241 protein-coding genes and 2 tRNA genes (1 of these 243 running past the window's edge) are annotated in these 230,686 nt (G+C 28.4%); 111 read left to right on the forward strand and 132 right to left on the reverse strand.

Annotated elements, in window-relative coordinates; translation table 11 throughout:
- The 6 genes in view from coaD to FDK22_RS09455 are tightly spaced (at most 5 nt apart) and all read left to right on the forward strand, a layout consistent with a single transcriptional unit that may run on beyond the window.
- Positions 1-326 carry the 3' portion of a pantetheine-phosphate adenylyltransferase gene (coaD, locus tag FDK22_RS09430; protein WP_138152682.1) on the forward strand. The gene continues 175 nt to the left of window position 1, outside the view, so 326 of the gene's 501 nt are visible here — the last part of the coding sequence; its start codon lies off the left edge, out of view; it ends in the stop codon at positions 324-326.
- Positions 317-883: a dTMP kinase gene (gene tmk / locus FDK22_RS09435; protein ID WP_138152683.1), complete on the forward strand. Its 567-nt coding sequence runs from the start codon at positions 317-319 to the stop codon at positions 881-883. Before coaD ends, tmk begins: the two co-directional genes overlap by 10 nt.
- A complete protein-coding gene (gene hisS / locus FDK22_RS09440; protein ID WP_138152684.1) occupies positions 876-2,093 on the forward strand; it encodes a histidine--tRNA ligase in 1,218 nt (405 codons plus the stop codon). Before tmk ends, hisS begins: the two co-directional genes overlap by 8 nt.
- Positions 2,094-2,095: 2 nt before the next feature.
- Positions 2,096-3,892 carry a biosynthetic arginine decarboxylase gene (gene speA / locus FDK22_RS09445; RefSeq protein ID WP_138152685.1) on the forward strand — a complete coding sequence of 599 codons (1,797 nt, stop codon included), beginning with the start codon at positions 2,096-2,098 and terminating at the stop codon, positions 3,890-3,892.
- 1 nt (position 3,893) lies between these two features.
- Positions 3,894-4,673 carry a serine O-acetyltransferase gene (cysE, locus tag FDK22_RS09450; RefSeq protein ID WP_138152686.1) on the forward strand — a complete coding sequence of 260 codons (780 nt, stop codon included), beginning with the start codon at positions 3,894-3,896 and terminating at the stop codon, positions 4,671-4,673.
- Between the two features lie 5 nt (positions 4,674-4,678).
- On the forward strand, positions 4,679-5,422 hold the full coding sequence (locus FDK22_RS09455; protein WP_228711687.1) for a sulfite exporter TauE/SafE family protein: 744 nt from the start codon (positions 4,679-4,681) through the stop codon (positions 5,420-5,422).
- Here the strand turns inward: FDK22_RS09455 and FDK22_RS09460 are convergent.
- From FDK22_RS09460 to FDK22_RS09485, 6 genes are all read right to left on the reverse strand, one after another.
- Positions 5,419-7,770, reverse strand: coding sequence for an aconitase family protein (locus FDK22_RS09460; protein WP_138152687.1), 2,352 nt, complete (start codon positions 7,768-7,770; stop codon positions 5,419-5,421). The genes FDK22_RS09455 and FDK22_RS09460 overlap by 4 nt on opposite strands.
- Before the next feature lie 73 nt (positions 7,771-7,843).
- Positions 7,844-8,419, reverse strand: coding sequence for a nucleotidyltransferase family protein (locus FDK22_RS09465; RefSeq protein WP_138152688.1), 576 nt, complete (start codon positions 8,417-8,419; stop codon positions 7,844-7,846).
- The gene (locus FDK22_RS09470) at positions 8,420-9,202 is read right to left on the reverse strand and encodes an XdhC family protein (RefSeq protein WP_138152689.1); all 783 of its coding nucleotides are present in this window, start codon (positions 9,200-9,202) and stop codon (positions 8,420-8,422) included.
- A gap of 3 nt (positions 9,203-9,205) precedes the next feature.
- Positions 9,206-11,350: a xanthine dehydrogenase family protein molybdopterin-binding subunit gene (locus tag FDK22_RS09475; RefSeq protein ID WP_138152690.1), complete on the reverse strand. Its 2,145-nt coding sequence runs from the start codon at positions 11,348-11,350 to the stop codon at positions 9,206-9,208.
- A 1-nt stretch (position 11,351) separates the two neighbouring features.
- Positions 11,352-11,807, reverse strand: a complete 456-nt coding sequence (locus FDK22_RS09480) for a (2Fe-2S)-binding protein (RefSeq protein ID WP_138152691.1) — start codon at positions 11,805-11,807, stop codon at positions 11,352-11,354.
- A 155-nt stretch (positions 11,808-11,962) separates the two neighbouring features.
- Positions 11,963-12,853 (reverse strand): ChaN family lipoprotein, encoded by an 891-nt coding sequence (locus tag FDK22_RS09485; protein ID WP_138152692.1) that lies wholly within the window; start codon positions 12,851-12,853, stop codon positions 11,963-11,965.
- 203 nt (positions 12,854-13,056) lie between these two features.
- Between FDK22_RS09485 and uvrA the strand changes: the two genes are divergently transcribed.
- Complete coding sequence (gene uvrA, locus FDK22_RS09490; protein WP_138152693.1) at positions 13,057-15,873, forward strand: excinuclease ABC subunit UvrA; 2,817 nt, start codon at positions 13,057-13,059, stop codon at positions 15,871-15,873.
- Entirely contained in the window at positions 15,863-16,225 is a 363-nt protein-coding gene (locus FDK22_RS09495) for a DUF309 domain-containing protein (RefSeq protein WP_138152694.1), read from the forward strand. Before uvrA ends, FDK22_RS09495 begins: the two co-directional genes overlap by 11 nt.
- Before the next feature lie 9 nt (positions 16,226-16,234).
- Here the strand turns inward: FDK22_RS09495 and FDK22_RS09500 are convergent, their stop codons facing one another.
- Positions 16,235-16,648, reverse strand: coding sequence for a hypothetical protein (locus FDK22_RS09500; protein WP_138152695.1), 414 nt, complete (start codon positions 16,646-16,648; stop codon positions 16,235-16,237).
- A gap of 165 nt (positions 16,649-16,813) precedes the next feature.
- Here FDK22_RS09500 and FDK22_RS09505 point away from each other — a divergent pair, with 165 nt between their 5' ends.
- From FDK22_RS09505 to FDK22_RS09515, 3 genes are all read left to right on the forward strand, one after another.
- Positions 16,814-17,863: a CNNM domain-containing protein gene (locus FDK22_RS09505; protein WP_138152696.1), complete on the forward strand. Its 1,050-nt coding sequence runs from the start codon at positions 16,814-16,816 to the stop codon at positions 17,861-17,863.
- 87 nt (positions 17,864-17,950) lie between these two features.
- On the forward strand, positions 17,951-20,323 hold the full coding sequence (locus tag FDK22_RS09510; RefSeq protein WP_138152697.1) for an ATP-binding protein: 2,373 nt from the start codon (positions 17,951-17,953) through the stop codon (positions 20,321-20,323).
- A 1-nt stretch (position 20,324) separates the two neighbouring features.
- A complete protein-coding gene (locus FDK22_RS09515) occupies positions 20,325-20,801 on the forward strand; it encodes a HugZ family pyridoxamine 5'-phosphate oxidase (protein ID WP_138152698.1) in 477 nt (158 codons plus the stop codon).
- Between the two features lie 4 nt (positions 20,802-20,805).
- On the opposite strand, the gene pdxH is transcribed toward FDK22_RS09515, so the two are convergent.
- On the reverse strand, positions 20,806-21,447 hold the full coding sequence (gene pdxH, locus FDK22_RS09520) for a pyridoxamine 5'-phosphate oxidase (protein WP_228711688.1): 642 nt from the start codon (positions 21,445-21,447) through the stop codon (positions 20,806-20,808).
- A gap of 89 nt (positions 21,448-21,536) precedes the next feature.
- Positions 21,537-22,220, reverse strand: a complete 684-nt coding sequence (locus FDK22_RS09525) for a hypothetical protein (protein ID WP_138152699.1) — start codon at positions 22,218-22,220, stop codon at positions 21,537-21,539.
- 165 nt (positions 22,221-22,385) lie between these two features.
- Between FDK22_RS09525 and FDK22_RS09530 the strand changes: the two genes are divergently transcribed.
- Positions 22,386-24,170, forward strand: a complete 1,785-nt coding sequence (locus tag FDK22_RS09530) for a L,D-transpeptidase family protein (protein ID WP_138152700.1) — start codon at positions 22,386-22,388, stop codon at positions 24,168-24,170.
- Here FDK22_RS09530 and FDK22_RS09535 read toward each other — a convergent pair.
- Complete coding sequence (locus FDK22_RS09535; RefSeq protein WP_228711689.1) at positions 24,167-25,288, reverse strand: hypothetical protein; 1,122 nt, start codon at positions 25,286-25,288, stop codon at positions 24,167-24,169. The two genes, FDK22_RS09530 and FDK22_RS09535, sit on opposite strands and share 4 nt — an antisense overlap.
- 121 nt (positions 25,289-25,409) lie before the next feature.
- Here FDK22_RS09535 and FDK22_RS09540 point away from each other — a divergent pair, with 121 nt between their 5' ends.
- Together FDK22_RS09540 and FDK22_RS09545 are read left to right on the forward strand one after the other, a co-directional pair.
- Positions 25,410-25,928: a hypothetical protein gene (locus tag FDK22_RS09540; RefSeq protein WP_138152702.1), complete on the forward strand. Its 519-nt coding sequence runs from the start codon at positions 25,410-25,412 to the stop codon at positions 25,926-25,928.
- Positions 25,929-26,618, forward strand: coding sequence for an SDR family NAD(P)-dependent oxidoreductase (locus FDK22_RS09545; protein WP_138152703.1), 690 nt, complete (start codon positions 25,929-25,931; stop codon positions 26,616-26,618). It begins immediately after the preceding gene.
- Positions 26,619-26,622: 4 nt separating this feature from the next.
- Here FDK22_RS09545 and FDK22_RS09550 read toward each other — a convergent pair whose 3' ends face one another.
- The 4 genes from FDK22_RS09550 to FDK22_RS09565 form a co-directional block, all read right to left on the reverse strand.
- The gene (locus tag FDK22_RS09550) at positions 26,623-27,864 is read right to left on the reverse strand and encodes an L-lactate MFS transporter (protein ID WP_138152704.1); all 1,242 of its coding nucleotides are present in this window, start codon (positions 27,862-27,864) and stop codon (positions 26,623-26,625) included.
- A 95-nt stretch (positions 27,865-27,959) separates the two neighbouring features.
- Entirely contained in the window at positions 27,960-29,168 is a 1,209-nt protein-coding gene (gene sstT / locus FDK22_RS09555) for a serine/threonine transporter SstT (protein ID WP_138152705.1), read from the reverse strand.
- Between the two features lie 110 nt (positions 29,169-29,278).
- Positions 29,279-30,181 carry a class I SAM-dependent methyltransferase gene (locus FDK22_RS09560; protein ID WP_138152706.1) on the reverse strand — a complete coding sequence of 301 codons (903 nt, stop codon included), beginning with the start codon at positions 30,179-30,181 and terminating at the stop codon, positions 29,279-29,281.
- A complete protein-coding gene (locus FDK22_RS09565; RefSeq protein WP_138152707.1) occupies positions 30,181-30,609 on the reverse strand; it encodes a MarR family winged helix-turn-helix transcriptional regulator in 429 nt (142 codons plus the stop codon). Before FDK22_RS09565 ends, FDK22_RS09560 begins: the two co-directional genes overlap by 1 nt.
- A 67-nt stretch (positions 30,610-30,676) precedes the next feature.
- Here FDK22_RS09565 and FDK22_RS09570 point away from each other — a divergent pair, with 67 nt between their 5' ends.
- On the forward strand, positions 30,677-30,994 hold the full coding sequence (locus tag FDK22_RS09570) for a monooxygenase (RefSeq protein ID WP_138152708.1): 318 nt from the start codon (positions 30,677-30,679) through the stop codon (positions 30,992-30,994).
- Here the strand turns inward: FDK22_RS09570 and FDK22_RS09575 are convergent.
- Entirely contained in the window at positions 30,991-31,473 is a 483-nt protein-coding gene (locus FDK22_RS09575) for a GreA/GreB family elongation factor (RefSeq protein WP_138152709.1), read from the reverse strand. The two genes, FDK22_RS09570 and FDK22_RS09575, sit on opposite strands and share 4 nt — an antisense overlap.
- A 62-nt stretch (positions 31,474-31,535) precedes the next feature.
- Here FDK22_RS09575 and FDK22_RS09580 point away from each other — a divergent pair, with 62 nt between their 5' ends.
- The 5 genes from FDK22_RS09580 to murU are packed head-to-tail and all read left to right on the forward strand — an operon-like array spanning position 31,536 to position 36,689.
- On the forward strand, positions 31,536-32,549 hold the full coding sequence (locus FDK22_RS09580) for a glycoside hydrolase family 3 N-terminal domain-containing protein (protein WP_138152710.1): 1,014 nt from the start codon (positions 31,536-31,538) through the stop codon (positions 32,547-32,549).
- The gene (locus FDK22_RS09585; RefSeq protein WP_138152711.1) at positions 32,549-34,033 is read left to right on the forward strand and encodes a sodium:solute symporter family transporter; all 1,485 of its coding nucleotides are present in this window, start codon (positions 32,549-32,551) and stop codon (positions 34,031-34,033) included. The genes FDK22_RS09580 and FDK22_RS09585 overlap by 1 nt, the downstream gene beginning before the upstream one ends.
- Positions 34,020-35,123, forward strand: a complete 1,104-nt coding sequence (locus tag FDK22_RS09590; protein WP_228711690.1) for an anhydro-N-acetylmuramic acid kinase — start codon at positions 34,020-34,022, stop codon at positions 35,121-35,123. The genes FDK22_RS09585 and FDK22_RS09590 overlap by 14 nt, the downstream gene beginning before the upstream one ends.
- A complete protein-coding gene (locus FDK22_RS09595; protein ID WP_138152712.1) occupies positions 35,110-36,072 on the forward strand; it encodes an aminoglycoside phosphotransferase family protein in 963 nt (320 codons plus the stop codon). The genes FDK22_RS09590 and FDK22_RS09595 overlap by 14 nt, the downstream gene beginning before the upstream one ends.
- Positions 36,045-36,689 (forward strand): N-acetylmuramate alpha-1-phosphate uridylyltransferase MurU, encoded by a 645-nt coding sequence (murU, locus tag FDK22_RS09600; RefSeq protein WP_228711691.1) that lies wholly within the window; start codon positions 36,045-36,047, stop codon positions 36,687-36,689. Before FDK22_RS09595 ends, murU begins: the two co-directional genes overlap by 28 nt.
- On the opposite strand, the gene FDK22_RS09605 is transcribed toward murU, so the two are convergent.
- The 4 genes from FDK22_RS09605 to FDK22_RS09620 all read right to left on the reverse strand — a co-directional run bounded on the left by FDK22_RS09605 (position 36,672) and on the right by FDK22_RS09620 (position 40,274).
- Entirely contained in the window at positions 36,672-37,493 is an 822-nt protein-coding gene (locus tag FDK22_RS09605) for a Cof-type HAD-IIB family hydrolase (RefSeq protein WP_138152713.1), read from the reverse strand. The genes murU and FDK22_RS09605 overlap by 18 nt on opposite strands.
- Positions 37,494-37,611: 118 nt before the next feature.
- On the reverse strand, positions 37,612-38,175 hold the full coding sequence (locus FDK22_RS09610) for a hypothetical protein (RefSeq protein WP_138152714.1): 564 nt from the start codon (positions 38,173-38,175) through the stop codon (positions 37,612-37,614).
- Positions 38,176-38,240: 65 nt separating this feature from the next.
- On the reverse strand, positions 38,241-39,797 hold the full coding sequence (locus tag FDK22_RS09615; RefSeq protein ID WP_138152715.1) for an FMN-binding glutamate synthase family protein: 1,557 nt from the start codon (positions 39,795-39,797) through the stop codon (positions 38,241-38,243).
- A 57-nt stretch (positions 39,798-39,854) separates the two neighbouring features.
- Positions 39,855-40,274, reverse strand: a complete 420-nt coding sequence (locus tag FDK22_RS09620) for an ArsC/Spx/MgsR family protein (RefSeq protein ID WP_138152716.1) — start codon at positions 40,272-40,274, stop codon at positions 39,855-39,857.
- A 104-nt stretch (positions 40,275-40,378) separates the two neighbouring features.
- On the opposite strand from FDK22_RS09620, the gene FDK22_RS09625 reads away from it, so the two are divergent.
- Positions 40,379-41,551, forward strand: a complete 1,173-nt coding sequence (locus FDK22_RS09625; RefSeq protein WP_171012961.1) for an aldo/keto reductase — start codon at positions 40,379-40,381, stop codon at positions 41,549-41,551.
- On the opposite strand, the gene FDK22_RS09630 is transcribed toward FDK22_RS09625, so the two are convergent.
- Positions 41,531-42,427 (reverse strand): nucleoside recognition protein, encoded by an 897-nt coding sequence (locus tag FDK22_RS09630; protein ID WP_138152718.1) that lies wholly within the window; start codon positions 42,425-42,427, stop codon positions 41,531-41,533. The two genes, FDK22_RS09625 and FDK22_RS09630, sit on opposite strands and share 21 nt — an antisense overlap.
- A 2-nt stretch (positions 42,428-42,429) precedes the next feature.
- Positions 42,430-43,389: a C-terminal binding protein gene (locus FDK22_RS09635; protein WP_138152719.1), complete on the reverse strand. Its 960-nt coding sequence runs from the start codon at positions 43,387-43,389 to the stop codon at positions 42,430-42,432.
- Positions 43,390-43,578: 189 nt separating this feature from the next.
- On the opposite strand from FDK22_RS09635, the gene FDK22_RS09640 reads away from it, so the two are divergent.
- Entirely contained in the window at positions 43,579-44,088 is a 510-nt protein-coding gene (locus FDK22_RS09640) for a hypothetical protein (protein ID WP_138152720.1), read from the forward strand.
- 318 nt (positions 44,089-44,406) lie between these two features.
- Positions 44,407-44,940 carry an REP-associated tyrosine transposase gene (locus FDK22_RS09645; protein ID WP_138152721.1) on the forward strand — a complete coding sequence of 178 codons (534 nt, stop codon included), beginning with the start codon at positions 44,407-44,409 and terminating at the stop codon, positions 44,938-44,940.
- 86 nt (positions 44,941-45,026) lie between these two features.
- On the opposite strand, the gene FDK22_RS09650 is transcribed toward FDK22_RS09645, so the two are convergent.
- The 4 genes from FDK22_RS09650 to FDK22_RS09665 are packed head-to-tail and all read right to left on the reverse strand — an operon-like array spanning position 45,027 to position 48,310.
- On the reverse strand, positions 45,027-45,731 hold the full coding sequence (locus FDK22_RS09650; protein WP_138152722.1) for a hypothetical protein: 705 nt from the start codon (positions 45,729-45,731) through the stop codon (positions 45,027-45,029).
- Positions 45,703-46,923, reverse strand: coding sequence for a vWA domain-containing protein (locus FDK22_RS09655; RefSeq protein WP_171012962.1), 1,221 nt, complete (start codon positions 46,921-46,923; stop codon positions 45,703-45,705). Before FDK22_RS09655 ends, FDK22_RS09650 begins: the two co-directional genes overlap by 29 nt.
- Positions 46,904-47,911 (reverse strand): ATP-binding protein, encoded by a 1,008-nt coding sequence (locus tag FDK22_RS09660; protein ID WP_138152724.1) that lies wholly within the window; start codon positions 47,909-47,911, stop codon positions 46,904-46,906. The genes FDK22_RS09655 and FDK22_RS09660 overlap by 20 nt, the downstream gene beginning before the upstream one ends.
- 6 nt (positions 47,912-47,917) lie before the next feature.
- Entirely contained in the window at positions 47,918-48,310 is a 393-nt protein-coding gene (locus FDK22_RS09665; RefSeq protein ID WP_138152725.1) for a bacteriohemerythrin, read from the reverse strand.
- A gap of 105 nt (positions 48,311-48,415) precedes the next feature.
- Here FDK22_RS09665 and sfsA point away from each other — a divergent pair, with 105 nt between their 5' ends.
- Both sfsA and FDK22_RS09675 read left to right on the forward strand, forming a co-directional pair.
- Entirely contained in the window at positions 48,416-49,114 is a 699-nt protein-coding gene (gene sfsA / locus FDK22_RS09670) for a DNA/RNA nuclease SfsA (RefSeq protein WP_138152726.1), read from the forward strand.
- 112 nt (positions 49,115-49,226) lie between these two features.
- The gene (locus FDK22_RS09675; protein WP_138152727.1) at positions 49,227-49,436 is read left to right on the forward strand and encodes a YgaP-like transmembrane domain; all 210 of its coding nucleotides are present in this window, start codon (positions 49,227-49,229) and stop codon (positions 49,434-49,436) included.
- On the opposite strand, the gene FDK22_RS09680 is transcribed toward FDK22_RS09675, so the two are convergent.
- From FDK22_RS09680 to FDK22_RS09705, 6 genes are all read right to left on the reverse strand, one after another.
- Positions 49,433-50,521: a PQQ-dependent sugar dehydrogenase gene (locus FDK22_RS09680; protein ID WP_138152728.1), complete on the reverse strand. Its 1,089-nt coding sequence runs from the start codon at positions 50,519-50,521 to the stop codon at positions 49,433-49,435. The two genes, FDK22_RS09675 and FDK22_RS09680, sit on opposite strands and share 4 nt — an antisense overlap.
- 100 nt (positions 50,522-50,621) lie before the next feature.
- Positions 50,622-51,326, reverse strand: a complete 705-nt coding sequence (locus FDK22_RS09685; protein WP_138152729.1) for an alpha/beta fold hydrolase — start codon at positions 51,324-51,326, stop codon at positions 50,622-50,624.
- A gap of 65 nt (positions 51,327-51,391) precedes the next feature.
- Positions 51,392-52,126, reverse strand: coding sequence for an IclR family transcriptional regulator (locus tag FDK22_RS09690; protein ID WP_138152730.1), 735 nt, complete (start codon positions 52,124-52,126; stop codon positions 51,392-51,394).
- A 46-nt stretch (positions 52,127-52,172) separates the two neighbouring features.
- On the reverse strand, positions 52,173-52,733 hold the full coding sequence (locus FDK22_RS09695; protein ID WP_138152731.1) for a DJ-1/PfpI family protein: 561 nt from the start codon (positions 52,731-52,733) through the stop codon (positions 52,173-52,175).
- A 106-nt stretch (positions 52,734-52,839) separates the two neighbouring features.
- On the reverse strand, positions 52,840-53,976 hold the full coding sequence (locus FDK22_RS09700) for a DUF3095 family protein (RefSeq protein ID WP_138152732.1): 1,137 nt from the start codon (positions 53,974-53,976) through the stop codon (positions 52,840-52,842).
- Positions 53,977-53,987: 11 nt separating this feature from the next.
- Positions 53,988-54,428 (reverse strand): globin domain-containing protein, encoded by a 441-nt coding sequence (locus FDK22_RS09705; RefSeq protein WP_138152733.1) that lies wholly within the window; start codon positions 54,426-54,428, stop codon positions 53,988-53,990.
- A 120-nt stretch (positions 54,429-54,548) separates the two neighbouring features.
- Between FDK22_RS09705 and FDK22_RS09710 the strand changes: the two genes are divergently transcribed.
- The 3 genes from FDK22_RS09710 to FDK22_RS09720 all read left to right on the forward strand — a co-directional run bounded on the left by FDK22_RS09710 (position 54,549) and on the right by FDK22_RS09720 (position 58,315).
- On the forward strand, positions 54,549-54,938 hold the full coding sequence (locus tag FDK22_RS09710; RefSeq protein WP_138152734.1) for a hypothetical protein: 390 nt from the start codon (positions 54,549-54,551) through the stop codon (positions 54,936-54,938).
- Positions 54,939-55,029: 91 nt separating this feature from the next.
- A complete protein-coding gene (locus FDK22_RS09715; protein ID WP_138152735.1) occupies positions 55,030-56,271 on the forward strand; it encodes a dicarboxylate/amino acid:cation symporter in 1,242 nt (413 codons plus the stop codon).
- A 130-nt stretch (positions 56,272-56,401) separates the two neighbouring features.
- Positions 56,402-58,315: an FIST N-terminal domain-containing protein gene (locus tag FDK22_RS09720; RefSeq protein WP_138152736.1), complete on the forward strand. Its 1,914-nt coding sequence runs from the start codon at positions 56,402-56,404 to the stop codon at positions 58,313-58,315.
- Between the two features lie 10 nt (positions 58,316-58,325).
- Here the strand turns inward: FDK22_RS09720 and FDK22_RS09725 are convergent, their stop codons facing one another.
- The 14 genes from FDK22_RS09725 to FDK22_RS09790 all read right to left on the reverse strand — a co-directional run bounded on the left by FDK22_RS09725 (position 58,326) and on the right by FDK22_RS09790 (position 70,650).
- Positions 58,326-58,793, reverse strand: a complete 468-nt coding sequence (locus FDK22_RS09725) for an HAD family hydrolase (RefSeq protein WP_138152737.1) — start codon at positions 58,791-58,793, stop codon at positions 58,326-58,328.
- Between the two features lie 11 nt (positions 58,794-58,804).
- Positions 58,805-59,281, reverse strand: a complete 477-nt coding sequence (tsaA, locus tag FDK22_RS09730) for a tRNA (N6-threonylcarbamoyladenosine(37)-N6)-methyltransferase TrmO (RefSeq protein ID WP_138152738.1) — start codon at positions 59,279-59,281, stop codon at positions 58,805-58,807.
- Complete coding sequence (locus tag FDK22_RS09735) at positions 59,274-60,251, reverse strand: phosphotransferase (protein ID WP_138152739.1); 978 nt, start codon at positions 60,249-60,251, stop codon at positions 59,274-59,276. The genes tsaA and FDK22_RS09735 overlap by 8 nt, the downstream gene beginning before the upstream one ends.
- Positions 60,252-60,317: 66 nt before the next feature.
- Entirely contained in the window at positions 60,318-60,629 is a 312-nt protein-coding gene (locus tag FDK22_RS09740; protein WP_138152740.1) for an EthD family reductase, read from the reverse strand.
- Positions 60,630-60,696: 67 nt separating this feature from the next.
- Positions 60,697-61,572 (reverse strand): DMT family transporter, encoded by an 876-nt coding sequence (locus FDK22_RS09745; protein WP_228711692.1) that lies wholly within the window; start codon positions 61,570-61,572, stop codon positions 60,697-60,699.
- Positions 61,573-61,586: 14 nt separating this feature from the next.
- A complete protein-coding gene (gene hrpB / locus FDK22_RS09750; RefSeq protein ID WP_171012963.1) occupies positions 61,587-64,103 on the reverse strand; it encodes an ATP-dependent helicase HrpB in 2,517 nt (838 codons plus the stop codon).
- Between the two features lie 5 nt (positions 64,104-64,108).
- Complete coding sequence (locus FDK22_RS09755; protein ID WP_138152742.1) at positions 64,109-65,350, reverse strand: DEAD/DEAH box helicase; 1,242 nt, start codon at positions 65,348-65,350, stop codon at positions 64,109-64,111.
- A 58-nt stretch (positions 65,351-65,408) separates the two neighbouring features.
- Positions 65,409-66,386 carry an alpha/beta hydrolase family protein gene (locus tag FDK22_RS09760; RefSeq protein ID WP_138152743.1) on the reverse strand — a complete coding sequence of 326 codons (978 nt, stop codon included), beginning with the start codon at positions 66,384-66,386 and terminating at the stop codon, positions 65,409-65,411.
- A gap of 11 nt (positions 66,387-66,397) precedes the next feature.
- A complete protein-coding gene (locus FDK22_RS09765; RefSeq protein WP_138152744.1) occupies positions 66,398-67,186 on the reverse strand; it encodes a class I SAM-dependent methyltransferase in 789 nt (262 codons plus the stop codon).
- Positions 67,187-67,280: 94 nt separating this feature from the next.
- Positions 67,281-67,628 (reverse strand): hypothetical protein, encoded by a 348-nt coding sequence (locus FDK22_RS09770; protein WP_138152745.1) that lies wholly within the window; start codon positions 67,626-67,628, stop codon positions 67,281-67,283.
- A complete protein-coding gene (locus tag FDK22_RS09775) occupies positions 67,625-68,398 on the reverse strand; it encodes a choline kinase family protein (protein WP_138152746.1) in 774 nt (257 codons plus the stop codon). The genes FDK22_RS09770 and FDK22_RS09775 overlap by 4 nt, the downstream gene beginning before the upstream one ends.
- Positions 68,370-68,987 (reverse strand): nicotinamide riboside transporter PnuC, encoded by a 618-nt coding sequence (gene pnuC, locus FDK22_RS09780; RefSeq protein WP_228711693.1) that lies wholly within the window; start codon positions 68,985-68,987, stop codon positions 68,370-68,372. The genes FDK22_RS09775 and pnuC overlap by 29 nt, the downstream gene beginning before the upstream one ends.
- Positions 68,988-69,062: 75 nt before the next feature.
- Positions 69,063-70,022, reverse strand: a complete 960-nt coding sequence (locus tag FDK22_RS09785; RefSeq protein ID WP_138152747.1) for an alpha/beta hydrolase — start codon at positions 70,020-70,022, stop codon at positions 69,063-69,065.
- A gap of 157 nt (positions 70,023-70,179) precedes the next feature.
- Positions 70,180-70,650 (reverse strand): hypothetical protein, encoded by a 471-nt coding sequence (locus FDK22_RS09790; protein ID WP_138152748.1) that lies wholly within the window; start codon positions 70,648-70,650, stop codon positions 70,180-70,182.
- 124 nt (positions 70,651-70,774) lie between these two features.
- Between FDK22_RS09790 and FDK22_RS09795 the strand changes: the two genes are divergently transcribed.
- The 3 genes from FDK22_RS09795 (at position 70,775) to FDK22_RS09805 (ending at position 72,998) form a co-directional block, all read left to right on the forward strand.
- Positions 70,775-71,245: a hypothetical protein gene (locus FDK22_RS09795; RefSeq protein ID WP_138152749.1), complete on the forward strand. Its 471-nt coding sequence runs from the start codon at positions 70,775-70,777 to the stop codon at positions 71,243-71,245.
- 98 nt (positions 71,246-71,343) lie between these two features.
- A complete protein-coding gene (locus FDK22_RS09800; protein ID WP_138152750.1) occupies positions 71,344-71,682 on the forward strand; it encodes a helix-turn-helix domain-containing protein in 339 nt (112 codons plus the stop codon).
- Positions 71,679-72,998, forward strand: a complete 1,320-nt coding sequence (locus FDK22_RS09805; RefSeq protein ID WP_138152751.1) for a type II toxin-antitoxin system HipA family toxin — start codon at positions 71,679-71,681, stop codon at positions 72,996-72,998. Before FDK22_RS09800 ends, FDK22_RS09805 begins: the two co-directional genes overlap by 4 nt.
- A 1-nt stretch (position 72,999) precedes the next feature.
- Here FDK22_RS09805 and FDK22_RS09810 read toward each other — a convergent pair whose 3' ends face one another.
- The 5 genes from FDK22_RS09810 to nadB form a co-directional block, all read right to left on the reverse strand.
- Positions 73,000-73,602, reverse strand: a complete 603-nt coding sequence (locus FDK22_RS09810; RefSeq protein ID WP_212745000.1) for a pseudouridine synthase — start codon at positions 73,600-73,602, stop codon at positions 73,000-73,002.
- 227 nt (positions 73,603-73,829) lie between these two features.
- Positions 73,830-74,570 (reverse strand): hypothetical protein, encoded by a 741-nt coding sequence (locus tag FDK22_RS09815; protein ID WP_138152752.1) that lies wholly within the window; start codon positions 74,568-74,570, stop codon positions 73,830-73,832.
- A 145-nt stretch (positions 74,571-74,715) separates the two neighbouring features.
- Positions 74,716-76,251, reverse strand: a complete 1,536-nt coding sequence (gene guaA / locus FDK22_RS09820) for a glutamine-hydrolyzing GMP synthase (RefSeq protein ID WP_138152753.1) — start codon at positions 76,249-76,251, stop codon at positions 74,716-74,718.
- A 131-nt stretch (positions 76,252-76,382) separates the two neighbouring features.
- The gene (nhaD, locus tag FDK22_RS09825; RefSeq protein WP_171012964.1) at positions 76,383-77,777 is read right to left on the reverse strand and encodes a sodium:proton antiporter NhaD; all 1,395 of its coding nucleotides are present in this window, start codon (positions 77,775-77,777) and stop codon (positions 76,383-76,385) included.
- Positions 77,771-79,231, reverse strand: coding sequence for an L-aspartate oxidase (gene nadB / locus FDK22_RS09830; protein ID WP_138152754.1), 1,461 nt, complete (start codon positions 79,229-79,231; stop codon positions 77,771-77,773). The genes nhaD and nadB overlap by 7 nt, the downstream gene beginning before the upstream one ends.
- A gap of 95 nt (positions 79,232-79,326) precedes the next feature.
- On the opposite strand from nadB, the gene FDK22_RS09835 reads away from it, so the two are divergent.
- The gene (locus FDK22_RS09835; protein ID WP_138152755.1) at positions 79,327-79,743 is read left to right on the forward strand and encodes a DUF721 domain-containing protein; all 417 of its coding nucleotides are present in this window, start codon (positions 79,327-79,329) and stop codon (positions 79,741-79,743) included.
- On the opposite strand, the gene FDK22_RS09840 is transcribed toward FDK22_RS09835, so the two are convergent.
- The gene (locus FDK22_RS09840) at positions 79,727-80,314 is read right to left on the reverse strand and encodes a M48 family metallopeptidase (protein WP_138152757.1); all 588 of its coding nucleotides are present in this window, start codon (positions 80,312-80,314) and stop codon (positions 79,727-79,729) included. The genes FDK22_RS09835 and FDK22_RS09840 overlap by 17 nt on opposite strands.
- A 91-nt stretch (positions 80,315-80,405) precedes the next feature.
- Between FDK22_RS09840 and FDK22_RS09845 the strand changes: the two genes are divergently transcribed.
- The 11 genes from FDK22_RS09845 (at position 80,406) to FDK22_RS09895 (ending at position 94,789) form a co-directional block, all read left to right on the forward strand.
- The gene (locus tag FDK22_RS09845) at positions 80,406-81,572 is read left to right on the forward strand and encodes a pyridoxal phosphate-dependent aminotransferase (RefSeq protein WP_138152758.1); all 1,167 of its coding nucleotides are present in this window, start codon (positions 80,406-80,408) and stop codon (positions 81,570-81,572) included.
- A 5-nt stretch (positions 81,573-81,577) separates the two neighbouring features.
- Positions 81,578-82,483, forward strand: a complete 906-nt coding sequence (locus tag FDK22_RS09850) for a cation diffusion facilitator family transporter (RefSeq protein ID WP_138152759.1) — start codon at positions 81,578-81,580, stop codon at positions 82,481-82,483.
- Entirely contained in the window at positions 82,480-84,813 is a 2,334-nt protein-coding gene (locus FDK22_RS09855; RefSeq protein ID WP_138152761.1) for an HD domain-containing phosphohydrolase, read from the forward strand. Before FDK22_RS09850 ends, FDK22_RS09855 begins: the two co-directional genes overlap by 4 nt.
- Positions 84,814-84,830: 17 nt before the next feature.
- Positions 84,831-87,005 (forward strand): CHASE2 domain-containing protein, encoded by a 2,175-nt coding sequence (locus FDK22_RS09860; RefSeq protein ID WP_138152763.1) that lies wholly within the window; start codon positions 84,831-84,833, stop codon positions 87,003-87,005.
- Positions 87,006-87,069: 64 nt separating this feature from the next.
- Positions 87,070-88,644, forward strand: coding sequence for a tetratricopeptide repeat protein (locus FDK22_RS09865; protein ID WP_138152765.1), 1,575 nt, complete (start codon positions 87,070-87,072; stop codon positions 88,642-88,644).
- Between the two features lie 24 nt (positions 88,645-88,668).
- Positions 88,669-89,901: a FecR family protein gene (locus FDK22_RS09870; RefSeq protein WP_138152766.1), complete on the forward strand. Its 1,233-nt coding sequence runs from the start codon at positions 88,669-88,671 to the stop codon at positions 89,899-89,901.
- Positions 89,902-90,065: 164 nt separating this feature from the next.
- Positions 90,066-92,018, forward strand: a complete 1,953-nt coding sequence (abc-f, locus tag FDK22_RS09875; RefSeq protein ID WP_138152768.1) for a ribosomal protection-like ABC-F family protein — start codon at positions 90,066-90,068, stop codon at positions 92,016-92,018.
- 33 nt (positions 92,019-92,051) lie between these two features.
- On the forward strand, positions 92,052-92,495 hold the full coding sequence (locus tag FDK22_RS09880) for a GatB/YqeY domain-containing protein (RefSeq protein WP_138152769.1): 444 nt from the start codon (positions 92,052-92,054) through the stop codon (positions 92,493-92,495).
- A 10-nt stretch (positions 92,496-92,505) separates the two neighbouring features.
- The gene (locus tag FDK22_RS09885; RefSeq protein ID WP_138152771.1) at positions 92,506-93,765 is read left to right on the forward strand and encodes a GGDEF domain-containing protein; all 1,260 of its coding nucleotides are present in this window, start codon (positions 92,506-92,508) and stop codon (positions 93,763-93,765) included.
- Positions 93,766-93,774: 9 nt separating this feature from the next.
- Positions 93,775-94,203 carry a FecR family protein gene (locus FDK22_RS09890; RefSeq protein WP_138152772.1) on the forward strand — a complete coding sequence of 143 codons (429 nt, stop codon included), beginning with the start codon at positions 93,775-93,777 and terminating at the stop codon, positions 94,201-94,203.
- A 10-nt stretch (positions 94,204-94,213) separates the two neighbouring features.
- Positions 94,214-94,789 carry an OmpA family protein gene (locus FDK22_RS09895; RefSeq protein ID WP_138152774.1) on the forward strand — a complete coding sequence of 192 codons (576 nt, stop codon included), beginning with the start codon at positions 94,214-94,216 and terminating at the stop codon, positions 94,787-94,789.
- A gap of 2 nt (positions 94,790-94,791) precedes the next feature.
- Here FDK22_RS09895 and FDK22_RS09900 read toward each other — a convergent pair whose 3' ends face one another.
- Both FDK22_RS09900 and FDK22_RS09905 read right to left on the reverse strand, forming a co-directional pair.
- Positions 94,792-95,571 (reverse strand): TIGR02757 family protein, encoded by a 780-nt coding sequence (locus FDK22_RS09900; protein WP_138152776.1) that lies wholly within the window; start codon positions 95,569-95,571, stop codon positions 94,792-94,794.
- Positions 95,564-96,277, reverse strand: a complete 714-nt coding sequence (locus tag FDK22_RS09905) for an SIR2 family NAD-dependent protein deacylase (RefSeq protein WP_138152778.1) — start codon at positions 96,275-96,277, stop codon at positions 95,564-95,566. Before FDK22_RS09905 ends, FDK22_RS09900 begins: the two co-directional genes overlap by 8 nt.
- A 69-nt stretch (positions 96,278-96,346) precedes the next feature.
- On the opposite strand from FDK22_RS09905, the gene FDK22_RS09910 reads away from it, so the two are divergent.
- Positions 96,347-97,168, forward strand: a complete 822-nt coding sequence (locus FDK22_RS09910; protein WP_138152780.1) for an SDR family NAD(P)-dependent oxidoreductase — start codon at positions 96,347-96,349, stop codon at positions 97,166-97,168.
- An 18-nt stretch (positions 97,169-97,186) separates the two neighbouring features.
- On the opposite strand, the gene FDK22_RS09915 is transcribed toward FDK22_RS09910, so the two are convergent.
- The 3 genes from FDK22_RS09915 to rsmD all read right to left on the reverse strand — a co-directional run bounded on the left by FDK22_RS09915 (position 97,187) and on the right by rsmD (position 100,388).
- Positions 97,187-98,896, reverse strand: coding sequence for a Na+/H+ antiporter NhaC family protein (locus FDK22_RS09915; RefSeq protein ID WP_420836716.1), 1,710 nt, complete (start codon positions 98,894-98,896; stop codon positions 97,187-97,189).
- A gap of 92 nt (positions 98,897-98,988) precedes the next feature.
- Complete coding sequence (locus tag FDK22_RS09920) at positions 98,989-99,789, reverse strand: ABC transporter permease (RefSeq protein ID WP_138152782.1); 801 nt, start codon at positions 99,787-99,789, stop codon at positions 98,989-98,991.
- Positions 99,790-99,791: 2 nt separating this feature from the next.
- Complete coding sequence (gene rsmD, locus FDK22_RS09925) at positions 99,792-100,388, reverse strand: 16S rRNA (guanine(966)-N(2))-methyltransferase RsmD (protein WP_138152784.1); 597 nt, start codon at positions 100,386-100,388, stop codon at positions 99,792-99,794.
- A 151-nt stretch (positions 100,389-100,539) separates the two neighbouring features.
- Here rsmD and FDK22_RS09930 point away from each other — a divergent pair, with 151 nt between their 5' ends.
- Together FDK22_RS09930 and FDK22_RS09935 are read left to right on the forward strand one after the other, a co-directional pair.
- Positions 100,540-101,028 (forward strand): DUF4405 domain-containing protein, encoded by a 489-nt coding sequence (locus tag FDK22_RS09930; RefSeq protein WP_138152786.1) that lies wholly within the window; start codon positions 100,540-100,542, stop codon positions 101,026-101,028.
- A 95-nt stretch (positions 101,029-101,123) separates the two neighbouring features.
- Complete coding sequence (locus tag FDK22_RS09935) at positions 101,124-101,621, forward strand: DUF2062 domain-containing protein (protein ID WP_171012965.1); 498 nt, start codon at positions 101,124-101,126, stop codon at positions 101,619-101,621.
- A 149-nt stretch (positions 101,622-101,770) separates the two neighbouring features.
- On the opposite strand, the gene rny is transcribed toward FDK22_RS09935, so the two are convergent.
- Entirely contained in the window at positions 101,771-103,315 is a 1,545-nt protein-coding gene (gene rny / locus FDK22_RS09940) for a ribonuclease Y (RefSeq protein ID WP_138153045.1), read from the reverse strand.
- A gap of 13 nt (positions 103,316-103,328) precedes the next feature.
- A complete protein-coding gene (locus tag FDK22_RS09945; RefSeq protein ID WP_138152790.1) occupies positions 103,329-103,865 on the reverse strand; it encodes a 5-formyltetrahydrofolate cyclo-ligase in 537 nt (178 codons plus the stop codon).
- 60 nt (positions 103,866-103,925) lie between these two features.
- On the opposite strand from FDK22_RS09945, the gene FDK22_RS09950 reads away from it, so the two are divergent.
- From FDK22_RS09950 to FDK22_RS09970, 5 genes are all read left to right on the forward strand, one after another.
- A complete protein-coding gene (locus FDK22_RS09950) occupies positions 103,926-104,498 on the forward strand; it encodes a TlpA family protein disulfide reductase (RefSeq protein WP_138152792.1) in 573 nt (190 codons plus the stop codon).
- Positions 104,499-104,500: 2 nt separating this feature from the next.
- The gene (gene ftsY / locus FDK22_RS09955) at positions 104,501-105,544 is read left to right on the forward strand and encodes a signal recognition particle-docking protein FtsY (RefSeq protein WP_138152794.1); all 1,044 of its coding nucleotides are present in this window, start codon (positions 104,501-104,503) and stop codon (positions 105,542-105,544) included.
- A gap of 5 nt (positions 105,545-105,549) precedes the next feature.
- Positions 105,550-106,338 carry a BUD32 family EKC/KEOPS complex subunit gene (locus tag FDK22_RS09960; RefSeq protein WP_138152796.1) on the forward strand — a complete coding sequence of 263 codons (789 nt, stop codon included), beginning with the start codon at positions 105,550-105,552 and terminating at the stop codon, positions 106,336-106,338.
- Positions 106,339-106,545: 207 nt separating this feature from the next.
- Complete coding sequence (locus tag FDK22_RS09965) at positions 106,546-106,887, forward strand: PadR family transcriptional regulator (protein ID WP_138152798.1); 342 nt, start codon at positions 106,546-106,548, stop codon at positions 106,885-106,887.
- Positions 106,884-107,648, forward strand: a complete 765-nt coding sequence (locus tag FDK22_RS09970) for a DUF1700 domain-containing protein (protein WP_138152799.1) — start codon at positions 106,884-106,886, stop codon at positions 107,646-107,648. The genes FDK22_RS09965 and FDK22_RS09970 overlap by 4 nt, the downstream gene beginning before the upstream one ends.
- A gap of 9 nt (positions 107,649-107,657) precedes the next feature.
- Here FDK22_RS09970 and FDK22_RS09975 read toward each other — a convergent pair whose 3' ends face one another.
- From FDK22_RS09975 to FDK22_RS09990, 4 genes are read right to left on the reverse strand one after another with little or no spacing between them, the layout of a single operon-like run.
- On the reverse strand, positions 107,658-108,212 hold the full coding sequence (locus FDK22_RS09975; protein ID WP_138152800.1) for a YqiA/YcfP family alpha/beta fold hydrolase: 555 nt from the start codon (positions 108,210-108,212) through the stop codon (positions 107,658-107,660).
- Positions 108,209-108,679 carry a ribonuclease HI gene (locus tag FDK22_RS09980; protein WP_138152802.1) on the reverse strand — a complete coding sequence of 157 codons (471 nt, stop codon included), beginning with the start codon at positions 108,677-108,679 and terminating at the stop codon, positions 108,209-108,211. Before FDK22_RS09980 ends, FDK22_RS09975 begins: the two co-directional genes overlap by 4 nt.
- Positions 108,676-109,308 carry a tRNA-uridine aminocarboxypropyltransferase gene (locus FDK22_RS09985; RefSeq protein WP_138152804.1) on the reverse strand — a complete coding sequence of 211 codons (633 nt, stop codon included), beginning with the start codon at positions 109,306-109,308 and terminating at the stop codon, positions 108,676-108,678. The genes FDK22_RS09980 and FDK22_RS09985 overlap by 4 nt, the downstream gene beginning before the upstream one ends.
- Positions 109,309-109,359: 51 nt before the next feature.
- Complete coding sequence (locus FDK22_RS09990; protein ID WP_171012966.1) at positions 109,360-109,656, reverse strand: putative signal transducing protein; 297 nt, start codon at positions 109,654-109,656, stop codon at positions 109,360-109,362.
- Positions 109,657-109,746: 90 nt separating this feature from the next.
- Here FDK22_RS09990 and FDK22_RS09995 point away from each other — a divergent pair, with 90 nt between their 5' ends.
- Positions 109,747-110,589: a paraquat-inducible protein A gene (locus FDK22_RS09995; RefSeq protein ID WP_138152808.1), complete on the forward strand. Its 843-nt coding sequence runs from the start codon at positions 109,747-109,749 to the stop codon at positions 110,587-110,589.
- Between the two features lie 32 nt (positions 110,590-110,621).
- Here FDK22_RS09995 and FDK22_RS10000 read toward each other — a convergent pair whose 3' ends face one another.
- Both FDK22_RS10000 and FDK22_RS10005 read right to left on the reverse strand, forming a co-directional pair.
- On the reverse strand, positions 110,622-111,119 hold the full coding sequence (locus tag FDK22_RS10000) for a P-loop nucleotide/nucleoside kinase family protein (protein WP_138152809.1): 498 nt from the start codon (positions 111,117-111,119) through the stop codon (positions 110,622-110,624).
- Between the two features lie 33 nt (positions 111,120-111,152).
- Positions 111,153-111,653, reverse strand: a complete 501-nt coding sequence (locus FDK22_RS10005) for a hypothetical protein (protein WP_138152811.1) — start codon at positions 111,651-111,653, stop codon at positions 111,153-111,155.
- Between the two features lie 154 nt (positions 111,654-111,807).
- On the opposite strand from FDK22_RS10005, the gene FDK22_RS10010 reads away from it, so the two are divergent.
- Entirely contained in the window at positions 111,808-112,239 is a 432-nt protein-coding gene (locus tag FDK22_RS10010) for a hypothetical protein (RefSeq protein WP_138152813.1), read from the forward strand.
- A gap of 69 nt (positions 112,240-112,308) precedes the next feature.
- On the opposite strand, the gene FDK22_RS10015 is transcribed toward FDK22_RS10010, so the two are convergent.
- The 4 genes from FDK22_RS10015 to FDK22_RS10030 form a co-directional block, all read right to left on the reverse strand.
- The gene (locus FDK22_RS10015) at positions 112,309-112,578 is read right to left on the reverse strand and encodes a Txe/YoeB family addiction module toxin (protein ID WP_138152814.1); all 270 of its coding nucleotides are present in this window, start codon (positions 112,576-112,578) and stop codon (positions 112,309-112,311) included.
- A complete protein-coding gene (locus FDK22_RS10020) occupies positions 112,572-112,817 on the reverse strand; it encodes a type II toxin-antitoxin system Phd/YefM family antitoxin (RefSeq protein ID WP_138152816.1) in 246 nt (81 codons plus the stop codon). The genes FDK22_RS10015 and FDK22_RS10020 overlap by 7 nt, the downstream gene beginning before the upstream one ends.
- A gap of 181 nt (positions 112,818-112,998) precedes the next feature.
- Positions 112,999-113,346, reverse strand: a complete 348-nt coding sequence (locus FDK22_RS10025) for a hypothetical protein (protein WP_138152818.1) — start codon at positions 113,344-113,346, stop codon at positions 112,999-113,001.
- A gap of 150 nt (positions 113,347-113,496) precedes the next feature.
- Positions 113,497-114,939 carry a serine hydrolase domain-containing protein gene (locus tag FDK22_RS10030; RefSeq protein ID WP_138152819.1) on the reverse strand — a complete coding sequence of 481 codons (1,443 nt, stop codon included), beginning with the start codon at positions 114,937-114,939 and terminating at the stop codon, positions 113,497-113,499.
- 320 nt (positions 114,940-115,259) lie between these two features.
- Between FDK22_RS10030 and radA the strand changes: the two genes are divergently transcribed.
- Entirely contained in the window at positions 115,260-116,609 is a 1,350-nt protein-coding gene (gene radA, locus FDK22_RS10035) for a DNA repair protein RadA (protein ID WP_138152821.1), read from the forward strand.
- 15 nt (positions 116,610-116,624) lie between these two features.
- On the opposite strand, the gene FDK22_RS10040 is transcribed toward radA, so the two are convergent.
- Entirely contained in the window at positions 116,625-117,029 is a 405-nt protein-coding gene (locus FDK22_RS10040) for a thioesterase family protein (protein WP_138152822.1), read from the reverse strand.
- 107 nt (positions 117,030-117,136) lie between these two features.
- Here FDK22_RS10040 and ybeY point away from each other — a divergent pair, with 107 nt between their 5' ends.
- Both ybeY and FDK22_RS10050 read left to right on the forward strand, forming a co-directional pair.
- Positions 117,137-117,556: an rRNA maturation RNase YbeY gene (ybeY, locus tag FDK22_RS10045; RefSeq protein WP_138152823.1), complete on the forward strand. Its 420-nt coding sequence runs from the start codon at positions 117,137-117,139 to the stop codon at positions 117,554-117,556.
- A 12-nt stretch (positions 117,557-117,568) separates the two neighbouring features.
- Positions 117,569-118,486 (forward strand): calcium/sodium antiporter, encoded by a 918-nt coding sequence (locus tag FDK22_RS10050; protein WP_138152825.1) that lies wholly within the window; start codon positions 117,569-117,571, stop codon positions 118,484-118,486.
- Positions 118,487-118,497: 11 nt separating this feature from the next.
- Here the strand turns inward: FDK22_RS10050 and FDK22_RS10055 are convergent, their stop codons facing one another.
- On the reverse strand, positions 118,498-118,899 hold the full coding sequence (locus FDK22_RS10055; protein ID WP_138152827.1) for a Fur family transcriptional regulator: 402 nt from the start codon (positions 118,897-118,899) through the stop codon (positions 118,498-118,500).
- A 231-nt stretch (positions 118,900-119,130) separates the two neighbouring features.
- On the opposite strand from FDK22_RS10055, the gene FDK22_RS10060 reads away from it, so the two are divergent.
- The 14 genes from FDK22_RS10060 (at position 119,131) to FDK22_RS10125 (ending at position 133,414) form a co-directional block, all read left to right on the forward strand.
- Positions 119,131-119,784, forward strand: coding sequence for a ferritin family protein (locus FDK22_RS10060; protein WP_138152829.1), 654 nt, complete (start codon positions 119,131-119,133; stop codon positions 119,782-119,784).
- A gap of 93 nt (positions 119,785-119,877) precedes the next feature.
- Positions 119,878-121,419, forward strand: coding sequence for an endonuclease/exonuclease/phosphatase family protein (locus FDK22_RS10065; protein WP_228711694.1), 1,542 nt, complete (start codon positions 119,878-119,880; stop codon positions 121,417-121,419).
- Entirely contained in the window at positions 121,419-122,732 is a 1,314-nt protein-coding gene (murJ, locus tag FDK22_RS10070) for a murein biosynthesis integral membrane protein MurJ (RefSeq protein ID WP_138152833.1), read from the forward strand. The genes FDK22_RS10065 and murJ overlap by 1 nt, the downstream gene beginning before the upstream one ends.
- A 31-nt stretch (positions 122,733-122,763) precedes the next feature.
- On the forward strand, positions 122,764-124,470 hold the full coding sequence (locus FDK22_RS10075) for an ABC transporter ATP-binding protein (RefSeq protein WP_138152835.1): 1,707 nt from the start codon (positions 122,764-122,766) through the stop codon (positions 124,468-124,470).
- Positions 124,471-124,478: 8 nt separating this feature from the next.
- Complete coding sequence (locus tag FDK22_RS10080; RefSeq protein WP_138152837.1) at positions 124,479-125,162, forward strand: fused DSP-PTPase phosphatase/NAD kinase-like protein; 684 nt, start codon at positions 124,479-124,481, stop codon at positions 125,160-125,162.
- Positions 125,163-125,217: 55 nt separating this feature from the next.
- Entirely contained in the window at positions 125,218-126,276 is a 1,059-nt protein-coding gene (locus FDK22_RS10085; RefSeq protein WP_138152838.1) for a quinone-dependent dihydroorotate dehydrogenase, read from the forward strand.
- Between the two features lie 20 nt (positions 126,277-126,296).
- A complete protein-coding gene (locus FDK22_RS10090; protein WP_338078798.1) occupies positions 126,297-127,610 on the forward strand; it encodes a M16 family metallopeptidase in 1,314 nt (437 codons plus the stop codon).
- A 41-nt stretch (positions 127,611-127,651) separates the two neighbouring features.
- Positions 127,652-128,539 carry a 4-hydroxy-tetrahydrodipicolinate synthase gene (gene dapA, locus FDK22_RS10095; protein ID WP_138152839.1) on the forward strand — a complete coding sequence of 296 codons (888 nt, stop codon included), beginning with the start codon at positions 127,652-127,654 and terminating at the stop codon, positions 128,537-128,539.
- Positions 128,539-129,318, forward strand: a complete 780-nt coding sequence (locus FDK22_RS10100) for an enoyl-ACP reductase (RefSeq protein ID WP_138152840.1) — start codon at positions 128,539-128,541, stop codon at positions 129,316-129,318. The genes dapA and FDK22_RS10100 overlap by 1 nt, the downstream gene beginning before the upstream one ends.
- A complete protein-coding gene (gene pgsA, locus FDK22_RS10105; protein ID WP_138152841.1) occupies positions 129,318-129,860 on the forward strand; it encodes a CDP-diacylglycerol--glycerol-3-phosphate 3-phosphatidyltransferase in 543 nt (180 codons plus the stop codon). The genes FDK22_RS10100 and pgsA overlap by 1 nt, the downstream gene beginning before the upstream one ends.
- A 9-nt stretch (positions 129,861-129,869) precedes the next feature.
- Positions 129,870-130,922, forward strand: coding sequence for an RIP metalloprotease RseP (gene rseP / locus FDK22_RS10110; protein WP_138152842.1), 1,053 nt, complete (start codon positions 129,870-129,872; stop codon positions 130,920-130,922).
- Positions 130,923-130,925: 3 nt separating this feature from the next.
- Complete coding sequence (locus FDK22_RS10115) at positions 130,926-131,603, forward strand: YggS family pyridoxal phosphate-dependent enzyme (protein ID WP_138152843.1); 678 nt, start codon at positions 130,926-130,928, stop codon at positions 131,601-131,603.
- Between the two features lie 69 nt (positions 131,604-131,672).
- A complete protein-coding gene (locus FDK22_RS10120) occupies positions 131,673-133,172 on the forward strand; it encodes a hypothetical protein (RefSeq protein WP_138152844.1) in 1,500 nt (499 codons plus the stop codon).
- The gene (locus tag FDK22_RS10125; protein ID WP_138152845.1) at positions 133,172-133,414 is read left to right on the forward strand and encodes a hypothetical protein; all 243 of its coding nucleotides are present in this window, start codon (positions 133,172-133,174) and stop codon (positions 133,412-133,414) included. Before FDK22_RS10120 ends, FDK22_RS10125 begins: the two co-directional genes overlap by 1 nt.
- Here the strand turns inward: FDK22_RS10125 and trpC are convergent.
- From trpC to FDK22_RS10145, 4 genes are read right to left on the reverse strand one after another with little or no spacing between them, the layout of a single operon-like run.
- Entirely contained in the window at positions 133,411-134,205 is a 795-nt protein-coding gene (gene trpC / locus FDK22_RS10130; protein ID WP_138152846.1) for an indole-3-glycerol phosphate synthase TrpC, read from the reverse strand. The two genes, FDK22_RS10125 and trpC, sit on opposite strands and share 4 nt — an antisense overlap.
- A complete protein-coding gene (locus FDK22_RS10135; protein WP_138152847.1) occupies positions 134,202-135,470 on the reverse strand; it encodes a tetratricopeptide repeat protein in 1,269 nt (422 codons plus the stop codon). Before FDK22_RS10135 ends, trpC begins: the two co-directional genes overlap by 4 nt.
- Positions 135,471-135,487: 17 nt before the next feature.
- Positions 135,488-135,868 carry a YkgJ family cysteine cluster protein gene (locus FDK22_RS10140; protein WP_138152848.1) on the reverse strand — a complete coding sequence of 127 codons (381 nt, stop codon included), beginning with the start codon at positions 135,866-135,868 and terminating at the stop codon, positions 135,488-135,490.
- Positions 135,865-136,575 (reverse strand): tRNA1(Val) (adenine(37)-N6)-methyltransferase, encoded by a 711-nt coding sequence (locus FDK22_RS10145; RefSeq protein ID WP_138152849.1) that lies wholly within the window; start codon positions 136,573-136,575, stop codon positions 135,865-135,867. The genes FDK22_RS10140 and FDK22_RS10145 overlap by 4 nt, the downstream gene beginning before the upstream one ends.
- A 276-nt stretch (positions 136,576-136,851) precedes the next feature.
- On the opposite strand from FDK22_RS10145, the gene FDK22_RS10150 reads away from it, so the two are divergent.
- From FDK22_RS10150 to FDK22_RS10165, 4 genes are read left to right on the forward strand one after another with little or no spacing between them, the layout of a single operon-like run.
- A complete protein-coding gene (locus tag FDK22_RS10150) occupies positions 136,852-137,175 on the forward strand; it encodes a 4Fe-4S binding protein (protein WP_138152850.1) in 324 nt (107 codons plus the stop codon).
- Positions 137,176-138,306 (forward strand): 2-oxoglutarate synthase subunit alpha, encoded by a 1,131-nt coding sequence (locus FDK22_RS10155; protein WP_138152851.1) that lies wholly within the window; start codon positions 137,176-137,178, stop codon positions 138,304-138,306.
- A 1-nt stretch (position 138,307) separates the two neighbouring features.
- Entirely contained in the window at positions 138,308-139,141 is an 834-nt protein-coding gene (locus FDK22_RS10160; RefSeq protein ID WP_138152852.1) for a 2-oxoglutarate ferredoxin oxidoreductase subunit beta, read from the forward strand.
- Between the two features lie 9 nt (positions 139,142-139,150).
- Positions 139,151-139,708 (forward strand): 2-oxoacid:acceptor oxidoreductase family protein, encoded by a 558-nt coding sequence (locus tag FDK22_RS10165; protein ID WP_138152853.1) that lies wholly within the window; start codon positions 139,151-139,153, stop codon positions 139,706-139,708.
- A gap of 22 nt (positions 139,709-139,730) precedes the next feature.
- On the opposite strand, the gene FDK22_RS10170 is transcribed toward FDK22_RS10165, so the two are convergent.
- The 4 genes from FDK22_RS10170 to rpe are packed head-to-tail and all read right to left on the reverse strand — an operon-like array spanning position 139,731 to position 142,342.
- Complete coding sequence (locus FDK22_RS10170) at positions 139,731-140,273, reverse strand: HD domain-containing protein (RefSeq protein WP_138152854.1); 543 nt, start codon at positions 140,271-140,273, stop codon at positions 139,731-139,733.
- On the reverse strand, positions 140,273-141,091 hold the full coding sequence (locus FDK22_RS10175) for a 3'-5' exonuclease (protein WP_138152855.1): 819 nt from the start codon (positions 141,089-141,091) through the stop codon (positions 140,273-140,275). The genes FDK22_RS10170 and FDK22_RS10175 overlap by 1 nt, the downstream gene beginning before the upstream one ends.
- A gap of 4 nt (positions 141,092-141,095) precedes the next feature.
- Positions 141,096-141,686: a phosphoribosylanthranilate isomerase gene (locus FDK22_RS10180; RefSeq protein WP_138152856.1), complete on the reverse strand. Its 591-nt coding sequence runs from the start codon at positions 141,684-141,686 to the stop codon at positions 141,096-141,098.
- A gap of 14 nt (positions 141,687-141,700) precedes the next feature.
- A complete protein-coding gene (gene rpe, locus FDK22_RS10185) occupies positions 141,701-142,342 on the reverse strand; it encodes a ribulose-phosphate 3-epimerase (protein ID WP_138152857.1) in 642 nt (213 codons plus the stop codon).
- 94 nt (positions 142,343-142,436) lie between these two features.
- On the opposite strand from rpe, the gene FDK22_RS10190 reads away from it, so the two are divergent.
- On the forward strand, positions 142,437-143,423 hold the full coding sequence (locus FDK22_RS10190) for a phospholipase A (protein WP_171012969.1): 987 nt from the start codon (positions 142,437-142,439) through the stop codon (positions 143,421-143,423).
- 19 nt (positions 143,424-143,442) lie between these two features.
- Here FDK22_RS10190 and FDK22_RS10195 read toward each other — a convergent pair whose 3' ends face one another.
- A complete protein-coding gene (locus FDK22_RS10195) occupies positions 143,443-144,015 on the reverse strand; it encodes an NUDIX hydrolase (RefSeq protein ID WP_138152858.1) in 573 nt (190 codons plus the stop codon).
- 89 nt (positions 144,016-144,104) lie between these two features.
- Here FDK22_RS10195 and FDK22_RS10200 point away from each other — a divergent pair, with 89 nt between their 5' ends.
- Entirely contained in the window at positions 144,105-144,710 is a 606-nt protein-coding gene (locus tag FDK22_RS10200) for a hypothetical protein (RefSeq protein WP_138152859.1), read from the forward strand.
- On the opposite strand, the gene FDK22_RS10205 is transcribed toward FDK22_RS10200, so the two are convergent.
- The 5 genes from FDK22_RS10205 to FDK22_RS10225 form a co-directional block, all read right to left on the reverse strand.
- The gene (locus tag FDK22_RS10205) at positions 144,707-145,873 is read right to left on the reverse strand and encodes a sensor histidine kinase (protein ID WP_138152860.1); all 1,167 of its coding nucleotides are present in this window, start codon (positions 145,871-145,873) and stop codon (positions 144,707-144,709) included. The genes FDK22_RS10200 and FDK22_RS10205 overlap by 4 nt on opposite strands.
- Positions 145,866-146,525, reverse strand: a complete 660-nt coding sequence (locus tag FDK22_RS10210; protein WP_138152861.1) for a response regulator transcription factor — start codon at positions 146,523-146,525, stop codon at positions 145,866-145,868. Before FDK22_RS10210 ends, FDK22_RS10205 begins: the two co-directional genes overlap by 8 nt.
- A gap of 64 nt (positions 146,526-146,589) precedes the next feature.
- Complete coding sequence (locus FDK22_RS10215; protein WP_138152862.1) at positions 146,590-147,090, reverse strand: YajQ family cyclic di-GMP-binding protein; 501 nt, start codon at positions 147,088-147,090, stop codon at positions 146,590-146,592.
- 51 nt (positions 147,091-147,141) lie between these two features.
- Positions 147,142-147,927 (reverse strand): hypothetical protein, encoded by a 786-nt coding sequence (locus FDK22_RS10220; RefSeq protein WP_138152863.1) that lies wholly within the window; start codon positions 147,925-147,927, stop codon positions 147,142-147,144.
- A gap of 59 nt (positions 147,928-147,986) precedes the next feature.
- Positions 147,987-149,237 carry a uracil-xanthine permease family protein gene (locus FDK22_RS10225; RefSeq protein ID WP_138152864.1) on the reverse strand — a complete coding sequence of 417 codons (1,251 nt, stop codon included), beginning with the start codon at positions 149,235-149,237 and terminating at the stop codon, positions 147,987-147,989.
- Between the two features lie 154 nt (positions 149,238-149,391).
- Between FDK22_RS10225 and upp the strand changes: the two genes are divergently transcribed.
- Positions 149,392-150,012, forward strand: coding sequence for a uracil phosphoribosyltransferase (gene upp / locus FDK22_RS10230; protein ID WP_138152865.1), 621 nt, complete (start codon positions 149,392-149,394; stop codon positions 150,010-150,012).
- Here the strand turns inward: upp and FDK22_RS10235 are convergent.
- The 6 genes from FDK22_RS10235 to FDK22_RS10260 all read right to left on the reverse strand — a co-directional run bounded on the left by FDK22_RS10235 (position 150,009) and on the right by FDK22_RS10260 (position 154,200).
- Positions 150,009-150,770, reverse strand: coding sequence for a Rossmann-fold NAD(P)-binding domain-containing protein (locus FDK22_RS10235; protein WP_138152866.1), 762 nt, complete (start codon positions 150,768-150,770; stop codon positions 150,009-150,011). The genes upp and FDK22_RS10235 overlap by 4 nt on opposite strands.
- Entirely contained in the window at positions 150,770-151,573 is an 804-nt protein-coding gene (locus FDK22_RS10240) for an ion transporter (RefSeq protein WP_138152867.1), read from the reverse strand. The genes FDK22_RS10235 and FDK22_RS10240 overlap by 1 nt, the downstream gene beginning before the upstream one ends.
- A 5-nt stretch (positions 151,574-151,578) precedes the next feature.
- Complete coding sequence (locus FDK22_RS10245; protein ID WP_138152868.1) at positions 151,579-151,965, reverse strand: DUF423 domain-containing protein; 387 nt, start codon at positions 151,963-151,965, stop codon at positions 151,579-151,581.
- A 79-nt stretch (positions 151,966-152,044) separates the two neighbouring features.
- Entirely contained in the window at positions 152,045-152,308 is a 264-nt protein-coding gene (locus FDK22_RS10250) for a hypothetical protein (protein ID WP_138152869.1), read from the reverse strand.
- Between the two features lie 128 nt (positions 152,309-152,436).
- Positions 152,437-152,886, reverse strand: coding sequence for a phosphoribosyltransferase (locus FDK22_RS10255; RefSeq protein ID WP_138152870.1), 450 nt, complete (start codon positions 152,884-152,886; stop codon positions 152,437-152,439).
- 27 nt (positions 152,887-152,913) lie between these two features.
- Positions 152,914-154,200, reverse strand: coding sequence for an NCS2 family permease (locus FDK22_RS10260; RefSeq protein WP_138152871.1), 1,287 nt, complete (start codon positions 154,198-154,200; stop codon positions 152,914-152,916).
- A gap of 113 nt (positions 154,201-154,313) precedes the next feature.
- Between FDK22_RS10260 and FDK22_RS10265 the strand changes: the two genes are divergently transcribed.
- Complete coding sequence (locus FDK22_RS10265; RefSeq protein ID WP_138152872.1) at positions 154,314-155,171, forward strand: damage-control phosphatase ARMT1 family protein; 858 nt, start codon at positions 154,314-154,316, stop codon at positions 155,169-155,171.
- On the opposite strand, the gene FDK22_RS10270 is transcribed toward FDK22_RS10265, so the two are convergent.
- Entirely contained in the window at positions 155,172-156,293 is a 1,122-nt protein-coding gene (locus FDK22_RS10270; protein WP_138152873.1) for an aminotransferase-like domain-containing protein, read from the reverse strand. It abuts the gene before it with no gap.
- Between the two features lie 105 nt (positions 156,294-156,398).
- Here FDK22_RS10270 and FDK22_RS10275 point away from each other — a divergent pair, with 105 nt between their 5' ends.
- From FDK22_RS10275 to FDK22_RS10300, 6 genes are all read left to right on the forward strand, one after another.
- Positions 156,399-157,256, forward strand: a complete 858-nt coding sequence (locus FDK22_RS10275; protein WP_138152874.1) for an AraC family transcriptional regulator — start codon at positions 156,399-156,401, stop codon at positions 157,254-157,256.
- A gap of 219 nt (positions 157,257-157,475) precedes the next feature.
- Complete coding sequence (locus FDK22_RS10280) at positions 157,476-159,830, forward strand: methyl-accepting chemotaxis protein (protein WP_171012970.1); 2,355 nt, start codon at positions 157,476-157,478, stop codon at positions 159,828-159,830.
- Between the two features lie 79 nt (positions 159,831-159,909).
- The gene (locus tag FDK22_RS10285) at positions 159,910-160,491 is read left to right on the forward strand and encodes a hypothetical protein (protein WP_138152876.1); all 582 of its coding nucleotides are present in this window, start codon (positions 159,910-159,912) and stop codon (positions 160,489-160,491) included.
- Between the two features lie 35 nt (positions 160,492-160,526).
- A complete protein-coding gene (aat, locus tag FDK22_RS10290; RefSeq protein WP_138152877.1) occupies positions 160,527-161,201 on the forward strand; it encodes a leucyl/phenylalanyl-tRNA--protein transferase in 675 nt (224 codons plus the stop codon).
- A gap of 96 nt (positions 161,202-161,297) precedes the next feature.
- Positions 161,298-161,594 carry a c-type cytochrome gene (locus tag FDK22_RS10295; protein ID WP_138152878.1) on the forward strand — a complete coding sequence of 99 codons (297 nt, stop codon included), beginning with the start codon at positions 161,298-161,300 and terminating at the stop codon, positions 161,592-161,594.
- A 12-nt stretch (positions 161,595-161,606) separates the two neighbouring features.
- Positions 161,607-162,890 carry an NAD(P)/FAD-dependent oxidoreductase gene (locus FDK22_RS10300; RefSeq protein ID WP_138152879.1) on the forward strand — a complete coding sequence of 428 codons (1,284 nt, stop codon included), beginning with the start codon at positions 161,607-161,609 and terminating at the stop codon, positions 162,888-162,890.
- Here the strand turns inward: FDK22_RS10300 and pdxR are convergent, their stop codons facing one another.
- Positions 162,891-164,264 (reverse strand): MocR-like pyridoxine biosynthesis transcription factor PdxR, encoded by a 1,374-nt coding sequence (pdxR, locus tag FDK22_RS10305; RefSeq protein WP_138152880.1) that lies wholly within the window; start codon positions 164,262-164,264, stop codon positions 162,891-162,893. It lies immediately after the preceding gene.
- Between the two features lie 88 nt (positions 164,265-164,352).
- Between pdxR and FDK22_RS10310 the strand changes: the two genes are divergently transcribed.
- The 6 genes from FDK22_RS10310 to FDK22_RS10335 all read left to right on the forward strand — a co-directional run bounded on the left by FDK22_RS10310 (position 164,353) and on the right by FDK22_RS10335 (position 168,745).
- A complete protein-coding gene (locus FDK22_RS10310) occupies positions 164,353-164,949 on the forward strand; it encodes a pyridoxamine 5'-phosphate oxidase family protein (protein WP_138152881.1) in 597 nt (198 codons plus the stop codon).
- 56 nt (positions 164,950-165,005) lie between these two features.
- Entirely contained in the window at positions 165,006-166,247 is a 1,242-nt protein-coding gene (locus FDK22_RS10315; RefSeq protein ID WP_138152882.1) for a putative DNA modification/repair radical SAM protein, read from the forward strand.
- Positions 166,244-166,993 carry a TIGR03915 family putative DNA repair protein gene (locus FDK22_RS10320; protein ID WP_138152883.1) on the forward strand — a complete coding sequence of 250 codons (750 nt, stop codon included), beginning with the start codon at positions 166,244-166,246 and terminating at the stop codon, positions 166,991-166,993. The genes FDK22_RS10315 and FDK22_RS10320 overlap by 4 nt, the downstream gene beginning before the upstream one ends.
- Before the next feature lie 4 nt (positions 166,994-166,997).
- Positions 166,998-167,567: a methyltransferase domain-containing protein gene (locus FDK22_RS10325; protein WP_171012971.1), complete on the forward strand. Its 570-nt coding sequence runs from the start codon at positions 166,998-167,000 to the stop codon at positions 167,565-167,567.
- Between the two features lie 87 nt (positions 167,568-167,654).
- On the forward strand, positions 167,655-167,984 hold the full coding sequence (locus FDK22_RS10330) for a hypothetical protein (RefSeq protein ID WP_138152885.1): 330 nt from the start codon (positions 167,655-167,657) through the stop codon (positions 167,982-167,984).
- A gap of 311 nt (positions 167,985-168,295) precedes the next feature.
- Positions 168,296-168,745, forward strand: coding sequence for a hypothetical protein (locus tag FDK22_RS10335; protein WP_138152886.1), 450 nt, complete (start codon positions 168,296-168,298; stop codon positions 168,743-168,745).
- Positions 168,746-168,753: 8 nt separating this feature from the next.
- On the opposite strand, the gene FDK22_RS10340 is transcribed toward FDK22_RS10335, so the two are convergent.
- Positions 168,754-169,248: a hypothetical protein gene (locus FDK22_RS10340; RefSeq protein WP_138152887.1), complete on the reverse strand. Its 495-nt coding sequence runs from the start codon at positions 169,246-169,248 to the stop codon at positions 168,754-168,756.
- Between the two features lie 352 nt (positions 169,249-169,600).
- Here FDK22_RS10340 and FDK22_RS10345 point away from each other — a divergent pair, with 352 nt between their 5' ends.
- The 6 genes from FDK22_RS10345 to FDK22_RS10370 all read left to right on the forward strand — a co-directional run bounded on the left by FDK22_RS10345 (position 169,601) and on the right by FDK22_RS10370 (position 176,197).
- Positions 169,601-171,871 (forward strand): glutamine--tRNA ligase/YqeY domain fusion protein, encoded by a 2,271-nt coding sequence (locus tag FDK22_RS10345; RefSeq protein ID WP_138152888.1) that lies wholly within the window; start codon positions 169,601-169,603, stop codon positions 171,869-171,871.
- 94 nt (positions 171,872-171,965) lie between these two features.
- Positions 171,966-172,685, forward strand: a complete 720-nt coding sequence (locus FDK22_RS10350; RefSeq protein WP_138152889.1) for a glucosaminidase domain-containing protein — start codon at positions 171,966-171,968, stop codon at positions 172,683-172,685.
- Positions 172,686-172,710: 25 nt separating this feature from the next.
- Positions 172,711-173,157 carry an ATP-dependent zinc protease family protein gene (locus FDK22_RS10355; RefSeq protein WP_138152890.1) on the forward strand — a complete coding sequence of 149 codons (447 nt, stop codon included), beginning with the start codon at positions 172,711-172,713 and terminating at the stop codon, positions 173,155-173,157.
- Complete coding sequence (gene rimK, locus FDK22_RS10360; protein WP_138152891.1) at positions 173,151-174,095, forward strand: 30S ribosomal protein S6--L-glutamate ligase; 945 nt, start codon at positions 173,151-173,153, stop codon at positions 174,093-174,095. Before FDK22_RS10355 ends, rimK begins: the two co-directional genes overlap by 7 nt.
- 3 nt (positions 174,096-174,098) lie before the next feature.
- The gene (locus FDK22_RS10365) at positions 174,099-175,145 is read left to right on the forward strand and encodes a succinylglutamate desuccinylase/aspartoacylase family protein (protein WP_138152892.1); all 1,047 of its coding nucleotides are present in this window, start codon (positions 174,099-174,101) and stop codon (positions 175,143-175,145) included.
- 8 nt (positions 175,146-175,153) lie between these two features.
- Entirely contained in the window at positions 175,154-176,197 is a 1,044-nt protein-coding gene (locus FDK22_RS10370; protein WP_138152893.1) for a zinc-binding metallopeptidase family protein, read from the forward strand.
- Positions 176,198-176,214: 17 nt separating this feature from the next.
- Here FDK22_RS10370 and FDK22_RS10375 read toward each other — a convergent pair whose 3' ends face one another.
- On the reverse strand, positions 176,215-176,550 hold the full coding sequence (locus FDK22_RS10375; RefSeq protein WP_171012972.1) for a cytochrome C: 336 nt from the start codon (positions 176,548-176,550) through the stop codon (positions 176,215-176,217).
- Position 176,551: 1 nt separating this feature from the next.
- Entirely contained in the window at positions 176,552-178,444 is a 1,893-nt protein-coding gene (locus FDK22_RS10380) for an NAD(+) synthase (protein WP_138152894.1), read from the reverse strand.
- 283 nt (positions 178,445-178,727) lie between these two features.
- Here FDK22_RS10380 and FDK22_RS10385 point away from each other — a divergent pair, with 283 nt between their 5' ends.
- The gene (locus FDK22_RS10385) at positions 178,728-179,870 is read left to right on the forward strand and encodes a multidrug effflux MFS transporter (RefSeq protein ID WP_138152895.1); all 1,143 of its coding nucleotides are present in this window, start codon (positions 178,728-178,730) and stop codon (positions 179,868-179,870) included.
- Between the two features lie 18 nt (positions 179,871-179,888).
- Positions 179,889-180,908: an aldo/keto reductase gene (locus FDK22_RS10390; protein ID WP_138152896.1), complete on the forward strand. Its 1,020-nt coding sequence runs from the start codon at positions 179,889-179,891 to the stop codon at positions 180,906-180,908.
- 34 nt (positions 180,909-180,942) lie between these two features.
- On the opposite strand, the gene FDK22_RS10395 is transcribed toward FDK22_RS10390, so the two are convergent.
- On the reverse strand, positions 180,943-181,761 hold the full coding sequence (locus tag FDK22_RS10395; RefSeq protein ID WP_138152897.1) for an IclR family transcriptional regulator domain-containing protein: 819 nt from the start codon (positions 181,759-181,761) through the stop codon (positions 180,943-180,945).
- Complete coding sequence (locus FDK22_RS10400) at positions 181,742-182,593, reverse strand: DMT family transporter (RefSeq protein WP_138152898.1); 852 nt, start codon at positions 182,591-182,593, stop codon at positions 181,742-181,744. The genes FDK22_RS10395 and FDK22_RS10400 overlap by 20 nt, the downstream gene beginning before the upstream one ends.
- Positions 182,594-182,720: 127 nt before the next feature.
- Here FDK22_RS10400 and FDK22_RS10405 point away from each other — a divergent pair, with 127 nt between their 5' ends.
- Entirely contained in the window at positions 182,721-183,152 is a 432-nt protein-coding gene (locus FDK22_RS10405; RefSeq protein WP_138152899.1) for a hotdog fold thioesterase, read from the forward strand.
- Between the two features lie 7 nt (positions 183,153-183,159).
- Here the strand turns inward: FDK22_RS10405 and FDK22_RS10410 are convergent, their stop codons facing one another.
- The 6 genes from FDK22_RS10410 to FDK22_RS10435 form a co-directional block, all read right to left on the reverse strand.
- Positions 183,160-184,317, reverse strand: coding sequence for a Bcr/CflA family efflux MFS transporter (locus FDK22_RS10410; protein WP_138152900.1), 1,158 nt, complete (start codon positions 184,315-184,317; stop codon positions 183,160-183,162).
- Positions 184,318-184,390: 73 nt separating this feature from the next.
- Entirely contained in the window at positions 184,391-186,526 is a 2,136-nt protein-coding gene (locus FDK22_RS10415; protein WP_138152901.1) for an acetate--CoA ligase family protein, read from the reverse strand.
- A gap of 21 nt (positions 186,527-186,547) precedes the next feature.
- The gene (locus tag FDK22_RS10420) at positions 186,548-187,996 is read right to left on the reverse strand and encodes an aldehyde dehydrogenase family protein (protein WP_138152902.1); all 1,449 of its coding nucleotides are present in this window, start codon (positions 187,994-187,996) and stop codon (positions 186,548-186,550) included.
- A gap of 9 nt (positions 187,997-188,005) precedes the next feature.
- Positions 188,006-189,037 carry a TRAP transporter substrate-binding protein gene (locus tag FDK22_RS10425; RefSeq protein ID WP_138152903.1) on the reverse strand — a complete coding sequence of 344 codons (1,032 nt, stop codon included), beginning with the start codon at positions 189,035-189,037 and terminating at the stop codon, positions 188,006-188,008.
- Positions 189,038-189,120: 83 nt separating this feature from the next.
- Entirely contained in the window at positions 189,121-189,948 is an 828-nt protein-coding gene (locus tag FDK22_RS10430) for a p-hydroxycinnamoyl CoA hydratase/lyase (RefSeq protein WP_138152904.1), read from the reverse strand.
- A 32-nt stretch (positions 189,949-189,980) separates the two neighbouring features.
- Entirely contained in the window at positions 189,981-192,002 is a 2,022-nt protein-coding gene (locus tag FDK22_RS10435; RefSeq protein ID WP_138152905.1) for an acyl-CoA dehydrogenase family protein, read from the reverse strand.
- Positions 192,003-192,166: 164 nt separating this feature from the next.
- On the opposite strand from FDK22_RS10435, the gene FDK22_RS10440 reads away from it, so the two are divergent.
- Positions 192,167-192,652 carry a MarR family transcriptional regulator gene (locus tag FDK22_RS10440; RefSeq protein WP_138152906.1) on the forward strand — a complete coding sequence of 162 codons (486 nt, stop codon included), beginning with the start codon at positions 192,167-192,169 and terminating at the stop codon, positions 192,650-192,652.
- A 46-nt stretch (positions 192,653-192,698) separates the two neighbouring features.
- Here the strand turns inward: FDK22_RS10440 and pobA are convergent, their stop codons facing one another.
- The gene (pobA, locus tag FDK22_RS10445; protein WP_138152907.1) at positions 192,699-193,892 is read right to left on the reverse strand and encodes a 4-hydroxybenzoate 3-monooxygenase; all 1,194 of its coding nucleotides are present in this window, start codon (positions 193,890-193,892) and stop codon (positions 192,699-192,701) included.
- A 141-nt stretch (positions 193,893-194,033) separates the two neighbouring features.
- On the opposite strand from pobA, the gene FDK22_RS10450 reads away from it, so the two are divergent.
- Together FDK22_RS10450 and FDK22_RS10455 are read left to right on the forward strand one after the other, a co-directional pair.
- Positions 194,034-194,798, forward strand: coding sequence for an IclR family transcriptional regulator (locus tag FDK22_RS10450; RefSeq protein WP_138152908.1), 765 nt, complete (start codon positions 194,034-194,036; stop codon positions 194,796-194,798).
- Between the two features lie 74 nt (positions 194,799-194,872).
- Positions 194,873-195,880 carry a DUF4062 domain-containing protein gene (locus FDK22_RS10455; protein WP_138152909.1) on the forward strand — a complete coding sequence of 336 codons (1,008 nt, stop codon included), beginning with the start codon at positions 194,873-194,875 and terminating at the stop codon, positions 195,878-195,880.
- 87 nt (positions 195,881-195,967) lie between these two features.
- On the opposite strand, the gene FDK22_RS10460 is transcribed toward FDK22_RS10455, so the two are convergent.
- The 7 genes from FDK22_RS10460 to FDK22_RS10490 all read right to left on the reverse strand — a co-directional run bounded on the left by FDK22_RS10460 (position 195,968) and on the right by FDK22_RS10490 (position 203,590).
- Positions 195,968-196,477, reverse strand: coding sequence for an NADPH-dependent FMN reductase (locus FDK22_RS10460; protein WP_228711695.1), 510 nt, complete (start codon positions 196,475-196,477; stop codon positions 195,968-195,970).
- Positions 196,478-196,485: 8 nt separating this feature from the next.
- Positions 196,486-197,940: a 4-hydroxyphenylacetate 3-hydroxylase N-terminal domain-containing protein gene (locus FDK22_RS10465; RefSeq protein WP_138152910.1), complete on the reverse strand. Its 1,455-nt coding sequence runs from the start codon at positions 197,938-197,940 to the stop codon at positions 196,486-196,488.
- Positions 197,941-198,200: 260 nt separating this feature from the next.
- Entirely contained in the window at positions 198,201-198,857 is a 657-nt protein-coding gene (locus FDK22_RS10470) for a TetR/AcrR family transcriptional regulator (RefSeq protein WP_138152911.1), read from the reverse strand.
- Between the two features lie 56 nt (positions 198,858-198,913).
- Positions 198,914-199,939 (reverse strand): aromatic ring-hydroxylating oxygenase subunit alpha, encoded by a 1,026-nt coding sequence (locus tag FDK22_RS10475; protein ID WP_138152912.1) that lies wholly within the window; start codon positions 199,937-199,939, stop codon positions 198,914-198,916.
- 2 nt (positions 199,940-199,941) lie between these two features.
- Positions 199,942-200,655: an alpha/beta fold hydrolase gene (locus FDK22_RS10480; protein WP_138152913.1), complete on the reverse strand. Its 714-nt coding sequence runs from the start codon at positions 200,653-200,655 to the stop codon at positions 199,942-199,944.
- Positions 200,656-200,664: 9 nt separating this feature from the next.
- Positions 200,665-201,705, reverse strand: a complete 1,041-nt coding sequence (locus FDK22_RS10485) for a TRAP transporter substrate-binding protein (RefSeq protein ID WP_212745001.1) — start codon at positions 201,703-201,705, stop codon at positions 200,665-200,667.
- Between the two features lie 10 nt (positions 201,706-201,715).
- Positions 201,716-203,590 (reverse strand): FAD-dependent monooxygenase, encoded by a 1,875-nt coding sequence (locus FDK22_RS10490; RefSeq protein WP_138152914.1) that lies wholly within the window; start codon positions 203,588-203,590, stop codon positions 201,716-201,718.
- Positions 203,591-203,899: 309 nt separating this feature from the next.
- Between FDK22_RS10490 and FDK22_RS10495 the strand changes: the two genes are divergently transcribed.
- Positions 203,900-204,322 (forward strand): MarR family winged helix-turn-helix transcriptional regulator, encoded by a 423-nt coding sequence (locus tag FDK22_RS10495; protein WP_138152915.1) that lies wholly within the window; start codon positions 203,900-203,902, stop codon positions 204,320-204,322.
- 34 nt (positions 204,323-204,356) lie between these two features.
- Here the strand turns inward: FDK22_RS10495 and FDK22_RS10500 are convergent, their stop codons facing one another.
- From FDK22_RS10500 to FDK22_RS10555, 12 genes are all read right to left on the reverse strand, one after another.
- Positions 204,357-205,670, reverse strand: a complete 1,314-nt coding sequence (locus FDK22_RS10500; protein ID WP_171012973.1) for an OprD family outer membrane porin — start codon at positions 205,668-205,670, stop codon at positions 204,357-204,359.
- A gap of 388 nt (positions 205,671-206,058) precedes the next feature.
- Positions 206,059-207,456: a TRAP transporter large permease gene (locus FDK22_RS10505; protein ID WP_138152917.1), complete on the reverse strand. Its 1,398-nt coding sequence runs from the start codon at positions 207,454-207,456 to the stop codon at positions 206,059-206,061.
- Positions 207,449-207,979 carry a TRAP transporter small permease gene (locus tag FDK22_RS10510; RefSeq protein ID WP_138152918.1) on the reverse strand — a complete coding sequence of 177 codons (531 nt, stop codon included), beginning with the start codon at positions 207,977-207,979 and terminating at the stop codon, positions 207,449-207,451. Before FDK22_RS10510 ends, FDK22_RS10505 begins: the two co-directional genes overlap by 8 nt.
- A 13-nt stretch (positions 207,980-207,992) precedes the next feature.
- Positions 207,993-209,021 carry a TRAP transporter substrate-binding protein gene (locus FDK22_RS10515; protein ID WP_138152919.1) on the reverse strand — a complete coding sequence of 343 codons (1,029 nt, stop codon included), beginning with the start codon at positions 209,019-209,021 and terminating at the stop codon, positions 207,993-207,995.
- 29 nt (positions 209,022-209,050) lie between these two features.
- Positions 209,051-209,989 carry a Gfo/Idh/MocA family oxidoreductase gene (locus FDK22_RS10520; protein WP_138152920.1) on the reverse strand — a complete coding sequence of 313 codons (939 nt, stop codon included), beginning with the start codon at positions 209,987-209,989 and terminating at the stop codon, positions 209,051-209,053.
- A complete protein-coding gene (locus FDK22_RS10525; RefSeq protein ID WP_138152921.1) occupies positions 209,990-210,838 on the reverse strand; it encodes a class III extradiol dioxygenase subunit beta in 849 nt (282 codons plus the stop codon). It lies immediately after the preceding gene.
- A complete protein-coding gene (gene ligA / locus FDK22_RS10530; RefSeq protein ID WP_138152922.1) occupies positions 210,831-211,256 on the reverse strand; it encodes a protocatechuate 4,5-dioxygenase subunit alpha in 426 nt (141 codons plus the stop codon). Before ligA ends, FDK22_RS10525 begins: the two co-directional genes overlap by 8 nt.
- A 19-nt stretch (positions 211,257-211,275) precedes the next feature.
- Positions 211,276-212,310 carry an amidohydrolase family protein gene (locus FDK22_RS10535; RefSeq protein WP_138152923.1) on the reverse strand — a complete coding sequence of 345 codons (1,035 nt, stop codon included), beginning with the start codon at positions 212,308-212,310 and terminating at the stop codon, positions 211,276-211,278.
- Positions 212,310-213,029, reverse strand: a complete 720-nt coding sequence (ligK, locus tag FDK22_RS10540) for a 4-carboxy-4-hydroxy-2-oxoadipate aldolase/oxaloacetate decarboxylase (RefSeq protein ID WP_138152924.1) — start codon at positions 213,027-213,029, stop codon at positions 212,310-212,312. The genes FDK22_RS10535 and ligK overlap by 1 nt, the downstream gene beginning before the upstream one ends.
- Before the next feature lies 1 nt (position 213,030).
- Entirely contained in the window at positions 213,031-213,903 is an 873-nt protein-coding gene (locus FDK22_RS10545) for an amidohydrolase family protein (RefSeq protein WP_138152925.1), read from the reverse strand.
- A gap of 20 nt (positions 213,904-213,923) precedes the next feature.
- Entirely contained in the window at positions 213,924-215,006 is a 1,083-nt protein-coding gene (locus FDK22_RS10550; protein ID WP_138152926.1) for a 4-oxalomesaconate tautomerase, read from the reverse strand.
- Between the two features lie 325 nt (positions 215,007-215,331).
- A complete protein-coding gene (locus FDK22_RS10555) occupies positions 215,332-216,135 on the reverse strand; it encodes a DnaJ domain-containing protein (protein WP_138152927.1) in 804 nt (267 codons plus the stop codon).
- Positions 216,136-216,199: 64 nt separating this feature from the next.
- Between FDK22_RS10555 and FDK22_RS10560 the strand changes: the two genes are divergently transcribed.
- The gene (locus tag FDK22_RS10560; RefSeq protein WP_138152928.1) at positions 216,200-216,667 is read left to right on the forward strand and encodes a thioredoxin family protein; all 468 of its coding nucleotides are present in this window, start codon (positions 216,200-216,202) and stop codon (positions 216,665-216,667) included.
- A 31-nt stretch (positions 216,668-216,698) separates the two neighbouring features.
- Here FDK22_RS10560 and FDK22_RS10565 read toward each other — a convergent pair whose 3' ends face one another.
- Positions 216,699-217,553, reverse strand: coding sequence for an SDR family oxidoreductase (locus FDK22_RS10565; RefSeq protein ID WP_138152929.1), 855 nt, complete (start codon positions 217,551-217,553; stop codon positions 216,699-216,701).
- A gap of 154 nt (positions 217,554-217,707) precedes the next feature.
- Between FDK22_RS10565 and FDK22_RS10570 the strand changes: the two genes are divergently transcribed.
- From FDK22_RS10570 to FDK22_RS10585, 4 genes are all read left to right on the forward strand, one after another.
- Positions 217,708-218,553: an AraC family transcriptional regulator gene (locus FDK22_RS10570; protein ID WP_138152930.1), complete on the forward strand. Its 846-nt coding sequence runs from the start codon at positions 217,708-217,710 to the stop codon at positions 218,551-218,553.
- A gap of 26 nt (positions 218,554-218,579) precedes the next feature.
- The gene (locus FDK22_RS10575; RefSeq protein WP_138152931.1) at positions 218,580-219,074 is read left to right on the forward strand and encodes a thioredoxin domain-containing protein; all 495 of its coding nucleotides are present in this window, start codon (positions 218,580-218,582) and stop codon (positions 219,072-219,074) included.
- 78 nt (positions 219,075-219,152) lie between these two features.
- Positions 219,153-220,829 carry a protein adenylyltransferase SelO family protein gene (locus tag FDK22_RS10580; RefSeq protein WP_138152932.1) on the forward strand — a complete coding sequence of 559 codons (1,677 nt, stop codon included), beginning with the start codon at positions 219,153-219,155 and terminating at the stop codon, positions 220,827-220,829.
- A gap of 95 nt (positions 220,830-220,924) precedes the next feature.
- Positions 220,925-221,140: a hypothetical protein gene (locus FDK22_RS10585; protein ID WP_138152933.1), complete on the forward strand. Its 216-nt coding sequence runs from the start codon at positions 220,925-220,927 to the stop codon at positions 221,138-221,140.
- Here the strand turns inward: FDK22_RS10585 and FDK22_RS10590 are convergent.
- A complete protein-coding gene (locus FDK22_RS10590; protein WP_138152934.1) occupies positions 221,137-221,529 on the reverse strand; it encodes a hypothetical protein in 393 nt (130 codons plus the stop codon). The two genes, FDK22_RS10585 and FDK22_RS10590, sit on opposite strands and share 4 nt — an antisense overlap.
- A 104-nt stretch (positions 221,530-221,633) precedes the next feature.
- Between FDK22_RS10590 and FDK22_RS10595 the strand changes: the two genes are divergently transcribed.
- The 3 genes from FDK22_RS10595 (at position 221,634) to FDK22_RS10605 (ending at position 223,852) form a co-directional block, all read left to right on the forward strand.
- Entirely contained in the window at positions 221,634-221,834 is a 201-nt protein-coding gene (locus FDK22_RS10595; protein WP_138152935.1) for a hypothetical protein, read from the forward strand.
- Positions 221,835-221,943: 109 nt separating this feature from the next.
- The gene (locus tag FDK22_RS10600) at positions 221,944-223,563 is read left to right on the forward strand and encodes an NADP-dependent glyceraldehyde-3-phosphate dehydrogenase (RefSeq protein WP_138152936.1); all 1,620 of its coding nucleotides are present in this window, start codon (positions 221,944-221,946) and stop codon (positions 223,561-223,563) included.
- A 118-nt stretch (positions 223,564-223,681) separates the two neighbouring features.
- Positions 223,682-223,852, forward strand: a complete 171-nt coding sequence (locus FDK22_RS10605) for a helix-turn-helix domain-containing protein (protein ID WP_228711702.1) — start codon at positions 223,682-223,684, stop codon at positions 223,850-223,852.
- A 247-nt stretch (positions 223,853-224,099) separates the two neighbouring features.
- Here the strand turns inward: FDK22_RS10605 and FDK22_RS10610 are convergent.
- From FDK22_RS10610 to gyrA, 7 genes are all read right to left on the reverse strand, one after another.
- Positions 224,100-224,174: transfer RNA gene (locus FDK22_RS10610), tRNA-Asn, on the reverse strand.
- Between the two features lie 37 nt (positions 224,175-224,211).
- Positions 224,212-224,286: transfer RNA gene (locus FDK22_RS10615), tRNA-Asn, on the reverse strand.
- Positions 224,287-224,359: 73 nt separating this feature from the next.
- A complete protein-coding gene (locus FDK22_RS10620) occupies positions 224,360-225,277 on the reverse strand; it encodes a radical SAM protein (protein WP_138152937.1) in 918 nt (305 codons plus the stop codon).
- A 91-nt stretch (positions 225,278-225,368) separates the two neighbouring features.
- Positions 225,369-226,406 (reverse strand): uroporphyrinogen decarboxylase, encoded by a 1,038-nt coding sequence (gene hemE / locus FDK22_RS10625; protein WP_138152938.1) that lies wholly within the window; start codon positions 226,404-226,406, stop codon positions 225,369-225,371.
- Positions 226,406-226,939 (reverse strand): YqhA family protein, encoded by a 534-nt coding sequence (locus tag FDK22_RS10630; RefSeq protein WP_138152939.1) that lies wholly within the window; start codon positions 226,937-226,939, stop codon positions 226,406-226,408. The genes hemE and FDK22_RS10630 overlap by 1 nt, the downstream gene beginning before the upstream one ends.
- A complete protein-coding gene (locus tag FDK22_RS10635) occupies positions 226,939-227,976 on the reverse strand; it encodes an aspartate-semialdehyde dehydrogenase (protein ID WP_138152940.1) in 1,038 nt (345 codons plus the stop codon). Before FDK22_RS10635 ends, FDK22_RS10630 begins: the two co-directional genes overlap by 1 nt.
- The gene (gyrA, locus tag FDK22_RS10640) at positions 227,973-230,552 is read right to left on the reverse strand and encodes a DNA gyrase subunit A (protein ID WP_228711696.1); all 2,580 of its coding nucleotides are present in this window, start codon (positions 230,550-230,552) and stop codon (positions 227,973-227,975) included. The genes FDK22_RS10635 and gyrA overlap by 4 nt, the downstream gene beginning before the upstream one ends.
- Between the last annotated feature and the right edge of the window lie 134 nt (positions 230,553-230,686).

The following is a 230,686-nucleotide window of genomic DNA, read 5'->3' on the forward strand; positions in this document are numbered from 1 at the left end:
ACCATGAACAAAGGGTTAAGTTTGTTAAAGCAGCAACAAATAAAATTGAGAATGTTAAAGTTGTAGGATTTGATACTTTACTTGTTGATTTAGCAACAGAATTAAAAATAAATACTATTGTTAGAGGGCTTAGAGCCGTTTCTGACTTTGAATATGAACTTCAAATGGGTTATGCAAATTCATCTATAAATAAAGATATTGAAACACTTTATTTGATGCCAAAGCTAGAGAATGCTTTTGTTTCATCAACAATTGTTAGAGAAGTTATTAAATTTAATGGAAAATACCAACACTTGGTACCAAAAGAGGTTCTAGAATGTATATAGTAATTGAAGGTATAGACACGGCAGGTAAATCAACTCAACTTGATATACTAAAACAAAAGTTTCCCCAAGCTGTTTTCACTAAAGAACCAGGTGGAACTGAAATTGGTTTAAAATTAAGGGCAATGGCTTTAAATGGTGAAGCCAAAAGTAAAGTTGCGGAGATGTTCCTTTTTTTGGCTGATAGAGCTGAACATATTGAAGAGATAATAAAACCAAATAAAGAAGGAATTGTTGTAAGTGATAGAAGTGTAATTAGCGGTATCTCTTATGCTTCTAACTTGCCCCTTGAAGTTGTTACAAGTTTAAACCTTATTGCAACATCAAATATTCTTCCTAGTCATGTGATACTATTAGAGTTATCAAAGGATGAATTAACTAAAAGATTAAGCGGTAAAACAAACGATTCAATCGAATCAAGGGGTATTGATTATTTAATTGATATTCAAAATAGAATGAAAAAAACAGTAGAAATACTAAATTTAAATCATATTTTTATAGATGCAAGCCTTAGCATCGAAGAGATTTCAAAAAAGATAGAGGATTTTATAAATGGCTAACATTCAAAGCTTAAGAGGAATGAATGATATATTAGGTGACGATAGTAAACTATTTACATATTTTGTAGAAAATGCATCAAGAATTGCAAAAAACTATGGGTTTACCTACTTAGAAACTCCAATTTTAGAAGAAACAGCATTATTTAAAAGAAGTGTTGGTGAAAGTTCAGATATTGTAAATAAAGAGATGTATCAATTTATTGATAAAGGTGAAAACGATGTTTGCCTAAGACCTGAAGGTACAGCAGGGGTTGTTAGAAGTTTTGTAGAAAATAAATTTGATAGAGCTGGTGGAACATATAGATGGTTTTATTATGGACCAATGTTTAGATATGAAAGACCTCAAAAAGGTAGATTAAGACAGTTCCATCAATTTGGAGCAGAGGTGTTTGGTCAAGCATCAGTTTATGAAGATGCAACAATTATAATGATGCTTAAAGATATTCTTGATTTCTTTGAAATTAAGTTTAAATTACAACTAAATTCATTAGGTTGTCCAACATGTATGCCTCCGTATAGAGAAAACCTAGTTAAGTATTTAACAAATATAAAAGAAAACCTTTGTGAAGACTGTAATAAAAGGATTGAAACAAATCCAATTAGAGTTTTAGATTGTAAAAATGAAAACTGTCAAAAACTATTATACAATGCCCCTAAAATCACTAACAATTTATGTGAAAAATGTGATAGTGACTTTATAAGTCTTAAAGATGTATTAGACTATAACAATATAGAATATGTAGTTGATACAAATCTTGTTAGAGGTTTAGATTATTACTCTCAAACAGCCTTTGAATTTACCTCTTCAGAAATAGGTTCTCAAAGTGCAATAGCTGGTGGTGGAAGATATGATAGATTAGTTGAGTTTCTAGGTGGAAGAGCAACTCCTGGAATAGGATTTGCAATTGGTATAGAAAGATTACTTGAATTAATTAAAACAAAAGAAGAGGATAAAGATACAATATATCTTGGCGCAATGACAGATGAAGCATTAAACCTTTTAACAAAAATCGCTTCTAAAAAAAGAAAAAACTCCATAACTATAATGGAATATACTCCAAGAAGTTTTGGGAAACACTTTAAAATTGCTCAAAAACAAGATGCTAGTATAGTAGCTTTAATTGGGGAAAATGAATTAAAAAATGGAACAATATTTGTTAAAAATATTAAAACACAAGAAGAAAAAACAATCAAAATTGAGGATTTTTAACTTTGAATAATTATGGTATTGACATTTGGGCTGATGATAACTTTATAATAGAAGATGGTGTTGTTAAAATTAACTATGCATCTAAGCCTTCATTAATTGAAATGGTAAAAGAGATAAGAGAGCAGGACTATAAAGGCCCTTTACTTTTTAGATTTCCACATCTTATACAAAAACAAATAGATAAGCTATTTAATCTATATAATAATGCTATAGATGAATATAATTATAAAGGAAAGTTCAATGCTGTATTTCCTTTAAAGGTTAATCAACTTCCAAACTTTATTCATCCATTAATAAAATGTGGTGAAAAATACAATTATGGATTAGAAGCTGGAAGTAAAGCCGAGCTTTTCTTAGCCATGACTTATAATAAATATGGTTCACCAATAACTGTTAATGGTTTTAAAGATAAAGAGATGATTCATTTAGCTTTTATTGCGAAAAAGATGGGACATGATATTACTGTAATCATTGAAGGATTAAATGAACTTGAAACAATTTTAGAAGTTGAAAAAGAAACAAATTTACCAACTCCTAGTATTGGGATTAGAGTTAGATTATTTAATAGTGGAAGTGGTGCATGGGCAAAATCTGGTGGAATTGATGCAAAATTTGGATTAAGTTCAACGGAGATTCTTGAAGCCTTTGAGATGCTTGAAGAAAACAACTTATCTGATATGCTTACAATGATTCATTTCCATATTGGTTCAGCAATGAATACAATTAAGCCCCTTAAAAATGCCCTTAAAGAAGCTGGACATATCTATGCGGAATTAAAGAACCTTGGTGCTACAAAATTAAATGCTATTAACATTGGTGGTGGTTTAGCAGTTGAGTATTCTCAATTTCAAAGAACTTTACAATATAGCTTACAAGAGTTTGCAAATGATGTAATATTTACACTAAAAAATATTGCAAAACAAAAAGGGGTAGAAGAACCAAATATTTTTACTGAATCTGGTAGGTTTATTAGTGCCTCTTCGACTGTTTTAATTACTCCTGTTTTAGAACTTTTTACAGCAGAATTTGATGAAGAACATTTAAGGTTAAAAGAGATTAACCCACCACTAATTGAAGAGCTAAGAGACCTATACAATGATATAAATTCAAAAACAGCACTTGAATATATGCACGATAGTATTGATCACCTAGATTCATTATTAAAACTTTTTGATTTGGGTTATATTGATTTAGAAGATAGAAGTAATGCAGAAATTCTAACAAACCTAATTATTAAAAAAGCTATTTGGTTTTTAGAGGTTGATGATTATGATGAATTAAAAAGAATTGATAATAAGATTCAAGAAAAATATCTTGTTAACTTTTCAATTTTTCAATCATTACCTGATTTTTGGGGTATAAAACAAGAGTTTCCTATTATGCCAATTACACATTTAAATAAAAACCCAACAAGAAGTGCATCTTTATGGGATATAACTTGTGATAGTGATGGTGAAATTGGATTTGATCCAAATAAACCACTTTTTTTACATGATTTAGATTTAAAAAAAGAGGAGTATTATCTTGGTTTTTTCCATGTAGGAGCATATCAAGATATATTAGGGATGAGACATAATTTATTCTCTCACCCAACAGAAATAAATGTTATATTTGAAAATAATGAGGTTAAACTAGAAAATATTCTAGAATCTCAAAAAATTATCGATATCCTTGAAGATATAGATTATGATACAAAACAGATAAAAGAGGTTTTAAAAAAGAATTTAGATAACAATACATATAAGATACTAAAAAAATATTTGCATGACAACAGTTATCTAAAAACAACTTGGAGCTAATATGGAAGATAAAAAAAACATACATGAACTAATAAAAGAAAAAATTTTAAAAGAGGAAAAAGAGTTAGGTTTATGGAAACAGATAAAAGAGGATTTTTCTGTACCTAAACTTAACGACCCTGCCCTAGATTCAAGTTTTGAACTATTTTTTAATTATCCTGGGGTTTGGGCAATTATAAACCATAGAATTGCAAATAGACTTTATAATAAAGGATGGGTAAAACTATCAAGGGCAATTGTTGGAATTGGTTCATTATTTACTAAAACAGATATACATCCAGCTGCAACAATAGGAAGAAGAGTATTTATTGACCATGCAATTGGAGTAGTTATTGGAGCAACTGCAATAATTGAAGATGATGTTTTAATCTATCAAGGGGTTACACTTGGTGGAGTAAGTCTTGATAGAGGGAAAAGACACCCTACTATTAGAGCAAACTCTGTTATTGGAAGTGGAGCAAAAGTATTAGGAAACCTTGTAATAGGTAAAAATAGTAAAATTGGAGCAAATTCTGTAGTAATTTGCGATGTGCCTAAGAACTCAACAGCAGTTGGAGTTCCAGCCAAAATCATAAAAAGAGAAGATAAAAATGGAAGACTTAATCATAGTGATCTTCCAGATATCAACAAAGAGATGTTTGAATATCTATTAAAAAGAGTTGCCCTTTTAGAACATCATATGGATTCTTGTAAAGATGTTGATTTAGAAAAAGAGGAAAATGAATTAGAAAACATTTATACAAAATTCATTAAAGCAATGAATTCAATTGAAAAAAAGTAACCTAATTGATTGAACTTTTACTTTTTGGATTAATTACAGGTTTTGTATCCGGCTTCTTTGGTATTGGTGGAGGTACTATTTTAGTTCCAATGTTGATACTTTCTGGTTTTATTATCAAAGAGGCAATTGCAATCTCAATAATGCAAATGGTATTTAGTTCAATATATGGTTCATTTTTAAATGCAAAAAAAGCCAAAAACATCTTCAAAGATGGTTTTATTTTAGGAGTTGGAGGGTTTGTAGGGGGTCTTCAAAATAGTTTTGTACACTCACTTGTATCAAATGAATTTTTACAATACTTATTTATTATAATAATTGTTTTATCAATTATCAAAATCTTTATCTCCCCTGCTCAATCTTCACAAGAAGTTAAGAATCATAGTAAAGCCTCGTTATTTATAATAGGTTTTATTGTAGGTATTATAGCTATGAGTATTGGTGTAGGTGGTGCTATTATGTTAATACCTCTTCTTGTAGGTGTTGCTAAGTATCCATTAAAAACTGCTACAAGTCTTAGTTTATTTTTTGTGATTTTTTCTTCAATTGCTGGATTTATTTCTTTATCTTTAGCAGGACAAATGCTTTTTTATGAAGGGTTTATAGTTGGTTTAGCTTCACTTGTTGGGGTATATTTTGGAATAAAAATAAAAAATACAACACCTATTACTTCATATAAACAATCAATCTTATTTTTAAATTTCTTAATTTTAATTACAATGATTTATGATACTTTTTTTAAAGTCTCTTAAACAATATCCTTTAAAATAAAAGGAACTAGACCGCCATTTTTATATATTTGAATCTCAAATTCATTATCAAGTCTAAGTTTTAACTTTATTTGATATATTTGCTCCCCTTTATATATAAAAGCATCTAATTTTAAATCTTTTTTAATTTCACTATTTTTAATATTTATTGACTCATAACCTTTTAGATTTAAAGATTTAATATCATCATCAATAAATTGTAAAGGCAAAATACCCATTTTAATCAAATCTTTTCTATGATTCTCACCAAATGATTTTGCAATTATTGCTTTTACTCCTAAAAGTTTTGTAGCTTTTGCTGCCCAATCGTTTGTTTCTCCGATACCATAATTTTCATCTGCTATTATGATTAAGTCTTTTTGAGACTGATGGACTCTTTTTGACTTTTCATAAAAAGATATGATTTCACCTGTTTTGAAGTCTTTTGTAAATGCACCCTCCTTTGATACCATCATATTTTTTATCTCATTTGTATCAAAAGCACCTAAAACCATCAGCTTACTACATCCTCTTCTATCTTCAAAGGTTCCAAAATCAAAAGATTTTACACCTTTTTCTTGAAGAAAATTTGCAACATTAATATATGGAGTTATTTGAATATTTGAAGAGATATATTTAGTTTTTATCTCATTATTAAATAAAGCTAGAATTTCACCATTTTCAATATTTATTTTATCTTTAAAACTCTCTTCTTTAAAAGGAAATACCTGTACAAAACTAGAGTCATCATTCCATGGAAAAGATTCACTTTTCTCAACTATAATATCTTGCCATTTTTCATTTCCTAAAAAAATATTTTTATAAATATCTTTATATAAAGTATCATCAATTTTTTCCAAATACCTTAGAACTTCACTATGCTCTGGCCATAATTCATTTGGATTCAATTTATCAAAAACCTTTAGTTTCATACTTCCTATTAAAGAATGAATAACAACCAAAGATGCTGACATAGTATAATTAAGTTTGATATTTTCATTAATATAATTATTTTCTAAAGTCCCTGAACTAATTGAACAATCAGTTAATATATTAGGACTTAGTTTTTCTTCAATTTTTCCATTTGTGTTAACAAAATAAAAACCAATCCCTTCCAAATATTTTAATAAATCAAGATTTGCCAAATAATCATACACCGTTAAATCTGTTTTGAAAAAAGCTTTTATTTTTGAATCAATTCTAAAACCTTTTTCGTATGCTTTTTTGGCTACTAAAGCACAATGAATAATTAAAAATGGATTTAAAAAACCATTTGAAGTATCAATCAATGACAAGACTATATTTTTATCTTTAAAAACCTCATTTTTTAAATTAGGCATTACCCTTGGAAAAATATTACTTAAATCAAATTCTATACTTTCATCATATTCTAAATTGTTTTCCTCATTTAAAAAAAGTTTTTGTGTTTTTAAATATTTATCAACTAATTTACTAAAATCCTCATTTTGTCTAGTTTTATTGTAGTACAAAATAGTTTTTTCATCAATTGCAAAAAAAGAACATAAAGCCTTATAAGAAGAAGCCTTATTTAAAATTTTAGTTCTATTTTCTAGGGTTAAATATTTTAATCCGTCCCCATAAAATTCAACAATTTTTTCATCTAAATTTGCGTTTTCTAAAACATCAAGTAAAACTTGTAAAAAATCTGATGATAATACTCCATCTTTTGGTTTTCCAACAACTTTTATCCCAACAACTTTTGGCAATTTAATTTTAAGAGGTAAGCCTAATATTGTCGCTAAAGCATCAATTGATTCTAATTTATGACCTAAAACTCCAAAAGAATTTGTCATATTATCTTTATAATCTGAGATAGCTATAGTTTCAGGAAATAAAAGAAACTTCTCTTCTATTTTTTCTATATGTAAAACAGTTGAAAGATATTCTAAATTAATGGGATGAATTATTTTTGATCCTGGTGGGATAACTCTTAAGTTTGAAAAATTTTTGTCACACCATTTCGCAAGTTTATAGGTATCTTCATTTTCCTTCATATATTGAAGTAATAAATCAACACTAAGATTTAATTTTTTACTTTTTAGTTTTTCCTCTTTTAGTTTTGCAAGTTCTGCGAGTGTAGGGATAGCTGTATACTCTTTTAAAACTACCCTTGATGGATAAAAGTTTATAAATTCATCTTTTCTATTTGCAAATATATCTAAAATCTTTTTTGTTGTTAATTCATTTTTTGAATTTCTTATATTTGCTTCTAAAAGAATTTTCAAGGAAAGTGGTAATTTCTCTAATTTTGGGTTTTCATTTATTATTTTCTCTAAACTAAAATAAAAAAACCTTTCATTTTCAATTACAAAACTATCGATATATTCCAATTTATAACCCTTTTAAAACTATTTGTAAAAATTATCTAATCATTATAATAAAGATTTGATTAGTTTTTAAAGTTTATAAATCTAAATATGTACTTATATCTTCTTTTGTATCAATATCAATAGCCTCTTTTTTTTCTAATTTTATTGTAGGAGCATTGTTTTTTACCAAAATTGATTTAGCTCCTTTATCCCCTTTTAGTTTTAGTAAGCTTGGATAATATTTTTTAGAAAAAATAGCTGGAACTGTTGCTAAACTTCCATATTTTGACCCAATTAAAGAGTCTTTTTCCAAGTTTTCAATTAGTTTTTCAAAATGAGACAATGGTATAAAAGGTTGATCACATAACATGATTAAACATCTATCATACTCTTGTATTTGCTCTATACCAAAACAAATACTACTAGCAATACCATCTTGAAATCTTGGATTTACAGCAATTGCGATTGGATAATCGATTATCTCCTCAACAATAGTTGTTGCTTTATGACCTAAAACTACAGTTACATTGTCACTTATTGATAATCCTTTTTCAATAACAATTTTTATTAAACTTTTATTTTTATATTTAATTAATTGTTTAGGTTTTCCTAATCTACTTGAGGTACCCGCTGCTAAAATTAAAACTGCTAAATCTTCAACTTTTTCCAATTATAATTTCCCATTTTTATTTGCTTCTATTTGTGAACAAATAGAAAGAGCTATTGATTCAGGAGTATAACTTCCAATATCTATTCCAATTGGAGCAAAAAATCTTTTTTCATTTTCTAAGTTAAACTGCTCTTTTTTTCTTTTTGCATTGTTTTTATTTCCCATTAATCCAATATAACTTATATCTGTTTTTAATAAACTCTCCAAATAAGTATCATCTGTTTTAGGATTATGACTTAAAATTACAGCTGCGTCATAATTAAAAAGATTTAAACTTTTTATATCTTCCAATTTTTCTAAATTGATTAATTTATCAGCTTCTTTACAAAACTGTTTTTTTAAGTTAACATCAATTATAGTTGTTTTCCAACCCATTAAATTTGCCATTGATATTAAAGAACTTATATGAGCCCCACTTCCAAAAATCAATAGGGAAAATACTTTATTTATATATTTGCCAATCCCTTCATACATATTTTCATAATAAAAAGGAATAGTCCTATATTTACTATTTCCATGTCCAGAACTTGGGTCTTTTGTAATTGATTCAAAAACTATTTCTTCTTTTAAATTTAAGGCATCTTTTGAATTCTCTTTTACTTTTTCTTGTAAAAAACCACTTCCTAATACACCTGCAAACTCAAAATTTGAGTTTACAAGCATTAAAGTTCCTTTTTTAGAAAAAGTTGAACCAGTTGTCTTTTCAACATAGGTTAAAGCAATATCTAGTTTTCTTTCTTTTGAATTAGCTAAAAACCTATGTAATTGTTTATTTGAAAACATTGTTTATCCAAGTTTTATTGGGAAATTAGTATATCTTTTTCCCGTTGCATCATATAAAGCATTAATTACTGCTGCAAACATAGGAGGAACTCCAACTTCACCAATACCACCAATTTTTTCACCTGAATTGATAATCTCAACATTTATAGATTCAGGAGCATCTTTAATTCTATTTACCTCATAATCATAAAAATTGTTTTGAACTGTTGCCCCATTTTCTAAAGAAATTTGTGCATACTTAATATATCCAATAGTAAAATTGATACACCCTTCAATTTGGTTTTCAATTCCCAATGGATTTATAGCCATACCACAATCAACTGCACCCCATACATTTTGTACTTTAAAATCATTGTTTTCAACTTTAACTTTTACAACATATGCAACGATACTTCCAAATGATTCAGCAATAGCTACACCATAACCACTATTTTTCTCCCTATTGTACCAATCTGATTGTTTAGCAACATTTTCTAATAATTTTACAAATCTAGGACTTTTTAGATTTTTAATTCTAAAATCAAGGGGATCAATACCAGAAGCAATAGCAGCTTGGTCAACTATATTTTCAACAACAGGTGCTGAAGTTGTATGTCCAACAGATCTCAACCATAATACCGGAACAGGGGAATCTGGACAAAAGGCTTTTAAATCATGATTTGCAATATTATATGGATGGGTTTCTAAACCTTCCCTTTGTGTTGCATCAATACCATCTTTATACATAAACCCTTCAAACATTGTCCCTTTTGTCAAAGACTGATTAATAACATCTGCTTTAAAAGCTGTAATATAACCATTTTCATCAACTGCCATTTTTGCTTTATTTACAGTAAGAGGTCTATAATAACCCATTTTAATATCATCTTCTCTTGTCCATAAAGTTTGTATTGGCCATTTTTCATCTTTTGCAACCAAAACAGCATCAATAACAAAATCACTAGCTGGGTTTGCTCGTCTACCAAAACTTGAACCTAAATAATTGTTATAATACTCTACATCCTCAGGTTTTATACCTAAAATTTTTGCACAAGTTCCTCTATAAAGTGTTTGAAATTGACCACCCACAGACATAAACGCCTTACTACCTTGATGATGAACAGTACAATTTAATGGTTCCATTGGTGCATGGGCCAAAAATGGAAAAGTATATTGTGCCTCAACTACTTTTTTAGCATTTTTAAAAGCTTCATTTGTATTACCATCTTTTTTCATAATTGGCAAATCATCTTTATCAAAATAGCTTATATATTCTTTTTCCAAATCTTCAGAACTAACTTTCCCAAAATCACCTTTATCCCATTTTACTTCAACTTTATCAATTGCCATTTTTGCTTGATACCAATGTTCAGCAATAATTGCTATTTTTTCATTTGAAAGTTTTTTAATCTTTAAAATCCCTGGCATGTTTTTTGCTTTAGAATCATCATAACTGATAATTTTAGCTCCAAAAGATATAGGTTGAACAAGTGCTGCATATTTCATATTAGGTAATCTAACATCAATACCAAATTTAGCTTGACCAGTAATTTTTTCTTCCACTTCTAAAGGATGTCTTTTTATTCTTTTCCCAATTAAAGTATGTTCTTTAGCACTTTTTAGTTTTACATCATTTGGAAGTTTCATATTTTTTATATCTTCAATTAAAGAACCATATGAAAGTTTTTCTTTTGTTTTTTTATTGATTACAAAAGAATCTTTTGTTGATACATCATACATTCTTACTTGCCATTTTTTTGCAGCAGCACTTTTTAACATATATCTTAAAGTAGCCCCAACTTGTCTTACTCTTTGTTGTTGAGTTTTAATACTCATAGACCCACCAGTTAACATCATTGGCATTCCAGGAATATTAAATACATCATTCACAGGAGCTGGTTCAAAAATAATTTCATCCCAAAAAGCATCAAGTTCATCGGCTATACACATAGCAATACCAGTATAAGCTCCCTGCCCCATTTCAACTTGTCCAAGATAAAAAGTAATTGTATTATCTTTATCAATTTTTATAAAAGCGTTTGGTTCAATAACTTCACTTTTTTTCTCTACTTTAGAAGCCATACCTTTTGTTGGCAGATTAAACCCTACAATAAAAGCTGAACTTAAAAGGGCACTATTTTTTACAAAATCTCTTCTATTTAAACTCATATTATGCTCCTTTAGAAACAGATGAAATTGCTGTTAATATTTTATTATAAGTACCACATCTACAAATATTTCCATCCATAGCTGAGATAATCTCATCTTTTGATGGCTTTGAATTTGACTTTAATAATCCTGCAGCATTTACAAGTTGCCCCGATTGACAATATCCACATTGTGCAACATCGTGTTCTCGCCATTGAATCCTTAAAGCATTTAACTCTTTATCTTCTTTATTTTCAATAGTTGTGATTTTTTTGCCATATGCTTTGCTTATAGGAGTTGAGCAACTTCTAATTGCTTGATTATCCAGTAATACAGTACAGGCTCCACACATACCAACACCACATCCAAACTTAGTTCCAGTAAGGTCTAAGTAATCTCTTAATACCCAAAGTATTGGGGTGTCTTGAGGAATATCTTTTAATTCAAATCTTTTTTCATCAACAAATATATAATTCATATTTACTCCTAATTTCGAAATCTTACCACTTTATTCTATGAAAATTTAAAAAAAACCAATAGAACAATTATCTATATCAATTGCCTAATACTCCAAATCTATTAAATTTGATAATCAATTTAAATATCATTTTTAATAAAAACTTAAGTTATCTTCTAATTGTAAATATATACAAAATCTGATTTATTAATATCTATTTCTAAATCTTCTTTCTCTGAAATTTTTTCATTAGAGATTGTTAAAAAAGGAAGATTACTTAATCTAGCAAATCTTAATGGAATACCCAAATCATATTCAATATGCATAGAACCAACAAAAACCAACAACTTGTCTTTTTTAGTTTTTAAAACTTTTTTTGAAAGTTCAGCAACATTGTTAGCCATAAAACTATCCCAAGCAACCTGAACTCTATACATTCTTTCCTCACAAGGTTCATTAGTTTCATTTGGCATTTTTTTACAATGATTTAAATATGGCATAACTAATTTTTGATGGGCATTTACATTTAAATCTAAAGAATCATAAAAATCTTTTTCAGCTTTAGACATATCTTTTGTATTTTTAGTTGATATTTTTTTTCTTTCTTCTGTTGTAAGATTGATTCCATATAATCTTCCACCATTTTTCTTTACAGTTTCATAAATAGGTTCTAGATACTCCCACTTAAATTTAGTAAATTTATCCCACTGTCTTTCCTCTTTTAATTTTTTTGAATCTATCTTATCACTTGTATACTCTTCTAATATCTTATCGTGGCTTGGAGAAAACCATTCATTTGCTAAATTAAGTTTATATCCATTTTTATCCATCTCTTTTAGCAATTCATTAAAAAATTCATGGGTTTTTTTAGTATTATGATGGTCACCAACAAATATTATAGGATAGTGTTCAAATTGTTTTACAAGGATTGAAGTATTAATCATTTTTCCCTCTTTATTTGAAAAAATACCCTCCTCCTTTTTCAAATCATAACTTAAAACCAAATCTTTATTAGAACAAGCGGTAAAAACAAATAGTGTAAATATCAGTAAAAAAACATTTTTCAAAATTAATCCTTTAAATAACAAAAAATGATACAAACCATACTCTTAAAAAGAGATATCTTAAAAAGTTTCATTTGATTTGTAAGGTATAAATAAACTTCAAGTTTAAAGTTTTTTTAGTATATATAAATAGTAGTTGAAATTACTACATATTAATAAACTATTATGATATAATGCGCCCTTAAAATTTTTTTAATGGACTATTTATGACTGATACAATTAAAATATACAATGCAAAAGAAAACAACTTAAAAAATATAAATTTAGAGATTCCAAAAAATAAACTTATTGTTTTTACTGGTCTTTCAGGTTCTGGAAAATCGACGCTTGCTTTTGATACACTTTATGCAGAAGGGCAAAGAAGATATATTGAATCTCTTAGTGCTTACGCTAGACAATTTTTAGATAAAGTTGGTAAACCTGATGTTGAAAGGATTGAAGGATTAACTCCTGCAATTGCAATTGACCAAAAAACAACTTCTAAAAACCCAAGGTCTACAGTTGGAACTATCACTGAGGTTTATGACTACTTTAGACTTTTATATGCAAGGGTAGGAAAACAGCATTGTCATAAATGTGGAGAACCAATCTCTCAAATGAGTGCAAGTGATGTAATTGATCAAGTTTTAAAACTTCCAGAAAATTCTAAAATTGTTATATTAGCCCCATTAATCAATAGAAAAAAAGGAACCTTTGCAGATTTACTTGATAGCTTAAGAAGTAAAGGTTATGTAAGAGCCATGATTGATGGAGTTATGGCAAGACTTGATGAAGATGTAGAGTTAGAAAAAAATAAAATGCACACTATCAAAGTTGTAATTGATAGGGTTGTAGTAAAAGAGGAAAACAAAGATAGAATTGCTCAAGATGTCGAAAAAGGTTTAAAAGAATCATTTGGAGAACTTGAAGTTGAAGTTATGAACCATGAAGAAGTTGGAGTAGATAAACATATCCATTACTCAGAACATATGGCTTGCTTTGATTGTAAAATCTCTTTTGAACCTTTAGAGCCATTATCTTTCTCATTTAACTCACCAAAGGGTGCTTGTTCTTCTTGTGATGGTTTAGGTATTAGATATGCTTTAGATATGAAAAAAGTTGTAAATGAAGAACTTCCATTAGAAGATGGTGCCATTAAAATTATATATGGATTTAATAAAGGTTACTATTTTAAAATGCTTATTGCCTACTGCCAAGGGGCGGGAATAGATACAACAATCCCTTTCAAAGAGTTACCAGAACATCAACAAAAATCTATTTTACATGGCGGTATTGAAGAAGCAAAATTTGTTTGGAAAAGACATAATCTTACAAGAAAATGGGAAGGTATTGTTAAAATTGCCTATGACATGATAAAAGATGAAAAAGATATGGCTGAGTTTATGACTGAAAAAAAATGTTCAGATTGTAATGGAAATAGATTAAAACCCTCTTCTCAAAGTGTATATGTTGCTAAAAAAACTATTTCAGATGTGATAAATAAACCAATTGAAGAAGCCCATGCCTTTTTCCAAGATGAAAAAAACTTTGAATACCTAAGTGAACAAAATAAGATGATTGCTGCTCCTATTTTAAAAGAGATAAAAGAGAGAATCTTCTTTTTAAATGATGTTGGTCTTGGATATATAACCTTAGGAAGAGATGCAAGGACTATTTCAGGAGGAGAAGCTCAAAGAATTAGGGTTGCTTCACAAATTGGTTCAGGATTAACAGGAGTTATGTATGTTTTAGATGAACCATCAATTGGACTTCATGAAAGAGATACAAGTAAACTAATAAAAACATTAAAAGCCTTACAAGAAAAAGGTAACAGTGTAATTGTAGTTGAGCATGATAAAGAAACAATTGAAGCTGCTGATTTTATTGTTGATATTGGTCCAAATGCAGGGAAATATGGTGGAGAAATTGTTTTTGCAGGAACATTAAAGCAGATGAATAAAGCTAAAACTTTGACTGCACAATATATGAATGGAAAGAAAAAGATAGAATATCCACACAATAGACCACAAGAAGAGTTTATAGAAATAAAAAATGTAAATATCAATAATATTGAAAACCTTGATGTAAAAATACCATTAAAAAATCTATGTGCAATTACTGGTGTTAGTGGAAGTGGTAAATCATCACTTATTTTACAAACCCTACTTCCTGTTGCAAAAGAGTTATTAAATCATGCAAGAAAAGTAAATAAGGTTGATGGGGTAGAGATTCAAGGCTTAGAAAAGCTTGATAAAGTTATATATCTTGATCAATCTCCAATTGGAAGAACACCAAGATCAAACCCTGCAACATACACAGGTCTAATGGATGAGATTAGAACACTTTTTGCAAAAACAAAAGAAGCAGAGATAAGAGGATACAAAATAGGTAGATTCTCATTTAATGTTAAAGGTGGTAGATGTGAAAAATGTCAAGGTGAAGGTGAAATAAAAATTGAGATGCACTTCTTACCAGATATTATGGTTAAATGTGATGATTGTCAAGGACATAGATATAATGCTCAAACACTTGAAATCCTTTATAAAGGTAAAAACATTTCAGATGTACTTAATATGAGTGTAGATGAAGCCTTAGAATTTTTCCAAAAAGTTCCTAAAATAAAAGCAAAACTTCAAACACTAGCTGATGTTGGACTAGGATATATAACCCTTGGCCAAAATGCAGTTACCCTTTCAGGTGGAGAAGCGCAAAGAATTAAATTATCAAAAGAACTTAGTAAAAAAGATACCGGAAACACTTTATATGTATTGGATGAACCAACAACAGGACTTCATTTTGCTGATGTTGATAGATTAACAAAAGTATTACACCATCTAGTGGAAGTTGGAAATTCTGTTCTTGTAATTGAACATAATCTTGATGTTATTAAAAACTCTGATTGGGTTATTGATATGGGACCAGAGGGAGGAAGTAAAGGTGGAAAAGTTATTGCTGAGGGCACACCTGAAGAGTTAGCAAAAACACATAAAGAAACCTCTTCTTACACAGGATATTATTTAGATAAAGAATTAAATGGTAAATAATAATATCTTTACCCAAACAACATCTATTGAAAGATTTATTTATGCAATTGAAAATAATATGTTTGTTCAAGCCCATGAATTACTTGAAGATGATTGGAGAAATTATAAAAATATCTATAAACAAACAGATAATGAAATTTATTGGATTAAAGCAAAAGCAGTTCAAGGTCTTATAAATGGAGCAACTGCTTTAGCTTTATATTTTGATAAAAAAAGACCTCATAGCTATGAAAAAATCTGGAAAGTTTTTGAAAAATATGAACCACTATTAAAAGAATCGGGTTTAGAAAATTTAGAGAAATATTTTTATGCAAGAGATTTATTAATAAAAATCAATAGCACAATCAAGTAGCTAAACTACTTAACTTAATTCAGCTGCTTGTTCTGCTTTAGCTTGTGCTATAAAATAAGCTTTGAGTTTCATCATCTCATCAGTTGGAAACTGACTTTCAGACTCACCCCTTACAGCTTTTACAAAAAAATCTTTAGAATCGTTGTTAAAACCAAAATTTAAATTAGTAAGTACTACTTCTTGATATTGCGCAACATCTTGTGCAGTAACCTCTTTAGTTTCACTTGCTTCTGAAACTTCATTATTTATTTCATTTGAAGAAGAAGACTCTTCTACATTTTTAAAAAAAGAATCTTTGGCAATTTGTTTTGCCTCATCACCACTTTTTAGTTTTGCAATTTCATTTGAAGGTTGTATTTGCTGAATTAAAATCTGTTGATTATCAGCATACTGATTCATATTAGAAATCAATCCATATTCCATGACTACCTCCTTTTTTTATTATTATACAAAAAAATTGTTTTTTTTGTCAAAAAAAAAACCATTTTCATCATTTTTTTGGTATTATACGTTGTAAATTTTTATAACAAAGGAGTAGTGATTGGAAGATAGTTCCCAGAGGTGCAGTTTAGTAAATAAAGGTGTAAAATGGATGTATTAATATTTCTATTTATACTTGTAATAGGCACGTCATTTTTATGTTCTGTTTTAGAATCAGTTATTCTATCTACGAATTTTAGCTATATCTCAGTAGTTGAAAATGAAAATCCAAAAACTGGAAAACTTTTAAAAGAATTAAAAACAAATATTGATCAATCTATAGCTTCAATATTGATTTTAAATACTATTGCAAATACTTTAGGTGCGACAGCCATTGGTGTTCAAGCTCAAAATGTATTTGAAGGTGATGCAACATTAGTAATGATTGTTTCAATCGTATTAACTTTTGCAATATTATTTGTTGCAGAGATTATTCCCAAAACAATTGGTGCAGTTTACTGGAAGCAATTAGCTCCAATAAGTGCAAGTTTTATTAAGGCATTTGTATTTTTAACTTATCCAATAATTTTAATTACACAATTTGTAACTAAAAAAATTAAAGGAAAAGAAAATTCTGACTCATTATCAAGAGAAGAACTAATTCATACTACACTATTAAGTGAAGAAGAAGGTGTTATTGGAGATTTAGAATCAGATATTATTGAAAATACTTTAACATTAAACGAAATAAAAATAAAAGATATTTTAACTCCAAGATCTGTTATGTATGCAGTTGAAAAAGATACTATAATTAAAGATATTTTAGAGGATAAAAGAACTTATAAATTTTCAAGAGTTCCTGTATATGAGGGGACAATTGATAATATAATTGGAGTTATTTTAACAAAAAAGCTTTTTAAACAAGCAATTAAAAACGAGACATCGAAAATTGAAGCGATTATGAAACCTGTATTTGCTTTAAACGAAAATATTCCTGTTGGAAAAGCTTTAAATAAATTTATTGAAAAAAGAGAACATATGTTTGTTGTTCTTGATAATTATGATCAAACTGAAGGAATTATTACTTTAGAAGATTGTATTGAAACACTTTTAGGCTTAGAAATTATGGATGAGTCTGATACTACAGCTGATATGAGAAGATTAGCACTAAATAAAATGAAAGCAAAAAGAAAAGAGAGAGCAAGCAAAGGAGCTTAAGCTCTCTTTTCTTAACAAGACAACTACAAATAACTTTTAATTTACTTTTTTTGATATAATTCGTCACTAAACTTTTAAAGGCTTATTATGAGTAGCACATTTAATTATGAAAACCTTAAACTTTTTTATATAGGAAAAGAAAAAGTAGATGAAAGATTAATCCCATTAGTTTATAAAAATAAACAACTCACAACACATGCAGCAATTATTGGTATGACAGGAAGTGGGAAAACAGGACTTGGTATTTCATTACTTGAAGAAGCAGCTATTGATAATATTCCTTCTATAATTATTGATCCAAAAGGTGATATGGGCAATTTATTATTAACATTTCCCAAATTGAGAGCAAAAGACTTTGAGCCCTGGATTGAAGAACAAGATGCTATTAATAGCTCTATGAGTGTTACTGAACTAGCACAAAAGACGGCTTCTTTATGGGAAAATGGTCTTCTCAATGATTTTCAAAATAAAGATAGAATAGAGAAATTAAAAAATAGTGCAGATTTTACGATTTATACTCCAGGAAGTACCTCAGGAGTTCCTGTATCTGTCTTAGCATCTTTTAAAGCCCCATCAAAAGAAATTTTAGATGACGCAGATATTTTAAATCAATTAGTTAATTCAACTGTTTCTTCATTACTTTCTTTAGTTGAAATAAAAGAAAGCAGCTCTTCAAAGGAGCATATTTTATTATCTTCAATTTTTATGGACTACTACTATCAAGGAAAAGATTTAAGTTTAGAAGAACTCATCTCAAATATTGTAAGTCCTCCTTTTAAAAAAGTAGGAATATTTGACTTATACACTTTTTTTGCTTCTGAAGATAGATTAAAATTCGCATTAAAACTAAATTCAATTATTGCAAACCCATCATTTAAAACATGGATTGAAGGTGAGCCTCTAGATATATCTAAAATGTTATATGACGAAAATGGAAAAGCAAAAGTATCAATTTTTTCTATTTCCCATTTAAATGATTCTCAGAGGATGTTCTTTGTATCTCTTTTATTAAATCAAATGGTAGCTTGGATGAGAAGACAAGAGGGAACAAGTTCATTAAAAGCTTTACTTTATATGGATGAGATTTTCGGATACTTTCCACCATCAAAGAACCCTCCTACAAAACAACCAATGTTAACACTTTTAAAACAAGCCAGATCTTTTGGTGTAGGAGTTATTTTATCAACACAAAATCCAGTTGATTTAGATTACAAAGGTTTATCAAATATTGGAACCTGGTTTATTGGTAGATTACAAACAAAACAAGATAAAGAAAAAGTTATTGATGGGTTAACAACAGGAGCCAATTCAAACCTAGATAAAAAAGAGCTTTTTGATTTATTATCTAAACTTGAAAAAAGAAATTTTATAATGAAAAATATTCATGAAGATACAGTAAAAGTTTTTAAAACAAGATGGGTTTTGTCATATTTAAAGGGTCCTATATCTAAAGAAGATATAAAACAATTGATGTCTGAAAAAATCAAAAAAACATTAATAAAAAATAAAGAAGAAACTGATGATAAAAAATCTTTAAGAAGAAACCTTGATAATTCTAATAATAACATAAAACCAATAGTTCCAAATGAATTAGAAGAATTATACTTATATAAATCACAAAGTGATTCATACCAAATGCAACCTTATCTTTTAGCTTCTTCAGAAATAAATTTTTATAGTGCAGCTAAAGATATTGATTTAAAAAAACAGATCATTGAAAAAATTTATTTAGATGAAACAAATTTAGAAGTAAACTGGGATGACAATGAATTACTAAAAGAAAAAGAGTTTACTAGAAATGAAAAGATAAACTCTTCTTACTATAATCTTCCAAATTTTATGTTAAACATAAGAGATTTAAAAGAAATCCACAAAGATTTTACTAATAGAATCTATAAAAATAATGTTTTAATTCTTTATAAGAATAAGCCATTAAAATTACTATCAAAACAAAATGAATCATTAGAAGATTTTAAAATTAGAATCCAAGATAGATTAAATGAAAATATTGATGAAGAAGTAGAAAAACTTCAAATAAAATTTCAAAGAGATGAAAAAAGATTAGAAAATAAATTAAATGATTTATATGTAAAACTTGAAAGAGAAAAAGACCAAGCAACAGCAAAAACAACTGATACCTTAATATCAATTGGTTCTTCTATTTTAGGTGCATTTTTTGGTAAATCTTCATCAAATAGAACAAATATTGGAAGGGCAGCAAGTGGTATTAAAAATGCTTCAAAAGTATTAAAAGAAAGAAAAGATGTAAAATTTGTTGAATCAGAAATAGAAGAGGTTTCAAATGAAATTTCTTCTTTAAATCAAAAACTTAAAATAGAAATTGAAAAAATAAAAGAAGCGTTTAACTTCAATAACTATGAAATAGAAGAAGAAAAAGTAAAATTAAGAAGAAAAGATATTTATAATGTATCAATTTCACTTTTATGGGAAGAGGTTTAAAATGTTAAAAGAGTTTATCAGTTCATTTAAAAGTTGTGTTTTATCAACCATTGATGAAAAAGGAAATCCTTTTACAAGTTATGCTCCTTTTATTATTAAAGATGGAAAATACTATGTTTATATTAGTTCAATGGCTAAACATACCCAAAATCTTGATTTACATAAAAAAGTTGCATTATTTTTTGTTGAAGATGAAATTAGTTGTGAAAATATTTTTGGTAGAAAAAGAGTAGTTTTACAATGTAATTCAAAAAAACTTCAAAGAGATACTGAAAGTTTTGAAGAACTTGTAAATATTTTTGAAGAGAAACATGGTTCTACTATGAAAATGTTAAAGTCTATGAAAGATTTTTCATTTTATGAATTTGAAGTTTTTGACGGCGAAGCTGTATTTGGCTTTGGAGAAGCCTATAATGTAGGTGGAAAAAATTTCGATGAATTAGTTGAAAGAAAAGGATTAAGTGGCCATAAGAAATAAATTCTTATGGTGCTAATCTCTCACATTTCCAAGTATTATCATCTTGTAAAGTATAAACAAATCTATCATGTAATCTATTCTCTCCACCTTGCCAAAACTCAATTTTAAATGGTTTTACAATATATCCTCCCCAAAAATCAGGGAATGGTATTTCACCTTTTATAAATTTGTTTTTTATCTCATTAAATTTTGCTTCAAGTAAAGACCTAGAACTAATAACTTCACTTTGATGGGAAACCCAAGCACCAATTTGACTACCTTTAGGTCTAGATAAAAAATATTTTAAAGACTCTTTTGTAGAAATTTTTTCTATACTTCCTTCTATTTTAACTTGTCTATCTAATTCTAGCCAAGGGAATAACATTCCCGCATAAGGATTTTCTTCAATATCAACCGCTTTTTTTGATTTATAATTAGAGAAAAAGACAAAACCATTTTTATCAAAAATCTTCATTAAAACAGTTCTTACACTTGGAATTTTATTATTTCCAACTGTTGCAAGGGCAAAAGCGTTAGGTTCAGTAAGTTTTGCATCAAGAGCTTGTTGGAACCATAACTCAAATTGTACCATTGGATCGGGATTTAAATCTTTTTCATCAAGACCTTTTTTTCTATATTCCCGTCTCATAGATGTTGCATCAATCAATTTGTTTTCCTAATGTTAATATTTATAATTTTAACATTTTTAAATGTAAGTTTGTAGGGGATTTTTGAATATAGAAGCAGAAATAAAAATTATTCTTCTATTTCTGCTGTAGATTGAGATTCTAATTCTTTTTGTGAATCTGTTTTTAAAAGCTCTTCGATTTTTTCATCTATTATTGTTAAGGTCTCTTTTTGTGTTTGATATGAAATTTCAGGTAATGTTTCACCCCACATCTTTTCAGCCTCTTCAAAACCTTGAATAACACCTCTTCTTGCTTCTTGTAATGCTTCTACATTATCTCCTGCTAGATTTATAACAAAAGAACTAACTCTTTTTGATGTTTCTGAAATACCAAAAAAACCTTCATCAGAAACTAATTGTTTTGCTTCATCTGCAGATAATTCAGTAATAGGTTTACCATCATAACCAATAGATTTTAAGGAAAAACCTCCATCAATCTCTTTTCCAGATAAAAAGTTATAGACATCTTCATTATTGATAATGTTCATTAATGAACTTTGAGCTGAAGTATTTCCTTGAGAGTATTCAACACTTTTTATGTTTAAAAATACTTTCAAGCTTTCCATTGAAATTGAAACATTAACTGCAGAATTATGAATTTTACTTTCATTATTTGCGGGGTCATATATCTTATGGCCTTCTAAAGGATTTTGAACCTTATTGTGTTCAGCCACTTTTTCATAAGCTTTTGCTTTTTCAGCTTGAAATGTACTATTTAACTGATTATCAACATTTAAACTAATTGCATCCATTTCAAACTCCTTATTATATATTATCTAACTTTACTATTACATTTCTTAAAATTAGCTTATAAGATAATCTTTATTTATATAATATTTAGTTTTATCTTTAATTTTATTTCTATATTTTATTTTAGTTTTTTTTCACTATAATATTTGCGATTAGGGGAAACATTAATGATTAGATTTTTTTATTTTTTATTATTTACAACAATTTATACATATGCAAACACCTCAAGTTATACAACTAATGAACAATATGTTTTTGAAGAGAATCAACAAAATAAAAGCTTTACACCACTAGAAAATGATTTTTTTAAAAAAGAAATAGAAACAGAAATAAAAAAATTATTAAAAACAAAAAATCCTTCTAAGCTAAGTTATAGATTAACAAAAAAGTATTACAAAAATCATAATTATAATCCATTTTTTATATCTGATAAAGGGATAAAAAATATAACCTTTGAACTTCTTACAATTATTAAAAAAGATGAAGTTTTAAAACCTTTTATCTCTAAATTTTTTGATATTGATTCAATTGAGAAACAAATTAATCTAATTAATCAAAAAACTCTTGATGCAAAAGAGTTAGTAAAATTAGATTTTATGATGATTTCTACTTATCATATTTATATGAGACACCTATCAAATGGTATTATTGATTGGGAGAAGTTTGAAGAAGACCTAGCAAAACTTGAAGAAGAGGAAGAGATAATTGCAAAATGGCAGAGATATAAAGTTTTTACTAATTATAGAAAACTTCTTTATAAAGCTGTTGAAAATGATGATATCTCTTTAGCAATTGATAAAACAAACTACACTTTCCCTAAAGTAAAAGAGTTATCAAATACTATTAATAAATACGAAGAGATTAAAAGAAATGGTGGTTTTGTAAAAATTCCAGAAATTAAATACTCCCTAAAAAAAGACAATTATTATTCACAAATTTATCATTTAAGACAAAGGCTTTATCAAAGTGGTGACTTAGCAAATGTAGATTGTCAAATAGAAGATAAAATTGATGAAAACAAAAAATTAAAAAGTTGCTATGAGTATTTTGATAATTCAGTTTTTGAAGCAGTTAAAAAATTTCAAAAAAGACATGGACTATTTGATGATGGAATTGTTGGTAAAAATACAATTAAATGGTTAAATCTATCAATAGATGATAGAATAAAAACCATTAGATTAAATCTTGAAAGAATGAGATGGCTACCAAGAAACCTTGGAGAAAAATACATAATTGTTAATATCCCTGATTTTCAACTAAAAATGTATAATAACTCTGAAAAGATTTTAGATATGGCTGTAGTTGTTGGAGAAAGAGAACACCCTACTCCAATCTTTAGCCATAAAATATCAACTGTAGTTTTAAACCCTTATTGGAGAATACCTCAAAGAATTGTAAGGCGTGAAATAATCCCAAAACTTGTAGAAGACTCTATGTATTTAGTTGAAAATGAGATTAAAGCTTTTGAAAACTGGGATCATAAATCAATGGAATATGATGTATCTGCTGTGGATTGGAGTATGTATTTAGACAATGAATTAATTGGTACTAGTGAATCTGCCCCAATGAGATTTATTCAAATCCCAGGAGAAAAAAATCCTTTAGGAAGAATGAAATTTTTATTTCCAAATAAATATTCGGTATATCTTCATGATACACCAGCAAAATCTTTATTTAAAAAATCCTCAAGAGCTTTTTCCCATGGATGTATTAGAGTTTCAAAGCCACATGAATTATTAAAAGTAATTGCAGATGAAGATAAAACTTTTAAATATGAAGAGGCACAAGAGATTTTGAATGATATAGAGAAAAAAGACTTAGATTTAAAAAACAAAATTCCTGTTCATATAGTTTATTTAACCTCTTGGATTGATGAAGAGGGGAATATCCAATTTAGGGATGATATTTACAACTATGATAAGATGCAAATAAAACATATTTATGAAAATTAAGAAAGAGGTTTAAAACTTTTTAAACTCTCTTTTAATTGTTTTATATAATCTAACTCTAAAAAATACTCAGGTTTTACAAGATACTTCATAAATCTAACTTCAGCATTTGTAAAACCATCTAACTCTTTATCTTTTATAGAGGTTTCTTTAGTGGTTATTCTAACTCTTTTTAGTTTTCCATTTTGGTTTTTTACATAAAAAACTAAATCAAAATCTTTTGTATTTATTTTTTCAATAGTTACAAATACATTTAAAATATAATCTGAATATGAAGGTACAAGCTTTAAAAACTCATCAATATCTAAAAAACCTATATAAAGTTTTGTATAAATACCAAAATATAAAGAGAGTTTTTTTGATTTAAAAAAGTTTAAATCCACAAAACCTTTTTCTCTACTTTTTTTAAATATCCACTCTAAAGTTTGAAAATATATAAATTTTGAATGTCTTATTGTATATGCTTCTATAAATTTTTCATGGGTATATGGTGTTTTAAAATTACGTTTTTTTCTATTAAAAACAAGTTGTTTTAGAAGTTCATCATCATTTAAATCTTTTGTAATCCAAATAGTACAATATTGAGGAAACCTTTTTAATCCAACTGTACCTTGTGTTAATATTATTAAAGCTCTAATATGAAACTTAGGAAATAAAACCTTTAATAAGGCATATTTTTTTTCTAGTCTTTTATTTAAACTTACTGTTTTTTTTGAAGTACTCATCTCTACAAAATAAAGTGCATCATTAGTAAAAAAAAGTGCATCAAATTCACTTATATCTTTATAATTTGATTTATAGGCAATTTGTAGTTTTTTGTCAATCATCAAACCTGTTTTATAAAATTTATCTATTCTATTTTGGTGAGGGCCTTTTAAAACAAACTTTGTAATAAAATCATTATGTAAGGCATATTCCAAAAGTAGTTCATATATGATGTTTTCAAAAACTTCACCTTTAAAACTATTATAAGTGGCAATATCCTCTAAAGGTATCTCTTTATTTTCTGATTTTAATAGGGGTTTTACATTTCTTGAATCATATTTATAGAAGAATAGATGTTCTTTAATTTTTGTTGTGTCTAAATTTTTTATTTCATTTGATATTTTTAACTGCTGCAAATCACTTAACTTTCTTTCAAAACCTTTAATTTTGGGGATTATATCTAAACTCATCAAGTTTGTAAAGTGAATTTAAATAAATAAAAATATAATTATTTAAAATAAAAAGAAAATGGATTATATGAAACATATCGTAGTTTTAATTATTATAGTTTTTACTTTTACAGCTTGTGGTACAAAACAAATTATAAAAAATGAGGTTTTAGAACAAAAAGAGAATAATGTTTCTAAACTCTATTCTAAAGTTATATCTTTATCTGAAGATATAGATAAACAAGAGGCTAAAAAGTTTTCACAAGAGGTTATTTTCTTCTCGAAAAAATTAGCCTTTGAATATGAGGTTCAAACCCCTGCTTTAATACACAATACCTTAATCAACTTAGGTTTAAAACAAAGGGGACTTTGTTATCATTATGCTAATGATTTATTAAGTTTTCTTAAAAGTAAGAACTTTAAAACTATAAACTTTAAAAAAGTTATTGCAAAAAGAGGTGAATATTTTGAACATACTGCCTTAATTTTGACAAGAGATGATATTAAATTTGAAAATGCTATTATATTTGATGCTTGGAGAGATTCAGGTGAACTTTTTTTTAGTAGTATAAAAGATGATAATAGATACAAATGGGAGTTAAAATAGATGAAAAAAAATATATTAATCACAGGTTGTAGTTCAGGACTTGGACTTGCATTAACAAACTATTATTTAGATAAAGAGTATATTGTTTATGGAATTAGTAGAACTAAACCAAATATAGAAGATAAAAATTTTATTTTTAAAAAATATGATTTATCAAAAATTGAACTTATAAATCAAGAACTAACTGCATTTTTATCACAGGTAAAAGAGTTTGAAGTGGTTTATTTAAATGCTGGAATGTTAGGTGGAATTAAAATCTTAAAAGATTTATCATGTGATGAAATAAAAGAGGTTTTAGATTTAAATGTTTTTGCAAATAAAGAACTTCTTGATATATTAAGCCCTATGCAAATAAATACAATAATTGGGATATCATCAGGAGCGTCAGTTAAAGGGTCTAAAGGCTGGGGAGCATATTCACTTTCAAAAGCTAGTTTAAATATGTTACTTTCACTTTATTCAAAAGAGATGTTAGATACAAAAATTCTTGCAGTTGCTCCAGGGGTTATTGAAACACCAATGACTGATGTTATTAGATTTGATGTAGATGATAATATTTTTACCTCGGCAAAGGTTTTAAAAGAGGGAGAAATCCAACAGCCACTTGATGCAGCTGCTAGATTAGACGAAGTTGTAAAAAGAGCTGATGAGTTTGAATCAGGCTCTTTTATTGATGTAAGAAATATATAAAATTTTATATTCCCTTTTCTTTTTTGATTTTTTTGATATTTGATAACATCAAAATTGAAATAACTAAAGCTATTAGGAAAAATCCTGAAAATACATATAATGTTTGAGAATAGCTTCCTGTTATATCTTTTACAATTGAGATGATTAATGGACCAACTAATCCTGCAGCTGCCCATGCTGTTAAGATATACCCATGGATAGCACCTAATTCTTTTGTTCCAAAAATATCACCAATATAAGCTGGAATTGAAGCAAAACCTCCACCATAACAACTCATAATAAAATATAAAATCACTTGAAAAACAACAATTTCAGTGATTGAAGGTAACATATAAAAAGCAACCGCTTGTGTTGCAAAAAATATTATATAAACAACTGGTCTTGTTAAAAGGTCAGATAATGAAGCCCAAAAGATTCTCCCTGCACCATTAAATATACCCATTAAACCAACTGCCGCGGCTGCTGCGATTGCTGAGATACCAACTACTTCTTGAAGTAAAGGAGAAGCAACTCCAATAATTGCAATACCACAAGTCACATTTATAAATAACATCAACCATAAACCATAAAACCTTGGAGTCTTAATAGCTTCATTAACCGTTAAATTTGCTAAATCTTTTTTTAGCTTTTTCTTACCAGATTCAATTTTCTTTTTAAATTTTTCTGGCATAAAATCCTCTTCTGGTTTTTGCAAATAAAGTGCAGATAAAAACATAACTACAAAATAAATGGCACCCAAAATGAAAAAAGTATTTGAAATTCCAACTTTTTCAATTAAAATTTTAATTGTAGGACCCCAAATAGCCGATGCAAAACCAAATCCCATAATTGCTAAACCAGTAGCCATTCCTCTTTTATCAGGGAACCACTTTACTAAAGTTGAAACTGGCGAAATATAACCAATACCTAAACCACATCCCCCTAATACTCCATAAAAGAAATATAAAAGTAGTTTTGATTCCATTAAGATTGCAAGCCCAGAACCCATAGTACCTAACCCAAATAATGAAGCAGCAATTAATGCTGATACCCTAGGTCCATTTTTTTCTACAAATTTTCCCATAAGTGCGGCAGATAATCCTAAAAAGAAAATTGCAACACTAAAAGCAATAGTTACATCAGTTAAGTTCCATTGCATCTGTTCTTGTATTGGTTTTACATACACACTCCATGCATATACAGAACCAATACAAATATGTACACCAACAGCAGCAAGTGCCATTAGCCATCTATTTTTTTCAATCATTAATTTATTCCCCATAAGTAAAATGAAAAAAGATTTTATCTATATTTTTTATTAAAAAGCTAAAAGAAGGGAATTAGTAAGAACTAAGCCTAAGCTTAGTTCTTTTGATGACATGCAGCAGTAAAAAGTACATCTGTTGAAGAGTTAAGTGCGGTTTCCATTGAATCTTGTACAACCCCAATAACAAAACCAATTGCAACAACTTGTAGTGCAATATCATTTGATATTCCAAATAATGAACAAGCTAAAGGAATTAGAAGTAATGAACCCCCTGCAACACCTGAAGCACCACAAGCAGCAAGAGCTGATATAACTGAAAGTAGTAATGCAGTCCCTATATCTACACTCATACCTAAAGTATGAACTGTTGCCAATGTTAAAACAGTAATAGTAACAGCAGCCCCTGCCATATTTGTAGTTGCTCCCAATGGAATTGAAATAGAATATGTATCTTCATTTAAATTTAGTTTTTTACAAAGATCAAGATTAACAGGTATATTTGCTGCACTACTTCTTGTGAAAAATGCAGTAATTCCACTTTCTCTTAAACAAGTAAATACAAGAGGATATGGATTAGATTTAGTTTTAATAAATACAATTATAGGATTAACAATCAAAGCAATAAATAACATAGTACCAACAAGTACAAGTAATAGTTTTGAATAACTTAATAAAGCTGCAAAACCTGTTTGAGCAAAAGTATTTGCAACAAGACCAAAGATTCCAAATGGTGCTAGTTTAATAATAAATTTAACAATTTTTGTAATTCCTGTAGAGATATCAAAAAATACTTTTTTTGTTTCTTCTGCACTATAGTGCATTGCAAAACCAATAGCAATTGCCCAAACTAAAATACCTATAAAATTACCTGTTTGTAAGGCATTTACTGGATTATCAACCATATTAAATAAAACAGTTTTTAAAACATCAATAACACTGTCAGGAGGAGTTAAAGCCTTTTGTGAAGCCTCAATAAGAACAAGTTCAACAGGGAAAAAATAACTAGCAAGAACTGCAATTAATGCAGCCAAAAATGTACCAATTAAATAAAGAATAACAATAGGTTTCATGCCTGTTTGAACACCCACTTCTTTAGTTGCTATTGCAGTTGCAACTAAAACAAAAACCAAAATTGGAGCAATTGCTTTTAATGCACCAACAAATAATGTACCTAAAATAGAAAATGACATGGCCAAATCCTTTGAAACCATGGCCACGACAACACCCAATATAATACCTACAAAAATTTGTAGAACTAAGTTACCATTTGCATATTTTGCAATGATACCACTATTACTTTGCATATGTAATCCTAATAATAAAATTTTAAACCTAAGGATTATATCTAAGAAAGTTTTTACTTTTTATTATGAAAGTTATAGATTAATTGTATATTAGTTTCATTTATTGAGATTTATTTTTCAAATATCAAATTTTTTAAACTTTTATCTTCATTATTTGTTTTAAAGGTTTCCATATTTTGCAATTTTTTAAGATATTTAAAACTTGGTGCATTTTCACTAAACAGATTCAATATAAAGTTTGTATCTAATTCTGGAGCATTCAAACAAGATAAAACTATACACTCTTTACTAGCTAAATCATCTAATCTTTTAATTATCTTTTCATAATCTTTAGTTGCAGCAAAACTTCCTTTTTGAAAAGATGGTGGGTCGATTATAATTAAATCATAGGGTGCTTCTTTTTTAATTCTGCTCCAAGACTTTAAAATATTATAAGGCATAAATTTAACTTTTTTTGTATCATGATTATTTAAATGATGATTTTTTCTTCCTATACTTAAAGCCCCTTTACTCATATCAACATTTACCACTTGTTTTGCACCACCTTCAATGGCACAAACAGAAAAAGCACAAGTATATGAAAAAAGATTAAGGACGTTTTTTTCTTTTGAATTCTCTTTAACAAATTCTCGCCCTATTTTCATATCAGGAAAAATTCCAATATTTTTGTTTGAAAAATTTATTGAATATTTCAAACCATTTTCAATAGCTACCTCTTCACTTTTTACTTCACCAAAAATAATATCACTGGGAGCTTTCTCTTCATATCTTCTTTGAACAATAAATGTCTTAAAATCAAACTCTATTGCAATTTTTTCTAAAAAATCAATAATCTCTTTTTCTTCATCAACTTTCTCAAAAAAAGATGTAAAGAGAATCTTATCAATGGAATCAACTGTTAAAAAGTTAAATCCATCATAAAAATTTCCTCGTCCATGAAAAACTCTTTTCATTTCACAACACTTATCTTCTAAATTTTTTTCAATAATATTTTTAAGAGTCTCTAAATCCACTAATTTTTTACCTTTGAATTTAATATCTCAAATATAATTTCTTGAGATTTAATAAATTGATTTAGCTCTTTAAACCCTAGTTTAGTAGCGATTTCTTCTTGAATTTCTTGAATATATTTATTGGCAACTTCAATAAGTTCTTCACCTTTTTTTGTAAGTTTTACAATCTTTTCTTTCTTATTATCAGAAGATTCAAAACAAATATAGTTAGATTGTTCAAGCCTTTTTAAATTTTTATGCATAGCCTGTCTGGTATATCCAAGTTTTAAAGATAGATTACTAATTGAGATATTTTCAAATTCTACTATATAAGGGAAAATAGTGATTAAAGAGTTTGTTAAATCCTCAAATCCCTCATCTTGGAGTTTTTTAACAATTAAATCATTAAAAATTTTACTTGTTTCTAAAGATAAAAAACATATTGACATTGTAAACCTAGTTGACAAAATTTATTTTTTTTGTTAATATCAAAAAAATTAACAGGAGAATAATAACATGAAATACCTTTTACAGTTGGACTTCCCATATAATGGACCATTTAAAAATGAAATGTATGAAGCGATGAAAGAACTTGCAAAAGATATTGCAAATGAAAATGGACTTGTATTTAAACTTTGGACTGAAAACGAGGAGCAAAAAGAAGCTGGTGGTATATATGTATTTAATAATACTGATGATGCAAATAGATATTTAGATAAACATACTAAAAGATTAGCAAGTTTTGGAATTGAAGGTATTAAAAGTAAACTTTTTAATATAAATGAAGAACTAAGTATTTTAAGTAAAGCTACATTTTTAAAAGATATGGATTAATCAAATTCATATCTTTTTATATCAATAATTTCATACTCAAAAACTTGGTTGTTTATTGTAAACTCAAATTCTTCACCAAGTTCTTTTCCAAGTAAAACCTTACCTAATGGGGATTTGTTTGATATTTTATATTCATTTGGATTTGTTTCAAAAGTACCTACAATTATAAAAGTTTTTTCCTCTTCCTTATCTAAATCTAAAACTTTAACTTCTGAACCAAAATTTACTTTTTCGTGGGGTATTTTTGATGTTTCAACTACAGTTGAATTATTTATAATTTTTTCTAAAAACCTAAGTCTTTTATCAAGGTTTCTAATCATCTCTTTGGCTGAAATATATTCTGCATTTTCACTTCTATCACCATGTTGTGCAGCTATCTCTTTTTCTTTTACCCAATATGGTTTTTCAACCTCAGCTAATTGCTTAAACTCTTTTACGAATCTTTTATATCCGAACTCTGTTATTAACTCTTTTTGCATTTTGTATTATAACAAAAATACACCTTTGTATTTTGCTAATCTTAGCTATACTTCTAAGTAATATGGAAAATTTAAAACAACTTTTATACAAAATGCTTATTATTGGATTTGATGGTAAAGATATTCTCAATAATAAAAAATTAATTACAAATATACAAAATGGTTTAGGTGGTGTAATACTTTTTGATCATTATATTGATGACAAAACAAAATCTAAAAATATACAATCACCCCAACAAGTAAAAAAACTAAATAAATCACTTCAATCTATTAGTGAAAGCCCTTTAATAATTTGTATAGACCAGGAGGGTGGAAAAGTTGCTAGATTAAAAGAAGAAAAAGGTTTTAACATAACTCTTAGTGCAAAGGAGATTGCCTCTTTAGAAGAAAAAGATGCAAAAAAAGAGTATGAAAATCTTAGCTTTCAACTTAAAAACCTTGGTATAAACTGCAATTTTGCTCCCCTAGTAGATTTAGGAATAAACAAAGAATCTAAAATAATTTATGGTTTAGATAGAGCTTATGGTGAAGATAGTGAACAAGTGGTTAAATATGCCCAAATTTTTATGGATGCTTTAAGTAAAAATCAAATAATTTCTGTACTTAAACATTTTCCTGGTCATGGTAGTGCAAAGGGTGACAGCCATGAAGGTTTTGTTGATATAACTAAAACTTGGGATGAGATAGAACTAATTCCATACAAAAAACTTTTACATAAAACAAAGATGATTATGAGTGCTCATGTTTATAATGGAAAAATAGATGAAAATTATCCAGCAACTTTATCTTTCAAAACTAATACACAACTTCTAAGAAAAGAACTTGGGTTTAATGGTGTTTTAGTAACTGATGATTTACAAATGTTAGCAATAAAAAAACACTATAAAAAAGAAGAGACTATTGAATTAGCTATTAACTCAGGAGCTGATATTCTCATGTACTGTAATCAATTAAGCAATGATGATACAGATGAAACAATAGATATGATGATGCATTTAGTTCAAAACAAAAAAATCTCAATTGATAGAATCAAAGAAGCTAACCATAGAATAAATAGATTACTTGAAGGTATATAATGCAAGCTGGTTTTTCATTTATTGATTGGTTTATATTTATTGCTTATTTAATAATTTTACTTTTTTTAGCCTCTTATCTCTCAAACAAAAACATAAACTCATCTAGGGAGTTTTTTACAGCTAAAAACTCTTTTGCTGCTTTACCTGTTGCCCTATCACTTCTAGCAACAGCTCAATCAGCGGCAACTTTTTTAGGTGCTCCTGAGTTTTCTTATAGATATGATTTAACCTTACTTGGATACTCTATTACATCTTTATTAGCAATATATATTGTTGTTAAAGTATTAATTCCAAAACTTTATGAGATGAAAGCAATAAGTGTTTATGAACTGCTTCAAGAAAGATTTGGAGGGAATAGTAGACGTGATGTTGGAATAATGTTTTTAGTAGGAAGATTATTTGCAAGTGGGGCAAGACTTTATATGGCAGCACTAGCTTTAAGTATGATACTTTTTTATGATATTAGTTTAGTTCATGTTAGCTTTTCTGTAATATTACTTACCCTTGGTGCACTAATTTTTACTTATTTTGGTGGGATTAAATCTGTAATCATTAGCGATATACTTCAAATAATAGTTTATTTAGGAGCAGGAATAGCTGTAGTTATTTATCTATATTTATCATTAGCTATGGATTTTAGCCAAATTTTCCAAACTCTAAGTGAAGCTCAAAAATTAAAATATATCGATTTTGAATTAAGTTTTACCAATGAGGGTAAATTTAATATCTTTTCTCTTTTAACAGGTTATATGCTTTTAAATATAGCAGCCTTTGGTCTTGACCAGGATTTAGCCCAAAGGGTTTTATCTTGTAAAGATAAAAAACAAGCAGGATTTTCACTTTATGGAGCAACCCTTTTAAGTATCCCTGTATCAATCCTATTTTTAAGTATTGGATTACTTCTATTTTTATATTATCAAGAGCATACAATAAGTCAAAAATTTGCAGGGGAGAGTATCACTATTTTTATGTATTATATTTTAAATGAGATGCCAAATGGACTAAAAGGTTTTGTAACTATTGGAGCTATTGCTGCAGCACTTAGTAGTACAAACTCTGTTTTAGGAGCAATGAGTAGTGTTGCCATTGAGGATATATATAAGCCATATAAAATTAAACATAAAAAGAATATTGATGAAACCCATTTTGTAAAAACTGCAAAAACTTTTGTTTTAATATTTGCTTTCTTACTTTCGTTAATGGCTATTCTTAGTTTTATAATACATAGTAACTCTTCAATTCCACTTATTAGTTTTGCCCTTGGAGTTATGGCATATGCATATAGTGGGTTACTTGGAGTTTTTGCAAGTGCCCTTTTTACAAATAGAGGAAATGCTAAATTAATCCCTTATTCTCTATTTATTGGGTTTGCAAGTGTTTTTTGTATGCAAGGATATACTTTTGGACTAAATATTGGTTTTGCTTGGCAATTAGTAATTGGAACAACACTTTCATTTGGAGTAATGCAACTTGGTAAAAAATGATTTATATACTAAACTTTATATTGGAGTTATGAGTGGAACTAGTCTTGATGGCATAGATATAGCTTTATGTAAAATAGATGAAAATAGTATACAAACTTTACAAACAAAAGAGTATCCCTTTGATAAACAGATTAAAGAAGATGTTTTAAAAACCATTTCAAATCCTATAACTTTAGAGTTTTTAGGTACGTTAAATCATAAATTAGCTCTTATGTATACAAATGCAATAAAAAATTTTTTGAAAGAGTTTGAAGTTAAAGCTGAAAAAATTATAGCTATTGGTCTACATGGACAAACTATCTGGCATTCTCCAAATAAGCCCTACCCTTTTTCAATGCAATTAGGAGATGGTTCATTTGTGGCAAAAAAACTTCAAATTGATGTAGTAAATGATTTTAGAAGTGGGGATATAGCAAATAATGGTCAAGGTGCACCTTTAACTCCTGCTTTTCATAAATCTTTATTTGATGATAAACAAACAGCAGTATTAAATCTTGGTGGAATTGCAAACATCACTATTTTGACAAAGGAATATTTAGGTTTTGATATTGGCGTTGCAAATATATTAAGTGATTACTGGATACAAAAAAATCAAAAAACCCCTTTTGATAAAGATGGTGTATGGGCTAAAAGTGGAAAAGTAAATGAAGAACTTTTAAGAGTACTACTAGATGACCCTTATTTTAAAAAACTTCCCCCTAAAAGTACAGGCAGAGAGTATTTTAATGCTTCATGGTTAGAAGATAAACTAAAAAACTTTTCTTCTATAAATGCAGTTGATATACAAGCAACACTTTTAGAATTTGTTAGTATTCCTATAATTGAAGCATTAAAAACAAAAGAGATAAAAAGATTAATTGTATGTGGTGGTGGTGCCCAAAATAAATATTTAATGGAAAAACTTTCAAATAGACTAAATAAAATAAAAGTAATAAAAAGTGATGAACTTGGAATAGATAGTAACTTCTTAGAAGCAATTGCCTTTGCATGGTTAGCTTTTAAAAGAATCAATCACCAAGCTATTGATTTGTCAGCAATTACAGGTTCATCAAAACCAACTATTTTAGGAGCAATTCATGGAAAAGATTAAAGAGTTTTTAAAAGATACTTCCTATGAAAATTTTACCATTGAAGTTGCTTCTAGTGATGCTAGTTTTAGAAGATACTTTAGATTAAAAGATAAAAATAAGAGTTTTATTTTAATGGATTCATCTTTAGAAAAATCATCTTTAAAACCTTTTATTAAAGTAACGAATCTTTTATTAAGTGTAAATTCCCATGCTCCAAAAATCGTTTTTGAAGATTATGAAAAAGGTTTTCTGATTTTAGAAGATTTAGGCTCTTTAAATCTACTTGATAAATTAAACAAGGATAACTTTAAAACAGTTTACAAAAAATGCATAGATGAAATTATTACTATGCAAAAAATTGATGCAAAAGATTTACCTTTATATGATGAAGCTTTTTTAAAACAAGAGATGAATTTAATGAAAGAGTGGTTTTTAAATAAATATTTACAAAAAAATCTAAATAAAGAAGAGATTGAGGTTATTGAAAAAAGTATTGATTTAATAGCAAAAAAAGTGCTTTCTCACCCTCAAGGAGTATTTGTACATAGAGATTTTCATTCACGAAATATTATGTTTTGTGAACCACTTGGAATAATAGATTATCAAGATGCTATGAATGGTTCTATTGTATATGATTTAGTATCCTTACTAAAAGATTTATATATAAAATTTAATCCAAAAGATATTGAAAAATTGGCACTTTATTTCAAAGAACAAAAGAGACTTAAAATAAGCGATGAAGAGTTTTTACAATGGTTTGATTTTATGGGATTACAAAGACATATAAAAGTTTTAGGTATTTTTGCAAGACTTTATATAAGAGACAACAAAAATGGATATTTAAAAGATTTACCACTTACTTTAGAATATGTGCTTGAAAGTTTAAAAAAATATCCAGAGCTTAATGAACTTTATGAAATATTATCAAAGGTAAAATTACCATGCCAGCCCCAAATATTACAGCATTGATACTTGCAGCTGGCAGAGGTGAAAGGATGAAACCTTTAACTAATACCACTCCAAAACCACTTTTAAAAGTAAAAGATAAAGCTTTAATACAGTGGCATATTGAAAAGTTAATCGCAAAGGGATTTACAACAATAATTATAAATATTGCATATTTAGGTGAGCAAATTATAGAAAAATTAGGTGATGGTTCAAAGTGGGGAATTAAAATTATATATAGTGATGAAAGACAAAGTGGTGCTTTAGAAACAGCAGGTGCTATTATTAAATCACTGCCCCTTTTAAGTGAAACCTTTTTAGTTGTAAATAGTGATATATGGTGTGATTATGATTTTGATATAAATTTCAAACTAAATAACTCTTTAGCTCATCTAATATTAGTACCAAATCCTAAACACAATCCAAATGGAGACTTTAAATATAAAGATTCTTTTTATACTTTTAGTGGCATTGGATATTACAGTAAAAAGATTTTTGAAAATATGAAAATAGAAAAAAAAGCTTTAGGACCACTTTTAAAAGAACTTGACGCTCAAAATAAAATCAGCTATGAACTTCATAAAGGTATCTGGAGTGATATAGGTACCCCAGAACGTTTAGAGTTAGCCAATAGTTTGTAAGTATTTAGCTACTGCATCTTCATCATTTGTATAAGATGAAACATAAGTAGCTATTTTTTTTAGTTCTTCATGGGCATTTGAAACAGCAACACTAGTTTTTGCCAACTCAAACATTCCCATATCATTTAAATTGTCACCAAAAACTGTAAAATCTTTATAATCAATTTGCATCAATTCATGTACAGTTTTTAAACCATGGGCTTTATCAGCATCTTTATGTAAAATTGTTAGAAAATAACATCCCATATAAGCTTCAGGAGCTAAAATAGATTTAATTTCATCTTTAAAAACTGTATGAAGATTTTCTTGTAATTGTTGTAATTGCTCTTTTGTAGAGAAATAAACTATTTTAAAATTCTCTTTCATTGCTTTTATATTGTTAGATTCTTGAAGATTATCATCCATATGATATCTTTTTATCAACTCATTAGTATAACTATTTCTTTGTTTTGGATATAAAAAAGCCTCATTAAGATTTTTATCTTTTAGGGATAAAACTACAGGATAGATTCCAAGTTTTTTTCCACACTCAATAATCTCATTTCCAATCTCTTGGGATAAAATTTTCATATCTAAAATCTTTTTTTCAGGAGATACTATTAAAGAACCATCTAATAAAATCATTGGTGCGTTTGTATTAAGTCCTTTTAAAAACTGCTCGCTTTTTTTGTAACTTCTAGCTGTAGCAATACTCATAATATGTTTTTTAGACATATTATTCCAAGTGTTTAAACTATAAGAGCTAATAGATAAGTCATTACGTAAAAAAGTGTGGTCAAGGTCAGTTAAAAAAAGTTTAGTCATAATTATCCTTCAAATCAATTTTGACAGTTTATTATTATGCTACTTTATTTTCTTTTATATAAATTGAAAAGATAGTTTCACTAAAAAATTAGTGAAACTAAAAATGGTGAAAGAGAGATTAAACTGCACCCATAAGTTGTTTTGAGCTTTCCCCTACAAAAGTTAACATCTCTTCATATGAGGCACTTGTTTCTTCTACATCAGTCCCAACCAATTCCTCATATACTGCTTCAATTTTTTCTTCTTGTTTTTTTAATCTTTTCATATCTGATTTATCTAAATCTGCTAGTTCTAAAAGTTCATTCCAAACAGAGCTTTCATCTAAAGGAAATGCCGTAAATTTAACACCTTCATACTCAAAAGTACCAGCTTTTTCTAAATCAGTCACATATAATAGATATAAACCACCTGATACTAAAAAATCTTTATATTTCTCTACTAGTGGTGCTAAGTCATGAAAACTTTCTAATTCACAAGCAAAAAACTTCATTGTATCATCAAGAATAGTAATTACTTGTTTTGCTTGAATCTTAGGAGGAAGTTTTCTATCAGGAGAGATTTGTTTTCCAGCTTCTACTATCAAAGCTCCTCTATATCCATATGTACCATCACTTAGTACACCTTGAAATGATGGTTGCCATGCTAATTCATTTTCCTTTAAAAACTCTACGAAATTTGCCATTTTTATTCCTTGTATTTATATTTGTTTAATATAATGCAAGAAATATTCCTTAAGATATTTAAACGCTACATAAATCTTTCAAAGCTTTTTGGATATGGAGTATTCAACAAATCACCTTTTTGCATAGGTGGAAACAATTCATCATATCTTTTATATGTAGTCTGGTCTAATCTTCTAAAAATATGTGTTCTATTTAGTTTGTGTGGATTATCAAGTCCTGCTGAAGCAATAATCTCAATAAAACTCTCTAAAGTTACTTCATGAAAATTTGCAACTCTTTGTTTTTTATCTTCAACTACAAGTCCTTTTGATAATCTCATATCTTGTGTAGCAACACCTGTTGGACAAGTGTTTTTATGACATTGTAAAGCCTGAATACATCCAAGACTTAACATCATTCCTCTAGCACTTGCTACTAAATCTGCTCCAAGGGCAAACACTTTAGCAATATCCATACCATTTAAAATCTTTCCAGAAGCAACAACTTTTATCTCATCTTTTAAATTAAATCCATTTAAACAATCAACTACAAAAACCAAAGCCTCTCTAAGTGGCATACCAACAGAGTTTGTATATTCCAAAGGAGCAGCCCCTGTTCCACCTTCTCCACCATCAACAGTTATAAAGTCTGGTCTAATATTGTGTTGAACCATTGCTTTACAAATATCTATAAACTCCTCTTTTCTTCCAACACAAAGTTTAAATCCAACTGGTTTTCCTTCACTTAAATCTCTTAATCTTTTAATAAACTTTAAAAGTCCTAAGCTTGAATTAAAAGTGCTGTGAGTTGGTGGGGAATCAACTTTAGTATGAGGTTTAACATCTCTATCTTCAGCTATCTCAAGGGTGTTTTTATTTGCTGGTAAAATCCCACCATGTCCAGGTTTTGCACCTTGTGAAAGTTTGATTTCAATCATTTTTACATTTTCATTTAAAGCTTTTTTTGCAAATTTTTCTTCATGAAAATTTCCATTTTCATCTCTACAACCAAAATACCCAGTTCCAATTTGCCATATTAAATCGCAATTTGATGTTAGATGATATCTACTTAATCCACCCTCACCTGTATTTAAAACAAATTTTCCAATTTTTGCCCCATGACCTAAAGCCATAATTGCATTTGCACTTAAAGCTCCAAAACTCATAGCAGAAACGTTTAAAATAGATGCATTATATGGGATTTTACAATCACTCCCACCTATTAATACCCTTGGGCTTAAGTCTAAATCATGGGCTTTTAAAGCATTTAAAGAGTGCCCTATCCATTCGTAACCCTCTTGATAAACATCCATTTTTGTTCCAAAAGGTATAGTGCTTTGTTGTTTTTTTGAACGTCTATAAACAACACTTCTTGCTTGTCTATTAATTGGCACACCATCTATATCTGATTCAATAAAATATTGTCTAATAGGGGGTCTAAGTTCTTCTAAAACCCATCTTATACGTCCAATTACAGGGAAGTTTCTCCATAAAGCATGTTTAGTTTGTTTTGTATCATAAACACCAACTGCAATTATAATTGCAAATATCAAAGCAAGCCATAGAAATGACAAATCAATAATAGAAAGAATAATTATAAAAATAGAACCAAAAATGATGATTTTTTGAAATAGTTTAGGCATAAGAAAGTCTCTTTTTTCTGTTTATTATACAAAAAATAGATTAAGTGAAGGATTCACCTAGTTACAAGTTTCATTACTACCTTCACATACTCCAATTTTTTTTGTAGTACTGATATTTAAATTTAAAGACTCATTTAACTTTTCTATATCAAATCCACAGATGTTACTTTCACCTGCAATAATCAAAGGTCTTTTTATCAAAATTGGATCACTAATCATTTTATAGATTAATTGTTCTTTTGTTATTGAATTTAGGTCTATCTCACCTTTTTTTATTTTTGGAGCAGATTCATTTACAATCTCATGTTTTTCCAATCCAATAAAAAATGACTCTAAAGTTTTTTTATCCCATTTTGTATCAAGTATTGATTTAACTTCAAGTTCAAGTCCATTTTCTTTTAGAAGCTCTTTTTGTTTTTTATTCCCTAAACAACCTGGTTTCTCATAAAAAACAATCTTTTTTTTAACATAAAACATCTTGACTCCTTAATTCTAATAATCCATATGCAAATATCATGCCTTTAATTGTTTACGGTATTATTTTTGCATATAATACTTTTTTTCAATTACAAAGGTATTACATGCTTTCAAAATATTCATTCGGAACTTACAGAACAACTTATCAAAATCCAATTCATAAAGAAGCATTAAATTATGCTTTAGATAATGGAATTACACATATTGACACATCATCAAATTATATGCATGGTGAAGCAGAGATTATGATAGGTCAAGTAATAGAAAACCGAAATAGAGAAGATTTTACTATTGTTTCAAAAGGTGGATATATACAAGGTGAAAACCTAAAAAGAGTTATGGAAGGTTTTAAGGTTGAAGATTTAGTAAGATATGATGAAAGCTGTTTTCATAGTATACATGAGGAGTTTCTAGAAGATCAAATCAATAGAAGTTTAGAGAGATTAAAAACAGACTATATAGATGTATATTTACTCCACAATCCTGAATACTACTTATTAAAAGAGATAAAAGTTGGTATGACAGAACAAGCTATTTTAAAACACCATGAGATTATGCAACAAAGAATAAAAAAAGCCTTTGCCTTTTTAGAATCAAAGGTTAAAGAGGGAAAAATAAAAGCCTATGGAATTAGTTCAAATTCCTTTGCAAAAAAAAGAATCAATTATCACTTTTTAGAATATAGACACTTAATAAATTATGCAAAAGAGATTGCTGGGGATAATCACCATTTTAAAGTAATACAACTTCCAATGAATATGTTTGAAAATGAGGGGGAAGAGTGTGCAAAATGGGCCTATGAAAATGGTTTAGAAGTTCATATTAATAGACCCTTAAATGCAATGAAAGATGATAAAATGATTAGGCTTGCTTCATATGAAGAGTGTATAAACTATGATTCCCTTTTATCACAAATTAGAGAGATAAATAATGATGCTTTTCAAGAGGTTATTGACCAAATTTTAAAAATAGAAAATGAATATAGGTGGGCAGGTGATGTTGATGATATTATTGAATACCAAGTAATCCCTTATATTGTTCAAAATATCAATCTTGACCCTGTTTATTTCCAATTAGTTGACAACTTTTTAAACTGCTACAAAAGTAATATAAAAAGTAGAATTTCAAAAGAAGTTGCAAAAGAACTAAATATAAATGGTCCAATAGATGGTGTTGCTTTAAAATATTTAGAACAAAAAGAGTATATTACAAGAATACTTGTTGGGATGAGAGATAAAAGATATGTAAAGAAGATTTTAGATTACTCTAAAATCTAATCTTTTACTATCCCTTTTTTTATACCATTGTAGTAGGATATATGAGATTATAATAGCTGCAATGGTTCTAATTACTACAACCATAGTAAAATCAGCTCCAAATATTACAAACAATAAAGTATCCTCAATAACAGCATGACAAATCATCAAAAATGTACCTATATAGAAAATATCATCCTTAGAGATATTTCCACTTTCAACCTCTTTTATTAAAATTCCAGCTCCATATGTAATACCTAAAATTATACCAACGGTTATAGAAAAGCCTTTACTAACATTTTTTTGTGATTGTTTAATAAAATTCCTACTTTTTATAAAATCCATCAAAAAAATCAATACTGTAATTAAAATAATTACGGTGATACTCAATTCAATTGAATTTAAAATAGAATTTTGCAATAAATCAACGATATTTTCATATGTTTGTTTTTCAAATACTTTATCTGTCAAACTTGCACTAAAAAAATTTGCAGGCATCAATGAAGTAAAAAAAGCAACTATAAAAGCACTTATTATCCTAAGGGTATATGAATAGAAATTACCTATTCCAATTTTTTTCATAATCACTCCCTCAACAGGAAGAGAATGGGCAATACCTACAAATACAGCCAAAATTGACCACTGATGAATACTTAAATCCAATGGCGCAGCAAAGGCAACAGAAGCATAAACATTTAAAAACATTCCACTAATAATAGCTAGTGATGTTTCTGGCGGTAAACCAATTATTGAAGTAAATGGTTCAATTAAAAAACTAATATAAGATAAAGTGTTATAGTAAAATAATATATCAGCAATTATATAAATTGGAATAATAAGTTTTAAAACTATCCACGCACTTTTTAATGACGATTTGAAACTTTCTTTATAATTCATAATTAATCTAATCCATTTACAATATTTATTGGTTTTTTACCATCTAGTACTCTTTTTACATTTAAAGCAGCTTTTTGTCTCATCTCAAAGTATGCTTTATCACTATAAAAAGCAGAATGGGGATTGATTATAAATCTTCCATCAAGCCATTTTTCTTTTGCCTTCCAAGCTTCAATTATCTTACAACTTTGAGGTGGTTCACTTGGAAGTACATCTAAACTAACACAATTTAAATGTCCAGATTTTAAGGGTTCATAAAATACATCTAAATCTTTAACAATAGCACCACGTGCTGTGTTTACAAAAGAACTTCCTGGTTTCATTTTAGAAATAAACTCTTCATCAATCATTGCATTTGTTTGTTTATTTAAAGGTGCATTTATAGAGATGATATCGCAAGTTTCAAGAAGCTCATCAAGATTATCAAATCTTTTTGCACCAAGCATTTTTTCAGTACCACTTGATAAATATGGGTCATAAAAATGTGTTTGAAATCTTAGAGCATTTGCTTTTAATAAAACACTTCCACCAATTCGCCCTGCTCCAATAACTCCTAGTTTATAATCACTTGTTCTTTTGATATATTTTAATGTGTTTGTTTGCCATGAGCCATCATCATACTCTCTACACTGATAATCATATCTAGTAATTCCACGGGCAATATTCATAATCATCGCAATTGCTGTATCACTTACTTCATCTGTCCCATAATCAGGAGTATTTGAAGCATAAATCCCTTTTGATTTGATATACTCTAAATCTTGAAATACATCATAACCTACCCCATATCTAACTAAAGCTTTTAGATTTGGCAATTTATCAATATATTCATTTGTAATTTTATGATGCCATACTAATAGTACTTCAATCCCCTCATGTAGTTCAGGTGATAATTCATCCCCTAAAACCTCTTTTTCTATATCAGGATTTGTAACTTTATCTGTTATATAAACTCTTTTCATAATATCTCCAAAATATCTATAAATATTAGATTGATATTTTAGTTAAAAAATGCAAAAAGAAAAGAATTTTTATACCCTAGTTCCCAAGCTGGAGCTTGGGAACTAGTTGAGAACTAGAAATTATAAATCATTTAAATTGTTATTAAGGGGGGGGAATAAAATATTCATAAAACCTTTGGAGTTATTATAATGGATAAAAAAACAATTGCAAGTATGGGATTAGTTGGATTATTAGGGACTGGATGTTCAGTAAATGGAGTTAAACCTTTAGATTTAAATGGAAAAACTTTAATTACTTATAATGTAAAAGATGAGGCTTTACAAAAGTCAAAATATTCTATTGATGAAAATGGTGTTTTAGTTGGGAATTATGTTTTAAAAGAATACCCAAGAGATTCTTCATTTAATTCAGGTCTTGGAGGAATTGAGTATAATAAAGCATTAAAAGAGATTGGTTGTGATAGTTTAAATGCTGTTAAATGTATTGAAAAAAATTTACCAACAAATGCTTTTTTTGAAAAAGATGGAGTTAAATCATATATTTTACCTCAAGAATTTGCAAATAAATTATGGGATGCAGTTGAGAAATATAATAAAAAATCAAATGCTATGAGTGGAGGAGATTCATCATCATCTAGTTCATCATCAGGAGGTTCCAGTGGTGGAAGTTCTGGTGGTTCTAATGGAGGAGGAATTTAATTAATTACTTTTAAATTAAGAATTAATTTTATTATTTTCTTTTTTGGTATTTTTTTCCTCGTTCCCAACGTCTCCGTTGGGAATGAATACTTAAATAAAAACTTTCAGTTTATTAACTTTAAACTCACATATGAATTCCCAAGCTGTAGCTTGGGAACTAGTGTTGGTGACTGGAGCTACTCACTCTCGTTCCCAATGTCCTCATTGGGAATGCATATATTAATTCCCAACTACAAAAACATTACAATATGTAATCAAATTAATTATATTTCCTATTATTCGCTAAACTTTAATATCAAATCATAAAAAGGATAGCAAATGGGAAGAAGTAGATATAAAGTTTTTGAAGAAACTTATCCACATTTTGTCACTTGCACAGTGCTTCATTGGATACCTATTTTTACAAGAATTGAAAGTACAAATATCATATTTGAATCTTTAAAATACCTACAAAAAAGTGATAATTTAAAAATCTACTCCTATGTAATACTTGAAAATCATCTTCATATGATAATAAGTAGTGATGATATTTCAAAAACTATGAAAAAATTCAAATCTTTTACAGCTAAAGAACTTATCAAACTTCTTCAAAAATCAAATGCTAAAACCATTCTTGACCAACTTGCTTTTTATAAAAAAGCCCATAAAACACAAACCACATATCAAGTTTGGCAAGAAGGGTTTCAACCAAAACTTATAAAAGATGAGAAAATGATGATTGAGCGGATTAATTATATTCATAATAATCCTATAAAAAGAGGATATATTGAGAAGGCTAAACATTGGAGATATAGTAGTGCAAGAGATTATGAAGATATAGAAGGATTGATTGAGGTTGAAAGATTCATATGAATTCCCAAGCTGAAGCTTGGGAACTAGTGTTGTGACTGGAGCTTGGGAACTAGTGGAAAAAATACAAAAAGTAAAGAAAAATCAACCTAGTCTATAAGTTTATTTGCAAGTTTTTCTATGACTTTTTTTTGTAGTATATGAATATCACTGTGTTTTATCCAAACTTTTACTTTTTGATTATAGTACTCAAGTATTAAAGAATGAATCTCATCTTTTTTCTCTTCTACTTGTTTTAAGAACTCTTTTAATTCACTCTCATCATACTCTTCAAAATCTTGTAGTTTTAGAAATAAAGATTCTTTATATTCATTATCTATAAATTCGCTACTTCTTTTTATAAACTTAGTAGCTTCTATCTCATCTGCTTTGATATCATTCCACTTTCTACCTGTTTTAAGTTGGTCAATTGCAACAGGCAAAAAAACAGGAACTATGTCTAATACTTGATTTAACTCAGTAAAATCATTATCAACCATTGCCCTAAAAAGCATTCTAGTTCTATTTCTAATTTTTACTCTTAGATTATCTTTTTTTATCACATCATCATTTAGTAATTGAAACCTTCTAAGAGCAGGCAGTTTTGAGTGATTAAAAGCCATAATTGATACTAAAGGTTCGACATCTGCAATTTGTTCTTCACAAGAACCATTTGGTCTACAAAAAGCCCAATAAAGTCTTGCTTCCATGTCTGGATGCTTTAAGTATTTTTCATCCCCAAGTGCTTCAAAATCATCCTCATCTTTTAACAATTCCACTTCATCTTTATAGGTCAAATTGAATAACTCTTCCAAAACTTTCAAACCTCTTTATATTTTTTTTCTCACTTATTATAAATAGTGTCTTGCAAACTAAACTTTCATGCATCTCAAATTCACCATCTGTTAAAACCATTAATAAATTATCACTTCTAATATCACTTGATTTTTTTAGATATCTTAATAGTTCGTCAAAATTGGTTCCACCGTCACTTTTAGGGATAAAAAGTTCCTTTTCTATCAAAGGATTAAAAGAATCAAATGAAATAATATACTCCTCTTTAACCTTTAAGTCAAAAGGCAGTACTTGTACTTTATACTCATAAAAACCTTCACAAACATCTTTTACAACACCCAAAAATTTCTTATATTCATCAAGTGTAACACTAGAACTACTATCAAGGGCAATAAAAACCTCTATCATCTCATCATTTTTTTTACTTCCAGGTAGATATAAATCATTATGAATAAATTTTCTATTTGGTCTTGAATATGTTGTAGTTTTTTCAAATAATGAAGCAGTTAAATACTCTTTTAGTGTATCTTGTAAAGATATCTCTGGCTTTATCAAAGTATCAATTTCTATTTGCATCCCTTGATACTCTTTTGAACTCTTTTTAGCAATAGAAAGTGCTTGGATTATAATTCCATCTAGTTTTTCTCTATCACCATCATTGGTTTTATCATCATTTACTTCTTCTAAATCCATCTTTGATTTATCATAGATATAAGCTTTTAACTTACCATTCTCTTTTGGTTTAGTTTTTATCTCATCATCTTTTTTTTCTTCTGAAGAACTTTTATTATTTTCTTCTTCTTTTCTAAGTATCTCATACACCTCTTCAACACATTTATTTTCTAAATCTAAATCTAGCATTTCATCTAATGGCATTTTTCCAATTTTTGAAAAGCTCGATAAAACTAAGTTAGTAACTAAATCACTAGCTTGATTCCAAAGTTTTTGTTCCCTAGTTTTTTGTCGAAAGGGGTGTTTTAAAACTATATGTAATAGTGTGTGAGCGTAAAGATAACTTATCTCATCATTAGAATATTTTTCTAGCTTTTTTATATCAACAGATATCTCTTTGCCATTAGTTTGAAAAGCACTATATTTATTTTTTCTAAAATTTGTAGGAATTGATAATGCTAATACCGAAAGAAAAGGATGATTAAATAAAAAATTAATTCTTATTTTCTTAAAAACTTCATCATATGATATACTCACCATACCGCTCCATCCAAGCATCAAATTCTTCAAGTTCTACTATATTTTCATCTTTGACTATTAAATCTTTTATTAGCATCACATTAAACTCAACGGGAAGATGTTTTGCATATTTAAATAGATTTTTTCCTTGAGTATTGTCTTTATACTTTTCAATAATAGCTGCACATAAAGCATACAAGGCGCTAGGTTCATTTGGTACAATATCACTTTGCCCATCTAAAATAGCATCTATATTAGGTAGTGTTTTATAAACCTTTACAAAAGAGATAAACTCAATTCCAGCACTAAAACCTACTGCACCATATACAATTGGGTGAATTCCATTTAAATTTTCATTTCTTTTTAAAATATTTGATAACATATTCCAAGCTCTTGGTGTACAAAAAGCAGGATTTGTTTCAGTTGAACTTGGAACTTCAGTACTAAGTAAATCTGGCCTAAAGCCTAAAAATCCTATGATAAATGGATGGATATCATTTTTGATTGCCCAAATTTTAAAGTCATCATATTTAGCTTCTAAAACAATATGAACCATTCTATTAATTAGTGGACTAGGAAGTTTAAAAACAATCCCCTTATCATCTATTTTATTTCCAGCACAAACTATTCTCCAAGCTTTTGGGAGTATATACTCCCCTATTTTTCTATCTAAAACTAACTGATAAATAGCTGCTTGTACTGATAGTGGAGCTGAGTTTAACTCATCTAGGAATAAAATACCTTTTGAGTTCTCATCTGAGGGTAAAAAAATAGGAGGCATCCATTTTGTTTGATTATTTGAGATTGTAGGGATTCCTCTTAAATCAACCGCATCAAGTTGAGAAAGTCTTACATCAATCAATTCTAAATCATTTTGTAAAGCTATATCATTTACAATATATGATTTACCTATTCCGGGACTTCCATGTATAAAACAAGGGATATCAGCATCTATTAAGGATTGTAGTTGATTATATAACTCTATAGTACCAATTGCAGGAGTAATCATTTAAAATCATCCTTTTTTAAATTGTTTTAAAAAACTAGCTAAATCGCTATCCATACTTATTAGATGTAAATCAAACCAATCTGGAAGTTTCTGTTTATAATAAGCTTTTAATAGTTGTTTGCCTATTGAAGTATTACTTTTTTCCAAAAAGAATTGCATTTCGTGTAATACTTTTTGATGCTCTTCTTTATGCTCCCTTGAAGTTGGATAATTAAATTGATCCATTTGTGATTCTTCATAAGAAAAATGTCTTTTTGTATGTTCGAATAACTCTTTTGTTTTATTTATTATACTACCAATTGAATTGTAGTCTGCGCCATTATATATTTGAACAAACTCTTTATGAATCTCATCCATTTCATTGTGTTTTAGAAGATGCTTATTATCTTGAAATTCCATATTTTTCTTACCATTTTTTATAGGCTTCTATGCAATAACTATACCTCCTTAAAAAAAACTCTTTTAAACAATATTTTGTATAATGCATTTTTTAAAGGAATAACAATGAAATTTGAAAAACTTATACATGGTAAATTAATAAAAAGATACAAAAGGTTTTTAGCTGACATAGTTTTAGATGATGGAAGTGAAATAACAGCCCATGTACCAAATAGTGGAGCAATGACAAGTTGCATTGAAGACAATTGTGATGTATGGATAACACACCATGATAATCCAAAAAGAAAATTAAAATATACCCTTGAACTTACAAAAATGGGAAAAGAGTTAATCTGTACAAATACAGGTGTTGCAAATAAAATTGCAATTGAAGCAATTGAAAATGGCGTAATAACTGAATTACAAGGTTATGATAATCTAAAACCAGAACAAAAATATGGAAATCAAAATAGTAGAATTGACATCTTATTGTGGAATAATGATAGTGATAAGAAATGTTTTGTCGAGATTAAAAGTGTAAGTTTAAATCTAGGGTCTACTTTAGCATTTCCAGATGCAAAAACAACTAGAGGTCAAAAACATTTAGAAGAATTAAGAGATATGGTAAAAGAGGGACATAGAGCTGTTATGCTTTATATAATACAAAGAACCGATTATCTTCCTTTTAGAATAGCCTATGAGATAGATAAAAAATATAATGAAATTTTTGAAGAGGTTATAAAACAAGGCGTTGAAGTTTTAGTTTACCAATCTTCTATAAATCATGAAGAGATAAAAGTGTTTAAAAAAGTTAAGTTTAAATAGAAATAACACAACAAAATATAATAAACTATAAGATTTTCTTAACATTTTTTATTAAAAATTGCTTAAGTTTCATAAGATATAATTATGAAAAAATCATAAAGGTTAGTTATATATGAATAAGTTTGACAAATTTAGAAGCTTTTGTAGAAAGTTTAGAATTATTATTGGAGTGGTTCTAATTGCTATTGGTTTCTTTACAGGAATTGTATGGTTCTATTTAGGAATTATTCCGTTAATTGCCGGTATTGTTGACTTTTGCCCAACATGTATGATTAGTAAGAAATGTACGCCAAAAAACTTACAACAAGAATCTCAAGCTTAATTGCTTGAGATTTTATAAATATTTCCACTATCAGTTGAAATAAAAAGTTCTCCATTTTTAGATTCAACTATATTTCTCATCCTCTCCCTTATGTTTTCTAGAAATCTTTCTTCTTTAACTAAAGATAAATCTTCACTAATTTCAACTTTATTTAAATGTCTTAATTTTAAAGCTGTAGCTAAAATTTTTCCATCTAATGATTTAAAAAGTTTACCATTATAAACAATAAGTGAACTAGGAGCAATTGATGGTATATAGACTTTTTTAGGTTGTATCATCCCTTTTTTATGTGTCCCCTCTCCCACATCTAAAGGTGCCCAATACTCTTTTCCATATGAAATAACTGGCCAACCATAATTTTTCCCTTTTTCAATTAAATTGATTTCATCTCCACCTCTTGGACCATGCTCAATACTCCATAAACGTTGAGTTTTTTTATCATAAAAAATTCCTTGTGGATTTCTATGACCATAACTATAAATTTCAGGAAGTTTTCCTCTACTTTTAACAAAAGGGTTATCACTAGGGATACTACCATCTAAATTTAATCTAATAATGGTACCTGCATGATTTGTTAAATCTTGAGCATATTTCCTAACTCCCCTATCTCCTATAGAAAAAAACAGGTGACCATTTTCATCAAATGTGATTCTACTACCAAAATGAACATTCTTATCTGTAGCAGAATCACTAACAAACAAATCTTTAAAATTTATAAGTTTTTCTCCATCGAATTTAGCACTTGCTAGTGTTGTAACACCTTGGTTATTTATAGATTTTGAATAAGTAAAATAAAAAGTTTTATCAGTATCAAAATTTGGAGATTTTTTAACATCCAATAGACCACCTTGACCATGATTATGAACATCAATTTTACCTATTAATGGTTTTAATTTTAAAGTGTCTAATTCTAAAACTAATATGTTACCAGCTTTTGTTGTAAGAATCATTCTTTTATCATCTATGAAGTCTATTCCCCATATTATCCCAAGATTTGTTTCTATTTTATTTATTTCAAATTTTTCGTCAGCAAATAAATTTATAGAGATAAAAAGAGTTAAGATGATTTTTAGTAAGTATTTCATTATAAACTCCTTAACATTGAATAATTAATTTTATGATTAAAAAGTTAAATAAGAATTAAGTGAAAAAAAGTAAATTCAAAATTTCAAAAAAGTAGCTTCTTTAAAAGCTACTTTCTTTTATCCATGATTTTATTAAGTCAGATAATAATTCAGGAGTTTCTAAAGGAAGCATATGAGAAGTACCCTCCCTTGATATTACTTCAATATTTGTATGTTCTTTTTTTATTTTTTTAAGGGATTCATGATTTATAAGTCTGTCATTTAATGAATAAAAAAACTTAATAGGGAATTTTAAAGAAATTAACTGCTTATAAATATCATCTCTTTTAAATGTACTTTCCATTTGAACATTATAAACATCTTTTCCCATAGAAGAAAACATATCCTGCACTAATGCAATTAGCTCTTCATTATCTCTATTTGATTCTTCTAATAAAGATTGAGTTTTTTTGTAAGATAAACCTTTAAATCCTAAATTGTTCATTTGTTGCAAGGTTAGTTTTCTTTTTTCAATTTCATCTTCATTCATTGAACTAGGAGTCCCAGCAACAAGCATTAGTTTTTTTATCTTTTGGGGAAACTTTGTAGCAAAATAGCATGCGGTATATCCACCTAAAGAAAAACCTAAAAGATTAATCTTTTCATCCTCTATTTGTTCATTTAATTGTTTTACGGATTGATCAAAATCACAAGTATGGGGTAAAGGTAAATGTATTAGTTCATAATCATCTAATAAAGGTATAAGTTTACTCCATAATCTTTCATCTGTCATAAGACCAGGAAGTAAATATATTTTTTCTTTCATTTTCTATCCAGTGTATAATAATTTTTTTGTCTTTAGTTTTTATCAAAATTTTTATTAAAACTTTACTAACAAATAATATTATATCCTTCAACTAAAGATGAAATCTCTTTACCTAGTAAATTTAATTTTTCCATTGTAAGTCGTTCTTTAGTACCAGATATTCCCACTGCACCAATTAATATATTTTCATGGTTAAATAAAGGAACAGCCGTACAACACATATTATCTTGGAATTCACTATAATCAATAGAATATCCATTTTTCTGAACATCTTCTAAAGTCTGATTTAGTTCTTCCAAATTTTTTATTGTATTATGAGTATATTGATTTAATTTTAAATTTTCTAAACTATAGTTACCAAATGCAAGTATTGATTTACCTAAAGCACTCGTATGTAAAGGTGTTTGAAGACCTATATTATTTCTAGTTTTAAGCTTTCTAGAACTATTATCAACTTGATTTAAATATAAAACTTTATTGTTATCAAAAATACCTAAATAAGCACACTCATTTGTCAGTTTTGATATCTCTTCTAATAGTGGTTTTGTTTTTTGAACAAGAAGTTGTATTTTTGTTTTTTTATTTTGTTCATTCTCTAAGCTTTTGGGAATAATCTCATTTGAATCATCTAAATATTCAATATAATCTTCATTGGATAATGTCTGTAAGATTCTTGACATAGTACTTTTATTTATATTCATTTTACTACAAAGAGTAGAAGCTTGAATAGGTTTTCCATAATTTACAATCTCTTTATAAACTTGTAAACCCTTAGATAGAGATTTCAAAGAATCTGACATTATAATCCTTTATGCAAAACTAATAAAAATTAGTTTTGCATATTTTCTATAAAAGTTCGTTAAATTTTGCTAACCAAGCAGGATGTGCAGGCCAAGCTGCTGCTGTAACTAAATGTCCATCAACATAAGCATCTTCAAAACCAATATCAACCCATGTTCCACCATTTGTATTAATATCAGGTGCACAAGCTGGATAAGCTGAACAAGTTTTATCTTTTACAATACCAGCTGCAACTAAAACTTGTGCTCCGTGGCAAACTGAAGCAATTGGTTTTTTCTCATTATCAAAATGTTTTACCATTTCAATAACTCTTCCATTAAGTCTGATATACTCTGGTGCTCTACCCCCTGGAATTAATAAAGCATCATATTTTGTTTCATCAATTTCATCAAAAGAAGCGTTTAATGTAAAATTGTGTCCAGGCTTTTCAGTATATGTCTGGTCACCTTCAAAATCATGAATTGCAGTTTTTATTTGCTCCCCTGCTTTTTTATCTGGGCAAATAACATCAACTTCATGACCTAACATTTTCAAACATTGAAAAGGCACCATCAATTCATAGTCTTCTACAAAGTCACCAGCAATAATTAATATCTTTTTTGACATCTCACTCTCCTATAATTAGATTTAGTTAATCTTATAGAAAGTGAATTTAATTGTAAACTTAGTAGAAAGATTAGTTTAAAATAGTTTCACTATATGAAACATAATTTTAATTTATCTCTTCTAACCTTTTTTTATATGCCTTTGCTGCAATTGCATATCCGCCATTTGTAGTATCCACAAAATGGATGTGTTTACCATGTCTTTCAAAAATCAAACATGTCATAAGTGCATGTTTTGACTTATTTATTCCATAAACAAGTTTTTTATTTTGGTACTCTTTTTCCAAATACTCTTCAAGTTTTTCCATCTGTTTATTACTAATAGAAAAAACCATTCTTACTATATTGTCGAACTTTTCAATATCTGTTGTTGAGATGATTCTTTTTTTATAATTTTCCCACTCACCAATTTTAAACTTCATTAAGAAAAGCCCTAAAAAATTTATAACTCTTAATTTAAATAAATTAAGCATTTTACCTAATGATGATTTTGATAAAAAAGAAGCTTCAACATTTAAATCTTTAGCCTTAAAACTTAGTAGCAATTTATTTTCATCAATTGGATGTCTTGAATTAGAATCACCAATAATTTTTTCAATATTTTCTAAAACCTCTTTATAATCTTTTTCATTAGGACATTTTAAAATAAATGACAAAGTCTCATCCTTTGACGATTCAATATAAGACCATCTGCACTCTAAACCTTCTAAATCTAACTCATAAAATTCATCTTTTTTATCTTTTATATGAAATTTATCATCAAGTTTTAGAAGATAATCAAAATAGTCTAAGCCCTCCCCTTTTATCAAAGCTTGTTCATGGTTTTGTGTAGGTTTATATTTAGCTATAAAAATCTCTTTTTCAAAACTTGAAAGTTTTTCTAAAGATATAGATCCAATTCTAAGCTCTAAGCCATAAGCCTCTTTTGCCATTTCCCTAACTGCAACTAAAGCACGCCTAGAACCTTTATAAGCACGCCTTGGTACTAAAATAAAAGCACCATCTCCACCAAAGATATAAGGAAGTTCTAAAGTTCTATCAACATTTAAAACAGAAATAATACTCATTGCACCAAGCATATTTATCTCTTTGTATTTTCCTTTTTCAATATTTTTTGTAGAATCTTTCACATCAGTTGCAAAAAGGTGCCAATCATTTGGTACTTTTGTATAAATATCAGAGTTTGATAACTCTGTGAAATCACTTATTGATTTAAGATTTTTATAAAAATAATAAGTTGCCATTTAACTCTTTTTTAATTTATTGGTTCAGGAGTATTAATCATCCAAATAGAAAAAATATCAACATAATCCCAAAACGACTTCTTTTCCTCTTCACTTAAATTTGTTTCCTCAATCGCTTTTGCAAACATCTCCAACCAAACTACCCTTGCACTAGGAGTAATTTTAAAAGGCATATGCCTTGCTACCATTCTAGGAGCTCCTCTACTTTCATTAAAATACTTTGGTCCTCCACAAATTTGAATAAAAAAATCTGCTGAGTGTTTTTTTGCCATTGCCAAAGATTGTTCATTTTCAGGGAAAAGATCTTTAATCTTACTTTCTACTAATAAATCATAGTGTCTACTTATTAAATTTCTCATACCTTCTTCTTTTAAAGTTGCTAATATTATTGGATTTGGAAGGCTTACATTTGGTCTGTTTCCCATTGAAGTTTCTGAAATAGTATATTGCATTTAATTCCTTTTTTGATTTGTAAAAATATACACTTTTAATAATTTATAAATTATATGAAAATAAGGTAAATTAAAAAATTAAACAAATTTTGATAAAATTTAAAAAAACTTGGAAATTTAATGAATACAAAAAATCTTTTTATATTATCTTTTATTGCTATACTTACAACATACTATTTTATTCTGGGCATTGATAAATCAATTCAACTTATAAAAGATGAATATCTTTCAATACTAGCATTGATTGTAATTCTTTTAAGTCTTTTATTTTTTAAATTAAAGCTAAAAGGTCATCAAACTATAAACTTTATTCAAAATAATCAATTTTCTTTAAAATCAACAATTTTATTTTTTTTAGTATTCCAAGTTGTTGACTATTATTATGAAAATGGATTTATAGGAATGATTTCACAATGGTTTTTATATTGGATAATGGGACTTATTGCAATAACATTAATGGAAACTATAAACTGCTATAAAAACTACAAATATCTAAAAAACAAGCCTTAAGTATTAAATTAAACTTAATTTTTTTATTAGTACCCACTTTTAAGCCACTTCATAATTATAAAATTATCTAAATGTATTTAAAGGATAATTAATGAAAGAAAAATCATTATTGAAAAATGTTGGTGTGCAAATCATTATAGCAATGGTTTTGGGTACCATTGTTGGTATAGTAATGGGGAAAGATGCGTCTATTTTTGCACCATTGGGAACAATATTTATTCACCTAATTAAAATGCTTGTGATACCTTTGATTGTAATCTCAATTATCTCTGGTGCTGCAAATTTAAGTGATAGCCCAAGTGCAGGTAAAGTTGGAATTGGAACAATTGCTTTTTTCTTAGGAACTTCTGCTTTTGCTGTTGCATTAGCATTAATAGCTGGTGAAATTTTTAAACCAGGTGTAGGACTAGATTTAAGTAGTGTAACTCATATGTTCTCTGACCAATATGCAGACAAAGGTGCTCTTCCAGGGGCAATGGAAACACTTATTGGTATGATTCCAACAAATATTTTCCAATCACTAATGGATGCAAACATCTTACAAATTTTGGTATTTTGTTTATTTTTTGGTATAGCAATTTCTAAAATTCCAAATGAAAAAAGTGCTCCTTTAATTAATGGTTTAGAGGGAATGATTCAAGCTTTAATTTGGATGGTAACAATCGTTATGATGTTAGCACCAATTGGTGTATTTGGTCTTATGGCTGATTCTATTGGTACTTATGGATTTGATATGTTAGGATTAGTTGCTAAACTATTTATAGTTTATATAGGTGCACTTCTAGTTTATGGATTTATTTTTTATCCACTAATTATAAAACTATTTTCTAATACTTCTGTAAGAGATTTTATTGGTGCTATGAAAAAACCTCAAATAGTTGCTCTTTCGACTGCTTCATCTATGGCTACTCTTCCTGTTACAATGAAAACTTGTGAAGAGGATTTAAATGTTTCAAAATCTACTTCATCTTTTGTTTTACCACTTGGAGCTACAATTAACATGAGTGGAAATGCAATCTATTATGGACTTGTGGCTATTTTCTTTGCACAAATGTATAATATTGATTTAGGTTTAGCAGGATATGCTGCAATTATTTTTACAGCTACTATTGGTGCTATTGGACAAGCAGGTGTTCCAGGTCCTTCATTTTTAGTTGTTGCTGTTTTACTTGCTGCTGGAATTCCAATTGAAGGTTTACCTTTATTATTTGCCCTTGATAGGATTTTTGATATGACGAGAACTGCTTTAAATATAACAGGTGACGCTGTTTGTGCAGTGGTTATTGATAATTTAAATGAAAAACAAGACAAACTTCAATCAGTTGAAGTTTAAATAAAAGAAGAGATCAACTCTCTTCTTTGTTAGCTCTTTTAATTACAATATTTAATATAAAAGTAAAATGTAAACTTTAATTAAATCTACTTGATGTATACTGACTTAGAATATATTTTAGGTATTTTAAATGAAAACATTAAATGCATATTTCAATGATATTGAAAATCTTGAAAAATTTATAAAAGATAACGCCATTGAAGATTCTTCAAAACTTTTAATTCAAGTTTTCACCCATGAAAACAACTCTTCATTTATAAAAAATATCACAAATTTTTTTTCAAAAAACTTCCCTTTATCTTCCTTAATAGGCTCAACAACAGATGGAGAGATAAAAGATGGTTTAGTAAGTACTAATACAACAGTAATAAGCTTTACAATTTTCGAACAAATAACTTTAAAAACTGAAATTACAAATCAATTTGATAACCACTTCCAAGTAGGAAAAGATATAGCATCTAAAATAATACAAGAGGATACAAAAGTTATAATATCTTTTATTGATGGCTTATTAGGAAATGGTGAAGAGTATATCAAAGGGATAGAGTCAATTGATAAAAATATTATTGTTGCAGGAGGACTTGCTGGTGATAATGCAAAATTTGAAAATACTTATGTTTTTACAAAAGAAAAAATATATACAAAAGGTTTTGTAGCAGTATCTTTAAGTAGTAAAAATTTAAATGTTAATACTGATTATAGTTTTAATTGGGTTCCCATTGGACAAAAATTAAAAATCACAAAATCAGATAAAAATGTAGTTTATACTATAAATGATAGAACTGCATTAGAAACATATGCATATTATTTAGGTCATGATATAAGTAAAAATCTTCCATATGTAGGAATTGAATTTCCTCTAATAGTTGAAAGAAATGGTATACAAATAGCAAGGGCAGTGATTGCAAAAAATGATGATGGTTCTTTAGTATTTGCAGGGAACTTAAATGTTGGAGATGAAGTAAGTTTTGGTTATGGAAATTGTAATGAGATACTAGATAAAACACAATTTCATATTGATAAAATTTCTTCTAAACCAGTTGAAAGTATATTTATCTATTCATGTATGGCAAGAAGAAGATTTATGCCAGATAAAATTGAACATGAAACACTTATATATAATGATTTAGCTCCTACAAGTGGTTTTTTTACTTATGGAGAGTTTTTTAGTGAGAAAGACAATAAAGAGCTTCTAAATCAAAGTATGACAGTTTTAGCTTTAAGTGAATCAGAAAATATCAATAATAAAAAACTTACAGTAGATATAAAAAAAGGAGCAAGCTCAACAGTTCAAGCTTTATCACACCTAATCTATGTATCAACAAAAGAGCTTCAAAGGAAAGATGAAATTATGATTTCCCAGTCAAGAAATGCTGCTATGGGTGAGATGTTAAATATAGTTGCCCACCAATGGAGACAACCTTTAAGTTCTATTTCAATGATTGCTAATAATGCCTTAGCTGATTTAGAATTAGATAGCTTAGATAATAATTCCCTTGAACAGTATCTTAAAAATATACAAAAGAAAGCACTGGATTTATCAAATATAATCAATGATTTTAAAAACTATTTTAAAACTAGCGATAAAAAAGAGGAGATACTATTAAAAAAACTTTTTGATGATACAAAAGATATAATAAATGCAAATCTAGAAAACAACAATATAGAACTAATTATACAAGAAAATGATAAGGACATAATTGTTACTGTTTATAAAAGAGAATTAATGCAAGTTCTTCTTAATCTTATAAACAACTCAAAAGAAGCATTTACATCACAAGAAAAATTAAAAAAAGCTATTATAATATCTGTAAAGGAATCAAATCAAAATATTATTATAAGTGTTTGTGACAATGCAGGTGGAATAAATGAAAAGATTATTGATGAAATATTTAACCCATACTTTAGTACAAAAAATGAACTAAATGGGACTGGTCTTGGACTTTATATGAGTAAGATAATTATTGAAAAATATATGCAAGGTACAATAACAGCAGAAAATAGAAAATATGGTGCTTGTTTTAATATTTTATTAAGAAAATAATATTTATATATTAATTTCTAAGTGTTGCTATAAGCCTATTTGAATCCTTTAAAAAACCAAATACATCATCTATTGATTTTACTAAAATATCTGAACTTAAAAGGGTTTTAGTACATAAACCTTCATCTTGTAAAATTGCAATTCCTAAAATACTATTCTTTAACATCAAAACATCATTTCTACCATTACCAACACTTAAAACAGTATTACATCCCAAACTCTTTATAAACTCTAATTTATCTTGGTCTTGATTCTGTTTTCCTATTATTATAACTTCACAGTTTGTATTTTCTAACTCTTTTTTTACACTTCCATAGGTATCTGCTGTGATAACATAAAATTTAAAATCTGATGACATTTTATTAATATTTGTAGAAACATTTTCAAGAAGTTTTCCATCAACTGCAATTGTTCCATTATAATCAAATACAACACTTTTTATATCAAAAGCTTCTCTTCCTGGAATTTCAATTCTCATATTTATCCTACTTATTCAAATCTTTTATCAGAACGTTTATTTATAACATCCTCAGCACTAGCTTTTAGCCATCCTGATTTACTATCTTTAACACCATCAAATTTTTCAATAAATGGTTTTATATCTAAAAGAGGTGTTCCATCTAAAACATCTATGCCATCCACATAAACTTTGTTATCTTGAACACTTTTTAATTTTACAATTGATAAACCTATATGGTTTGGTCTAAGTGGTGACCTTGTTGAAAAAACTCCTCTTTTTTGAGTATCCATAAAAGGAGTTACTATTAATTCTTCCCTTTTTACTTCATGAAAACTATAAATCAAATAAATATGACTAAAGCCATCTAAATCTTTTAAGCCTGCACTTAACTCTTCATCAAGGATAATAATCCCTTCTACATCTTTTGCACCCTTTGGTTGAATTGGCATATCTTCTATTGATTTAAAAGGTGTTTTTATTGTTCCTATTGGTTTTATATTATGCATTTTCTAATCTCTTTAAATATATTAAGGCTCTATTTGTAACTGCTTGGCTGTAAGTATTTATCTTAAAATGTTCTGGACTCCAACCTTTTAAAAATCTTTTAAAATCTGCCCAAGATAAACAAAAGAGCATTCTCCACTCATCTTCAACATCTTGAGGATCAATATCTGGATGATAAATCTCTATAGCCTTATGCAATTCATCAAAATAAATATCTTTTATAAACTCTTCTAAATCTTCACAATCTTCTGGTTCAACAGCACTACTCATAAAATATGCCAAATCTTTCATACCACAACCATGACCAACATATTGAAAATCAACTGCGGCACATTTTGTAACTATTCTATTAAAACAAAAATTTGCTAGTTTTGCATCCCCATGAACTATTGTTTGATATTTTGTGTTTTTAAGTATTTCATCTATAGTGTTTGCATATTGCTTTAATTCACAATCTTCAAGTCTTTCAAACTCATCTGGTCTTGTTTCAAGATGCCAGTAAGTTCCAGTCTTCCAAAGTAGTTCATTTTTTACATTTAAATATTTAGCATGAAAATTTGCAAGCCAAGATAAACAAACTTTTAAATGGCTTTCATTTGCATTTAAAGTTGTATCTGTAAGTTCAATATCTGCTAAATCTTCCATTACTATTAGATATTCATTCTCTGTTTTAAAAGTTTTTAGCCCTTGGGGAATTCTGCATCTTTCATCAACATCTTTACTAAAGTTTTCATACCAATTAACTTCAACTTCATAGGAGTGAAGTTTTCTTTGATGTGAAAAATCAGTATTCCATCCTCTTGGATGAAGTTCAGGTTTTGGAAGTTTTATATGTTTTACAATAACTTTTTTTAATTCAAATTTTAATCTTACTAGTTCACCATATCCACTCCAAAGAGTTTGGATGATTTCCTTTGAAATTAATTCACCAATATCTAAGTCATTGCCAATATTTTGATATAAAGAGTTCATAGTTAAGCATTATATTTAAAATAAAGTCAATAAATACTAATACAAGTAATTATTGACTAATTAAATCTAAATTTTTACTTTACTTATTTGGATAATAGGGTTTGAATTGGTAAAGTTTGGTAAATCATTCATGATTTTATCTGCATGGGGAGTAAATGCTTCTTGAAAAGCTTCCACTGATTCAAATGTTAAATGAGTCATAACAACATAAGGAATCTCTTGACCTGGAATTGCATTTGCTAATCCATAATCAATATTTGAACCTTTTAAAACATCACCAATTAACTCACCTGCCATTGGAATATGAGTATCTAAATAATAATCCATATCGAACTTAATATCTTCACCGTTTGGGTATAAAATACTTACTCTAACCATTTTCTCTCCTTAGTAATCATGTATTAAGATTAGTCTAACCAATTTTTTTAATAAAAACAATAGTTATTTACTGTTTTTTGGGAAAGTTAGAACTAACTAAAATACCACCAAAAATTACAAGCAAAATACCTATAAATGTAGTTAAATCGGGGAAAGCATCACCTAAAATAATTCCAAATCCTATAGAAAATGGAATATTTGTATAACTAACTACTCCAATAATACTTGCTTTACTTACACTATATGCCCTTGTAATAAACCACTGTGAACCAGTAGAAATAATAGCCATAAAACCAATTAAAGCCCAAATAATAGGATCTGTATAAAGTTTAAATTCAAATATATTTGTAGTAAAGTATAAAATTAAAGGGATAAACATACCAACACCCATAAAGGAAAGCATTATAAGTCTAGCATCATAGATATCTTTAATTCTTTTGATTGTTGCATAAGCACAAGCAGCAAAAAAACCACCCATTACTCCTAAAACATGTTCAAATGAAAACTCAATTCCAAAGGGTTTCATTACAAGTATAATTCCAATAAATCCAATAATAAGAGCAAAAAAGGTTTTTAAACTAATACTCTCTTTCATTAAATAGTATGCAAGTATTGTTACAAAAAAAGGTGAAGTTCTATTTAATACTACTGCCTCACCTAAAGGTATTGTTGCAATGGTATAAAAAAATAGTGCCATTGCCAAAGCTCCAAATAATCCCCTTAATAATAGTAAATGTACCTTTGATTTATCAAAGGCTACATTAAATTTTTTTAGTGTAAACAGTATGATAAAAACACCAAGTAAGTTTCTATAAAAAACTATTTCCAAAGGGTCCATACTTGCAGATAAGTATTTTGCAACGGCTCCATTAAGTGCTCCTAAAACTGAACTTGTAAGCATAAAAAGCACACCTGTATCTATTAATTTTAATCTTTCACTCATATAATCTATTCTCTTTATTTATTCATATTTTTTTTGGTTTTATTTGTAGCAATTGCTTCATATGGATTATCTGGCCAATAATGTTTCTTATATTTAGAAAATAACTCTTTTTTTACCTCAGCATAAGAGTTTTGCCAAAAACTTTTAAGGTCGTAAGTTATTTGAATAGGCCTTAAAGCTGGACTTAAAAGATGTATTTGTAGAGCAACTTTCCCATTTAAAATTTTTGGTGTTTCGTGAAGTCCAAAAACCTCTTGTATTTTAACTTTTAATATTGGTGTTTGGATATTGGTATAATCTATTTTGATATTTGAGCCACTTGGCACCCTTAATGAACTAGGAGCTAAAATATCAATTTCTTGCTGTTTTTCCCAAGGAATTGATGAGAGTAAAATAGTATAAATATCCAAAGTTTCTAATTGCTTAATTGACTTAACATCATCTAAATATGGTTTTAACCAAACTTCAATAGATCTAAGTAAATCTTCATCTTTAAAACTTACAAACTCGTCATTTATATATTCATTTATAAAATTGACTCTATTTTTTAAATCAATTGCCTTTTTACTCCAAGTCAAAAGTTCTAAACCCTCTTTTTTTATAAGTTCACAAAAAAGCATAGAAAAATCTATATTATTATCATTTGCAATTGCTCTTGAAGTAAGTTCAACTTTATAAAAATTGGTAACTTCCCTTATGTCAAACCTATTTGACTCTTTATTATATGCAATAGTTTGCTTTCTTTGTATATATTCATTGAAATACTCTTGAATCAATTCAAGTGATATTTTAACAGCATATGAGATATATGAATCTTTATTTTGTGCATTTAATATTGGTGTTACTAAAAATCTTTCATTAAACAAACTATCTTCAATATTTATTATTGCACCTTTTCCATTACTTAATTTATATCTATTACTATTTTTCCCTCTTTGCTTTGCTAATCTATCTGGATAAGCAAAAAGAAGTAATACACTTAAAATCTTTTCATCTACTCTTTTTTTAGCTTTTTTTACTTCCTCAAAAGAGTTTAATTTTTTAAATAAAAACTTAGCTTGTTTTAAAATATTTGAAGCTAAATATTTATTTATAAAATGACTTTCTATATCATTTTCATATAAATGAACAAATCTAGAATAGATATTACTATCATTAAAACTGTTTTTAAAAATATCTTTTTCATTTAATAATGTAGCTAAAATTGTCGCTTCATAGGCATATCCTAACTCATTTGCTTTTAATATCATAATGGCAAATCTAGGATGTATTCCAAGGGATAATGCTTTCTCTCCTAACTTTGTTATCTCAAAGTTCTCATCTAACATTTTCAACTCTTGAAGCACTAATTTTGTACTTTGTTCAATTTCCGTTGAGGGATAATCCAAAAGTTTTAACTCTTTTGTATCTTTTATACCCCATAATGAAACTTCAAGGAAAAATGAACTTAAATCAGTTCTTAAAATTTCTGGTTTTGTTGTCTCTTGTAATATCTTTTTTTCATGCCAAAGTCTATAACACTTTCCATCACTTAATCTCCCTGCACGCCCTGCTCTTTGTACTACAGAATCTTTTGAGATAAAAGTAAGGTTTAGATGATTCATACTTGTTAAATAGTTGTAAGAAGATTGTTTTTCTAATCCTGAATCTATAACAACTCTAACACCTTCAATAGTCAATGATGTTTGAGCAATATTTGTAGAAAGGATTATTTTTCTTTTTTCACTTTTTATTAAAGCTTTATCTTGTTCTTCTTTATTTAATGCAGAATATAAAGGTAAAATTTCAATATCACTCTTTTTATTTTTTAGTTTTTCATTTAAACTAATTTGCAAATTTTTTATCTCTTTAGAACCTGCTAAAAAAACTAATATATCTCCATTATTCTCTTCCAATGCTTTTAAAGTTGTATCGCAAAGTAAACTATTTATTGTTTTAAAATCAGGCTGTTTTATACTCTCTTTTAAATATATATTTTCAACATCATATATTTTTCCCCTTGAACTTATAACAGGGACTTGTCCTAATAAATTTACTAACTCCTTAGAGTTTAGTGTTGCAGACATAATCAAAAGTTTTAAATCATCCCTTAATAATTCTTGAACTTGTAAAGATAAAGCAAGGGATAAATCAGTATGGATACTTCTTTCATGAAACTCATCAAAGATAATCATAGCTACATTTTCCAAAGCTTGGTCAGATTGAAGTTTTCGCACTAATATAGCTTCTGTTACAATTAGAAGTTTTGTTTGTTTTGAGAAACAACTCTCCATTTTAACCTGATATCCAATAGTTTGTCCAAGATCTTCACCTAAAAGTTTTGACATCTGCCTGGCAACCATTCTAGCTGCAACACGTCTAGGTTCAAGCATTATAATAATCTTATCTTCTAGCCATGATTCTTTTAGAAGTGAAAGAGGAACAACTGTACTTTTTCCAGCTCCTGGTGGAGCTTCTAGTATAACTGTAGAGTTTGTATTAAGAGTGTTTTTTATATCATTTAATACTTCATATATAGGTAGATTTTTCAAGATATCTATCTTAGTCCTTGCTCTCTTAACTTATCTTTTTTACTTTTTCTTTTACCCTTTACTGGGGCATTCCCTTTTTGTTTTGTAGTATTTAAAACAGTAAAATCAAAGCCATCTATTTGCTCTTTTGTTATATTTAATTTATATCTTTTTTCTATTAGTTTGAAGTGGTTTAGATTTTCATTATCTAAAAAAGATATTGCTGTTCCAGTTTTCCCTGCTCTCGCTGTTCTACCTATTCTATGGATATAATCTTCCGTACTTCTTGGCAAATCAAAATTAACAACACAATCTATATCATCAATATGTAAACCTCTTGAAGCAATATCAGTAGAAAACAAAATATCTATTTTTTTATTTTTAAAATCATTAAGGGTTAAATTTCTTTCCTCTTGGGTCAAATCCCCATGAAAAGACTCAGCTTCAAAGCCTTTTTTTATAAACTTATTTGCTATATTATCTGCAGCTCTTTTATTTGCCATAAAAACTAAAACTGATTTGAAATTGTGTTCTTTTATTAGGTATCTTAAAAGTTCACTTCTATCCTCTTTTTTTACAAATATTGCCCTTTGAGTTATCTCTTCCACATGGGTACTTGCATCTTCAACTTCTACTTTTATAGCTTTAGTAGTTATCTTTGAAGCTATATCAATAACTTTTGGTGAATATGTTGCAGAAAATAACAGATTTTGTCTTTGCTTTGGAATAATCTTTAAAATCTCGTCAAGCTCTTGAACAAAACCTAAATCTAACATCTTATCAGCTTCATCTAAAACAAAATATTCAATGGTGCCTAAATCAATTTGCTTTTTACTTATAATATCTAGCAATCTTCCAGAAGTTGCAACTACAATATCACACCCTTTTTGTATCTTTAAAAGTTGATCTCCTATTTTTTCTCCACCTATAACTGAAACTATAGAAAGTGGTTTTGAGAAAAACTTGCTTAATGTTGAAAAAGTCTGTGCAATTTGTAGAGTTAATTCCCTTGTAGGAGCTAAAACCAAAACTTTTATCTTATCTTTTTTCTGGGCTTTTTTCTCTGACTTGTTTTCTTTTAGTGCTTCAAGAATAGGGATTACAAAACTAGCTGTTTTTCCACTCCCTGTTTTTGCCTGAGCCATAATATCTTGTTTTGTTTTTACAAGTGGTATAACTTTTGTTTGTATAGAAGTTGGTGTTTTATAGTTATTTTTTTCTAATGCTTTTGTAAGTTCTGAAGATAGATTGAATGTATCAAATGACAAGATTTTCCTTTTTGTTTATTATATAAAGAAATCTCTTAATAGCTATATTTTATAGCAATTATAATACCTTTTTTAAGTAAGTAACACATACTTTTCCTAATTCTTTTTGAAAATTAACACGATCAAAACCTTCTGGATCTTGTGCAATTATTCCTAATTTTGATTTTAAAAAATTGGGATAAGATGTTAAAAATGAATAATGTCCAGCATTAGGAATCTTTTTGTAAGTCAATATACTCTTCTTTTCAAGAATATCTTTAATTACTTTAGAGTTATACTTTTCAGTTAATTCACTATCTTTTTCAGGCACAAGTAATAATGTAGGTATATTAACATCAGCTAAGGAATTCTTAGATAAAAATACAGCTCCCACAGGAGCCATCAATATTTGTGCTTTTATTCTAGTATCTTTTGAACTAATCTTTATCTCTTGTGTTAAAAGTTTTTCAAAAACTGGTTTACAATAAGGATCAAGAAGAGATGACTCTCTCTTACATAAATCAATTAAATCCTTATTCTTAGCAATTGCACCTGAAACAACAAGTGCAGTATATCCACCAATGGAGTGTCCTAAAACAGCGATTTTATTATTGTCAATATGAGTACTTAAACTATTCATTGATAGAACTTTATCAATTGATGATGATATTTGCTTTGGTCTATTCATATAATTTTCAACCTTACCTTCAAATGAATTATCTAAATAGTTATTTTTGGGATGTAAAGGCATAACAACAATAAAACCATTAGTAACCAATGAAATAGCTATATCTTTATATGATAAGTTACTACTTCCTGAACCATGGGATAAAACTGCTAAAGGGAATCTCCCCTCTTCAACTTTGCCACCTATTGCTACATTTAAAGTAAAGGGACCAAAAGTTACTGGTTTTGGTTTTGATGAAGTTGGATATAGTACTACCATTGAAAATCCATCTTTTAAAACATTATCTACTTTACGAAAACCAACATCATGTGCATTTAATGATACAAATGTAAATATTAATAAATTTATGGTTATTTTAAGATATTTCAATTATCAAATCCTTATTTCTTTTTTTTATAAGGATTTTTTAGTGCCTTTATTGAATACAATAATGGGACTTGTTGACCTTTAAAAATCATCTGATAGCCCATATTTGGTACTAACTCTAAACCATCAAAGCAGTTGTATGGACTATAGGGATACTCATAAAATGACTCTATAGTTAAACCTGCGCCAATTAAAGCATTTATCACCTCACTTATTGGATGGGACCAAGTAACTACCGTTGATGTAGAGCCATCACAATTTTCTGTATAAGTACCTTCATCTTCCACATCAGGTTGTGCATTTGTAAAATAAGAGTAACCAGATAATAAATCAGTAAAACTATGGAATTCTACTAAATGAAACTCTCCACCAACTTTTAATGAGTTAGCAATAGTTTTTGCCCAATCAACTAAATTAGGTAACCAGTTTAATACTCCATATGAAGTAAATACTATATCAAATTTTTTCATATTTTTTTGTCCAAATTCAATAACATCACTTTCAATAAAGTCAGCTTTTAATCCTAAGGTACACTTTAATTGATTAGCTTCTTTAATTGCATCAGAAGACAAATCAACACCTGTAACCTCTGCCCCTAAACGAGCCCAAGACAAAGTGTCTTGACCAAAATGACACTGAAGATGTAATAAAGATTTTCCTTTTACATTTCCAACTTGTTTCAGTTCCACTACATTTAATGAACACTTACCATTTTTAAAAGATTCTACATTATAAAAGTCTGATTCAAGATGTATTTTAGTTCTTTTATTCCATGCTTCTTTATTTATACTTAAATAATCCAATCTCTCTCCTATATTAATTAAACATTATCATTTTGTCCTAAAAATTTTAAGCGCAAGTAATTTAATTGTTTCAATAAATTTACATTTATAAATCTTATTCACCATTTAAAACAGACATAACAGTAGCCCTACTAGTTTTTAATTCAGATGTGATTTTATTTATATTTATATCACCATTATCATTGTAATATTCTTCATCATCTAACATTCTTAAGATTTCATCTTTTTTATCAAGTATCTCCTGAGAACTATCTCTTTTAGCAAATTTAAAATCCTCATGACTCATAGTTTTCATAGCTTCTAAATCTCTTTTTATAGTTTGAACTGTAACCTTTAGCTCTTTTGCTAAATCTTTTGGGTCTTCAATTCCTTGTAAAATTAAATCTCTTATGGCAATTCTTCTTGTTTTCATTTTTCTTCTACGATGATATGAGATTTTCATTTACTATCCTCATTTTTACTTGATAAACTTATAAACCATAACTTACAAATATGTTTATAAATATTTATATACGATTCAAGTTTTAAGATATCATTTTTTGTAAAAGTTTTTAGATATTTTTTCAATAAATATCTTTTTTCTCTTTTTTCTAAGTTAAATTCTACACTAATAGTTGCAAGATCAAAAAAAGCATCATTTAAGCCAGCATATTCCCAATCAATAAATTTAATATCTTTTTTAATAAAAAGGATATTTTTAGGATTTAAATCGTGATGGCATATAACTAATCTCTTTTTATATTTTTCTAAATTCTTCAACTCTTTTTTACATATTTTTAGACTATTTTTTGCCTCTTTTGTTTTTAGATGTTGATATTTTTTTAGCTCATTTTTTAAATTTAATTGTTTTGACTTAATCTTAATATTATGAAGTTTTTTTATTGTTTTGATTAAAACTTTTAAATTCTCTTTTTTTAAATTCCTCTTATGATTACCTTTTAAAAAGTTATAAATCATAAAAGTTTTATTTTTGTCAAGATAAATAGGCTTTGAAGCAATACCTTTTTTATAAGCTTTATTTTGAATTTTATACTCAAAACCTCTACTTATATTTACACTTTTATCACTACTAAACTCCCTTAAAACATAAGTGTTTTTTGAAGTTTTCAATTCATAACTTATATTGCAAAAACCCTGATTTCTTAATGGTTCAAGAGTTAAAATCTCTTCATTTTTAAATATCTTATAATCTTGAAGTTTTTGTATTGTCATACTCTTTTTTCCAGTTTTGATATGCAATAAATGCTAATATAGTATAAATCATAAATAAAACTGCCGTTAGATTTAAACCTTTTTGAATATAAATATAAATAGAGATAATATCAATAACTATCCAATATATCCAGTTTTCTATAATCTTTTTTGCTAACATATATGTTGAGAAGACTGCAAACACTGTTGTAAAAGAGTCAACATAAGCAAAATCTGCACTAGTATAATTTGCCATAACATATCCAAACCCTAAAGATATAATAGTTAAAACTATAATGATTTGAATATTTTTATTTAAACCATATGTTGTAACTTCTAACTCTTGCTGTTCTAACTTACCTCCATATTTCCATGAATACCAACCATAAACTGCCATTATAAGATAATAAGCATTTAAAGCTGAATCCATAAGTAATGACACATCATAAAAAAGAATAGTATAAATAAGTGTTGAGACAAATGCAGCAGGCCAGCACCAAAGGCTTTGTTTTATTGCTAAAACTATATAAGCTATTGCTAAAATCATAGCAATAGCTTCATAGGTAGTCATTACGTTTAATGACTCAATTATTGTTTGTATAAATTCCAAATTATATAATCCTCTATATTTTATAAGGGATTTTAATTAAATATGCTGAGAATCATATAAAATTAGGAAAATTTATTACAAAATATGAGTTCTATCTTTATTTGATTTTACTCTTCCAGTTTTTATTGTATTAAAAATATGTTCAAAAACTTTTCCTGCTTTACCTTTTTTATTTGTTAAAAAATAAGAATGACCTTTGGGAAAATCGTATTTATTGCTTAACTCTTCACAATCTATTGAATAAACATTATTTTGAACTTTTAACATATTTTCTGGGCCTGTATGACCTAACCTTCTAGATGCTATTCTATTCTTAAGATTTGATACTTTACTAGCTCTTAATGCCAAATCACCCGATGAAAAATAAACAGATACATTGCTGCTTGATTGACTTATCAATCTTCCTTTTTTATCCTCTTCTAGTGATTCATTAACAATATCAGCAGCAACTAAAAAACTATGTCTAAATAATAGAGGAACACCATTTGCTAAATCGTATCTATTCCACTGGTGTAAAGTTTCTCTATAGACTCTATTTCCCATAGAATGACTTAATACACTTATTCTTTTTAAGCATATATCTTCATCTTTTGTAAATTCATCTCTCCATTTCATAAATTTTTGAAGTACCCTTGCAAAAGAAAAAGAGCTAACATCTGCTGATTTTTGATCATCCCAATAATCTTTTATAATCCCTTTGTCATTATCACATGGCCAAATTATAGGTATCACTAAAACTAAGTCTTTTTCTTTTTCATCAAATAGTTCTTGAAGACTTTTAACCCTAGGAAATATATCGTTTTCTGGAAGATTTGAAAAACCATGAATAAAAAGAAGAATATTCTTAGCTTTTGATATTTTTAATTGTTTCATTAATCTTGTTGACCCAATTTCCATATAATCATTTTCACTATTTCTTTCACAATAGTACACAGAATTCGAAGGTGCATTTTTATCTAAATCGAAATGATACCTTACCCCAGCAGTTTGTTCTGCAAAACTACCCTTTGGTTCCCTATTTGTTATAAAATACATAATCCTCTCCTTTGTTATAATTTAAAACATTATAAATAATAACATATATTATGAAAAATTACTCTTTTTTGTTTTTAAAATAAACGAACAAATAAAAAAATGATTGATTAAAATGAGTAGTATTGAGGTAAAGAACTTTTTCTTTACCCCTTTTTATTTAAGAATATTTTGAATTTGATTTTTTTGAAATAAAATCTTCAATTCCTGAAGTCTTCATAGGAAATTGTTTTGAGTATTTAACTATCTCTTCATCTAAAGTACTAACTCCAGCTTTTGTTTGAACTAAATATATATTAAAACTATTATCTTCTATTGTAAATTTTACATGATTAAAATAAACCTTTGCATCTTTAAATATCAAATCTAAGGTCATTGTATCTTTTCTAAAAAAAGGAAAGGCTTGTTGTGCTTCTCCTAAAACTTCTGCAATTAGATAATAGGCTAAAGTATCAGGAGTCAAGTTATCAGTACTAATTCTTTTTTCCTGTTTATTAAAGTATTCATCAACTAATCTAATAAAAAAACTAGATGACATAACGCCAATATCTTTTAATATTACGCAATTTATATATTCATTAAGTAAAGATGTATTCTCTTTTATAAAGACTTTAAGTTCTTTTTCTTCCATTTTGTTTCCTGTAAAAATCTATTTAAATAAAAACAGATTTTATCTAATTAGTTGTTAATAGTAAAATAGACTCCTTGTGGTACTAAACTTGCATATATAAAAGGATTAAGAAAAGGAATTTATTATGCAAGATTTTATAGATATGTACAAAGAGTCTTATCAAATTAAACAACAAATTAAACTTGATACAGCATTGATAGATGGTGATATAGAGATTATAGAAAATGGATATAAACTAAACGCTTGTAAAGATGCTGATGTTTTAGAGATATTAGGGAAAATAAAACTTTACACAATAGTTGAAGATGACAGAATATTTAAACCAACAACTGATTTTATGGAAACAATTGTAACGGCTTGGGTGTATAAAACTATGTCAACTGCTTTAGAGGTTTTAGAAATGGATTTATTACTTGAAAAATTTTTAATAAAAAAAGAATATGACCCTATTACATCATATGCAGTACTTAAAGTACTTGAAGCAAATCCAACACTAACTGGAGCTGATTCAAGTATGGTAGATCATTATCTAACAATAGAGCTTACAAGTGAACTATTAAATCAAATGGAAGACAAAAAAGAAGAAGTTAATTAATAAAAAAGTAAGCATATATACAAAGTATTACTACTTTTTGATTTATTATTTTGTATAAATACAAAGTATTATGATATAATATTTCAAAAGGAGTTCTTATGGATTTTAATTTATTAACAAATGAAGATATTATAAAAGAACTTGGTAAAAACTATGAAAAGTTGAGACTTCAAAAAAGACTTTCTGATGATGATGTTCACAAAAAAGGTGGAGTTAGTATTGATGCTATCCAAAGACTGAAAAATGGTTCTAATATAAACTTACTAAACTTTATAAAGATTTTAAAAGGTCTTGGAGAGTTGGATAAACTTCAAAAACTACTTGAAGTAAAAGAAGAATTTAGTATCCAAGAAAAAACAAAAAGCTCTAAACCAAAAAGAATATTTAAATCTAAAAAAGATATAAATAGTGAGTTTATTTGGGGAGAAGATAAATGAGCAAAATAGTAGAAGTAAAACTATGGGGTACTACTATTGGCTATCTTGGTTACCCCAAAGATTCAAATATAGCACAATTTGAATATGATAAAAACTTTATGAAATCAAATATCTTTCCCTCACCTTTACAAATGAAATATCCACCAGATAAGTTTTATTTTGAAGATATAAGTTTTAGAACTTTTAAAGGAGTTGCTGGTGTTTTTGCAGACTCTTTACCAGATAAATATGGAAATCAATTAATTGATCAATTTATGGCAGAGAAGAAAATCCCCCAAGAAGAGATTACAACACTAGATAGATTATTATATGTAGGGAGAAGAAGTATTGGTGCTTTGGAGTATCACCCTAGTGAATTTGAAGATGATTTAAAAAACAGGGTACAAGCTTTAGATATATCTTTATTATCTCAATTAGCTGAGTTAGTAATTTCAAAAAAAGATAAACTAAATGATAAATTAAAAGACTCAAAAACAAAAAAGGAAGTATTTGATTTAATAAGAATTGGTTCAAGTGCAGGAGGAGCAAGGGCAAAAGCACTTATTGCAAAAGATGAAGATAAGAAGAACAGATATATAGATGGAACAAATATATATGAAGGAAATTACTCTTATTGGCTTTTAAAGTTTGATTCATCAGCAAATCAAGATAGAGATTCAAAAGACCCAAAAGGGATGACAAGAATTGAATATATCTATTCATTACTTGCAGAAAAATGTGAAATAAATATTCCCGAAACTTCATATTTAGAAATAGATGATGACTTTCATTTTATGATTAAAAGATTTGATAGAGTTGTAGAAAATAAAAAAACCTCAAAGCTACACTACATATCTTGGGCTGGCTTATCTCACTATGATAGAGACACAACAGGGACATACTCATACGAACAACTTATTTTAAACTTACGGCAACTAAACTTTGGACAAGAAGAGATTAGTGAAGTTTTTAAAAGAGCTGTTTTTAATATAGTAGGAAGAAATCAAGATGACCACACAAAAAACTTTGGTTTTTTGATGAATAAAAAAGGTGAATGGAGTTTATCCCCTGCTTTTGATATGACCTATTCTTATGACCCAAGTGGGACTTGGACAAAGGTACATCAAATAAGATTAAATAAAAAGCAAGATAATTTTACAAAAGAAGATATTATCTCCTTTGGAAAATATTGTAACTTAACAAAAATACAATCAATAAAAATACTTGAAAAAACGATTAAAGTATTTAAAGAGTTTGAAGAACTTGCAGATAAATATAAAGTACCAAAAAAGTTAAAAGAGACAGTCTCTAAAAATTTAAGAAGGGACTTGATTTAAACTAGCAATTTAGGACATCTTCAATGTTGGGTAAAGACTCAACATCACCAGGCATAAGATTATTTATATAAATCTCGCCAATTCTAACTCTTACAAGTCTTAATGTAGGGAAACCAACTGCAGCTGTCATTTTTCTTATCTGACGTTTTTTCCCTTCACAAATTGTAATTGATATCCAACTAGTAGGACCATGCTTAGGATGACGAATATTTTTTCCTCTAGGTGGCAAATCTGGCTCAGAACTAAGGGCAAATGCCTTGCAAGGAAGAGTTAAATATTTACTACCATTTACAGTAATCTCAACACCCTCTTGCAACTTTAAGATTGCTTCTTGGGTAATCACACCATCAACTTGTACATAATACTCTTTTTCTATACTTTTATTTCTAACTTTGTGGCTTGTCATACCATCAGTTGTAAGTAATAATAAACCCTCTGAATCATGGTCTAATCTTCCAATAGCCATAGTATTTTCAGGAAAATCATAAAAATCACCTAATAAACTTTTGTTTTTCATCTTTTCTTGAACAAATTGACTTAAACATCCGTATGGTTTGAATATTTTGAAATGGTGGTGAGTTTGTTGATTAGAGTTTGATATCAAATTTGTCCTTTATATTATGTGGAATTGTAACTTTTATTTTATAAAGTAAAGGTTTTGAATTAAAATATAGCTTCAAATTAAATAATATTTTTATTTATATTGACAAATAATATATTTTAAGTTAAAATTCACACAACTTAAAAGAGCATGTCGTACTAGTTGGGAGTGATTACCTAACTTTGGCATAGAAAGGGTGAGGACTTTTGTCCTTGCCCTTTTTTTTAATATTATTGAATAAACTTATTTTTTTGAAATTCCATTAATATACATTCTTTAACTTTTAATTTCTCTAGTAATTTTTCTGGAGATATAGGTAAACAATTAAGATTTATTTTTTTAGTAATATTCATAGTATTTATAAACCTTTTATCTATAGTTAAAAAATAATCTAATCCATTCACTTCTGCACTCCATAAATGAAAAGCATCAGGTAGCTGTTTATCTGATAAACCTGAACATATCTCTTTAAATCTTTCTATATTGTTAATAGATTTTTTTGTTAAGTTGGGATAATTACTAGTATTTCTTACTAAATTCTTTATATCAGCATTATTTAAAGAAAGCAAAAATTTACAAAAGTCAATAACATTTTTGTTATCTATAAATTCAAAAAAATCCATACTTTGAAAGTAGCTTCTATCAATCGCTGGTTCAATAAACTCAATAGTAACATTCTTTAAAAAATATCCTTTCTCTTCCAAAAGAATTTTTTTCCAACCTTCAAATTTAACTTCATTATAAGAAAAGAATTGTAATTTATTCTCATACACTAGATTTACAATTGTTGGAATACACATAATTTGATTCCTTTTCCATTGACTATTATCATCTGGTAATGGTTTTCTAGCATAGCCTAAAATATCATTAGTAAGTACTTGATTACCCCATTTAAGTGTTTTTTGAGAGATTTGATACTGCAATGTTTCACTTACACTAAAAATACAATTATCTAAAAAAACTTTTATCAATTATTGACCTCTTAAAATAGTAGTTTGATTAAAATATATTTTGTCGTAAGTTTGGTGTAGATTTTACCGAAGTCTAGCAAAGGTGTACTAAAGTACATCGAAGCTAGAATTCGGTGAAAGATGCGTCGAAATTACGGCAAAAAAATTATTCCCACTCGATAGTTGCTGGCGGTTTTGACGAAATATCATATACCACTCTATTAATCCCATCAACTTCATTGATAATTCTTCTAGAAATCGTCTCTAATACATCATGAGGAATATGAGCAAATGTTGCTGTCATACCATCTGTTGCTTCAACTATTCTTACACATACAGTGTTATCATAAGTTCTATTATCACCCATAACACCTACAGATTTTACGTTTAGTAATACTGTAAATGCTTGCCATGTTTTGTCATATAGTCCAGTTGCATGAAGAACATCTAACATGATAGTATCTGCTTTTCTAAGTAATTCTAAATCAGGTTTATTTACATCTCCCATAACTCTAATAGCAAGTCCTGGTCCAGGGAAAGGATGTCTTCCAATCATATCTTTTGGAAGTCCTAATTCAAGTCCTAAAAGTCTTACTTCATCTTTGAAGATTTCTCTTAATGGCTCGATTAATTCAAATGTCATCCAATCAGGTAGTCCACCAACATTGTGATGAGATTTAATAGTTTTTGAAGGTCCTTTTACAGATACTGATTCAATAACGTCTGTATAAAGTGTCCCTTGTGCTAAAAACTCAATTCCATCATGTTTTTTTGCTTCTTCATCAAATACTTTGATGAAAGTTTCACCGATAATTTTTCTTTTTGTTTCTGGGTCTGTAACGCCTGCTAATTTTGAAAGGAATTCTTCAGATGCATCAACTGTAATTAAGTCAACTCCTCTAGCTTTGAACATAGCTTCAACTTGTTCTCTCTCATTTGCTCTTAATAATCCATTATCTACAAATACAGGAATAAGTTGGTCACCAATTGCTTCAGCTAAAAGTGTAGCAACAACAGAAGAATCAACTCCTCCACTTACACCACATAATACTTTTTTATTTCCAACAGTATCTTGGATTTTTTTAATTTGTTCTTTTGCAAATGAACCCATATTCCATGTTGATTCACAACCACAAACATATTTTGCAAAGTTTTTAAGAATCTTAGCACCTTCAGCTGAGTGATAAACTTCTGGGTGAAATTGGAAAGCATAGATGTTTTCATCTTCTTTTGCAATAGCTGCATAAGGAGAGTTTTCACTTGTTCCAATAACTTCAAAACCTTCTGCTAATTTATCAACTTTATCACCGTGAGACATCCAAACAGTTTGTCCATCAGCTGTGTCTTTAAAAATCGCACACTCTTTTTGAAAAGTAAGTTTTGCTTTTCCATATTCATGATGATCTGCTGGAATAACTGAACCACCATAAAATTGAGAGATAAGTTGCATACCATAGCAAATACCCAAAATTGGAAGTCCAAGATTAAAAATCTCTTCATCAGGGTGATATGCATCTTGTGCATATACTGAAGCAGGTCCACCACTTAAAATAATACCTTTTGGAGTTCTAGCTAAAATATCTTCGATTCTTTCACTATATGGTACAATCTCAGAGTAAACACCAGCTTCTCTTAATTTTCTTGCGATAATTTGTGTATATTGACTACCAAAATCTAATACAACTATTGGTACATGTTTCATTAAATAGATTCCTTATTTTCTAATTAGTATCCGCGATTATAGCTAAAGAGTAATTTAAAATTGATTAATAGAAAAATAAGAGAGTAAAAAAAGAAGATGTAAAAGTGCAAAAAGCACTTTTACAAATAGGCCTATCCTACGTGATAAAAACCTAAGATTTCGTATTGAACATACCAAATTGCAACAGAAGCAATATATCCAATAAGAATAGTCCACGCATATTTCATATGTGAACCAAATGTATAAATACCATGAAGTTTACCCATAACTCCAACACCTGCTGCTGAACCAAATGAGATTAATGAACCACCAACACCTGCTGTAAGTGTTACAAGCATCCATTGGTCAAGACCCATTTCAGGAGATGCTTTAAGTACTGCTGACATAACAGGAACGTTATCAACGATTGCAGATAAGAAACCAACACCAATATTTGACCAAGTTGGTCCTAATACTGCTGGATCATAAACTACAACTGCTAATGCTAACCATCCAATAAAGTATAATGCACCAACTGCAGCTAAAATACCGAAGAAGAACATTAATGTATTGTTTTCAATTTTTGCCATAGAATGGAAAATATTAAAGTGGTCTTTACCATGTTTTCTTTTTAAACCATAAGAATAAACTTTAAGTAAAGAAAGACCAAACATCATACCCCACATAGCTGGTAAATGTAATACTTGGTGAGACATTACAGCACAAAAAATTGTAAATACACCAAGTCCCATTACTACTTTTGCACCTTCTGCCATTTCTGGTTTAACCTCTTTTGATGCATCAAAATCAGGTTTTGTTTCTGGAACAAATTTAGAAAGAATAAATGCAGTAATTAAATATCCACCAATAGAAGCTGGGAATAAGAATAAGAAATCAGTAAATGTACCCTTACCTGCAGTCCAAGCCATAAGTGTAGTAATATCTCCAAATGGTGACCAAGCACCACCTGCGTTTGCTGCAACAACAATATTAATTGCACCTGGTACTAAGAAGTCTTTTCTTGTTTTTTCAATTGTAATTAATACAGTTGATAAAATAAGAGCAGTTGTTAAGTTATCAGCGATTGGTGATAAGAAAAACGCAATAAGACCTGTTACCCAATATAGTTTTCTATATGTATAACCTTTTGAAACTAGATTATATTTTAATCTGTCAAATACTCCCATATGAATTAATGACTCAATATATGTCATTGCAACAAATAAGAAGAAGAAGATTCCAGCAATCTCTAAAATCAAGTGTTGAGCTTCAGTGTGAACTAACCCTAAATTTAGACCATTTAAAGCATAATACAATGCAACTAGAATAAACATAAACGTACCAATAAAAAGTGCAGGCTTTGCCTTATCAATTTCGTACTTCTCCTCAGCAGCAACAAAATAATAACCTACAACAAAAATAAACAGACAAGCGAATCCTACCCACGTCATAGTTAAATCAGGTGCAACTTCTGCTGTACCAGAAGCTCCACTCGCTGCAAACAGCGATAAAGATGATAAAAATAACATCATCAACAGTTTTAACATTTTTTCTCCTTAATAAAGTGTGCTCCAAGTGATTTTTTTCTTTCAATTGCAGCATTTAGAATAGATTTTGCCGTAAGCAACCTTAAAAATAGCAGTCTACCAATATTTTCATTGAAAAAATTATTAATTTCTTCTAAGGCTTTTTTTAGTGTTTCTTCATCTCTTACTATTCCAGCATTTTCCCACATAAGTTGTCTAACTCTCTCTTTTATGGGCTTATCAGCCTCTTTATTACGAACATATGACCGTATGGTTTTATCATAATTTTCAGCATATATTTTAAAGTTTTCTTTCATTGAAATATCAACTGCAATTTTTGAATAAACTACACCTTCAAGTAAAGAATTTGATGCTAATCTGTTTGCTCCATGTAAACCAGTGCATGCACATTCACCAATTGCATATAGATTTTTCATCCCTTTAACTTTTGCATCAACATTTGTTGCAATTCCACCCATAGCGTAGTGAAAAGCAGGAGAAATAGGAACTCTCTCAAAGGGTAAGTCATAGCCAAATTGTTTTAAATTTTCATAAATATTAGGAAATCTTTTTCTAAATGAGTTTTTTTCAAAACTATCAAAAGAGAGATAAATTCTTAATCCTGTCTTACTATGATAATCATAAATAGACCTACTTACAACATCTCTTGGTGCTAATTCACCATCAGGATGATATTCAAACAAAAATCTGTTGTTGTTTTCATCTACAATATGAGCACCCTCACCTCTTAATGCTTCACTAAGTAATGATTTTCTAGCAAAAGAGGTTCCTTTAAATACTGTTGGATGAAATTGCATCATCTCCATATCTTTTAATTCAATACCTTTTTCAGCACAAATACCTTGTATTTCACCTGCAATAGCTGTTGAATTTGTGTGGTATTTATAAATTGAACCAATACCACCACTTGCTAAGATTGTATTATGGGCATAGACAACTTTTTGTTCAGTTTCACTGACATAATATTGAACTCCATAACAAACATCATCTTTAATTAAAAGGTCATTTACAACACAATTTGTCTCAATCTCATGTTGGCAAGTACCCATTAAGAATAGATGAATCATTCTTCCTGTTGCATCACCATCTGCATGCAAGATTCTATTTCTACTGTGAGCTGCCTCTTTTGTAAAAGCTAATTCACCTTTAGTGTTTAAGTCAAATTGCATACCTGCATTAATCATATCATCAACACAAGCCCTTGAATTTTCACTTAAAACTTCAACTGCATTTGTATTGTTATGATTAACACCTGCAACTAAAGTATCTTTTATATGAGATGGAATATCTTCTTTATCAACTGCAGTTGCAATACCACCTTGGGCATAAAAAGTATTACATTCCCAAGGAACTTTTTTACAAAGTACTAATACTTTTTTATCTTTTGGTATTAATCGTGCGGCATTTAATCCAGCAACACCTGAACCAACTATAACGTAATCATATATATTCATTATTTTGAAATTTCCTTATTGTCCTCAACATATACGGGCGGTGCTTTATAACCACACCCACTAAAAGATAATATAAAACCTGCTATAATAATTGCATGAAAAAAGTTAATGAAATTCTTAGTCATCTTAAAAATAATCCTGAATTCAGGAAGATTAATACACAAGCTACAATAATAAAATTTATTGAGCTTTTACCAGACAAATTAAAAAAAGGTGTTAAATTCGCCTATGTAAAAAGAGAAATACTCTTTTTTGTACTTTCTCATCCTGTTTATAAAATGGAGTTTGAGTATAACAAGAGTTTAATAAATGACTTATTAAAACAAGCAAACATAGCAAATGTCCAAGAATTAAGGTTTTTCGTAACAAATAAAATTGAAAAAAAGAAAAAAGAAGAAGTTATACCAATGACATTCAAAGAAAGGTCATTTGGTATATTTGAAAATAAAATCACAAATGAAAAACTTCATGCAAAGGTTGAAGAAATAAGAAAACTTATAAAAAACTCTTAAGTAGTTTTTCCCTTTGCTTATAATCAGGACAATACTCTTCAACTAAATTCCAAAATTTTTTAGAATGATTTTTATGCTCTATATGGGCTAATTCGTGGATTACGACATACTCAATAACCTCAATTGGAAACTTCACAAGTAAGGTGTTAAAATTTAATCCATTTTTATAATTGCAACTTCCCCACGTTCTTTTATTTTTTCTGTATTTTAAATCAGTTGGGTAAAGATTCATTATAGTTGAAAATTTTTCTACAAGTGGTGGAACTATTTTTTGTACCTCTTTTTTATAAAACTTGTCTAAATCTCTTAAATCTAAATTTTTATGTTTAACTCCTAAAAAATAAAACTCATTATCTTCCAAACTATTTATTTCAAATTTAGAGATAGAATTTTCTATCCATTTTTGTTTTCTTTGCAAAAGATTTATAGCATCCTCTTTTGTAAAATAATAATTTGTGTTAATTTGTATCATTTTTGCGGATTTAACCCTTAAATAAGTATTTTTCATACCTTTTTTTTTCACTACTTTAATCAATAGTGTTTTATTGTTGAATATAAGTTCAAATTTCAATTAATTCCTTAAGTATAATATAGTTATAATCCGTGCCAATATTAGTTGCAAACTATATTAACATATTGAAAATTATTCAGAGGATAAGTGAATGAAAATTGCAAAAAGAATGGAGAATTTATCTCCGTCGGTTACAATGGCTATTACTGCTTTAGGGAGAGAGCTAAAAGCGCAAGGTAGAGACATTTTAAGTTTTAGTGCTGGTGAGCCAGACTTTGATACTCCACAAGTTATAAAAGATGCTGCAAAAAAAGCAATCGATGATGGACACACTAAATACACAGCAGTAGAGGGAACTATTGCAACCAAACAAGCAATTATCAATAAGTTAAAAAAGGACCATGGTTTAGATTATGAATTAGGTGATATTGTTGTTAGTAATGGTGCAAAACACTCGCTGTTTAACCTTTGCCAATTATTAATTGAAGAGGGAGACGAAGTAATTATTCCTGCTCCATATTGGGTTACATATCCAGAGCAAGTTAAATTTTCTGATGGTACACCAGTAATTATTGAAACTGATGATTCTACAGAATTTAAAATTACAGCTGAACAATTAAAAGCGGCTATTACACCAAATACAAGAGCCTTAATTTTAAATACACCTTCAAACCCTACTGGTAGTGTTTATACAAAAGAGGAATTAATCGCTATTGGAAAAGTATTAGAAGGTACTGATATTCTAGTATGGTCTGATGAGATGTATGAAAAAATTATGTATGAAGGAAAAGAATTCACTTCAGCAGCAAGCGTAAGTGAAGATATGTACCAAAGAACAATTACAATTAATGGTATTTCAAAAGCAGTTGCAATGACTGGATGGAGATATGGATATATTGCATCTCCTAAAAAAGATTTAGTTAAAGCTATGATTAAACTTCAAGGGCAAGTTACATCAAACGTAAACTCTATAACTCTTCAAGCGGCTGTTACAGCTTTAGATGGAAGTGCAGATGCTGATATTGAGATGATGAGAGTTGAATTTGAAAAAAGAAGAGATGTTGCAATTGAGCAATTTAATGCAATCAAAGGTTTATCTTGTGTTAAACCAGATGGAGCATTTTATCTTTTTGTAAATATTAAAGAAGCTTATGATGATTCATTAAAATTTGCATCAGACCTTTTAGAAGAAAAAGGTGTTGCAATAGTTCCTGGTGATGCTTTTGGTCTTCCAGGATATTTTAGATTCTCTTTTGCTACAGACTTAGCAAGTATTGAAGAGGGAATTAGAAGAATCAAAGAATTTGTGGAAAAATAAGAGTTATGACTCCACAAAAGAAAGCTACCGTAGTTTCAAGTAGTGTTGCTGCTATATTAACACTAATGAAACTAGTTATTGGTATAGCTAGTGGGTCTGTTGCAGTTTTAGCATCTGCAATAGACTCAGTTCTTGATATGTTTGTATCACTATTCAACTACTTTGCTGTAAACAATTCTGAAAAACCTGCCGATGAAACTTTTAATTATGGACGAGGAAAAATTGAAGCCTTAGCTTCTGTAATTGAGGGTACAATTATTACTATCTCCGGTTTATTTTTACTTTATCAAGCTATTGAAAAAGCGATTAATGGTGAAGTATCTCAATATCTTGGTATCTCTTTAGGTGTTATGGTTGCCTCTTTAATAATTACGGTTAGTTTAGTAATCTATTTAAATAAAATTGCAAAACAAACTAATAGTATGGTTATTAAAGCTGATGCTTTACACTATAAAACCGATGTTTATACAAATGCAGCTGTTTTAGTATCATTATTACTTGTTAACTTCACAGGTATTGAATTAATTGATGTTATTGTTGGTGGTGGTATCTCAATATTTATTATCTATTCTGCTTATGAATTAATTCAAGAGGGTGTTCTTGTACTTTTAGATAGAGCTGTGGATGAAGAGATAGTAAAAGATATCAAAAAAGCTTTAATGTCAGAAGAAAGAGTTAATACTTACCATATGTTAAAAACAAGGGAAGCTGGAAATCAAATCTTTGTTGATGTACATTTGGTTTATGATTGCTTAATTACCTTAATGGAAGCCCACAAAATAACTGACAAAATAGAAAATAAAATCAGAAAATTAGATAGATCAAAAGATTGGGTTATCAATATTCATATGGACCCTTATGATGACCTTGATAGTAATGAAGATAATCATTTACTAGAAGGCGCACATTGAATTATATAAATATACTTGGTGCAAGTGGAACAAAAACACAATCCTCAGGAACAACTTCATTTCAAATTTATAAAAATATTATAATTGATGCAGGAAATGTAATAAAACCTTTAGGGGAAGAGGTTTTAAATATAAACCATATATTTATAACACATACCCACTCGGACCATATTATTGATTTACCTTTTATTATTGAAAGTTTTTTTGAAGAAAGAAAAGAACCATTGACAATATATGGTTCAAGTCAAACAATAGAAGCTTTAAAAAAACACACATTTAATGATCAGATATGGCCCGATTTTTCAAAAATAAAACTTATAAATTCTGAAGAATTTTCTTTAAAATATCAAGTTATAACAGAAAATGAAACTATAAAAATTGATTCCTATAATATAACTTCTGTAAAGGCAAATCATATAGATGGAGCTTTTGGATATATTGTATTAAAAGATGATTCAGATTCATATTTTATTAGTGGTGACACATATACAAACCCTTTAATATGGGAAACAATAAATACAAATAAAAAAATAAAATCATTAATAATAGAATGTTCTTTCCCAAATAAATTTGAAAGTTTAGCGCAAGATAGTAAACATTTAACCCCAAAACTTTTAAAAGATATAATTTCAAAAATTAATAGAAATGATATTCAAATATTTATATATCATTTAAAACAATCCTATAAAAAACAATTAGTTGAAGAGATTGAAGATTTAAATATTTTATCAAATGGCGGGAAAATATTAGAAGATGGTGATGTTATTCATCTAGAAACAGGAAAAACACAATCTAAAAATATAAGCCATGATAAGTTTGATAGAATAATGGAAATCAACAATCAGCTGTCATCACAAGTTGATAAAGACAAGCTATTTGAAATGATATTGTCATTAACAAGAGATTTGACCAATTGTGAAGCTGGTACTTTATATATTGTTACAAAAGATAGAAAAAGCCTAGAGTTTAAAGTTATTCAAAATGACCCTTTAAATATAAAAATAGGAGAAAAAGAAAAACCTGTTTCATGGAACTCTTTACCAATTTATTTAGATGATGGAAAAGAAAATAGACAAATGGTTTCTGTTGTATCTGCATTAGAAAAAAGAATTATTAATATTCCTGATGTATACAACTGTAAAGATTATGATTTTGAAGGAACAAAAAAGTTTGATAATTCTTCAGGATATAGATCAAAATCAATGTTAGTAATCCCTTTAGTTAATCATGAAGAAGATGTTATTGGAGTATTACAACTAATAAATAAAACTAACTTTTCACATGATGATATTATCCCTTTTAATAAAGAAGATGAAGATATATTAAAAGCATTAGCTTCTCAAGCTGCTATGGCTTTAACAAATTCATTTTTAATAAATAGTTTAGAAGAGTTTTTAAATTCATTTGTAACAACAATTGCTCACGCAATTGACGCAAAATCAAAACATACAAGTAAACATATTGATAAAGTTGCAAAAATTGCTAATTTGATTGCTAAATCAATAGATAAAGATAAAACTATTTATAAAGACATTACCTATAATGAAAATGATTTAAAAGAGATAGAACTTGCAGCTTATATGCATGATGTTGGTAAAATATCTATGCCTGAATATATAATTGACAAAGCAACTAAATTAGAAGCATTTATAGATAGAATTGATGTTATTCAACAAAGATTTGAAATAGTAAAAAGAGATTTAGAAATATCATTATTAAAAAAAGAGATTTCACAAGAATCATATAATAATTCATTAATTCAAATCAAAGATGATATGGATTTTTTAAAAGAAGTCAATATAGGTTCTGAGTTTATGGATGAAGAAAAGATTGATAGAATTTTAGCAATCTCAAAATACTCATATATCCTTGATGGAGAAAAAATAGATTTTCTAAGTAAAAATGAGATTGAGAATTTATCAATAAGAAAAGGAACATTAACAAACCAAGAAAAAGAGATAATGAATTCCCATGCTAATTTGTCATTTCAGATGTTATCATCATTACCTTTCCCTAAAAAATACAGTAATGTTCTTAATATTGCTGCAAACCATCATGAAAAACTAAATGGAAAAGGTTATCCAAGAGGATTAGGAGAAAAAGACTTAAGCCTTGAAGATAGAATTATGATACTTGCAGATATATTTGAAGCATTAACAGCAAGTGATAGACCATACAAAGAAGGTAAAAAACTATCAGAAGTATATAAAATCCTCTCATTTATGGTTAAAGACAATGAAATAGATGGAAATCTTTTAGAGTTTTTCTTTCAAAGTGACGCCTTTAAAAAATATATACATGAAGAATTAAAACCATCTCAAATTGACTAGGTTATGATAGTTTTATTATGAATAAAAAAAATCTATTAAAAAAATTTATGATTTTTCTAGGTTTAGGAATTATCCTAAGCTTTATAATTTCTACAATATATATTAATTTTACTAAACTTCCAAATTCTATAGATAATAGACTAAGAGATTATTTTTTTACCCTAAGAGGAGAAATACCCCATGAAGATAATATTGTAATCATTAATATTGATGAAGCATCTTTAAAAGAGGTAGGACAATGGCCTTGGTCTAGACCTAAAGTATCCCAATTATTAAAAAACCTTACAAATATGGATATAGGATTAATTGCTTTTGATATGGTTTTTGCTGAACCTGATAAAAGTTCACCCCATAAAGTATTTAAAAAATATGGCATATCTAGAGAAAACACCCCTAACTATGATTTAATTTTAGGAAATACTGTTGCAAATACACCTACAATATTAGGTTATGTATTTGAATTTACAGAAAATAAATATATAGATAAAAAGGCTCCCCAAATTCCTGCAATTTTTATTGAAAAGAATAAAAAACTAGGCGATGACTTTTTATTAAAAGCAAAAGGGGCAATATTAAATGTGCCAGAGATTCAAAACAAAGCATATACAAGTGGGTTTTTTAATAACATACCTGATGAATCAGGAGTAATAAGAAGTGTTCCACTTATAATATCTTATGAAGATATGATATACCCATCTTTATCTTTAGAAGTTATTCGTTTAATTTCAAAAACTAAAAAAGTAATTGTCAATTATGATGAAAATGGGATAGTTAATATAAAATTAAATAATTTAACAATTCCTACAGACAGATATGGAAGACTTTTAATAAATTTTAGAGGAAAATCAAAAAGCTTTAAATATTATTCCGCAAAAGATATTTTAAATGGTTCAATTCAGAAGAAAGAACTAGAAGGAAAAATTGCATTAATTGGAACTACGGCAGTTGGATTACTAGACCTTAGAGCAACACCTTTTGAATCAGTTTATCCAGGGGTAGAAGTTCATGCTAATGCTATTGATAATATTTTGGTTGGTGATTTCTTAGCAAAAGAGTCATGGGTTGATGGTGCTAATATCTGGATTATATTTTTATTAACAATTTTAACTGTTTTATTAATAACATATTTACCATTTTGGTTAAATCCGATTATAACTCTTTTTTTATTAGGAGGAACTGTTTTTGTTCTTTATAATCTATTATTTACTTATGGTTTAGTTTTAAATATATTTTTCCCTCTTTTTTCAATTGTTATAGCAGCCATAGTTGTTACACTGTTTGATTACTTTTATGAAATAAAAAAAGAAGAAGCCATAAAGAAAAAATTTGCTTCAAAAGTTTCAAAGTCAGTTATGGAAAACCTTTTAAAAGATATTGATAATAATGAGTTTCAAGCAGAAGAAAAAGAAGTAACAGTTTTTTTTAGTGATATTAGAAATTTTACAAATATCTCAGAACAAATGGATAATGCAAATGAACTTATTACATATCTGAATGAATATATGGAGCCAATGAGTAATATCATTACAGAATATGAAGGAACAATAGATAAATATATTGGTGATTCAATAATGGCCTATTGGAATGCTCCTGCAGAAGTATCAAATCATGCAGATAAAGCTGTAACTGCTTCCCTTAAACAAATAAAACAACTTATCCCACTAAATAGAAAACTTAAAAGAGAAAATAAGCCTCCTATTGATATGGGTATAGGTATTAATACAGGAAAAGCAATTGTAGGGGAAATGGGTAGTAAAGGTAGAAGTGATTATACAGTAATTGGAGATGCTATTAATCTTGGAGCAAGATTAGAATCACTATGTATATTTTATGATTCTAAACTTAATATTTCAAATTTTACAAAAGAGCAACTAAAAAACGATTATACTTTTAGATTTCTTGACTTAGTAAAAGTTAAAGGGAAGAAAAAGCCTGTAGAGATATGGCAAGTAATTGATTTGGGAGAACCAGAAGAAGAACTAAAAAAAGAGTTAGAACTTTATCATGAAGCAATTAATCTTTACAGAAACTCAAACTTTAAAGAAGCATTAGAGATTTTTGAAAATTTAGAAAACTATGATAAAAAAACGAATAAAAAAATATATCAAATTTATATTAATAGATGCAAAGAATTTATACTTTCACCACCAACTAACTTTAATGGTATATACGAACATCATTCGAAAATCTAATATACTGGTTTATTTATTTTTTTTTGATATAATAATTTTTAATTAATCAAAACGAGATCGATGCATGAAAGAAAAACTTTTATTATTTTTTTTATTAACAACTTTAGTTTATGCAGAAAATTATACCCTGTATCTTACTTCAACAAATTCTTTACAATCAGCAAAAGAACATTATGAGAATATTAAATTTCATATTCCTGATTCTTTTGAAACAATAATTCATCAAAGAGACGATAAAAGTTATACCCTATTAATAAGAGATATAGAAACTTTAGAAAAAGCAAAAAGAATTCAAAAACTTCTTTATTTAACAAATAATTATCAAAACAGCTATATAAAAGTTTTTGATAAAAAACCTAACTATAATGTAATTCAAGTAAAAAATGAAAAAATAAAAAATGAAGAACCATATAAGCAAAATCTTGAACAATCTAATAAATATATTACAGCAGTAACTATGTACAATACAGAGCAATTTGTAAAATCTTATGAACTTTTTAATAAGCTTTTTTTGGAAAATAATTACAATCTAAATGTAAACTATTTTTTAGCAAAAAGTGCTTTCAAAATAAAAAAGTATAATGAAGCTATGGCTGCATACGAAAGGGTTTTAATAATAAACCCTGATTTCAATCAAGCAAGATATGACTATGCTAGAATATTATATAAATTAAAACAAAAAAAAGAAGCTAAAATTGAATTTAATAAACTTCTTTCTTCTAATATAAACCCCGAGATTAAAACCCAAATAACAGAGTACTTAAAAATTTTAAATAATAAAATGAGAGGTAGTGCAAATATTATAGTAGGTTTAAGTAGAAGTACAAATATAAATAATGGTCTTTTATCTCCTGAATATAGACTACCTGGACTAAATGATATATTAGTTAAAGGTGAGGATCCAATTTCAGATAGTGCACATAGTGAAATGTTAGATTTAAACTTTTATAATTATTTTAAAGATGATACCTTTAGATTAAAAAACTCATTTTTAGTTTATAACAAAAACTACTTTAATGAAACAGATGAAAATATAACTTTACTATCTTATAAACCCACTTTATCTTATTTAGACAAAGATTATCTATATGCATTAGGTTTTGGTATAGAAAGGATAATTAAATCAGGGGAAGATTTTAATTCTTATTTTATTAGCCCTCAAATTACAAATAAAGACTTCTTTATAAATTTAAAATACCAAAAAGTGCAATATATTAGTGATGTAAACAAAGAAAAAGACTTTCATAAAATTCAATTATTTGGAAAAATTAATTTATTTAAAAATATGAATTATTATACAAATCTATATAAAAATATAAGAGATAAAAATATAAGAACTGATATAGATAAATATACAATTGGAAATGGTTTAAATCTTTTTTATAATATTAATAAAAATAATAAAATTAATCTAAAATATCAACTCAATTATAGTAAGTATAAATATGAAAATAATTTCTTTGAATCTAAAAGAGAAGATAAACAACACTTAGTTGAGTTATCTTTAAGTCATGCATTAAATAAAGATAATTTTATAAATATAAGTACTTCATATTTAAAAAATAACTCAAACCAAGATGCCTATGTTTATGATGAAAAGGCAATTAAGTTAAATTATCTTAAAGCTATACAGTGGTAAAATAATTTATTTGAGGAGTTCAAAATGAATACTTTTTCTATTAAAATAATTTTTTTAACCCTATTGCTCTTTTCAACATCTGTATTTGCAAATGTTGCAAAAGTTGTTGCTCTTGTAGGTGATGCTACAATAACTCGAGAGGGAAAAACAATTGATCTTACAAAAGAATCTATACTTTTAAAACATGATGAAATAAAGACATCAAACAATACAAAAGTACAATTATTATTTAAAGATAATACAATTATCTCTATTGGGAACAACTCAACATTTCAAATATATAATTATCTATATGATGAAGAAAACAATAAATTTGAAGCAAAATTTAATATGTTTAAAGGGACATTTAAAACAATCACTGGAAAGATTGGGAAAAAAGCTCCTGAAAATTTTCTTCTGAAAACAAAAACTGCTTCTATTGGAATTAGAGGTACACAAATAGTAATAAGTATAGAGGATAATCAAGAAAAGATTTTTTGTACAGAAGGTAGAATATTTGTTCAAAAAAACAATTCAAACTTAAGTACATCTATAAATGCTGGAGAATTTATTTCAGTTAACCAAAATACAAATAAACTTGAAGTAAAAACTATAAAACCAAGTGATATTAAAAATATAAATAAAAGTATATCAATTAAAAGTAATCTGGCTGTAGATAATATTACAATAAAAGAAGATAGGCCTGAAAAAGCAGAAAAAGCAGAAAAAGCAGAAAAAGCAGAAAAAGCAGAATCAACAAAATCAACAAAATCAACAAAATCAACAAAATCAACAGAATCAGCAGAATCAGCAGAATCAGCCATTGAGAATACTATAGATGATGACTTATCTGAACTAACTCCCGAATCATATTTTGAAAACAATAATTCAACTGCAACATACAAAGGGGATTTTAATAATTATGGTTTTAATAACGGACAGCAATATCTAAAAAATGTTAATAATAAAAAAGTTGAAATTCCTGATGATACAACTATTCAGATGGATATTGATTTTGGAAAAACTAATAATCAAATATCAAATGGTGAAATTAAAATTAATGATGTAGGAGACAGTACTTCTAGAACATTAACCTTTGATGGTGACATTAATACTTCAAAATCAACTTTTGATTTATCACCAACAGGAACTACAAAAGGAAGTGGAGGCTCTGGTAAAATCTATGGAAGTGAAGCAGACTTAATTAAAGGTGAAGTTAATATGAGTTCATCTGATAATATCCAAATCAAAGGTAACTTCGACGCCGAAAAACAGTAAATAAAATTTATTATCTTATTCAATTAATTTATAACATAAATTAGATACAATTTGTACTTAAATAAAAGTACTTTATTATTGTATAGACAAATTTTTCTTATACTTATTTAATAGTCTAATACAAACTACTCAAAAAATATTATCTAAGGGATTAATTAAATAAAATGGCACTAATAGACTTACAAAACATTTCAAAACAATATGATATAAAAGTCATTTTAAAAGATGCAAATTTTACTCTAACGCAAGGTCAAAGAATTGCAGTTATAGGACAAAATGGTCAAGGTAAATCTACACTCTTTAAGATAATTATGGGACAAACAGAACCAGACTACGGTGAAATCTCAATTGATAAATCTTTGAAAATTGAAATGCTTGACCAACAACCAAAATTCGAAGCAAACCTAAAAGTTAGAGATGCAATTGAAGCACAACTTACAGAATTAAAAGCAGCAAAAAAAGAGTATGAAGAGATTACAGTAAAAGTTGCTACAGATTATGAAAATCAAGAATTATTAAGAAGACAAAGTGAACTTGCAACATTTATTGATTTTCACAATGCCTGGGATTTAGATAACACTATTGAACGAGTTTTAAAAGAGTTTAAACTAAAAGAGTATGAAGATAAAGATGTAAATCTTTTAAGTGGGGGAGAACAAAGAAGAGTTAGTCTTGCTGGATTATTATTAAAAAAACCTGATGTTTTACTTCTTGATGAGCCTACAAACCACCTTGATGTTTATATGGTTGAGTTTTTAGAAAGTTTACTTCTAAAAAACAACTTTACTTTACTTTTTATCTCTCACGATAGATATTTCATTGATAATATTGCTACTTCAATTGTAGAAGTTGAAGGGGGAAATCTTAAAAAGTTTAATGGTGGTTATTCTTCTTATTTAGAGCAAAAAGCACAAATGCTTGAAAATATGCAAAAAGACCATGAAAATCTTTTAAGACTTGTGAAAAGAGAAGCTCACTGGATGCAACGTGGTGTTACAGCTAGAAGAAAAAGAAACGAAAGAAGAAAAGCAGAATATTTTGATTTAAAGAAAAAGGCCAAATCAAATCCAGCAGCTATTAGAAAAATGTCTTTAGAACTTCAAAGGGAACAAAAAGCATTTAATAGTGAAGAGAAACAACAAAATAAAAGAAAAATGCTTTATGAATTAGACAATATCAAAAAGTCTTTAGGTGATAAAGAATTAATAAACGACTTCACAACAAGAATCTTACAAAAAGACACAATAGCAATAGTAGGTCCAAATGGAAGTGGAAAATCAACTCTACTTAAAATCTTTATGGAAAAACTAAAAGTTGATTCCGGAAGATTTAAAAAAGGTGATTTTAACATTGGTTACTTTGACCAACAAAGAGAAATGTTAAATGATGACAAAAATCTAATGGAAACTTTCTGTCCAAATGGTGGAGATAGAGTTATTTTAGATGATGGCCGAAATATGCATGTTTACGGATACTTGAAAAACTTTTTATTCCCTAGAGAATACCTTGACAAAAAAATTGGTGTATTAAGTGGTGGAGAGAAAAATAGAGTTGCCCTTGCCCTACTTTTTACTAAAAAAGTTGATTGCTTAATTCTAGATGAGCCTACAAATGATTTGGATATTCCGACAATTAATATCTTGGAAGAATACTTGCAAAACTTCCAAGGGGCTTTAATATTTGTATCTCACGATAGATATTTTGTAGATAAAATTGCAAAAAAACTTTTTGTTTTCAAAGGGAATGGTATTGTTGAAGAGAGTTTCCAAGCTTATACAGAATACTTAGAGATTGAAAAAGAGTTAAGAGATTTAGATGATTTAGAAAAAGAATCATTAAAAAGTGAAAATAATACTAAGCAAATAAATACTCCTAAAAAACAAAACAAACTTTCATATAAAGACCAAAGGGAATATGATAGTTTACCTAAAGAGATTGAAGAACTTGAAGAAAAAATTGAAGAGATAAATCAATGTCTTTCGAATCCTGAATGTTATGAACAAAGAGGAATAGTAGCAGTTTCTAAAGAACTTGAAGAGACTGAAGCTATTTATGAAATAAAGGTTGAAAGATTTTTAGAATTAGAAGAACTAGTTGAAAGCTTTAATTCCAAATAAGATATAATTTAAAATAATTTAAAAAGGTTATAAATGAGTTTAAAACAAATATTAAAAGATGATTTAAAAACAGCAATGAGAGAGAAAAACATTGTAAAAAGAGACTCAATTAGAGCGATTAATACAATGATAAAACAAATTGAAGTTGATGAAAGAAGAGAACTAGATGATTCAGAAGTTTTAAAACTTATACAAAAGGGAATAAAACAAAGAGAAGAAGCTGTAGTTCAATATAAAGATGCATCTAGAGATGATTTAGTTCAAAAAGAACAAGAACAAATTGATGTTTTCAAAGAATATATGCCAAAACAGTTAACTGATGAAGAACTTGAAACAGGGATGAAAGAACTTATTGCAGAACTTGGTGCAACATCAATGAAAGATATGGGTAAAATCATGGGACAAGCAAGCAAAAAATTTGCAGGTGTTGCCGATGGTAAAAGAATAAATGAGATGACAAAAAAACTTTTAGGTTAATAATTCAAACATGGATACTAATAAAGTAAATGAGATTGTAAAAGAGACTATAATAAGTCTTCATAAAAAGAATATTCCAGCAACACCAAATGAATATCATAAAGAGTTTTGTAAAATCTCTCATGTATATAATTTTACGGTTGAAGAGTGTGAACAATTTAAAAAACTTGTTAAAAAATTAAGCAAAAATGAACAATTAGAGATAGAATCAAAAAATATTACTACTATTGAAGATATGATTCCAATATTATTAAATAGAGTCTCTAAAGAAAATATTAACAACCTTGCACTTCTTTTTAACAACTCTTTAAAGCCCTCAATTAGTATTGATGTAGACAAAGATTTAGAAAGATTCACTATAAAAATTGGTGATTCACCTGCACTTATATTTGAAGATGATATTCAAAAAGAGATGCAAGACTTTATTACAAAGAGATTTGAAGCTGATAAAAATATTGTTAAACAAAAAACCTCAGAAATTGCAAAACTTTTAACTTTGATGGGACAATATTTTAGTGATGCTATTCATAGTAGTGATAAAGGCTCAAATGAAGTATCAAATATCAAATCAAAAATTGAATCAATTGATATGAAAGATGGGATGAAAAGTCTTAGTGATTTACAAAATCAATTAATTGATGCAGCTAAATCTATTGAAAATGAGATGTCAAATGTTGGAGAAAAATTAAACTCAGGTAAATCAAAAGTTGAAACTTTAGAACAAAAAGTAAAAAAACTAGAACAAGAATTAGAAAAAACAAAAAAAGAGAGTTTAATAGACCATTTGACAGGAGTTTTAAGTAGAGGTGCCTACGAAAATTCTGTTAAAAAGATAGAAAATACATTTATGAGAAACAATACCCAATATGCTATTGTTTTCTTTGATTTAGATCACTTTAAAAAAGTTAATGACACATATGGACATGATGCTGGAGATATAATTTTATCTACCTTTGCAAAAGTTTTGAGTAAAAACACTAGAGAACTTGATATTGTAGGAAGATATGGTGGAGAAGAGTTTGTTGCTATTATCCATTTTAATCTAAAAAGAGAACTTTTAAAGTATCTAAAAAGAATCAAATCAATCATAAAAGACAATGATTTTATATATAAAAATCAAAAAATACATTTAACTTTTTCTGCTGGTGTTGCAATTAGAAATAATCATAATAGCTATGACAGTACTATTCAAAAAGCTGATATGTTATTGTATGAAGCAAAAGAAACAGGTAGAGATAAGATTATACTGGAGGATGGTACTATAATTTAAGGAGTCCATATGAAAGCCTTATTAATGTTATTGGTTGTTGGTTTTTTTTCTATCTCATTAGCTATTGAAAATTCAGGTTTTATAAAAAAACTGACAGGTGAGGCGATTATAAAAAGAGATAACAAAATTATTATAGTAAAAACTGGCGTTAAAATATATCCAAAAGATATAATTATTACAAAAAACAACAGCTCTGTTGGGATTATATTTAAAGATAATACTCTAATCTCTCTTGGGAAAAATACTGAATTTATTATTGAAGAATATACATTTAATCCAGAAGAAAAACAGGAAGCTTTTATATCAAGAATTACAAAAGGAACACTATCCTGTTTAACAGGATTAATGCCAAAATTAAATCCTGATGCTATGAAAATAAAAGCAAAAACAGCTTCTATAGGTATTAGAGGTACACATTTTTTAATTAGCGTAGACTAAAAGGGTATTTATGAAAATTTTTATTACTATTGTTTTATCATTATTCTTTTTTACAGCCTGTTCAAAAGTAAACGTTGTACTACTTCCAGAAGATGGAGATAAAGTAGGGAAAATAGAGATTCAAAATGAAGATAAAAAATTTGTTATAGATAAACCATTTGAGCAAGTAAATGCTATTGATGGAGACTCATCAATTCTAACACATGAAGAGGTTCAAGAAAAGTTTAAAGACTCAATTGCAGCACTTCCTAAAAAACCAAAAAGTTATCTAATATATTTTGAATGGGATTCAACAAAAGTTGTTCCAAAATCAAAAAAAGAAATTAAGAAAATAATTGAAAATATAAAAAAAGAAAATATAAACTATATACATATTATTGGTCATACTGATAGAGCAGGAGATAACCAATACAATAAAAGATTATCCCTAAAAAGAGCAAACTATATTAAAAAGATTCTTATCAAAAATAAAATACCTAATGAGTTAATTGAAGTGGACTATTATGGAGAATCTGCACCTTTAGTCAAAACACGAGATGAAGTACCAAAAAAAATAAATAGAAGAGTAGAGGTAACTATAAAATAAAATTAAACAAGTTTCTCTTGGCCAATTCTATACAATGCAAAATCATATTTTATTGGATCTTGATTATCAAAGAGTTTTAATTTCTGTGTAATCTCCATTGCACTTTTCAAATCATATGTTTTTCTGTTTAAAAGTCCAATTCTTTTTGAAACATTAAAGGTATGAGTATCCAAAGGTAATATCAAATCTTTTTTATTGACTCCTTTCCATATACCTAAATCAAGATTATCTTCTCTAACCATCCATCTAAGATACATAAACCATCTTTTATAAGGAGCATTTCCAATCTCTTTTATTTTTCCAGATTTATCTCTTTTAAAAGGACTTGAAACTAAAAACTTAAATCCTTGAGATTCATAACTTGCTATTTCATTAATTTTTCTAATTACTGAATCCAATGATTCAAGAATATCATTCTCTTTTTCATAAGTATTTTTAAATATTTCATTTAAACTATATTCTTGTTTCATATTTCTAAAGGTTTGAAATATTTTAATTACATCATTACTGTTTTGAAATCTATAATAAAAATTAGATAACTCTTTTTTGATAATATCTTCACTTTGTTCAAGTAAATCAAAATTTAAAGAATCTAAAAATTTTACTATTAAACTAGCTTTGCCATATCCAAAAAGAGCACATATAAGTATTTTGTATTCATCATCAAATCTACTTGCAACTAACAAAGGGTCAGGTCTATCATAAGATAACTCATTAGTCTTGTCTCTACATAGAACTTCTTTGTCTAATAGTTCTTTTATCTTTAAATCTTTTTTAGTCATTTTCTCTTTTCATAATATAATTTTCAATATCTTCTTCAATTTTTTTGTATGCGGTGTTTGCATCTTCATAATATATTTTTTCAAAATTCTCTTCATATATAATAGAACTTGGTTCAAGATTATTCAAAATTGAATAGTTTGCAAAATGTGAAAGATAATTAACATCAATAACATTTCCACTAGTCCCAATAATAACTAATAAATCACATTTTTCTAAAAGTGAATATAGTTTTTCATACATAGGAGCCGCTTCACCAAAAAAGACTATATTTGGTCGAAGTTTAGAAGCACATTTATTACAAATTGAGTTTGAATTGTCTTGAATCTCATATCCTATATGAAAGATTTCATCACAAGCCATACATCTGAGCTCTTTTAGAAAACCATGTAAATGAATCACATCTTTACAGTTAGCCTTTTCTAGTAAATCATCAACATTTTGAGTGATAACTTCAATTTTATCAGGGTATTTATCTTTAAGTCTTGCAATCATTTTATGGGCATTATTTGGAAGTTTATCCTTTATATCAACTCTTCTTTGATTATAAAAGTTTATTGTTGCATTATAATTCCAATCTAAGCACCCTGCACTACATATTTCATCTATGTTATGATTTTCCCAAAGTCCATCACTATCTCTAAATGTTGAAATACCGCTACTTGCACTTAAGCCTGCACCACTAAAAATTATGATTTTATCTCTCATTATGCCTTCTAATTTTTTTGATATAATACCATTTTTAAAAATAATTAACTTTAAAATAGGAAACTTACAATGAGAAATATACTTATAACTGGATGCTCAAGTGGGATAGGCTTAGAAACTGCAAAAATGCTAAAAAATGAAGGTATAAAAGTATATGCAAGTGCAAGAAAAGAAGAAGATGTAAAAACCTTAGAATCTTTAGGGTTTAGAACTTTTTTATTAGATGTAACAAACAAAGAACAAATTTCATATGCCCTAAAAACTATTTATGAAGAGGATGGAAAAATTGATGCAGTTTTTAATAACGCAGGTTTTGGACAACCAGGTGCCGTTGAAGATATTACAGTTGAAGTATTAAGGGGACAATTTGAAACAAATGTATTTGGTATGCATGAAGTTACTTGTCAAGTATTACCATATATGAGAAAACAAGGGTATGGTAAGATTATTCAACATTCTTCAGTTTTAGGGATAATTTCATTAAAATTTAGAGGTGCCTACAATGCCTCAAAATATGCTATTGAAGGCTTAGCCGATACCTTAAGACTTGAATTAGATAAGACAAAAATTTTCATTTCTACAATAAATACAGGTCCTGTTACAAGTAAATTTAGAGAAAATGCAGTTAAAAAATTCCAAGAAAATATTGACCAAAAAAATAGTGCTTTTAAAAAAGAGTATGAGACACAATTAAATGAAAGATTAAATAATGATAAAGATGATACTCCATTTAATCTTCCTGCATCCGCTGTGGCTGAGAAGATTCTAAAAATTATGAATACAGATAAACCAAAACCTAGATATTATGTTACGACTGCAACATATATCTTAGGTTTTGCAAAAAGAATTTTATCAACATCCCTTTTAGATTCAATTTTAAAAAAAATATAAAAAGAGAAAAATCTCTTTTTATTTATTTAGATATGGTTTCCCATAAAATCTAATTGTTAAGAATATCACCGCTAAACTAAGTGGTAAAAGGATATACACAGATACACCAAATGCAGCAGGTAGATATCCACAAACTACAGCAACAATCCCAACAAACAATGCATAATACAACTGTGTAGAGATATGATCCATATGATCGCAAGATGAAGCCATAGATGATAAAATTGAAGTATCTGAAATAGGAGAACAATGGTCACCAAAAATTGCCCCTGTTAAAACTGCCCCAACATTTAAAACAATATAATTATGTAAATCAACACCTTCAAGTCCTGTATTAATACCAATTGCATTTGCTAAAGGAATTGTAAGGGGCATTAAAATACCCATAGTACCATATGATGTACCAGTTGAAAATGAAATTATTGAACCTAAAATAAAAATTATTGTAGGCAAAATAAATTGTGGTGTAGTTTCAGATAATAATTGAACTAAATAAGCTGCCGTTCCCAATTCTTTCATTACAGCACTTAAAGACCAAGCTAAAATTAAAATTACTGCAGTAATAACAAGTGCTTTTACACCATAAACCCATGTTTCAATCGCTTCATGTAAAGAAAATAGTTTTTGTTGAAGACCCATTGCAATAGCAACAATTGAAGCTAGTAATGCCGCTTCAAAAATTACAATAGAAGCATCAGCAGCACCAAAAGCATCCCTAATTGAAGCAAAAGAGTATGGATTAGCTTGAACAGCTTTTAATGCTTCACCTTCTAAAGAAGATACACCATTTATGTAAAATCCAACAAAAGCAACAACAATTAAAACTCCAATAGGAATAATTGCATTAAATACAGAATATTTAATACCCTCTTTTGGTAACATGTAAGAGTTTTCTTGATTCATTAATTCATTTAATGCTGAATTAGGGTCAGTAACTTCACCTTTATGATGAGCTCTACTTGCGGCTTTATGCATTGGTCCAAACTCTCTTAATGTAATAGCTGAAAAGAAAACAAAAGCAAGCATTAAAATGTTGTAAAATCTATAAGGTAATGTTTCAACAAAAATTGCAAAGGCATTTATCTCTGGCTGTCCAATTACACTATAAGCATCTTTAATCAATGATAATTCATAACCAACCCAAGTTGAAATTAATGCAAGTCCAGCAATAGGAGCAGCAGTAGCATCAATAATAAATGCTAACTTTTCCCTAGCAATCTTTAATTTATCTGTAACAGGTCTCATAATTGGTCCAACTACAAGGGAATTTGCATAATCATCAAAAAATATAAAAAATCCCATAATCCAAGTATAGATTTGTGCACTTGCAGGAGTTTTTGCCTTTTTTGCTAATTTTTCTGCAATCGCCCTAGGACCACCCATTTTAGTGATAACCGCAATCATACCACCAATTGTAAGTACTTGTAAAACAATACCTGCATTCCAAGAATCTGCAAGGGAACCTACCATTTTTGATGAAATATCTACAAATATATTAAATAATGAAGAAAAAATATTTTCTCCACTAATATTTACAATAAAAGTTCCTGTAAAAATCCCCATAAATAGCGAAAACACTACATTTCTAGTAACAAAAGCTAATACAATTGCAACAAGAGGTGGAAGTAAAGTAAAAGCACCATAAACAGATGTACTATCTTTGGTTTCAGCTAACGATATAATAGGAACAATAGCTAATAATAAAAAGATTTTTAAAAATCTACTCAATTTAAATCCTTCAATAAAATTTTGAAGTTGAAAGTATATAAAAAAATTGCTTTAAAGTTTCACATAAATTACATTTTAGTTTAAAGTAGTTATTAAGTTTGTTGAATCTCTTTTGTATTTGCTTTTTCTTGTAAAAAATCAGAAATCTGCATTAAACAAAAAGTTACTATAAATATCATTAGACCTGGAAAAAAACTAACCCACCAAGCAATATCAATGACAGCTTTACCATCACTTAATAAACTTCCCCAAGACATTTGGGGCGGATTAATTCCAAGACCTAAAAAAGAAAGTCCCGATTCAGCTAAGATTGAACCTCCCACTCCAAAGGTAAAAGATATCAAAAATATTGGAGCTAAAAGTGGTGCAAAATATTTAAAGATTATTTTGGTTTTTGAAACATTTGCTAGTTTTAAAATTTTTATAAAAGGTTTGTTTCCTATTGCAAAACTCTCACTTCTAATAAGTCTTGCCATTCCCATCCAACCAGTTATTGAAATTACGATTATCAAAACTAAAGCTGATGCTTGTATATATGAAACAAGGGCAAGAAGTAAAAAGAAAGTAGGAAAAGTTAAAAAAAGGTCAATTAATATTGTAATTGTTTTATCAATATTTCCTTTGAAAAATCCAGCATTTATCCCTACAAAAAGTCCAATTAATGAAGCAATAGATGCACTTAAAAAACCTATTATAAGTGAAGTTTGACCACCATTTAAAACTCTTGCAAGAACATCACGTCCTAATCTATCAGTGCCAAAAAAATGAGTTAAAGAAGGTGATTCAAGTATTCTTTGTGGGTTTAATTCATAGGGTGATACCGTATAAAAAAACGGCATAAAAAATACCAATAAAATCAAAGATATTAAGATATATGATGCCGCTTTTACCATTTTTATTCTTCTCTTAAACTAAAATATGAAAGTGAACTTTTTCCAAATTTCTTTGTTTTATTTAGTGTAAAAAGACCTAATTCTTCTGGAATATCTAAAGTACTTACATGTTCAATAATAATCATGTAAATATTTTCATTTTTAAATTTTTTAATCATCTCAAATGACTTAGTATAAATATCTTCCATACCATCTCGATAATCAAATGGTGGGTCTATATATACAATCAATTCCTCATCACTGTTTTTAAGGGAATCTACTATTGAAGGTGTTTGAACAAAAGTATCTCCCATAGCTGTCTGACATGATTCAGGTTCAACTGCTTTACAGTTTTTTGTTAATATTTTATATGAATTTTTATCAAGTTCTACAAAATATGCTTTTTTTGCACCTCGGCTAATTGCCTCTAGTCCAATACTTCCACTCCCTGCAAAACTTTCTATAAAAATCTTATCTATTATGTCAAATTGTAAAACATTAAAAAGTGACTCTTTTAACCTTGCTTTTGAACTTCTTGTAACATCTAATGACGGAAGTTCTAAAACCTTACCTTTATATTTTCCTGCAATTATTTTTGTTGTTGGTTTATTGTTTTTCATAATTCTCTTGTAATTTAAATTTGTGACATTATATTTAAAATATGTTGAGGATTTAATTTGAAGTAAGTCTTGTTAAAATTGAGTTAATATTGAGTTAAATTTTTGTAATTTTAATAATATACAATTTTATCATTAAAAAAGAAGGATTATTATGAAAATTTTCAAAATTAGAGACTATGCAACATCTTTTACAACATTAATGTTTTTAGTAATTGGTATAAGTGGAGTGATGATGTTTTTTCACTTTTATGACAAATATGTAAAAGAGTTACATGAGATTTTAGGTTTAGTATTTGTTGCAGCAGCTTTATTTCACGTAATAGCTAATTGGAAAGCAATGAAAAACTATTTTTCAAAAAAAGTATTTTTATTTGCAATAACAACTACTATTGTAGTTAGTTCAGTATTTGTTATAAATAGTTTAGGAAAAGGTGAAAATCCTAAAGGTGTTATGATGGGTAGAGTTCTAAATGGACCTAGTGCTATTACTTTTCAATTATTAAATGGTGATTATAATAAGGCCGTTGAGAAATTAAAAGCTCAAAATATAATTGTTGGTGAAGGTAAATCTATTAGTGAGATTGCAAAAGAGAATAAAACAAATCCATTTAAAATAGTAAGTATTGTTTCTTCAAAATAAATTTTTACTTATTAATTTTATTTTTATAAATCATGTAATCAAAAAAAATACCAATTTTAGATAAAATTTCGCGATTTATATATAAAAGGGTATTTTTGCCAAAAAAAAGATTGAAAAAATTTTTACCAAGTCATGAAAAAATAAAAGAACAAAGATTTTTAAAAATATTTGGAAAACTATTAGATAATAAAGATTTATGGAGTTTATCAAGGAAAAAAGTTTTAGGTGGTGTTTTTATTGGTATTTTTGTAGCTTGTTTACCAATGCCTTTGCAAATGGTATTATCTACACTTTTAGCAATTATATTTAGTGTTAATCTTCCCCTTAGTTTTGCACTAATATTTATTAGTAATCCAATAACAATGCCCCCACTATTTTATTTTGAATATCAAATTGGAAAACTATTAATAAATCCACAAAACCCCGTAAAATTTGAGTTTGATTCTATGTATGATAATTTTGGTGATATTGCACTATGCCTTTGGAGTGGAGCTATAGTTGTAGGTATATTTTCAAGTGTTGTGTGTGTTGTAGTTGTAAATTTTCTTTGGATTTATACAGTTAAAAAGAATAGGAAAAATAGTTTTAAATAGTGTCAAAAAATAAGTTTTTCATAGGCAAGAGAAGCTTTAGATTTTTGTTTTAATTAAGGCGAATGAAAAAATTTAAGTGGGAGCTTACATCAAGTAAGTGAGTACTTAAATTTTTTCGTTCAACGCAAAGTAAAGTTAAAAGATGAAGCTTATCTTGCGTATGATTGAGCTCGTAGCTCTCTGATTACATTAACTTTAATTTCCCCTGGATATTGAACTTTTTCTTCAATCTCTTTTGCAATCTCAGTTGCAAGTAATACAGCTTCATCATCATTTACTAATTCAGCTTTTACTATTACTCTAACTTCTCTTCCAGCGTTAATTGCATAAGCATTAATTACACCAGTTTTACTAGTTGAAATATTTTCAACCTCTTCTACTCTTTTTAAGAAGCTTTCTAAAACTTCTCTTCTAGCACCTGGTCTTGCGGCACTAAGTGCATCGGCAGCACAAACAGCAGCTGATTCTACATTGATTGGTTCTTCATGTCCATGGTGAGCATAAACTGCATTAATAACAGTTGGTGGCTCATCATATCTTTTACAAATTTCTGCACCTAAATCTACATGTGAACCTGGCATATCATGAGTTAAAGCTTTACCAATATCATGTAAAATACCAGCACGTCTAGCTAGCACTGTATCACCACCCATTTGTGCGGCAATAAGTCCTGCAAGGTTTGCAACTTCAAGTGTATGTTTAAGAGCATTTTGTCCATATGAAGCTCTATATCTTAATCTACCAATTAATTTAACTAGTTCTGGATGCATAGATTTAATTCCAAGTTCCATAATAACATCTTCACCCTCTTTTAAGATGTTTTTATCAAACTCATTTTTAACCTTATTATAAATCTCTTCAATTCTAGCAGGTTGAATTCTTCCATCTTCAAGTAGTTCTTGAATAGTTCTTGTTGCAATTGCTCTTCTATATAAATTAAAAGAAGAGATTGTTATTGTATTAGGAGTATCATCAATAATTATATCAACACCTAATAACATTTCAAGGGCTTTTATATTTCTTCCCTCTTTACCAATAATTTTACCTTTTGTTTCCTCATCAGATAAAGGAAGATTATTAATAAGTCTTTCAGCAGCAAACTCACCTGCATATCTTGTAACAGCTTGAGATAAAATATTATTAACTTCATCTTTAGACTTTTGTTCTGCAAGTTTGTATTTTTTCCTAAAAATTGATGCAATCTGTGCTCTTGAGTCCTCTTTTACTTTTTCAAGCATTAACTCTTTTGCCTCTTCTTGAGTAAGTCCAGAAGCATTTTCTAATACTTTAATTGCCTTAGCAATCTTTTCTTCAAATGTTTTTTGCTGTCTTTTTAAACCCTCTTTTAAAGTAGTGATTTTTTCATTTTTTTCAACAATTTCCGCTTTTTGTTCTTTGATTATTCTTAGCTCTGATTCTAAATGATGATTTAACTCTTTCTCTTTCTTCTCTATTTGAGAAAGCATCTCATCATATTCCCTTTTCGCAGCCTTAAATTCTCTATCGTAATCTTTTTTAGCTTTAATTTGTGCATCTTTTAAAACAACTTCAGCCTCATGTTCAATCACTTTTGCCTTTGCTTTTGCTTGTTCAATATAGATGTCAAATTTTGCTTTATTTATTTTCTTTAATACGTATATTGTTATTGCTATACTTAGTATTGCAACAACAAAAGCTACTATCACTGTTGTCATCATGGCATTTACCTTAACTTGTAATTATATAGTCGGCTTGAATATCGTATTGATTAGATAGTTTTTTATCGGATTTACAAAGCGTTAATTGAGTAAAAATAATTATAGGTTTATAGTTTAACCTATCAAAAAATCTGTCATACATCCCTTTTCCAAAACCAATTCTTTTACACTCTTTATCTACTCCAACAACAGGGACTATTGCTAGATCAATTTTAGAACTTTTGCAAAATGAATTGTTTGGCTCTTTTATACCAAACTTTTTTTTATGTAATGGTAATCTATATCTTACTAATTTAAAACTGTCCTCAACCATAAAAGGAACAAAAACATTAGTTTTTGTTTTCCTTAAATCATTTATTAATGGAAGAACGTCAACTTCCATACCCATTGGAATATATAACAAAATGTTTTTAGGTTTATAAATATTTATAAAACTTTTAATCTTTTTTACTGTTTTTTTATCTTTGTAGAATTTTAAAAAACGGCTTTGAAATTCTAATCTTTTAATACACGATTTTCTAAAATCACTCTTGTGATCTCTCATCATATTTAAGCCTTACTTGGGTAAAATTCTTACCTTAAAATATTTTACCCACAAGGAATTAAAATGCAGTTTAAAAAATTACTTTTTTTAATAATTTCTGCCCTACTGCTACTAATTGGATGCGACTCTAAAGAAGAGAATAAACCTAAGGCTGAAACTGAAACATCAAAAGAAAAAGAGATACAAACAAAATATCAACTAGAAACGTTAGGTGAAACACCTATTAATTTGACTTATAAAAATGAAACACTTAATGTTGATGAAGTTCAAGGAAAAGTTATACTTGTTAATTTTTTTGCTACTTGGTGTCCACCTTGTAAAGCAGAAATTCCACATTTAATAAATTTAAAAAATAAATATAAAGATAATTTTGAAATTATTGCTGTAAACCTTGGAGAGAAAAGCGGTCAATTAACTGATAAATCAGTTTTAGCTGATTTTGCAAATGAATATAAAATTAATTATATTGTAACAAACTCTGAAAACAATTTTAAAATTGCAGATTTAATGGGTGGAGTTAGAATAATTCCAACAATGTATCTTTTTGATCCAAAGGGAACTATTGTACAAAAATATGTAGGTATAGTTCCAGAAGAGATGATAGAAACAGATATTAAAAAAGCTTTAGGGAAATAAAAATGTTTAGTTTTTTCAAGAAAAAAGATAAAAAAGATGAAGAGATAATTGAAAAAGAACTTCAAGAAGAAGTAGAAGAACAAGAGTTTAAACAAGAAGAGATTCAAACTGAAGAAAAGATTCAAGAAGAAGAGACTAAGCAAGAAGAAACTCAAGAAGAAGTTGCTTCAAAAAGCTTTTTTTCTAGAGCTTTATCAAAAACCTTTGAAAATATTAAATCTGTAGTACCACAAAAAAAAGAAAAAATTGCCTTCGATGATATTGAAGAGCTTTTAATAGAATCAGATATGGAATATGAAATCATTGAAAAAGCGATGGATGGACTTCCTGAAATGATTACAAGAAAACAGTTAAGACACAGACTTGTAATGTTATTTGAACATGCTCCTGATATAGACCTTTCAAATTTACCTAAACCTTTTGTAAGATTAATCATTGGTGTTAATGGTGCAGGGAAAACAACAACAATTGCAAAACTTGCAAATAAGAGTAAAAAAGAAGGTAAATCTGTACTTCTTGGAGCGGGTGACACTTTTAGAGCTGCAGCTATTGAGCAATTGGATACTTGGGCAAGCAAATTAAATGTTCCAATTGTAAAAACAAAACAAGGACATGATGCAAGTGCAGTTGCATACGATACTATCTCTTCAGCTATTGCAAAAAATATTGATAATGTAATTATTGATACAGCAGGAAGATTACAAACACAAACAAATTTAAGTAATGAGCTTAAAAAGATTGTTAAAGTTTGTGGTAAAGCTATGGAAAATGCACCACACCAAAAACTAATGATTTTAGATGGTACTCAAGGAAACTCAGCTATAGCACAGGCTCGTGCATTTAATGAGATGATAGGAATTGATGGAATAATAGTTACAAAACTTGATGGAACGGCAAAAGGTGGAGCACTTTTTTCTATATCAAATCAATTAGAACTTCCTATCTTTTTTGTAGGTACTGGTGAAACTGCTGATGACTTAATGCAATTTAGCCCTGATAACTTTGTTGACTCATTATTAGATGAGATATATACAGAAGAAAACTAAAATATATGGATAAAAATATCAACTTTTTTGTTAGTAAAGAACTTGAAAAATCTGTTCTAAATGAAATAAAAATCAACAATAAAGAGATAATTAGACACACATACAATGATGAGATTGTTTGGATAAAAAGGCCAAGGGCAACTAAATCAAATATCTTTCATAAAATGGCATATTCTTTTACAAATATAAAAGGTCTTATGCCAGTTGAAAACAAAACAAAAGAACAAACTTTAATACATGAGGTTTCGAAACTTCAAAGACTAAAAGAAAAAAATATTAATGTTCCTAAAGTCTTAGGATGCAACGGTGAAGTTTTTGTTTTAGAAGACAATGGGGTAACTATAAAAAGTTTTTTAAGAAGTAAAGAACTTGAAAAAACTGTATTTGAAAATAGATTAAAAGATACATTAAATCTATTGATAAAAATACATAATAATAATGAATACCACGGTGGTCCACAAGTAAAAAATTATACCTTTAAAAATGGTGTTGTAAGTGCCATTGATTTTGAAGATAGTTTTGATAAAAACTTTAAATTAGAAGATATTCAATTTAGAGATTTCTTTTTATTTTTATTCTCACTAACAGAATTAAAAAAAGATATTGACTATAAAGAGATTATTGATATTTATATGAAAGAAACAAAAAAAGAAGGGATTGATAAAGAGTTAAAATCTATTGCTTTAAAATTAAAGTTTTTAACTAAAATTATTGAAAACAAACTTTTTTATAATCTATTTTTTGATGATGTAATAAACACCTATAAACTAGTAAAAACTCTACAAAAACTTTAAAATAGATTCAAACTATTTTAATATTTATACCTATTCAATCAAACACTAAATAAACTTTTCAAAAAAATCTAAAATTTTTTAATTTTTAAGAAGCCCATTTTATAGGACTTTTAATAAATTAATTCTGTAAATTTATCATTTTTAATACAATTTACTTTGCATTACATAGTAAATTGTGATACAATTAGATATGTAAAAGGAGTAAGCATGGAAGAAGATTATAAAAAATGGTTATCACAATTTAGAAAAGGCTATATAGAACTATGTACACTTATTACACTCAAAAATAGTGGAGCATTACATGGAGTAGCTCTTATAAAAGCTTTTGAAGAAGTTGAACTAAGTATAAATGAGGGAACATTATATCCTCTATTAAATAGAATGGAACAAAACGGATGGTTAGAGTCTTCTTGGAATATGCCTAAAACAAGTGGGCATCCAAAAAGAGAATACAAAATAAGTGAAAAAGGTGGAAAAATTTTACCTAGATTAATTGAAACCTACGATTCACACAATAAAAGCTTAGAAAAATTAAAGGAGATAAGATGAAAACTAATGATTATATAAAAGAGTTGAAAAATCATTTATCTGTTCTTGATAATAAAAAAAGAGAAGAGATAATAAAAGAGATAGAAAGTTATATTGAAGAAAGTGACGCTAGCTATTCTTTACTTGTTGAAAGATTTGGGATACCAGAAGAACTTGCTAATAGTTATTTAGAAGATATGCCCATTAAAGAATCTAAAGGTAAAAAAATATGGTCAAAAACTAAAAAGGCTATTTTTACAATTATTATTTTCCTTATTGTAGTTTCTATTGCTGTTGGAATTTTTATTTATAATATAATTAAAGACCCATTTGATTATGCAAAATTTGATGCTAATACAATTGATTCAAAAGTTGAAAACCAATGGAAAAAAATTGATAATATCGACTCTTTAGATATTGAACAAGCAAAAGTTGTACTTTATGGAAGTGACAAAGATGTATTTGAAGTAAGTTGTGAAGGGAATAAAAATACTCAAAACAAAACTACTTTTATAATAAAACAATCAAGATGCTTTTTAAAAGTTCCAAAACAAAAACTAAACATAAAATCTATTCAATCTGAAATTGTATTTATTGAACCTAAAGAGGAGACTCAATTTAATTCAAGACAAAGTAGAATAAAAATTGCTTCTAAAGAAAACCAATATAAATATGAATTAAATGGGGAAGAGAGTGATTTAAAAAAAATAAAATCAAATGAAGATGGTATACTAATTAAAGGTGAATTTTATCAAAGTGAAGTTGTACCATATAAATATTAGGGGAATAATCTACTCCCCTAAAAAACTACCTATTTTTCTAAAATAGCTTTCTATATTTTCAAAAGAGTGGTTTCCACCCTCTTCTATTATAAGTTCACTTTCACTTAATTTTTCTTCAGCCTCAGTATAATCTAATACCTCATCTTCTGTTTGAAGCAGTGTTATAAAATTTTCTTGATTTTTTATCTCATTTACTTCTAAAGCTTTAAGTTGTTGAATATGCTCTGTTGTAACTTCAAAAGATGTACTATCATAATAATTCATTGCCATACCAACTTTGTCTAAAGTTTTATATGGGTAAATAGCAGGATTAATTAATACAGCTTTTAAATCATATTTGTTAGCTAAATAAAGAGCATAATATCCACCTAAAGATGAACCTACTAAACCTACATTTTCATCTTTTTCTAAAAGTAATTCAATTAGTTGTTCTAAAGTATCTATTGCCAAATTTGGTACATATGATAAAGATGGAGCAATAACCTCATCTTCAAAATATTCCCTAAAAAGTGTTGCTTTACCGCCATGCCCACTACTTCCAAAACCATGTATATATATAATCATATTTTCTCTTTTTTATTAAATTCTCTAAGTGCTTTTCTTGATGCTTTATCAACTAAATTAAAAAGCTTATCAAGGTCATCTTTTAAAGCAGTTTTTTTGTGACCTTTTATTTTAACAAAGTTCAAACTTAGATTCTTTATTTTTGCATAAAATTTTTTGTAAAGCTCTTCATTTTTAACTTTTTTACCACTACTTGTTAAAAAATCATTCCCTACTAATTTTTCTTTTCTTTTTTCTAATTGCAAAATATTTTGACAATCTGTATATACTGTAATTTCAGACTCTTTCAAATCTTCTAAAGCCCAAAGCAAAACCTCTAGTTCAAGTTTTGTTGAAGAGGTATTTTCAAATTTTTTCACAAATATACTTTGACTTTCTAAATTTTCATCATATACAAAAAAAGCTCCAAAACCAATTTTACTTTGTGGATTTACACTACCATCACAAAAAAGTTTTATCCCACTCATTTGTATCTAATCTCTTTATTTAAAGAACAAGTTATTTGATACTCAACCATCTTTGAAAATGGCTGTAAAAAATTATCAAACTCTTTATTTGAAATATCTTCTAAATTATGTTTATTCAACAATTTAAGAACACAAAGGGTTGATTCAATGGTAGATAAACAATATTGATTTGGCTGCGTTTTGATTTTAAAATCTGACTTTTCTGTGTATTGAAAACTAACTTTTGGTAAGGTCTCTAAATTTTTACTTAGTCTTAACATTTTTTTAGAACAAGGCCAAGTGGAATCTATAATAAATATCACATTTTCTTTTTTATTAGTTCCAATTGGCTTAGTATTTAAATCAATACTATCAAGGCCTGGATAAAGTACATAGGAGTTTATATTTTTATTTTCAATTATTTCATTTACTCTTTTATGATTAGTAAAATCTATTCCTATATGTATCTCTGAATTAGGTAATGAAAGATTTGTAAAATGACCTGTTCCATTTTTTGTTTTTCTAAACTCTTTGGGATGCATTAAAATTACAAATTTAGTTTTAGTTTTAATTCTTTTTATGTATGAACACATACAAGAACTTTTTGGTCTATAACATGTGAAGCAAACTTCCCTTGAATCTATTATCATTAATCCTTTAATTAAAAAAGAATTTTATTCACTTATTACTTAAATAATATCTTAATACTTACTTTCTCCACAATTCCAACATACTAAAAACTGTCCTTCATGTACTTCATTACAATTTTTACATCTCCATGAAGGCAAATTATCATTTGTTTTTTCTAAAATTGATTTAGCAATATCGTAATCTTCTTTTTTCACCAATACTTTTACACCTTCAGTTGCTTGCAGATGAGGATGCATTCCCCCTGCATCATCTTTATCAATTATAGATTCAATATTTCTATCTTTTAACAAAGAAACTAAAATCTGTGCTTCAATTTCACTATATAATGTTTTTAACTCAACAAACATATTAATCCTTTGCATTAACATTTTAACATATTATTTAATCTCTTAAATATATTTGATTATAATTGCACTTTAAATTTAAAGGTAACACAAATGACAAAAAATCTTATTTCAAGTTTTATTTTAACAGCTGTATTCATTTCTCTTTTATTTCTTGCTTTTAACTCATATAAAAATGCAAAAATCTATGAAAATACCTACAAACAATATGCACAAGAACAAACAATAAAAAATAGTGTAGAAAAAAACACACAAGAGATGTTAAATGGTTTGATAGGAGCACTTTTAGGACAAAATCCTAAAGTAACTAAAGATGAAATACCATCAAAAAAATTACAACTAGAAAACCTAAAAGAAAAACCAATAGAATATGTAATTATCTTTGCAACTATTATTACTCTATCACTTCTAAGTTTTTTTGTTGTTTCAAAAAAGATCTTTCTAACATACTTACATAGTGTCACAATTCTAAGTCTTGTATTTGGTCTTATAAGCCCTATTTTTATGATGTATATTTTACTTGATTATAATTTTCAAAATATTGTAAATATAAAAGATGCAATTTTACAGTTTGAATCCCTTACTATAATAGAATCTATAAACAAACTTATATATGTACAAGAAAAATATTTTGTAGGAATAATTATCTTACTTTTCTCTGTAGTTTTTCCATTTATTAAAACCCTACTTTCATTTGTAAATGTATTTATAAATCATGTTTCAATAGTAAATAAAACTACAAAACTACTTTCAGCTCTTAGTAAATGGTCTATGACTGATGTATTTGTTTTATCAATATTTTTGGTGTATCTATCATCAGTAAATAGTGGAATGTCAAAAATAGTAACCCAAATTGAAGTTGGATTTTATTTCTTTTTTATATATGTAATTCTTTCTATAATTCTTAGCTTTTTTAATAAGATTAAAATTCAATAATCAAAGGTAAAGTTTTAAATAGTTGTTTTTTATCATATCTTCTCAGCTATTACTTTAATCTCTAATTCTTCACTTTCTAAAGGTGATTCAAAGTACTTAGTTACATGATAAAACATCTCTTCTGTATCAAAAGCTGAACGTTCAGGTTGTTCAAGTCGTCTTTTTGCTATTTGTTTTAAACATTGTTCATCACTAATATCTAAATATATCAATTGGTGTTGAGCATTTATCTCTTTTGAAATACTTTTAAGCCATGCTCTTTGTTTTATAGTATTAGCAGGAAAATCTAAAACAACATTTGTATTAGTTAAAAGAATTTTTTGAACATGGTATTTAATCAACGGTCTTAATAGAGCAGAATATTTTATATAATCATCAAAAGATGAGATTTGTTGAGGATATAAAATTGACAACCACTCATCTTCTGATATTAAAACTGCATTATTTTCTAAAGCAAACTCTTTTGATTTTGTTGATTTTCCAGCCCCCATTTTTCCACAAAAAAATATTAAAGTTCCTATTTTTGTCATTTAATTTAAGCCTTTCTTTTAATGTAAAATAAATTACAAGTATAAAAACTTAACTTTATAAAGGGTAATGTTTGAACTACCTTTGTATGAGTTTAATAACTTGTTTCCAGAATAGATATCTAAAGTACAACCAACAACTTTAACACTATCTTTTTCACGAATAAAATTAAATTTAGCCGTTAAATTAGAGTTTTCTTTAGTTGTAAGTTTTAACGCCGCACCACAAGCAGCGGAAAAACCACCACCACCTTGCATTAAATTTAGTGTAAAGTTAAGTTCTTCTTTTGCTGGTATTGTAAAAGAATACTTAGGCTGGTTACTTTTAATCAGTTGCTCTCCACCCCAACTTTCATCTGTATTTTTAAGAGTTAAATAAACATTTTCAGTATTTGTAATACTTCTTTCTTCTGCAAAATTAGTAACCTCTATATTCAATTTTGACGTGGCTTTAGTTGATGCATCTGTAATCTTAGAAGCACAACCAACTATAAAAAAAGATAAAAGTAGCATAAATAAAATATTTAAATACTTCATGGTTTTTCCTTTGATTTGTTAGAATTTATTGTTTGGTTAAAATAAAATAATAAATTTTAAATTATTTAAGTTTGTATGATACAAAAAAGAGTATAAATTTACATTTATTTTGTTATAATATTGATTATTTATTTAATAATAAGGGGAGTTTTTTATGTCTTCGATTGATAATATTGTAAATAAATTTAATATCGGTTTTCTTAGTACAGTTATTGATTCAAATAATTCTATGATGGATCAATTTAGTCAATTTGATAAACCAACAGATTTTAGAGCTACCATTAAAGAAATAAGTAGTGAAGCTTATACTCCACCACCATCACAATTAGTACAGCTTGATGGATACACTTTAGATAAAAACAATAATAAAATACCAACTAAAATAACTCTAGATGGAGTTTATGCGAAAGATTCATTTTTAGATGAAGATGGCAATTGGGATAAAGAAGCTGAAGCTGAAGCATATAAGCAAAGAGAACTAAAATACAAAAAAGAAGTAATTGAAGACTGGCTAAAAAATATAGATTTTGAATTACAATCAAAAGCTGAATTAATGAAAGCATTATTAGCAAAAACAGAATCTTAAGCAACTCTTTTATTTCTATAACGTTTAACTTAATCGACAGATATCTGTACGGTGCTAGATTTTTTTATCTTATTCTCCATAATGAGACCACATTCTAGAAATTCTTACTTTATTTTCATCTTCTTTTACTTCATAAACCAGTCTATGCTGTATATTTATTCTTCTTGAGTATGAGCCATTTAAATTGCCTACCAATTTTTCATAAGGAGGTGGGTTTTGAAAGGGATCTTTTCTTATTATTTCAATAAGCTCTTTAGCTTTTTTATCTAAATTGGCACTTGTTAATTTTTTAGCATCTTTAAGTGCTAGTTTTGAGTAAAGTATTTTATACTCTACCATTCAATATCTTCACTAAACTCACTGTCATCTGCACTCATTGACTCTTGAATTGAAGATGCCATATTAGGTATAGAATTTAAATACAGTGTTTCTTCTATTGCATTCCAGTCTTCTTGTGATAACATAACTACATTATTTCTTTTCCCAGTAATAAGTACCGGCTCATGAGTTTGTGCTGTTTCATCCATAACATTGTAAATATCTTTTCTAACTTGACTTACTGACATGATTCTTGTCATGGGTAACCTTTTTTGTAAATTTAACATATTGTACTAAATAACGTACGCTTTGTCAAGAGGTAATATTTTTTAAGATAACCTTGGAGTCGAAAACGAGGAAAGAAATGTTCATTTATGTAGCTAACGTTTAAAATGAGCCAATGAATTGCCCGCAGGGTAATTTATTGGCTCAACTGCTTTGTTATGTAAAAATTGGTTCATTTAAAATCAATGGTTTTATTAATAGTGTATAAACTGTAAAGCCAATAATTAATACAATAAGTATCAATGAAAAAAAGGCTTGAATTTTTGTCAATCCTTTTTCTTCACATTTTGTTTCAATTGAAAGTTCCAATGGAACAAAATATTGTTGCATTAAAAAAAATACAGTATACCCAATAAGAAAACTAAGAATCAATAATATACTATTAATAAAACCATAAGCTATATATAATATAAATAAAAAAATTGGTGTCATAATTATGTCTGTAAATGGTGTGTAGATAACACTAAAATTAAATAAATGACCTGTCTTATATTTTTTTTGCAATTTGGACATTCATAAAAATTACAATTTTTTTTCAAAATTTGATGAAAGAGAATCCAATCCATAGGAATTGTTTTTTCATGACAATTAGGACATTGCTTCATATTTGACCTTTACATAACGTTTGAGTTGAGAAATATTTGAGCCGCAGGGTCAAATATTTCTTTCCAAAGTTTTGTTATATATTTTCATTAATACTATGTTTTTCCCTATTAGTCCAAAGAATGATATAATAATTGAACTCAACATTAAATACCCTATATCTGGCACAAACATCAAAAATCCACTAAATGTTAAATCATATAACCTAGGTACAATTAAAAACAATAAAATCATAATTAATACATCTAGTACAATCGATATTATCACTTTATATGTTGAAATAGTTTTAAACTTTTTAATTAAACGATATAGAAAATACAACTGAATAATTATCAAGGCAATAAAAAATATGTATGCTGATATTGAGATTATATCTATTTCGTTACTTTTTACTTCTTTATTTTTAATTATATCTACAATTCCACCAGCAATTGAATTTAAATCTTTACTTCCAAGTGTGAATGAAGTGGCATTTGTAAGTACAATAACGCCTAAGCTTTCTTTTGGGTATATTATCATTGCACTTGTATATCCAGGAGTAGAGCCTAAATGATTTAAATAAACTTCGTCACTTGTATCTATAAACCATCCAAATCCATAATAGATTTTATCTTTGAATATCGTAGCACTTGGAGTTTGTATTTGTTTGAGAATGGAAGGTAAAATTTTTTGCTCTTTTTTATAGCTTCCCTCATTTAACTGTGCGATTAGATATTTACTCATATCTTCTACATTTGAGATTATATATCCAGCAGGAAGTAATACTCTACTAAAAGGGAAATTACTTTCTACTGCTTGTCCAAACCAGAGTCTATGCCCTTGTGCTATATTTGCTTTATCTATATTGTTTATTGATGCAAGACTATCTTTCATATCAAGTTTGTCAAATATATTTTCTTTCATATATTGATTATAAGAAAGCTTTGTTACTTTTTCTATAACTAAACCTAAAATCTGATAGTTTATATTTGAATAATGAAAAGTAGTTGAAGGCTTAGTTTCAAGAGAGACATTTTCTAAAGCTCGAACAGTTTTTTCTAAAGCAAAATCACTACTATCCCAATCATCAAAATTTTTCAATCCCTCATAAGTAGAGAATCCACTTGTCTGGTTTAGTAGTGTTCGTATAGTTATATTATCTACGCTTTTCATATCTTTTATTTTAAACCAAGGAAGATACTTTTTAATTGAGTCGTCTAAGTTTATTTTTCCATCATCAACTAATTGCATAATGGCTAAGGCAGTAAATGATTTGGTTAAAGAACCAATATAAAACAATGTATCTGGTGTGATAGTTTTATCTTTCGAATAAATTTTTTTATAGATTAAACTATCCCCTTTGATTACTCCTATTGATATTGCTGGAATATTTGCTTTGTTTTGTACATCTTCAATATATGTATTGATTTTATTAAAAGTTTTATTATCAATATCTTGAGCATTTATTTCAAAACAAAAGAAAATACTGATAATTAAGATGAGTTTTATTAACATTTATGACCTTTGGTTCATTGGTATATAACGCCCAATTAAATAGCCCGAAAAGTACTGGCTCATTTTCCACATTAACAAAGGCATGCTCTGAAGATCTTCCAATTGTTACTTCCATACAAATTTCCTCGTAAAATACATAACGGGCGCATGGTAAGCAAAGCGTCCCAGACAACTATTTATTTTGAATATGCATTATATAAATAAAAGACTTAAATCCAATTATTTATTATATATTTATAAAAAATTGCAAAATGTCATATTTTTTATCCCTTTAAATTTTTTTTATTATAATTCCATCATAAAATAAAAAGGTTGTAAAAATGGCTAAAAAGAAAACATCACTTTTTGAGTGTCAACATTGTGGAGAGCAAAGTACAAAATGGCTTGGTAAATGCCCAAACTGCGGAAGTTGGGACAGCTTTATAGAATTAAACCAAGAGCAACAAGAAGTACTAAAACAAACAGCAAAAGTAGTGAACTCAACTTCAAAAGCAACTCCAATAACACAAATAAAACAAGATGATGTTACAAGATTCTCATCAAACAATGATGAGTTTGATTTAGTTTTAGGTGGTGGAATTGTTCCAGGAAGTTTAACACTTATTGGAGGAAGCCCGGGTGTTGGTAAATCTACACTTCTACTAAAAGTTGCAGGAAGTATTGCCGCATCTGGAAAAAAAGTTTTATATGTATCAGGGGAAGAGAGTTCAGGACAAATAAAACTTAGAGCAAATAGACTTGACGCAAATCATGAAGATCTTTTTTTACTTTCAGAAATAAAACTTGAAGAGATTCAAGACGAGTTATTACGAGCTGATTATGAAGTTTGTATTATTGACTCTATTCAAACTATCTATTCTAGTGCTTTAACTTCTGCTCCAGGAAGTGTATCTCAAGTGAGAGAAATCACCTTTGAACTTATGAGAAAAGCAAAAGAGAGTGATATAGCTATGTTTATAATTGGTCATATCACAAAAGATGGTTCAATAGCAGGACCAAGGGTTTTAGAGCATATGGTTGATACAGTTTTATATTTTGAAGGGGAAGCAAGTAGAGAGCTTAGAATGCTTCGAGGGTTTAAAAATAGATTTGGTTCAACTTCTGAAATTGGAATTTTTGAGATGACGGGAGAGGGTTTGATAAGTGCAAAAGATATTGCCTCAAAATTCTTTGATAAAAGTAAAGCTCAAAGTGGTTCCGCTTTAAGTGTAGTTATGGAAGGAAGTCGTGCTTTGATTATAGAAGTTCAAGCACTTGTAACTGAATCAACTTACCCTAATCCAAAAAGATCTGCCACAGGTTTTGATGCAAATAGATTAAATATGCTTTTAGCCCTACTTGAAAAAAAGATTGATTTACCACTAAACCATTATGACGTTTTTATAAATATTTCAGGTGGTATAAAAATCAAAGAAAGCTCAGCAGACTTAGCTGTTATTGCTGCAATTATATCAAGCTTTAGGGATAGACCTATTTCAAAAGAGTCTGTATTTATTGGTGAAGTTTCATTAACAGGTGAGATTAAAGATGTATATTCTGTAGATATGAGATTAAAAGAAGCCCAAGCACAAGGTATAAAAAAAGCTGTTATTGCACAAAAACCAAATCTAAAACTTGACCTTAAAACTTTTAGTGTAGATGAAGTACCAAAAATGATTGAGCTATTCTAAATAGCTCAAATCAATCTACTTTCCTATTCTTTTATTAGCCCCTGCCATTAATCTTTCTTCTGTAACAATAGCTCTTGTATGTACACAAGCTCCAATTACTCCACCTGAATCTTTTGCTTCAATTTCAAATTTATATAATTTCCCTTCCATACCAACAAAAGTTGCAGTTGAAATAACAATATCACCTTCAAGTGTAGGTGCTAAATGTTTTACATTTACTTCTACCCCAACAGATAATTTACCATCTCCTAAAAGTGGTTTCATTGCTTTTGCCGCAGAACATTCCATAAGTGCTACCATTCTAGCAGTCGCCATAACTGGTGGGAAATTGTCGTCAGCAGAGATTTCTAAATTTTTTGCTAAATCTTTTTCTAAAACCTTATATTCTATCGTTGCCGTTGTACCTACTTCTAATTCCATGTATACTCCCAATATGTAATTTATTTGTAATATAATAATGAAATTTAACTTTTTATCTTCTAATATGAAAAGTTTAGATATAATCCGCAAAATTTTATTGGAAAATCATGATTGAACTTGAAAACAACACTGATATAAATATAGATATAAAAAAACTTGAAGTTATAAAAAATAATTTAACTTCTAAAGACATTGAACTGATATTTGTTGAGAATGAACAAATGAGAAAGATTAATAAAGAGCATAGAAATATAGATAAAGCAACTGACGTTTTATCTTTCCCTTTGGAGTTTGATTTACCAAATATGCCATTAGGTTCAATTATTATCTCAACAGATTTTATCAGTGAAAAAGCTAGTGAATATAATCATAGTTTTGAAGATGAGATGAAACTATTGTTTATTCATGGAATTTTACATCTACTTGGATTTGACCATGAAGTTGATAATGGTGAACATAGACAAAAAGAGGAAGAACTTATAAAAAAGTATAATCTTCCTGACAGTTTAATAGTTAGAAACTCTTAAGAAAGGTTTTAAATGGATATTTTAATATTTGTAGTATCAATGACCGCACTAATTTATGGAGCTGATTATATAATTGAAGAGAGTGAAAAAATCGCACTTCATTATAATATTTCACCTTTTGTTATTGGAGCAACATTAGTTGCACTTGGAACATCGTTACCTGAAATGGCTGTTTCAATGTCAGCCTCTTTAAAAGGGAGTGGTGATATTGCAGTTGCAAATGTAATTGGTAGTACAATTTTTAATATTGCTTTGGTTTTAGGTGCAGTATTTATAATATCAAAGAAAATCAATCCAGATAGAGATCTTTTTGCCAAAGATTCTGCATGGGCTTTATTTCCTATTTTAGTATTTATTCTAATGGGAATTGATGGGAAACTAAATATAGTTGATGGAATTTTATTTTTAATTTTAATGGTTGCTTATTTAACCTTTCTTATTAGCTCAAATCAAGTTGAAGAGATTGAAAATGATTTAGATAAAGAGAAGTTTGCCTGGTTTAAAACAATTGGCTTTTTATTAGTTGGTTTTGTTCTAACAATTGGTGGAGCAGACTTTGCAATTGATAGTGCAGGAAATATTGCAAGAGATTTTGGTATTAGTGAATGGATAATTGGTTTATTCCTTGTTGCATTTGGAACATCTTTACCAGAACTTACTATTTCTATAAAAGCAGCACTAAACAACAATGCAGATTTAGCAATTGGAAATATCATAGGTTCAAATGTTGCAAACTTTACTATGGTTTTAGGACTTTCATCTATTGTAAATACATTAAATGTAAATTTAGTTGCAAACTTTTTTGATATAACAGCAGCATTTATTCTTTCACTAATGTTAGTATTTATAACTGCAAATAAGTTATATAATAAAAGTGCGGGAATTGTATTGTTAGTTGTTTTAGGATTAGTTATTCAAAATAGCCTATAGGCTATCTTGAATTATTGACATTTTTCACATGTTCCTTGGAACACAACTTCTGTATTGTCAATTTTAAAATTTGATACAGAAGATAAAGTATTATTTAAAACAGATGTATCAATTATGATATCTTCAATTTTTCCACATGATGAACAAACTAAATGAGAATGTTCCTCTTTTACTAACTCATAAACTGTTTTAGCATCTGGAACTTTAACTTCATTTAAAAATATTTTTTCAACCATTGCATTTACATTTTTATATATAGTTGCCAAAGAGATTGAAGGAAATTTTTCTAAAAGATTCTTATAAAGATCATCAATATTCATATGTCCATTTTTATACAATTCTTCTACAATAGCTACCCTTTGAGGAGTAACTTTTAAATTGTACTCTTTTAATAGAATCGAACTATTAAACATTTTATTTCCTTTCCTGCTCATAAATATTTCAAAGATAGTATGTGCAGATTCTTTACGATTATGTAATATTATTAAAAAAACCTTTGAATTTTATTTATTAATGTAAATTAGTAATTGATAATTATTTTCCTTTAAGCTAAATTATATCTTTAAAATATATAATTGATATAAATTATTCTATTAATTTAATTTGATATTAATAATAGATATCTATCTTAATAAGGAGTTAAAATGAGACAATATGAATCATATAAGTGTAACAAGTGTGGAAATATAGTAGAGGTTCAAAATGTTGGTGGAGGGAAACTAACATGTTGTGGCGAAGAGATGGAGATGATTACTGAAGATTTAACTCAAGTTAATCTTATGAAAGCATTTGCTGGTGAATCAATGGCTAGAAACAAATATGAATATTTTGCAAAAATAGCTCAAAAAGAAGGTTATAGAGATATAGCTGAACACTTCCAAAGAGCTGCCAACAATGAAAAAATGCATGCTAAATTAGAATTAAAAGCATGTAATATGTTAAAAACGGGGAAAGAGTTTGGTGATACAGTAGAAAATCTTCAAATTGCAATTGATGGTGAATCTTATGAAAATGTAACTATGTATCCAGATTTTGCAAAAGTTGCAAAAGATGAAGGTCATTCACAAATTTCAAAAATGCTTGATATGATTGGAAAAATTGAAATTGAGCATGAAAATATGTACAAAGAGTTAAAAAGAAGACTTGAAGCTGGAGAAGAATATGTTAGTGAAAATGAAGAGGAAGAATGGATTTGTGAAGTATGTGGTCATGTTCATAGAGGTAAAAAAGCTCTTAAAATGTGCCCTGTTTGTAAACATCCACAAGAATATCAATCAAGACTTAATAGTAAAAAATAAAACTTCCTAAAGAGCAAGAGTAGAATTCATCTACTCTTGTAAAAAAAACGATAAAATACGAAATTATTAGATATCTATAATTTTGGAGTACTTTTGCAAAAACTATTGCTAATCATATTTCTTGGAATATCTCTTTATGCAAAACAATTTACAGTTGCCTCATACAATGTTGAAAACCTTTTTGATTTAACCCATGATAAAAGCGATTATAAAGAATATATTCCAAATACAAAATCAAATTGGAATAAAAAAACCTTTGAAATAAAATTAAATAACTTAATAAAAGTCCTAAATGATTTAGATGCAGATATTATTGCTTTACAAGAGATAGAATCTAAAGAATTAATGAAACTTCTTTTAAAAAAAACACCAAAATATAAATACTATTCTTTCGATAAATATGAAAATTCCTCAGTGGGAATTGGTTTTTTAAGTAAAATCAAAATTGTTTCAAATAATAGTTTAAACATAAGATTTTCAAAAAAAACTTATCGACCAATATTAGAAACAACATTTGAAATTAAAAATATTCAATTTAAAATATTTAATAACCATTGGCCCTCAAAAAGAGTTGCTGAAAGTTATAGAATAAAATATGCAAAAAACCTATTTGATAGGGTTAATAATCTCCCAAGAGATTATGATTATATTTTATTAGGGGATTTTAACTCAAATTATAATGAATTTGAAACTATTTATAAAGAGCCAAAACTAAATAATGCAAATGGAATTACAGGGATTAACCAAGTTCTAAATACAACTATAGAAAAAAGATTTGTAAGTTTAAATGATATGTTAGAAAGAGATGAGAGGGTTCATTATAATCTTTGGCTTGACTTAGATTTTAATGAAAGATTTTCAAATAAATATAAAGGAAAGAATACAACCCCTGATAATATAATTTTATCCCCTGCACTATTTGATAATAAAAAAATTTCCTACCTTTTAGATAGTTTTTATGTTTTCAAGCCTGAGTATTTATATAAAAATAAAAAAATCTTAAGATGGGAAATAAAAAACAAAACTCATAAAGGAGATGGTTTTTCAGACCATTTACCAATTATTGCAAAATTTTCCACAAAAAAAATAGAAAGAAACCCTTTAAAAGAGTACCAAAATTTAGAAATAAATAAAATCTCTCAACTTTATGAAAAAGTAAAACTACAAGAGAAAATTGAACTTAATGATGTAATTGTAATTTATAAAAAGGGAAATAATGCAATTATAAAACAAAAAGATGATAGAGCAATTTATCTTTATAACAATGCAAAAGATTTAAAAGAAGGTTTTTCTTATGATTTAGAAGTTTCAAAAATCAAAGATTATTTTGGATTAAAAGAGATAATTGAATTTAAAATTAAAAAATACAATGGGAAATACCTTGACTATGAATCTTTCTATTTAAGTCAAGAAAAGATTGATATTTTTAATTTTAAAAACCAAAATGAGATAATAAAAAACCTAAAAGGATATTATAAAAAAGGTTATTTATACCTGGATAAAGGTAAAATTAGAGTTTACGCATTAAAAAAAGAAAACTTACCAAAAGAGAATAAAAATATTGTTATACCAAAAGCACACCTATCATATTACAAAGACCAATTCCAAATATTGTTACATGAGAAAATAGACTAATGTTAATCAAATCAATTTTTACAAACAGTAGTGGAATTTTAGTTTCAAGAATTCTAGGTTTTCTAAGGGATTTACTAACAGCTTCAATCTTAGGAGCAAATATCTACTCTGATATTTTCTTTGTTGCCTTTAAGTTACCAAATCTATTTAGAAGAATTTTTGCAGAAGGTGCATTTACTCAAGCATTTATCCCTTCATATGCAAAGGCAAAACATAAGATTAGATTTTCATCAATGATATTTTTACAATTAATTGGATTTTTGATTGTTTTATCATTGTTTGTTACCCTATTTTCTTCACTTATAACTAAAGCTATTGCTTTAGGGTTTGATACAAAAACTGTTGAATTAGCAGCCCCTTTAGTTGCAATAAACTTTTATTATTTACCATTAATTTTTATTGTTACTTTTATGGCGGCTTTACTTCAATATAAACACCATTTTGCTACAACTGCATTTTCAACAGCCCTTTTAAATCTTGCACTAATAGCTGCACTTTTAATATCAAAAGGGATGGATAAGTATGAAATAACTTATTACCTTTCTTATGGGGTTTTAGTTGGAGGTTTACTTCAAGTTTTAGTTCATATAATTGCCATAAAAAACAAAAACCTATGTAAAATATTTACCTTCAAAAAACATAATAAAAAAGAGGAAAATAGATTTTACAAAAGCTTTTTAGGTGCAACACTAGGAAGTTCAACTGCTCATATTTCAGCTTTTTTAGATACTTGGTTGGCATCATTTTTAGTAACAGGTTCAATCTCATATTTATATTATGCAAATAGAGTTTTTCAACTTCCACTAGCACTTTTTGCAATAGCAACCTCAGTTGCCCTATTTCCTATGATAGCAAGGGCTATAAAAAATAAAGATGAAAGCAAAGCCTTAAATCTTATGCGAAAATCATCACTTATATTAATTGCTTTATTATCAATCGCAACTTTAATAGGAATTGTTTTTAATAATGAGATTATATGGCTTTTATTTGAAAGGGGTGCATTTAATGAAAATGACACTTCAAACACGGCATTAATTCTTACTATGTATCTAATAGGTTTAATCCCATATGGACTAGCTAAAATATTTTCTCTTTGGCTTTATGCAAAAGAAAAACAATTTCTAGCTGCAAAAATATCAATGAAAGCCTTAGGGACAAACATTGTATTTTCATTAATATTTATTATTCCATATGAAGCTGCTGGTCTTGCTTTTGCAAGTACTTTAAGTGGTTTTATTTTATTGATTTTAACTTTAAAAGAGTTTGGTATGAAAAACTTTAAAACTCTGTATTTTAGTAAAGATTCGATATAATATTGCCTTTTTAAAACAAACTAGGACTAATATGAGAGATTTTTTTAAACAATATGTACCCTATTATAAAAACTATATAAATAGATTTATTTATGCCTTTATTGGTATGGCTCTTGCTGCAGTTGGAACATCAGGAACAGCTTACGCAGTTAAACCTTTACTAGATGATATCTTTGTAAATAAAGATTTAGAGATGTTAAAAATACTTCCAATTGCAATTGTTTTATTATATTTTGGAAAAGCTGCAGGAACTTATATCCAAGCAATTAACATGGCTTTTATTGGTCAAGATATTGTAAGACTTGTTAGAGATAAATTATTAGGTCATATTCTAAAATTAGATGTTGACTTTTTTTATAAGAAAAACAATGGTGAATTAATCTCTAGAATTACAAACGATATAAATAGAATTCAATCAGCAGTTTCTCAAAAAATAGGTGAATTTATTAGGGAATTTTTAACTGTAATTGGTTTGGTCGTAGTTGTAATTTATCAAAGTCCAGAACTAGCATTTTATGGACTTATTGTGATGCCTCTTTCAATGTGGCCATTATCTATCTTAGCTAGAAAAATGAAAAAACTTTCGTTTAGATCGCAAGAATCAATTTCAGATATTACTACACACCTAAGTGAAATATTTAACAATATTGAAATTATCAAAGCTAATACATCTGAAAAGTTTGAACTAAAAAAATTCTCTGATTTTAATATGAACTTTTTTAAAATCAACCTAAAAACTGTAAAAACAAATGAGTTAGTAAATCCACTTATGGAAACAGTTGGAGCAATTGCTTTTTCCCTTGTAATTGTAATTGGAGGGAAACAAGTAATTGATGGAGAGTTAACGGTTGGTGCCTTTTTCTCATTTTTAACAGCCCTATTTTTACTTTATCCACCAATTAAAAGATTATCTTCAATTTTCAATTTTATGCAAGATGCAATTGCAGCAAATGAAAGAATAAATCAATTACTTGATTTAAGAGCAACTATTATTTCAGGACAAAACAATTTCCCTGAAAATATTCAAAAAATAGAGTTTAAAAATGTTACTTTAAGATATGATGAAAAAGTTGCATTAAAAAACATAAATCTTGAAGCTAAACTTGGACAAAAAGTTGCCTTAGTTGGAGATAGTGGTGGTGGAAAAAGTTCCCTAGTAAACCTAATTGCAAGATTTTATGATGTAAGCAGTGGAGAGATTAATATAGACTCATTAAACATCAAAGATTTAGATATTAAACAACTAAAAGAGAATATTGCAATTGTTACCCAACGGGTATATATTTTTAGTGATTCTATTGCAAAAAATGTAGCATATGGAAAAGAAGTTGATGAACAAAGAGTTATAGAAAGCTTAAAACAAGCCCATGCGTATGATTTTGTATCTAAACTACCTGAAGGGATAAACACTGACCTAGATGAATTTGGTACAAATTTAAGTGGTGGTCAAAGACAAAGAATAGCAATTGCAAGGGCTTTATATAAAAACCCAAAAATACTTATTTTAGATGAAGCAACATCAGCATTAGATAATAAAAGTGAATCAGTTATCTCAGATATTATTGATGAGATTTCAAAAGATAAAATCATATTTATCATTGCACATAGACTTTCAACAATAAAAACTGCTGATAAAATAGCTGTGTTTAAAGAGGGTGAAATCATTGCACAAGATACCGAAGAGAACCTTTTATTAAATTGTGATGAATACAAAAGATTAAAAACTTTATCTAACTAAGGATTTTGATGTCGCAAAAAAACAAATGGAATATCAATAATCCTAAAGAAAGACGTGAAGCATGGATGCATGCATTATTTTATAAAGATCACAATTTTATAAACTATTTTAGAGATAATTTATATGAAATAGCACCTGGAGTTTACAGAGGTGCCCAACCAACAATGGGGCAACTAAAAAAATTAAGAGATAAACTTGGTATCAAAACAATTGTAAATTTAAAAAATGAAAATAGAGATAGTGCTTATTTTTTATTTGAAGAGGAACGTTGTAAAGAGCTTGGTTTAAAACTTGTAAATGTACGAATTAGTTCAAGAAGTGTACCAAATACTGATCAATTAATAGAATATAAAAGAGTTTTAGAAGAAGAAATGGATAAACCTGCATTAATCCACTGTAAAGCTGGAGCAGATAGAACTAGTCATTTTTGTACACTATATCAATATTTCATTGAAAAAAGAAAAATGAAAGATACAGATCAACTAAGATTTTTTCCCTATGGATATATGAAAAGTTCAGGTGCTGGAATTTTAAAATGTTACTATGACTTATTTAGTGACTACGAAGAAAAAAATCCAGATGCTAATTTAATTGAATGGTCAAAAAGAATTGATCCCAAAAAATTTAGAGCAGAATTTAAAGCAAATAAGCTTACAAACTTCCTATATGATAATGTCTTAAGAAGAGAATAACCGCTTCTTTACAATTATTTAGATAAAATGTTGAAATTTTTAAAAAAGGATAAGTGTGTTTAACTACCAAAACTTAAAAAAAGTACTTTTTTTATTTAATCCAGAAACTGCACACGGTATTGCTGAGCTAGGATTAAGAATCCTACCAAATTGTAGAATAATTAATAATTACATGGTTAAAAGAAACTTTGTAATGGATCATAGACTAACTCAAGATATTTTGGGAATAAATTTTCCAAACCCTGTAGGACTTGCTGCTGGTTATGATAAAAATGCTACTATGATTAAAGCGATGCCTGCTTTAGGGTTTGGATGTACAGAAATTGGAACAATGACTCCAAAAGCACAACCTGGAAATGCTAAACCAAGATTATTTAGATATCCTGAAATAAAGTCTGTACAAAATGCTATGGGTTTTAATAATGAGGGTTCTGCAAAGGTATTAAGCAATCTAAAAAAAGTTTATCCTTTTTCAATTCCAGTTGGTGCAAATATTGGTAAAAATAAAACAACACCAGAAGAGTTTGCTTTACAAGATTATAAAACTTTAATTAGAAAGTTTGAAGATACAAGCGATTATTTGGTAATAAATATATCAAGTCCAAATACACCTAATTTAAGAGATTTACAAAATGAAAAGTTTATCACTGAACTTTTTACTATGGCTAAAGAGTTAACTTCAAAACCAATTTTCTTGAAAATTGCTCCTGATATGGAGATTGAAGCGGCTATAAATCTTTGTAATACAGCTATAAATTCAGGTGCAGCTGGAATTATTGCAACAAACACAACAATTGATTATTCTTTAGTTCCAAATGCACAAGATTTTGGTGGATTAAGTGGTGCATGCTTAACACAAAAATCAGCTGAATTTTTTAAAGAGATTGCTAAAGAACTTTTTGGTAAAACTGTTTTAGTTTCAGTGGGTGGTATATCTACTGCTGAAGAGACATACAAAAGATTAAAAGCTGGAGCATCTTTAGTTCAAGTTTATACTGGAATGATATTTGAAGGTCCTTCAATGGTTAAAAATATCAATGAGGGTCTTTTAGAACTTATGGAAAGAGATGGTTTTAAAAATATCTCTGAAGTTATAGGTTCAGATTTAAAATAAATTTTAAATAAGGAACATTCATGAAAAAAAATTTACTTTTAATTATGTTCTTTTTATTTTTCGTAGGAGAATCGATGGGTCAAAATTTACCTAAATTTTATACTAAAACATTAAATAATGGTTTACAAATTGTTGCCATTCCAATGGACAACGGTTCAAATGTTGTTTCTACAAATATTTTTTATAATGTTGGTAGTAGAAATGAGATTATGGGTAAATCGGGTATTGCCCATATGCTTGAGCATTTAAATTTTAAATCAACAAAAAATTTAAATGCTGGAGAATTTGATGAAATTGTAAAAGGTTTTGGTGGAGTTAATAATGCTTCAACATCTTTTGATTACACAAAATACTACATCAAATCTAGTTCAAAAAATATGGACAAATCTTTAGAGTTATTTGCTGAATTGATGCAAAACCTTACTTTAAAAGATGAAGAGTTTCAACCTGAACGAGATGTTGTAACGGAAGAAAGAAGATGGAGAACAGATAACAACCCAATGGGATATTTACAATATAGATTATTTAATAATGCATATTTATACCATCCATATCATTGGACTCCTATTGGATTTATGAATGATATTAGAAATTGGACAATTGAAGATATAAAAGATTTCCATTCAACTTATTATCAACCGAAAAATGCTGTCGTAGTAGTTGCTGGTGATATCACAAAAGAGGATGTTTTTTCTTCTACTGAAAAGTATTTTAAAGATATTAAAAATGAAAAAGAACTTCCTGAAAAAATCCATACAATTGAGCCAAAACAAGATGGGGAAAAAGAGATTACAATCTATAAAGATTCTCAAGTTGAAATGTTAGCAATGGCTTTTCATATTCCAAATTATGAGCATGAAGATCAAGTTGCATTATCTGCATTAAGTGAATTACTAAGTTCAGGAAAGAGTTCATACTTACAAAAAATTCTTGTTGATGAAAAAAGAATGGTAAATTCAGTGTATGCTTATAATCTTGAGCTTACAGACCCAGGACTTTTTATGTTTATGGCTGTATGTAATGAAGGGGTGAAAGCAAAGGATGTAAAAAAAGAGATTAACAAAATTATAAAAAATATTAAAGATGGAAAGATTGATAAAAAAGAGATTAACAAAATCAAGATTAATACAAAAGCTGATTTTATTTTCTCATTAGAAAGTTCAAGTTCTGTAGCATCTTTATATGGAAGTTATTTTGTTAGGGGAAATACAAAACCTTTATTTGATTATGAAAAGAATATTGAAGAGTTAAAAAAAGGTGATATTGTTAAAGTTGCAAAGAAATATTTAACAAAAGAAAATTCAACAACATTAATTTTAAAAAACAATAAATAATAAATTTAATAAGTAAAAGTTTGAAAGGGAGAAGATAGTATATGAATATTATTACCGGTGCAATGACTGCACTAATAACGCCATTTAAAGATGGCAAAGTAGATTTAGAAAAATATGAATCATTAATTAAAAGACAAATAGACCAAGGTATCCATGCAGTTGTTCCAGTTGGGACTACTGGAGAGAGTGCAACTTTATCTCACACAGAACATAAACAATGTATTGATGTTGCTGTTCAAACTTGTAAGGGAACAAATGTAAAAGTAATTGCAGGAGCTGGTTCAAACGCAACACATGAAGCTTGTGATATTGCAAAACATGCACAAGATGTAGGGGCTGATGGTCTTTTATCAGTAACACCATATTATAACAAGCCAACACAAGAAGGTTTATACCAACACTATAAAGCTATTGCACAATCTGTTGAGATTCCATTTATGCTTTATAATGTACCAGGAAGAACTGGGGTTGATTTAGAAGCAGAAACTGCAATTAGATTATTTGATGATGTAAAAAATATCTATGCAATTAAAGAAGCAACAGGAAGTTTAGAAAGATCTATATCTTTACTTTCTCAAAGAGAAGATTTTGTAGTTGTATCAGGGGACGATGCAATTGATTTTCCAATGCTTGCTAATGGTGCAAAAGGTATTATTTCTGTAACTGCAAATATTTTACCTAACTTAAAATCACAATTAGTAAATAATGTGTTTGAAGGTAATTATGATGTTGCTAGAAAAATCAATAATGATTTATATCCATTAAACTCTGTATTATTCTGTGAAAGTAATCCTATTCCAATTAAAGCAGCAATGTATATTGCAGGTTTACTAGACACTTTAGAGTTTAGATTACCATTAACTGCTCCAAGTGCAGAAACTATGAAAAAACTTGAAGAAACTTTAAAAAATTATGAGGTAATAAAATAATGAGTAACGAAATGAAGGGGAAGACACTAGTAGTAACTGGTGGAACAAAAGGTATTGGTAAAGAGTGTGTTTATAAATTTGCTTCAAATGGAGTAAATGTAGCGTTTACTTATAACTCAAATGCACAAATTGCAGAAGATATTTGTAAAGATGTTGAAGAGAAATTTGGTGTAAAATGTAAATGTTATCCATACAATATCTTAGAGCCAGAAACTGCAAAAGATTTATTTTTAGAAATCGACAAAGATTTTGATAGAATAGATTTCTTTATTTCAAATGCTATGATTTATGGAAGAGCTGTTGTTGGTGGATATGGTAAATTTATGAAATTAAAACCTAGAGGATTAAACAATATCTATACTGCAACAGTTAATGCTTTTGTTTGTGGTGCACAACAAGCTGCAAAAAGAATGGAAAAAGTTGGTGGTGGTTCAATTGTATCACTTTCATCTACTGGTAACTTAGTTTATATTGAAAACTATTCAGGACATGGGACAAATAAAGCTGCTGTTGAAGCTATGGTAAGATACGCTGCTACTGAATTAGGTTCTATGGGAATTAGAGTAAATGCAGTTTCAGGTGGACCTATTGATACTGATGCATTAAAAGCATTTACAAACTATGAAGAAGTTAAACAAAAAACTGCTGAATATTCTCCATTAAATAGAATTGGTCAACCAGAAGATTTAGCGCAGTCATGTTACTTCTTATGTACATCTGATGCTTCATGGATTACTGGACATACTTTAATTGTTGATGGCGGGACAACATTTAAATAATGACTAAATCATTAAACCTTCCAAATACCCTAGCACTTTTTAGAATAGCATTAGCCCCGCTAATGCTATGGTTTTTAGTTGATAGAGATTCTACTATTTTTGCAAACTTTCATTCCTCTTGGCTTGATTATTTTGCTGGACTTATTTTTGTAATAGCTTCTGTTACTGATTTTTTTGATGGATATATAGCAAGAGCTTGGAATCAAATGACAAAATTAGGTGGAATATTAGACCCACTTGCTGATAAAATGTTAATGCTTGCAGGCTTTTTAGGTCTTATGGTAATTGATAGAGCAAGTGCTTGGGCTGTATTTTTAATACTTTCAAGGGAATTTTTTATTACAGGACTTAGAGTTGTTGCAGTTGCAGAGGGGAAGAGTGTAGCTTCAACAATGGCAGGAAAAGTAAAAACTGTAGTACAAATGATTGCAATTGGTTTTTTAATTATGAACTGGCCATTTGCTACTGAACTTCTATGGCTGGCTGTGGTTTTAACAATCTACTCTGGATATGAATATACAAGAGACTATTTCAAAATATAAAGGTATATTGTGGGAACTATAACATTTTTATTAGTACTTTCTTTTTTAGTATTTTTTCATGAATTGGGACATTTTTTAGCTGCAAGATTTTTTGGAGTAAAAGTTCATGTTTTCTCTATTGGTTTTGGAAAAAGAATTTTTTCAAAAGAATGGAAAGGTACAACTTGGCAATTTGCATTAATACCACTTGGTGGATATGTAAAAATGAAAGGTCAAGATGACACTAAACCAGGTTTACAAGAAGAAGGAAACGATTCATATAACAACAAAACACCTTGGCAAAGAATAGTAATACTTTTTGCAGGTCCTTTTGCAAACTTTTTACTTGCAGCTATTCTTTACTTTGTAATAGCTTTAGGTGGAGCAAACTCTTTAAGTCCAACTATTGGGAAGGTTCAAGAAAACTCACCTGCAATGAGAGCGGGAATTAAAGAGGGAGATATAATTGTTAGAATCAATAATATTGAGATTAAAACATGGGATCAAATAGGAAAAACTATTATCTCTTCTCAAGGTGCCCTTAAATTTTTTATTGAAAGGGATGGACAGATTATTGCAAAAACAATAAATCCTCATATCTCTGATGCACAAAATATTTTTAGAGAAACTATTAAAAAAAGAATGATTGGTATATCTCCTGCACCAAAACTTGTAACAATATACCATGATCCAATCTCTGCAATATCTTATGCATATGATAAAACTATTGAATCATCAAAAATGATTTTTCAAGGTGTACAAAAACTAATACAAGGTATTGTGCCTACTTCTGAGGTTGGTGGAGTTATTACAATAGGAAAAGTTATATCTGATGCAAGTGAATCAAGTATAATTGCCCTACTTGCAATTACAGCATTAATCTCTGTAAATCTTGGAGTTTTAAATCTACTTCCAATTCCAGCCCTTGATGGTGGACATATAATGTTTAATTTATATGAAATTATTGCAAAAAGAAAACCAAGTGACCAAGTATTTATGTATTTAACTATTGCAGGATGGGTTATATTAGCTTCATTGATGTTACTTGGAATTTATAACGATATAAATAGATTATTAGGATAATAAATGGATAATAAAAAAGCAGTTGAAAACCTTGATAAAGTTATTTCAAAAGTTGAAGCAGCAAGACTAAGAGTATCAGAACACCATATCGTAAAAATTGTTGGTATTTCTAAATATTCAAGTTCCCAAGATGTTAAATTCTTATATGAAGCTGGACAAAGAGCTTTTGGAGAAAATAAAGTTCAAGATTTAAAACAAAAAAGTGCCGAACTAGAAGACTTACCTTTAGAATGGCATTTTGTTGGAAGATTACAGAAAAATAAAATCAATAATTTAATTGATTTAAACCCAACATTAATCCAATCACTTGATTCTTTAGAATTAGCAGAGGAATTAAATAAAAAACTAGAGGCAAAAAATAAGAAAATTTCTTGCCTTTTACAAATTAATTCAGCAAAAGAGGAATCAAAAGCTGGTGTTATGCCAGAAGATGCCATTGAAATTTATAAAAAAATACTTGAAACATGCCCAAATATTAGATTAAAAGGTGTAATGAGTATTGGTGCTCATGTTGAAGATAGAGAAACTATTAAAAACTCTTTTAAAATCACTAAAGAGATTTTTGACTCTTTAAAGGTTTATGGAGCTAAATATTGTTCAATGGGTATGAGTAATGATTTTGAACTTGCAATTTCATGTGGTTCAAATATGATTAGAGTTGGTTCTAGTTTATTTAAATAAGTATATTTATTATTTAGATTTTTACAGTAAATTTTCTATATAATATAACAATTCAAAAAAAGGTTTTATTTGAATAGTATAAAAGAAATTGAAAAATGGCTAAATAAACACGAAATTACAAACTATACAATTTTTTCCAATTTAAATATTACAGTTGATGGTAATGTTAATCTTAGAAATAAACTAGATGAAGATGTGCTTCCTGTTAAATTTGAAAAAATTACAGGATATTTTGATATAGCTGAAAATAATCTAATCTCCCTTGAAGGCTGTCCACAAATTGTTTTAAAAGATTTTGATTGTTCTAGTAATAATCTTAGATCACTATTTGGAGCACCCCATAGTGTTTTAGATTTTGATTGCTCAAATAATCAACTAACTTCACTATCTTATGCGCCAAAAGAAGTTGATGGGTTTTTCAATTGTTCAAATAACTTATTAACATCCATTGAAGGGACACCTAGACATATCCAAGGTTATTTCAAGTGTTCAAACAATAAATTAGTCTCTTTAAAAGGAGCTCCAAAACAAATAAAAGATTATTTTGATTGTTCAAATAACAATATCTCATCATTAAAAGATGGACCAATGAGTGTTGGACAAGATTATATTTGTCACTTAAATGAACTAAGAAGTTTAGACGATATAGCAGATGATATTGGATGGGATGTAATAACTGATATAAATCTTAATAATATAGACTCAAGTGTTTTTGACGAAGAAAATAAATATTGGAAATATAAGGGTAGTGAAGTTATTAAACACATTTACAAACCTGTTGTAGTGTTTGAAACAAAAGAAGATATTACTAAATGGCTACACTCAAATAGTATTAAAGATTTTAAGATTCTAGATGATAATTCTGTAGATGTAACTGGAGATGTAAGATTATCAGGGGCACTTGAAAATTTTCAAAAATTACCAATAAATTTCCATGAAGTAAAAGGAAACTTTGATATTAGCGATAATGTATTAACATCTTTAGAAGGAAGTCCAAAAAAAGTTCATGGTGATTTTTTAGCCCATAAAAATGAATTAACTTCTTTAAAAGGTGGCCCTAAAGAGGTTTCTAAAAACTTTGTTGTATTAAAAAACAACATAACTTCACTTCAATTCTCCCCTTCAATCGTTGGAGAAGATTATATTTGTTCAAATAATCCAATTAAATCATTAGAAGGTATTGTAGATGTTGGTGGTTCAATCTTTACAAGTTTATATATATCTTCTTTAAAATCAAAAGAGTTTAACTTTCACTCAATAAAAACTTATAAATATGAAGGAAGTTTAGTTATAAACTATTTAGAAAAAGAGTATGTTACATTAACTGAAGAGGAAAAAATCTATAATAAAACTAGAGATAATCTAGAAAAAGTTGTAAAAAGAATGATAAGAGATAAATCATTAAAGCCTGAAATGATTAATGATAACTTTTTAAAAAATTTAACAAAATACAATCTATTAAACCTTAAAAAACAAGTTTTAGAAATAAAATCTCCAAAAGAGAAAAATAATAAAAAAGAGCTAAGTGAAGCTGAGATTTTAGAATCAGTTTTTAATAAGGAGATTTAATGAAAATTTCTAAAAATTTTAATAGATATGATTCAACAATATCACCAAATTATGATGTTCAAAGAAATTCAAAAACTAACAATGTTAGTACTATAAAAAGTTTTTTAGAAGCTTTTAGAATAGATTTAAGTGCAAGAGCTCGTGCAAGTAGTGAAATAAATGATCCATCAATTAAATTTCCTACTTACAACGAAGATGTTTTACAATATAATCAAAATTTAAAGTTAATCTATAAACCTTAACTATCTAAAGAGTTTTTAAATTTTTTTAGTTCATCTTCAATTGAAGGAACTCTCATAAAATGTTCTCCAATTAAAAATGCGTCTGCACCAATTGAACTTAAGTTTTTTATAATTTCTGTATTACTTACACCACTTTCAGCAACTATAATTTTTCCATTTGGAATCATTGGGATTAGTTTTTCACAAAGTGTCATATCCATTTCCATTGTTTCAAGATTTCTATGATTTATACCAATAATATGTGCTCCACATTTCATTGCCTTAGTTAAATCTTCTTTATCATGAACTTCAACTAAAACTTCAAGTCCTAAGTGTAGTGCATACTCATATAACTCTTTTAAATCTTTAGTGCTTAAACTTTTCGCAATAAGTAAAATAAAATCTGCACCATAAACTAAAGCTTCAACAATTTGATACTTATCTAAAATAAAATCTTTTCTTAAAAGTGGAGTTGGGACATATCTTCTAATTTGCGTAAGGTACTCTAAATCACCTTTAAACCAATGGGGTTCAGTTAAAACTGAAATTGCATTAGCACCATTATTTGAATACTCTTGTGCAATTAACAATGGATCAAAATCCTCTTTTATTATACCCTTACTAGGACTAGCTTTTTTTACCTCAGCAATAATTCTAATTGGTTCTTCTTTTGTCGAAGTTAAGTAAGGTTTTACATCCCTTGGCGCAAATGGATTTGCACTTAAACTTCTACCTAGTAAATCTAAAGGCATATCCTTTTTTCTTTTTTCAACATCCTCTAACGTTTTTTTATTAATTTCATCTAAAATCACTTACTACACTCCTTAATTTTTTCCCAATGTAATTTTATTTCTTTGTCATCTAATCCAGCACTATCTACAACTTTTTTCATATTTTCATAGGCTTTTTTACAATCTTTTAATTTATATTGACCCCAAGCTAGAGAATCAATATATGCTAAATTATGAGGTGCTTTTTCCAATGCTTTTTTTACTAAAGATAAACCTTTTTTAACATCAATATCAAAATCTATTAGAATATATCCTAAATAGTTTTGATATACATGATTATCTAAAACAACCAATACATCTTCAAATTTTTTAATAACACTAGCTAAAACATCTTTTTTGTTTTCTGTCATCTCAAACTCAATCATCGCAATTTGAGCTAAATAATCTATGTTTGAGCTTTCTTTATATAATTTATTAGCTAAATCATAAGCTTTTTTATAATTATTAGAACTTCTATATAGATTCAATAATTTTTCATTATCCGCAGTACTTTCTTCTAGAAATTTTATTGCTTCATTGATATCTTTTTTCTCTAAATAATACATCAATAGCTTATAAACCCTATCTAAAGATAGATTATTTTCTAGATTTTTTGCTTTGTTATATGTATTTTTTAGAACTCTTATTATCCCGTCAATATTTTTTTCTTCTTGATAAAAAGTTAATAATCTAGAGCAAACTTCTTCTTGACATCCATGCATTTGGGTATGAGCTTCTAAAAGATTTATTGCTTCTTTTTTTTCATCTAAATATATATACATTACATTTACTAAAGAAAGAAGATATCTTGGGTTTAAATCTTTTTTATAAAGTTGTTCAAAAAGCTTTGTCGCTTCAGTATATTGCTCTTTTTGAATATATATATTTCCTAACAATTCATAATTTCTATCAATCTCTTCAAGTTTTAAAAGTTCTCTTGTTTCAACTAATGCTTTATCTAAATTAGCCATTTGCATTAAAGATAAAATATAAATCTTTTTTATTTCAAGCTTTTTATCTTCTATATTTTTAATATTTGAATCTACTATTGATAAAATATCATCATAGCTTTTTAAAGCAAATGAGATTTTGATATATTCTAATAGATATTCATCATTTGAAGTATTTTCATATAGCCTTTTATATAGCTCCCTTGCTTCTTCTTTTTGCCCTTGTCTATCAAATTCTAAAGCAAACATAATATATTTGTCTTCATGTTCAAAGGCTTTGTATTTAAACTTTTTTTTCATTAAGTTTTCAGAATATGGCTGTGGAGGATTAACTTTTTCACATCCAGTAATAAACAAAAAGAAAAATAATACTACTAAAATACTTTTATAGCTGGACACTCTTTTATTACCTCTTCTTTATGATTTTTAAAATAATCCCAAAAGGGGAAAGTTCGACATTGAATCGGCCTTGCTTCATAAATAGAACATTGTTTTTTCTCTAAATTGAAAAAAATACATGCATAATTATCACTTGAGAGTTTTATCTCTTTTATACTGTACTTATACCCTCTTTTTTCTAAAAACCTAAATCTTAATTCTTCTAATGAAATATCTAAATGATTACTTAAGTTTTCTATCTCTTGTTTATTAATCCAAATATTTCCACTTTCACCTATACAACAATTACCTTCACAAGTATCACAACCTTGTGGGTCAAAACCAAAATCAAATCCTTCTTTTTTTATTATATTCATATCTCTACTTTTATACTATGTGTTGATGATTTTTTATAAATCTCTTTTACTTCATCTGTAAAGTCATCATTTTCAAATACAATCAAAGGACTTAAAACTTTAAGTAATGACTTAGAATTTTTTCTTGCATACACTAAAACTAAAGTAGCATCTTTGCCTTGTTTTGGATGGACAAATTGTAATGATTCTATATTTAACTTTACTTCATTTAGGATTTCAATTATTTCATTTAACTGTTTTGCATCGTAACAAAAGAAAAACTTTCCATTTGATTTTAATATCTTTGAAGTTTTTCTAACAAACTCTTTTAAAGGAAACTTATCATTATATCTAGCTACTTTGATATTTTCATTTTCACTTTTGATTACATTTCCATGATAAAAAGGTGGATTAGATACACACATATCAAACTGTTTTTCAAAATCCATTTTTAAAAATGAACCCTTAAACATAGTTGTATCAATCTTATTACATTGTGAATTTTTTAATGAAAACTCTTGAAAACTTTTTTGTATTTCACATTGATTAAGATTTAATTTTTCATACTCCCTTGCAACTAATAAACCTAAAATTCCACTTCCGCTTCCAATATCTAAAAGCTCTCCATTTATGTTTTTAAATTTAGCAAGATTTTGTGTTATAAAATTATATAAAAAATGTGTGTCACTATTATAGCAATAACCATTACTTGGTTGATATAATACCAAAAACCTACCTCCAAAAAAATTATAAGATTATATCCAATTTAATATTAATAAAAATTTCTATTAGTCACGATTACTTCACGTTGATTTTGTAAACTTCCTAATTAATTTTTCAAATAAATTTACTTAAGTTCATGTTTCATTATGAAACAAACATCTTTTGAATAATTTATTTTCATAAGATTAAATTAACTTTATTTATTAGTTTTAGTTAGTATAATTAAATTGTATTTGAGATTAAAGTGTTAATTTCAAACAAAAATTTACAAGGGGAAAACAATGGCAATTAAAGAAGCTCCACTTAATACTCCAGTATGGGTAGATGAAACAAGATGTAAAGCGTGTGATGTTTGTGTTTCAGTATGTCCTGCAGGTGTATTAGCTATGAAGCAAGAGCCTACTTCTACACTTGGTGCAATGGTTTCAATCATTGCAAAAGACTCATGTATTGGTTGTATGGACTGTGAATTATCATGTCCTGATTTTGCAATTTATGTTGCAGATAAAAAAGAGTTTAAATTTGCAAAACTAACAGAAGATGCAAAATTAAGAGGTGAAGCAATCAAAAAGAATAACTATAGAGTTTTAAGTGAAGGGGCATAAATGGCAAGGGAATTAATTTCAACAGGTAATGACTTAGCTGCAATTGCAGCAGTTGATGCAGGATGCGAATTTTTTGCAGGATATCCAATCACACCATCATCTGAAGTTATGCATACAATTTCAGATCTTTTACCAAAACAAGGTTGTGCAGCAATCCAAATGGAAGATGAGATTGCAGGAGTATGTGCTGCTTTGGGTGCTGCTATGTCAGGGAAAAGATCATTAACAGCAACTAGTGGTCCAGGAATCTCTTTAAAGGCTGAGAATATTGGTCTTGGATATATTGCAGAAGTTCCATTAGTAATTATAAATGTAATGAGAGGTGGACCATCAACAGGACTTCCTACAAGGGTTCAACAAGGTGATGTTCTTCAAGCAAAGGCACCAACACATGGAGACTATAAATCAATTACACTTTGTGCTGGAAACTTAGAAGAGTGTTATACTGAAACTGTAAGAGCCTTCAATCTAGCAGATAGATTTATGCAACCTGTATTTGTACTTTTAGATGAAACTATTGGTCATATGTCAGGTAAAGCTGTACTTCCTGATTTAGAAGAAGTAAAAGCAGGAATAAAACCAAGAAGAGTTTTTGAAGGTGATCCAAAAGAATATAAACCATATGAAGTTCCACAAGATGAACCTGCAATTTTAAATCCTATGTTTCAAGGGTATAGATATCATTTTACTGGTTTACACCATGATGCAAATGGACACCCAACAGAAGATGCAAAAAAATGTGAAGATTTAATCGAGCGATTATTTAATAAAGTTGAAGCTCATGTAGATGAGATTGACTCATATGAAGAGTATAAACTTGATGATGCAGATATTATGATTATAGCTTATGGTTCAGTTTCTCTTTCAGTTAGAGAAGCTATTAATAGACTTAGAGAAGAAGGTATTAAGGTTGGGATGTTTAGACCAATTACTCTTTGGCCAAGTCCTGAGGCAAAAATTGAAGAACTTTGTAAAAAGTATGATAAGGTATTAGTTACTGAACTTAATATGGGTCAATATATTCAAGAGATTGAAAGAGCAAGTGGAAGAAAAGATTTCCATAAACTTTTTAAAGCAAATGGTAGGCCAATAGCTCCACTTGAAATTATAGAAAAAATAAAAGGGATGTAAGATGGCTTTTAATTATGACGAATATTTAAGAACAAACAAAATGCCAACATTATGGTGTTGGGGTTGTGGTGATGGTGTTATATTAAAAGCACTAATTAGAGCAATTGATAAACTAGGATGGAACATGGATGATGTTTGTGTTGTATCTGGAATTGGTTGTTCTGGAAGATTTTCATCTTATATAAATTGTAACACTGTACATACAACTCATGGTAGAACAATTGCCTATGCTACTGGTATTAAATTAGCAAATCCAGATAAGCATGTAATTTGTGTTACAGGTGATGGTGATGGATTAGCAATTGGTGGGAATCACACAATTCATGGTTGTAGAAGAAATATAGATATTAATCACATTGTGATTAATAATTTTATATATGGTCTTACAAACTCTCAAACAAGTCCAACAACTCCTCAAGGGATGTGGACAGTAACTGCCAAAAGAGGAAATATAGATCCAACATTTAATGCTTGTGATTTAGCAATTGGTGCAGGGGCAACATTTGTTGCAAGGGAAACAATGTTAGACCCTAAAAAACTTGAAAAGGTTTTTATAAAAGGTTTAGAACACAATGGTTATTCATTTTTTGATGTATTTTCAAACTGCCACGTTAACTTAGGTAGAAAAAATAAAATGAACTCTGCAATGGCAAATTTAGAATGGATTGATTCAATCACTATGGCAAAAACAAAATTTGACAAACTTGAAGATGAACAAAAAGAGGGACTATTTCCAACAGGAATATTAAAACAAGATAGTTCTAAAGCTGAATATACAGATTCATATAAAAAAGTTCAAGAAGCGCATCAAAACAAAACAATGGTTCAATTATAGGAGTAAATCATGGCTAGAACATTAATGAGATTTACAGGAGTTGGAGGACAAGGAGTTCTTCTTGCAGGTGCAATTTTTGCAGCAGCAAAAATTAAATCGGGTGGTTATGGATTAAAAACTGCAACTTATACCTCACAAGTTAGAGGTGGCCCAACAGTAGTTGACATAACATTAGAAGATGACCCAATTTTATACCCATATGCAAATGATGGTGAAATTGATTTTATGTTATCAGTTGCACAAGTTTCATATGACCAATTTAAAAATGGTGTTAAACCAGGTGGAACTATAGTTGTTGAACCAAATTTAGTTACTCCAACTGAAGAAGATAGAAAAAAATGGAATATTTATGAGATTCCTATTATCACAATTGCTAAAGAAGAAGTTGGAAATGTTATTACTCAATCAGTTCTTGCCTTATCAATTGCAAATTTGATGACAGGAAATATTGTAGATAATGAAACACTAAGAGAAACAATGCTTTCTAAAGTTCCTCCTAAAGTTCATGAGTTAAACAACAAAGCTTTTGATTTAGGATTAAAATACGCTAAAGAAGCAATAGCATAAATAATTAGCTCTTTTGAGCTAATTATTTGATATAAACGATATAGTTATTAATCTTTTCTTCTAATCTTTTTGAAAGATGTAAATTAGAATTTTTTAAACAAGATAAAATAAATTTAGCCTCTTTATGATAATTAAATATTTTTTCTCCATCCCAATGTTCTGGTGGTTTTTGCATATTTGTAATTCTATCTGCTAATTTAACCATTTGAATCTCATAACCTTGAGTTAATAGTTTATTAATACTATCTTCCATTTGTTCTTTTTTTGTTGGAAGCGTTTTATCTTTTGTTAAAGCATCAACTCCCTCAGCAACTTCTGCACCAAAGTTTGAGTATAAATCATCATAAGTTACATCAGTATCTTCAATAGTATCATGTAATAAAGCAACTGTAATTGCTAAATCAGCCTTTTTATCTTCAACTTTGCCCTCTTGGCATGCATGTATCACTTCCATAGCAACTGAAGATAAATGGGTTATATATGGCTCACCATTTGGAGTTTTTTGCTCTCCGTGAGCTTTAACAGCATATTTTAAAGCTTTTAAATATTTTTCTTGAGAAAACATTATTTATTCTCCTCTTTTTTTTCATCTCTTTTTTTACCATTGTTAACTTCCATTCTTGGCATAACAGGTTTAGCATTTTTTGAAAAATCAATCAAATCTTCAACAGTCTTTACACTATCATCTAAATATTTAAAGGATTCTTCCAAAATATATGTAGTACTTAATGCATCACTATAAGCTCTATGATGATTATCTATATCAATATTTAAATCCTCTTTTAAATATTTCAAACCATATCTATTTGCTTTTATTGTTCTTCTTGCTAAATCGATGGTACACAATTTTCTATTTTGTAATTTTCCTAAGTCATATTTTTGTAAAGATGCAGAAATAAAATTATAATCAAATTTAATATCATGGGCAACAAATACATCATCACTTAAAAAAAGTTTGAATTCCTCTAATACTTTTTTAATAGTTGGAGCATTTTCAAGCATTAAAGGCGTGATTTTTGTAACTTCTTGAATATATTCAGGGATAAACTTTTCGTAAACTAAAGTTTCATATTTATCTATTATTTCACCATTTTTGTATTTAACTGCACCAATTTCTATGATTTGATGCCCTTTTTTAACATTTCCACCATTTGTTTCAATATCAACAATACAAAAAGTTTGATTTTCTATTAAAGTTTTAGTTGTTAGTAAAATAACCTTATCATCAATAATATCTAAAGGCATCCCATTTGATAACAAAAGTTCAAACTCCAATTGGGGATTATCAAAAAATCTCTCTTTATTTTTTGATAATAAATCTAGAAACTCTTCATAATCAATAGGATTTTTTTTAAGTTTTTCTACTAACTTCTGAAAAAACATATTTTTATATTTCTTTTACAGCTTTTACAAAATTAATCATTTTAGTTTTGTCCTTCTTACCCTTAGAAACTTCAACACCAGAACTTACATCTACACCAAAGAAATTATATCCCTTTAAATCTTTTAGATTTGATTCATTAAGCCCACCAGCTAAAATCATCTTTGAACAATCTATATTATCAAACCATTCTAGGGCAACTCTTTTCCCTTCCCCACCAAAGCTTTCAACAAAGGCATCTACTAAAACATAGTTTCCTTGATTTTCAATAAGGTCTTTTTTTTCTTTTGCTCTAACAACCTTAATATATTTAAAATTCAAAATATTAAAATCTGTATAGTTGTCATCATCAATGATTTGAGCTAATTGCATTTTTGCATTTGTACAAACTTGGTTTATAAAACTACTATTTTCATTTACAAAAAGTGCAACTGTTTGAACAAAAGGTGGTAATTGTTCCACAATCTCTCTAGCTTTAAATGGATCTATATACCTTGGGCTTTTTTCGTAAAAAACAAAACCTAAAGCATCAACCCCTGCTTCAATTGCATTTAAGGCATCTTCTAAATTAGTAATTCCACAAATTTTAATTTTCATATTAGATTAAACTTTTAGATTTGTAAAGATTTAATTGCTTTTGAATAATCTTCATTTCCAAATACATAAGACCCAGCAACAACTACATCAACACCTGCATCTTTTAGTTCTTGGATATTCTTGTCATTTACTCCACCATCAACTTCAATTAAACAATTTGGATTTCTTTTATTAATTAACTCTTTTAGTTTTTTAGCTTTTTCAACAACTGATGAGATAAATTTTTGTCCACCAAAACCTGGGTTTACAGACATAAGTAAAACCATATCCAAATCTTCAAGTAGATATTCTATTGTTTCAGGAGTAGTATGTGGATTTAAAACAATTCCTGGTTTAATTCCTAAACTTCTAATTTTTTGAATAAGTCTATGTGGGTGCTTTTCACTTTCAATATGAAATGTAATATATTCTGGTTTTAAAGGAGCGAAAAGCTCAACAAAAAAAGTATTATTTTCAACCATTAAATGAACATCAAGAGGTTTTGTTGCAGCCTTTGCAACAGGATTAACCACAACAGGACCAATTGTCATATTTGGAACAAAATGTCCATCCATTACATCAACATGAATTAAATCACATCCACCATCACAGATAGCTTTTATCTCTTCAGCTAAGTTTCCAAAATCTGCTGAAAGGATTGAAGGAGCTACTAGCATATATTAACCTTTTAAATAATTTTTCGCGATTATACCTAGTTTATAGTTTTATTTTGCTTTTTTAGATACTATTTCAAAAGCAAAAGGATTCATAATGAAATTAATGATTATAATATTAACAATATTTTTTACAACATTATTAAGTGCACAAACTCTTGATCTATTATATAAAAAAGCCAAAGAGTACGAACAAAATGGTGATTTTAAAGAAGCTATGCTTGCATATAAAGAGATTGCTAACAAAGAAAGAAATATAAATAGAACTTACATAGATGAAGAGATTAAAGTTACAAATGATGTTATAACTGAAAATCTAAACCCAATTGAAAATGAGGAAACAGTTGAAACAATAGAACAAATTCTTGCTTCAAATTTCAATCTTTATCCATACCATGAAAACTACTTATTCCCAATTTCATATGACACAAGAAAAAGAAGTGATGGAAGAAACCAAATGGAAACGAAATTCCAATTAAGTGTAAAAAAACCAATCATCAGTAACTTTTTTGGTTTTAATGAAACTGTTTACTTTGGATATACCCACACTTCATGGTGGCAATTATATAATGAATCAGCTCCTTTTAGAGAAACAAACTATAGACCTGAAATATTTGTAAATATCCCTTATATTAGTTCAGATAAAACAGCATTAAAGGGGTTTAAATTTGGATTTTTACATGAATCTAATGGACAAGATGAACCTAAATCAAGATCTTGGAATAGATTATATTTAGAAAGCTACTTTCAACTTGGAAATTTATTTGCTATTCCAAAGGTTTGGTATAGAATTCCTGAAAAAGAGATAGATGATGATAATCCAGATATTCAAGATTACTTAGGTTATGGAGACTTAACCTTGGTTTATCCATATAAAAGACACACTTTTAAATTACTTCTTAGAAATAATATGAAATTTGATGATGATAACAAAGGGTTTACCCAACTTGATTGGACTTTCCCATTTTTTGGTTCTAAAAACACTTTTGGTTATATCCAACTTTCAAATGGATATGGTGATAGTTTAATAGATTATGATAAAGAGATTAGTAGAATAAACTTTGGGATATCTTTATCTAGATAAAAGATATGAGCAATCAAGTTTATGATTCTCTTTTTTCCATAAACCACATAAATGAAAACATTAAACCTGGGGTTTTAGCCTTTGATTCATCAAACATAAACTCCTTGTAATCATCAATAGGTAGATACATTAATTCTATTTGCTCATCATTTATACCTCCACCATTATGCTCTTTCATTGAATCATCAACTTGTGCATAAAAAAGTGTTTGACAACCACCACTTACCCCAACATTTGTATAAAAAGAGGTAATTTTTTCAATATTTACTAAAGGAACGTTATATCCACACTCTTCATCAATCTCTTCCTTTGCAATTTCAAGTAATGATTTATCTTTATCAACAATCCCTGCACATAATTCATAGGTGCACAATTTTGATTTATCATTTAAATAAACAGGTGGCCTAAACTGTTTTACTAGAATAAATGCATTTTTTTCACTATGATATAATAAAATAGCAACGGAATCAAAACTTTTTACTGCTTCCCAATTTTTATCAATCCCATTTTGAGTATAAGAGATTTTTACAGGATGAACAAATTTAGTATCAACTAAATCACTAGTTTTAAATTTTTCAATTTTGTTATTCATAATTAACCTTTCCATTATTTTATTGATTTTTCAATAAAATAAGTTTAAATGAAATAATATACTTCTATAAATAAGAAAAGGATGTAATAATGAAACTTAAATATACAGGTCCTAAAGAGTTAATCTCTCCACATGGAGTCAGTTTTAAAAGGGGTAAAGATGATAAATATGTTTATATTCATCCTGCAATTCAAATATATAATGCAATCCATCATGATTATGAAAAAGATAAAATCTATACTTTAAATATAGAAGGAAAAAGATTAAATGATAATGAATTAACAGAAAAAATACTTCAATTAAAACCTGAATTAAAAGAGTATTTTGATGAAGAAATTGAGTCTATAAAAAACTACTTAGATAAAGAGATTGAGTCTATAAATGGCTTAAATGAATTTACAGAAGATGAAAAGAAAATCTATAAAAACAATCTTATTATTATGAAAAACTATCGAATTCAAAGAGCTTTTAATAAAACTGTTTATACTAAACTAATAGAAATAATAGTTGATGATATATTTATTCATAAATTAAAAGAGATAAATGCCCCTTTTAATGAAAGATTTTGGCATATTTTCCAAACAATTCAAGGGGAATTATCAAACCACAATCATAGATCTATTGGTTCAAAATTAGATATTCTTCATGATGATGATTATCTAAGTATATCTCTAAAAATAAACTCTATTGGCTAACAATTAAGTTTACTAAAATCGATTTTGAAGGTAGAACCTTCATCGATTTTTGATTCTAGACTTAATTTTAGGTTATAATCTTTACAAATTCTTTTTACAATATCAAGGCCTATACCAAAACCACCTTCATTGTTTACACCCCTTTTATATCGTTTAAAAATCTCTTCTTGATCTTTTTTTGATATTCCTATTCCAAAATCTTGTACACTTAAAACAGAATTTTTTACACTTACATTTACAATAGAGTTTGGATTACTATATTTAATAGAGTTGGAAATTAGATTATTTACTATTTTTTGAGCCTTTGTTTTGTCCATTTTGATTAAACATTGTTCAACATCAGAATTTATCTTTATATTTTTAGTTATTGAAATATCATTAAAATACTCGACACTTTCATTAACTAAACTTGCTAAATTGAAGTTTTCAATATGACTTTCATCTATACTTGAAAAAGCTGAGAAATGAATATCATTGTATATTTGAGAGATTTGTTTAGAACTACTTAAAATATACTTCAACATCTTTTCACTATTTTTTCCTTTTTTTAACATACTAACTGATGTCATAAGAACAGAAATTGGAGTATTTAATTCATGGGCAGAATCTTTAATAAAATTATCTAGTTGTACAACTTTTTCCCTAACTGGTTTAAGTAATATTCTTGCAAGAAAAAACGCAATAAATCCTACAAATACTGCACTTAGAAAAAATGCAATGATAATATAAATTTTTAAATTTTCTTTACTTTGAACCCCTTGAGTCGTCTGAGTAACAATATATTTTATTGGTATATCTTTCTCATTTAAACTCTCCATATAAAAATGGTATTTGTCTTTTCCATAAAAATCTTCATTAAACTCTACTAGTTTTTCCTCTTGTAAATATGAATAAATTGGAGATTTATCTTTATCAAAAATTGCATAATTTATATTATTTTTCTCTAACTTTTTTGGTACAAAATTTTTATGATGCATATGGGCATTTAAAATATCATTTTTGATTTGCATTGATGCATTTTTAAGTTCCATCGTACAACTTGCTTCAAGTGATTGAACTTCATTTTTATAATATACAGATAATAAAATACCTATTAATAAAAGTGCTGATCCCACATAAATAGTAAGAAAACTCAATAAAGCTTTTTTTTCATTATTATTCAAATTTGTATCCTATTCCTCTTATTGTTTGAATTCTTTCTTTCCCAAGAATCTCCCTTAAGTTTTTAATATAAACTCTTATTGTTGCATCAGTTGGCATCTCATCATAAGCCCAAATATTTTGTAATAACTCATCGGAAGAGATAACTCTATTTTTATGATTAAAAAAATATTTTAGAATATCCCTTTCTTTTAAAGCAATTTTTTTTGTTTTATCTTTTATCTTAATTACACAAGTATTAGGTAAAAAAGTTATATCATCAGATATTTTAAATTCACTACTTTGTTCAATCATAAAATTTTTACAAAGTTTCATTATTCTTTGGTCTAATTCTTCTAAATCAAAAGGCTTTTTAATATAATCATCAACTCCATTTTCAAAAGATTCTTTTAGATGCTTTATATCTTGATAAGCAGTTAATATAATTATAGGAGTATTGTTATTGTAATCTTCTCTAAGGGTTTTTAAAACCTCTAATCCACTCATTAATGGAGTATTTATATCTAATAAAGCTAAATCATATACATCGTCAAGTAAGTTTTCTAAAGCTTCTTGTCCATTTGTACATAAAGTAACATCAAAATTTTTGTCAGTAAGGTGTTCATTTAATAAATCATTTAATGCAAAATCATCTTCTAATAGTAGTATTTTCAAAATTTATCCTTATTAAAAATACTACGATTATACTCTAGTTTTGTTTATGGAGTGTGTATTGAATTTACTTGAAATTATCAAATACTAAAGGAGACTTAAATTCTAAAGATTTAAGATGTTTCATTATTGTTTGTAAATCATCAATATTTTTTCCAGTAACTCTTATCTCATCACCTTGGTTTACAGCTTTTACTTTTAATTTTAAATTTTTAATTTCAACTTGAATCTTTTTTGCTTCATCTTGTTTAATTGAATCAATTATTGAATATGAATATTTTCTATTTCCTCCTGAACTGTCCTCTTTTTTTGCTTCATCTAAAGAGTTAATAGATAAACCTCTTTTATTCATTTTAGAAATTAAAATATCATATATTGCATCTACTTTATTATCACTTGAAGAGATAATTGTTAGTGTTTTTGCCCCTTGATTAAAATCAATTTCAGCTTTTAAACCTTTAAAATCATATCTATTATCAACCTCTTTTTGTGCTTGAATTACTGCATTTTTCATCTCTTGCATATCAAGTTTTGCTGAAATATCAAAGCTGTGTTCTTTTGCTGCCATATCTGCTCCTTAATTTTTTTTTATTATAGAAAATTTATTATACAAGGATAATTAAATCCATTTTAAAATTTTGAAAAGTTTTGTTTGAATTACCATATATAACAATGAAGCACAAAAAGCTAATAAAGTACCATACAAAATACCTATCTTTGAATATGTCATATAAACAACCAAAGAGTATATAACCACAGAACTTAAACCAAATGGTGTATTTTTTATAATAGTTCTTGCTTGTAAATTACTATGCCTAAAATGTATTATCAATAATAAAGGCAATAAAATAGTAGGAAAAGCAGAAAAAATACCAGCAATATTTGGTGGAACTACTTTTGGTAAATTTGAAACTATCAAAAAGATAATAATGGTTAGAATAGATCTAAATAACAAATCACTAATTGTAATTTTATCCCTTTTTACTGTTGGGAAATTCTCTTTTTTTGCAAAATAAATTGAAGCTATATACATCAAAGCAATCACTACAAAAGGAGTAAAAACTATATGTGGAGGGATAAAAGATATAACTAATGCAATAAATATATAAGAGATAAAAGAGACTAAAAGACTTAAAAATATCTCAAATTTTCCCTTATAAAAGGTGCTAATATAATAACCAATACAAAATGACAAGGCTGCAAAAAGCCCATGAATATTATACAATGCAACATGGGTTACATAATCAACACCATTTTCAATAGCAAAAAAAAGTAAGGTTATAGAGCTTCCTACTGGAAGTCCAGATAAAACACCTGAAATTTTTGGGCTTAATTTTTCTGCTATGAAACTAAGTGTTAAAACTAAAGCCACAACTGAGATTGACTTTATAATTAAAAGTTCCATTAGGTTTTCCTAAAAATATATAAATAAAAGATATTAGGAAGTGTTAAACACTTCCTATATTAAAGAATATGGTCTTCTTTTCTTGGTTGTGGTAAGACAAGATTTAAGATAATACCTGTAATTGCTCCAAGACCAATTCCAGAGAAAGGAACTCCACCAAAATTAAATGTCATTCCTCCAATTGAGAATACTAAAATCATAGAAACAATAATTAAGTTTCTTGGACAATTAAAATCTACATTTGCTCTAGTTAAAGTTGAGATACCAACAGAGGCAATAATACCAAATAAAAGTAACATGATACCACCCATTACAGGAACTGGTATTGTTGCTAATAATCCACCTAATTTACCTACAAAGGCTAAAACAATTGCCATAATTGCTGCCCATGTCATAATTGCAGGATTAAATGCTTTAGTAACAGTAACAGCTCCTGTAACTTCAGAATAAGTTGTATTTGGTGGTCCACCAAATAATGAAGCTACAGATGTAGCAAGTCCGTCACCTAAAAGAGTGTTTTTTAAACCTGGTTTTTTTAGATAGTCTTGTTTTGTAACATTTGAAATAGCTAACATATCTCCAATATGTTCAATTGCTGGTGCAATTGCAATAGGAAGAATAAATAAAATCGCTTGCCAGTTAAATTCTGGAGTGGTAAAACTTGGCATTGCAAACCATGCAGCATCAGAAACAGCTTTAAAATCAACTAAGCCAAGAAATAAAGCAACAATATAACCAGCAACTATTCCACCTAAAATTGGAACTAATCTAAATATACCTTTCCCTAATAAAGAGATAAACATTGTTGCAAATAATGCCACCATAGATACAATAATTGCCTTTTCAAATGGAACTAATACAATTGCTCCATCACCTGTTTTTCCCATAGCCATATTAACAGCAACAGGAGAAAGGATTAAACCAATTGAGATAATTACAGGACCAACTACAATAGCAGGTAAAAGTTTATGAATAAACCCATCACCCTTAGCTCTAATTATAAAACTAAGAACTACATAAAGTAGACCAGCTGCAACTAAACCTGACATGGTTGCAGCAATACCCCAAGTTTGAACACCATGTGAAATAGGTGCAATAAAAGCAAATGATGATGCTAAAAAAATTGGGGGAACATTTTCTTTGTTAACAAGTTGAAAAACTAAAGTACCAATACCTGCTGTAAAAAGTGCAACATTGGGGTCAAGTCCAGTTAAAATTGGTACTAAAACTAAAGCACCAAAAGCAACAAACAAGAACTGTAGACCAAGAATAGAGTCTTTGACCCTAAAATTGTAATCTGTAGGTTTCATATACGTCCTCTTTTAAGTTTAAATTTAGATATTTTATCTAAGTTTATATTAATCACGTGTAAATTAATGTGTAATTTATAAGCAATTTTTAGATAAGATTTATTAAAATAAACAAGCTACGGTTTATAAACTCCCCTAACAAAAGGCAATTATAATGTATAAAGAGAGTACAAATGTTGTTGTAAAACATTTAGTAAACAGATTAAGAGATGTAAGAACTAATTCAAATGAATTTAGACTTACAATTGAAGAGATTTCAAGAATTATTGCATCTGAAGCTTTAAGTGAATTTCCTACTATTACTACAAATATTCAAACTTGGCAAGGACCACTTGATGTTGAAGTTCTTGAGGTTCAAAAATTAGTTTTAGTTCCAATTTTAAGAGCTGGAGAACCAATGTTAACTGGTATTTTAAGAACTTTACCATATGCAAGAAGTGGATTTTTAGCTATGAAAAGAGATGAAGAAACTGCTCAAAGTAAACTTTTTTATGAAAATATCCCACCTTTAGAAGATAAAGCTGTACTTTTGCTTGACCCAATGGTTGCAACAGGTGGTTCATTAATTGATGGAATAGATTACTTAAAAGGAAAAGGTGCAAAAAAAATCATCTCATTAAATATTTTAGGAGCTCCTGAAGGTGTAAAAGCGGTTCAAGAAGCCCACCCTGATGTAGATATCTATATTGCACAAATTGATGAAAGATTAGATGAAAACAAATATATTAGACCTGGTCTTGGTGATGCAGGAGATAGAGCATTTAATACAAACTAAAGATAATCAAGAGGATTTTGGTATTTATACCTAAATCCCAATCTTTCAATTTTACTTCCATCTATAATTCTATTAGGATAATCTTTTTTATTTTCAAATATTGGTTTATCAAATCTATACTTTTTTGCATTGTGCAAATATATCTCTTTTTTTGTTGGATGAAATTTTGAACATAAATTAAAAACACCATTAATATTTTTTTCAATTACAAACTTTACTGCCTCTATTAAATCATCCCTATGAATATAATTGATTTTTGAATCTTCACAATCTAAAGTTTTTCCTGCAAAATATTTTCCAGCAACTCTATCATATCCCATAAGCCCAGAGCATCTAAATATTACATCAGTTTGTGATTTAACTAATTCTTCTGCTTTATACACTAAAGATGAATTCAACTCACTTAATATTGAATTTTCATCATAAATTCCCTCTTTATCAGGATATATTGAAGTTGAACTAATAAATATAATTTTTTGATCTTTTGATTTGATATTTGAATAAATTTTATCTAAAAAGCTAATATAGTTTTTTGATTTTCTAGGGGGAAAGTTTATAAATATATAATCTGATTCAAGTAAAGAGTCTAGGTTTTCTAAGTTTTCTTCATCAAGTAAGTAAGGGTACAATCCCTCACTTACCATAAATTTTTCTTTTTTTAAATCTCTAATAGATACTTTTACATGATAATCTTTTTTTAACTTTTTTGCTAAAGCTAAACCCAACCATCCTGTACCTAAAATAGAAAAAGTTTTCATTATTCTTTTTTCTCTTTTAACTGTTTAACTTCTTCTCTTAAACCTTTAATTTCTAAAAGTAAAACATCTAACTTTTTACTATCTTCATGCATCTCATCGTGGAAATCTGATTCTTGTATTTTTTGCATTTCACCAATAATAACAGCAACAAATAAGTTAAAAAATACAAATGCAGCAATAATTACAAAAGATACAAAATAAACCCATGCCCATGGATATACTTCCATTGCTTCATACATTACATCTGTCCAATCTTCAAAGGTTAAAACCCTAAATAGCGTAAGCATTGAAACTAAGAAATCTTTCCAAAGCCCAGATGGTAAATCATGGAAATAAAAGTTACCAACAATGGCATAAATATAAAAAATTATAAACATTAAAATTACAATATCAATAATTGAAGGGATTGCCTTAATTAGCATATCAATAATTGCTTTTAATTCAGGTCTTGCTGTAAACAATCTTAAAACCCTAAATACCCTTAACATCCTTGCAATTGCTGCAAATCCAGATTGTTCTAATGGTAAAAGTGTAATTACAACTATTACAAAATCAAAAACATTCCATCCTGATTTAAAGAAATTAATAAACTTCTTCTCAGCAACCATTTTAATAGCTATCTCAAAAACAAAATAGATTGTTACAAAAACATCAGCAAATTGTAAAAATAATGCATAATTGGTTTCAACCTCACCAATAGTTTTAAAACCTAATACAGAGGCATATGCTAAAATGATAAAAGTTGTAAGATTAGAAAACCATCTTGAGTCTCTAATCTCTTGAATTTTTTCCATTGTAGTCATTAAGTTTAATCCTTTAAAATAGATATAGCTAATAAAACCCAACCAATAATTTGTAAGGTTCCACCTATTGGAGTAATTGCGCCTAAATAAGGTGCATTTAAAATCACTAAAAGATATAATGAAAATGAAAAGATAATTGTACCAATAAAAATTAGCCAAGAGGCTACTACAGCTTTTTTAGAGTTTTCTTTTAAAAACATAACAAAAGAAGCGGCAAAAAGTCCAAGTGTATTATAAAAATGGTATTCAACACCTGTGTGGTAAGTTATTAGAAGTTTTGGTTCAACAATTGATTTTAAACCATGAGCCCCAAAAGCACCAATAGCTATTGCTAATGCCATCATAAATGAAGCAATAGTTAAAAATCGTTTTACGTTATTATTAATAATCATGTTCTTTCCCTAAATTTTTTTGGGAAGATTATCAAATATTACTTAAATAAATACTTTATTTATAAATTAAGCTATTAAATTAGTCTTTATCTTTTTTTGCAGAAAAACCTGCACCTTTTTTTTCTTTTTTTGTAAGTTCTAAATCATTGATTAATTCTTTATAATCAATTCCCTCTTGATTCATTTTAGCAAAACATGCAGCACAAGCTGCAATTGCATTTGGAACCTCTTTTTTCTTTTTATATGATTGAATATTTTTTTCACTAACTTTAATTAAAGCTGTAAATTTGGGTATTGTAAGTTCTGCATCAAGTAGTAGTTTCTTAAAATCGATAAAAGTCATTTATATTTTCCATTCTCAAAATTTCAAATATTATACAACAAATATCTTGATTTTTTTCTAATTTTACAATTGAATATATATTTTATATATAATTTATAGAAAAAGATTGGAATTTAATCCAATCTTTTTTATTTTACGTCTATTTCCCAGAAAAATTCAATCCAAGAATTAGCTTCTTTTACTGCGTAATCAGGTTGTAAAACAGCAGTTTTTTTATAGAAGATTGTTGCAAGTTTAAATTCAACCTTTGGGAATTTTTCCCTTAATATTCTAAGAATCTCTTCCATAGTTTCACCTGAGTCAACTATATCATCTATTAATAAAACTCTTTTTGCATGAGAAACATCTGGAATATTAAAAATATTGAAAGTATCTAGTTTTATTTCACCTTCATAGTGAATTGAATTAAGTGTATAAAGATTTCTCATCTCCATTGCTTCTGACATTAAATGTCCTAATGTTAGTCCACCTCTAGCAATTGCTAATAAAATATCAGGTTCAAACTCTTCACATTTTTTTACAAGAAGTTTTGTATCTTTTACACACTCTTCATAGCTATAGTAATACTTTTCAGCCAATTTAGTCCTTTTTATTTTTTATTTATTTTACAATATAAATGCAAGAAAACTAATAAATGTAATAGCTAGAATTCCAACATTTAAATCTTTATATTGATTTTTTGCAATTTTAATTATTGTATAAACTAAGAATCCAGCGGCAATACCATTTGTAATAGAAAAAGTTAAAGGCATTAAAATTACAATTAAAAATGCCCCTGCACTTGTTGCTAGATCTGAATCTTCAAAGTTGATTTTACCAAGTTCTGTAAACATCAATACACCAACAACTACTAAAACAGGGTAAATTGCATTTCCAGGAACTGCTTTGAAAAGTGGTAACATAAATAAAGTACCAACAAAGAATAATGCTGTAAATACTGCAGTTAAACCAGTTCTACCACCCTCTTCTACACCACTTGCACTTTCAATAAATGCTGTTGTTGTTGAAACACCAAGTAAAGAACCTGCTGTTGTTGCCATTGCATCTGCTTCTAATGTTTTTTGTAAAGATTTATCATCTTTATTGTTTTCTTGGAAAAGATTTGCCCTTGTTCCTACACCTGTTAATGTACCTAAAGTATCGAACATATCAGTAATTAAGAATGTTATAATAACAGGTAATAAAGATAATGATAAGGCACTTGTAATATCAAGTTTAAATAAAATTGGCTCAATAGAAGCTGGTGCACTTAGATAACTTTCAGGGAAGCTTCCAACACCAAATGTCCAAGCTATAATTGAAGTAATAACAATAGATAAAATAAAAGCACCTTTGATTCTATATGAATAAAAAGTAAAAGCAAGAATTAATCCAATTACTCCAATTTGAACTTCTAATTTTGAAAAATCACCTAAAGAAACTAAAGTTGCTGGGTTATCAACAATCATACCCATTTGTTTTAATCCAATAAAGGCAATAAACGAACCAATACCCGCACTAATTGCACGTCTTAAATTCATAGGAATTGAAGTCATAATCCAAACCCTAAAGTTTGTAAATGAAAGGATTACGAATAAAATACCAGAAAGAAAAACAATACCTAAAGCAGTTTCCCAAGGTATTTTCATCCCTAAAACTAATCCATATGAAAAGTAGGCATTAAGACCCATACCAACTGACATTGCAATTGGTGTATTTGACCACAATCCACTAAAAAGTGTAGCAAGAATTGTAATTAATGCCGTTGCCGTTACTACTGCTTCCATTGGAAGTCCAGCATCAGCTAAGATAAATCCATTAACGGGAACAATATACATCATTGTAAGAAATGTTGTAAATCCCGCACTTAGCTCAGTAAAGACGTTTGTGTTATGTTCTTTAAGCTTAAACATAAATTATCCTTAAGATTTAAAATTAAGGTATAATTATACGGAAAACTTGATGTATTTATACTGAAAAATTGTATAAAATATGTAACTTTCAAATAAAAAACGGGTAACTTATAATGAATATAACTGATGAATGTGTAAGATGTATAACAGGTCAAATAGACAAAGCAACAAAGCTTTTAAACTTAGAAGAAAACCTATCAAATGAGATAATGAAAGAGGTAAAGACAAGAGCCAAAAAATTTGATTTTAATAGAACTCCACCTTATGTAGCAAAAGAGGTTTATGAACTTTTAGCTCAAAAAGCAAAATTAAAAGATCCTTTGGAAAACTTAAAACAAGAATCTATAAAAAAAGCAACAACTTATATTCCATATTTAGAAGAAAAGATAAAAAATAGTGAAGATAAATTATTTGCAAGTATAAAAGCAGCCGTTGCTGGTAATGTAATCGATTTTGCAACTACACAAGAGTTTTGCTTAGATGAAGAGATAAACTCAATTTATGAAACAAATTTTGCAATAAATGATTATAAAATTTTTAAAGAGGAGATTCAAAAAACAAATCAACTTATTATCTTAGCAGATAATGCAGGGGAAAATGTTTTTGATAAAATTTTAGTAAAAACATTAAAAGAGCTTTTCCCAAAACTTAAAATCTATTATGCAACCAGAGGAAAAGCAATTATTAATGATATTACCACAAAAGAGGCTTTACAAGTTGGCATCGATAAGTATTGTGAAGTGATTAGTTCTGGGGTTGATACACCAGGACTAGAAAAGTCTCAAGCAAGTATAGATTTTTTAGAACTTTTTAACAAAACACCTTTAATACTTTCAAAAGGTATGGGTAACTTTGAGTGTTTAGAATCTTACAAAGATAAAAAAATCTTCTTTTTATTTAAAGTAAAATGTGAAGTTGTAGCAAATAAGATTTCAAGAAATCTAGGGGAAATTATATTAAAAAGAGGCTAATTAGCCAGCCTCTTTTATTTTATACTCCTCTAAAAGTTCTGCAATTTTTTTAACTCCTCTTTCTATTTGTTCAAAAGTTGAATTTGTAAAATTAAACCTTGCTTCACAAGAATCTTGATTATCATGGAAAAATACCTTTGCAGGAACAAAAGCTATATTGTTTTCAATAGCTTTTTTTGCAAGTTCAAATGTATCTTGTTCAAATTTTCCATAAATAAACATTCCACCCTTTGGAACTTCAAATTGAAAACTTGGAATATATTTATTAAAACATTTAGCCATAAATTCCATTTTTGATTTATAGTCATCTCTAACTATTTTTATATGTTCAAAAACATTAAATTGATTTAAATACTCATTTAAAATCATTTGATTAAAAGTTGGCGTATGTAAATCTAAAGCTTCCTTAGAAGATAAAATCTGTGAAATCAACTCTTTTTTTGCTCTTATCCAACCAACTCTAAGTCCAGGAGCTACAATTTTAGAAAAAGAACCTAAGTGAAAACTGTTTTCATACATTGCACTAATTGGTTTTTTAATCTCACCTTCGAAATCTAATAATGAATAAGCTCCATCTTCAATCAAAATTGGACCATTTTTTTCTAAAACATGGGCAATTATTTCTCTATTTACTTCATCAATTGATTCAGAAGTTGGGTTCTGAAAATCACTCATAATATAAACAGCCGAACTTTTTTTCAACTCTCTATTTAAACAACTATGATTATTGAAACCTTTAACTTTTAAATCAAGAACCTTAAAGGCACTTAATGCACCAATATATGTTGGAGTTTGAACAAAAATTTCATCTTCTATAAAAGTTTTAGCAATAATATCAAAGGCTTGTTGACTACCTGTTGTAATTAAAATCTCATCTTTTGTTGTTGGAAAATTAAACTTTTCATTGTATATTTTTGCAATATGTTCCCTTAAACCATCTAATCCTTGAGATTTTGAATATTGCATTGATAAAGAGTTTTTTAAAACTTTATTTGATGCTTGTTTTAATTGCTCCATTGGAAATAGTTTTTCATTTGGTAAACCACCTGCAAAGGAAATAGTTTCTTCATTTATTGCATCTAATATCTCTCGTATATATGATCTTTGAATTTTTCTTGCCATATTCACTCCTAATTTTTTTAAATTATATTTGAAAAAAAAAATTTATTCTTTATCCTAAATTTCAAAATAATTGTTCTATATTGCTTTTTTTGATATAATCCTATTATGAAAAAAGAAACTATTCATCTAAGACATAAAATTGTAAATGACACCTATTACTATATATATAAAAATTTAGAGCATCAGATTACTCTTGATGAATTAGCAAAACTAAATAAAGTTAGTAAATACCATTACCATAGAATTATAAAAGAGGAAACTTCCTTTACCTTATTTGAAATAATCACTTCAATTAGACTTCAAAAGGCTGCAAATCTTTTACTTACAAATAACCACTCCACAATAAGTGAAATTGCTAGTTTATGTGGATATATGTCCCATTCTTCATTTATAAAAGCTTTTAAACAAAGATTTAAACACACTCCAACAGCTTGGAGAAAAGGTGCTTTTAAAAGCTATTCAAAACAACTTCTTGAAAAATTTCCCACATCTAAGGATTTTTCAAATATTGAACCCCAAATTAAAGTCTGTAAGGCAATTAAATGTACATATATAAGACATAAAGGTTATGATAAAAAGATAAAAAATACATGGGAAAAACTCTATGCAATAGCATATGAAAACAATATTACAAATTTTAAACAAATAGCTTTACACCATGATAATCCAACAATTACACCTTTAGAGGATTGTTCTTATGTTGCAGCAATTAGTATAGATAAAGACTATAAAAACTTAAATATTCTAGAAATCCCCGAATCTTTAAATGCAGTTTTTGAATTAAAAGGCGTATATGGTGATGTTTTAAATTTCATAAGATATGTATACCATTATTGGTTACCAAACTCTGGATATGAAACAAGTTCTATTCCTTGCTACACAATTTATGAAAAAAACCATTTTACAACTGGTTTTGAAGATTTTAATCTAAAGTTATATTTACCTATAAAAATTGCCTTTTGATATTTAATATATTTTATAATTATAAATTATATTTTATAACAAAAAATAATATTTTTAGAAAAGTAATCTCTTAGTAAACACCCCTACTTGTGGTATATTTATTAATTATTAAAATGCTATAATTAGAATATTATAAGTTTTTTACTGAAAATAATACTATTTGAATACTATGTATTAGTATAATTTTAAGTAATGAGACTTTTTTATGAAGGAGAAGGGATGTTTAAAAATTTGTCAATTAAAATTAAATTGTTGATTAGTGTTATTGGTGCAATAATAATTGTTGCTTTAATAAATCAGATTCAATCAATTTATTCACTAAAAACAGAAGCAGAACAAATAATAAAAAGTTCTGAAAAAAGTGCATACGAAACAAAACAAGAAGAGCTTAAAAATTATGTCTCATTAGCTTATAAAATCGTTGATTCTTACTATTCGAAAACCGAAAAAGGGAAAATCAAAGATGCAGTACAAAAAGAAATAAAAGAAAAATCAGATTTTTTATTTTCTATTATTGAAGCTGAATATAAAAAATATAATGGAGTTATCTCAGATTCTGAACTTAAAGAAAGAATTAAAGAGATTGTAAAATCAACTAGATATGGAAAATCTGGATATTTTTGGATTAATGATTTTAATTACAAAATGATTATGCACCCGATAAAAGAAGAACTAACTGGAAAATTTTTTAAAAATACACCAAAGGTTCCATTTGTTGAATTAGGTGTTGAAGAATTAAATAAAACAAAAAAAGATGTAGGTTTTATTGAATACTCTTTTTATAATCCAAGTAGTAAAAAAACTGTCTTCAAAGCTTCTATTGTAAGAGTTTTTAAACCATATAATTGGATTTTAGGAACTGGTGCATATATTGATGATGTATCAGAACAAATGAAAGCAGAAGCTTTAAAAGCTGTTGCGGAAATGAAATTTGGAAAAACTGGATACTTTTGGGTTAATGATTCAAACCATGTAGTATTAGCCCATGGAGCAAATGCTTCACTAGTTGGTAAAAATATGGTTGATTTACAAGATAAAAAAGGTACATATCTTTATAGAGAGATTGTTAAAACTGCAAATGCAAAAAATGAGGGAGGAATAGTAAAGTATTTTTGGACTATTCCAGGGAAAGAAGGTACCTATGAAAAATACTCTTATGTTCAAAATTTTAAACCTTGGGATATGATTATTGGAACAGGTGCATATGTTATTGAGATTGAAAATAATGTAGCAGCTATGAGAGATAATATTAGAGAAAGTATCAATTCAAAAATATTAAACTCATTACTTATAATTGCTTTTATAATAGTTATTACAGCATTAGTAATTATTCTTCTTCTTAATAGAATTGTGATTAATCCATTAAATAAATTTCAAAATGGTTTATTAGAATTTTTTAAATACATAAATAAAGAAAAAGTTGATATCCATGAAATGGATATTTCAGCAAATGATGAAATTGGTAAAATGACCACATTAATTAATGAAAATATCATTAAATCAAAAACTATTATAGAACAAGACAACAAATTAATAGAAGATGTAAAAGCTGTTGTAAATCATGTAGGTGAAGGTTATTTAGATAAGAAAATTACTTCTTCAACAAATAACGAATCTCTTGAAGAATTAAAAAGTTTATTAAACCATATGCTTGATAATCTTCAATCATTAATTGGTAAAAATATTAATGTGTTAAGCCAAACTCTTCAAAGTTATGCAAACAGAGACTTTACAGCTAAACTTCACAAAGATAGTGGTACAGTTGGTGAAAACATAATAAATATGAATAGAATGATTACAAAAATTTTACAAGACAATCAAGAAGATGGTTTAACATTACAAAAAAATTCTAATGAATTAACAATAAATGTTCAAACATTATCTTCAAATGCAACTTCACAAGCGGCATCTTTAGAAGAAACAGCTGCAGCTATTGAAGAGATTACTGGAAATATTAGACAAACAAGCCAAAAAGCCCAAGAGATGTCAACTATCTCTTCAAAAACTAAACAGTCAGCAATCACAGGAAAAGATTTAGCAAGTAAAACTGTAAATTCTATGGAAGATATAAATAACACTGTTATAAATATAAATGAAGCAATTACTGTAATTGATCAAATTGCCTTCCAAACAAATATTTTATCTTTAAATGCAGCAGTTGAAGCAGCAACAGCAGGGGAAGCTGGAAAAGGTTTTGCAGTTGTAGCACAAGAAGTAAGAAATCTTGCAGCAAGAAGTGCAGAAGCAGCAAAAGAGATTAAAGATTTAGTTGAAAGTGCAACAATTAAAGCAAATGAAGGAAAAGAGATAAGTAGTACTATGATAAAAGGTTTTGAGGAGTTAGAAACAAATATCACGGGAACAAACCTTTTAATTGATGATGTTACCTTTGCTGCAAAAGAGCAAGATGTAGGAATGTCACAAATAAGTGATGCTATTAATAAATTGGATAAATTTACACAAGAGAATGCTTCAATTGCCGAAAAAACAAACTCTATTGCAAAAGAAACAAACTCTATTGCAAACGATATAGTTGAAAATGTAAATTTAAATAATTTTGAAGGAAAAGCCTAAAAAACTTCAAAAAAAAAGAAAATAATACTATTGTGATACTATTTTCTTGTAAAATATTCTCATAATTAAAGGATTAATTATGAGAATATTAATTTTTAACACCAATGAAAAAGATACTCAAAATTTAATTTCAATGATAAAAATCTTTCCAATCGACATTATTGTTGATAAAGCATCCACTTATTTTGATACTATGAATTTTTATAAAAACCATTCTTATGAAAAAGTTTTTATTGATATGGATAATGATGAAGGGAAAAAAATTACAAAAGAGATTTTAGATATTTATCCAAATCAAAAACTATTTATGATGGGAGATGATTATAACTGCACTTTAGAAAAAAACTGTAACTCATGTGGAAAGGAACATTCAAAAAGTTTAATTATAAAACCAATATCACAAGTAGAACTATGCAAAGTGATGAATAATAGCTTTGAATGTGAATGCAAAGGTAAGTCAATGAAACAATTTGCCATTGATAAAATTAAAAAAAATATTCAAAAAGAGTTTCCTTATTTTGATTTTGAAATTAACCAAAAAGAAAAGATAATATCATCAAGCCCTATGTCGATGCAAATATTAGTTTCATTTATAAGTCAGTTAGAAGAAAATGATATCTCATATGAGGTTGAAAACTTTGAAAGAATAAACCTAAAATAATATAAATCTTATATCCTTTAAGATACCATTTCAAAATGGAACTACTTGATAAAGAACACCTTATTTATCTTCTTGATTTTGATAACTTTGATTTCCCTAGTTTAGACATGATGAATGATGATCTTGTTGCTGTTGGAGGAGATTTTCATCCACAAAGATTAATCAATGCTTACAAAAATGGAATCTTTCCTTGGTTTATTGATGAATATAATCATATTCATTGGTTTAGCCCTCAAAAAAGGATGGTTTTATACCCAGAAGAATTCAAATTAACAAAAAGTCTTAAAAGAACAATAAATAATAAAGGTTTTGTTATAAAAAGTAACACTTGCTTTGAAGAAGTTATAAAAAGTTGTTCAAATATAAAAAGAAAACATGAAGATGACACATGGATTGATGAAAATTTCATTATTGCATATACAAATCTTCATAAACTTGGAATTGCCCATTCTATAGAGGTTTTTATGGATGAAAAACTTGTGGGTGGACTATATGGTCTAGTAATTAATAATATTTTTTGTGGAGAAAGTATGTTTTCTCTTGAAAGAGACGCTTCAAAAGTTGCTTTTTACTATTTATGTAACCAAACGAAACAAAATAATATAAAACTAATAGATTGTCAAGTATATAATGACCATTTAGCCTCACTTGGAGCAAAAGAAATAACAAGAAAACACTATTTTGAATTATTAAAAAGCACTAATTCTTAAAAATAAAATTACAAACTCCTATTCACTACTAATTAAGTCAAGTATCTCTACTATAAATCATTACTTTATTAGGTATATAAAAAATAAGGAGTGGAAATGAAGAGGATTCTTGCGACATTAGCTTGTCTTTGTAGTTTATCTTATGCAGTGGATTATGACCCAGTAAAAGGTAGTATGTTGTCACTATCTTGTGCATCATGTCATGGAACAGATGGAAAATCAGTAGCAGTTACACCATTGATTGCAGGACTTGGTCAAAAAACAATGTACAATATTCTATTAGATTATAAATATGATAGAAGACCTGGTACTATGATGCCTAAACACGCTAAAGGTTTTAGTGATGAAGAGTTAGAGCAAATTAGTTATTACTTTTCGAAGATAGAAAGATAAGGGGTAAATATCATGATGAATAGAAGACATTTTAACAAAATACTTGCAGGTTCATTTGCACTTTCACTTGCTGCATGTAGTAGTGTGACAAGTATGACATCAACATTACCTAAAAATAAAAAAAGAGTTGTTGTTGTTGGTGGTGGTTTTGGTGGTGCTACAGCGGCTAAATATATGAAAAGATATTCTCCAAATACAGAAGTTATTTTAATAGAACAAAATAAAGAGTATTACACTTGTCCATTTGGAAACACTGTAATTGCAGGGATGAATGACTTAGATTATATTAAACATGATTACAAAACTTTAGAGAAAAAATATAAAATCACTGTAATACATGAAAAAGTAGCACGTGTAGATGGGGCAACACATACAGTTGTGTTAGAAAATGGAGATATTATCCCTTTCCATAAAGCAATTGTTTCACCAGGAATTGATTTTAAATATGAAAAAGGTTATGTTGAAGGTTCAGAACTTTTAGCACCTCATGCCTATAAAGCTGGAGCGCAAACACAACTTTTAAGAGAACAATTAGAGGGAATGAAAAATGGTGGGACTTATGTAATGGTAGCTCCTGCTAATCCATTTAGATGTCCTCCTGGACCATATGAAAGAATCTCTTTAGTTGCTCATTATATAAAAAACAACAAACCTGATTCAAAAATTATCATATTAGACCAAAAAAATAAATTCTCTAAACAAGGATTATTCCAAGAGGGTTGGGAAAAACTTTATGGTGATTTAATTGAATGGAGAAGTTCTGAATTTGGTGGAAAAGTTGTATCAGTTGACCCTAAAAAACTTGAAATTACAACAGAAGATGAAGTAGTTAAAGCAGACGTTTTAAACTATATCCCAAATCAAAAAGCTGGAAAACTTGCATTTGATTCAGGTTTAACAGAGGGTGATTGGTGTCCAGTTAACAAAAAAACATTTGAATCAAAAATTGCAAAAGATATCCATGTAATTGGTGATGCAGCTATTGCAACAAAAATGCCAAAATCTGGTTTCTCAGCTAACTCACAAGCAAAAATTGCTGCACTTCAAATAAGTAGAATGTTACAAGATAAACCAGTTGTAAATCCTCCAAAACTAGCAAATACATGTTATAGTTTAGTTGCTCCAAACTATGGTATATCTGTAGCAGCTGTATATGAAGCAAAAGAGGATATGATTGAAAAAGTTCCAGGGTCTGGAGGATTAAGTCCTATGAATGCAGATGAAGGAATTAGAATGGCTGAAGCTGAATATGCTGTAGGTTGGTATAAAAACCAAACTGCTGATATTTTCCAATAATCAAATTATTGATTCAAGCCAGATTTTAGAAAATGCCTTTATGGCATTTTCTATTTCATTTTCTTTAAAACCACCAAACCCTAACCTACAAGCTTCCCAGTCTCCACCTGAAACATCAGATGCAAAATACAACTTGATTTTATTTTCTTCACCTAAATTTTTAAACTTCTGCCAATCAAAATTTGTTTTTGGATAAATATTTATATTAAGACCTGCCCCTTCACTTAAGATATTTACATATTCTCCTAGATAATTTTCAATTGCTTTTTTCATAAGATTATGTTTCTTTTTATTTATGGTTCTAATTTTTCTTAAATGTTTTTCCCAAAACCCTTTTGCCATAAACTCCTCTAACGTCTTTTGTAAAGTTAAATCAACCCTTGAGATTGAACTATCATAAAGTAAATTGTATTTTTCAAGTAAAGTATTGGGTAAAACAACATAACTAACTCTAATTGCAGGTGAAAATGATTTAGCAAAAGTTCCCATATAAATAACCCTTTGGTTTTTATCTAAACCTTGCATACTTGGTATTGGTTTATTTACAAAACTAAGCTCACTATCATAATCATCTTCGATAATATATCCATCATTTAACTTTGCCCATTCTAGTAGTTTTATCCTTTTTGAAATTGATGTAGTAACTCCTGTGGGGTATTGATGAGATGGAGTTATATACACAATTTTAGAATTAGAATTTTCTAAAAATTTTATATCAAGTCCATTTTTTTCTATTGGAATTTTATCAATCTTAAAACCATAATCTTCAAATACCCCTTTTACAATATAATAACCAGGATTTTCCATAGCTAAACTTTTGTATTCATCTTTTAAAATTCTTGCAATTAGACTTGTTGCATTTGGGAAACCTGAACAAACAACTATTGAAGAGGGATTACAATTTACTCCTCTTGATTCAATTAAATATTTGGATATCTCTTTTCGTAAGCCAAATTCCCCTTGACCATCTTGGTATTTTCCAAGATGTAAACTATCATTGATAACTTTATTGTAAACCCTCTTCCAAATTTTTAAAGGGAAAGTATCTGAAGAGAGTCTTGCAGGATAAAAATCATAAAGATATTCAAACTCTTTTTCTTTTTTGATTTCTTTTGTTTGCTCTAATGCTATACTACTATATAAATCTTCACTAACAAAAAAGCCACTTTTAGGAATACTTTCAATATACCCTTCAACTACTAATTGGGAATATGCATTTTCAACAGTTATTTTACTTATGTTGTAAGTTGATACAATTTTTCTTATTGAAGGTAATTTATCCCCTGCTTTCATTGCAGATAAAATATCTTTTTTTAGTTCTTCATAAAGTTGAATATGTAAAGGCTTAGAATCATTTTTATTAATTTTAAGCATAACTGTCCTTATAAAATTTAAATAATCTGTATCTTGTAATATATACAATTTACAATTATAATACAAAAAAAGCAAAAAAGGATTATTAATGAAAAAAGCATTTGAAATAACTAATAAAGAACAAATATTAGAGGTTTTAAACAATAGTTCCTTTGGAACACTCTGTTTATGTTTTGATAATAAACCCTACTCTATTCCTTTAAATTTTGTAGAATTTGAAAATGAGATATATTTTCATGGAGCAAAGAAAGGTAAAAAAATGGATATTATAAAAGATAATACTTATGCATCTTTTTGTATGGTTGAAGATTATTCATTATTACCATCTTATTTTAGTAGTGATAAAGGTGATGCTTGTCCTGCAACACATCTATTTAAATCTGTAATAATTAATGGTCAAATAAAAGTACTTGAAGATTACAATCAAAAAGCTAATGCCCTAGAGATGTTAATGCAAAAACTTCAAAAAGAGGGAAAATATATTCCACTAAATAATGAGATGTATAAAAAAGCCATTAATGCAACTTGTGTTTATAAATTAATTCCAACTAACACTACTGCAAAATTCAAACTTGGTCAAAATTTCAATGAAGAGAGATATAAAAGAGTTGTAAGTCATTTAAAACAAAGGGGAACAAAAAAAGATTTAGAAACACTAGAACTTATTGAACTTTATAAAAAGTAGTATTGCAAATTGTAATAAAATTGACCCTAAGTTTTTTTCTAGTGTAGAATATCTTTATGAGAAAAGATATTTATGAAAAAATGCAAATACTAGCAGATAGTGCAAAATATGATGTTTCATGTAGTTCAAGTGGAAGTGATAGTAACTACAAAACAGGAGAACTTGGAACAACCCATAAAAGTGGAATATGTCATACCTATACAGCAGATGGAAGATGTGTTTCACTTTTAAAAGTTCTACTAACTAACTTTTGTATCTATGATTGTGCTTATTGTATAAATAGAAAATCAAATGATATTAAAAGAACTGCTTTTAGTCCAAGAGAATTAGCTGATATCACAATAAACTTTTATAAAAGAAATTATATTGAGGGTTTGTTTTTAAGTTCGGGGATAATTGACAATGAAGACCATACAACAATTTTAATCCTAAGAGTTTTAAAAATATTAAGAGATGAGTATAAATTTAATGGCTATATTCATGTAAAACTTATTCCCGGAGCAGATGAAAAATTAATAGAGCAAGTTGTAAATTTAGCCAATAGAGTTAGTTCAAATATAGAACTTCCAAGTGATAAATCTTTAAAACTTCTAGCCCCAAATAAAACAAGAGAATCTGTACTTCAACCACTAAAATATGCTAGAGATATCTCCCTTGAAAAAGATATCAAACCAATAGGAATGAGTACTCAACTAATTGTTGGGGCAACACCTGAAACTGACAAAGATATTTTAAAACTAAGTTCAGTTATGTATGATAAAGCACTACTAAAAAGGGTTTATTATAGTGCATATATTCCAGTAAATGATGATAAAAATTTACCTGCAATTATAAATAAGCCACCACTTTTAAGGGAACATAGACTTTATCAAGCAGATTGGCTCTTGAGATTTTATGATTTTACCTATGATGAGATTGTAAGTGATGAATTTCCAAATTTAGATGAAGAAGTTGATCCTAAAACATCTTGGGCATTACACAATCTAAAATATTTTCCAATGGAAATAAATTCTGTATCAAAAGAGGAACTTCTTCGAATCCCAGGGATAGGAGTAAGGGGTGTATTTAAAATTCTAAAAGCAAGAAAATTTAAATCTTTAGATTTCGATGATTTAAAGAAATTAAAAATCTCACTAAAAAGAGCAAAATATTTTATTACATGTAAAGGAAAATACCAAAAGGAAATCCCCTTCGAGGATGATAGAATAAGAACTGCACTAATCAAACCAAGCCCTAAAAAAATTCAACAACCAAGTCTATTTGATTTACAATATAGTCCTATTACAGGTGAATTATGATTCTAGTTTATGATGGAAGTTTTGAAGGTTTTCTAAGCTTAGTTTATGATGTGTATTATGAGAAACTAAATCCAAATAAAATCTGTAGACAAGTACCACAGGTTTTGATTTTAGAAGAGATAAAACATATTGAAACAGAAGAACAAAAAGCTTTAAAAGTATTAGATGCTATAAAAAACAAGTTTCCTAAAAAAGCCTTTGATACTATTCGAAATACATTTATGTGTGACTCAAAAGAGTTTGAACTTTATTTATTAAACTATATTATCTTGGGATTTAAAGATAAAAACCAACTATTTAATATAAATGATGAAAATGTAATGTATTTACAAGATTTACAAAAAGAGTTAGGAAAGCATATTCATAAGATGTATGCCTTTGCTAGATTTCAAGAACTAGATGATGGAACCTTATATTCTAAAATTGAATCAAAATTTAATGTAATATATTTTTTAGGACGCCATTTCTTTAAAAGATTTAACAATCAAAAATTTATCATCCATGACTTAGATAGAAAAATTGCCTTTATTAAAAATGAATCTTATCTAGGTATTCAAAATGTAGCTTCCTTTGAATCTCCTAACATATCTTCAAATGAAGAAAAATTTGACAAACTTTGGAAAACATTTTTTGAGGCTGTTTCCATTGAAAGTAGAAAAAATATCAAATGCCAAAAAAATTATGTTCCGTTAATTTATAGAACATATATGAATGAATTTGATACAATTTCAAAAAACAAAAAGTAGAAATATGGCACAAAAAGACAAAGAAAAATGGGATAAAAAATATAATGAAACTCCAAGACTTATGAAAGATAGGACACCTAGTCCAAAAGTAGTTGAGGCAATACAATATACAAGAGGTAAAAAAGCTTTAGAAATAGCTTGTGGAACAGGTAGAAACTCTATTTTTCTTGCAGAAAATAGATTTGAGGTTGAAGCTTTTGATATCTCAGAAGTTGCAATTAATCATCTAAAAAAACAAAATATAAAAAACTTAACTGCTATCCAAAAAGATTTAGAAAACTTTGACATAGAAAAAAATAGTTTTGATTTAATTGTACAAACAAATTACCTAGATAGAAAGATTTTCCCAAATTTAAAAGAAGCTTTAAAAAAAGATGGAATTATTGTAATAGAAACTTATATGAATCATAAAGAAAATGAAAAGCCACCTTCAAATCCACTATTTTTACTCAAAGAAAATGAATTAAAAGAGATTTTTTCTGATTTTGAAATAATAAAATATGATGAATATTTCAATGAAAAACACGAATTATATAAAATGAGAAAACAAGCAATAATCGCAAAAAAACTATAATAACATATTTTAAATTTGCAATTTGTAATACTTTTAAAGATTTGTTTTGAATTTTGTTAATATAAAAAAAACACAAAAGGTATGAAAATGGATGGCAAAATTATTGTAACGTACAAGATAGTTTGTAAAAATGATTTTAATTTGGAAATAACATTAGAAAAACTACTTGAAAATGAAAAAATCTCAAAGTCAATAAAAAACGAATTTTCTAAAGGGATTAGAAATATTGACATAAACACTAAAAATCTAGATTCAATAATAAAAATAGAAACAAAAAAAGAGTTATACCAATTTGAAGTTAATAAAGATGATTTCCCTGACTTAATCTCATTGGCTGAAGAGGACGCAACTTCAAGAAAGCTGGTAAAAAAAGAGTGTTCTCATATTGAACTAGTTAATATAGAAACTATCAATTAAATTCTAAAAAAATCTAAGTTATCAAACTGTATCAATTAGCACTTTAATATATTAAGTGCTAATTTTTATTGTTTTTTAAGTTCTTAATATCTAAAATTCTAATAACTTTAGTTTATTTCACTAAAGTAAAAACTTTTTTGTATTCAAGGAGGTAGATACTGAGGTTGGAGAAATTAAACTAATAAATATAGTATGCTAGCAGTAAAACCTCAAAATGAATTTAGCACTCATTTTTTAGATTACTGCTAGTAAAAATTAGCACCTAGTAATTTATAGTGCTAATTATATAAAAATATTTAGAAGGAATATTTATGAATAATTTAAATTTAAAAAAAATAAAAATTGTTGATGCTATTACAAAATATCAATTATATTATCATATTTCTTTAGGTAATTTTGTACATGAAACTTTTTTAGATTTAAATGAAACAGTTGGAAAAATACAAGAATTAAATCTTTTTAAAAACCTAGAAATATCAATTAATAAAATACAAGAGATAATTAAAAATTCTAAAAATGAAAAAGATATTGAGGAATCAATTAGAAAACTTGCAATGAAAGATGCTTTAAAAGATTTCGTTGAAAATGATAAAGATTTATTAAACAAAGATTTCTATTACAAACAAAGAATGAAAGATATAGAAGAAAACTCATACTTTAATGATAAAATGAAATACAACTTTGAAATAAATTACCAAAAAACATATGAGTATTTTAACAATATTATAAATGACACACAAATAAATAGTTGTTTTATTTAATAATATAATTAAAACAGAAGTGTCATTTTATGATAAAGATTAAAATGTTTTATATATTTTATGTTTTTCACAAACTTTCTAATAACACTTGGAATAACAATAGCAAATGGTGCTATTAAGATAAATATAAATGAAAATACAAATCTTAAAAAAAGATATTTAAAAGCTTTTTTTACATAATCTTTTTTAACTGAATGTTTAAAATTCACCCTTAGATATTTAAAAACAAAAAAACTTTTGTTTAAAAAATTTGAATTTTTAATTGAATAGATAAAATATTTAATATTTATCGTTAAAAAAACTACACAAAAAAGTAAAAAATTTAAAAATGTATTTATTTGAATTAGTTCTTTATTTATGTAAAAAACAATTATTGAAGATAAAATAGATGTAATAAAAAATAAGATTAACTCTTTATCTTCCTTTGTAAAATCTTCATTATCATATCTATATCTTTCTTCCAATGATAAGTTTTCTAATTTTATATTTGATAGATTATCCATTTTCTCTCCTTTATATTTTATTCATTTCTTAAACTTAGTATAAACTAATACAATTTTCATTAAATATTGATTAAATCTTACAAAAACTTATTAAAAAATTATAAATTTGAATATTTCCTATTTTTTGGCGTAAAAAAAATTATCAATTATTTCTTTTTTATTAAGTAACTGCAAGTTTTAGTAGATTTATTTAAATCGCAATGATACTTAATTTTTCTGAATCTATTATGAAAAAAAACATAAATTTATTAATTAAGAATATAAATCTTAAAAGGTGAAAAATACATCATATAAGTACTATTTAGATAAAATATTCACCTTAAAATAGTTATTAATCAAAGGTTAATTAAAAATGAGTGAACATAAAGATTTCTTACGTGTTATTGTTGAAGAAGATTTAAAAGAAAATAAATATCAAGAGGTTATTACAAGATTTCCCCCTGAACCTAATGGTTTTCCACATATTGGACACGCTAAATCTATTTGTATCAACTTTGGTATTGCAAGGGACTATAATGGTTTTTGTAATCTTAGGATGGATGATACAAACCCAACAACAGAAGATACTAAATATGTTGAAGCATTAAAAGATGCAGTTGAATGGCTTGGCTTTGAATATAAAGATGAAGTTAAATATACATCAGATTATTTCCCAAAAATTTATGAATATGCAGTTGAATTAATTAAAATGGGAAAAGCCTATGTGGATAGTATTACTGAAGAACAAATGAAAGAGTTTAGAGGTACAGTTACACAAGCAGGGAAAAGAAGTGAATTTGCTTCAAGAACGATAGAAGAAAATTTAGACCTTTTTGAAAGAATGAAAAATGGTGAATTTAAAGATGGAGAACATGTATTAAGAGCAAAAATTGATATGTCAGCTTCGAATATGAAAATGAGAGATCCACTTTTATATAGAATTAGACATGCCCACCACTTTAGAACACAAAACCAATGGTGTATATATCCTATGTATGATTTTGCACACTGTTTAAGTGATTATATAGAAGGTGTAACACACTCTATTTGTACTTTAGAATTCGAAAATAATAGAGATATTTATGATTGGGTTTTAAATGAATTAAACCTTACTCCACCAAGACCCTATCAACATGAATTTGCTAGACTTGGAATTAACTACACAGTTATGAGTAAAAGAAAACTTCTTGAACTTGTAAATGGTAACTATGTTAGTGGATGGGATGACCCAAGAATGCCTACAATTGCAGGATTAAAAAGAAGAGGATATACTAAAGATTCTATAATCAATTTCTGCGATCAAATAGGTATTGCAAAAGCAAACTCGATGGTTGATGTTTCACAATTAGAGTTTTGTATTAGAGATGATTTAAATACTAAAGCACCTAGAGTTATGTGTGTATTAGACCCTATAAAAGTTACTATAACTAATTATGAAGGAAGTGAAGATATTGAAGCTTCATATTATCCCCATGATGTACCCAAAGAGGGTTCAAGAAAAATTCCTTTTTCAAATGTTGTATATATAGAAAGAGAAGATTTTTCTGAAAATCCAGTAAAAGGTTATAATAGATTAACTCCAAATCAAGCAGTTAGACTAAGACATGCTTATATCATAACTTGTGAAGAGATTATAAAAGATGAAAATGGAAAAATAATTGAGATTAAGGCTCTTTATAATCCAAACTCTAAAAGTGGAAATGATACAAGTGGTATAAAAGTAAAAAGTGCTATACAATGGGTAGATGCAAATAATTGTAAAAAAATCGAAGTAAGACTTTATGATAGATTATATAAAAATGAAGCTCCTGAAGGTTTAGAAGATTTAAATCCAAATTCATTGTCAATAATCAAAGATGCATTAATTGAGCCAGCGGTTATTACAGACAAAGTTGATGAAAGATTTCAATTTGAAAGACAAGGTTATTTTTATGCTGACCCAATTGATTACAGTGATGAAATACCTGTATTTAATAAAATAGTTGGACTTAAAGACTCTTGGGCTAAAAAAACAAAAACACAAGAAAAACCAAAAGAAGAAATTGAAAAGAAACAAGAAGTAGTAAAAAAAGAGATTGTCCATGGTGAAGCTCAAGCAATGACTAGTGAACAACATGCTTTATTTACTATGTATACAAGTGAACTTGAACTAAATAATGAGGTATCAAATATTTTAGCAAGGGATGAAAATCTATCATTTTTCTTTGAAGAGGGTTTACTTTTAATAAATAGTCCTGTTACCCTAGCAAATATTGTTGCAAATGATATTGCAAAGGAATTAAAAGAAAAAGATGTAGATGAATTAAAGTTTAGTGCAACAGAAATAGCTGAACTTGTAAAAATGATAGATGAAGAAACTATCTCTACAAAAATTGCAAAACAAGTTTTTGAAGAGATGGTAAAAACAGGTGAGACTCCATCAAAAATAGTAAAAGAGAAAGGTCTTGTACAAATTAGTAATCCAGAAATTTTAATTCCAATTATTGATGAAGTGATTGAAAAAAACCCAGAAAATGTTGAAAAATATAAAGATGGTAACCAAAAACTTTTTGGATTTTTTGTTGGTCAGGTTATAAAAGCAACTCAAGGAAAAGCAAATCCTAAAATTGTAAATGAACTAGTTACTAAACAATTAAACTCTTAAAATAATAAAGAAAAGCTATTTTAGCTTTTCTTTTACTTCATAAAAATTTTACTATTTTCAAATATAATATATAAATAAAAACATAGGAATAGTTATGAATAAAGTTGGATTAAAAGAAAAATCAATAATTTTTTCAATTTTTCTTTTTGTTATTTATCTTTCATATACACAAATTAATAAACAAAAACCAAAGATAGAAATAAAAAAAGAAGAACCAAAAAAAATTGTTGTAAAAAGTTCAGATAAAAAGGAAAAATTTAAAAAAATTTTTGTTCCAGTTATCACAAAAGTTTATAATCAAAGATATGAAGAGTATCTAAAAATAAAAAATTTAATTGAAATTAATTCTGAAGATGAAAAACTTATTGAACTAAAAAATAAATACAATTTAGATTCAAATGAAGAACTTTTGATAGTTTTAAAACCCCATCCTATAAGCATTGCCTTAGCACAAGCAGCAATTGAAAGTGCTTGGGGAACATCAAGATTTTTTAAAGAAGCTAATAATATTTTTGGGGTATGGTCTTTTAATAAAAATGAACCAAGAATAGCCGCAAATGTAAAAAGAGAAGAGGAAACTATTTACCTAAAAAAATTTGATAGTATTGAAGCAGCTGTAAGTCAATATTTCAATATGCTTTCAACAAAAAAAATATATTTTGAGTTTAAAAAAGAAAATTATTTTAACACTGATATTTTTCAAATTGTAAAAAAACTAGATAGGTACTCAGAAGAAGGTGAAGAGTATATAGAAAAAATTATATCAGTGATTAAGTATAATAACTTCCATAAATATGATAAAATATTAGGGTAAATTTGTTTAAAAATAAGGACTTTAATTGAATAAAATAATTGTAGGTAAAAAAGAAAAAATTTCTATAATTAGTTTAGAACTTTTTGATCTTGACGCAAAAGTTGATACTGGAGCAGATTCAAATGCTTTACACTGTGATAATATAAAAATTGATAAAGAAAATAACTTAGTTACATTTTGTCTACTTGACGAAGTACATCCTTCTTATCATGGTAAAACGATGACTTATCCTATATATAAAATGAAAAAAGTAAAGAGTTCAAATGGTCAACTACAAATAAGACCATCAATAAAGGTTGAAGTGGAATTTTTTAACAAAACTTATGAAAGTGTGATTTCATTAACAAATAGACAAGATATGAAATTTCCAATGCTTATTGGAAGAAAGTTTCTAGATGGGAAATGCTTAGTTGATGTGTCAGAAGAATATTTATCAGAACAAACGACAAAAATAAAGGAAGAATCTTGTTAGTTTACGTATTATCTAGAAATGAAAATCTTTATTCAACAAAAAGACTTGTTGAAGCAGGAGTACAAAGAGGTTGGAGAATTGAAGTTATAGATTTTTTAAAATGCTCTATTGAGATTATGAAAGGTGAATTATATATTAATTATAAAGGGAAATCTCTACCAAAGCCAGATGCAATAATCCCTAGAATTGGTGCAAGCAGAACTTTTTATGGAACTGCTATTGTAAGGCACTTTGAGGTTATGGATGTATTTTCAACTTCAGGAAGTTTAGCAATAAATAGAAGTAGAGATAAACTTAGAAGTTTACAAGTTCTTTCAAAAAGAGGTGTAGATATGCCAAAAACTGTATTTGCATCAAATAAATCTAGTGCAAAAGACGTTATTGAATTAAGTGGTGGTGCACCATTAGTTTTAAAAATTTTAGAAGGAACTCAAGGGGTTGGAGTTGTTTTGGTTGATAGCGAAAAAGCGGCTAAATCAGTTCTTGATGCCTTTTATGGAATGGAAGTTAACTTATTAGTTCAAGAGTTTATTGAAGAAGCAGGAGGAGCTGATATTAGAGCGTTTGTTGTTGATGGTGAAGTTGTAGGAGCTATGAAAAGACAAGGTGCAGAGGGCGATTTTAGGTCAAACTTACACCAAGGTGGTACTGCAAAAATTCATAAACTGACAAGAAAAGAAAAATCTACTGCCCTAGCAGCAGCAAAAGCTATGGGATTAGGAGTTTGCGGAGTTGATATGATTCCATCAAAAAGAGGTCCACTTGTTATGGAAGTAAACTCTTCTCCTGGATTAGAGGGTATTGAAAAAGCTACACAACTTGATATTGCCAGTAAAGTTATGGACTACATTGAAAAAAATGTAACAACAAGAAATGAAAACAATGAAATTGTTAAAAAAACAACAAGAAAAGCTAAAAAAGATAATATTGGAGTATAAATATTGGATGATGTACTAATTATTGGTGGAGAAGAGATAAAAAAAGGTGAAAACAAAAATATTGATATTGAATTACCTAGTTTATATAATACCCCATCAACTTTGAGAGTTAATGTCATCAGAGGAAGAAGAAGTGGACCTACAGTTTTTGTAAGTGCTGCTATCCATGGTGATGAAATTAATGGAATTGAAATAATTAGAAGATTAAAAAAACTAAATATCTTAAAAAGATTAAGGGGGACATTAATACTAGTCCCTGTTGTTAATGTTTATGGCTTAGTAACCCTATCAAGATATTTACCTGATAGAAGAGATTTAAATAGATCATTTCCTGGAAATGAGTCGGGTTCACTAGCAGGAAGAATAGCAAGAATATTTTTTAAAGAGATTGTATTAAATTCAGATTTAGGTATTGATTTGCATACAGGAGCAATACATAGATCAAATTTACCACAAGTTAGAACAGATATCAAAAATGAATTTACCTATGATTTAGCAAAAGCTTTTGAAGCACCTGTAGTGTTACACTCTGCGTTAAGGGATGGATCACTAAGATCTCAAGCAATGGAGAAAGGTAAACCCATTTTACTTTATGAGGCAGGAGAAGCACTAAGATTTGATGAAACAAGTATTAGAATTGGTGTAAAAGGTATTGTAAATGTTCTAAGAAAAATGGAAATGCTTGCACAATCAAGTAAAAAAAGTAAAATCAGAATACCTGTAATAGCAAAAAAATCAACTTGGACAAGGGCAACACAAAGTGGTTTATTACGTTCTGTAAAATCATTAGGTGATACAGTTGAAAAAGGTGAGATTATTGCATATATAAATGAACCTTTAGAGGATGAAGGAGATACAGTTATAGCTCCTTTTGATGGAATTATTATTGGAAGAAGTGAACTTCCACTTGTGCAAGAAGGTGATGCAACATTTCATATTGCGCAATTCAATGACCTAGAAAAAGCTGAGAATAAAATAGAATATTTTAGTGAAGAGGTTATTGAAAGAAGTGAGTTTCAAGAACTTAATGAAGAACAAATGATTGAATAGGAAAATTATTGACTCAATTTTATGATATTTTAAAACAGCTACTTAGAGTTCCAAGTGTAGTTGGTGCAGAGCACCCTTTTCTTATATATTTAAAAAGGGAATTGGAAGAACTAGAATTAGAAGTTGAATTTTATGATGGTTTATTAGTTGCAAAAGGTTCAAATCCAGAATCTGGATATTTATCAGCCCATGCTGATAGACATGGACTTATTTGTACAGGGAAAAATGAGTTCCAATATGCTGCATTTTTAGCTAAAAACCAAACAAATATAAAAGAACAATCAATACAAGCAGATGAATTATTAAAAAACTTTACAAAAAGATTTGTGGATGAAAAAGTTCAAGCTTATGAGCCATATAGTGGTAGTTATATGGGAATGGGAACGATTAAAGAAACTTATCTTTGTGAAAGAAGAGAAAATATTATCTTTAAAATAGATGGCTTAAGTCATATTCATCCAGGAACGCCAATTGCATTTATGGATAAACTTTCTATCAAAGAAGATACTATTTATGCTCAATTAGATAATACAATTAGTGTTGCATGTATATTATATCTTTACCAAAAAGGATACCAAGGAACTGCATTTTTTACAGCAAGTGAAGAAGCTGGAATGAGTTGGATTTATCTACTTGATTATTTTAAAAAATATGATTTAAGTACAAATGAACTATTGGTTTTAGATACAAGTCCATATAAAACAAAAGAAGAGATTGACCTTTTAGATATTGTATTAAGAAATAGAGATCAAAATGGATATTTCAAATCTCCCCTAAAACAAAAAATTAAAAGAATAGCTATTGAAAGAGGGATTAAATATCACTATAAAGATGAGTATTTAAAAAGTTTACACAATCAAAATAACCCAAATAATACAAAAGCTAAACTTGGGATTACAGAGCTTGGAAGAATAATAAAAGCCTCTAAAGGAAGTGTACAAGGTACAACCTTACAAATTCCAACAATTGGTTATCATACTTCAAATGAAACAGCTAATAAAAAATCAATCAAATTATTTATTGAAGTACTAAAAAAGGTTTATAATTTATAAACCTCTTTTAGACTTTTTTATTTAAAGTCATTTTCATAAATAAATTCAGATATCTCTTTTAATGTTCTTTTGTCAAAAGCTAGTTCTGGCATAAGTTCATATTTTTCTATTGCATCCATCATCAATGAAGTATTTGCATCTGGTTTTAAAACCCAATTACTCATATACTCTACAAAATCTTTTTTTAGTGGAAAAGCTTCTATATATCTTTGTTTTACCTCTTGAATTGTAGGTGCAGATTTATTTAAATTATCAACACTATGACAAGTTATACAATTACCATTAAAGAGTAATTCATTGTAGTTACAAAAACTACTTGTAAAAATAAGAGTTAATATTAAAAAATATTTCATATCAATCTAAAACTTTAATCCACTCTTGAAAACTTGCATCACTTGGCATTCTCCAATCTGCTCTAGGACTTAAACTAATAGTTCCCACCTTTACACCATCAGGTATTGCATTTCTTTTAAATTGTTGAGTAAAAAACCTTTTTACAAAAATATCAAACCATTTTTTTATCTCTTCTTTTGAATACTCATCAAAAGCTTGAGAGGCTAAAAATAAAATCTTTTCAGGTTTTGCACCATATCTTATAAAATGGTATAAGAAAAAATCATGCAATTCATATGGTCCAATTATAGTTTCTGTTTCTTGTGATATTTTATCACTATCATGGGGTAAAAGTTCAGGTGAAATTGGAGTATTTAAAATGTCAGTTAAAACCTCTTTTATCTCTTGCTTATAAGTAAAATATTCAACTAAATATGAAATTAAAGTTTTAGGAATCCCACTATTAAGTGAGTACATACTCATATGATCTCCATTGTAAGTACACCATCCAAGAGCAATTTCACTTAAATCTCCAGTTCCAATAACGATTCCACCCTCTTTGTTTGCTAAATTCATCAAAATAGATGTTCTAGCCCTTGCTTGAACATTTTCGTATGTAACATCATGGATATCTTTATCATGACCTATTGCTTCAAACTCTTTTAAAGAAACTTCACTAATTGGTATCTCTTTAATTGTTACACCTAAAGCTTCACAGAGTTTTATTGCATTTGATTTTGTTCTACTAGTTGTACCAAAGCCAGGCATAGTAATAGCGATAATACCTTTAACATCAAGATTTAATATCTCAAAAGCTTTATATGTAGCAAGTAGTGCTAAAGTTGAATCTAATCCACCAGAGATACCTATCACAACTTTTTTTGAGTTTATGTGAGTTAATCTTTTGATTAAACCGTGAGCTTGAATATTTGTAATCTCTTCACAAACCTCTTTTTTAATCTTTTCATCACTTGGCACAAAAGGATGTTTATCTATAAATCTATTTAGTTTAGATATTCTAACTGTTGATTCAAATTTTATTATTCTAACATCACTTGGAATACTATCTCCAAAATAAGACTCATGGTTTCGTAACCAAATAAGTTTTTCTAAATCAACATCAGCTCTAATTGTTTGATTTTCCAAACAAAATCTTTGACTTTTAGCTAAAATCGAACCATATTCACAAATTAGGGCATCCCCACTAAAAATAGTATCACTACTTGATTCCCCTACTCCACTTGAACTATAAATATAAGCACAAACTAATCTTGCACTTTGGGTTTTTACTAATTCTTGTCTATATGAAGATTTTCCAACCAGTTCATTTGAAGCTGATAGATTGAAAATCATATTTGCACCATTTATTGCCATTTGATTACTTGGGGGTAAAATTGACCATAAATCTTCACATACTTCTATTCCAAAGGTAATATCATTTTCATCAGAAAATAATAAATCAACCCCAAAAGGAATCTCTTGAGAAAGTAATTTTAATGTCTTTAATTTTAGACGAAGACCCGATTGAAAATATCTTTTTTCATAAAACTCATTTTTATTTGGAAGATAACTTTTTGGAACTATTCCTAAGATTTTTCCATTTTGAATAACTGCCGCACAATTATATAGTCTATGTTCAAATGAAACAACTATTCCCACAATTGCAATAGTTGAAATACCAATAGATTTTTTTACTAATTTTTCTAAAGCATTATTTTGTGATTCAAGTAAGTTTTGATTTAAAAAAAGATCACCTACTGTATATCCTGTAATACATAGTTCAGGGAAAAGTACAATTGAAGTTTCATTTTCTGATTCTTGTTTAAAAATATCAATAATCTCTTCAATATTTTTACCACTGTTTGCAATTTGAACCTTTGGTACACTTGCGGCAATTCTATAAAAACCATACATTTTAATTACTCTTTTTTTTTATTTTATAAATATGATTATAGCCTTTGTTATTTTAATTAACGTAAAAGCGTAGGTTTTAACTTTAAGAAATCATTAATCTTTATTATATATAATATTATTCGAACATTTGTTCGTATAAAGTTAGTGGAAGTTATTTTATTGTACTCCTTAAATTATATTAAGTATATTTCCCATTAACTTTTGATTTTAGGGTTGCTTCTTATAGTTTTCTTGTGGTTATTAAATCTTTTGCAATCCTAATCTCTAAAAGCTAAGGATATAAATGAACAACAATAAGTCTTATCTGATTATTATCTTATCAATACTTTCAGCTATAGCACCTATTTCTATTGCAACTTATCTTCCTTCAATGCCTATAATGGCTGAACACTATAAGGTTAATATCTCTGATATAGAATTAAGTTTATCTATTTTTATGTTTGGATTTTCAATAGGACAAATTTTTGGAGGACCATTTTCAGATGCAAAAGGTAGAAAACTATCTTCACTTGTTGGTCTTTTAGGTTACTCAATTTTCAGTTTTTTAATTACATCTTCAACATCAGTTTATGAATTATGGATATATAGATTTTTCGAAGCATTTTTTGGTGGATTAATTATAGTTAATGCTGCTGCAATTATTAGAGATTTATATTCGGGGAAAGAAGCAGCTAAATATTTCTCAATTTTAGGAAGTTTAAGAACGATAGTACCTATGTTAGCTCCTGCTTTAGGAGCATTAATATTATTTTTCTTTACTTGGGAGAAAATATTTATCTTTTTAGGACTTTATTCAGCATTTGTTGCTTTTTTAATTTTTAAAGATTTCAAAGAAACATATACTTACTCTAAAAAAAATATTATTCAATCATATTTAATCGTCTTATCCAATAAAAAAGCGATGACAATGATGTTTGTACTTGCCCTTGGGTTTTCTAGTATGTTTTCTATTGTCACTAAATCTTCATTTATATACATTGAATACTTAGGCTTAAGTGTAAATCAATTTGCTTTTTTTCAAGGCCTCAATTTTGTATTTTTTATGTTAATCGCTGCACTTAATGTCAAATTTTTAAATTATTTCAAAGCAAAGAAAATACTTCAATTTGCTGTTTTATCACAGATTATACTTGCATTTTTATTTTTAATTTTAAATGATTATATAGGATTTATTTTAGTGATATTTTTTATTGTAAGTTATATCTCAATGAATGGTTTGATTTATGGAAATGCAACAGCACTTATTATGGAAAACTTTCCTCATAATGCAGGAGTAGCTTCTGCTTTAATTGGAGTTTTACAATATGGAACTGCTTCAATTATCTCATCTATAATTGTCAGTTTTCACTCAAATAGCTTAATTTCTGTAGCATTTGGAATGTTGATAATTTCAAGTGTTGCATTTTTAGTACTAAAAAAATATTAAATCAAAGAAAGGATAAAAATGGAATATAGATATATAGGAACAAGTGGACTTAGAGTTACTCCAATTTGTTTAGGAACAATGACCTTTGGAAGAATGGCAACAAAAGAAGAAGCTTTTAAAATCATGGATAAAGCATATGACGCAGGTATTAACTTCTTTGATAATGCAGAGATGTATCCTGTACCTCCAAGGGCTGATTTAGTTGGTTTATCAGAGGAGATTATGGGTGAATGGATGAAAAGTAAACCCAGAGAATCTTTAATTGTAGCAACTAAGGTTGCAGGTGCAGCAAATGGAAGATTTGCAGCTCCTGTTAGGCATGGATTAACTGCTATTGATAGATTTCATATTGAAAGAGGAATTGAGGGAACTTTAAAAAGACTAAAAACTGATTATATTGACCTTTATCAAGTTCACTGGCCAGATACAGTTGTACCATTAGAAGAATCAATGGAAGCCATGGATAGATTAGTTAAAGCTGGAAAAGTTAGATATATAGGAACAAGTAATGACTCAGCATATGGGCTAACAAAAGCAAATGAGATTTCAAAATACAATAAACTAGCTAGATTTCAATCTATTCAAAATAACTTCTCATTAAATGAGCCTAGATTTTTTGATGAATTAGCACATGTTTGTAGAAAAGAAAAAATTTCACTTTTACCATATTCACCACTTGCAGGAGGAGTTTTAACGGGGAAATATCAAGATGGAACTTTACCTAAAGGTTCTAGATTTAATGAATACAAATCTTTAAATATTCCAAGATTAGACGCTATGAGAAATAGATTTATAAATGAAAAAACTCTAAGTACAACTGAAAAATATATGCAAATTGCAAAAGAACACGATATAAATATTACAACTTTAGCTGCGGCTTGGAGTAAACAATGGGATTTTGTAGCTAGTACAATTATTGGGGTTAGAACTGCCGAACAATTAGATGATATTTTACCAGCATTAGAACTTACATTAAGTGATGAGATAATGGACGCTTGTAAAAAAGTACAACAAGAGATTTTATACCCTATGGGATAAACAATAAAAAGGATAGCTTAAAAGCTATCTTTTTTTAATAGTGTTGAAGTAATTTAATAGCTTCAGATGTTTCTTTTGCAGCTTCAATTAAAAGAGGCAATACCTTTTTCTTTAATGTTTCTGTATTTTTGTAACTTAGATGGGAACCTATATTCATCGCCCCAATCATCTTATTTTCTCTATTGTAAATTGGTGCAGCAATAGAAAGAAGACCATCTTCAATCTCTTCTTCAACAATTTGATAACCTTGATTTTTTTCAGCTAATAATTTTTTATATAAAGAATCAGGGTCTTTAATACTCTTTGATGTATATTCTTTGTAAGGTAATTTTAATAGATAATTATAAAGTTCTTTTTCTTCCATATGAGACATAAATAATCTTCCCGTTGCTGTATATGCTGCTGGAAGTCTAGAACCAACATGAATACCCTCATTTAAGATTCTTGTAGCAGGTACTCTCATAATACAAATAACATTTTGTCCATCTAAAATAGAAATAGAACATGATAAGGTACACTCATCAACTACTCTTTTAATATTTTTATATGCAATATCTGTCCATGGTAAAGAAGCAAAATAACTATATCCCAACTCTATTACTTTTGGAGTTAAAGAAAAAAAGTTATCAGTGTGAGAAACATAACCTAAAGATTCTAAAGTTAATAGAAGTCTTCTCGCACTTGCTCTTGTAATATCAACTTTCTTTGCAACATCAGAAAGGGTCATATTTGTATTTTCGTGATCAAAAGCTTTTATCACACTAAGACCTTTAATAAAAGCTGTAACTATCTCTTTATTGTCAATTTCATTTTCTACTTTTGAAGTCATAAGTTTATTTTTTTTCCTTGGCAATTAAAATTCCTCCTGAAATAATAGCTAAAATTCCTATGATTCCCAAATAGCTTGGAAAATCATCACCTAAAATAAGTCCAATAATTAATGAAAATATGATTACTGAATAACCTGTAGCACCTACAATACCTGCTCTAGTAACTCCATATGCCTTAGTCATATATATTTGTCCTACTGATGCGGTAAATCCAATTCCACCAATCAAAATCCATTGAAAAGTGTTTGGTAGTACAAACTCTCCCATCATAAAATCAAAAAATTCACTATGATAATTTATTGATAATAACATAGAAGCCAAGGGAACAATTGAACCTATTCCCATAAAACTTAAAACAATCACTCTGGTATCATAATATTTTCTTAATTCTCTAATACTTGTAAATGCTAAAGCCGCACATACTGCATTTAAAATACCAAATATATGTGATTTTTCAAAAACCATTCCATCTGGATTCATAACCATAAACATACCACTAAATCCTAGTAATATTGCTAGCCACCCTCTTCCTCCAATTTTTTCTTTTAAAAACCACATTGCAAAAATTGCAGTAAAAATAGGAGACATTCTAGAATATGTAACAGCATCTGCTAAAGATATATTTGCAATATTATAGAAAAAACTCAACATAGCAATTAAACCAATAAATGCTCTAAAAAAAAGTAATAAAGGCTTTCCCCCTGTTTGTTTTAAAGGTGATTTGAAAAATGTTAATAATACAATACAAATACCAATAAAATTTCTAAAAAAAACTATCTCAATTGTGGGTAAACTTTCCGCTAAAACTTTAGCCATTGCACTCATTAAAGCTAAACAAATTGAAGATATTAACATAAATAATACGCCTTGATTTATTTGTTTAAGCACTGAGAAACCTTTTATATTTTAGGAATTATATTAATTTTTTACTTAATATGTTATTATTACGCACAATCGTTCGTATTTATAAAAAAGGTTACAAATGGAAATATGGAAAAAAAAATTTACACTAGAAGAGATAAATGAATCTAGTAAAAATACAGCCACTGAAAATTTAGAAATTGTAATTACTAAATTGACAGAAAATAGCTTAGAAGGTCAAATGCCAGTTAATGAAAAAACTTGCCAACCAAAAGGTATTTTACATGGTGGAGCATCGGCTTTAATGATTGAAACATTAGGAAGTTTTGCAGGGTATTTAGCGGCTCCTATTAATGATGGTATTGTTGGAATAGAAATAAATGCAAACCATATTGCAGGTGTAAAAAAAGGAAACTATGTAAGAGGAGTTGCAACACCTTTACACATAGGGAAAACAACACATGTATGGGAAGTTAAAATTTATGAAAATGATACCAATAAACTTTGTTGTGCGGGAAGAATTACTCTTGCTGTGATAAAAGAACAAATATAAGGAGAATTTAATTCTCTTTATACTTTCCTAATATAAAAAAAGAAGCTAAGGTTAAAACTAAAATACTTATTGCTAAAATAAAAAAATCTTCACTTTTAAAACTTAATACAATTGCAGAAACTAAAGAGGCCATTCCAAATTGAAGAACACCTGCAACCGAAGAAGCAACCCCTGCATTTTTTGAAAAAGAGTTCATTGCAAGAGCCAAAGAGTTACCAAAAATAAAACCCATTAGACCAGTATAAATTATTAGATAAATCATTGTTTCTATTAAAGTTATATCTTTATAATTTAATAAAAAAAGTATACAAATAAAAACTTGGATTAAAAGTGTTATTTTCATGATTTTTATAATCTCAAAATGTTTCAATAAAGTAATATTAAATTTTGTAAATACCATTAATGCTACAAAATGAGAACTAAAATATAAAGGGAATAAATCTGTTGAAATATTAAATGATTCAATATAAATAAAAGAAGCTTTTGAAATAAAAACAAATATACCCGAAAAACTTAACCCCAATACAAACATAGAAATCATAGCTTTTTTATTAGATAAAACCAAATAAAATGAATTCAAAATATTTTGTTTTTCATCACTTTTTGTATTATCTAAATATTTTTGAACAATAAACAAAATTATAAGAGGATATACTGTTAAAAATATAAAAACTGCTTCCCATGGGAAGAAATGGATTATAAAAGCACCAATAGCTGGAGCTATTAAAGGAGCTACACTTCTAACTGTACCAATTATTGAAAAGACTTTTGCAGCTTCATTACCTTTAAATTTATCCCTAACAACAGCAGAAGCATTTACTAAAACAATACCCCCACAAAATGCCTCAAAAAATCTATATATCCAGATTTCATAAATTGAATGACTAAATATAATTAAGAAACTAAAAAAAGAAAATCCTATTAAACCATAAATAGAACTACTTCTTCTTCCAAACCTATCTGAAATCACTCCACCAAAAATTTGCCCAACAGATAAACCAATTAAAAAAATAGCTATAGATAATTCTACTTTTTCGATAGATACATTAAAAGAAGATGAAATATCTGGAATAGAGGGGATATATGTATCAATTCCCATTGGACCTAATGAAGCTAAAAGAGCTAATAATATAGCTAAATAGATATGATTAGTTAATTTTTTCAAAATTAAAAACTTTTAGGATTTATAGGAATACCTTTAAATGACTGATTCATTTTCAAAGGATATTCCTATTTTTTTAATCTAATACAACAAGTGCATCAAGGGCAAAAACACCTTCAGCTTTTGCAACTAAAGGATTAATCTCTACTTCAGAAATTCTTTCATTTGATACAATTAAATCAGCAATTTTAGTTACTGTTTGAGCAATTGCTTTAATATCTACAACTTCGGCACCCCTTGCACCTTTTAATAATGCTGCTGATTTTAAAGATGAAATTTCATCAACTATTGCATCAACTCCCAAATCAGGAGTAATTAAACAAACATCTTTTAAAATTTCAATCCAAATTCCACCAAGTCCAACTAAAACAACTGGTCCCCATTGTTCATCTCTTCTTGCACCAATTACAATTTCAGGACCCATTTGAGCCATACCTTCAATTAAAATACCATCTAATTTTATACCTATAGCTTCAATATCTGTCATCATCTTATTAAAAGCAATTTTTAATTCATCATCACTTTTAATATTTAACACAACTCCACCAGCATCAGTTTTATGAGCTAGTTTTGCTGATTGTGCTTTTAAAACCACGGGGTATGATAATTCATTTGCAATTTTTATAGCTTCATTTTCATCTTTTGCTAAAGCACCCTTTGGAATAGGAATATCAAGTTTTGCTAAAATCTCTTTTGACTTATATTCAGGTACATTTCCTGAATCAAGTTGTGAAATCATATCAATTTTGATAATTTCATTTTCCCTTCTTTGTTTAGATTTATTTCTACAAAGTTTGTCAACATTTGATAAGGCTTTTACTGCACTTTCCATTGATTTACCTAATACTACACCATTATCTCGAGCAAGTGTCATAAATTCAGGTTCATAAATATTTGATTCATCTAAAGGTACATAAATAGCAGGTTTTTCTGGATGTTTTTTCATACTATCAATAAAACCATTTAAAAATATACTTTTTGTACCAATATCTTGGTCAGTTGGTAAAACAACTAAGGTAGACCCAATTTTAGGTTCAGTTAATAAAAGGTCTAATCCCTTTCCCACAAGCTCTGGATCTCGTGCAGCTTCAACACCTACATCAAAAGGATTTCTAGCAGGTAAATACTCAGGGATAATCTCTTTTAGTTTTTCTTCAATATCACTTGATAATGCAGCCATAACTAAATTACAATCTTCAAATTGATCAGTTGCAATTGCACAAACTGCACCTGAGTGTGTTAATAAACCAACTTCTCCACTTACAGGTTTTGGAAACCTAAGTAGTAACTCACTCAAAGTGATTAATTCATCTAATGAATTAACCATAGCAACCCCAGCATTAAGAAGTTTTGTTTCCATTAGAGTATAATCACCTGTTAAAGAACCTGTATGTGATTGAGTAATACTTCTTGAAGCTTCACTTCTTCCTGAATGCATTAAAATTACATTTTTATTAACTGCATTTGCTCTTTTAACTGCATTTAGTAGGTTTTGTGGATTTTTAATCTCTTCTGCATAAATTGCAATTGCCCCTGTGTATTCATCTTCAATAAAAAAATCAATTAAATCAGATAACTCAATATCTGCTTGATTTCCAATTGTTACAGAATAACTTGTAGGAACTGCTCTTTTACCTAATGATTGACCAATAAATAAACCAATTCCACCACTTTGAGTAATAATTGCAACCCCTTTTGAACCATTTTTATCAAAAGGAACTTGTTTTGGTAAATCAATCAATACAAGATGAAAATTGTTAACATAATTAAAATAACCAATGCAATTTGGTCCAACTAATCTTATGTTATTTTCATAGGCATATTTACCAATTTTATCTTGTAAAGCGTGACCTTCCTCACCTAATTCTGCAAAACCAGCACTCATACAAACAACGGTTTTAACATCAATAGATTTTAAATCAACTATTGCATCATAAACACTTGCTGCAGGGATTGCTAAAATTCCTAAGTCGATACCTTTTGGTAAATCATTAAGACTTGTCTTAATCTCAATTCCATCAATATCTCCACTATTTCTACCAAGTAAATTTATCTCCCCTTTATAACCATTTAGTTTTAAAGTTTTAATAATATTTCTTGCACTAGAACCAGGTTTTGCAGAGGCTCCTAAGATTACAACTGATTTTGGATTCAATAATGAAGAGATAGATTCAACTGTCTCTTCATTAGTTCTTCTTATTGCTTTATTCAATTTAAAAACCTTGATTCAAAATTAAAATGGATAAGGATGATTACCTAAAGCTTCAACAGTTACCCATTTAAGTTCAGTCATCTCTTCAATAGAGAAGTGCCCACCTTCTCTACCCATACCACTATCTTTAATTCCACCAAATGGGATATGAGCTTCATCCATGATTGTAGGTCCATTAATATGAACCATTCCAGCTTCAATCTCTTCTGATAGTTTTAAAGCATTTCCAATATCATTAGTTACAACTGCTGAACTTAATCCATAATTTGTCATATTTGCAACTTCAACTGCTTCTTCAACAGTTTTAACTTTAATTAGTGCCGCAACAGGACCAAATGCTTCATCATGATAAACTTTCATCTCAGATGTTACATCAGAAATAACAGTTGGCTCATAGAAACATCCTGAATGAGAATTACCACATAACACTTTAGCACCTTTACTAACAGCATCATTTACTAATCCATCAATAAAACTACATTGTGCTTCTTCAATAAGTGGTCCAACAATAGTTGTAGGTAAACTTGGATCAGAAGCTTTGATTCCAGAAATTTTAGCCGCAAATTTTTGAGCAAAGGCATCAAAAATCTCTTCTTGAACAATAATTTTAGAACCAGCCATACAAATTTGACCTTGGTGCATAAAAATAGAAAATGCAGCAGTATCAACAGCATAATCAACATCAGCATCATTTAAAATAATCATTGGAGATTTTCCACCAAGTTCAACTGTAAATTTAGTTAAATTAGCAGCTGCACTTGAAGCAATTAATTTACCAGTTGCAGTTGACCCAGTAAAGGTAATCATCTTAACCCTCTTATCTGTTTGGAAAGTTTCACCTAAAACTGAACTTGAACAAGGGATTACATTAAATACTCCATCAGGAAGTCCAGCTTCTTTAAAAATTTCTCCAAAAATAAGACCTGTAATTGCAGTATTGCTTGAAGGTTTTAATACAAAAGTGTTACCAGCAGCAATTGCAAATGCAAACTTTTTAGAAGATAAAATCATAGGTGCGTTAAAAGGAGCAATTCCAGCAATAACACCTAATGGTCTTCTAACACTATAAGATAACATACCAGTTTCATTTGTAGCATGTGTATATCCAGATACTCTTCTACATTCACCAGCAGCTACTCTAAAGATATCAGCAACTAAACCAATTTCAAACATAGATTTACCAAAAGCAGAACCTGTTTCTGTAATTAGGATTTCTCTAATCTCTTCTGTTCTACTTTCAAAAATATCAGCAGCTTTTAAAAGAATTGCTTCTCTTTGTCTTGGTGTTGTATTTGCCCAAGATTTTGATGCTTTATGAGCGGCATCAATTGCAGACTCAATATCTTCTTTACTAGCCATATGAACTTTTGCAAAAGCCTTTCCAGTAGAAGGAGAGATATCATCAATTATAGTATTTGATGATGAAGGAACATCTTGACCATTAATAAATAGTTTGTATTCTTTTTTCATTTTTATACCTTATTGATTTGCTATAGATTTTTTAACTGCATCAACGATTTTTTGTCCGTCGATACCTTTACCATTCATTTCAGCAACCCATCTTTGAACAGTTTTTTCACCTGCTGCATCAAATTTTGCTGTTTCTTCTTCACTTAAAGTAATAATCTCACCACCAGATTTAACTTGTAATCCTTTTCCAATTGCTTCAAAATCATCTGCTAATTTTGCAAATTTAGCAATTTGTTTTTTTCCAGTAGTTTGAGCTAATACATCTTTTAATTCTTGTGAAAGACTTTCATATTTTTCTTTATTCATTAGTAGTAAAAGAACAGAACCACCAAATCCTCCACCACCTTTGATTTCAGTAGTGTATTTAGTTAATTGTTGAAACTTAAATGCTGGGAAAATTTCCATTGGTAAAGCTGCACCATCAACTGCACCTTTAGATAAAGCTTGAGGAGCCGCAGGTAAAGGCATACCAACTGGCTCAGCACCTAATTCTTGAATATACCAAGCACCAGTTCGAGAAGGAGATCTTAATTTTAATCCTTTAACTGCATCTAATGAGTCAACTTTTTTACTAACTGTACTTAATTGGTATGGACCAGCCATTGCAATAACAAGTGGATGTACATCTGTAAAGTCATCTTTTAATAAATCAAAGTTGTCTTTTGCCGCCATTGCAGTTTTTAAACTTGAGTTTGTATGTACAGTTGGTAATTCTAAAACTTCTGTTCTAGGGAAAACACCTGGAGTATAACCTGCAACTGTATAAACAATATCAGCAACACCATCTCTAGCTTGTTTGTATAATTCATTTGGTTTACCACCCATACTCATTGATGGAAACATTTCAATTTTAATTTTCCCTTGTGATAGTTTTTCAACTTCAGCTGCCCATGGCTCTAAAAGTTTAGCATATGGCGGTGCTTTTGGACTTAAAAAAGTATGCATTGTAAGAACTGTCGCTTTTTCTGCACCCCATAATGAGCTTACTAATAACATTGACCCAGCTAAACCTAGTGTTGCTTTTTTAACTAACTTATTCATAATTGTCTTTCCCTTTTGTAATATATTTACCTACTGATTATAACGTCCCACCATAGCAAATAAATAACATTAATAAGAACTTATTATCTTTCAATATCTTTGTTATAAGCACCTAAACCTGGCTTATAAGTTTTCTCATAAATAAACTGTTTAATTCCTTCTTTTCTACCAGTATTATCAAAATAATTTGCTGCTTCTTGAGCTTTTACTAAATACTCTTCTGCATTTTGATATGTCATTTCAGAAACTTTTCTAACTGCTTGTTTTGTAGCATGTAAAGCAACTGGGTTTTTCTCTTTTAACACATTACAAACTTCGATAACTCTATCTTTAAGTTTGTCTGAATCACAAGCTTCATTTACTAATCCCCATTGAGCAGCTTTTTCACCATCTACATTTTCCCCCATCATTGAATGATACATTGCATCTCTAAAACTTAATAATTCAACAGCAACTTTTGTCGCACCTCCACCTGGTAAAATTCCCCAGTTGATTTCAGATAATCCAAACTGTGCATCTTTTGCAGCAAATGCTAAATCACAAGCGAATAATGGTCCATAAGCACCACCAAAACACCATCCATTTACCATTGCAATTGTTGGTTTATAAAAATCTCTTAGTCTTTTCCACCATCCATAAGCTTCCCTTTGAGATTGTCTAATTGCACCTAAACCTTTTGCTTCATTTTCAACAAAATACTCTTTTAAGTCCATACCAGCACTAAATGCAGTACCCTCACCTGTTAAAACAAGAACAGAAACATCATCTGAATACTCTAACTCATCAAGAATCTCCATCATTCTTCTATTAACAGCTGGACTCATACAATTTCTTTTTTCTGGTCTATTATAAGAAACCCATGCAATTCCATCTACTACTTCGTACTTTACTACGTCTTTTTCACTACTCATATACTTTTCCTTTTATTAAATTTATTTTTTATTTATTTGATTTGCCAATCATGTGCAAATGGTTCTAGCTTAACATCTTTGATTAATGTACTAGTTCCATTTTGTGCATCATCACCTACCTCTTTAAGAAATCTTCTTAAATTTTCAGTAGAAGATAAACCTTTTAATACCTGAATACCCTCAATTTCAACTTTTAGTATTTCAGAATATAAAGCTGCAATTGATTGTTGAGACTTATCTATTTTTGATGCATGTGCACAAAGTGCAAGCATCGCAACAAGAAGTTCAATTTTTTTACCCAATCTATGGATTGGAACCTGTGCACCAGTTTGTTCTAATTGATAATACAAACTCATACCTAGGTAAAGCCATTTACATTTTCGTAGATTTCTTTCTGCATATTGAACATATGGTTTTAAATCTGCTGGAATTTCGTCATATCTAGATTTCATAGATACAGGAACTAATCTTCCTAATAGATGTGGAATCTCCTTTAAACCATTTCCTATAATCCAAGAGATTAATTTATAAAATCCCGGTTTTGCAAGTAATTTTAAAGTTGCCGTTGTACATCTACCTGGATATTTCATAAAAGTTTTTAAATCGATTTTTAAGATTCTTTCATCTTTTTCAACAGGCTCTCCGTTTTTCATGTTAGCTTCTTGTAAAACACTTAACATACTTGCAACATTGTCTTTTGTGAAATTAGAAGTAATATCTTTAATCATACCCATCAAAATCAAGTCATTTTCACCCTCAACAATTCCAAATACATGGATATTTGCTCTAGCTTCTGTAACCCTTGAACTTCTATCAAAACTTCTTCCACCAATAACTCTTTCACAAGAGATTAATGATTCTAAAGCTGAACTTGCTGCAAAAGATTTTGAGATATCTCTTAAACCAGCTAAATCAACTCCATTTTTATCTTGATTCAAAGAAAGGTGAGATAATGCTTGAGATGTTAATGCACCACCTAACATTTTTCCAATTCTTAAACGAGGTAATTCATGTTTGATAATAGGACCACCTACTCCTAATCTTTTAATTGCATAATTAACAGAATCTGATGCCATCATTCTTTGATAACCTGCACACATTGCAGTTAACATACATCTACCCATTCTAAGGCAATAAAATAAAACCTCTACTCCATCAGCTTTGATTTCATTTTCTACTGGAATTGGGAAGTTTGAGAAAGTAATTCTTGTGTTATAAATTGATTTAAAAGCATCAGAATTTGAAGAAACAATATTAAAACTATACTCATCATTTGAAATATCTCCCTCAGGAAGTTCAATGATAAATAAACCAATTTTTTTACCACCTTTTCCAATTCTTGCGGCAATAGCCATTATTCCACCATAAATAGCACTAGTAATATAATGTTTATTTGCAGCTCCTTCGGCAAATAGTCTATAGCAATTATTCTCTTCATCTTTTTCAACATATGCTTGAATTTTTTTAGCATTTACACCAACACCAACTTCAGTTAATGCAAAAGATGTGATTCTTCCCCCAGAAATCATTGGTAAAAATATAGATTTTTGTCTATCATCTCCATACCCAAGTAATGAACTTGAACCAATTGTCAATTGTCCAGATATTTCAACAGCTAGTGCTCCTATACCATTTGCCGCCAATGATTCTTCCATAATTGCTAATTGATTATAGTTTAGACCTAAACCATTATATTCTGCTGGGACAGTAAATCCATAAGCATTTTTCTTAGATACTTCTTCCCTTAAAGTATTTGATAGTTTCCCATCAGCTTCAAAAGCTTGTCCACTTTCTAATAAATTTAATGCAGTTTCTAAAATCTCATCAGCTTCTTTTGTTTTTGCATTTTGCATCTCAACTGAACCAGCTGAGATTTCAGATAAATCTGGTTGTGGACCATAAATTAATCTTTCAACTAAACTTGATTTTGTAACATTTAGTTTTTTCATTGCATCAGACATTGCTGAATCTAAAGCTCCAACATCAGCAGCTTGTAAATGATCACCTGCCGCAGCTAAAGCTTCCGTTGCAGCTGATTGTCCATTTTTCCCCATTCCTCTTCCTTTTCTTTCACATTTCATTTTATATATTGTCAGTTTATCAACAAAAAACTTAAATTTATCTTACTAGTAAAGTACTTTTAAATGAAATGTAAAATATTTTTAAGATACTTATATTTTTTATAGAAGATTAATTTAAGTTTCGCTATTCTTTTGCTATGGATAAAAAAGAATTAGAATTAAGAATCGAAAGGGTTAAAGAAAAAAAACCCGAAATTTACAATGATGTTTTGACTATTGTAGTCCCTTTTTACATGTTTCATAATGATTTAAGGGAAGGTATTACAAAAATACAAGAGACTAAATATAATATTACAAATAGTGAAATTGATGTAATGAGATGTTTATATTTATCAAAAAATGATGATAATACATTAAGTCCAACAAAAATATACAATAAATTGATGTTTACCTCTGGTGCTATTACTAAAGTATTAAAAAAACTTGAAGATAGAGGTTATGTTGTTAGACTTGAAAACAAATTTGATAAAAGAAGTAAACTTGTGAAGTTAACAGAAGAAGGGGCAAAGGTTTGTAAAGCTTGTTTTTCAGATATGCTTGCATATGAAGAGAAAAGATTTTCAAAACTTACAGAAGAAGAAAAAAAGATTTATACAGAATTAACTCAAAAACTTCTTCATTAATCTGTATATATGAATAGGACTTATCCTATTCATACACCTTATACATTTATTTTAAATCTTCAAATGGAAGTCCTACGTACTGCTCTGCAATAACTTTTCTTCCAGCTTCTGAATTTAAAAAGAACTCTAACTCTGAACCTTCCATTCTTTGTTGATAGAAATCTTTGTCATCACCAAAATTATGTAAAAGGTCTGTTAACCACCAAGAAAATCTAACACCATGCCAAATTCTTCTTAATGCTATTGGTGAGTATTGTTCAATACACTCTTTATCACCCTCTTTATATACTCTTGTTAATATCTTATATAAAGTAGATACATCTGAAGCGGCTAGATTTAATCCTTTTGCTCCTGTTGGAGGTACAATATGTCCTGCATCACCAACTAAAAATAAGTTTCCATATTGTAATGGCTCACAAATAAATGACCTTGTTGGAACAATACTTTTTTCAATACTAGGTCCAGTTATTAAATTATCTCTAGCAGATTCTGGCATTCTTAATTTAAACTCTTCCCAAAATCTTTCATCTGACCAATCTTCAATTTCCTCATCAGCTGGAACTTGAATATAATATCTTGATCTAGTATCTGATCTCATTGAAGCAAGTGCAAAACCTCTTTCAGTTTTAGCATAAATAAGTTCAGGGTTAATTGGAGGTGTATCACTCATAAGTCCTAACCATCCAAATGGGTAAACTTTTTCATACTCAGTTCTAACATCAAGAGGGATAGTTTGTCTTGAAACACCATGGAAACCATCACATCCAGCAATATAATCACACTCTAATTTAAACTCTTCACCATTTTGAGTAAATGTAATATATGGATTATCTGATTTTACATCGTGGGGTTGAACATCGCTTACTTCATAATATGCTTCGATTCCTCTTTGTTCTCTTGCTTCCATCATATCTCTAGTGATGTCAACTTGACCGTAAACAATTACACTTTCACCTGTTAATTCAGTTAATTCTATTTTTGTTCTTTTATCTCCAATTGCAAATTCAACTGCATCATGAACTTGTCCGATTGTATCCATATTGTGTGCCACATCAGCTTCTCTAACAAGTTTTGCAAAACCTTGTTCTAATACACCCGCTCTAATTCTTCCAAGAACATATTCACCTGTAACTCTTTCTAAAATTACAGACTCAATACCTTGTTTATGTAATAATAAACTTAACAATAAACCAGAAGGTCCAGCACCTATAATTGCAACTTGAGTTTTTTTAGTTTTCATCTTTTCCCCTTTTATTTTTATTCATTATAAAAATTTTTTGTTCCATATAAAATACTATTGTTCTTCTATATGGAACAAAATAAGTGATTTTAAAAGAAATTTGCAATAAAATACTAAAAATTAACAAATTTAGGAAATTTCATGAACAAAAGTTCGAATCTATCTTCAGTGGAAAATGCACTAAAAATATTAGAATGTTTTACAGTTGATGACACAGAAAAAAGAGTAACTGAAATCTCAAATGAATTAGGCTTAGCAAAAAGTACCGTAAGTCGTCTTTTAAAAACTTTATTAAACCAAGGTTATGTAAAAAAGAATCTTGAAAATCAAAAATACTCACTAGGCAATAAAGTCTTAACTTTATATAGTGCTCTTATGTCAAATATGGAAATAGTAAAAGAAGCCCACCCTTTTTTAGAAGAGTTAGCAAAAGATACTTCTGAATCAGTTCAGTTAGCTGAACTAGATAAAAACAAAGTTATATATATGGAGCAAATAAAATCTAGTTTTCCAATACAAATCTTTGCACATATAGGAAGGGTTAATCCAGTTCACTGTACAAGTTCAGGAAAACTCCTGCTTGCATATAAAGATTTTCATACTATAGAAAATATTTTGAGTAAGGGATTAGAAAAATACACCAAATACACAATAACAGATGAAGATAAATTAAAAAAAGAACTTTTGGAAATAAGAGATTTAGGATATTGTTATATTGAAAATGAGTTTATCGATGGAATAGTTTCAATTGCTGCACCAATAAGAGACTACAATAAAAATGTCATAGCAGCAGTTTCACTTGTGGGACCAATACAAAGGATAAATGGAGTTAAAGCTCAAAAATATATAGGAAAAGTTGTTGAAACTGCAAAGAAGATATCTAGTAGTATGGGGTATATGTATTAGGTTATTTTATAAATTATTTACATATAATGTATTACTAATAAATAGTTAAATGTAAATAAAAATAAGGAGGATATATGGAAAAGAGATATCAGGTTTTCGTAAGCTCAACATATGCCGACCTAAAAAAAGAAAGACAACACGTTACACAAGCTCTAATGGAGATGGACTGCATCCCTGCTGGTATGGAATTATTCCCAGCAGCTGATGAAGAACAGTGGGAGTTCATAAAAAGGATTGTTGACGATTGTGATTATTATTTACTAATAATTGGTGGTCATTATGGTTCCACCACTAGTGAGGGCATTAGTTACACTGAAAAAGAATATGACTACGCAGTCGAATGCGGTCTAAAAGTAATCGCATTACTCCACGAAAATCCTGATGAAATAACTGTTGGGAAATCTGACATTGAGCCAGAGCTTCGAGAAAAGTTACAAGCTTTTCGAGATAAAGTTAAAACGAATCGCTTAGTAAAATTTTGGAATGAAGCAAAAGATTTACCAGGACTTGTTGCACTTAGCCTGTCAAAGACCATAAAAATGTTCCCAGCCACAGGTTGGGTTAGGGCTACAGCCGTTTCTAACGAGGAGCTACTCGGTGAATTAAATGAGCTTCGTAAAGAAAACATCTTACTTCGTACAGAGTTGGCTAACATACAGCCACCACCTTCATATAATGTAGAAGGACTTGCTGACCTAGATGAAGAGTTTACAATAACTGGCACATATTACAATGATTATGGAAAACGTGACTGGTCAAGTAACATTACATGGCGTGAAATATTTTCAATTATTTCTCCATATTTGGTACAAAATCCAAATCAAGAATATGTTGAATCTATCTTGCATAATGCACTTATTGAACGGGACAATTTAAGTAATCGGACTAATAGTATGAGGAATCAAGATTTTCAAACTATAGCGGTACAACTTAAAGCATTGGGGTTAATAAATACTCATTATGCTAAAACTGTTAAGGGAAACATGGCTATGTTTTGGTCTTTCACTCCGAAAGGGGAAAGATTAATGGTTCAGTTGAGGGCTGTCCCATCAACAAAAACACAAGAATCTAAAAATAAGTAAATGTATAACAAACTAAAAATATAAATGCTAACTTATTTCAATGCATCCATAATTTTTAATAAAATAGACTAAAAAGTCTATTTTATTTTAGTGAGTTAATTTTGCTAATTGAATAATCATATTATTAGCAGTATCTTCATTTAGTGGTTTTTCATATGTTGTTAGAAGTTCTCTAGCGATAATATTTGCACCTAAATGTTGAAACATCATTCTCATGGCTTGAAGACCTTTTGCTCCTCCACCACCACTGTGAGTTGCAACTGCTACAACTTTTTCATTAAAAGCATCTCTCCAACTATCTGTTGCCCTTGAAGTCCATGCCATAGCATTATTTAGTACAGGTGGCATTACGCCATTGTATTCAGGAGCTACAACAATAAAAGCTTTTAAGTCTAAAATTCTTTCAGCCAAATGTTTTGCAACTTCAGGAACTCCATTTCTTTCTTCCTCTTTTGTACTATATAAAGGTAAGTCTAAATCAACTAAATTTATAAGTTCTACTTGACATCCCTGCTCTATTGCCAACTCTTCAAGTTTTAAACCTAGTTTCTGGTTATTACCAGAACTAGCTACTAATATTCCTATTTTAAACATCATAATAATCCTTATTTGATTCCTGAATTAATCATAAACTCTTCAACTTGATTCCATGTAAAGTTTTTCTGTGCATTTACATGTCCAAACATTTGATTTCTTTGTTGAGAAGTTAAATAGTATCTTTCATACAATTCAACTCTTCCACCCAAGGCTGAACCTGCAAAATCCCAAGCGATTCTAAATATTTGAGCTCTTTCTTGTGCCCCTTCTTCATTTGCAGATGGCATATATTTATTTAGTAAATCCTTCATTTCAGGGTTTTCATATGAGCCAACTGTTGGAGTTGCAAGTAAATTGTGACTTCCTATTGTTTTGATAATATCATTAACCCTAATCATCCATGCAGGCATATTAGCTATTAATGCTCTCATTGGACTTTCATCAAAGAAAAATGCACCATTACCCCAGTCATGAGCACCTTCAAATCCTGCTTTGATTGAAGAACGTGTCAGTTGTGAGTAAGACCAAATTTCACCTAACATCATAATAACTTCAGGTCTCTTATCTGTTTTGATAATTTTTGCCATTCTGTGACATAAGTCGTATGCAAACTCTAACTTAACTGCTGCTCTAATTCCAGTTTGTTGAGTAATATTTCCATATCTTCCTAATTGGTCAATTACAGTTTTATTATAAAATGCTAAATCCCCATCCATAAATACTCTATTTAGTGGAACTTCAACATTATCAAAAATTACATATGCATCTTGCTCATCAAATCTTGAAGAAAACGGTGCATCTTGAATAGATGCATTTACTTCATAATGGTCTCTACAAACCATAATCACACCTTTTGTGTTTACTGGTATTGAGAACATCAAAGCATGGTCTGCGCTTCCATTACTTGTTATTGGAGCAGATGGATATACAAATAACTCATCGGCAAATGGTCCAAGGGTTGCTAAGATTTTCGCACCACTTACAACTATACAATCATCTCTTCTTTCAACTACTTTAAAAGCTACCTCACCATTTATCCCATCTAAATCGGGCTGACTTTTATCAGGTTGCGGTTGAATAATTGTGTGGGTTAAAGATAAATCTTTTTCAACAACCTCTCTATAAAAAGCTTCTAAATTATCTGCCCATTTATCATGCCCTACAGCTCTAAAAGCATCAGTTCTACTTACATAACCTGTAAGTGCAACATTACAATAATCAGGTGTTCGTCCCAACATCCCATTTGAATATTTTGCAAGCTGTTCAAAACATCTTGCTCTTTTTTCTAAATCCTCTTTATTCTTTGGTAAGATTAAACTAGCTGACATTAATTCACCAGTAACATCATCAGTAACTAAACAATCATCAGAAAATTTATGTTGCCAATCAAAATAACCTGCCATTCCTTGTAGTGACCCTTTAAAAGATGGATGCTCAAAAAGATTTACTTTTTTACCATCAATCCAGATTTCTCTTTCATCTTTTAAACCATCTAAATACTGTTTTCCATTTCTTGCTGCCATAGTAACTCCTTAAAAATTGTCCCAATTTTGAAGGGACTTTTAGTTTTTTTAAAATTTAGAACATTTGTTCTAAAACTATAACTACATAAATTTTAAAGTTCGCTTAACGTACAAAAGTTACAAATAAGCTTAGAATAGCATTAAAATAGCATTTTTTTAAAAAGTATAGATATATAGGTAGTTTACTGGTAAGATAAATTTTTAAGTCAAAATTTATGCAAAAAAGAAATTTTAAAATTTTTTAAAAATTTATTAAAAAATTAGATATTTGTTAGATTTTTTATTTTATTTTGAACTAGTTCAATGGAACTAATCAATGAAGATTTTTCTAAACCTTTTTGCGTGTGATAAGGTTTCAAAGTGTATAAAAGATTTAATATTCCATGAAGTTTTCTAAGATTTTCATCCTCAACTTTTGTAAATATCCAATAAAGTTCCCATTGAGAACCAATTACCCATGTATTTGAACAAACAAACTGAAGTTCATCTTCATCTAAACTTATCATATATCCATATTTTGCTTGGTGTAAAAATAGATGTTTTAACTCTTTTGCTTTTTCTAAAACTCTTTTTTCTATTGTTTCTTTTACTTTTGGATATGTTTTATATAAGTTACTAATCTCTAATCTTAAAAAGGCACACTTTTTTTCTAATTCCATTTGAGTTGAAAAAAGTGAATAATAATCAAAAGGAGCATCAATATCATCTTTTATTGAAGTTAAATGACTACTAATAGACTCCATATAGTTTTCATAAATAGCAATAATTATCTCTTCTTTATTTTTAAAGTAATAGTACAAATTCCCAACACTAATACCTAGTTTATCAGCTATATGCCTAGTTGAACTATTCATACAACCTTTTTCATTAAATAGTTGTGTTGCCGTTTCTAATATATCATCTCTTCTAGTTGACAATTTTTACCTTAAAATGAGAATTATTGGATTTTAGCTAGATGAAGGATAAAAGAAGATTAATCTTCTTCTTTTATCATTTGTTTTAATACTCTTCGTGCAAGTTTTCCACCTGCATCAATATCTAAACTTATTAGACTTCTATTTGGAAATTTTTCTAGATTTTTTTGCTGAAATTCTAAAACTTCTAAATCTTCTTCAAAAATACCACCCTGACCTTTTAAGATATCTTGAGTTAATTGATTATCTTCAGGCTTAAAACTTCTTGCCATTCCCCAAAAATACCACATTGAGGTTTCACTTTGCGGAGTCATAAAATCTACTACTGTACATCTTACCTTATCCTCTTTGGGCGCATCTTTGCCACCTTTGTCTTTTAAAGCAACTCCAACATCTATTAAAACAGCCCCGGGTGGAACAAATTTTGATTTTTGCCATCTATCAACTTTTTTTGATGGATCAAGGTTATTATGTTTCATACACATTTGCCAAAATGGTGGTGCTTCTATATCATTCATATATCTACTTGTTACTACAAAACCATCTTCAAATTCAGTAGTAACTGGACTTTCATCAATCTCTTCTTGACCAATACTTGAACCATGAACATATTTTTCATGGGTTAAATCCATTAGATTATCAATCATAAATCTATAATCGCATTTAATATCAAAAACTCCACCAGCATATGCCCACTCAGGATTATCATGCCACTCTAGATGGGGAATTAAAGATTCATCAGCATTCTCTTTTTTCCCTGGCCAAATCCAAATAAAACCATATTTTTCAACAACTGGGAAATATCCTAAACATGGTATTTTTTTAGGGTCTTGCCCCGGCATCTCTATAATTTTACCCTTACACCCAGCTTTTAAACCATGATATCCACATACAAGGTCACCATCTTCTATATAACCTAAAGACATCGCGGCACCTCTATGGGTACAAAAATCTTCTAAGGCGATAACTTTCCCCTCTTTATTTCTGTAAAAAACTATATTAGTAAGACAAACTTCTCTTGCAAATGGTTTATCTTTAATCTCTTCTGATGTAGCTGCTACATACCATGCATTTTTTGGAAACATATTTATCCTTTCAAATTTTTTGATACCCATGAACTTATAGCTTTAGCGACAAGTTTAGGTTGTTCACACGGAGCCATGTGACTTGCATTTTCAATTACCACTAAATCACTTTTTTTTAGATACTCTTGCATCTTTTCATGTTGTGATATTGGGCTCCATTTATCTTCTGTAGCACTTAAAAGTAAAACAGGCACTTCTACATTTGGCAAAATTTCCCTTGCATCAGGCCTATTAAGTAGTGCATTTATTTGTTTGCTAAACTCATCTTTGTTATAGGTTTTAACCATAGTTTCAAGTTTAGACATCAACTTTTCATTTGATAAACCTTGATTGCCCATCATTGGAGGAAGCCATTGTTTTAAAACTGAATCCATCCCTTCGTTTTTAGCAAGGTCAAGAAGCTTTTGTCTTCCCGGAACTTCTGCATCAGTTCTTGGATTAACACCAGTATTAAAAAGTCCCAAAGCTTTTACTCTTTTTAAGTCTTGGTTATAAACCTCGAGAGCAACTCTTCCACCCATAGAGTGTCCTATCAAAATAAAATTTTCAGGTGATTCATCTAAAACTTTTTTTGCCATTGATTTAATAGAATCATACCCCTTAAATGAAATCATAGTAATGTCAAAACTATCTTCTAACTCTTTTTTTATATCTTCCCAAACTGTTTTATCACATAAAAGTCCTGATAGAAATACAATTGAATCTTTAGATTTCATAATTAAACCTTATTTTGTATTTGCATTAATAGCTTCTCTTGCTTCTTTTACAAGTTTCTCTCCATCAATGCCTTTTTCTTTTACTTCATTAATCCATCTTTGAACAACTTTTTCTCCAGCTTTGTTAAACTCACCCATTGATTTTTCACTTAATGTAGTAATATCTGAATCTTTTGAAGCTTTTTGTTTTTCAATCCCTGGTTTTTCAAAGTCCATCCATAATTGTCCAGCTTTTTTAACCATTTCCATATCTAAGCTTTTTTCAATTATTTTTTGTAAATCTTTTGGCATAGAATTAAATTTATCTTTATTCATTAACATAATAAACACTGATGTTCCAAATCTAGAATCATTTGGTCCAACAATTGAATGTTTAGTTAGATTATGAATTTTAAATGCTGGAAAAATCTCAAAAGGAACTAATGCTCCATCAACTGCATTTTTTGATAAAGCTTGAGGAAGTGTTGGTAATGGCATACCTACAGGCTCTGCACCAAACTCTTCAATTAGCCATCCACCTGTTCTTGAAGGAGTTCTTAATTTCAATCCTTTTAAATTTTCAAGTGATTTAACCTCTTTTTGAGTTGTATGAATTGCATTTCCAGCATGAACATAAACTAATAATGGTTTCACATCACTATAATCATCTTTGATTAAATCAAATTTCTCTTTTATTGCAATTGATGTAGCTAAAGATGAACCTTGATGAACAGTTGGAAGTTCAAAAACCTCAGTTCGTGGGAAAACTCCTGGAGTATAACCTGCTAATGTCCAGATAATATCAACTACTCCATCTCTAGCTTGTTTATAAAGTTCAGTAGGTTTTCCACCTAAAGTCATTGAAGGGTAAACTTCAACTTTTATTTTTCCCTTTGACATCTCTTCAACTTTTTTTGCCCAAGGCATAAGTAATTTTGTATGTGTTGGAGCTTTTGGACTGTGTAGATGATGTAAAACCAAATTTATTGGTTTTTCACTTGCACATAAACTACTTGATACTACTGCTAAACCTGTTACTATTCCTAAAATTTTCATTTTTATATTTTTCATTTTTTATCCTTTATTTTTCTAAGAATATATTTCTAAAATAATTCTCTAAATCATCAATTGCATCCAATGGCAAAATATCTGCTATATGTTGGTCTGGTCTAACTATTAATATGCATCCTTTATCTTTATCAACACCCCTTAAATCAAAAATATTTTCACCCTCTTTATAATTTGGGCAATAAGCCTTTTCATAATCTTTTAATCCATAAACACCAATTGCTGGTCTTAAAAGTGATGGAATCTCTTCAAACTCAATCTCTTGATGAACTTGTTGAAAAATTCCATAAGTATCAATAACCGAATCTAAAGCATCACCTTTTTTCGTATATTTCAAAATTGGTGAGTTTGGATTATTTTCTAAATAATTACACAATTTATAAACTGCTGATTCTTTACAATTTGGATTTGATCTATCATTAAAAATATATAATTTAAATCTGGTGTCAATTTTAATAGTCTCTAGAAGTTCTATCTTTTTTGCATCTGCCAATCTTATTACTGGTGCACTATGAAGTCTCTCTCCAACTATAAATCCACTTGCTAATACTTGATGAGTTCCTTGACTTGTAAGAATTGATGGTTGATATTTAACTGTTAAACCAGCTGTAAATCTTCCACCTTCAATAAAATGACTTTTTACATTAACAGCTTTGTTATCAACTGGTGCACTCATAACTCTTGCCCATTTGTGGTCATAATCAATTAAACCTTGTGCTGCTAATTGTCTTTCATCTGAATATGTATGTAATAATGAAGCGTCACATTTTCCAAGTAATACAGAAGCTAATTTCCATCCTAAGTTAAATGTATCTCCCATAGATACATTCATACCTTGACCTGCTTTTGCACTGTGGGTATGACAAGCATCTCCTGCAATAAATACATGGGGATTTGAATCACCTGTTAAGTTTGCTTCAACATCATCAAATCTATTAGTAACACTATGTCCAACTTCATAAACTGACCACCATGCTGTCTCTTGAACATCAAAAATATATGGGGCAAAAATTTCACTTGCAGCTTCTTTTAATCTATCTAAAGTGATATTTTTACTATCTCCTCTATTCTCTAATTTATCAAGTTCAACATATATTCTTGTTAATTGTCCACCCTCTCTTGGAATTAAAAGGATATTTCCTTTTGAAGATTTAATAATATTTTTAAATCTTAAATCTGGGAAATTAGTTTTAACTAAAACATCCATAACTCCCCATGCTTGACCTTCTCTATCGCCATGAAGTTCTCCACCAATAGCACTTCTTACTATACTTCTTGCACCATCACAACCAGCTAAGTATTTTGTTTTTACAGTTTTTTCTTTTCCATTACAATCAATAATAACAACAACAGGATATTCACTGTCATTTTTATCAAAAGAAACAGAAACTAAAGAATGAGAATAATCTACTTCTAATCTGGTAGGGGAGTTTTTCATAACTTCCATATACAAATCATGGATTCTACCTTGATTAAGCACTGTATGAGGCATATATGAAATACCATCTTTTACATCTTGTACTTTTGCATCTCTAACAATTTTGTTTGTATCACTTATATCAGGTTTCCAAAAATGAGTTTCATTTACCCAGTATGCTTCTTTTAAAACTTTTTCGGCAAATCCAAATGCTTCAAACATCTCCATTGATCTACAAGATACACCATCTGCTTGACCTAAATACATTGGCTCATCTTTTTTTTCAATTAGTCTAGTTTTAATCTCTGGAAATTGAGCTAATTGTGCAGCTAATGTTAATCCAGCAGGACCTGAACCAATAATTAAAACATCTAATTTTTCTGGTAGTTCCCCTTGCTCTCCTTCAAAACCCTTTGCCACTTTTTGAATCTCTGGATTTCCTCTATGAAAACCGTTTACATGAAATTGCATTATCTTCCCCCTTTTAAAATGTCCCATGTTAAAAGGGACCCTACTTTTTTAACTACTTTTATCCGATTGAATAAATCAATCGTAAAGTAGCAAACCCTAAAGAAGGCAACGAGTTACCTTTCTTGTTTTTTTGTTGTATATACAACACACTTTAGAAATGGTAACATCTTAAATTTTAAAGTACGCTTAACGAACATAAGTTCTTTTTAAGGAAAAATAGCATCAACATAGCATTTTTAAAACTAAAAAAAGAACTTTAATTTCTTTTAAGAATGTATATGTAAAAGTTTTGTTTTTAAAAGGATTTTAATGACTTCAAGATTAGGTAAATCAATAGGTATTGTGGTAACAAATACTGCTGTTTTATTAAATAGTTCCATAAATAAAAAACTTCAACCTTTTGGTATAGCAATAGAACAAAGAGCAATATTAGAGATAATTATGAACAAAGGTTGTATCAAACAAACAGAATTAACAACTATTTTATGTAGAGATAGAACTACAATAAGTAGAACACTTAAAACTTTAGAAAATAAAGACTATATAAAAAAAGAAAAAATTGATAATAAAATTTTTATGATAAAGTTAAGTGAAAAAGGTATTGATGTTATGGAAAAAACTCAAGATATTGTAAATGAATTTAGAAATAATATCTTATCAAATTTTACAGAAGATGAGATTGATAACTTATATGCATATTTAGAGAAGATTCAAGATATAGTTAAAGAATAGGGACAAGAATCTTGTCCCTAAATTTTTATAGATATTAGAATTTATATGTTAAATATAATTTAGCGATATCCATAGTATCATCATTATTAGCTGGTAAATCTAAATCAATATGAGCTAATTGTAGTCTTGCAGATAAACCATCTAATGCACCTTTGAATTTATATCTTAAATCTGCTTGGATTTCAGATGCTCCATCCATATTTGTTCCACTTACTGTTTGTCCTTTTTCACTTTGTGAATATGAAGAGAATGCAAATAGTGTAAATACATTAGGGATAATTTTAGGAATTACCATTAAAGAAGTTGAAGTCATACCTGCATAAATATTATCAGTAAACATTTGTCCACCATTATATTTGAAAAAATGTGGTGTATGACCTAATGCTCCTAAGAAAGAGTTATCATCAGAAACTTTTGTATATGCAATTTTAAATGCTGTATCAAATACTTTACCACCAAGTTTTACACCATATAGTGTTGTTTCACCTTTTCCACCATTTGTTGTCTCATTTGTAGGTCCAATTGCAACATCACCATCATAATCTGTACCTGCATAATATGCTCCTATTGATAAAGGAATATCAACTGGTAATTTATAATCACCTTGAACAAAATATGTAGAATATGAATCATTTGTTGCTCTTGGTGCATCTAAAGGATTCCCAATATCATCATTTACTGCTAAATATTGTCCCTCTAATGTTAAGTTTGGAATTGATGTATTTTTTACATATAAAGATAATGTTGGATCACTAAAATGTGTTTTTCTTGCATCATTAGTTGCATTATATCTTTCAATCCAATCTTTAATTACATATGCTCTAATCTCTGTATTTCCTATATCCTTTGAAACTACAGATAAAGCATGAAATGTATCTTTTAATGGATTTGCATTTGATACTGCAATTAAAGGAGTAACAATACCTTGTCTACCTACTTTTACTTCAGTTTGTGCAAAATTGTATTGTAAGTTTGCAATATATAACATAGAACCATCTTGAGTAATTCTTCCTTCATTTTCTGTAGCAAATGCATTTGCTCCACTTGAAACTACTCCACTATCATTTTCTATCTCTAAACTTCTTGCATGTTGAAAACCAACATTTGCTTTAAATCCATAAAAATCTCCAGTTGTATAGTTTAACTGTAAAGCTACCGCTGAAGAGTTAGCATTTCTGTATGGTCCTACTAAAGTTGAATTAACATCAGAAGCCATAACTGTCATATTTCTAATTTCACCAGATACTTTTCCCCCTGACAATGCTTCTACTAAAGAACCTGCATTTGCACTTATACCTAATGCACTAACTGCTGCTAATGCTAAACTTACTTTTTTAACGTTAAACATAAAATTTCCCCTTGTTTTAATTTTTGAACATTTGTGCGATAACTTTAACAATAGTTTTTTTAAAGTTCGCTTAACGGACATAAGTTCTTTTTAAGCAAACATAGCATTTACGTAGCATTTAATAAGAATTCTATTTTTTAAATAATTCAAAACTCAAAACATTGAAAGCAAAAGCCTATTTTACGGACTATTTGAAAAGTTTTAATAAAAAGAAATATAAGTATTTATTTTTTAAATTTATGAATTTTTTTTGATAAATTTGGAATTTTTTTTAGCTTTTTTTGAGATTTTATTATAATAATAGTTGATATTAATATCATTTTATTATCTTTTTGAGCTGATTATTTACAGTATAAGTTTAAATATAAACTTATACTGTTTAAAATAGTTATCCTGCTAAAAAGTGTGGCATAAATAATACTATAATTGGCAATAGTAATAAAACTCCAATTCTAATTATTTCAGCGAATAAAAATGGTATAACTCCAATAAATGTCTCATTCATTGGAACATTTTTCGCAACTTTTGAAATAATAAATACATTTAAACCTACAGGAGGTGTAATAAGACCTAATTCGACGGATATAAGGGCAAGAATACCAAACCATATTTTTAAATCTTCATTGTCCATTCCAAAACCAGCAGTTGATGCTGTTACGTATTCTCCACCATTTAAAGTGATTAATACTGGCCAAATAAATGGAATAACTACAAGAATCATTGCCATTGAGTCCATAAAGAATCCAAGAATTAAAAATATTAATAAAATCAATATTAGTATAAGCCAAACATTCATATCAAGTGTCGATGTCCAATCAGCAATTGCTTGTGGAAGTCCAGACCTAGTAAAAAACCCTTTTAAAACTTCTGCTCCAAATAAAATGAAATAAATCATTGCACTTGTAACACCTGTTTCTAAAATACTTGTTTTTAATCTTGAGATTGTTAAACCTTCACCTTTACCTTTCTTGATTCGTAAATATACTCCATACATAGCAATAATAAATACACCAGCTGCAGCTGCAGGAGTAGGAGTAAATAAACCTAAACCAAGACCTAAAATAATTGAACCAAAAGTTAAAACAACAGGAATTAGTCCCCATAAAGCTTTATTTCTTTCCTCTTTTGTTAAAGGTTTTGATTGTGGAGCTAATTCAGGTTTTAATCTAACTTGAATCACAATTACCATTATAAAAAATAATACTGCTAAAAGCCCAGGTAAAATTGCAGCTTGAAACATCTCAATAATAGATGCTTCAACAACAATTGAATATAAAATTAATGCAATTGATGGTGGAATTAAAATTCCAAGTGTTCCACCAGCAGCTAAAGTACCAGTTGCAAGTCTAGGAGAATAATTAAGTTTTTCCAATTCTGGTAATGCAATTTTTCCCATTGTTGATGCTGTTGCCAATGATGAACCAGAAACTGCTCCAAAACCAGCACAAGCTCCAATTGATGTAATTGCGACTCCACCTTTGAATCTACCAAGTATTGCATTCATCCCTGCAAATAAATCTTTTGCAAGCCCAGTATAATTTGCTAAATATCCCATTAAAATAAATAAAGGGATAACAGATAGATTATAATTTGCTAAATTTTCCCATAATAAACTTTTGTATTGCATAATATATGGTTCAAATCTAATATAAGAAACATTAACTGATAATACATAAGTTCCAACTATTCCTGTAAAAGCCATTGCAAAAGCAACTCTAGCTTTTAATATTAAAAGAAGAAAAAATACTCCAAGGCCAAGTAAACCAATTAATTCTTTTTCAGCCATCTATTTTTCCTCCTTTATGTAAAAATATTTGGAATGCTAAAACAACTGCCCATAAAGCAAGTGAAATAATTCCAGGTGCATAAAATGGCCATTCTGGCCAACCTAATGTAACTGAAACTGCACCATCATCATATGATTCAATCATTCCCATAAACATTAAAATTGCTAAAAATATTACAAATATAAATGTACAAAATAACCAAAGCATATCAAAGTATTGTTGCACTTTTGGTGAGAATTTATTTGCAAAAAAGTCTACTGCAACATGTCCCCTTTGAGCTTGTGCCCAAGGGAAGAACATTAAAGCAATACAACTTGTTAGCAATCTAACCAAATCTTCATAACCTGAAAGTGCAGAAACGTTAGAATCAAAAATTCTAGCCACCTTATCTAAACCAAATGCTGCTATATTAACTACTGTAGTTGTAACTACAATAAAAAGTAAAATACCAGCTAAATAAACCCACCAAAGGCATATTCTTTTTAGCTTCCCCTCAAAATATAATCGTAATCTAGCTTGCATTATAAAACCTTATTTATTTGCTATTTTTAGCAATAGCCTTTCTTGCTTCGTCTACTAATTTTTGACCATCAATTCCATTTGAAGTTGCTTCATCAATCCATTTTTGAACCACTTGCTCACCTATTTTGTCAAACTTAACCATCTCTTCTTGACTTAATTTGTGAACTTTTCCCCCTTTTGATTCATTTTGCATCTTCTTACCTGGCTCTTCAACATCCATCCAGATTTGACCAACTTTTTTAACCATATCCATATCTACACTATCCATTAAGATTTTTTGTAAATCTTTGTCTAATGATTTAAATCTTGATTCGTTCATAAGTAGCATAAATACTGACGTACCAAATCTCTCACCATTTGGTCCCTCAACAGAATGTTTAGTTAAATTATGAAATTTTAATGGTGGAAATACTTCAAAAGGTATAAATCCTCCATCAACTACACCTTTTGAAAGCGCTTGAGGAAGTGCTGGTAAAGGCATACCCACTGGCTCTGCACCTAATGCAGATATATACCATCCTGCCGTTCTTGAAGGAGCTCTAAGTTTTAAACCTTTTAAGTCTTCAATATTAGTTACCTCTTTTTCAGTTGTGTGTATTGCATTTCCTGCTGCTGTGTAAACCATTAAAGGTTTAATTTTGTCAAAATCATCTTTAATTAAATCCATGTTTTCTTTTATTGCAATTGCAGTTGCAAGAGAATCACCAATATGTACAGTTGGAAGTTCAAAAACTTCAGTTCTTGGGAATACACCAGGTGTATAACCAGGAAGTGTCCAAACGATATCTGCAACACCATCTCTAACTTGTTTATATAATTCAGGTGGCTTTCCTCCCATTGTCATTGATGGAAAAATCTCAATTTTTAATTTCCCTTTAGACATCTCTTCAACTTTTTTTGCCCATGGCTCTAAAAACTTAGTTTGAAGAGGAGCTTTTGGACTTAAGAAGTGGTGAACTGTTAATGTTTCAGCCGCATAAGCTGAACCTGCTAGTAACAATGTACTAACAAGAATACTACCTTTTTTAATTAAATTTATCATCTCTTTTCCCTTTTTTCACTAATCTTTTATTACTTCATTACTTTTTCTAAAGCATCTAAAACTTTCATTGCTGATAATGCTTGTTGTACGCTTGCATTTGGTTCTCGTCCATCTTTAATTGCTGAAATAAACTCTCTATCTTGTAACTCAATTCCATTCATAGAAACTGCAACATTTGAAACATCAATTTGCTCTTCTTTTCCCGTAAATAAATCATCATATCTAGCTATATAAGTTCCATTATCACAGATGTATCTAAAGAAAGTTCCCAATGGTCCATCATTATTAAAAGATAGTGATAAAGTACAAATTGCACCACTTGCAGTTTTTAACCCAATACTCATATCCATTGCAATTCCAAGCTCAGGATGAATAGGTCCTTGCATTGCTTGAACATCAACAATCTCTTCACCTGTTTGATAAGCAAATAAATCAACTGTATGGCAAGCGTGGTGCCATAATAAATGGTCAACCCAACTTCTAGGCTCACCTAAAGCATTTGTATTTGTTCTTCTAAAAAAATATGTTTGTACATCCATTTGTTGGATTTTTAATTCACCTGCTTTAATTTTATTGTGAACATATTGATGTGAAGGGTTAAATCTTCTTGTATGTCCAGCCATTGCAACAAGTCCAGTCTCTTTTTGTTTAGCTACAATTGCCTCGGCATCTGCTAAAGAATCTGCCATAGGAATCTCAATCATTACATGTTTCCCTGCATCCATTAAAGCTATTGCTTGTTGTGCATGAATTTGAGTTGGACTAGTAATAATTGCTGCATCAAAATCATATTTTAAAGCATCTTCTAAAGTAAGTGCATAATTTGGAACATTAAATTGCTCAGCAACTTTTTTAGTACCCTCTTCCCTTCTACCTACTAAACAAACAACCTCAGCATCTTCAATATTTGATAGAGCATCTAAATGTTTTTTTCCAAAAGCTCCATTCCCTACAACACAAATTTTCATTTAGTCCTCCTTATTTTCTAAAATTGTTAATGAGTAGTTAGTATTTGAAATTGGTACATGCATAAATCTATAAACTTCATTTACCTCTTTAGTTAATGCACCTCTCATAGTTAACCACATAATAGCTTCCGCACCTTCACTTCCTGTTTCTCTGATTAATTCAGTTAATGAGATATCTTTTATAGATTCTGGATCTTTTACTAGATTATCTAACCACCAAGTATCATATTCAACATTAATTAACCCTGCTCTTGGCCCTTGTAATTGATGTGATAATCCGCCTGTTCCCATAATCGCAACATTGATATCTTCAGGATAAGACTCAATAGCTTCCCTAATTGCTTTTCCTAAGTTGTAACATCTATTCCCCTTTGGTTGAGGATATTGAACAACCCCAACATATAATGGAATAAACTTACAAGGCCACTCTTCTAAATCTTCACCAAATGCTAAAGAAGCAGGAACAGAAAAACCATGGTCTACATCTAATTCAAATGACATAGCAACATCAAACTCTTTTTCATTAAAATGCTCTGCTAAATGACAAGATAAAGCAGAGTCACCTTTAAAAGTTGGAACTTTTCTTCTTCCATATCCTTCATCAGCTGGTAAGTACTCATCAGCAATACCAAGCCCAAAAGGGATTACATTTTTTAATGAGAAGTTTGAACCATGGTCATTATAAACAATAATACAAACATCAGGCTTTTTCTCTTTCATCCATGCTCTTAAAGGCTTAATTCCTTCATTAAATCTTTCCCAATATGGACCTGTCATCTCTTTATTATCCATTTTAAGCATAATTGTCGGTATGTGTGAAGTACCTATTCCTCCGATTATTTTAGCCATTTTTCTTCTCCTCATTCTCTTTTATACTTCTATTTCCCTCAATTGGTCTTCCACCATTAATCATCATTTGCTGAAACTCTTCTGTAGTCATTTTATTTGGTTCTTCAGACATCATAGCCCCAGCTTGTTGCATATGTAAACCTAAAGTTGCAGCAATTTTCCATAAATAATAGATATTTCCACCTAAATCTAGAAGATAATTTAAATCTTTTCTTCTAATACCATCTTTCATCTCTTCTGTTAATTTAGGAAACCTACTCATATATTCCTCTTCATCAGCTAAAAAAGCTTCCCTTGCTTCAGGTTTATTTAAAGTGTCACAAAATTTATTTAATTCATAACCTTTTACACAAGTTTGTAAGTCAAATACAATTGTTCCAGGTATATCTTTATAGTCTCTTTCTTCATAATTTCCCATAATATAATCCCCTTCTTTTTTAATTAAAATGCTTTTGAATATGTTGATTAATTCTAGGATAAACTTTTCTAATGTTATCTTCGAATATCATCTTTTTCTTTTCATCACTTATCTTAGCTGCATCAATGTATCTTTTTGTATCATCAAAATAATGACCTGTTAATGGGTCAATTCCTCTAACTGCTCCAATCATTTCAGATGCAAATAAAATGTTATCAGGAGGAACTAAATCTAATAATAAATCAATACCCTCTTGGTGATATACGCAAGTATCAAAATAGATATTATTTTCAATTATATTATTTAAATTATCTAATTCTAACATATCACAAAGACCTCTAAATCTTCCCCAATGATAAGGCACTGCTCCACCACCATGTGGTATAACAAATTTTAACTCAGGAAAGTCGTTAAATAGTGTTTTACTCATCATTAATTGAGTAAATGCAGTTGTATCTGCACCTAAATAATGTGATGATGTTGCATGAAATACAGGATTACAACACCCACTTACATGAATCATTGCAGGAACTTGTAACTCAACCATTTTTTCATATAATGGATACCAATATTTATCATCCAATTTAGGAGCATCATTCCAATACCCTCCCGATGGATCTGGATTTAAGTTACACCCAATAAAACCATACTCTTTAACAACTCTTTCAAGTTCAGCCGCACTTGCAGTTATATCTGAACCTGGAGATTGAGGAAGTTGTGCAACACCTACAAAGTTTTTAGGGAAAATATCAACTATTCTTGCAATAAGGTCATTACAATGTTCAGTCCAATTTTTACTTGTACTTTGATTACCTATATGGTGACCCATCCAAGATGCTCGTGGAGAGAAAATAGTTAAATCTGTTCCCCTATCTTGTTGTAGTTTTAACTGATTATTTTCAACACTTTCTCTTAATTGTTCATCAGTAATATTAATTACACCCTTTGCATGTTGAACTAAAGGATCAAAACTTAACTCTCTTTTTTGTTGTTCTCTATATTCACCTAACTCTTTAGGTCCAGTTGTATAATGTCCATGACAATCTATAATCATTAGTTTACTCCCTCCAATTCTTCTATAGTGTTGTAGTATTTAAAGCCAGCAGATTCAAGTCCTGGTCTCATTTTGTATAAATCAAGTCCTAAAACACCAGCTTCAAATTTTCCTCTTTTTTCACCCTCAAAATCTTCTCTTTTTTGAGCTGCGTCTGCAACTGCTTTTGCATCTTCACAAGCTACTATACAAATACCATCATCATCAGCAACAACAACATCACCCGGATTTACTATTTGACCAGCACAAACAATTGGGATATTAACTGAACCTAATGTATTTTTAACCGTTCCTCTAATAGAAACAGCCTTCGACCAAACAGGGAAATTCATTTCTTCTAAATCTTTTGTATCTCTAACACCTGCATCAATTACAAGACCTTTTACACCTTGTGCAATTGCAGAAGTTGCTAATAAATCCCCAAAAAAACCATCTGTATTTGGTGTTGTACAAGCAGCAATTATAATATCACCTGGTTGTGCTAATTCCATAGCTACATGAAGCATCCAATTATCACCTGGTTGAAGCAACACTGTAATTGCACTACCTGCTATTCTTTTCCCTTTAAAGATAGGTCTAAGTTCAGGATGTAACTCCCCTACTCTTTTTTGTGCTTCATGAACTGTCGCACTTCCAAATTTTTCTAATCTTTCAATCTCTTCTTTTGGTGCTCTATTTATATTTTTTATAGCTACGCCTAGATGTTGTTTTCTAATCATCTTAATCCTCCCATCCATAAAGTCTTGCTGGATTATCTACTAAAATTTTCTTTTGTAATTCTGGGTTTGGAACCATTAAAGGAAATAAATCCATTAAATCTCCATCATTTGGCATATATTTTTTAATATTTGGATGGGGACAATCTGTTCCCCAAAGGATTCTATCTGGTGCAATTGCAACTAACTTTTGTGCATATGGAATAGCATCATAAAATGGTGGTTCTGGTGAAATTCTTTCAGCACAAGAGATTTTAACCCACCAATTTTCTCTTTCCATAAATTTACATAAAATTTTAAAGGCTTCTTGTTCAACACCCTCTTTAGTTGGAACTCTTCCCATATGGTCAACTACAATTGTAATATCAAATTTTGCAAAAAAATCTTCATACTTTATAATGTCTTCTGCATTTACATGAATAACTAAGTGCCAACCTAAAGGGATTACTTTATTTATAACTCTTTCCATCATCTCTAAATCAGGGGCTCCACCTAAGTGTGTTACAAAATTAAACCTAACACCTTTAACACCATTTTCATCTAAATATTTAAAATCTTCATCTGTAAAATTATCATCTGCCATACAAACACCTTTATATCTTTTAGGGTCATTTTTAATAGCATCTAACATTGCAGAATTGTCTTTTCCATGACAAGAAGCTTGAACTAAAACTGCTCTACTAATTCCAATAGTATCATGCATTTTTCTTAAAAGCGCCTCTGGTGTATCTGGTGGCCAATAAGTTGCTTTAGGTGAATATGGGAACACTTCATGTGGTCCAAATACATGACAATGGGCATCACAAGCATTTTCCATAGCTTTAAATACTGGCGTTTTAGTATTCCTATCTGGCGCCATACAAGTTTTCTTTTCCAAATCTATCTCCTCTAATCTTCTTAGTTTAAATCAGCAGGATGTGGATAAGCCACACCTTTACTTAATAATCTTGCTGTTCTTAATAAACCAGCTTTTTTAATATTTAATTCATCATTTATTTTTTCACTAGTTAATTCAACTGTAAACTCTCCACTTGGATGTTCTATAGTCAAATTAACAATTGGCATATTTTTAACTTTTATAATGTCACTAGTGACACATTCATCATATAAACAAGCACTTGCAACTGATACTGCCCCAAGTACTCCAATTGCTGCATGACAATTATGAGGTATAAATGTTCGTGTGTTTATACTTCCACCATTTTTAGGAGCTGAAATAATTGTCATCTTTGGTACAACTTTTTTAGAAACCTCCCCAAGATTCATCATTGGACCAACTTCTAATCTCAACTCCTCCAATGTTTTTCTTAATTCAGCATTATTAGTTAACTCTTCACAACTTTCATATCCAGTAAGCCCTAATTGACTTGCATTAATTAAAACAACAGGCATACCATTGTCAATACATGTAATGTCAATATCATTTACAACATCTTTTTTATTACCAGTTGGGAAAAGTGAACCACAAACTGAGCCGGCAACATCAAGATAGTTACATATAATTGGTGCAGATGTTCCTGGAACTCCATCAATTCTTGCATCACCATCAAATTTTAATTTTTTATTTGGTGTTTGCATAACAAGTTCACAAATATTGTTACTATTGATCATATTAACTTTTATAGTTGTTGTATTTTCTGTTGGTATCACCATCTTATTTTCAATAGCAAAAACACCAACTCCTGATAAGATATTTCCACAATTTGGAGAACTATCAACTCTATTTTCACCAACAACTACTTGTACAAATAGAAAGTCTATATCACAATTGTCTTTTTCAGATTTACTTATAATAGCAACTTTGCTAGTAAGGGGATTCGCGCCTCCCAAACCATCAATTTGTCTAGAGTCACGACCAACGATACTTAATATGATTTCATCTCTAAGGTTTTCATCCTGAGGTAAATCATTTTTATCAAAATAAATACCCTTTGAACTACCACCTCTTATTTGCATATATGGTATTGATTCGTAACCCATTTTTAACCTTTTATTTAATTTTCGAACATTTGTACAGAAACTATAGCATTGGAAAATTTAAAGTACGCTTAACGGACATAAGTTCATTTTAAGTTAAAATAGCAATAACATAGCATTATTAAATTAGTTTATGAGAAAATGAAATATAAGTTATTAATGTATAGAAATTTAAAAGATATTAATATTTTAGAAACCCATTACAAGGTACTATTTTGCGGGGTTTATTTAGTTTAAATTTAGTTTTTTAAAATATAGAGAGTTAAGAGAAATTAAAATAATTCTAATTTCTCTTTTTATTCTAAAATTACACACATTATGTTTTTATTTATTTTTTAATATCTTTAATAATTTGATAAGCTTGGTTTATTTGTTGAGTTTTTGCAGTTGCTTCTTCCATATATGATTCATCTTTATCTTGTGAACTAATAATATCAGGGTGATATTTTCTAATTAAATTTCTATAAGCTTTTTTAATGGTATCCATATCATCAGTTTGTTGTACACCTAAAATTTCATAAGCTTCTTTTTCACTCATGGTTTGGTTATTGTTTTTCATTTTATTTTCAAAATTATTAATAAACTGTTTATATTGTTCTTCTGAAATATTTAGTTCACTTACAATAACTCTTAATACCTTATCTTCTTCCTCACTAATTCCACTATCTATAAAAGCTAATTGAATTAAAAAACTAACAAATTGTCTTCTTTTAAGAATACTTTTCCCTATTAGATTATTTAATTCACTTGCAATATTCTTTGTATTATCACTTTTTTGTTTTTCCTCATTAAAAATCTCTTTCATGATATCTCTAGCTTTTTGTTTTTCATCAAACACTTTAGTTATATCATCAAACATCATTTTAATAAGTTGTGCTTCAAGTTCTTGAACTCTTCCATCAGCTTTAGCAACTTTTGCAACCAATGCTATAAAAAGACCTAATTCACTTTTTGCAAAATCCTCTTTTGAGTTTACTAATCTATTAAATTTTTTTCTTTGAAAATATTTATAAAGTTTAAAAGCAACAATTAATCCAAATATAATTGATAATGTTAAAAATGTATTTACTATAAATGTATAATACAAAATAACAAGGAGTATTGCTATAAAAATCCATTTTTTTAGTTTCATTATTTAATCCATTTTTTGGTAATTTAGTTGACAATTATATCTATTTAACCTTATATGATATAATATGCAATTATATTTCAAAGGATTTATTATCAAAGTTTTTAATTATATATTACTATTTACTTTTTTTCTTAGTTTGAATCTTTTTGCCGGTTCACAAAGATTACAAAAAGAGATGAATTATGAAGTGTCATACGAAAAAGCTTTAGAAAAAGCTTTAAAACAAAATAAACCAATCATGATGATGATAGGACAAACAGAATGTCCTTATTGTAATAAGTTTGAGGTAAAAACACTTATTAGAAAAAAAATCAATGAAAAAGTCCAAAAAGATTTTATACCTCTTAGTGTATTAAGAGACAAAGATAAGTTTCCTAAACAATTTGAAGCAAAAGGTGTCCCAACGGTAATATTTATTGACCCAAAAGAGCAAAAAGCTTTTTATAAATCATTTGGATACAAAAGTAAAAGTGACTATAAAGTAGAGTTAAAAAAAGCTTTAGAGATTTATAATAAAGAATATAGAAACTAAGAAGAAGTATTAAATTTACATAATACTTCTTTTAATATATTAATCTAACTAATTTCTCATAAAAATCTCTTAGTTTATTCTCCCCTGTTTTTGAAGCAATCATATCAACTCCCATCATAGTTAAAAAAAACTCAATTGGTCCATAAGTTTTAGAAGAAACAAAATAAGGTAAAACTTTTAAAGTTATTCTTCTAATAAAATCGGGAAGATATGTAATCTTTGGCTTTTTATCTAAAACTTCAAAAGATAAATTAGCTAATTGTGTATGGGTGAATAATTCAGGTCCACCAACTTCAAGTTCTTTATTTTTTAAATCTATAGAATCTAAACAAAAATTTGCTAAGTCTTTTCCATCAATAGGATTTAACTTCTTATCCCCTTTTCCAAAAAGATATATTCTACCACTTCTAGCCATATCTAAAAAATCTTTCATATCTGAATAAAACCCATTAGGTCTAATAATAAGATATTCCAAACCCGATTTTTTCAACTCATCAACAAACTTCTCTTTTGCTTCACATATTTTTAAATCTTTGAACTTATTAGCGTTTAAAGCTGATACATATATAAACTTCTTTACTCCACTATTTTTAGCTTCATTTAAAATATTTAAATTAGCTTGATAATCCACATCCATATATGTTAAATTATCCTTTTGTCTTGTAATTCCTAATGTTGAAATAACAATATCAACTCCATCAAGTTTATTTAGTAAAGAGTGTTTTTTTGTAAAATCTACTTTATAAACTTCTTTTGTATTTATATTACTACTAAAACTATAATCCCATCTTCTTGTTAAAACAATAGGATATATATTCCTATTATTAAGTTCTTTTAAAATATGACTACCTAAATATCCAGTAGCTCCAATTAAACATATATTCATATTAAAATTTTCCCATATAGACTACTTGAAATTTGTATACTAAACCAACTGATAATATTGTAATTTTTACTTTCATTGTTTCTCCTTTATTTTTAAAATTATATAGATAAAATAGATTTAATACTTTTCCATTTTTGCTAACTAGGAGAATTTGATGGATTATAATAATAGTTCAATAAAAAAAGCTATTAAATATATAGAAGAAAATCTAAATGAACAACTTGATTTAAATAATATCTCAAAAGCAGCTTCATATAGCCCATACCATTTTTCAAGAGTTTTCAAACAAGCAACAGGGGAGAACATAAACAATATGATAAAAAGACTTCGTCTTGCGCAAAGTACTCATGAACTACTTTTTCAAAACTCTTCAATTACAGAAATTGGACTAAATATTGGTTATGAAACACCAAGTAGTTTTAACAAAGCTTTTAAAAAACTATTTAATATGAGTCCTAGAGAATATAAAAAACAAACAGAAGAAAACCTAAAAAACCATTTTCAAGAACTAAAAATAAAACCTGAAATTATAGATATAAAAGAAGATATCTATACTTTATTTGATAGGTCATTAGGGGAATACAATGATGCCGCAATTGAAGCTTGGAATAAATTAATTTCAAAAGAAGAACATTTAAAAGAGATAAATTATGAATTTTTAGGGAAAAGATATTTTGGTCTTTGCTATGATAATCCTAACATTACAGAATATGACTATATGAGATATGAAGCTTGTTTGTTATTAGATAATGAAGAATTACCTAAAATAGATTCAAGACATATAAAGATTTTACCTAAAGGAAGATATGTTGTTTTAAAATATATTGGAAGTTATGATAATCTTTACAATATTTGGTTTCAGTTTTATGGATGGATTTATAATCAAAACTTGCAATTATCAAACTTCCCTCCCATAGAAGAATATCTTGATAATCCAGAGGATATATTAAATGGAATTATCAAATATAATACAACTAATTTGATGTTGAAACTAGATTAAAAGATTCAAATAGATAAAATCATCCCATGAATAAAAAAATAAAAAAATATATAAAAGAGATTGTTAAATATTCAATTATTTTAATAATAGCAGTAAATGTAATAAATTTTTACAAATCACAAGATTTAAATAAAGAAGATTTTCCATATAAAGCCTTTGAACTAATTGATGGTTCGAGCTATATTTTAGATGAAGAAAAACCTTTATTGATATATTTTTGGGCTACATGGTGTCCTATTTGTAAGTTTCAATCACCAAATATTGAAGAACTTTCAAAAGAATATCAAGTAATAACATTTGCTAGTCAATCTGGCGCTAAAGAAGAGATACAAGAATACCTAAAAGATAACAATCTAAACTTTAAAGTTGTAAATGATTCATTTAATGATTTTGCATATAGATTTAACATAAAAGCATATCCTACAACACTAATTTATGATAAAAATAAACAACTAAAATTTTCTGATGTAGGATACACTTCAAGCTTTACTTTAAAGTTAAAACTTTGGTGGAGTAAATAAAAATTTATTTATACTTAATAAAACTTTTTAAATACTAATTTTTTTATCTATTTTAACTTGTTATGTTAAAACTACAAAATGAAAAATAACACTATAAAAAATATAAATACAATTGATGAATTAGCTAAATTTGCTGATTATTCTTTTTTAAATACTCTTGTTTGTGATCCATTGGCAAATCAAGATGGGCAAAATCATAACCCAAGAGAGGTTTTTAATGGGCACTATGTGCCAGTAACTCCAACAGCTATAAAAGACCCAATATATATTACCCATAGTAAAACTTTTTTTAAAGAATTAGGTTTTGCTGATTCTTTAGCAAAAAATGAAGAATTTATTAAAATGTTTTCAGGGGACACTTCAAATATAAAAAAACCTTTAAAAAACATAGGTTGGGCAACAGGATATGCCCTATCAATTTATGGGACTGAATATTATATGCAATGCCCTTTTCAAACAGGAAATGGATATGGAGATGGTAGAGCTATTTCAATTTTAGAAGCGGTAATAAATAATAAAAGATGGGAATTTCAACTAAAAGGAGCAGGAAGGACACCATATTGCAGAGGAGCAGATGGTCGTGCGGTATTAAGATCTAGTATAAGGGAGTTTTTAGCACAAGAACACATGTATGCCCTTGGTATTCCTACATCAAGATCACTAAGCTTATACACTTCAAAAACAGAAACTGTAACTAGACCTTGGTTTAATGAAAACTCTTATTCAAGGGATCCTGAACGAATGATTGAAGAGAATGTTGCAATCTCAACAAGAGTTGCACCTTCATTTATAAGAGTTGGTCAATTAGAACTTTTTGGAAGACGGGCAAGAAAAAAAGAGCATCCAAAGGCTCTTGAAGAGTTAGAACAACTTGTTCTTCATGCAATAAAAAGGGAATATCAAGATGAGATAGATGAAAATTCTAGTATTGAAGAAAAAGTGATTTTATTAGCCTTAAAGTTTAGAGAAAGACTTACTTCATTAGTTTCTAATTGGATAAGAGTTGGATATTGTCAAGGTAACTTTAATAGCGACAATACGGCTGTTGGAGGTTTCACTTTAGATTTTGGACCATTTGGATTTATTGATATTTTTGACCCTGAGTATCAACCGTGGACAGGTGGAGGATTACACTTTTCATTTTTTAATCAACCAGAAGCTGCAAGGAAAAACTTTAATAGTTTTTGTAGTGCTTTAATGCCTTTACTTGAATCAAATCAAAATGCATTAGATAATCTTGCAGGGATTAGAAGTGGTTTTGCAAAAGAGATGAATGAAAAAATGGAAAAGATGTGGACTTCAAAACTAGGTTTAAAAAAATATGATGAAAAACTCTTTAATGAACTAATGCATCTTATGTTGAAAAGTGAAACTGACTATACAATGTTTTTCCGTGAACTTTCTTCAATTCCAAAAGATATCTCAAGTCTTGAAATTAGTTTTTATAGGAAAATAAATGATAAAGAGTTACAAAACAGATGGAATAAATGGCTTGAGACTTGGAAAAGTAAACTTAGTGTTTCAAGTGAAGATTTAAAAACTGTAAACCCTAAATATACCCTAAAAGAGTGGTTTTTAGTTGAAGCCTATGAAAAGGCAAATAATGGGGATTATAGTTTAATTCTTGAATTACAAGAAATAATGACTAAACCTTACTTAGAACAATCAAAGCAAGTAGAAGAGAAGTATTATCTAAAAAAACCAAGTAATTATTTTGGTGTAGCAGGTATTTCTCATATTACATGTTCATCATAAAAAAAATTAAAAAAAGATTTTTTTTTATGATTTTCACTACTTTATCGCCACTTTTTTGTTGTATTATTTTACGGAAAAACATATAGGAAAAAATTATGATTGGAAGTAAATATAAAGCAACAACACAAGATAACAATGTTGTAGTAAAATTTAGTGATAAGGTAATTTCTTACGAAGTTGATAGTAAAGAGATGGCATTAAAAGTTTCTAAGTTATTTAATGAAATAGGTGTATTAGAACTATCAGAGATTTGGGATACAATTTTTAAAGCTATAAATCAATATAAAAAACAATTCAATAAAGCTTTTTAAAAATCACCAAAACTTGAAAAGGCATTTTCTATACTTGGAATTGTTTTATAACTAGTTTTTGTAAGCCTTACTTTTTTCGTATTTAAATCACATATGGCAATCTTAAAGTTTGCACCCATATGTGGTTCAACAACGCAGATAATCTTATCATCAATTTGCCTTGTTGCATGAATAATACCTTGTAGGGAATTAAAAAAGTACTTTGGATAAGTTAAAGGTGTTATTTCAACTATATCGATAGTTTCTTCATCTTCTAAGGTTTGTAGAATATCCATCGCATCTTCATAACTATCAAATTGGATACACCAATCATCAAAGTTTTTATTAAAATGTACCATATCCTCATCTAAAAAGCCACCAGCTAATGATTGTAAAGCAAATATCGACAAATAAGCCCCTTTAAAAAATTTTCCAAGATACAATTTTAACATATTATTTTTTATCTTTTCTAAAGATTACTTGTATAAACTTTCATTCTACAAAAAGGATTTATATGGAAATAATGGTATATGTTATAGTATTTTTTATAATTGGTTATGCAATTACAAAGATACTAAAAGAGAATAATAAAATCATACTAGCAATTTTAGGCATAGCAATATTTTGGGGATTTTACTACCATCCAATGTGGGGTTTAGTAAGTTTAGGTGAAATGGCCATGGGATATTTTGTTGTTAGGTTTAATGAAAGTTAATTATATTTATACTTCATATATTTGTAAATAAGATATAAAAAAAACATTTTAAAGTAAAAACTCCTATTAAAAAAAGATAATATTAGTTTTATTTTAAGAGGATTATAGAATGTCAACAAAAAAGTTTGAAAATATTATTAGATCAATAAAAGAAATACCCGATGAATTTAGATTTGACGGGGAGATAATACAAAGTGAATATTTAATAGATGGAGAGATTAGAAATTGGAAAGGTGAACAACAAGATGTTTATTCCCCAATTTGTTTAAAAGAGAATGAGAATAAACAATTTAAACTAGGAACTTATCCTATGTTAACTCAAATAGAAGCAAACCAAGCTTTAGAATCTGCTTCAAATGCATATAATATGGGAATGGGCGAATGGCCTCAAATGAGTGTAGGTCAAAGAATTAAACATATTGAGAAATTCACTTTTAAAATGATTGAAAAAAGAGATGAAGTTGTAAAGCTTCTAATGTGGGAGATTGGAAAATCATATAAAGATTCCCAAAAAGAGTTTGATAGAACAGTTGATTATATAAAAGATACTATTGATGCTTTAAAAGAGTTAGATAGAAAAAATTCAAAACTTGAGATTAATTCAGGAATATTAGCACAAATAAAAAGATCCCCTATTGGGATTACATTATGTATTGGGCCTTTTAATTATCCATTAAATGAAACTTTCACAACATTGATTCCTGCACTTATTATGGGAAATGTAGTAATATTTAAACCTCCAAAATTTGGAGTACTTTTACATAAACCATTACTTGAAGCTTTTAAAGACTCTTTTCCTAAAGGTGTAGTAAATACTCTTTATGGTTCAGGGGCAAAACTTTTAACACCACTAATGCAAAGTGGAAAAATTGATGTCCTTGCATTTATAGGTAGTTCAAATGTTGCAAGCCAATTAAAACATAATCACCCAAAACCAAATAGATTAAAAGCAATATTAGGTCTTGAAGCAAAAAACGCAGGGATAATAATGCCCGATGCTAATTTAGAAGTTGCTGTAAATGAGTGTGTTTCGGGCAGCTTATCTTTTAATGGTCAAAGATGTACAGCTTTAAAAATATTATTTGTGCATGAAAATATTGTTGGAAGTTTTTTAGAACAGTTTAATACAAAAATTGATGATATTAAATGTGGATTACCATGGGATGAAGATGTTCAAATAACACCTCTTCCAGAATATAAAAAAACAGAATATCTAAAAGAACTAATTGATGATGCACTTAAAAATGGAGCAAATATTGTAAATAAAAATGGTGGGACTATTAAAAATACATTTATGTTTCCTGCAGTTTTATATCCAGTAAATAAAAATATGAAAATTTACCATGTGGAGCAATTTGGTCCAATAGTTCCAATACTTACATATAAAGATATAAAAGAACCTCTACTTTATATGATGGAATCAAATTATGGACAACAAGTTAGTATTTTTGGGAAAAATTCAGATGAAATTGCAAAACTAGTTGATGGCTTAGTAAATCAAGTAAGTCGTGTAAATATAAACTCTCAATGTCAAAGAGGACCAGATATTTTCCCATTTACAGGGAGAAAAGATTCAGCACAAAGCACATTATCTGTTAGTGATGCATTAAGAGCTTTTAGTATTAGATCAATGGTTGCAATGAAAAATGACTCAGATAATAAAGAGTTAATCACCTCAATACTTAGAAACCATAAATCTAATTTCTTATCAACTGATTTTATTCTTTAATAAAATTTTTAAATTTAGTAGCCTAAGTTCAAGTCATAAATGCATAATTTCTGAAGTATAGGTGTAAGTAGGGTTAACAAATATTTTGTTATCCTTATTTCGCCAAAAATAGGAAAATATTTACGCGAAAGTAACCCTTAAAGGAAGATATCAAATATCTTCTTACATTAAAACTGGATATACACAAAATCAAATAGCTAATATTTTAGGTATTTCTCAATCAACAATTAGTAGAGGGATTAAAAGAAATAGTTCTAAAGGAAAATATAAACCAGAACTAGCTGAATAGTTTAGTTTTTACAGACATAAAACTAAAAAGAAGAGAAATTAGGGGGATACAAAATAAGTTAAATAACAGACTGAGATAATCTCTTGGATATAAAACTCCATCTGAAATTTTTTATGCTAAAGTTGCTAAAATCTTAGTAGCTTAATTTGGTGTAATTATGCATTTATCTCTTGAATAGACCAAAATATGGGCAAAAAAAAAGCTTCTAGATAAAAGAACCTAAGTTCAAATATCTAAAAGCTTTTTATGGCTCCGGCACCTGGATTCGAACCAGGGACCAAATGATTAACAGTCATCTACTCTACCACTGAGCTATGCCGGAATTTGAATTATTTTGTCATTTGAAAGAAAGTTTTGAGTGGCTCCGGCACCTGGATTCGAACCAGGGACCAAATGATTAACAGTCATCTACTCTACCACTGAGCTATGCCGGATACTGTCTTCCTTTTCAAATGGGATGGAATTATAGTAAAAAATATTTTCTTTGTCAAGGTTTTTTGGAAAAAATTACGAAATTTTATAAAAATTTAATCCACTGCTGTTTGTTAGCTTAATTTCACCTTTTTTTACTAGTTTTTCTAGAACTTCTTTACTTTCAAGGTCAAACATATTCTCTACATCTTCATTTGTCAAAGGTCGTCTTTTTAACATAGCTACAATCTCTTTTTCATCATAAGAGTTTATTTGTTTTGGTCTATTTTTAAAAGCGATATTAACATTTATACCTTCAAATCTATTTGCAACTTTTTCAAGCAATTCAAAGGCTACTGGTTTAACTTCATATGCAGGAGGTCTATCAATTGTACCTATGTCCACTCTATGGGGATTTATTCTTTTTACTGCTTCATAAAGTAATTCTATCTCTTCATCTTTATCATTTAAAGTTTTTACAAATAATATCTCAAGAACTAGCTTATTTGTAGTTTCAGTCTTAAACTTAACCATTGAATCAATCATTGCATCAATATCAATACCCTCATGTATTCTATCTAGCTTCTTAAAACACTTTTTGCTAACACAATCAAGTGATAGTTTTACAGTATCTAGTTTTAATAAGGCATTATAAATTTCAGGTTTATAAATAGTACTTCCATTTGAAAGTATCATTGTTTTTGTTTCACCTTTAATTTTATTGATTTCATCAATCAATTTATTAAGTTCTGGATATAAAGTTGGTTCACCATTTGCTGTTATGGTTATAACGTCAATTCTAGGGTGCTTATCAAGACTTTTTTGTATTTCATCGATGACTTCTTCAACTTTTGGATAAATTGTCATCTTGTCAACGGTATTAGCTTTCTCAAGTTCACAATAAAGACAATCAAAATTACATTGTTTTGATGAAGGTGAAAGATCAATTCCTAATGATATACCAAAACGTCTAGATGGAATTGGTCCAAAGATTATAGAATTTGAATAACTCATGTTTAGTTCCTTTAAAAATAAAGTCTTTAGAAATAAAAAAAGAGAGGCTAAAAGCCTCTCTTTTGAAAATATATTTAAGTTAGTAAAAGATTTACTTTTTACTTACTCTTTGACACTCTTTTACAAAATGAATTGCATTTTCAACAGGAACATCTGGTAAAATACCATGTCCTAAATTAAAGATATGACCTTCACCTTGCATCGTTTTTTGTATTGCTTCAACACATTTAGTAGTTTCTTCTTTTGAGTATAGTCTACATGGTTCCATATTTCCTTGAAGAACATACTTTTCACCAAGTTTTTCTTTTGCCATAGCCATTGGAGTTCCCCAATCTACACCAAATACATCAAAGTTTCCATAAACTCCACCCATATTTATAAATGCAGATACACCTTTAGGGAACATGATTACTGGAATTTCTGGATATTTTTCTTTTACATACTCTGCAATCTCTACCATATATTTCCATGAAAATTCATCATATCTACCTGGTTCAATTGCTGCTGCCCATGAATCAAAAATTTGAACAACATCTGCACCAGCTTCAATTTGTTTTATCATATAATATTTAACTACTTCAGTTACTTTTCTTAAAATTTTATGTAAAAGTTCAGGGTTTGAATACATCATCTTTTTACAAATATTATAAGTCTTCGTCCCTTGACCTTCAATCATATAAGTTGCAAGTGTCCATGGAGCTCCTGTAAAACCAATTAAAGCTTTATCTTCAGGAAGTTTTTGTTTTAATAGTTTAATAGTATCATATACATATGTTAATTTATCAGCAGCTTCTTCACCACTTAAAAGAGCATCAACATCTTCTTCTGTTTTAACAGGCTTATGGAAAACTGGCCCCTCACCTTTGATAAACTCTAAATCCATTCCCATTTCATTTGGTATTACCAAAATATCAGAAAATAAAATAGCTGCATCAACTCCAACAATATCTAGTGGTTGAATTGTAACTTCACAAGCCATTTCTGGATTATGACATAGATTTAAAAAGTTACCAGCCTTTGCTCTAACTTCCATATACTCTGGTAAATATCTTCCAGCTTGTCTCATCATCCAAACTGGAGTGTATGGAGTTTCTTTTCTTAAACAAGCATCTACAAAAATTTTTGACATTAATGGGCCTCTTCTTTCTTTTCTTTTTTTCCAACTTTACCTAAAAAATAAAGTCCAATTGAAAGTACCATAATAGAGATTGCAAAATAAAGCATCTCTAATGCACCTTCATATTTTGTGTGAAGTACTCTTTGGAAAAAACCAACTACAAGTACCATCACAACAACTTTTGCAATTTTATCTTTTAATTGATCAAGTGATGTAATGGCTAAAATATTTTGTCCCTTATTTGAATCTTCAGCTACATCTATTTTAGAAATAAATAACTCATACAAACCAAAAGCAAAAATTATCATTACAACAGCAATTAAATAAATATCAACTGCACCAATTATTTTACTAACTATAACTTCATGAAAGTCCGCAGGATGTAAACCATTTACGTAAACATTTATAACATACATAAATACTTCAAAAATATCTACTGATCCAACTATAAATAAAATAATAGAACCAATAAGTCCAAAAATGACTGCAAGAACTATAAAAATTCTTGTTCGCCACATTGTACCTTCAAAAAGTTTTTCTAACATTAGATATCACTCTCCATCTCAATCCATTTAAGTCCAATTCTAACTGCATTTGTAGCAGCTCCAACTCTTACTTGGTCAGCAACATTGAAGAAATGAACAATGTTATCAGCATAAACATCTTTTCTAATTCTACCAACATAAGTGATATCTGTATCAGTTGAAATAATTGGCATTGGATAAGCATTATTTGCTAAATCATCAATAACTTCAACGTTTTCAAATCTCTCTAAAGCATCTCTTACTTCAGCCACATCCACTGAAGTTCCCTCTTCAAATGTAACAGTAATTGATTCAGAGTGAGATCTTAAAACTGGAACTCTAACACAAGTTGCAGCAACAGCAATCTCTTTGTGTAAGATTTTTTGAGTTTCAAGAACCATTTTCATCTCTTCTTTTGTGAAGTCATTTGGTTGTTGAACATCAATTTGTGGAATTACATTATTTACAATTTGGTGTGCAAATGCTTTTTTCTCAGATTCATCTAATTTAAATGATAATAGATCTTGCATTTGTCTAACAAGCTCTTCCATACCAGTTTTACCAGCACCTGAAACTGCTTGATAAGTTGATACATCTACCCTTTTGATTCCATATAATTCATCAAGAGGTTTTAATGCTAATACCATTTGGATAGTTGAACAATTTGGATTTGCAATAATACCTGTTTCTTTCCATAAAGAGATATCTTCAGGATTAACTTCTGGAACTACTAATGGAGTTTTAGGATCCATTCTAAAGTGACTTGTATTATCAATTACAACTGCACCAGCATCAACTGCATATTTTGCATATTCAGCAGAAATAGACCCACCAGCAGAGAAAAATGCAATCTCTACTTCATTTTCTTCAAAACAAGTTGGAGTTAACTCTAAAACAGTTACTTCTTTTCCATCAAATTCAACTTTACTACCAGCACTTCTTGCACTTGCAAGAGGTACTAGTTTATTAATTGGGAAGTTGTAATCTTTTAATACTCTACAAAGCTCTTCACCAACAGCACCTGTAGCACCCACTATAGCTACATTAAATTTTCTCATTCTTCATTTCCTTTATCATCATCTAATTCTAAATTATTTGTTTCTTCAGTTGAATTCATTTCAGCATTATCTTTTAAATTGAATTCTGTTAAATCAATACCATCCATTGTTTTTGCATTTTCAATATCAAGTTCATCATCATCCTCTTTTGGACATTTTGCAACTGAAACAACTTTATCTTGAGCATCAACATTTACAATAATTACACCAGAAGTATTTCTTCCTGCTTTTCTAATTGTATTCATATCAACTCTAATCATTTTACCAATTGAAGTTAATGCCATTAAATCCATAGATTCATCAACTAACACAGCACCAACTACATTTCCAGTTTTTTGGTGAAGTTTCATTGAGATAACTCCAGAACCAGCTCTGTTTGTACATCTATATTCTTCTACAGTTGTTCTTTTTCCAATACCTTTTTCAGATACAGTTAATAACTCTTGTTCTTCATTATCAACAACATTTGCATCAACTACGAAGTCAGTATCTTTTTTGAATTTAATACCTCTAACACCTCTTGTACTTCTACCTTGTTCTCTAGTTTTTTCAACTTCGAATCTAATACATTGACCTAAAGATGTGAAAATCATTAGATATTGTGTTTCAGGAGTTGTAATTTTTGCTGTTACAACTTCATCTGCATCATCAAGTACAATTGCTCTAACACCATTGCTTCTTATGTTACTAAATTCAACTAAAGATGTTCTTTTTACAATACCATTTCTTGTAAAGAATGCTAAAGATTTAGACTCATCAAAGTCACTAGTTGGAATAATAGCCATAATCTTTTCATCAGATCTTAAGTTGATTAAGTTAACAACAGCTTTACCTTTTGCAGTTCTAGAACCCTCAGGAATTCTATAAACTTTTAACCAATATAATTGTCCCATGTTGGTTACAAACATAAGTGTATCATGGGTATTTGTTACAAAGAATCTTTCGATAAAGTCATCATCGTGGGTTGTAACGGCAACTTTTCCTTTACCACCTCTTCTTTGTTTTTCATATGCTTTAATTGGTACTCTTTTTACATATCCATTATGAGTAATAGTAACTACCATTGGCTCATTTGGAATTAAATCTTCAATATCTATTTCATCATATGAATCTTCAATTTCTGTTCTTCTAGCATCAGAGTATTTTTCTCTAATTTCTGTTAACTCTTCTCTAATAATTTCATTTAATTTTTCTTCAGATTTTAAGATAGCTTCAAGTTCAGCAATTAAAGCTAATAATTCTTGATATTCTGCTTCTAATTTATCCCTTTGAAGACCTGTTAATCTTCCAAGTCTCATATCTAAAATAGCTTGAGCTTGAATTTCACTAAGTCCAAATCTGTTTGATAAACTCTCTTTTGCTTCTGCATCATTTGCAGATGCTCTAATAATCTTAACAACTTCATCAATATTGTCTAAAGCAATTTTTAAACCTTCTAAAATGTGTGCTCTAGCTTTTGCTTTTTCTAAATCAAATATTGTTCTTCTAATAATTACAGTTTTTCTGTGTGCTAAGAAAACATTTAAAAGTTGCGGTAAAGTAAATACTTTTGGCTCTTTATTATGAACTGCTAAAAGAATAATACCAAAGGTAGTTTCCATAGGAGTTGATTTATAAAGGTTATTTAATACAATCTCACTCATAGCATCTTTTTTTAGTTCAATTACAACTCTAATACCATCTCTATCTGACTCATCTCTAACTTCAGAAATCCCCTCAACAGTTTTTTCTTTTGCTAAGTTAGCAATTTGTTCAATAAGTCTTGATTTATTTACTTGGTATGGAAGTTCATCTAAAACGATAACCTCTTTTTTACCCTTTGTTTCAATATGATGTTTTGCTCTAATTTTAACTCTACCACGACCTGTATTGTAAGCATCAATTATTCCTCGTCTACCAAAGATTGTTCCACCTGTTGGGAAATCTGGTCCTTGTATAAACTCCATTAATTCATCAGCGGTTGTTTCTGGATTATCAATCATATGTAAAACACCATCTAATAACTCACCTAAGTTATGAGGAGGAATTTTAGTAGCCATACCAACTGCAATACCTTCACTACCATTTAAAAGTAATGTAGGAACTCTAGTAGGTAATACATCAGGCTCTTTCATTGTATCATCATAGTTTGGTACAAAGTTAACTGTGTCTTTATCTAAATCTTTTAGAACATCTTCAGATATTCTAGTCATCCTAGCTTCTGTATACCTCATAGCAGCGGCGTTATCACCATCAATCGAACCGAAGTTTCCTTGACCATCAACAAGAGGTGCTCTCATAGAGAAACTTTGTGCCATTCTTACAAGGGCATCATAAACTGAACTATCACCATGTGGGTGATACTTACCGATTACATCCCCGACGATTCTTGCTGATTTTTTATATGGAGCTCTTGCACTCATATTTAAATCGTGCATTGCATATAGAATTCTTCTATGAACTGGTTTTAAACCATCCTTTGCATCAGGAAGTGCTCTACCTATGATTACACTCATTGAATAATCTAAGTATGAAGCCTTTATACTGTCTTCAATGTTTACATCAATAATATCTTGATTTTCGAAAAGGTTTTCCATTAAAAAATGCCTTTATTATAAAATTTAAATATTTTATCGAAAAAAGGCTTAGTATAAGGTGTTAAGAGTAGTTTTTAAGCAAAAAAAAAGGATGAAAGTTTTAAAAAACTCCCACCCTTTTTATGAAGAATTTA

The organism is Arcobacter arenosus, assembly GCF_005771535.1.
In the GTDB taxonomy this organism is placed as follows: domain Bacteria; phylum Campylobacterota; class Campylobacteria; order Campylobacterales; family Arcobacteraceae; genus Halarcobacter; species Halarcobacter arenosus.

Bases quoted from the DNA above. Each gene is read 5' to 3' on its own strand.
- tmk (WP_138152683.1), top strand. From the start codon at position 317: ATGTATATAGTAATTGAAGGTATAGACACGGCAGGTAAATCAACTCAA.
- hisS (WP_138152684.1), top strand. From the start codon at position 876: ATGGCTAACATTCAAAGCTTAAGAGGAATGAATGATATATTAGGTGAC.
- cysE (WP_138152686.1), top strand. From the start codon at position 3,894: ATGGAAGATAAAAAAAACATACATGAACTAATAAAAGAAAAAATTTTA.
- FDK22_RS09470 (WP_138152689.1), bottom strand. From the start codon at position 9,202: ATGTTTTCAAATAAACAATTACATAGGTTTTTAGCTAATTCAAAAGAA.
- FDK22_RS09475 (WP_138152690.1), bottom strand. From the start codon at position 11,350: ATGAGTTTAAATAGAAGAGATTTTGTAAAAAATAGTGCCCTTTTAAGT.
- FDK22_RS09480 (WP_138152691.1), bottom strand. From the start codon at position 11,807: ATGAATTATATATTTGTTGATGAAAAAAGATTTGAATTAAAAGATATT.
- uvrA (WP_138152693.1), top strand. From the start codon at position 13,057: ATGACTGATACAATTAAAATATACAATGCAAAAGAAAACAACTTAAAA.
- FDK22_RS09495 (WP_138152694.1), top strand. From the start codon at position 15,863: ATGGTAAATAATAATATCTTTACCCAAACAACATCTATTGAAAGATTT.
- FDK22_RS09500 (WP_138152695.1), bottom strand. From the start codon at position 16,648: ATGGAATATGGATTGATTTCTAATATGAATCAGTATGCTGATAATCAA.
- FDK22_RS09505 (WP_138152696.1), top strand. From the start codon at position 16,814: ATGGATGTATTAATATTTCTATTTATACTTGTAATAGGCACGTCATTT.
- FDK22_RS09510 (WP_138152697.1), top strand. From the start codon at position 17,951: ATGAGTAGCACATTTAATTATGAAAACCTTAAACTTTTTTATATAGGA.
- FDK22_RS09515 (WP_138152698.1), top strand. From the start codon at position 20,325: ATGTTAAAAGAGTTTATCAGTTCATTTAAAAGTTGTGTTTTATCAACC.
- FDK22_RS09525 (WP_138152699.1), bottom strand. From the start codon at position 22,220: ATGGATGCAATTAGTTTAAATGTTGATAATCAGTTAAATAGTACATTT.
- FDK22_RS09530 (WP_138152700.1), top strand. From the start codon at position 22,386: ATGATTAGATTTTTTTATTTTTTATTATTTACAACAATTTATACATAT.
- FDK22_RS09540 (WP_138152702.1), top strand. From the start codon at position 25,410: ATGAAACATATCGTAGTTTTAATTATTATAGTTTTTACTTTTACAGCT.
- FDK22_RS09545 (WP_138152703.1), top strand. From the start codon at position 25,929: ATGAAAAAAAATATATTAATCACAGGTTGTAGTTCAGGACTTGGACTT.
- FDK22_RS09550 (WP_138152704.1), bottom strand. From the start codon at position 27,864: ATGATTGAAAAAAATAGATGGCTAATGGCACTTGCTGCTGTTGGTGTA.
- sstT (WP_138152705.1), bottom strand. From the start codon at position 29,168: ATGCAAAGTAATAGTGGTATCATTGCAAAATATGCAAATGGTAACTTA.
- FDK22_RS09565 (WP_138152707.1), bottom strand. From the start codon at position 30,609: ATGTCAATATGTTTTTTATCTTTAGAAACAAGTAAAATTTTTAATGAT.
- FDK22_RS09570 (WP_138152708.1), top strand. From the start codon at position 30,677: ATGAAATACCTTTTACAGTTGGACTTCCCATATAATGGACCATTTAAA.
- FDK22_RS09575 (WP_138152709.1), bottom strand. From the start codon at position 31,473: ATGCAAAAAGAGTTAATAACAGAGTTCGGATATAAAAGATTCGTAAAA.
- FDK22_RS09580 (WP_138152710.1), top strand. From the start codon at position 31,536: ATGGAAAATTTAAAACAACTTTTATACAAAATGCTTATTATTGGATTT.
- FDK22_RS09585 (WP_138152711.1), top strand. From the start codon at position 32,549: ATGCAAGCTGGTTTTTCATTTATTGATTGGTTTATATTTATTGCTTAT.
- FDK22_RS09595 (WP_138152712.1), top strand. From the start codon at position 35,110: ATGGAAAAGATTAAAGAGTTTTTAAAAGATACTTCCTATGAAAATTTT.
- murU (WP_228711691.1), top strand. From the start codon at position 36,045: ATGCCAGCCCCAAATATTACAGCATTGATACTTGCAGCTGGCAGAGGT.
- FDK22_RS09605 (WP_138152713.1), bottom strand. From the start codon at position 37,493: ATGACTAAACTTTTTTTAACTGACCTTGACCACACTTTTTTACGTAAT.
- FDK22_RS09610 (WP_138152714.1), bottom strand. From the start codon at position 38,175: ATGGCAAATTTCGTAGAGTTTTTAAAGGAAAATGAATTAGCATGGCAA.
- FDK22_RS09615 (WP_138152715.1), bottom strand. From the start codon at position 39,797: ATGCCTAAACTATTTCAAAAAATCATCATTTTTGGTTCTATTTTTATA.
- FDK22_RS09620 (WP_138152716.1), bottom strand. From the start codon at position 40,274: ATGTTTTATGTTAAAAAAAAGATTGTTTTTTATGAGAAACCAGGTTGT.
- FDK22_RS09625 (WP_171012961.1), top strand. From the start codon at position 40,379: ATGCTTTCAAAATATTCATTCGGAACTTACAGAACAACTTATCAAAAT.
- FDK22_RS09630 (WP_138152718.1), bottom strand. From the start codon at position 42,427: ATGAATTATAAAGAAAGTTTCAAATCGTCATTAAAAAGTGCGTGGATA.
- FDK22_RS09635 (WP_138152719.1), bottom strand. From the start codon at position 43,389: ATGAAAAGAGTTTATATAACAGATAAAGTTACAAATCCTGATATAGAA.
- FDK22_RS09640 (WP_138152720.1), top strand. From the start codon at position 43,579: ATGGATAAAAAAACAATTGCAAGTATGGGATTAGTTGGATTATTAGGG.
- FDK22_RS09645 (WP_138152721.1), top strand. From the start codon at position 44,407: ATGGGAAGAAGTAGATATAAAGTTTTTGAAGAAACTTATCCACATTTT.
- FDK22_RS09655 (WP_171012962.1), bottom strand. From the start codon at position 46,923: ATGGTGAGTATATCATATGATGAAGTTTTTAAGAAAATAAGAATTAAT.
- FDK22_RS09660 (WP_138152724.1), bottom strand. From the start codon at position 47,911: ATGATTACTCCTGCAATTGGTACTATAGAGTTATATAATCAACTACAA.
- FDK22_RS09665 (WP_138152725.1), bottom strand. From the start codon at position 48,310: ATGGAATTTCAAGATAATAAGCATCTTCTAAAACACAATGAAATGGAT.
- sfsA (WP_138152726.1), top strand. From the start codon at position 48,416: ATGAAATTTGAAAAACTTATACATGGTAAATTAATAAAAAGATACAAA.
- FDK22_RS09675 (WP_138152727.1), top strand. From the start codon at position 49,227: ATGAATAAGTTTGACAAATTTAGAAGCTTTTGTAGAAAGTTTAGAATT.
- FDK22_RS09680 (WP_138152728.1), bottom strand. From the start codon at position 50,521: ATGAAATACTTACTAAAAATCATCTTAACTCTTTTTATCTCTATAAAT.
- FDK22_RS09685 (WP_138152729.1), bottom strand. From the start codon at position 51,326: ATGAAAGAAAAAATATATTTACTTCCTGGTCTTATGACAGATGAAAGA.
- FDK22_RS09690 (WP_138152730.1), bottom strand. From the start codon at position 52,126: ATGTCAGATTCTTTGAAATCTCTATCTAAGGGTTTACAAGTTTATAAA.
- FDK22_RS09695 (WP_138152731.1), bottom strand. From the start codon at position 52,733: ATGTCAAAAAAGATATTAATTATTGCTGGTGACTTTGTAGAAGACTAT.
- FDK22_RS09700 (WP_138152732.1), bottom strand. From the start codon at position 53,976: ATGGCAACTTATTATTTTTATAAAAATCTTAAATCAATAAGTGATTTC.
- FDK22_RS09705 (WP_138152733.1), bottom strand. From the start codon at position 54,428: ATGCAATATACTATTTCAGAAACTTCAATGGGAAACAGACCAAATGTA.
- FDK22_RS09710 (WP_138152734.1), top strand. From the start codon at position 54,549: ATGAATACAAAAAATCTTTTTATATTATCTTTTATTGCTATACTTACA.
- FDK22_RS09715 (WP_138152735.1), top strand. From the start codon at position 55,030: ATGAAAGAAAAATCATTATTGAAAAATGTTGGTGTGCAAATCATTATA.
- FDK22_RS09720 (WP_138152736.1), top strand. From the start codon at position 56,402: ATGAAAACATTAAATGCATATTTCAATGATATTGAAAATCTTGAAAAA.
- FDK22_RS09725 (WP_138152737.1), bottom strand. From the start codon at position 58,793: ATGAGAATTGAAATTCCAGGAAGAGAAGCTTTTGATATAAAAAGTGTT.
- tsaA (WP_138152738.1), bottom strand. From the start codon at position 59,281: ATGCATAATATAAAACCAATAGGAACAATAAAAACACCTTTTAAATCA.
- FDK22_RS09735 (WP_138152739.1), bottom strand. From the start codon at position 60,251: ATGAACTCTTTATATCAAAATATTGGCAATGACTTAGATATTGGTGAA.
- FDK22_RS09740 (WP_138152740.1), bottom strand. From the start codon at position 60,629: ATGGTTAGAGTAAGTATTTTATACCCAAACGGTGAAGATATTAAGTTC.
- FDK22_RS09745 (WP_228711692.1), bottom strand. From the start codon at position 61,572: ATGAGTGAAAGATTAAAATTAATAGATACAGGTGTGCTTTTTATGCTT.
- FDK22_RS09770 (WP_138152745.1), bottom strand. From the start codon at position 67,628: ATGAAAATCTCATATCATCGTAGAAGAAAAATGAAAACAAGAAGAATT.
- FDK22_RS09775 (WP_138152746.1), bottom strand. From the start codon at position 68,398: ATGACAATACAAAAACTTCAAGATTATAAGATATTTAAAAATGAAGAG.
- FDK22_RS09785 (WP_138152747.1), bottom strand. From the start codon at position 70,022: ATGTATTTTATAACAAATAGGGAACCAAAGGGTAGTTTTGCAGAACAA.
- FDK22_RS09790 (WP_138152748.1), bottom strand. From the start codon at position 70,650: ATGGAAGAAAAAGAACTTAAAGTCTTTATAAAAGAGAATACATCTTTA.
- FDK22_RS09795 (WP_138152749.1), top strand. From the start codon at position 70,775: ATGCAAGATTTTATAGATATGTACAAAGAGTCTTATCAAATTAAACAA.
- FDK22_RS09800 (WP_138152750.1), top strand. From the start codon at position 71,344: ATGGATTTTAATTTATTAACAAATGAAGATATTATAAAAGAACTTGGT.
- FDK22_RS09805 (WP_138152751.1), top strand. From the start codon at position 71,679: ATGAGCAAAATAGTAGAAGTAAAACTATGGGGTACTACTATTGGCTAT.
- guaA (WP_138152753.1), bottom strand. From the start codon at position 76,251: ATGAAACATGTACCAATAGTTGTATTAGATTTTGGTAGTCAATATACA.
- nhaD (WP_171012964.1), bottom strand. From the start codon at position 77,777: ATGTTAAAACTGTTGATGATGTTATTTTTATCATCTTTATCGCTGTTT.
- nadB (WP_138152754.1), bottom strand. From the start codon at position 79,231: ATGAATATATATGATTACGTTATAGTTGGTTCAGGTGTTGCTGGATTA.
- FDK22_RS09835 (WP_138152755.1), top strand. From the start codon at position 79,327: ATGAAAAAAGTTAATGAAATTCTTAGTCATCTTAAAAATAATCCTGAA.
- FDK22_RS09845 (WP_138152758.1), top strand. From the start codon at position 80,406: ATGAAAATTGCAAAAAGAATGGAGAATTTATCTCCGTCGGTTACAATG.
- FDK22_RS09850 (WP_138152759.1), top strand. From the start codon at position 81,578: ATGACTCCACAAAAGAAAGCTACCGTAGTTTCAAGTAGTGTTGCTGCT.
- FDK22_RS09860 (WP_138152763.1), top strand. From the start codon at position 84,831: ATGAATAAAAAAAATCTATTAAAAAAATTTATGATTTTTCTAGGTTTA.
- FDK22_RS09865 (WP_138152765.1), top strand. From the start codon at position 87,070: ATGAAAGAAAAACTTTTATTATTTTTTTTATTAACAACTTTAGTTTAT.
- FDK22_RS09870 (WP_138152766.1), top strand. From the start codon at position 88,669: ATGAATACTTTTTCTATTAAAATAATTTTTTTAACCCTATTGCTCTTT.
- abc-f (WP_138152768.1), top strand. From the start codon at position 90,066: ATGGCACTAATAGACTTACAAAACATTTCAAAACAATATGATATAAAA.
- FDK22_RS09880 (WP_138152769.1), top strand. From the start codon at position 92,052: ATGAGTTTAAAACAAATATTAAAAGATGATTTAAAAACAGCAATGAGA.
- FDK22_RS09885 (WP_138152771.1), top strand. From the start codon at position 92,506: ATGGATACTAATAAAGTAAATGAGATTGTAAAAGAGACTATAATAAGT.
- FDK22_RS09890 (WP_138152772.1), top strand. From the start codon at position 93,775: ATGAAAGCCTTATTAATGTTATTGGTTGTTGGTTTTTTTTCTATCTCA.
- FDK22_RS09895 (WP_138152774.1), top strand. From the start codon at position 94,214: ATGAAAATTTTTATTACTATTGTTTTATCATTATTCTTTTTTACAGCC.
- FDK22_RS09900 (WP_138152776.1), bottom strand. From the start codon at position 95,571: ATGACTAAAAAAGATTTAAAGATAAAAGAACTATTAGACAAAGAAGTT.
- FDK22_RS09905 (WP_138152778.1), bottom strand. From the start codon at position 96,277: ATGAGAGATAAAATCATAATTTTTAGTGGTGCAGGCTTAAGTGCAAGT.
- FDK22_RS09910 (WP_138152780.1), top strand. From the start codon at position 96,347: ATGAGAAATATACTTATAACTGGATGCTCAAGTGGGATAGGCTTAGAA.
- FDK22_RS09920 (WP_138152782.1), bottom strand. From the start codon at position 99,789: ATGGTAAAAGCGGCATCATATATCTTAATATCTTTGATTTTATTGGTA.
- rsmD (WP_138152784.1), bottom strand. From the start codon at position 100,388: ATGAAAAACAATAAACCAACAACAAAAATAATTGCAGGAAAATATAAA.
- FDK22_RS09930 (WP_138152786.1), top strand. From the start codon at position 100,540: ATGAAAATTTTCAAAATTAGAGACTATGCAACATCTTTTACAACATTA.
- rny (WP_138153045.1), bottom strand. From the start codon at position 103,315: ATGACAACAGTGATAGTAGCTTTTGTTGTTGCAATACTAAGTATAGCA.
- FDK22_RS09945 (WP_138152790.1), bottom strand. From the start codon at position 103,865: ATGATGAGAGATCACAAGAGTGATTTTAGAAAATCGTGTATTAAAAGA.
- FDK22_RS09950 (WP_138152792.1), top strand. From the start codon at position 103,926: ATGCAGTTTAAAAAATTACTTTTTTTAATAATTTCTGCCCTACTGCTA.
- ftsY (WP_138152794.1), top strand. From the start codon at position 104,501: ATGTTTAGTTTTTTCAAGAAAAAAGATAAAAAAGATGAAGAGATAATT.
- FDK22_RS09960 (WP_138152796.1), top strand. From the start codon at position 105,550: ATGGATAAAAATATCAACTTTTTTGTTAGTAAAGAACTTGAAAAATCT.
- FDK22_RS09965 (WP_138152798.1), top strand. From the start codon at position 106,546: ATGGAAGAAGATTATAAAAAATGGTTATCACAATTTAGAAAAGGCTAT.
- FDK22_RS09970 (WP_138152799.1), top strand. From the start codon at position 106,884: ATGAAAACTAATGATTATATAAAAGAGTTGAAAAATCATTTATCTGTT.
- FDK22_RS09975 (WP_138152800.1), bottom strand. From the start codon at position 108,212: ATGATTATATATATACATGGTTTTGGAAGTAGTGGGCATGGCGGTAAA.
- FDK22_RS09980 (WP_138152802.1), bottom strand. From the start codon at position 108,679: ATGAGTGGGATAAAACTTTTTTGTGATGGTAGTGTAAATCCACAAAGT.
- FDK22_RS09985 (WP_138152804.1), bottom strand. From the start codon at position 109,308: ATGATAATAGATTCAAGGGAAGTTTGCTTCACATGTTATAGACCAAAA.
- FDK22_RS09990 (WP_171012966.1), bottom strand. From the start codon at position 109,656: ATGTTTGTTGAGTTAAAAACATTATATAGTGAAATTGAAGCACAGATT.
- FDK22_RS09995 (WP_138152808.1), top strand. From the start codon at position 109,747: ATGACAAAAAATCTTATTTCAAGTTTTATTTTAACAGCTGTATTCATT.
- FDK22_RS10000 (WP_138152809.1), bottom strand. From the start codon at position 111,119: ATGACAAAAATAGGAACTTTAATATTTTTTTGTGGAAAAATGGGGGCT.
- FDK22_RS10005 (WP_138152811.1), bottom strand. From the start codon at position 111,653: ATGAAGTATTTAAATATTTTATTTATGCTACTTTTATCTTTTTTTATA.
- FDK22_RS10010 (WP_138152813.1), top strand. From the start codon at position 111,808: ATGTCTTCGATTGATAATATTGTAAATAAATTTAATATCGGTTTTCTT.
- FDK22_RS10015 (WP_138152814.1), bottom strand. From the start codon at position 112,578: ATGGTAGAGTATAAAATACTTTACTCAAAACTAGCACTTAAAGATGCT.
- FDK22_RS10020 (WP_138152816.1), bottom strand. From the start codon at position 112,817: ATGACAAGAATCATGTCAGTAAGTCAAGTTAGAAAAGATATTTACAAT.
- FDK22_RS10030 (WP_138152819.1), bottom strand. From the start codon at position 114,939: ATGTTAATAAAACTCATCTTAATTATCAGTATTTTCTTTTGTTTTGAA.
- radA (WP_138152821.1), top strand. From the start codon at position 115,260: ATGGCTAAAAAGAAAACATCACTTTTTGAGTGTCAACATTGTGGAGAG.
- FDK22_RS10040 (WP_138152822.1), bottom strand. From the start codon at position 117,029: ATGGAATTAGAAGTAGGTACAACGGCAACGATAGAATATAAGGTTTTA.
- ybeY (WP_138152823.1), top strand. From the start codon at position 117,137: ATGATTGAACTTGAAAACAACACTGATATAAATATAGATATAAAAAAA.
- FDK22_RS10050 (WP_138152825.1), top strand. From the start codon at position 117,569: ATGGATATTTTAATATTTGTAGTATCAATGACCGCACTAATTTATGGA.
- FDK22_RS10055 (WP_138152827.1), bottom strand. From the start codon at position 118,899: ATGTTTAATAGTTCGATTCTATTAAAAGAGTACAATTTAAAAGTTACT.
- FDK22_RS10060 (WP_138152829.1), top strand. From the start codon at position 119,131: ATGAGACAATATGAATCATATAAGTGTAACAAGTGTGGAAATATAGTA.
- murJ (WP_138152833.1), top strand. From the start codon at position 121,419: ATGTTAATCAAATCAATTTTTACAAACAGTAGTGGAATTTTAGTTTCA.
- FDK22_RS10075 (WP_138152835.1), top strand. From the start codon at position 122,764: ATGAGAGATTTTTTTAAACAATATGTACCCTATTATAAAAACTATATA.
- FDK22_RS10080 (WP_138152837.1), top strand. From the start codon at position 124,479: ATGTCGCAAAAAAACAAATGGAATATCAATAATCCTAAAGAAAGACGT.
- FDK22_RS10090 (WP_338078798.1), top strand. From the start codon at position 126,297: ATGAAAAAAAATTTACTTTTAATTATGTTCTTTTTATTTTTCGTAGGA.
- dapA (WP_138152839.1), top strand. From the start codon at position 127,652: ATGAATATTATTACCGGTGCAATGACTGCACTAATAACGCCATTTAAA.
- FDK22_RS10100 (WP_138152840.1), top strand. From the start codon at position 128,539: ATGAGTAACGAAATGAAGGGGAAGACACTAGTAGTAACTGGTGGAACA.
- pgsA (WP_138152841.1), top strand. From the start codon at position 129,318: ATGACTAAATCATTAAACCTTCCAAATACCCTAGCACTTTTTAGAATA.
- FDK22_RS10115 (WP_138152843.1), top strand. From the start codon at position 130,926: ATGGATAATAAAAAAGCAGTTGAAAACCTTGATAAAGTTATTTCAAAA.
- FDK22_RS10125 (WP_138152845.1), top strand. From the start codon at position 133,172: ATGAAAATTTCTAAAAATTTTAATAGATATGATTCAACAATATCACCA.
- FDK22_RS10140 (WP_138152848.1), bottom strand. From the start codon at position 135,868: ATGAATATAATAAAAAAAGAAGGATTTGATTTTGGTTTTGACCCACAA.
- FDK22_RS10150 (WP_138152850.1), top strand. From the start codon at position 136,852: ATGGCAATTAAAGAAGCTCCACTTAATACTCCAGTATGGGTAGATGAA.
- FDK22_RS10155 (WP_138152851.1), top strand. From the start codon at position 137,176: ATGGCAAGGGAATTAATTTCAACAGGTAATGACTTAGCTGCAATTGCA.
- FDK22_RS10160 (WP_138152852.1), top strand. From the start codon at position 138,308: ATGGCTTTTAATTATGACGAATATTTAAGAACAAACAAAATGCCAACA.
- FDK22_RS10165 (WP_138152853.1), top strand. From the start codon at position 139,151: ATGGCTAGAACATTAATGAGATTTACAGGAGTTGGAGGACAAGGAGTT.
- FDK22_RS10170 (WP_138152854.1), bottom strand. From the start codon at position 140,273: ATGTTTTCTCAAGAAAAATATTTAAAAGCTTTAAAATATGCTGTTAAA.
- FDK22_RS10175 (WP_138152855.1), bottom strand. From the start codon at position 141,091: ATGTTTTTTCAGAAGTTAGTAGAAAAACTTAAAAAAAATCCTATTGAT.
- FDK22_RS10180 (WP_138152856.1), bottom strand. From the start codon at position 141,686: ATGAAAATTAAAATTTGTGGAATTACTAATTTAGAAGATGCCTTAAAT.
- rpe (WP_138152857.1), bottom strand. From the start codon at position 142,342: ATGCTAGTAGCTCCTTCAATCCTTTCAGCAGATTTTGGAAACTTAGCT.
- FDK22_RS10190 (WP_171012969.1), top strand. From the start codon at position 142,437: ATGAAATTAATGATTATAATATTAACAATATTTTTTACAACATTATTA.
- FDK22_RS10195 (WP_138152858.1), bottom strand. From the start codon at position 144,015: ATGAATAACAAAATTGAAAAATTTAAAACTAGTGATTTAGTTGATACT.
- FDK22_RS10200 (WP_138152859.1), top strand. From the start codon at position 144,105: ATGAAACTTAAATATACAGGTCCTAAAGAGTTAATCTCTCCACATGGA.
- FDK22_RS10215 (WP_138152862.1), bottom strand. From the start codon at position 147,090: ATGGCAGCAAAAGAACACAGCTTTGATATTTCAGCAAAACTTGATATG.
- FDK22_RS10220 (WP_138152863.1), bottom strand. From the start codon at position 147,927: ATGGAACTTTTAATTATAAAGTCAATCTCAGTTGTGGCTTTAGTTTTA.
- FDK22_RS10225 (WP_138152864.1), bottom strand. From the start codon at position 149,237: ATGAAACCTACAGATTACAATTTTAGGGTCAAAGACTCTATTCTTGGT.
- upp (WP_138152865.1), top strand. From the start codon at position 149,392: ATGTATAAAGAGAGTACAAATGTTGTTGTAAAACATTTAGTAAACAGA.
- FDK22_RS10235 (WP_138152866.1), bottom strand. From the start codon at position 150,770: ATGAAAACTTTTTCTATTTTAGGTACAGGATGGTTGGGTTTAGCTTTA.
- FDK22_RS10240 (WP_138152867.1), bottom strand. From the start codon at position 151,573: ATGACTACAATGGAAAAAATTCAAGAGATTAGAGACTCAAGATGGTTT.
- FDK22_RS10245 (WP_138152868.1), bottom strand. From the start codon at position 151,965: ATGATTATTAATAATAACGTAAAACGATTTTTAACTATTGCTTCATTT.
- FDK22_RS10250 (WP_138152869.1), bottom strand. From the start codon at position 152,308: ATGACTTTTATCGATTTTAAGAAACTACTACTTGATGCAGAACTTACA.
- FDK22_RS10260 (WP_138152871.1), bottom strand. From the start codon at position 154,200: ATGTTTAAGCTTAAAGAACATAACACAAACGTCTTTACTGAGCTAAGT.
- FDK22_RS10265 (WP_138152872.1), top strand. From the start codon at position 154,314: ATGAATATAACTGATGAATGTGTAAGATGTATAACAGGTCAAATAGAC.
- FDK22_RS10270 (WP_138152873.1), bottom strand. From the start codon at position 156,293: ATGGCAAGAAAAATTCAAAGATCATATATACGAGAGATATTAGATGCA.
- FDK22_RS10275 (WP_138152874.1), top strand. From the start codon at position 156,399: ATGAAAAAAGAAACTATTCATCTAAGACATAAAATTGTAAATGACACC.
- FDK22_RS10280 (WP_171012970.1), top strand. From the start codon at position 157,476: ATGTTTAAAAATTTGTCAATTAAAATTAAATTGTTGATTAGTGTTATT.
- FDK22_RS10285 (WP_138152876.1), top strand. From the start codon at position 159,910: ATGAGAATATTAATTTTTAACACCAATGAAAAAGATACTCAAAATTTA.
- aat (WP_138152877.1), top strand. From the start codon at position 160,527: ATGGAACTACTTGATAAAGAACACCTTATTTATCTTCTTGATTTTGAT.
- FDK22_RS10295 (WP_138152878.1), top strand. From the start codon at position 161,298: ATGAAGAGGATTCTTGCGACATTAGCTTGTCTTTGTAGTTTATCTTAT.
- FDK22_RS10300 (WP_138152879.1), top strand. From the start codon at position 161,607: ATGATGAATAGAAGACATTTTAACAAAATACTTGCAGGTTCATTTGCA.
- pdxR (WP_138152880.1), bottom strand. From the start codon at position 164,264: ATGCTTAAAATTAATAAAAATGATTCTAAGCCTTTACATATTCAACTT.
- FDK22_RS10310 (WP_138152881.1), top strand. From the start codon at position 164,353: ATGAAAAAAGCATTTGAAATAACTAATAAAGAACAAATATTAGAGGTT.
- FDK22_RS10315 (WP_138152882.1), top strand. From the start codon at position 165,006: ATGAGAAAAGATATTTATGAAAAAATGCAAATACTAGCAGATAGTGCA.
- FDK22_RS10320 (WP_138152883.1), top strand. From the start codon at position 166,244: ATGATTCTAGTTTATGATGGAAGTTTTGAAGGTTTTCTAAGCTTAGTT.
- FDK22_RS10325 (WP_171012971.1), top strand. From the start codon at position 166,998: ATGGCACAAAAAGACAAAGAAAAATGGGATAAAAAATATAATGAAACT.
- FDK22_RS10330 (WP_138152885.1), top strand. From the start codon at position 167,655: ATGGATGGCAAAATTATTGTAACGTACAAGATAGTTTGTAAAAATGAT.
- FDK22_RS10335 (WP_138152886.1), top strand. From the start codon at position 168,296: ATGAATAATTTAAATTTAAAAAAAATAAAAATTGTTGATGCTATTACA.
- FDK22_RS10340 (WP_138152887.1), bottom strand. From the start codon at position 169,248: ATGGATAATCTATCAAATATAAAATTAGAAAACTTATCATTGGAAGAA.
- FDK22_RS10345 (WP_138152888.1), top strand. From the start codon at position 169,601: ATGAGTGAACATAAAGATTTCTTACGTGTTATTGTTGAAGAAGATTTA.
- FDK22_RS10350 (WP_138152889.1), top strand. From the start codon at position 171,966: ATGAATAAAGTTGGATTAAAAGAAAAATCAATAATTTTTTCAATTTTT.
- FDK22_RS10375 (WP_171012972.1), bottom strand. From the start codon at position 176,550: ATGAAATATTTTTTAATATTAACTCTTATTTTTACAAGTAGTTTTTGT.
- FDK22_RS10380 (WP_138152894.1), bottom strand. From the start codon at position 178,444: ATGTATGGTTTTTATAGAATTGCCGCAAGTGTACCAAAGGTTCAAATT.
- FDK22_RS10385 (WP_138152895.1), top strand. From the start codon at position 178,728: ATGAACAACAATAAGTCTTATCTGATTATTATCTTATCAATACTTTCA.
- FDK22_RS10390 (WP_138152896.1), top strand. From the start codon at position 179,889: ATGGAATATAGATATATAGGAACAAGTGGACTTAGAGTTACTCCAATT.
- FDK22_RS10400 (WP_138152898.1), bottom strand. From the start codon at position 182,593: ATGTTAATATCTTCAATTTGTTTAGCTTTAATGAGTGCAATGGCTAAA.
- FDK22_RS10405 (WP_138152899.1), top strand. From the start codon at position 182,721: ATGGAAATATGGAAAAAAAAATTTACACTAGAAGAGATAAATGAATCT.
- FDK22_RS10420 (WP_138152902.1), bottom strand. From the start codon at position 187,996: ATGAAAAAAGAATACAAACTATTTATTAATGGTCAAGATGTTCCTTCA.
- FDK22_RS10425 (WP_138152903.1), bottom strand. From the start codon at position 189,037: ATGAATAAGTTAGTTAAAAAAGCAACACTAGGTTTAGCTGGGTCAATG.
- FDK22_RS10430 (WP_138152904.1), bottom strand. From the start codon at position 189,948: ATGAGTAGTGAAAAAGACGTAGTAAAGTACGAAGTAGTAGATGGAATT.
- FDK22_RS10435 (WP_138152905.1), bottom strand. From the start codon at position 192,002: ATGGGGAAAAATGGACAATCAGCTGCAACGGAAGCTTTAGCTGCGGCA.
- FDK22_RS10440 (WP_138152906.1), top strand. From the start codon at position 192,167: ATGGATAAAAAAGAATTAGAATTAAGAATCGAAAGGGTTAAAGAAAAA.
- pobA (WP_138152907.1), bottom strand. From the start codon at position 193,892: ATGAAAACTAAAAAAACTCAAGTTGCAATTATAGGTGCTGGACCTTCT.
- FDK22_RS10450 (WP_138152908.1), top strand. From the start codon at position 194,034: ATGAACAAAAGTTCGAATCTATCTTCAGTGGAAAATGCACTAAAAATA.
- FDK22_RS10455 (WP_138152909.1), top strand. From the start codon at position 194,873: ATGGAAAAGAGATATCAGGTTTTCGTAAGCTCAACATATGCCGACCTA.
- FDK22_RS10460 (WP_228711695.1), bottom strand. From the start codon at position 196,477: ATGATGTTTAAAATAGGAATATTAGTAGCTAGTTCTGGTAATAACCAG.
- FDK22_RS10465 (WP_138152910.1), bottom strand. From the start codon at position 197,940: ATGGCAGCAAGAAATGGAAAACAGTATTTAGATGGTTTAAAAGATGAA.
- FDK22_RS10475 (WP_138152912.1), bottom strand. From the start codon at position 199,939: ATGTTTCCAAAAAATGCATGGTATGTAGCAGCTACATCAGAAGAGATT.
- FDK22_RS10480 (WP_138152913.1), bottom strand. From the start codon at position 200,655: ATGAAATCTAAAGATTCAATTGTATTTCTATCAGGACTTTTATGTGAT.
- FDK22_RS10485 (WP_212745001.1), bottom strand. From the start codon at position 201,705: ATGAAAAATATAAAAATGAAAATTTTAGGAATAGTAACAGGTTTAGCA.
- FDK22_RS10490 (WP_138152914.1), bottom strand. From the start codon at position 203,590: ATGCAATTTCATGTAAACGGTTTTCATAGAGGAAATCCAGAGATTCAA.
- FDK22_RS10495 (WP_138152915.1), top strand. From the start codon at position 203,900: ATGACTTCAAGATTAGGTAAATCAATAGGTATTGTGGTAACAAATACT.
- FDK22_RS10500 (WP_171012973.1), bottom strand. From the start codon at position 205,670: ATGTTTAACGTTAAAAAAGTAAGTTTAGCATTAGCAGCAGTTAGTGCA.
- FDK22_RS10505 (WP_138152917.1), bottom strand. From the start codon at position 207,456: ATGGCTGAAAAAGAATTAATTGGTTTACTTGGCCTTGGAGTATTTTTT.
- FDK22_RS10510 (WP_138152918.1), bottom strand. From the start codon at position 207,979: ATGCAAGCTAGATTACGATTATATTTTGAGGGGAAGCTAAAAAGAATA.
- FDK22_RS10515 (WP_138152919.1), bottom strand. From the start codon at position 209,021: ATGATAAATTTAATTAAAAAAGGTAGTATTCTTGTTAGTACATTGTTA.
- FDK22_RS10520 (WP_138152920.1), bottom strand. From the start codon at position 209,989: ATGAAAATTTGTGTTGTAGGGAATGGAGCTTTTGGAAAAAAACATTTA.
- FDK22_RS10525 (WP_138152921.1), bottom strand. From the start codon at position 210,838: ATGGCTAAAATAATCGGAGGAATAGGTACTTCACACATACCGACAATT.
- ligA (WP_138152922.1), bottom strand. From the start codon at position 211,256: ATGGGAAATTATGAAGAAAGAGACTATAAAGATATACCTGGAACAATT.
- FDK22_RS10535 (WP_138152923.1), bottom strand. From the start codon at position 212,310: ATGATTATAGATTGTCATGGACATTATACAACTGGACCTAAAGAGTTA.
- ligK (WP_138152924.1), bottom strand. From the start codon at position 213,029: ATGATTAGAAAACAACATCTAGGCGTAGCTATAAAAAATATAAATAGA.
- FDK22_RS10550 (WP_138152926.1), bottom strand. From the start codon at position 215,006: ATGGGTTACGAATCAATACCATATATGCAAATAAGAGGTGGTAGTTCA.
- FDK22_RS10555 (WP_138152927.1), bottom strand. From the start codon at position 216,135: ATGAAACTAAAAAAATGGATTTTTATAGCAATACTCCTTGTTATTTTG.
- FDK22_RS10560 (WP_138152928.1), top strand. From the start codon at position 216,200: ATGCAATTATATTTCAAAGGATTTATTATCAAAGTTTTTAATTATATA.
- FDK22_RS10565 (WP_138152929.1), bottom strand. From the start codon at position 217,553: ATGAATATATGTTTAATTGGAGCTACTGGATATTTAGGTAGTCATATT.
- FDK22_RS10570 (WP_138152930.1), top strand. From the start codon at position 217,708: ATGGATTATAATAATAGTTCAATAAAAAAAGCTATTAAATATATAGAA.
- FDK22_RS10575 (WP_138152931.1), top strand. From the start codon at position 218,580: ATGAATAAAAAAATAAAAAAATATATAAAAGAGATTGTTAAATATTCA.
- FDK22_RS10580 (WP_138152932.1), top strand. From the start codon at position 219,153: ATGAAAAATAACACTATAAAAAATATAAATACAATTGATGAATTAGCT.
- FDK22_RS10585 (WP_138152933.1), top strand. From the start codon at position 220,925: ATGATTGGAAGTAAATATAAAGCAACAACACAAGATAACAATGTTGTA.
- FDK22_RS10595 (WP_138152935.1), top strand. From the start codon at position 221,634: ATGGAAATAATGGTATATGTTATAGTATTTTTTATAATTGGTTATGCA.
- FDK22_RS10600 (WP_138152936.1), top strand. From the start codon at position 221,944: ATGTCAACAAAAAAGTTTGAAAATATTATTAGATCAATAAAAGAAATA.
- FDK22_RS10620 (WP_138152937.1), bottom strand. From the start codon at position 225,277: ATGAGTTATTCAAATTCTATAATCTTTGGACCAATTCCATCTAGACGT.
- hemE (WP_138152938.1), bottom strand. From the start codon at position 226,406: ATGTCAAAAATTTTTGTAGATGCTTGTTTAAGAAAAGAAACTCCATAC.
- FDK22_RS10630 (WP_138152939.1), bottom strand. From the start codon at position 226,939: ATGTTAGAAAAACTTTTTGAAGGTACAATGTGGCGAACAAGAATTTTT.
- FDK22_RS10635 (WP_138152940.1), bottom strand. From the start codon at position 227,976: ATGAGAAAATTTAATGTAGCTATAGTGGGTGCTACAGGTGCTGTTGGT.
- gyrA (WP_228711696.1), bottom strand. From the start codon at position 230,552: ATGGAAAACCTTTTCGAAAATCAAGATATTATTGATGTAAACATTGAA.